Source organism: Streptomyces sp. NPDC001816, assembly GCF_042892235.1.
Classification (GTDB): Bacteria; Actinomycetota; Actinomycetes; order Streptomycetales; family Streptomycetaceae; genus Streptomyces.
The window spans coordinates 57672-282992 of record NZ_JBIATY010000009.1; the positions used below are offsets into that span (position 1 = coordinate 57672).

General features: G+C 70.9%; 203 protein-coding genes, 5 tRNA genes, 1 pseudogene and 1 riboswitch (1 of these 210 cut by a window edge). Of the genes and pseudogenes, 147 read left to right on the plus strand and 62 right to left on the minus strand.

The annotated features are described in order from the left end of the window. The first annotated feature begins 388 nt into the window (after positions 1-388). Positions 389-1558 (plus strand): cysteine desulfurase family protein, encoded by a 1170-nt coding sequence (locus ACFYZZ_RS29325; protein WP_389182066.1) that lies wholly within the window; start codon positions 389-391, stop codon positions 1556-1558. 55 nt (positions 1559-1613) lie between these two features. On the opposite strand, the gene ACFYZZ_RS29330 is transcribed toward ACFYZZ_RS29325, so the two are convergent. Continuing rightward, on the minus strand, positions 1614-2288 hold the full coding sequence (locus ACFYZZ_RS29330; protein WP_389182069.1) for an N-acetylmuramoyl-L-alanine amidase: 675 nt from the start codon (positions 2286-2288) through the stop codon (positions 1614-1616). A gap of 59 nt (positions 2289-2347) precedes the next feature. On the opposite strand from ACFYZZ_RS29330, the gene mnmA reads away from it, so the two are divergent. After that, positions 2348-3478: a tRNA 2-thiouridine(34) synthase MnmA gene (gene mnmA, locus ACFYZZ_RS29335; RefSeq protein ID WP_389182072.1), complete on the plus strand. Its 1131-nt coding sequence runs from the start codon at positions 2348-2350 to the stop codon at positions 3476-3478. Positions 3479-3487: 9 nt separating this feature from the next. On the opposite strand, the gene ACFYZZ_RS29340 is transcribed toward mnmA, so the two are convergent. Both ACFYZZ_RS29340 and ACFYZZ_RS29345 read right to left on the minus strand, forming a co-directional pair. Further along, positions 3488-4270, minus strand: coding sequence for an alpha/beta fold hydrolase (locus ACFYZZ_RS29340; RefSeq protein ID WP_389182075.1), 783 nt, complete (start codon positions 4268-4270; stop codon positions 3488-3490). A 37-nt stretch (positions 4271-4307) separates the two neighbouring features. Then, positions 4308-4631 (minus strand): DUF427 domain-containing protein, encoded by a 324-nt coding sequence (locus ACFYZZ_RS29345; RefSeq protein ID WP_389182078.1) that lies wholly within the window; start codon positions 4629-4631, stop codon positions 4308-4310. Positions 4632-4682: 51 nt separating this feature from the next. Here ACFYZZ_RS29345 and ACFYZZ_RS29350 point away from each other — a divergent pair, with 51 nt between their 5' ends. From ACFYZZ_RS29350 to ACFYZZ_RS29375, 6 genes are all read left to right on the plus strand, one after another. Then, positions 4683-5219: a TIGR00730 family Rossman fold protein gene (locus tag ACFYZZ_RS29350; protein ID WP_389182081.1), complete on the plus strand. Its 537-nt coding sequence runs from the start codon at positions 4683-4685 to the stop codon at positions 5217-5219. Between the two features lie 19 nt (positions 5220-5238). Then, on the plus strand, positions 5239-5928 hold the full coding sequence (locus tag ACFYZZ_RS29355) for an SDR family oxidoreductase (RefSeq protein ID WP_386576604.1): 690 nt from the start codon (positions 5239-5241) through the stop codon (positions 5926-5928). After that, positions 5925-6350 (plus strand): hypothetical protein, encoded by a 426-nt coding sequence (locus tag ACFYZZ_RS29360; RefSeq protein WP_389182084.1) that lies wholly within the window; start codon positions 5925-5927, stop codon positions 6348-6350. The genes ACFYZZ_RS29355 and ACFYZZ_RS29360 overlap by 4 nt, the downstream gene beginning before the upstream one ends. Before the next feature lie 32 nt (positions 6351-6382). Beyond that, a complete protein-coding gene (locus ACFYZZ_RS29365; protein WP_389182087.1) occupies positions 6383-7390 on the plus strand; it encodes a methionine synthase in 1008 nt (335 codons plus the stop codon). A gap of 15 nt (positions 7391-7405) precedes the next feature. After that, entirely contained in the window at positions 7406-9604 is a 2199-nt protein-coding gene (gene ligA / locus ACFYZZ_RS29370) for an NAD-dependent DNA ligase LigA (RefSeq protein ID WP_389182090.1), read from the plus strand. 259 nt (positions 9605-9863) lie between these two features. After that, positions 9864-12104: a putative bifunctional diguanylate cyclase/phosphodiesterase gene (locus tag ACFYZZ_RS29375; RefSeq protein ID WP_389182093.1), complete on the plus strand. Its 2241-nt coding sequence runs from the start codon at positions 9864-9866 to the stop codon at positions 12102-12104. 83 nt (positions 12105-12187) lie between these two features. Here ACFYZZ_RS29375 and ACFYZZ_RS29380 read toward each other — a convergent pair whose 3' ends face one another. After that, a complete protein-coding gene (locus tag ACFYZZ_RS29380; RefSeq protein ID WP_389182096.1) occupies positions 12188-12766 on the minus strand; it encodes a TetR/AcrR family transcriptional regulator in 579 nt (192 codons plus the stop codon). A gap of 87 nt (positions 12767-12853) precedes the next feature. Between ACFYZZ_RS29380 and ACFYZZ_RS29385 the strand changes: the two genes are divergently transcribed. The 13 genes from ACFYZZ_RS29385 (at position 12854) to ACFYZZ_RS29445 (ending at position 25306) form a co-directional block, all read left to right on the plus strand. Further along, entirely contained in the window at positions 12854-13225 is a 372-nt protein-coding gene (locus ACFYZZ_RS29385; protein WP_389182099.1) for a DUF4267 domain-containing protein, read from the plus strand. Positions 13226-13257: 32 nt separating this feature from the next. Continuing rightward, the gene (locus ACFYZZ_RS29390; protein ID WP_389182101.1) at positions 13258-13752 is read left to right on the plus strand and encodes a cupin domain-containing protein; all 495 of its coding nucleotides are present in this window, start codon (positions 13258-13260) and stop codon (positions 13750-13752) included. Between the two features lie 104 nt (positions 13753-13856). Continuing rightward, entirely contained in the window at positions 13857-14153 is a 297-nt protein-coding gene (gatC, locus tag ACFYZZ_RS29395) for an Asp-tRNA(Asn)/Glu-tRNA(Gln) amidotransferase subunit GatC (RefSeq protein ID WP_030231941.1), read from the plus strand. A 2-nt stretch (positions 14154-14155) separates the two neighbouring features. Beyond that, complete coding sequence (gene gatA, locus ACFYZZ_RS29400; RefSeq protein ID WP_389182104.1) at positions 14156-15652, plus strand: Asp-tRNA(Asn)/Glu-tRNA(Gln) amidotransferase subunit GatA; 1497 nt, start codon at positions 14156-14158, stop codon at positions 15650-15652. Continuing rightward, on the plus strand, positions 15649-15888 hold the full coding sequence (locus tag ACFYZZ_RS29405; RefSeq protein ID WP_020942391.1) for a hypothetical protein: 240 nt from the start codon (positions 15649-15651) through the stop codon (positions 15886-15888). Before gatA ends, ACFYZZ_RS29405 begins: the two co-directional genes overlap by 4 nt. A 16-nt stretch (positions 15889-15904) precedes the next feature. Continuing rightward, complete coding sequence (gene gatB / locus ACFYZZ_RS29410) at positions 15905-17419, plus strand: Asp-tRNA(Asn)/Glu-tRNA(Gln) amidotransferase subunit GatB (RefSeq protein WP_386576596.1); 1515 nt, start codon at positions 15905-15907, stop codon at positions 17417-17419. A gap of 118 nt (positions 17420-17537) precedes the next feature. Continuing rightward, on the plus strand, positions 17538-17873 hold the full coding sequence (locus ACFYZZ_RS29415; protein WP_389182107.1) for a hypothetical protein: 336 nt from the start codon (positions 17538-17540) through the stop codon (positions 17871-17873). A 222-nt stretch (positions 17874-18095) separates the two neighbouring features. Next, positions 18096-20327, plus strand: a complete 2232-nt coding sequence (locus ACFYZZ_RS29420; protein WP_389182110.1) for an MMPL family transporter — start codon at positions 18096-18098, stop codon at positions 20325-20327. Continuing rightward, positions 20305-20880 carry a GNAT family N-acetyltransferase gene (locus tag ACFYZZ_RS29425; RefSeq protein ID WP_389182113.1) on the plus strand — a complete coding sequence of 192 codons (576 nt, stop codon included), beginning with the start codon at positions 20305-20307 and terminating at the stop codon, positions 20878-20880. The genes ACFYZZ_RS29420 and ACFYZZ_RS29425 overlap by 23 nt, the downstream gene beginning before the upstream one ends. A 35-nt stretch (positions 20881-20915) precedes the next feature. After that, positions 20916-21518 carry a hypothetical protein gene (locus ACFYZZ_RS29430; RefSeq protein ID WP_389182116.1) on the plus strand — a complete coding sequence of 201 codons (603 nt, stop codon included), beginning with the start codon at positions 20916-20918 and terminating at the stop codon, positions 21516-21518. A 196-nt stretch (positions 21519-21714) separates the two neighbouring features. After that, the gene (locus tag ACFYZZ_RS29435) at positions 21715-21906 is read left to right on the plus strand and encodes a hypothetical protein (protein WP_389182119.1); all 192 of its coding nucleotides are present in this window, start codon (positions 21715-21717) and stop codon (positions 21904-21906) included. A 116-nt stretch (positions 21907-22022) separates the two neighbouring features. Further along, positions 22023-25061 (plus strand): AAA family ATPase, encoded by a 3039-nt coding sequence (locus tag ACFYZZ_RS29440; protein ID WP_389182122.1) that lies wholly within the window; start codon positions 22023-22025, stop codon positions 25059-25061. Between the two features lie 38 nt (positions 25062-25099). Continuing rightward, positions 25100-25306, plus strand: coding sequence for a DUF6191 domain-containing protein (locus ACFYZZ_RS29445; protein WP_389182125.1), 207 nt, complete (start codon positions 25100-25102; stop codon positions 25304-25306). 20 nt (positions 25307-25326) lie between these two features. Here ACFYZZ_RS29445 and ACFYZZ_RS29450 read toward each other — a convergent pair whose 3' ends face one another. After that, complete coding sequence (locus tag ACFYZZ_RS29450; RefSeq protein ID WP_389182128.1) at positions 25327-26487, minus strand: PQQ-dependent sugar dehydrogenase; 1161 nt, start codon at positions 26485-26487, stop codon at positions 25327-25329. A gap of 68 nt (positions 26488-26555) precedes the next feature. Next, positions 26556-27554, minus strand: a complete 999-nt coding sequence (locus tag ACFYZZ_RS29455; protein ID WP_389182130.1) for an aldo/keto reductase — start codon at positions 27552-27554, stop codon at positions 26556-26558. A 74-nt stretch (positions 27555-27628) separates the two neighbouring features. Here ACFYZZ_RS29455 and ACFYZZ_RS29460 point away from each other — a divergent pair, with 74 nt between their 5' ends. From ACFYZZ_RS29460 to serA, 6 genes are all read left to right on the plus strand, one after another. Continuing rightward, complete coding sequence (locus ACFYZZ_RS29460; RefSeq protein ID WP_389182133.1) at positions 27629-28582, plus strand: 2-hydroxyacid dehydrogenase; 954 nt, start codon at positions 27629-27631, stop codon at positions 28580-28582. Between the two features lie 372 nt (positions 28583-28954). Next, positions 28955-31969 (plus strand): putative bifunctional diguanylate cyclase/phosphodiesterase, encoded by a 3015-nt coding sequence (locus tag ACFYZZ_RS29465; protein ID WP_389182136.1) that lies wholly within the window; start codon positions 28955-28957, stop codon positions 31967-31969. Between the two features lie 237 nt (positions 31970-32206). Continuing rightward, positions 32207-34063 (plus strand): acetolactate synthase large subunit, encoded by a 1857-nt coding sequence (locus ACFYZZ_RS29470; protein WP_389182139.1) that lies wholly within the window; start codon positions 32207-32209, stop codon positions 34061-34063. Between the two features lie 22 nt (positions 34064-34085). After that, a complete protein-coding gene (gene ilvN, locus ACFYZZ_RS29475) occupies positions 34086-34610 on the plus strand; it encodes an acetolactate synthase small subunit (protein ID WP_386576583.1) in 525 nt (174 codons plus the stop codon). Between the two features lie 120 nt (positions 34611-34730). Next, complete coding sequence (gene ilvC, locus ACFYZZ_RS29480; protein WP_386576582.1) at positions 34731-35729, plus strand: ketol-acid reductoisomerase; 999 nt, start codon at positions 34731-34733, stop codon at positions 35727-35729. Positions 35730-35957: 228 nt separating this feature from the next. Next, positions 35958-37547 (plus strand): phosphoglycerate dehydrogenase, encoded by a 1590-nt coding sequence (gene serA / locus ACFYZZ_RS29485; protein WP_389182142.1) that lies wholly within the window; start codon positions 35958-35960, stop codon positions 37545-37547. A gap of 77 nt (positions 37548-37624) precedes the next feature. On the opposite strand, the gene ACFYZZ_RS29490 is transcribed toward serA, so the two are convergent. Further along, positions 37625-39181 (minus strand): MFS transporter, encoded by a 1557-nt coding sequence (locus ACFYZZ_RS29490; RefSeq protein ID WP_389182144.1) that lies wholly within the window; start codon positions 39179-39181, stop codon positions 37625-37627. Positions 39182-39278: 97 nt separating this feature from the next. Here ACFYZZ_RS29490 and ACFYZZ_RS29495 point away from each other — a divergent pair, with 97 nt between their 5' ends. Continuing rightward, complete coding sequence (locus tag ACFYZZ_RS29495) at positions 39279-39857, plus strand: TetR/AcrR family transcriptional regulator (protein WP_389182147.1); 579 nt, start codon at positions 39279-39281, stop codon at positions 39855-39857. Between the two features lie 174 nt (positions 39858-40031). Here ACFYZZ_RS29495 and ACFYZZ_RS29500 read toward each other — a convergent pair whose 3' ends face one another. Beyond that, positions 40032-41252: a PucR family transcriptional regulator gene (locus ACFYZZ_RS29500; protein ID WP_389182150.1), complete on the minus strand. Its 1221-nt coding sequence runs from the start codon at positions 41250-41252 to the stop codon at positions 40032-40034. A gap of 164 nt (positions 41253-41416) precedes the next feature. Between ACFYZZ_RS29500 and ACFYZZ_RS29505 the strand changes: the two genes are divergently transcribed. From ACFYZZ_RS29505 to ACFYZZ_RS29515, 3 genes are all read left to right on the plus strand, one after another. Further along, positions 41417-42343, plus strand: coding sequence for a proline dehydrogenase family protein (locus ACFYZZ_RS29505; protein ID WP_389182153.1), 927 nt, complete (start codon positions 41417-41419; stop codon positions 42341-42343). Positions 42344-42382: 39 nt separating this feature from the next. Further along, the gene (gene pruA / locus ACFYZZ_RS29510; protein ID WP_389182155.1) at positions 42383-44014 is read left to right on the plus strand and encodes an L-glutamate gamma-semialdehyde dehydrogenase; all 1632 of its coding nucleotides are present in this window, start codon (positions 42383-42385) and stop codon (positions 44012-44014) included. A 106-nt stretch (positions 44015-44120) separates the two neighbouring features. After that, positions 44121-44999, plus strand: coding sequence for an alpha/beta fold hydrolase (locus ACFYZZ_RS29515; protein WP_389182158.1), 879 nt, complete (start codon positions 44121-44123; stop codon positions 44997-44999). Here the strand turns inward: ACFYZZ_RS29515 and ACFYZZ_RS29520 are convergent. Further along, a complete protein-coding gene (locus tag ACFYZZ_RS29520) occupies positions 44950-45837 on the minus strand; it encodes an alpha/beta fold hydrolase (protein ID WP_389182161.1) in 888 nt (295 codons plus the stop codon). The two genes, ACFYZZ_RS29515 and ACFYZZ_RS29520, sit on opposite strands and share 50 nt — an antisense overlap. 84 nt (positions 45838-45921) lie before the next feature. On the opposite strand from ACFYZZ_RS29520, the gene ACFYZZ_RS29525 reads away from it, so the two are divergent. Then, positions 45922-46461: a GNAT family N-acetyltransferase gene (locus tag ACFYZZ_RS29525; protein ID WP_389182164.1), complete on the plus strand. Its 540-nt coding sequence runs from the start codon at positions 45922-45924 to the stop codon at positions 46459-46461. A 7-nt stretch (positions 46462-46468) separates the two neighbouring features. Here ACFYZZ_RS29525 and ACFYZZ_RS29530 read toward each other — a convergent pair whose 3' ends face one another. Continuing rightward, on the minus strand, positions 46469-47461 hold the full coding sequence (locus tag ACFYZZ_RS29530) for an NADP-dependent oxidoreductase (protein ID WP_389182167.1): 993 nt from the start codon (positions 47459-47461) through the stop codon (positions 46469-46471). 66 nt (positions 47462-47527) lie between these two features. Between ACFYZZ_RS29530 and ACFYZZ_RS29535 the strand changes: the two genes are divergently transcribed. Together ACFYZZ_RS29535 and ACFYZZ_RS29540 are read left to right on the plus strand one after the other, a co-directional pair. Beyond that, positions 47528-48469, plus strand: a complete 942-nt coding sequence (locus ACFYZZ_RS29535; RefSeq protein ID WP_389182170.1) for a LysR family transcriptional regulator — start codon at positions 47528-47530, stop codon at positions 48467-48469. Between the two features lie 221 nt (positions 48470-48690). Beyond that, positions 48691-48822, plus strand: coding sequence for a hypothetical protein (locus ACFYZZ_RS29540; protein WP_386576564.1), 132 nt, complete (start codon positions 48691-48693; stop codon positions 48820-48822). Positions 48823-48868: 46 nt separating this feature from the next. Here ACFYZZ_RS29540 and ACFYZZ_RS29545 read toward each other — a convergent pair whose 3' ends face one another. Continuing rightward, positions 48869-50455 carry a purple acid phosphatase family protein gene (locus tag ACFYZZ_RS29545; protein WP_389182174.1) on the minus strand — a complete coding sequence of 529 codons (1587 nt, stop codon included), beginning with the start codon at positions 50453-50455 and terminating at the stop codon, positions 48869-48871. A gap of 143 nt (positions 50456-50598) precedes the next feature. On the opposite strand from ACFYZZ_RS29545, the gene ACFYZZ_RS29550 reads away from it, so the two are divergent. Both ACFYZZ_RS29550 and ACFYZZ_RS29555 read left to right on the plus strand, forming a co-directional pair. Continuing rightward, a complete protein-coding gene (locus tag ACFYZZ_RS29550; RefSeq protein ID WP_389182177.1) occupies positions 50599-51642 on the plus strand; it encodes a 3-isopropylmalate dehydrogenase in 1044 nt (347 codons plus the stop codon). A gap of 245 nt (positions 51643-51887) precedes the next feature. Further along, positions 51888-52976, plus strand: a complete 1089-nt coding sequence (locus tag ACFYZZ_RS29555) for a branched-chain amino acid aminotransferase (RefSeq protein ID WP_389182180.1) — start codon at positions 51888-51890, stop codon at positions 52974-52976. 96 nt (positions 52977-53072) lie between these two features. On the opposite strand, the gene ACFYZZ_RS29560 is transcribed toward ACFYZZ_RS29555, so the two are convergent. Further along, positions 53073-54518, minus strand: a complete 1446-nt coding sequence (locus ACFYZZ_RS29560) for a cytosine permease (protein ID WP_389182183.1) — start codon at positions 54516-54518, stop codon at positions 53073-53075. 147 nt (positions 54519-54665) lie between these two features. Here ACFYZZ_RS29560 and ureA point away from each other — a divergent pair, with 147 nt between their 5' ends. The 5 genes from ureA to cimA all read left to right on the plus strand — a co-directional run bounded on the left by ureA (position 54666) and on the right by cimA (position 60743). Further along, a complete protein-coding gene (gene ureA, locus ACFYZZ_RS29565; protein ID WP_389182186.1) occupies positions 54666-55361 on the plus strand; it encodes an urease subunit gamma in 696 nt (231 codons plus the stop codon). Then, positions 55358-57100, plus strand: coding sequence for an urease subunit alpha (locus ACFYZZ_RS29570; protein WP_389182189.1), 1743 nt, complete (start codon positions 55358-55360; stop codon positions 57098-57100). Before ureA ends, ACFYZZ_RS29570 begins: the two co-directional genes overlap by 4 nt. A gap of 11 nt (positions 57101-57111) precedes the next feature. Next, a complete protein-coding gene (locus tag ACFYZZ_RS29575; protein ID WP_389182191.1) occupies positions 57112-58152 on the plus strand; it encodes an agmatine/peptidylarginine deiminase in 1041 nt (346 codons plus the stop codon). Positions 58153-58214: 62 nt separating this feature from the next. Further along, the gene (locus ACFYZZ_RS29580; RefSeq protein ID WP_389182194.1) at positions 58215-58832 is read left to right on the plus strand and encodes a TetR/AcrR family transcriptional regulator; all 618 of its coding nucleotides are present in this window, start codon (positions 58215-58217) and stop codon (positions 58830-58832) included. 300 nt (positions 58833-59132) lie between these two features. Further along, a complete protein-coding gene (gene cimA, locus ACFYZZ_RS29585) occupies positions 59133-60743 on the plus strand; it encodes a citramalate synthase (protein ID WP_389182197.1) in 1611 nt (536 codons plus the stop codon). A gap of 6 nt (positions 60744-60749) precedes the next feature. Here cimA and ACFYZZ_RS29590 read toward each other — a convergent pair whose 3' ends face one another. The 3 genes from ACFYZZ_RS29590 to ACFYZZ_RS29600 form a co-directional block, all read right to left on the minus strand. Beyond that, positions 60750-61373, minus strand: coding sequence for a GPP34 family phosphoprotein (locus tag ACFYZZ_RS29590; RefSeq protein WP_389182200.1), 624 nt, complete (start codon positions 61371-61373; stop codon positions 60750-60752). Between the two features lie 99 nt (positions 61374-61472). Next, positions 61473-61919 carry a hypothetical protein gene (locus ACFYZZ_RS29595; protein WP_389182203.1) on the minus strand — a complete coding sequence of 149 codons (447 nt, stop codon included), beginning with the start codon at positions 61917-61919 and terminating at the stop codon, positions 61473-61475. 159 nt (positions 61920-62078) lie between these two features. Then, positions 62079-63944: a lectin gene (locus ACFYZZ_RS29600; protein WP_389182206.1), complete on the minus strand. Its 1866-nt coding sequence runs from the start codon at positions 63942-63944 to the stop codon at positions 62079-62081. A 115-nt stretch (positions 63945-64059) separates the two neighbouring features. On the opposite strand from ACFYZZ_RS29600, the gene ACFYZZ_RS29605 reads away from it, so the two are divergent. Next, positions 64060-67077, plus strand: coding sequence for a glycoside hydrolase family 3 N-terminal domain-containing protein (locus ACFYZZ_RS29605; RefSeq protein ID WP_389182209.1), 3018 nt, complete (start codon positions 64060-64062; stop codon positions 67075-67077). Positions 67078-67137: 60 nt separating this feature from the next. Then, the gene (locus ACFYZZ_RS29610; RefSeq protein WP_389182211.1) at positions 67138-68502 is read left to right on the plus strand and encodes a hypothetical protein; all 1365 of its coding nucleotides are present in this window, start codon (positions 67138-67140) and stop codon (positions 68500-68502) included. A gap of 5 nt (positions 68503-68507) precedes the next feature. On the opposite strand, the gene ACFYZZ_RS29615 is transcribed toward ACFYZZ_RS29610, so the two are convergent. Then, on the minus strand, positions 68508-68948 hold the full coding sequence (locus ACFYZZ_RS29615; protein WP_389182214.1) for a MarR family winged helix-turn-helix transcriptional regulator: 441 nt from the start codon (positions 68946-68948) through the stop codon (positions 68508-68510). A 62-nt stretch (positions 68949-69010) separates the two neighbouring features. Here ACFYZZ_RS29615 and ACFYZZ_RS29620 point away from each other — a divergent pair, with 62 nt between their 5' ends. Further along, positions 69011-70054, plus strand: a complete 1044-nt coding sequence (locus ACFYZZ_RS29620) for an FUSC family protein (protein ID WP_389182217.1) — start codon at positions 69011-69013, stop codon at positions 70052-70054. Here the strand turns inward: ACFYZZ_RS29620 and ACFYZZ_RS29625 are convergent. Next, a complete protein-coding gene (locus ACFYZZ_RS29625; RefSeq protein WP_389182220.1) occupies positions 70021-70257 on the minus strand; it encodes a hypothetical protein in 237 nt (78 codons plus the stop codon). The two genes, ACFYZZ_RS29620 and ACFYZZ_RS29625, sit on opposite strands and share 34 nt — an antisense overlap. A 236-nt stretch (positions 70258-70493) precedes the next feature. Then, positions 70494-71102, minus strand: a complete 609-nt coding sequence (locus ACFYZZ_RS29630) for a YceI family protein (protein ID WP_389182223.1) — start codon at positions 71100-71102, stop codon at positions 70494-70496. 275 nt (positions 71103-71377) lie between these two features. On the opposite strand from ACFYZZ_RS29630, the gene ACFYZZ_RS29635 reads away from it, so the two are divergent. The 4 genes from ACFYZZ_RS29635 to ACFYZZ_RS29650 all read left to right on the plus strand — a co-directional run bounded on the left by ACFYZZ_RS29635 (position 71378) and on the right by ACFYZZ_RS29650 (position 76247). Next, on the plus strand, positions 71378-71875 hold the full coding sequence (locus ACFYZZ_RS29635; protein ID WP_389182685.1) for a hypothetical protein: 498 nt from the start codon (positions 71378-71380) through the stop codon (positions 71873-71875). A gap of 21 nt (positions 71876-71896) precedes the next feature. Beyond that, positions 71897-74242, plus strand: coding sequence for a polysaccharide lyase 8 family protein (locus ACFYZZ_RS29640; protein WP_389182226.1), 2346 nt, complete (start codon positions 71897-71899; stop codon positions 74240-74242). A gap of 154 nt (positions 74243-74396) precedes the next feature. Next, positions 74397-75992, plus strand: a complete 1596-nt coding sequence (locus ACFYZZ_RS29645; RefSeq protein WP_386576542.1) for an acyl-CoA carboxylase subunit beta — start codon at positions 74397-74399, stop codon at positions 75990-75992. Positions 75993-76049: 57 nt separating this feature from the next. Next, positions 76050-76247, plus strand: a complete 198-nt coding sequence (locus ACFYZZ_RS29650; protein WP_386576541.1) for an acyl-CoA carboxylase subunit epsilon — start codon at positions 76050-76052, stop codon at positions 76245-76247. Positions 76248-76394: 147 nt separating this feature from the next. Here the strand turns inward: ACFYZZ_RS29650 and ACFYZZ_RS29655 are convergent, their stop codons facing one another. The 8 genes from ACFYZZ_RS29655 to ACFYZZ_RS29690 all read right to left on the minus strand — a co-directional run bounded on the left by ACFYZZ_RS29655 (position 76395) and on the right by ACFYZZ_RS29690 (position 86866). Then, positions 76395-76976, minus strand: a complete 582-nt coding sequence (locus ACFYZZ_RS29655) for an ATP/GTP-binding protein (protein WP_071369867.1) — start codon at positions 76974-76976, stop codon at positions 76395-76397. Further along, positions 76957-77526, minus strand: a complete 570-nt coding sequence (locus tag ACFYZZ_RS29660) for a DUF742 domain-containing protein (RefSeq protein WP_389182231.1) — start codon at positions 77524-77526, stop codon at positions 76957-76959. Before ACFYZZ_RS29660 ends, ACFYZZ_RS29655 begins: the two co-directional genes overlap by 20 nt. Before the next feature lie 96 nt (positions 77527-77622). Further along, positions 77623-78036: a roadblock/LC7 domain-containing protein gene (locus ACFYZZ_RS29665; protein ID WP_004983065.1), complete on the minus strand. Its 414-nt coding sequence runs from the start codon at positions 78034-78036 to the stop codon at positions 77623-77625. A gap of 10 nt (positions 78037-78046) precedes the next feature. Further along, positions 78047-81325, minus strand: coding sequence for a nitrate- and nitrite sensing domain-containing protein (locus tag ACFYZZ_RS29670; RefSeq protein ID WP_389182234.1), 3279 nt, complete (start codon positions 81323-81325; stop codon positions 78047-78049). Positions 81326-81702: 377 nt separating this feature from the next. Then, a complete protein-coding gene (locus tag ACFYZZ_RS29675) occupies positions 81703-82278 on the minus strand; it encodes an ATP/GTP-binding protein (RefSeq protein WP_067301226.1) in 576 nt (191 codons plus the stop codon). Next, positions 82259-82657, minus strand: coding sequence for a DUF742 domain-containing protein (locus ACFYZZ_RS29680; RefSeq protein WP_019058642.1), 399 nt, complete (start codon positions 82655-82657; stop codon positions 82259-82261). The genes ACFYZZ_RS29675 and ACFYZZ_RS29680 overlap by 20 nt, the downstream gene beginning before the upstream one ends. A 111-nt stretch (positions 82658-82768) precedes the next feature. Then, positions 82769-83182 carry a roadblock/LC7 domain-containing protein gene (locus ACFYZZ_RS29685; RefSeq protein WP_003973453.1) on the minus strand — a complete coding sequence of 138 codons (414 nt, stop codon included), beginning with the start codon at positions 83180-83182 and terminating at the stop codon, positions 82769-82771. 9 nt (positions 83183-83191) lie between these two features. Then, positions 83192-86866, minus strand: a complete 3675-nt coding sequence (locus tag ACFYZZ_RS29690) for a nitrate- and nitrite sensing domain-containing protein (RefSeq protein ID WP_389182238.1) — start codon at positions 86864-86866, stop codon at positions 83192-83194. A 568-nt stretch (positions 86867-87434) separates the two neighbouring features. Here ACFYZZ_RS29690 and ACFYZZ_RS29695 point away from each other — a divergent pair. The 10 genes from ACFYZZ_RS29695 (at position 87435) to ACFYZZ_RS29740 (ending at position 93923) form a co-directional block, all read left to right on the plus strand. Then, positions 87435-87629, plus strand: a complete 195-nt coding sequence (locus ACFYZZ_RS29695) for a hypothetical protein (RefSeq protein WP_386576537.1) — start codon at positions 87435-87437, stop codon at positions 87627-87629. Between the two features lie 173 nt (positions 87630-87802). Then, positions 87803-88588, plus strand: a complete 786-nt coding sequence (locus ACFYZZ_RS29700; protein ID WP_389182241.1) for a fumarylacetoacetate hydrolase family protein — start codon at positions 87803-87805, stop codon at positions 88586-88588. Further along, entirely contained in the window at positions 88581-90065 is a 1485-nt protein-coding gene (gene gltX / locus ACFYZZ_RS29705; protein WP_389182244.1) for a glutamate--tRNA ligase, read from the plus strand. The genes ACFYZZ_RS29700 and gltX overlap by 8 nt, the downstream gene beginning before the upstream one ends. A 221-nt stretch (positions 90066-90286) precedes the next feature. Further along, a complete protein-coding gene (locus tag ACFYZZ_RS29710; protein WP_389182246.1) occupies positions 90287-92536 on the plus strand; it encodes a FlgD immunoglobulin-like domain containing protein in 2250 nt (749 codons plus the stop codon). A 104-nt stretch (positions 92537-92640) separates the two neighbouring features. Then, on the plus strand, positions 92641-93372 hold the full coding sequence (locus tag ACFYZZ_RS29715) for an HAD family hydrolase (protein ID WP_389182249.1): 732 nt from the start codon (positions 92641-92643) through the stop codon (positions 93370-93372). 90 nt (positions 93373-93462) lie between these two features. Continuing rightward, positions 93463-93534: transfer RNA gene (locus tag ACFYZZ_RS29720), tRNA-Gln, on the plus strand. Positions 93535-93555: 21 nt separating this feature from the next. Next, positions 93556-93628, plus strand: a tRNA-Glu gene (locus ACFYZZ_RS29725). Between the two features lie 29 nt (positions 93629-93657). Next, positions 93658-93730, plus strand: a tRNA-Glu gene (locus tag ACFYZZ_RS29730). 20 nt (positions 93731-93750) lie between these two features. Beyond that, a tRNA-Gln gene (locus tag ACFYZZ_RS29735) sits at positions 93751-93822 on the plus strand. A 28-nt stretch (positions 93823-93850) separates the two neighbouring features. Continuing rightward, a tRNA-Glu gene (locus ACFYZZ_RS29740) sits at positions 93851-93923 on the plus strand. 53 nt (positions 93924-93976) lie between these two features. On the opposite strand, the gene ACFYZZ_RS29745 is transcribed toward ACFYZZ_RS29740, so the two are convergent. Further along, the gene (locus tag ACFYZZ_RS29745; RefSeq protein ID WP_389182251.1) at positions 93977-94624 is read right to left on the minus strand and encodes a MerR family transcriptional regulator; all 648 of its coding nucleotides are present in this window, start codon (positions 94622-94624) and stop codon (positions 93977-93979) included. A gap of 83 nt (positions 94625-94707) precedes the next feature. On the opposite strand from ACFYZZ_RS29745, the gene ACFYZZ_RS29750 reads away from it, so the two are divergent. Next, on the plus strand, positions 94708-95217 hold the full coding sequence (locus tag ACFYZZ_RS29750) for a DUF4188 domain-containing protein (protein WP_389182254.1): 510 nt from the start codon (positions 94708-94710) through the stop codon (positions 95215-95217). Between the two features lie 84 nt (positions 95218-95301). Here ACFYZZ_RS29750 and ndgR read toward each other — a convergent pair whose 3' ends face one another. Then, positions 95302-96018: an IclR family transcriptional regulator NdgR gene (gene ndgR, locus ACFYZZ_RS29755; RefSeq protein ID WP_009320373.1), complete on the minus strand. Its 717-nt coding sequence runs from the start codon at positions 96016-96018 to the stop codon at positions 95302-95304. 209 nt (positions 96019-96227) lie between these two features. On the opposite strand from ndgR, the gene leuC reads away from it, so the two are divergent. The 4 genes from leuC to ACFYZZ_RS29775 all read left to right on the plus strand — a co-directional run bounded on the left by leuC (position 96228) and on the right by ACFYZZ_RS29775 (position 99522). Continuing rightward, a complete protein-coding gene (gene leuC / locus ACFYZZ_RS29760; protein WP_386576522.1) occupies positions 96228-97652 on the plus strand; it encodes a 3-isopropylmalate dehydratase large subunit in 1425 nt (474 codons plus the stop codon). 5 nt (positions 97653-97657) lie between these two features. Further along, positions 97658-98251, plus strand: coding sequence for a 3-isopropylmalate dehydratase small subunit (gene leuD / locus ACFYZZ_RS29765; protein ID WP_389182257.1), 594 nt, complete (start codon positions 97658-97660; stop codon positions 98249-98251). A 265-nt stretch (positions 98252-98516) separates the two neighbouring features. Next, positions 98517-98747, plus strand: coding sequence for a hypothetical protein (locus tag ACFYZZ_RS29770; protein ID WP_389182259.1), 231 nt, complete (start codon positions 98517-98519; stop codon positions 98745-98747). A gap of 136 nt (positions 98748-98883) precedes the next feature. Beyond that, positions 98884-99522 (plus strand): HU family DNA-binding protein, encoded by a 639-nt coding sequence (locus tag ACFYZZ_RS29775; RefSeq protein ID WP_389182262.1) that lies wholly within the window; start codon positions 98884-98886, stop codon positions 99520-99522. Positions 99523-99591: 69 nt separating this feature from the next. Here the strand turns inward: ACFYZZ_RS29775 and ACFYZZ_RS29780 are convergent, their stop codons facing one another. After that, complete coding sequence (locus ACFYZZ_RS29780) at positions 99592-99795, minus strand: hypothetical protein (protein WP_386576518.1); 204 nt, start codon at positions 99793-99795, stop codon at positions 99592-99594. Positions 99796-100078: 283 nt separating this feature from the next. Next, positions 100079-100717 carry a 2-phospho-L-lactate guanylyltransferase gene (gene cofC / locus ACFYZZ_RS29785; protein ID WP_389182265.1) on the minus strand — a complete coding sequence of 213 codons (639 nt, stop codon included), beginning with the start codon at positions 100715-100717 and terminating at the stop codon, positions 100079-100081. 154 nt (positions 100718-100871) lie between these two features. On the opposite strand from cofC, the gene ACFYZZ_RS29790 reads away from it, so the two are divergent. Genes ACFYZZ_RS29790 through ACFYZZ_RS29800 form a run of 3 tightly spaced genes read left to right on the plus strand, consistent with a single transcriptional unit; the run spans position 100872 to position 103890 of the window. Continuing rightward, on the plus strand, positions 100872-101666 hold the full coding sequence (locus ACFYZZ_RS29790) for a lysophospholipid acyltransferase family protein (protein ID WP_389182267.1): 795 nt from the start codon (positions 100872-100874) through the stop codon (positions 101664-101666). Then, positions 101663-102673, plus strand: a complete 1011-nt coding sequence (locus tag ACFYZZ_RS29795) for an NAD(P)H-dependent glycerol-3-phosphate dehydrogenase (RefSeq protein WP_389182270.1) — start codon at positions 101663-101665, stop codon at positions 102671-102673. The genes ACFYZZ_RS29790 and ACFYZZ_RS29795 overlap by 4 nt, the downstream gene beginning before the upstream one ends. Positions 102674-102732: 59 nt before the next feature. Continuing rightward, on the plus strand, positions 102733-103890 hold the full coding sequence (locus tag ACFYZZ_RS29800; RefSeq protein WP_389182273.1) for a D-alanine--D-alanine ligase family protein: 1158 nt from the start codon (positions 102733-102735) through the stop codon (positions 103888-103890). Between the two features lie 15 nt (positions 103891-103905). On the opposite strand, the gene ACFYZZ_RS29805 is transcribed toward ACFYZZ_RS29800, so the two are convergent. Both ACFYZZ_RS29805 and ACFYZZ_RS29810 read right to left on the minus strand, forming a co-directional pair. Continuing rightward, positions 103906-104421 (minus strand): DUF3515 domain-containing protein, encoded by a 516-nt coding sequence (locus tag ACFYZZ_RS29805; RefSeq protein ID WP_389182276.1) that lies wholly within the window; start codon positions 104419-104421, stop codon positions 103906-103908. A gap of 20 nt (positions 104422-104441) precedes the next feature. Next, positions 104442-104675: an Lrp/AsnC family transcriptional regulator gene (locus ACFYZZ_RS29810; protein WP_003997603.1), complete on the minus strand. Its 234-nt coding sequence runs from the start codon at positions 104673-104675 to the stop codon at positions 104442-104444. A gap of 207 nt (positions 104676-104882) precedes the next feature. Between ACFYZZ_RS29810 and ACFYZZ_RS29815 the strand changes: the two genes are divergently transcribed. Both ACFYZZ_RS29815 and thiD read left to right on the plus strand, forming a co-directional pair. Continuing rightward, positions 104883-105848 (plus strand): thiamine-phosphate kinase, encoded by a 966-nt coding sequence (locus ACFYZZ_RS29815; RefSeq protein WP_386576512.1) that lies wholly within the window; start codon positions 104883-104885, stop codon positions 105846-105848. After that, positions 105845-106654 (plus strand): bifunctional hydroxymethylpyrimidine kinase/phosphomethylpyrimidine kinase, encoded by an 810-nt coding sequence (thiD, locus tag ACFYZZ_RS29820; RefSeq protein ID WP_389182279.1) that lies wholly within the window; start codon positions 105845-105847, stop codon positions 106652-106654. Before ACFYZZ_RS29815 ends, thiD begins: the two co-directional genes overlap by 4 nt. A gap of 125 nt (positions 106655-106779) precedes the next feature. Here the strand turns inward: thiD and rpmB are convergent, their stop codons facing one another. Further along, positions 106780-106965, minus strand: coding sequence for a 50S ribosomal protein L28 (gene rpmB / locus ACFYZZ_RS29825; protein ID WP_009190838.1), 186 nt, complete (start codon positions 106963-106965; stop codon positions 106780-106782). Positions 106966-107221: 256 nt separating this feature from the next. Between rpmB and ACFYZZ_RS29830 the strand changes: the two genes are divergently transcribed. Further along, entirely contained in the window at positions 107222-108928 is a 1707-nt protein-coding gene (locus tag ACFYZZ_RS29830) for a DAK2 domain-containing protein (protein WP_389182282.1), read from the plus strand. Between the two features lie 12 nt (positions 108929-108940). Here ACFYZZ_RS29830 and ACFYZZ_RS29835 read toward each other — a convergent pair whose 3' ends face one another. Together ACFYZZ_RS29835 and ACFYZZ_RS29840 are read right to left on the minus strand one after the other, a co-directional pair. Next, positions 108941-111904 carry a tetratricopeptide repeat protein gene (locus ACFYZZ_RS29835; RefSeq protein WP_389182285.1) on the minus strand — a complete coding sequence of 988 codons (2964 nt, stop codon included), beginning with the start codon at positions 111902-111904 and terminating at the stop codon, positions 108941-108943. Beyond that, positions 111904-113730, minus strand: a complete 1827-nt coding sequence (locus ACFYZZ_RS29840; RefSeq protein ID WP_389182287.1) for an HSP90 family protein — start codon at positions 113728-113730, stop codon at positions 111904-111906. Before ACFYZZ_RS29840 ends, ACFYZZ_RS29835 begins: the two co-directional genes overlap by 1 nt. 202 nt (positions 113731-113932) lie before the next feature. Here ACFYZZ_RS29840 and ACFYZZ_RS29845 point away from each other — a divergent pair, with 202 nt between their 5' ends. The 8 genes from ACFYZZ_RS29845 (at position 113933) to mutM (ending at position 122303) form a co-directional block, all read left to right on the plus strand. After that, positions 113933-117157 (plus strand): helicase-related protein, encoded by a 3225-nt coding sequence (locus tag ACFYZZ_RS29845; RefSeq protein ID WP_389182290.1) that lies wholly within the window; start codon positions 113933-113935, stop codon positions 117155-117157. 142 nt (positions 117158-117299) lie between these two features. Further along, positions 117300-117887, plus strand: a complete 588-nt coding sequence (gene rsmD, locus ACFYZZ_RS29850) for a 16S rRNA (guanine(966)-N(2))-methyltransferase RsmD (RefSeq protein WP_389182293.1) — start codon at positions 117300-117302, stop codon at positions 117885-117887. A gap of 26 nt (positions 117888-117913) precedes the next feature. Beyond that, positions 117914-118393 carry a pantetheine-phosphate adenylyltransferase gene (gene coaD / locus ACFYZZ_RS29855; protein ID WP_389182688.1) on the plus strand — a complete coding sequence of 160 codons (480 nt, stop codon included), beginning with the start codon at positions 117914-117916 and terminating at the stop codon, positions 118391-118393. 57 nt (positions 118394-118450) lie between these two features. Beyond that, positions 118451-119527: an ATP synthase F0 subunit B gene (locus ACFYZZ_RS29860; RefSeq protein WP_389182295.1), complete on the plus strand. Its 1077-nt coding sequence runs from the start codon at positions 118451-118453 to the stop codon at positions 119525-119527. A 164-nt stretch (positions 119528-119691) separates the two neighbouring features. After that, the gene (locus tag ACFYZZ_RS29865) at positions 119692-120345 is read left to right on the plus strand and encodes a YceD family protein (RefSeq protein WP_389182297.1); all 654 of its coding nucleotides are present in this window, start codon (positions 119692-119694) and stop codon (positions 120343-120345) included. A gap of 2 nt (positions 120346-120347) precedes the next feature. Next, positions 120348-120521, plus strand: a complete 174-nt coding sequence (gene rpmF / locus ACFYZZ_RS29870; protein WP_003951102.1) for a 50S ribosomal protein L32 — start codon at positions 120348-120350, stop codon at positions 120519-120521. Between the two features lie 8 nt (positions 120522-120529). Beyond that, positions 120530-121354 (plus strand): ribonuclease III, encoded by an 825-nt coding sequence (gene rnc, locus ACFYZZ_RS29875; RefSeq protein WP_386576505.1) that lies wholly within the window; start codon positions 120530-120532, stop codon positions 121352-121354. A 91-nt stretch (positions 121355-121445) separates the two neighbouring features. After that, a complete protein-coding gene (gene mutM, locus ACFYZZ_RS29880) occupies positions 121446-122303 on the plus strand; it encodes a bifunctional DNA-formamidopyrimidine glycosylase/DNA-(apurinic or apyrimidinic site) lyase (protein ID WP_389182300.1) in 858 nt (285 codons plus the stop codon). A 12-nt stretch (positions 122304-122315) separates the two neighbouring features. Here the strand turns inward: mutM and ACFYZZ_RS29885 are convergent, their stop codons facing one another. After that, positions 122316-122708 (minus strand): winged helix-turn-helix transcriptional regulator, encoded by a 393-nt coding sequence (locus tag ACFYZZ_RS29885; protein ID WP_386576503.1) that lies wholly within the window; start codon positions 122706-122708, stop codon positions 122316-122318. A 106-nt stretch (positions 122709-122814) separates the two neighbouring features. On the opposite strand from ACFYZZ_RS29885, the gene ACFYZZ_RS29890 reads away from it, so the two are divergent. After that, positions 122815-123399, plus strand: a complete 585-nt coding sequence (locus ACFYZZ_RS29890) for a flavodoxin family protein (protein ID WP_389182303.1) — start codon at positions 122815-122817, stop codon at positions 123397-123399. 53 nt (positions 123400-123452) lie between these two features. On the opposite strand, the gene ACFYZZ_RS29895 is transcribed toward ACFYZZ_RS29890, so the two are convergent. Then, a complete protein-coding gene (locus ACFYZZ_RS29895) occupies positions 123453-124553 on the minus strand; it encodes a CAP domain-containing protein (protein ID WP_389182306.1) in 1101 nt (366 codons plus the stop codon). A gap of 184 nt (positions 124554-124737) precedes the next feature. On the opposite strand from ACFYZZ_RS29895, the gene ACFYZZ_RS29900 reads away from it, so the two are divergent. From ACFYZZ_RS29900 to ACFYZZ_RS29915, 4 genes are all read left to right on the plus strand, one after another. Continuing rightward, the gene (locus tag ACFYZZ_RS29900; RefSeq protein WP_386576500.1) at positions 124738-125019 is read left to right on the plus strand and encodes an acylphosphatase; all 282 of its coding nucleotides are present in this window, start codon (positions 124738-124740) and stop codon (positions 125017-125019) included. Positions 125020-125401: 382 nt separating this feature from the next. Then, on the plus strand, positions 125402-125605 hold the full coding sequence (locus ACFYZZ_RS29905) for a hypothetical protein (protein WP_067004905.1): 204 nt from the start codon (positions 125402-125404) through the stop codon (positions 125603-125605). 244 nt (positions 125606-125849) lie between these two features. Then, a complete protein-coding gene (smc, locus tag ACFYZZ_RS29910; protein WP_389182310.1) occupies positions 125850-129437 on the plus strand; it encodes a chromosome segregation protein SMC in 3588 nt (1195 codons plus the stop codon). A gap of 201 nt (positions 129438-129638) precedes the next feature. Next, on the plus strand, positions 129639-131054 hold the full coding sequence (locus ACFYZZ_RS29915) for a sugar porter family MFS transporter (protein ID WP_389182313.1): 1416 nt from the start codon (positions 129639-129641) through the stop codon (positions 131052-131054). Between the two features lie 163 nt (positions 131055-131217). On the opposite strand, the gene ACFYZZ_RS29920 is transcribed toward ACFYZZ_RS29915, so the two are convergent. Further along, the gene (locus ACFYZZ_RS29920; RefSeq protein ID WP_389182316.1) at positions 131218-132189 is read right to left on the minus strand and encodes an LLM class flavin-dependent oxidoreductase; all 972 of its coding nucleotides are present in this window, start codon (positions 132187-132189) and stop codon (positions 131218-131220) included. Between the two features lie 369 nt (positions 132190-132558). On the opposite strand from ACFYZZ_RS29920, the gene ftsY reads away from it, so the two are divergent. Continuing rightward, positions 132559-133761: a signal recognition particle-docking protein FtsY gene (gene ftsY, locus ACFYZZ_RS29925; RefSeq protein ID WP_389182319.1), complete on the plus strand. Its 1203-nt coding sequence runs from the start codon at positions 132559-132561 to the stop codon at positions 133759-133761. Positions 133762-133850: 89 nt separating this feature from the next. On the opposite strand, the gene ACFYZZ_RS29930 is transcribed toward ftsY, so the two are convergent. Further along, on the minus strand, positions 133851-134513 hold the full coding sequence (locus ACFYZZ_RS29930; protein WP_389182322.1) for a bifunctional DNA primase/polymerase: 663 nt from the start codon (positions 134511-134513) through the stop codon (positions 133851-133853). A 457-nt stretch (positions 134514-134970) separates the two neighbouring features. On the opposite strand from ACFYZZ_RS29930, the gene ACFYZZ_RS29935 reads away from it, so the two are divergent. The 6 genes from ACFYZZ_RS29935 to ftsH all read left to right on the plus strand — a co-directional run bounded on the left by ACFYZZ_RS29935 (position 134971) and on the right by ftsH (position 144611). Next, positions 134971-136455 (plus strand): hypothetical protein, encoded by a 1485-nt coding sequence (locus ACFYZZ_RS29935; RefSeq protein ID WP_389182325.1) that lies wholly within the window; start codon positions 134971-134973, stop codon positions 136453-136455. A 344-nt stretch (positions 136456-136799) separates the two neighbouring features. Beyond that, entirely contained in the window at positions 136800-138143 is a 1344-nt protein-coding gene (locus tag ACFYZZ_RS29940; protein WP_389182328.1) for an ammonium transporter, read from the plus strand. Then, positions 138140-138478 (plus strand): P-II family nitrogen regulator, encoded by a 339-nt coding sequence (locus ACFYZZ_RS29945; RefSeq protein ID WP_030990174.1) that lies wholly within the window; start codon positions 138140-138142, stop codon positions 138476-138478. Before ACFYZZ_RS29940 ends, ACFYZZ_RS29945 begins: the two co-directional genes overlap by 4 nt. A 26-nt stretch (positions 138479-138504) precedes the next feature. Then, complete coding sequence (locus ACFYZZ_RS29950; protein WP_389182330.1) at positions 138505-140955, plus strand: [protein-PII] uridylyltransferase; 2451 nt, start codon at positions 138505-138507, stop codon at positions 140953-140955. Positions 140956-141038: 83 nt separating this feature from the next. Then, positions 141039-142586 (plus strand): signal recognition particle protein, encoded by a 1548-nt coding sequence (ffh, locus tag ACFYZZ_RS29955; protein WP_389182333.1) that lies wholly within the window; start codon positions 141039-141041, stop codon positions 142584-142586. A gap of 90 nt (positions 142587-142676) precedes the next feature. Further along, the gene (gene ftsH, locus ACFYZZ_RS29960) at positions 142677-144611 is read left to right on the plus strand and encodes an ATP-dependent zinc metalloprotease FtsH (protein ID WP_389182336.1); all 1935 of its coding nucleotides are present in this window, start codon (positions 142677-142679) and stop codon (positions 144609-144611) included. On the opposite strand, the gene ACFYZZ_RS29965 is transcribed toward ftsH, so the two are convergent. Continuing rightward, on the minus strand, positions 144608-145468 hold the full coding sequence (locus ACFYZZ_RS29965; protein ID WP_389182339.1) for a class I SAM-dependent methyltransferase: 861 nt from the start codon (positions 145466-145468) through the stop codon (positions 144608-144610). The genes ftsH and ACFYZZ_RS29965 overlap by 4 nt on opposite strands. A gap of 522 nt (positions 145469-145990) precedes the next feature. Here ACFYZZ_RS29965 and ACFYZZ_RS29970 point away from each other — a divergent pair. The 17 genes from ACFYZZ_RS29970 (at position 145991) to ACFYZZ_RS30050 (ending at position 158885) form a co-directional block, all read left to right on the plus strand. Further along, positions 145991-146593: a hypothetical protein gene (locus ACFYZZ_RS29970; RefSeq protein ID WP_386576485.1), complete on the plus strand. Its 603-nt coding sequence runs from the start codon at positions 145991-145993 to the stop codon at positions 146591-146593. Between the two features lie 300 nt (positions 146594-146893). Continuing rightward, on the plus strand, positions 146894-147313 hold the full coding sequence (rpsP, locus tag ACFYZZ_RS29975; protein WP_071370664.1) for a 30S ribosomal protein S16: 420 nt from the start codon (positions 146894-146896) through the stop codon (positions 147311-147313). A gap of 5 nt (positions 147314-147318) precedes the next feature. Continuing rightward, positions 147319-147558, plus strand: coding sequence for an RNA-binding protein (locus ACFYZZ_RS29980; RefSeq protein WP_003973401.1), 240 nt, complete (start codon positions 147319-147321; stop codon positions 147556-147558). Positions 147559-147640: 82 nt separating this feature from the next. Beyond that, positions 147641-148183: a ribosome maturation factor RimM gene (rimM, locus tag ACFYZZ_RS29985; RefSeq protein WP_389182342.1), complete on the plus strand. Its 543-nt coding sequence runs from the start codon at positions 147641-147643 to the stop codon at positions 148181-148183. Further along, positions 148183-149016: a tRNA (guanosine(37)-N1)-methyltransferase TrmD gene (trmD, locus tag ACFYZZ_RS29990; protein ID WP_389182345.1), complete on the plus strand. Its 834-nt coding sequence runs from the start codon at positions 148183-148185 to the stop codon at positions 149014-149016. Before rimM ends, trmD begins: the two co-directional genes overlap by 1 nt. Before the next feature lie 135 nt (positions 149017-149151). Beyond that, a complete protein-coding gene (gene rplS, locus ACFYZZ_RS29995; protein ID WP_055704359.1) occupies positions 149152-149502 on the plus strand; it encodes a 50S ribosomal protein L19 in 351 nt (116 codons plus the stop codon). A 45-nt stretch (positions 149503-149547) separates the two neighbouring features. Next, positions 149548-150243 (plus strand): signal peptidase I, encoded by a 696-nt coding sequence (gene lepB, locus ACFYZZ_RS30000; RefSeq protein ID WP_389182348.1) that lies wholly within the window; start codon positions 149548-149550, stop codon positions 150241-150243. Further along, the gene (gene lepB / locus ACFYZZ_RS30005; protein ID WP_389182351.1) at positions 150236-151378 is read left to right on the plus strand and encodes a signal peptidase I; all 1143 of its coding nucleotides are present in this window, start codon (positions 150236-150238) and stop codon (positions 151376-151378) included. The genes lepB (ACFYZZ_RS30000) and lepB (ACFYZZ_RS30005) overlap by 8 nt, the downstream gene beginning before the upstream one ends. Beyond that, positions 151311-152192, plus strand: coding sequence for a signal peptidase I (lepB, locus tag ACFYZZ_RS30010; protein ID WP_389182354.1), 882 nt, complete (start codon positions 151311-151313; stop codon positions 152190-152192). Before lepB (ACFYZZ_RS30005) ends, lepB (ACFYZZ_RS30010) begins: the two co-directional genes overlap by 68 nt. A gap of 65 nt (positions 152193-152257) precedes the next feature. Next, the gene (gene lepB, locus ACFYZZ_RS30015; protein WP_389182357.1) at positions 152258-153040 is read left to right on the plus strand and encodes a signal peptidase I; all 783 of its coding nucleotides are present in this window, start codon (positions 152258-152260) and stop codon (positions 153038-153040) included. Next, positions 153030-153554, plus strand: coding sequence for an NUDIX hydrolase (locus ACFYZZ_RS30020; protein WP_389182360.1), 525 nt, complete (start codon positions 153030-153032; stop codon positions 153552-153554). Before lepB (ACFYZZ_RS30015) ends, ACFYZZ_RS30020 begins: the two co-directional genes overlap by 11 nt. Positions 153555-153610: 56 nt before the next feature. Continuing rightward, positions 153611-153919, plus strand: a complete 309-nt coding sequence (locus ACFYZZ_RS30025; RefSeq protein WP_386576477.1) for a DUF2469 domain-containing protein — start codon at positions 153611-153613, stop codon at positions 153917-153919. Between the two features lie 58 nt (positions 153920-153977). After that, positions 153978-154373 carry a YraN family protein gene (locus ACFYZZ_RS30030; RefSeq protein WP_389182363.1) on the plus strand — a complete coding sequence of 132 codons (396 nt, stop codon included), beginning with the start codon at positions 153978-153980 and terminating at the stop codon, positions 154371-154373. Position 154374: 1 nt separating this feature from the next. Continuing rightward, positions 154375-156000 carry a YifB family Mg chelatase-like AAA ATPase gene (locus ACFYZZ_RS30035; RefSeq protein WP_389182366.1) on the plus strand — a complete coding sequence of 542 codons (1626 nt, stop codon included), beginning with the start codon at positions 154375-154377 and terminating at the stop codon, positions 155998-156000. Continuing rightward, positions 155997-157157, plus strand: coding sequence for a DNA-processing protein DprA (gene dprA, locus ACFYZZ_RS30040; protein WP_389182369.1), 1161 nt, complete (start codon positions 155997-155999; stop codon positions 157155-157157). Before ACFYZZ_RS30035 ends, dprA begins: the two co-directional genes overlap by 4 nt. A gap of 263 nt (positions 157158-157420) precedes the next feature. Further along, entirely contained in the window at positions 157421-158263 is an 843-nt protein-coding gene (whiG, locus tag ACFYZZ_RS30045; protein WP_145883421.1) for an RNA polymerase sigma factor WhiG, read from the plus strand. Positions 158264-158327: 64 nt separating this feature from the next. Beyond that, on the plus strand, positions 158328-158885 hold the full coding sequence (locus ACFYZZ_RS30050) for a TetR/AcrR family transcriptional regulator (RefSeq protein ID WP_389182691.1): 558 nt from the start codon (positions 158328-158330) through the stop codon (positions 158883-158885). A 159-nt stretch (positions 158886-159044) separates the two neighbouring features. Here the strand turns inward: ACFYZZ_RS30050 and ACFYZZ_RS30055 are convergent, their stop codons facing one another. Then, complete coding sequence (locus ACFYZZ_RS30055; protein WP_389182372.1) at positions 159045-159608, minus strand: murein hydrolase activator EnvC family protein; 564 nt, start codon at positions 159606-159608, stop codon at positions 159045-159047. A 271-nt stretch (positions 159609-159879) separates the two neighbouring features. On the opposite strand from ACFYZZ_RS30055, the gene rpsB reads away from it, so the two are divergent. From rpsB to ACFYZZ_RS30090, 7 genes are all read left to right on the plus strand, one after another. After that, positions 159880-160755, plus strand: a complete 876-nt coding sequence (gene rpsB, locus ACFYZZ_RS30060; protein WP_389182375.1) for a 30S ribosomal protein S2 — start codon at positions 159880-159882, stop codon at positions 160753-160755. 151 nt (positions 160756-160906) lie between these two features. Then, complete coding sequence (gene tsf, locus ACFYZZ_RS30065) at positions 160907-161743, plus strand: translation elongation factor Ts (protein WP_389182378.1); 837 nt, start codon at positions 160907-160909, stop codon at positions 161741-161743. Between the two features lie 203 nt (positions 161744-161946). After that, positions 161947-162705: a UMP kinase gene (gene pyrH / locus ACFYZZ_RS30070; protein WP_067010707.1), complete on the plus strand. Its 759-nt coding sequence runs from the start codon at positions 161947-161949 to the stop codon at positions 162703-162705. 184 nt (positions 162706-162889) lie between these two features. Next, positions 162890-163447, plus strand: a complete 558-nt coding sequence (gene frr / locus ACFYZZ_RS30075; RefSeq protein WP_097257182.1) for a ribosome recycling factor — start codon at positions 162890-162892, stop codon at positions 163445-163447. After that, on the plus strand, positions 163447-164640 hold the full coding sequence (locus ACFYZZ_RS30080) for a phosphatidate cytidylyltransferase (RefSeq protein ID WP_389182381.1): 1194 nt from the start codon (positions 163447-163449) through the stop codon (positions 164638-164640). Before frr ends, ACFYZZ_RS30080 begins: the two co-directional genes overlap by 1 nt. Before the next feature lie 137 nt (positions 164641-164777). Beyond that, the gene (locus tag ACFYZZ_RS30085; protein ID WP_389182384.1) at positions 164778-165224 is read left to right on the plus strand and encodes an SRPBCC family protein; all 447 of its coding nucleotides are present in this window, start codon (positions 164778-164780) and stop codon (positions 165222-165224) included. A gap of 376 nt (positions 165225-165600) precedes the next feature. Then, on the plus strand, positions 165601-166044 hold the full coding sequence (locus ACFYZZ_RS30090) for a peptidoglycan-binding protein (protein WP_389182387.1): 444 nt from the start codon (positions 165601-165603) through the stop codon (positions 166042-166044). Positions 166045-166125: 81 nt separating this feature from the next. Here the strand turns inward: ACFYZZ_RS30090 and ACFYZZ_RS30095 are convergent, their stop codons facing one another. Together ACFYZZ_RS30095 and ACFYZZ_RS30100 are read right to left on the minus strand one after the other, a co-directional pair. Next, positions 166126-166911 (minus strand): SMI1/KNR4 family protein, encoded by a 786-nt coding sequence (locus tag ACFYZZ_RS30095; protein ID WP_389182390.1) that lies wholly within the window; start codon positions 166909-166911, stop codon positions 166126-166128. After that, complete coding sequence (locus ACFYZZ_RS30100; protein WP_389182393.1) at positions 166908-167237, minus strand: deoxyxylulose-5-phosphate synthase; 330 nt, start codon at positions 167235-167237, stop codon at positions 166908-166910. The genes ACFYZZ_RS30095 and ACFYZZ_RS30100 overlap by 4 nt, the downstream gene beginning before the upstream one ends. A gap of 70 nt (positions 167238-167307) precedes the next feature. On the opposite strand from ACFYZZ_RS30100, the gene ACFYZZ_RS30105 reads away from it, so the two are divergent. Beyond that, positions 167308-167931, plus strand: a complete 624-nt coding sequence (locus ACFYZZ_RS30105; protein ID WP_389182396.1) for a hypothetical protein — start codon at positions 167308-167310, stop codon at positions 167929-167931. Positions 167932-167938: 7 nt separating this feature from the next. Here the strand turns inward: ACFYZZ_RS30105 and ACFYZZ_RS30110 are convergent, their stop codons facing one another. After that, a complete protein-coding gene (locus tag ACFYZZ_RS30110) occupies positions 167939-168556 on the minus strand; it encodes a TetR/AcrR family transcriptional regulator (RefSeq protein WP_389182399.1) in 618 nt (205 codons plus the stop codon). 186 nt (positions 168557-168742) lie between these two features. On the opposite strand from ACFYZZ_RS30110, the gene ACFYZZ_RS30115 reads away from it, so the two are divergent. The 10 genes from ACFYZZ_RS30115 (at position 168743) to ACFYZZ_RS30160 (ending at position 180122) form a co-directional block, all read left to right on the plus strand. Beyond that, the gene (locus ACFYZZ_RS30115) at positions 168743-169336 is read left to right on the plus strand and encodes an ATP-binding protein (RefSeq protein WP_389182402.1); all 594 of its coding nucleotides are present in this window, start codon (positions 168743-168745) and stop codon (positions 169334-169336) included. Positions 169337-170322: 986 nt separating this feature from the next. After that, positions 170323-170859 (plus strand): hypothetical protein, encoded by a 537-nt coding sequence (locus tag ACFYZZ_RS30120; protein ID WP_389182405.1) that lies wholly within the window; start codon positions 170323-170325, stop codon positions 170857-170859. Positions 170860-170876: 17 nt separating this feature from the next. Continuing rightward, positions 170877-171344 (plus strand): hypothetical protein, encoded by a 468-nt coding sequence (locus ACFYZZ_RS30125; protein WP_389182408.1) that lies wholly within the window; start codon positions 170877-170879, stop codon positions 171342-171344. A gap of 1246 nt (positions 171345-172590) precedes the next feature. After that, on the plus strand, positions 172591-173457 hold the full coding sequence (locus ACFYZZ_RS30130) for a beta-propeller fold lactonase family protein (protein ID WP_389182411.1): 867 nt from the start codon (positions 172591-172593) through the stop codon (positions 173455-173457). Positions 173458-173924: 467 nt separating this feature from the next. Further along, positions 173925-174092, plus strand: a complete 168-nt coding sequence (locus ACFYZZ_RS30135) for a hypothetical protein (protein ID WP_389182414.1) — start codon at positions 173925-173927, stop codon at positions 174090-174092. Positions 174093-174217: 125 nt separating this feature from the next. After that, the gene (rlmN, locus tag ACFYZZ_RS30140) at positions 174218-175324 is read left to right on the plus strand and encodes a 23S rRNA (adenine(2503)-C(2))-methyltransferase RlmN (RefSeq protein ID WP_389182417.1); all 1107 of its coding nucleotides are present in this window, start codon (positions 174218-174220) and stop codon (positions 175322-175324) included. A 46-nt stretch (positions 175325-175370) separates the two neighbouring features. Next, positions 175371-175478: riboswitch (TPP riboswitch) on the plus strand. Positions 175479-175560: 82 nt separating this feature from the next. Beyond that, positions 175561-176634 (plus strand): thiamine ABC transporter substrate binding subunit, encoded by a 1074-nt coding sequence (locus ACFYZZ_RS30145; protein WP_389182420.1) that lies wholly within the window; start codon positions 175561-175563, stop codon positions 176632-176634. 41 nt (positions 176635-176675) lie between these two features. Continuing rightward, positions 176676-178277, plus strand: coding sequence for an ABC transporter permease (locus tag ACFYZZ_RS30150; protein ID WP_389182423.1), 1602 nt, complete (start codon positions 176676-176678; stop codon positions 178275-178277). Next, entirely contained in the window at positions 178277-179299 is a 1023-nt protein-coding gene (locus ACFYZZ_RS30155; protein WP_389182426.1) for an ABC transporter ATP-binding protein, read from the plus strand. The genes ACFYZZ_RS30150 and ACFYZZ_RS30155 overlap by 1 nt, the downstream gene beginning before the upstream one ends. Positions 179300-179324: 25 nt before the next feature. Next, on the plus strand, positions 179325-180122 hold the full coding sequence (locus ACFYZZ_RS30160; RefSeq protein WP_389182428.1) for a maleylpyruvate isomerase family mycothiol-dependent enzyme: 798 nt from the start codon (positions 179325-179327) through the stop codon (positions 180120-180122). Between the two features lie 63 nt (positions 180123-180185). Here ACFYZZ_RS30160 and ACFYZZ_RS30165 read toward each other — a convergent pair whose 3' ends face one another. The 7 genes from ACFYZZ_RS30165 to ACFYZZ_RS30195 form a co-directional block, all read right to left on the minus strand. Next, positions 180186-180872 (minus strand): LAETG motif-containing sortase-dependent surface protein, encoded by a 687-nt coding sequence (locus ACFYZZ_RS30165; RefSeq protein ID WP_389182431.1) that lies wholly within the window; start codon positions 180870-180872, stop codon positions 180186-180188. Positions 180873-181033: 161 nt separating this feature from the next. Further along, the gene (locus ACFYZZ_RS30170) at positions 181034-182158 is read right to left on the minus strand and encodes an LOG family protein (protein WP_389182434.1); all 1125 of its coding nucleotides are present in this window, start codon (positions 182156-182158) and stop codon (positions 181034-181036) included. A gap of 37 nt (positions 182159-182195) precedes the next feature. Beyond that, positions 182196-182603 (minus strand): VOC family protein, encoded by a 408-nt coding sequence (locus ACFYZZ_RS30175; protein ID WP_389182437.1) that lies wholly within the window; start codon positions 182601-182603, stop codon positions 182196-182198. A 128-nt stretch (positions 182604-182731) separates the two neighbouring features. After that, complete coding sequence (locus tag ACFYZZ_RS30180) at positions 182732-184102, minus strand: hypothetical protein (RefSeq protein WP_389182440.1); 1371 nt, start codon at positions 184100-184102, stop codon at positions 182732-182734. Next, positions 184084-184824 carry an ABC transporter ATP-binding protein gene (locus ACFYZZ_RS30185; RefSeq protein ID WP_389182443.1) on the minus strand — a complete coding sequence of 247 codons (741 nt, stop codon included), beginning with the start codon at positions 184822-184824 and terminating at the stop codon, positions 184084-184086. The genes ACFYZZ_RS30180 and ACFYZZ_RS30185 overlap by 19 nt, the downstream gene beginning before the upstream one ends. Positions 184825-185015: 191 nt before the next feature. Further along, on the minus strand, positions 185016-186380 hold the full coding sequence (locus ACFYZZ_RS30190; RefSeq protein ID WP_389182446.1) for an aspartate aminotransferase family protein: 1365 nt from the start codon (positions 186378-186380) through the stop codon (positions 185016-185018). 2 nt (positions 186381-186382) lie between these two features. Beyond that, positions 186383-186904: an Lrp/AsnC family transcriptional regulator gene (locus tag ACFYZZ_RS30195; protein ID WP_185149123.1), complete on the minus strand. Its 522-nt coding sequence runs from the start codon at positions 186902-186904 to the stop codon at positions 186383-186385. A 170-nt stretch (positions 186905-187074) separates the two neighbouring features. On the opposite strand from ACFYZZ_RS30195, the gene ACFYZZ_RS30200 reads away from it, so the two are divergent. Then, entirely contained in the window at positions 187075-188514 is a 1440-nt protein-coding gene (locus ACFYZZ_RS30200) for a gamma-aminobutyraldehyde dehydrogenase (RefSeq protein ID WP_389182450.1), read from the plus strand. Positions 188515-188687: 173 nt separating this feature from the next. Then, positions 188688-189881 carry a PotD/PotF family extracellular solute-binding protein gene (locus tag ACFYZZ_RS30205; RefSeq protein WP_389182453.1) on the plus strand — a complete coding sequence of 398 codons (1194 nt, stop codon included), beginning with the start codon at positions 188688-188690 and terminating at the stop codon, positions 189879-189881. Between the two features lie 87 nt (positions 189882-189968). On the opposite strand, the gene lpdA is transcribed toward ACFYZZ_RS30205, so the two are convergent. Next, positions 189969-191381 carry a dihydrolipoyl dehydrogenase gene (lpdA, locus tag ACFYZZ_RS30210; protein WP_389182456.1) on the minus strand — a complete coding sequence of 471 codons (1413 nt, stop codon included), beginning with the start codon at positions 191379-191381 and terminating at the stop codon, positions 189969-189971. Between lpdA and ACFYZZ_RS30215 the strand changes: the two genes are divergently transcribed. After that, positions 191373-191720, plus strand: a complete 348-nt coding sequence (locus tag ACFYZZ_RS30215; RefSeq protein WP_389182694.1) for an FAD-dependent oxidoreductase — start codon at positions 191373-191375, stop codon at positions 191718-191720. The genes lpdA and ACFYZZ_RS30215 overlap by 9 nt on opposite strands. Here ACFYZZ_RS30215 and ACFYZZ_RS30220 read toward each other — a convergent pair. Both ACFYZZ_RS30220 and ACFYZZ_RS30225 read right to left on the minus strand, forming a co-directional pair. Next, positions 191617-192306, minus strand: a complete 690-nt coding sequence (locus tag ACFYZZ_RS30220; RefSeq protein ID WP_389182459.1) for a response regulator — start codon at positions 192304-192306, stop codon at positions 191617-191619. The genes ACFYZZ_RS30215 and ACFYZZ_RS30220 overlap by 104 nt on opposite strands. A 102-nt stretch (positions 192307-192408) precedes the next feature. Then, on the minus strand, positions 192409-194118 hold the full coding sequence (locus ACFYZZ_RS30225) for a SulP family inorganic anion transporter (protein WP_389182461.1): 1710 nt from the start codon (positions 194116-194118) through the stop codon (positions 192409-192411). Positions 194119-194355: 237 nt separating this feature from the next. On the opposite strand from ACFYZZ_RS30225, the gene ACFYZZ_RS30230 reads away from it, so the two are divergent. Next, complete coding sequence (locus ACFYZZ_RS30230; protein ID WP_389182464.1) at positions 194356-195261, plus strand: universal stress protein; 906 nt, start codon at positions 194356-194358, stop codon at positions 195259-195261. Positions 195262-195294: 33 nt separating this feature from the next. After that, complete coding sequence (locus tag ACFYZZ_RS30235; RefSeq protein WP_389182697.1) at positions 195295-195969, plus strand: helix-turn-helix domain-containing protein; 675 nt, start codon at positions 195295-195297, stop codon at positions 195967-195969. 116 nt (positions 195970-196085) lie between these two features. On the opposite strand, the gene ACFYZZ_RS30240 is transcribed toward ACFYZZ_RS30235, so the two are convergent. Continuing rightward, positions 196086-196544 (minus strand): pyridoxamine 5'-phosphate oxidase family protein, encoded by a 459-nt coding sequence (locus ACFYZZ_RS30240; protein WP_389182467.1) that lies wholly within the window; start codon positions 196542-196544, stop codon positions 196086-196088. Positions 196545-196845: 301 nt separating this feature from the next. On the opposite strand from ACFYZZ_RS30240, the gene ACFYZZ_RS30245 reads away from it, so the two are divergent. Continuing rightward, positions 196846-198591 (plus strand): GAF domain-containing protein, encoded by a 1746-nt coding sequence (locus ACFYZZ_RS30245; RefSeq protein ID WP_389182470.1) that lies wholly within the window; start codon positions 196846-196848, stop codon positions 198589-198591. Between the two features lie 101 nt (positions 198592-198692). Further along, complete coding sequence (locus ACFYZZ_RS30250) at positions 198693-199364, plus strand: CBS domain-containing protein (RefSeq protein ID WP_389182473.1); 672 nt, start codon at positions 198693-198695, stop codon at positions 199362-199364. A gap of 30 nt (positions 199365-199394) precedes the next feature. Here the strand turns inward: ACFYZZ_RS30250 and ACFYZZ_RS30255 are convergent, their stop codons facing one another. Next, positions 199395-199856, minus strand: a complete 462-nt coding sequence (locus tag ACFYZZ_RS30255; protein WP_389182476.1) for a cyclic nucleotide-binding domain-containing protein — start codon at positions 199854-199856, stop codon at positions 199395-199397. Between the two features lie 344 nt (positions 199857-200200). On the opposite strand from ACFYZZ_RS30255, the gene ACFYZZ_RS30260 reads away from it, so the two are divergent. After that, entirely contained in the window at positions 200201-200710 is a 510-nt protein-coding gene (locus ACFYZZ_RS30260; protein WP_389182479.1) for a hypothetical protein, read from the plus strand. Between the two features lie 46 nt (positions 200711-200756). On the opposite strand, the gene ACFYZZ_RS30265 is transcribed toward ACFYZZ_RS30260, so the two are convergent. After that, positions 200757-200888: a hypothetical protein gene (locus ACFYZZ_RS30265; protein ID WP_389182482.1), complete on the minus strand. Its 132-nt coding sequence runs from the start codon at positions 200886-200888 to the stop codon at positions 200757-200759. A 138-nt stretch (positions 200889-201026) separates the two neighbouring features. Here ACFYZZ_RS30265 and ACFYZZ_RS30270 point away from each other — a divergent pair, with 138 nt between their 5' ends. Next, positions 201027-201542 (plus strand): hypothetical protein, encoded by a 516-nt coding sequence (locus ACFYZZ_RS30270; RefSeq protein ID WP_389182485.1) that lies wholly within the window; start codon positions 201027-201029, stop codon positions 201540-201542. On the opposite strand, the gene ACFYZZ_RS30275 is transcribed toward ACFYZZ_RS30270, so the two are convergent. Both ACFYZZ_RS30275 and ACFYZZ_RS30280 read right to left on the minus strand, forming a co-directional pair. Then, the gene (locus ACFYZZ_RS30275) at positions 201524-202225 is read right to left on the minus strand and encodes a glycerophosphodiester phosphodiesterase (protein WP_389182488.1); all 702 of its coding nucleotides are present in this window, start codon (positions 202223-202225) and stop codon (positions 201524-201526) included. The two genes, ACFYZZ_RS30270 and ACFYZZ_RS30275, sit on opposite strands and share 19 nt — an antisense overlap. Positions 202226-202267: 42 nt before the next feature. Beyond that, positions 202268-203389 (minus strand): adenosine deaminase, encoded by a 1122-nt coding sequence (locus ACFYZZ_RS30280; RefSeq protein WP_389182491.1) that lies wholly within the window; start codon positions 203387-203389, stop codon positions 202268-202270. A gap of 260 nt (positions 203390-203649) precedes the next feature. On the opposite strand from ACFYZZ_RS30280, the gene ACFYZZ_RS30285 reads away from it, so the two are divergent. After that, positions 203650-204462 carry a DUF4190 domain-containing protein gene (locus ACFYZZ_RS30285; protein ID WP_389182494.1) on the plus strand — a complete coding sequence of 271 codons (813 nt, stop codon included), beginning with the start codon at positions 203650-203652 and terminating at the stop codon, positions 204460-204462. 60 nt (positions 204463-204522) lie between these two features. On the opposite strand, the gene ACFYZZ_RS30290 is transcribed toward ACFYZZ_RS30285, so the two are convergent. Then, complete coding sequence (locus ACFYZZ_RS30290; RefSeq protein ID WP_389182497.1) at positions 204523-205080, minus strand: NADAR family protein; 558 nt, start codon at positions 205078-205080, stop codon at positions 204523-204525. Positions 205081-205290: 210 nt separating this feature from the next. Here ACFYZZ_RS30290 and ACFYZZ_RS30295 point away from each other — a divergent pair, with 210 nt between their 5' ends. The 9 genes from ACFYZZ_RS30295 (at position 205291) to ACFYZZ_RS30335 (ending at position 215919) form a co-directional block, all read left to right on the plus strand. Continuing rightward, positions 205291-206826, plus strand: a complete 1536-nt coding sequence (locus tag ACFYZZ_RS30295; RefSeq protein WP_389182499.1) for a gamma-aminobutyraldehyde dehydrogenase — start codon at positions 205291-205293, stop codon at positions 206824-206826. 52 nt (positions 206827-206878) lie between these two features. Further along, a complete protein-coding gene (locus ACFYZZ_RS30300; protein ID WP_389182502.1) occupies positions 206879-208126 on the plus strand; it encodes a PotD/PotF family extracellular solute-binding protein in 1248 nt (415 codons plus the stop codon). Then, on the plus strand, positions 208123-209286 hold the full coding sequence (locus ACFYZZ_RS30305) for an ABC transporter ATP-binding protein (RefSeq protein WP_389182505.1): 1164 nt from the start codon (positions 208123-208125) through the stop codon (positions 209284-209286). Before ACFYZZ_RS30300 ends, ACFYZZ_RS30305 begins: the two co-directional genes overlap by 4 nt. A 2-nt stretch (positions 209287-209288) precedes the next feature. Continuing rightward, positions 209289-210218, plus strand: coding sequence for an ABC transporter permease (locus ACFYZZ_RS30310; protein ID WP_389182508.1), 930 nt, complete (start codon positions 209289-209291; stop codon positions 210216-210218). Further along, a complete protein-coding gene (locus tag ACFYZZ_RS30315) occupies positions 210219-211016 on the plus strand; it encodes an ABC transporter permease (RefSeq protein ID WP_389182511.1) in 798 nt (265 codons plus the stop codon). A 22-nt stretch (positions 211017-211038) separates the two neighbouring features. Then, the gene (locus ACFYZZ_RS30320; RefSeq protein ID WP_389182514.1) at positions 211039-212469 is read left to right on the plus strand and encodes an NAD(P)/FAD-dependent oxidoreductase; all 1431 of its coding nucleotides are present in this window, start codon (positions 211039-211041) and stop codon (positions 212467-212469) included. Positions 212470-212604: 135 nt separating this feature from the next. Further along, positions 212605-213447, plus strand: coding sequence for a hypothetical protein (locus tag ACFYZZ_RS30325; RefSeq protein WP_389182517.1), 843 nt, complete (start codon positions 212605-212607; stop codon positions 213445-213447). A 122-nt stretch (positions 213448-213569) separates the two neighbouring features. Further along, positions 213570-214019, plus strand: a complete 450-nt coding sequence (locus tag ACFYZZ_RS30330; protein ID WP_389182520.1) for a hypothetical protein — start codon at positions 213570-213572, stop codon at positions 214017-214019. Between the two features lie 85 nt (positions 214020-214104). After that, a complete protein-coding gene (locus ACFYZZ_RS30335; RefSeq protein ID WP_389182523.1) occupies positions 214105-215919 on the plus strand; it encodes a chitinase in 1815 nt (604 codons plus the stop codon). Between the two features lie 52 nt (positions 215920-215971). On the opposite strand, the pseudogene ACFYZZ_RS30340 reads toward ACFYZZ_RS30335, so the two are convergent. Together ACFYZZ_RS30340 and gabT are read right to left on the minus strand one after the other, a co-directional pair. Further along, a pseudogene (locus ACFYZZ_RS30340) lies at positions 215972-216841 on the minus strand (phosphatase PAP2 family protein); the annotation flags it as partial. Between the two features lie 65 nt (positions 216842-216906). Beyond that, a complete protein-coding gene (gene gabT / locus ACFYZZ_RS30345) occupies positions 216907-218241 on the minus strand; it encodes a 4-aminobutyrate--2-oxoglutarate transaminase (RefSeq protein ID WP_389182526.1) in 1335 nt (444 codons plus the stop codon). A 289-nt stretch (positions 218242-218530) separates the two neighbouring features. Between gabT and ACFYZZ_RS30350 the strand changes: the two genes are divergently transcribed. The 4 genes from ACFYZZ_RS30350 to ACFYZZ_RS30365 all read left to right on the plus strand — a co-directional run. Further along, entirely contained in the window at positions 218531-220657 is a 2127-nt protein-coding gene (locus ACFYZZ_RS30350) for an ATP-binding protein (protein ID WP_389182529.1), read from the plus strand. Between the two features lie 140 nt (positions 220658-220797). Next, positions 220798-222399 (plus strand): PucR family transcriptional regulator, encoded by a 1602-nt coding sequence (locus ACFYZZ_RS30355; protein ID WP_389182531.1) that lies wholly within the window; start codon positions 220798-220800, stop codon positions 222397-222399. A gap of 241 nt (positions 222400-222640) precedes the next feature. Further along, complete coding sequence (locus ACFYZZ_RS30360; protein WP_389182534.1) at positions 222641-224086, plus strand: aldehyde dehydrogenase family protein; 1446 nt, start codon at positions 222641-222643, stop codon at positions 224084-224086. Between the two features lie 202 nt (positions 224087-224288). Next, positions 224289-225321: the 5' portion of a S8 family serine peptidase gene (locus ACFYZZ_RS30365; RefSeq protein ID WP_389182537.1), read on the plus strand. Its footprint extends 341 nt past the window's final position; 1033 of the gene's 1374 nt are visible here — the first part of the coding sequence; its start codon is at positions 224289-224291; its stop codon lies beyond the right edge, outside the window.

The window sequence follows — 225321 nt, forward strand, 5'->3', positions numbered from 1 at the left end:
GTCGTGTCGCTGACTGCCGTGCCGTCGACGTCGTGTGGCCGACCGTCGTATCGCCGACCGCCGACCGCCGACCGCGGACCGCCGACCGCCGACCGCCGACCGCCGACCGCCGCACCCCCGGCCGCCGTGTCGCCCCCCCCGCCGTGGGCAGACGTTCCGCTGGGCGGAACGGGTGGGCACGGCCGACAGTGCCGGGCACGCCGCCAACGCCGCCAGGTGCAGCTCACGCAAGGCGCACCCGCAGCCGACGCAAGCCACATCAGCAGCCGACCTAAGCCACATCAGCAGCCGAGGCAAGCCGCACTCGCCCCCCGCAAGGCGCCGCACGGCAACTGCACCCACTCCGAGGCCAAGCCCAACTGCAAGGCCTCGTAGAATCGGGCTCACCATGGCTTACCTCGACCACGCCGCCACGACCCCGATGCTCCCGGAGGCGGCAGAGGCCCTGACCGCCCAGCTGAGCATCACCGGCAACGCGTCCTCCCTGCACGCCTCCGGCCGCCGGGCCCGCCGGACGGTCGAGGAGTCCCGCGAAACCCTCGCCGAAGCACTGGGCGCCCGCCCCAGCGAGGTCGTCCTCACCTCGGGCGGCACCGAGTCCGACAACCTCGCGGTGAAGGGCCTGTACTGGTCCCGCCGCGACGCCGACCCGGCCCGCACCCGCGTCCTGGCCAGCCCCGTCGAGCACCACGCCGTACTCGACGCCGTGCACTGGCTCGGCGAACACGAGGGCGCCACCGTCGAGTACCTCCCCGTCGACTCCTACGGCCGCGTCCACCCCGAGGCCCTGCGCGAGGCCATCGCCCGCAACCCCGAGGACGTCGCCCTGGCCACCGTGATGTGGGCCAACAACGAGATCGGCACGGTCATGCCGGTCCGTGAACTCGCCGACGTCGCAGGCGAGTTCGGCATCCCCCTGCACGCCGACGCGGTCCAGGCCTTCGGCCAGCTCCCGGTCGACTTCGGCACCTCCGGCCTCGCCGCGATGACGGTGTCGGCCCACAAGATCGGCGGCCCCTACGGCATCGGGGCGCTGCTCCTCGGCCGCGAGTACACCCCCGTACCCGTCCTGCACGGCGGCGGCCAGGAACGCCACGTCCGCTCCGGCACCCTCGACGTCCCCGCCGTCGCCTCCTTCGCGGTGGCCGCCCGCGTCGCCGCCGAGCATCAGGAGTGGTTCGTCAGCGAGATCGGCGCCCTGCGGGACCGGTTGATCGAAGCCGTCCGCACGGCCGTGCCGGACGCCATCCTCGGCGGCGACCCGGCACCCGGGGGCCGCCTCCCGGCCAACGCCCACTTCACCTTCCCGGGCTGCGAGGGCGACTCCCTGCTGCTCCTGCTGGACGCCCAGGGCATCGAGTGCTCCACCGGCTCCGCCTGCACCGCGGGCGTGGCCCAGCCCAGCCACGTCCTGCTGGCCACCGGCACCGACCCGGACCTGGCCCGCGGCACCCTGCGCTTCTCCCTCGGCCACACCTCCACGGAGGCCGACGTCGAGGCCCTCGCGAAGGCGATCGGGCCGGCCGTGGAGCGGGCACGGGCGGCGGGGCTGACGTAGCGGCGGCGGGGCCGACGCAGAACCGGCGGAGCCGACGCAGGACCGGCGTGACGCCTCAGGCCCGCGCCTGCCGCACCAACCCCAGATAGCGGTCCCAGTCCCAGTGGCGCCCCGGGTCCGTGTGATCCGTCCCCGGCACCTCCACGTGCCCGATGACGTGCTCCCGGTCGACGGGTATGCCGTAGCGCCGGCATATCGCCGCCGTCAGCCGCGCCGAGGCCGCGTACATCGCGTCCGTGAAGGAGGCGGCGTCCTCCACGAAGCCCTCGTGCTCGATGCCGACGCTGCGCTCGTTGTACTCCCGGTTGCCCGCGTGGAACGCCACGTCCAGCTCGCGGATCAGCTGGGTGATCCGGCCGTCCTTGCGCACGATGTAGTGCGCCGCGGCGCGGTGCGCGGGGTCCTGGAAGACCTTCACCGCCGACGCGTACCCGCCCTGGGTGACATGGATGACCACCCGGTCGATGCGGTAGTCGTCCGGCCGGTCCGCCCGCCGGTAGTTCGCCGCCGAGGCCGGCACCCAGCGCGCGCCCCGGAAGTCGACGGCCCCGGCCACCCGCTGCTTCTCCACCCCGGGCAGCCGCCACCACAGCCGGGACAGCTCGTCCCGGGCCAGCACGGCCGTGCCCACGGCGGCCGCGGCCCCGCCGATGAGCAGGGCACGCCGCCCCAGGCGCCGGCCCGCATCCTTCGCCGGCGCCTCGGTCGTCTCCTCAGCCGTCGCCCCCATGTGATCGTCAACGCATATCCGGCGGCCCCGGTTCCCGCGCCCCGTACTCTGGAAGGGCTATGACTGACACCCTGCAGCGCCCCCGCCCCCTCCGCGTCCTCGCCGCCATGTCCGGCGGGGTCGACTCCGCCGTCGCCGCCGCGCGGGCCGCGGAAGCCGGCCACGACGTCACCGGCGTCCATCTCGCGCTCTCCGCGAACCCTCAGTCGTTCCGCACCGGCGCGCGGGGCTGCTGCACCATCGAGGACTCGCGCGACGCCCGCCGCGCCGCCGACGTCATCGGCATCCCGTTCTACGTGTGGGACCTCGCCGACCGCTTCCGCGAGGACGTCGTCGAGGACTTCATCGCCGAGTACGAGGCCGGCCGCACCCCCAACCCCTGCCTGCGCTGCAACGAGAAGATCAAGTTCGCCGCGCTGCTGGACAAGGCGCTGGCCCTCGGCTTCGACGCCGTCTGTACCGGTCACTACGCGAAGGTGATCCTCAAGGAGGACGGCTCCCGCGAGCTGCACCGCGCCTCCGACATGGCCAAGGACCAGTCGTACGTCCTCGGGGTCCTGGACGAGAGGCAGCTCGCCCACGCGCTGTTCCCGCTCGGCGACACGGTCACCACCAAGGAGGAGATCCGCGCGGAGGCCGAACGCCGGGGCCTGGCGGTCGCCAAGAAGCCCGACTCGCACGACATCTGCTTCATCGCCGACGGCGACACCCAGGGCTTCCTGGCCCAGCGGCTCGGCAAGGCCGAGGGCGACATCGTCGACGAGTCCGGGGCCAAGGTGGGCACGCACGAGGGCGCGTACGGCTTCACGATCGGCCAGCGCAAGGGGCTGCGCATCGGCACCCCGGCCGCCGACGGCAAGCCGCGCTACGTCCTCGACATATCGCCGGTGAACAACACGGTGACCGTGGGCCCGGCCGCCGCCCTGGACGTCACCGCGCTGACCGCGATCAAGCCGCGCTGGTGCGGCAGCGCCCCGTCCGGCCCCGGCACGTACACCGCCCAGCTCCGTGCCCACGGCGGCGAGACCGAGGTCACCGCGGAACTCGTCGACGGCGAACTGCGGGTCAGCTTCACCGAGCCGGTCCGGGGCGTCGCCCCCGGCCAGGCGATCGTGCTGTACGACGGCACGCGCGTGGTCGGCTCGGCGACGATCGCGTCGACCACACGCGCGGCGGCAGCGGCGGTCTGACCGGCCCGCTCACCGGGTGAGGAACTCGGCCAGCACGGGGCCGAGGACGCCCGGTTCCACCATGTGCGTCTGGCCCTCCAGCACGCGGTACGTGCCCTGCGGCACCGCCTCCGCGACCGCTTGGCACGCCCTGTGCATCCACTCCGCGCTCGCGCCGCCCGCGACCGACAGCACAGGCACGGAGATCCCGGCCAGCCGCTCGCGCGGCAGCAGGCCGTCGCCCATGACCGCGTCGTCGTACGCCAGGCTCGGTGCGACGGCCTCCATGCCGGCCCACATGGGCGACTCACGCGCGCCCCGGATCATCTCCTCGCCCAGGCCCGTCAGCCGCAGGAACAGCTCCACCGCGTCCCCGCGCCGGCCCTCGGCGAGCGCCTTGTGCAGGTTCTCCTTGTACGCGGCCTCCCGCTCGGCACCGCCGTCCAGGAAGTCCGCGAACGGCACCTCGTACACGGCGGCCTGACGCACCGGCAGACCGCTCGCCGCCGCCTCCAGCACCAGCGCACCGCCCGAGGAGACCCCGAACAGCGCCTGCGCACCGCCCACCGCCTCGATCAGCGCGGCCAGGTCCTCGACCTCGCGCCGCACCGCGTACGGCGCCGTGTCCCCGCTCCCGCCGCGGCCCCTGCGGTCGTAGACGACGGCCGTGCAGCGGTCCGCGAGCCGGTGCGCCAGGGGCGTCACGGTGCCGCCGGTGGACATCGCGCCGCTCACCAGGATCACCGTCGGCCCCTGGCCGATCACTCCGTACGCGAGAGAGGTGCCGTCGCGGGAAGTCGTCATCTTGTCCATGCCGGTGCAGACTGCCGTACGGCACGGAAATCAGCGGTCACGACACGTCGACCTCGTAGAAGCAGTAGTGGTCCCGGATCTCCGCCACGCCCGGCTTCGGATCCGGGTACGCCCACACCAGGTCGGGCGCGTCCGGCAGCGACCAGTAGGACGCGGTGCCCTTGAACGGGCAGACCGTGTGGGTGCCGGAGGGCGTGAGCAGATCGAGGCGGACGTCCTCGGCGGGTATGTAGTAGCGCACCGGCGAGCCGGTCTCGCGCAGTACGAGGGGACGGTCGGTCTCCGCGAGCACCTGGTCGCCGTGCACCACGCGCACGTGCTGCTCGCCCTTTTCGATGGTGATCGTGTGTCCTGTGGCCATGTCCTCACAGCGCGCGCGGGCCCGTACTTCTTCCCGCGTACGGTGAAGGACATGAACATCTGCGTCTTCCTCTCCGCCGCCGACCTCGACGAGCGCTACACGGGCCCCGCGCGCGACTTCGCGAAACTGCTCGGCAAGGGCGGGCACACCCTGGTCTGGGGCGGCTCCGACGTCGGTCTGATGAAGGTGGTCGCCGACGGGGTGCACGAGGCGGGCGGCAGGCTGCTGGGCGTCTCCGTGGAGTTCCTCGCGGCGAAGGTGCACCCCGACGCCGACGAGATGGTCGTCGCCGCCGACCTCGCCGAACGCAAAAGGCTGCTCCTGGAGAAGGCGGACGCCGTGGTGATCATGGTGGGCGGCACCGGAACGCTCGACGAGGCCACCGAGATCCTGGAGCTGAAGAAGCACGGCCACACCGAGAAGCCGGTGGTGCTGCTGAACACGGCCGGCTTCTACGACGGCCTCCAGGAGCAGTTCCGCCGCATGGAGGCCGAGGGCTTCCTGCCCCGCCCGCTGTCCGAGCTGGTCTTCTTCGCCGACGAGCCGGCCGCCGCACTGGCCTACCTCGAAGAGTCTTTGCGCGCCTGATGATGCGAGCATGGCGGGCATGGCTACACATGTGATCACCGGGGCCGGTTCCGGCATCGGCGCGGCCGTCGCCCGCCGTCTGCACGCGCGCGGGGACGACATCGTCCTGCACGCGCGCGACGCCGGCCGCGCGAAGGAGCTGGCCGCCGAGTACCCCGGGGCGCGCACCCTGGTGGGCGACCTGGCCGACCCCGACAAGCTCTCCTGGGCCTTCTCCCACCAGGCGCTCCCGGACCGGGTCGACTCGCTGCTGCACATCGCCGGAGTCGTGGACCTCGGCGAGGTCGGCGAGCTGACCCCCAAGACCTGGCGCCACCAGCTCAACGTCAACCTGGTCGCCCCGGCCGAGCTGACCCGGCACTTCCTGCCCCAGCTCCGCGCCGCCCGCGGCCATGTGATCTTCGTCAACTCCGGTGCCGGCCTCAACGCCCACGCCGGCTGGTCCGCGTACGCCGCCTCCAAGCACGGTCTGAAGGCCCTGGCCGACTCCCTGCGCCACGAGGAGCACGGCAACGGCGTCCGCGTCACCTCCGTCTACCCCGGCCGCACGGCCAGCCCCATGCAGGCCAAGGTCCACCAGCAGGAGGGCAAGGACTACGACCCCGCCCAGTGGATCGACCCCGAGTCCGTCGCTACGACGATCCTGATGGCCCTGGACCTGCCCAGGGACGCGGAGGTCAACGACCTGACGGTGCGACCGGGGCGGTGACACGGGACGGCGGGAGCGGGTCTGCGGTACCGGACGGCAGGCGCGGGGCGAGCGCCGACGAGGTCCTGGCCTGGCTGGAGGAGACCTGGTCCCGGACCGAGGCCGCGCTGATCCTGGCGGGCGGGCACGGGCGCGGCAGGCTCGCCGACCGGGAGGTCCTCGGCGAGGTGTTCGCCCCGGCAGGCCTCGCACAGCTGCGCGCGCTCACCACCGTCGGCGAGTTCACCGGTGACATCTGCCGGTGCCCGGGCAGCCTGACGGTGGCGCTGCTGGACGCCGACTGCGAGTTCACCGGCGCCGGCAGCCTGCACGGCGGCACCGACCTCTCCTGGGAGCGCGGCCGCTTCCGCAACAACCTCGCGGTGGCCGATCCGGAGGGCCTGTGCGCCCTCCTGCGCCGGTACGGCGCTTACTGGTTGTGAGGGCACCGGCCGACGTTACGTACCCTGCCTGGGTGAGCGAAAACAGGGAGTTCAGGTTCGCCGGAGCCACCGGCATCGGGTCCATGCCCGGAGGGGACGCGCGGGAGGCCGCCAAGACCGTCACCGGCAGCTTCGAGGACTTCGCGTTCCTGCCCGAGCTGCCCGCCCGCGGCCCCGGCGCCGACATGATCGGACGGACCGCGGGCATGCTCGTCGAGCTGTACGCGCGCGTGGAGCCCAGCGGCTGGCGGATCGGCGACCGGCCGGGCCGCGACACCAAGCGGGCCCGGTCCTGGCTGGGCGAAGACCTCGACGCCCTGGAGGAGTTCACCCAGGGCTACGAGGGTGACCTCAAGGTGCAGGCGGTCGGACCGTGGACGCTGGCCGCCGCCCTGGAGCTGAGGAACGGCGAGTCCGCCCTGTCCGACCCCGGCGCCTGCCGCGACCTCGCCGGCTCGCTGGCGGAGGGCCTGCGGCTGCACCTCGCCGAGATGCGGCGCCGTGTCCCGGGCGCCCGGCTCGTCCTCCAGCTCGACGAGCCCTCCCTCACCGCCGTACTGCGCGGTCAGGTCCGCACCGCCAGCGGCTACCGCACGCACCGGGCCGTGGACCGGCAGGTCGTGGAGGCCACCCTGCGCGACGTCATCGGGGTGCACGACGGCGGACCCGTCGTGATCCACTCCTGCGCGCCCGACGTCCCGTTCGCCCTGCTGCGCCGGGCCGGAGCCGCCGCGCTCTCCTTCGACTTCTCGCTCCTCACCGAACGTGACGACGATGCCATCGGCGAGGCCGTGGAAGGCGGCACGCGGCTGTTCGCCGGTGTCGTCCCGGGCACGGACGGCCCATTGTCAGACCCTGCGGGTAGCGTCATGGGTGTCAGGACGCTGTGGCGCAGGCTGGGGCTGCATCCGGGGTTGCTCGCGGAGGCGGTCACCGTCACCCCGGCGTGCGGTCTCGCGGGCGCTTCCCCCGCCTACGCACGCCAGGTGCTCGCCCACTGCGTCCGGGCGGCGAGATCACTCGCGGACAACCCAGAGTAACGGGAGGACCACACGGTGGCCGGCGACAAGCAAGCGGAAACCACGGCAGTGCCCGCCGAGGCCCGCGAGAAGCACGCCCAGCTCGCGGAGCAGGTCGAGGAGCACCGCTTCCGGTACTACGTGAAGGACGCTCCCGTCATCAGCGACGCGGAGTTCGACCAGCTCCTCAAGACGCTGGAGGCGCTGGAGGAGCAGTACCCGGAGCTGCGCACACCGGACTCGCCGACCCAGAAGGTCGCGGGGTCCTACGAGACGGAGTTCACGGCGGTCGAGCACCGCCAGCGGATGATGTCCCTGGACAACACCTTCAACGACGACGAGCTGGCCGCCTGGGCCGACCGCATCGCGCGCGAGCTGGGCGACCAGGAGTACCACTTCCTGTGCGAGCTGAAGGTGGACGGCCTGGCCGTCAACCTCACCTACGAACGCGGCCGTCTCACGCGCGCGGCCACCCGCGGCGACGGCCGCACCGGCGAGGACATCACCCCGAACGTCCGCACGATCGCGGAGATCCCGGACCGCCTCCACGGCGACGACGTCCCCGACCTCGTGGAGATCCGCGGCGAGGTCTACTTCCCGATGGAGAAGTTCGAGGAGCTGAACGCCCGGCTGGTCGCGGCGGGCGACAAGCCCTTCGCCAACCCCCGCAACGCCGCCGCCGGTTCGCTGCGCCAGAAGGACCCGCGGGTCACCGCGACCCGCCCGCTGCACATGGTCGTCCACGGCATCGGCGCCCTGGAGGGCTTCACGGGCATGACCCGCCTCTCCCAGGCCTACGACCTGCTGAAGACCTGGGGCCTGCCCACGTCCCCGCACAACCGGGTGGTCGACGACCTGGGCGGCGTACGGGAGTTCATCGCCCACTACGACGGCGAGAACCGCCACTCCGTGGAGCACGAGATCGACGGCGCCGTCGTCAAGCTGGACGAGATCCGGCTCCAGGGCCGTCTCGGCTCCACCGCCCGGGCCCCGCGCTGGGCGATCGCCTACAAGTACGCGCCGGAAGAGGTCAACACCAAGCTCATCGACATCAAGGTGGGCGTCGGCCGCACCGGCCGCGTCACGCCGTACGCCCAGGTCGAGCCGGTCACGGTCGCGGGCAGCGAGGTCGAGTTCGCCACCCTGCACAACCAGGAGGTCGTCAAGGCCAAGGGCGTGCTCATCGGCGACACGGTGGTGATCCGCAAGGCCGGTGACGTCATCCCGGAGATCCTCGGCCCGGTGGTCGACCTGCGGGACGGCGCCGAGCGGGAGTTCGTGATGCCCAGCGAGTGCCCCGAGTGCGGGACGCCGCTGCGGCCCATGAAGGAGGGCGACATCGACCTCCGCTGCCCCAACGCGCGTACCTGCCCGGCCCAGTTGCGCGAGCGCGTCTCCTACCTCGCGGGCCGTGAGTGCCTGGACATCGAGAACTTCGGCGCGGTGGCCGCCGCCGCGCTGACCCGCCCGCTGGAGCCGGCCGACCCGCCGCTGGTGGACGAGGGCGACCTGTTCGACCTGACGGTGGAGAAGCTGCTGCCCATCAAGGCCTACGTCCTCGACCCGGACAGCGGCCTGCCCAAGCGGGACCCCAAGACGGGCGAGGAGAAGGTCGTCACGGTCTTCGCCAACCAGAAGGGCGAGCCGAAGAAGAACACCCTCGCGCTGCTGGAGAACATCGAGGCGGCCAAGGCCCGACCGCTCGCCCGCTTCCTGAACGGCCTGTCGATCCGGCACGTCGGCCCGGTGGCGGCGCAGGCCCTCGCGCGCGAGTTCCGCTCCGTCGACCGCATCGAGCAGGCCACCGAGGAGGAGCTGGCCACCACCGACGGCGTCGGTCCGATCATCGCCGCCGCCCTCAAGGAGTGGTTCGCCGAGGACTGGCACCGCGAGATCGTCCGCAAGTGGAAGGCGGCCGGAGTCCCGCTGGAGGACGAGTCGTCCGGCGAGGACGAGGGGCCGCGCCCGCTGGAGGGTCTCACCGTCGTCGTGACCGGCACGCTGGAGAACTTCACCCGGGACGGCGCCAAGGAGGCGCTGCAGAGCCGCGGTGCGAAGGTGACCGGTTCGGTTTCGAAGAAGACCTCGTTCGTCGTGGTGGGCGACAATCCGGGATCGAAGTACGACAAGGCCATGCAGCTCAAGGTTCCGGTTCTGAACGAGGACGGTTTCGGCGTCCTGTTGGAGCAGGGGCCCGAGGCGGCGACGGAAGTCGCGCTTCCGACCGGGGAGTAGCGGTTGAAGGCCACCCGTTCGGCGCATATCAGTTGCATACGGGTGGCCCAGGCGCATTCGGGCAACCGTCGACGACCGCTGCCCGAGGAAGCCTTCCGCGGCCTACTGTTGAGGTGTGCGCCTGCCGTGCCCAGCTGCGGCTGGGGCATCCCCCTGCCCGCGAAGGGCACGGGGAAGGTTTCTTCGACGCGGAGCCGCTGATGGTTGTCGGGCATCGGGCCGCGTGGCGTGGGCACCGCCGGCTGTGAGAGGGACGGGAATGGAACCGACCGAGAGCGCCGCCCCGGACTCACGGCTGCGCCTGCGCCGCCGTGCGGTCGCGTGGCGGGGGATCCGGTGGACCGGGTGGGGCGCCGAGCGCACGGGCACTCGGGCGCGCCCGGCCGGACCGGGCACCGCGACCGAGGCACACACACCGATCCCGCCGGCCACCGAGGCCGCCCCCGCGCTGCCCGGCAGCGACCCCGAACGGCACCTGTCCTGGCCCGCGTTGCCCGCGGGCCTCGTGGCGGCCGCCGGCTTCGCCCTGGGCGCGGGCTTCTACCGCGCCTTCAGCGACAACCACGCCCTCTTCCCGGGCGGCACGCTCGGCTGGTCGCTGGCCGTGCTCACCGGCACCATCGTCGGCCACCTCGTGATGCTCGGCCGCGCCCGCTGGTGGGGCGGCACGGGCTCCGGCGCGGCCCTCACCCTCGCCGTCCTGCTGCTGTACGGCTGGGTGCCCTCCGCGATGGTCAGCCTCACCGTCGTCGTCCTGGTCGGCATAGCCAGGCGCAACCGCTGGCGGCAGGGCGTGCTGCACGGCGCGGTGGACATCCTCGGGATCAGCGCCGGCGCCCTGGTGCTCGGCGCCTTCGGGCGCGTACCGACGGTCGAGGATCCCTGGAGCCCCGACAGCTGGACCATCGCCACCGTGCCCGAGGTGGTGCTGGTCGCCGCCGCCTATCTCCTGGTCAGCCGCGGCCTGCTGTGGTACCTGCACGCACCGCGCGGCGGCGGACTGCCCACCGTCGCCCGTACTGCCCTGGTCAGACAGGGTCTGGTTGCCGTCGCGCTGCTCGGCATCGCCCCGCTGGTGTGCGTGGTCGCCGACGCCCAGCCGATCCTGCTCCCGCTGTTCGCCATCCCGCTGATAGCCCTCGACTCCACGCTGTGGATGGCTCGGGCCCGCGCCGAGGAGCAGCTGCGCGACCCGCTGACCGGACTGCCCAACCGGCAGTGGCTGCTGGAGCGGATCTGGACCGCCCTCGACGACGCCGAGCGCATCGGCGCCCGCACCGCCCTCATGCTGATCGACCTCGATCGATTCCGGTCGGTGAACGACACCCTCGGTCATCTCGCCGGTGACCGGCTGCTGCTGCAGATAGCCGACCGGCTGCGGATCGCCCTCCCGCGCGGCGCGGAGGCCGCCCGGCTCGGCGGTGACGAGTTCGCCGTCTTACTGCCGGTCGCGGACTCCACCACGTCCGCCACCCGGGTCGCCCGCGGCCTCGTCGCCGCCCTCAGCTCCCCGCTCGACCTCGACGGGCTCACCCTCGTCCTGGAGGCCAGCGCCGGCGTCGCCGTCTTCCCGGACCACGCGCTGGACGCCGAGGGGCTGCTGCGGCGGGCGGACGTGGCGATGTACCAGGCGAAGCGGGACCGTACGGGCGTCGAGGTCTACGAGTCCAAGCGGGACTCCAACACCCCGGACCGGCTGGGCCTGCTGGGCGATCTGCGCCGGGCGCTGGACGCGCACGAGGTGCAGCTGCACTACCAGCCGAAGGTCCGCTTCGACGGACAGGTCGCCGGCCTGGAGGCGCTGGTGCGGTGGGTGCATCCCGAGCGCGGGAAGGTGCCGCCGGACGAGTTCATAGCGATAGCCGAATCCTCGGGGCTGATGCCCCATCTGACGGAGTACGTGCTGGAGACCGCGCTCGCACAGGTCGCCCGGTGGCGGGCCCAGGGGCTGCGGGTGCCGGTGGCCGTGAACGTCTCCCCGCGCGACGTCCACACGCCCGGCTTCGCGGGCTCCGTCGCCGCCCGGCTGGCCCGGCACGGAGTCCCCGCGGGAGCGCTCCAACTGGAGATAACCGAGCACGTGCTGCTGGAGGACCCGCAGCGGGCCGCTGACACCCTCGCCGGGCTCACCGGGCACGGCGTGAAGATGTCCCTGGACGACTTCGGCACCGGGTACTCCTCGCTGGTGCATCTGCGGCGGCTGCCGGTGAGCGAGCTGAAGATCGACCGGTCCTTCGTGGCCCGGCTGGCCGTGGACGCCGAGGACGCCGAGATCGTGCGCTGCACGGTCGACCTGGCGCACTCGCTGGGGCTGCTGGTCGTCGCCGAGGGGGTGGAGGACGACGAGACCTGGGAGCGGCTGCGCGACCTCAACTGTGACGCCGTGCAGGGATGGCTGGTCGCCGCGGCGATGCCCCCCGAGGAGACGACGGCGTGGCTGCTGGCGCGGGGGTCCCGTGGGTGGCAGCGGCCGCGGGCCGCTCTGCCGGCTGCCGAGTAGTCTTCGCACCCGCCCGCCCGTTCAGCTCGACTGGACCGTTGCCGCTTCCCGCGGGGGTCCATCGCCGCCGGCGGCTGCGGGTGTCAGTTCCCGGCGAAGTGCCCGATCAGCAGGGCGAGCCTGCGCTCATGCGCCTCCTCCGGCAGTCGACCACTGCGCATCAGCGTCACCAACCCGTGCAGCCCCGCCCAGAACGTCTCCGTCAGCAGGCCGGGGTCGTCGCCCTCGGCCGCGATCGGCTGGACGGCGCAGAACAGTTCGCCGAACGCCGCCCGCAACGGCTCCGGTGCCTCCTCCGTGGCGAACGGCAGGTCCACGAGGTGGGTGAACATCGCGTCGTAGAGGGCCGGCCGGCGCCGCGCGAAGGACGTGTACGTCTCCGCCACCGCCGCCAGTGACTCACGCACGCCCTGCGCCTCAGCCCGCGCCGAGGCCAGCTCGGCCGCCAGGTCCGCGCAGCCCTGCACCACGACCGCGGCCATGATCGCGCCCTTGCCCTTGAAGTGGCTGTAGAGGACCGGCTGGCTGTACTCGATCTCGGCGGCCAGCCGACGCGTGGTCACCGCGTCCCAGCCCTCCGCCTCCGCCAGTTCCCGCGCGGTCGTCACGATCAGCCGCTCGCGTTCCGCTCGTTCGCGCTCTCGGCGCGTCTGGATCGTCATGCCCGCAATTCTAGCACCGCTAGTGTTTCTGTCGATGCTCTGCTAGCTTCGCTCTTGTCCCTAGCGTTGCTAGCGAGGAGAAGAGACGTGACCGTCACCGCGTACACCCTGGCCGTCGTGCTCGACCTGTTCTGCGTGTTCCTCGGATACCGCTTCCTGTTCCAGCCCGCCTCCGCCGCGGCCGGCTACGGCGTGCCCGCCCGGCCGGAAGGCGACGCCGGTGCCTACCTCACGGTCAAGGGCCTGAAGGACGGCACCTTCGGCCTGCTGGGCCTGGCGCTGCTGGCCTTCGTCGGAGCGCAGGCCGAGGCCTGGTTCATGCTCTGCGTGGCCCTTGTCCCGCTCGGCGACACGCTGATAGTCCTGCGCAACGGCGGCACGAAGGCCGTCGCCTTCGGGATCCACTTCGCCACCGCGGTCGTTGTGCTGATCAGCGCCGCGCTGCTCTTCCTCGTCTGACCACGGCACCACCGTCACCAGGGGGTTTTGAGATGTCGCTGTTCGTTCCGAAGTTCGACGAGTCCGTGATCGTCCGAGAGGCCGAGGCCGAGGTCGTCGGCCGCGCGCCCACCACCGTGCGCCTGCTGGCCGACAGCAGCCGGACCGGCGGCGCGCTGTCCACCCAGCGCGTCACCCTCACGGCGGGCGCCGACGGCGCCAAGCCACACTGGCACGACAACTCCGCCGAGATGTTCTTCCTGCTGGACGGCGCCGCCGACATCCTCTCCGGCGAGGACGTCGTCACCGCCGGCCCGGGCGACCTCGTCATCGTCCCGCCCGGCAAGCCGCACGCCTTCGCCGCCGTACCCGGCGCCGACGCCGACCTGCTCATCGTCATCACACCGGGCGTCGAGCGCTTCGAGTACTTCCGCCACCTGCAGCGCATCGCCCTCGGCGAGGTCCCCCCGGAGAGCCTCCTGGACGTGCAGGAGCTGTACGACAACCACTTCTTGAGCAGTGAGGCCTGGGACGCGAGGCGGTGCTGAGGGCGCGCTGACGGCGGGGCCCCGGCAAACCGTTTCACGGTCACCGGGGCCCGCCCCATAGGATTGGGCCCTAACCACACACACTCACCCCAGAGGAACGCTGCATGCCTGGCATCACGCGCGAGGAGGTCGCCCACCTCGCCCGGCTGGCGCGTCTGGAGCTGAAGCCCGAAGAACTCGAACACTTCGCAGGCCAGCTCGACGACATCATCGGCGCGGTCGCCCGCGTCAGCGAGGTCGCCGACCAAGACGTACCGCCGACCTCGCACCCGCTCCCGCTGACGAACGTCATGCGGCCGGACGAGGTCCGTCCCTCGCTCACCCCCGAGCAGGCGCTCTCCGGCGCCCCGGCCCAGGAGCAGCAGCGTTTCAAGGTGCCGCAGATCCTGGGGGAGGACTGACCATGACGGACAGCATCATCAAGCTCACTGCGGCCCGGACCGCCGAGAAGATCGCCTCCGGCGAGCTGACGGCCGTCGAGGTCACCGAGGCCCACCTGGCCCGCATCGAGGCCGTGGACGAGAAGGTCCACGCCTTCCTGTACGTCGACCGTGAGGGCGCGCTCGCGCAGGCCCGCGCCGTCGACGAGAAGCGGGCCCGCGGCGAGAAGCTCGGCCCGCTGGCCGGTGTCCCGCTCGCGCTCAAGGACATCTTCACCACCGAGGGCGTGCCGACGACCGTCGGCTCGAAGATCCTCGAAGGCTGGATCCCGCCGTACGACGCGACGCTGACCAAGCGGCTGAAGGCCGCCGACGTCGTCATCCTCGGCAAGACCAACATGGACGAGTTCGCCATGGGGTCCTCCACCGAGAACAGCGCCTACGGCCCGACCGGCAACCCCTGGGACCTCACCAAGATCCCCGGCGGCTCCGGCGGCGGTTCCAGCGCCGCTCTCGCCTCCTTCCAGGCCCCGCTGGCCATCGGCACCGACACCGGCGGCTCCATCCGCCAGCCGGCCGCCGTCACCGGCACGGTCGGCGTGAAGCCGACGTACGGCGCGGTCTCCCGCTTCGGCATGGTCGCCTTCTCGTCCTCCCTGGACCAGGGCGGCCCCTGCGCCCGTACGGTCCTGGACGCGGCCCTCCTGCACGAGGTCATCGCCGGGCACGACCCGCTCGACTCCACCTCCATCGACGCCCCCGTCCCGCCGGTGGTCGAGGCCGCCCGCAACGGCAGCGTCGCGGGCATGCGGGTCGGCGTGGTCAAGCAGTTCCGCGGCGAGGGCTACCAGGCCGGCGTCATCCAGCGCTTCGACGAGTCGGTCGCGCTGCTCAAGGAGCTGGGCGCCGAGATCGTCGAGCTGGACTGCCCGTCCTTCGACCTCGCGCTGTCGGCGTACTACCTGATCGCCCCGTCCGAGTGCTCGTCCAACCTCGCCCGCTTCGACGGCCTGCGCTACGGCCTGCGGACCGGCGACGACGGCGGCCACTCGGCCGAGGAGGTCACCTCCCTCACCCGTGAGGCGGGCTTCGGCCCCGAGGTCAAGCGCCGCATCATGCTCGGCACGTACGCGCTGTCGAGCGGCTACTACGACGCCTACTACGGCTCCGCGCAGAAGGTCCGCACCCTCATCACGCGCGACTTCGAGAAGGCCTTCGAACAGGTCGACGTGATCGTCTCCCCGACGACGCCGACCACCGCCTTCGCGATCGGCGAGCGCGCCGACGACCCGATGGCGATGTACCTGGCCGACCTGTGCACCATCCCGACCAACCTGGCGGGCAACGCGGCCATGTCGCTGCCCTGTGGCCTCGCCCCGGAGGACAACCTCCCGGTGGGCCTGCAGATCATCGCCCCGGCGCTGAAGGACGACCGCCTTTACAAGGTCGGCGCCGCCGTCGAGGCCGCCTTCGTGGAAAAGTGGGGGCACCCGCTGCTCGAGGAGGCTCCGTCGCTGTGAGTGCACTGAACAAAGCCAAGGGCTTCAAGAAGTCGAAGTCCGGCACGTACCTGTCGATGGCCGGGACCGCGTTCGGCGCGTTCGGTGTGGCCAAGCAGATCAAGAAGGCGCGCGCCGAGCACGACACGCTGCGGCTGATCGACGCCACCGTGTCCGCCGTCGCGATCGTCACCGGCCTCGCCATCCTCTACCGCGAGCTGAAGCGGCTGGGCGACGACGACGTCCTGCTGGGCTGAGAGGGAAGTTTTCACCGTGACCACCACGACCGACCTGGTGTCGTACGAGGACGCACTGGCGTCGTACGACCCCGTCATGGGCCTTGAGGTCCATGTCGAACTCGGCACCAAGACCAAGATGTTCTGCGGGTGTTCGACCGAGCTGGGCGCCGAGCCCAACTCGCAGACCTGCCCGACCTGCCTCGGCCTGCCCGGCTCGCTCCCGGTCGTCAACGCGACCGGCGTCGAGTCCGCGATCAAGATCGGTCTCGCGCTGAACTGCGAGATCGCCGAGTGGTGCCGCTTCGCCCGGAAGAACTACTTCTATCCGGACATGCCGAAGAACTTCCAGACCTCCCAGTACGACGAGCCCATCGCCTTCAACGGCTACCTCGACGTGCAGCTGGAGGACGGCGAGACCTTCCGCGTGGAGATCGAGCGCGCCCACATGGAGGAGGACACCGGCAAGTCGACGCACGTCGGCGGTGCCACGGGCCGTATCCACGGCGCGCAGCACTCCCTCCTCGACTACAACCGCGCGGGCATCCCGCTCATCGAGATCGTCACCAAGCCGATCGTCGGCGCCGGCGACCGTGCCCCCGAGGTGGCGAAGGCGTACGTCCGTGAGCTGCGCGAGGTCATCCGTGCCCTCGGTGTCTCCGAAGCCCGCATGGAGATGGGCCAGATGCGCTGCGACGTCAACCTGTCGCTGATGCCCAAGGGCAGCGAGAAGTTCGGCACGCGCTCCGAGACGAAGAACGTCAACTCGCTGCGCTCCGTCGAGCGTGCGGCCCGGTTCGAGATCATGCGCCACGCTGCCGTGCTCTCCTCCGGCGGCACGATCATCCAGGAGACCCGCCACTTCCACGAGGACACCGGGTCGACGACCTCGGGCCGCGTGAAGGAGGAGGCCGAGGACTACCGGTACTTCCCGGAGCCCGACCTCGTCCCGGTGGCGCCCTCGCGCGAGTGGGTCGAGGAGATCCGCGCCGCGCTGCCGGAGATGCCGCTGGCCCGCCGCACCCGCCTGCTCGCGGAGTGGGGCATCTCGGCCACCGACATGCAGGCGATCCTCAACGCCGGCGCGCTGGACCCGATCGTCGCCACGATCGACGCCGGTGCCGACGCGGCCTCCGCCCGCAAGTGGTGGATGGGCGAACTGGCGCGCAGCGCCAACGAGTCGGGCAAGTCGCTGGACGAGCTGTCGATCACGCCGGCGCAGGTCGCCCGGGTCACCGAGCTGGTCAGCTCCGGCGACCTGAACGACAAGCTGGCCCGCCAGGTCATCGAGGGCGTCCTCGCGGGTGAGGGCACCCCGGACGAGGTCGTCGAGAAGCGCGGCCTCAAGGTGGTTTCCGACGACTCGGCCCTCGGCACGGCCGTCGACGAGGCCATCGCCGGCAACCCGGGCATCGCGGACAAGATCCGCGGTGGCAAGGTGGCCGCGGCCGGTGCCCTGGTCGGCGCGGTCATGAAGGCGACCCGCGGTCAGGCCGACGCGGCCCGCGTCAAGGAACTGATCCTGGAGAAGCTGGGCGTCAGCGAGGGCTGACGTTCGTGAACTCCCTGGGGGGACACACCGGAACCGGTGTGTCCCCCCAGGCATGTGGTCGTTCGCACCGAAGGCCCCGCATCAGGTTTCCCGGCCGGACGCGCTACGCTCGCCCGCCATGAGTGGACGTACCGATTCCGACACCGCTACCGACGCCGAACCCGTCATATCCGACGTGGACGACGTGGAGGAGCCGGCGGACGACGTCTCGGACGCCCGCCGGGCCCGCTGGGTCGCCTCCGGCACCGGGGTGCTGCTGTGTCTGGCCGGACTGGCCGCCGCGGTGCTGCGGCTCACCGGCTCCGCCCCGGCCCTCGTACCCGCCGCGTACGCCCTCGGCGCCGCCGTCTGTGCCCTCGCCGCGGTCCTCGGCTCGCGGGGCCGTACCCGCCGTGCGCTGTGGCTGCTGATCCTGGGGACGATGGTCATGGCGCTCGGCGACCAGTTCGACTGAGGAGTCGCGAAGCGCACCAAAGTACCCGCGGGGACGACAGAGTTCACCGGATTGTCCTGTGACGTCCCTCCCACTCCTGTGAATAAGCCCATGAACGCGGCAAACGATCACTTTCGCCTGCAAGAGTGTCTCGCGTTGCTCATTCGTTCTTTGCGGGCTGTTCAGTTCATGGACGATGGTTCCCGGCCAAAGATCCACAAATCGTCCCCTGGGAGCAGGTCCGTGGCAGCCCTCGCGCGTTGGTGTGTCCGCCACCGCCTGATCACCGTCCTGCTGTGGCTGCTCGCCTTCGGCGGGGTCGGTGCGGCCGCCGCCACGGCCGGTTCGGCGTACTCGAACGACTACGAGGCCCCCGGCACCGAGTCGGGACGCGCGACGCGGCTGCTCCAGGAGGGCTTCCCGGGCCTGGGCGGCGACAGCGACACCGTCGTCTGGCACACCACCGACGGCACCGTCCGCGCGCACGGCGTCCGGCGGACCATGACCCGCACCCTGGACCGGATCGCCGACCTGCCGGGAGTGGCCTCCGTGTCCGGCCCGTACGGTCGTCACGGCGCCCACCGGATCAGCGCCGACGGGCACACGGCCTACGCCACCGTCACCTTCGCCCAGCAGGCCGAGCACATCGGCAAGTCCGAGGCCGAGGCGGTCGTGCGCACCGCCAGGGCCGCCGAACGGGACGGGCTGCGGGTGGAGCTGGGCGGCAGCGCCATCGAACTCACCGAGTCCGCGCGCGGGCACACGGCCGAGGTGGTCGGCGTGGCGGTCGCGGCCGTGGTGCTGTTCCTCGCCTTCGGTTCGCTCGCCGCCTCGCTGCTGCCGATCGCCACCGCGCTGATCGGCGTCGGCACGGCGTACGCCGGCATCGGGCTGCTCGGACACGCCATGACCGTCGCCGACTTCGCGCCCATGCTCGGCCTGCTGATCGGGCTCGGCGTCGGCATCGACTACGCGCTCTTCATCGTGACCCGGCACCGGCGCGGTCTGAAACGCGGCCTGAGCGTCACCGAGGCCGCCACGAACGCCGTGGCCACCACCGGACGCGCGGTCGTGTTCGCGGGTGCGACCGTGTGCATCGCCCTGCTGGGCATGCTGATCCTGCGCCTGGGCTTCCTCAACGGGGTGGCCGTCGCCGCGTCGTTGACGGTCGTCCTCACCGTCGCGGCCTCCGTCACCCTGCTGCCCGCCCTGCTGGCCTGCATCGGACCGCGCGCGCTCAGCCGCCGCGAGCGGCGCCGGCTCGCCCGGCGCGGCCCACGGCCCGAGCTGCCCACCGGTCTCGCCGCCCGCTGGTCCGCGTTCGTGGAGCGCTGGCCCAAGCTGCTCGGCTCCCTCGCTGTCGCCGTCATCGCCCTGCTCGCGCTGCCCACGCTCTCCCTCCACCTCGGCACCTCCGACCAGGGCAACGACCCGCACTCGTCCACCACACGGCAGGCGTACGACCTCCTCGCGCAGGGCTTCGGCCCCGGCGTCAACGGTCCGCTGACCCTGGTGACCCGGGTGGACGGCGGCGACGACAAGCTCGTCCTGGACGGCCTCGACACCACCCTGCGCTCCACCCGGGGCGTCGCCTCGGTCACCCCGGTGACCTACGACTCCGGCGGCGACACCGCCTACCTCACCGTCGTCCCCGACTCCGCGCCCCAGTCGCAGCGCACCAGCGACCTCGTCGACCGGCTGCGCACCGAGGTGCTCCCGCGCGCGGAGACGGGAACCTCCCTCGACGTGCACGTCGGCGGAGTGACGGCGAGCTATGACGACTTCGCGGATGTGATCGTAGGCAAACTGCCGCTGTTCGTCGGCGTGGTGATCGGGCTCGGCTGTCTGCTGCTGCTCGTCGCCTTCCGCTCGCTGGGCATCCCGCTGAAGGCGGCCGCGATGAACATCGCCGCCGTGGCCGCCGCCTTCGGCATCGTCGTCGCCGTCTTCCAGTGGGGTTGGGCCAGCGAACTGCTCGGCCTCGGCCGGGAGGGCCCCATCGAGCCGTTCCTGCCCGTGATCATGGTCTCGGTGCTGTTCGGGCTCTCCATGGACTACCAGGTCTTCCTGGTCAGCCGGATGTACGAGGAGTGGCTGGAGACCGGCGACAACCGGCGGGCCGTGCGCGTCGGACTCGCCGAGACCAGCCGGGTGATCAACTCCGCCGCGGTCATCATGATCTCCGTCTTCCTCGCCTTCGTGCTCAGCGGCGACCGCGTGATCGCCATGTTCGGCATCGCGCTCGCCTCCGCCGTGGCCCTCGACGCCTTCGTCCTGCGCACCCTGCTCGTGCCCGCCCTGATGCACCTGCTCGGCGCCGCCAACTGGTGGCTGCCCGCCTGGCTGGAGCGCCGGCTGCCGCGCATCAGCATCGAACCGCCCGAGTGCCGCGCCGCACATGAGAGGCTCAGCAGGGTGTCCATGGAGGAACTGCGTGAGGAGCAGCAGCGCGATGTACGCGATATCCCTGGGTGAGGACGGCGCCGAACTGCGCCCCCTGGAGGTCTGGCACGCCGAGGAGGTCCTCGCCAACATCGACCGGGGGCGGGAGTACATCGGCCGGCACATCGGTCTGCCGGACGCGGTGTCCGACCTGGCGGGTGCCAGGTCCTGGGTGAAGTCGTACGCCGACAAGCGCGCCGCCGACGCCGGCAGCCTGCACGGGATCTGGCTGGACGGAAAGCTCGTCGGCGGCCTGCTGTTCCGTGTCTGGGACACCCCGAGCGGGGTCTGTGAGGCCGGCTGCTGGCTGGAACCGGCGGCGGCCGGGCGCGGCCTCGTCACGCGCGGCATGCGGGTGCTGCTGGACTGGGCGTTCGACGAGCGCGGCATGCACCGCGTGGAGTGGTACGCCTCCTCCGCCAACGAGGGCAGCATCAACGTGGCCAGGCGGCTCGGCATGAGCCGCGAGGGCGTCCTGCGGGAGAACTACCCGCACCGGGGCGTGCGCGCGGACACCGAGATCTGGGCGGTGCTGGCCCCGGAGTGGCGTGCCGTACGCGCGCGTGGCGCGCACAACGATCATTAAGAGACCTCTCAGACTGCGTCCGTACGGTGCCGGGCATGGCAACGAAGACTGAGGACCTCACCAAGACCGACGACGAGCAGGCACCGCAGGAGGGGGCCGCGGCTGCCGAGGCGGCGGCCGGGACGGACGCTGCGGAACCGGACGAGCAGCTGACCGACGAGAGCACCGAGGAAAGCACCGGGGAAGGCACCGGGGAGAGCGGGGAGCCCGAGGAGCCCGAGGAGGCGCCTCAGGAGAAGACGCCTTCCGGGGTCGGCCTGGGCGCCGGTGCCGTCGTCTCCGCCGCGCTGGGCCTGGTCTCGCTCAGCGGCGGCTGGATCGGCACGGTCGCCGCCGCCCGTGAGACCCTCATCGGCCAGCTCCAGACCTCGTCCACGGCGAACGTCGCCACGCAGGTCAAGGAGGTCTACGGCGACGCCTGGCACACCACCGCCCTGTGGGCCGGCCTGTTCGCGCTGGCCGCGCTGATCACCGGCGTGGTCGTGCTCGCCCGGCCCGCGTTCGGCGTCCCCGGCCGCCCGCAGGCCGCGTGGATCAAGTCGGTCGCCTGGGCGGGCGTCTCGCTCGGCGTCATCGGCCTGCTCCTGGCCGTCCTGAAGTACTCCGACGCGCTGCTGGCCCTGCCCTCGACGGGCTGAGAAACCGCAGGTCCCAGGGGGCCTTAGGGAATCCGTAGGTACCTTACGGAGCCTCTGAGGCCCCTTATGCGCGTGGGCGGGCGCCCACGCGCGCGAAGATGCGGAACTCTCCCGATGTGGCGCACCCCCCGGGGAGACGAAGGTGGAGGCATCGCAGAAAGCGAAGCACGAAACCACCTCTCCCGAAGGACAGGTCATGTACGAGTACGAACTCCACCGGGTGCGTTCCGCCGAGCTGCTCCGGGAGGCCGCACAGGAGCGCCTCGCCCGCGAGGTCCGGCGCTCCCGTCGCACCGCCCGCCGCGAGGAGGCCGCACGGCACAGCAGCGCGGGTGCCGAGACCCATACCGATCGCCCCCGCAGGCACCGGCTCCCGCGCATCGCGTGAGCGCGGGCAGGGCAGAGGGCGGCCGTACGGGGGTCGGCCGTCCTCTGCCCCAGATTCGTACGACCATCGCACCGGAGCTGTGGAAAACAGGTGCACCGCCGTCCGGACCTCGTGCGATGCTCGGGCCCGTGGAGACCAGGTCCGTGAGTCCCGTGTTCGTCGGCCGTACCGACGAGTTGGACACCTTGAACGACGCGCTCGCCCGTGCCGCCGCGGGCGAGCCGCAGGCGTTGCTGCTCGGCGGAGAGGCGGGGGTCGGCAAGACCCGCCTCGTCGAGGAGTTCGCCGCGGCCGCCTGCCGTCGTGCCGCCGTCGTCGCCGTGGGCGGCTGTGTGGAGATCGGTGCCGACGGGCTGCCCTTCGCCCCCTTCTCCGCCGCGCTGCGCGCCCTGCGCGACGCCCTGCCCGAGGAGTTCGCCACCGCCGGCGCCGGACAGGAGGAGGAACTGGCCCGGCTGCTGCCCGAGCTGGGGGAGGCCACCTCCAGCCGCCACGACGAGCAGGGCATGGCCCGCCTGTTCGAACTCACCGCCCGGCTGCTGGAGCGGGTCGCCGCCGCGCACACCGTCGTGCTCGTCCTGGAGGACCTGCACTGGGCCGACGCCTCCACCCGCCACCTCCTCGCCTATCTCTTCCGCACCCTGCGCACCGGCCGCCTCCTCGTCCTCGCCACCTACCGCGCCGACGACATCCACCGCCGCCACCCGCTGCGCCCCCTGCTCGCCGAACTCGACCGGCTGCGCACCGTCCGCCGTCTCGAACTCGCCCGTTTCACCCGCGAGGAGGTCGGCCGCCAGATCGCCGGCATCCGCGCTGCCGAACCCGATCCCGCCCAGGTCGACGAGATCTTCGAGCGGTCCGACGGCAACGCCTTCTTCGTCGAGGAACTCGCCGTCGCCGCCACCGAGGGCTGCTGCACCGGGCTCACGGACTCCCTGCGCGACTTGCTCCTGGTCCGGGTCGAGGCGCTGCCCGAGAGCGCCCAGGGCGTCGCCCGGATCGTCGCCGAAGGCGGCTCCACCGTCGAGTACCGGCTGCTGGCCGCCGTGGCCCAGCTTGCCGAGGACGACCTCATCGAGGCGCTGCGGGCCGCCGTCGGCGCCAACATCCTCACCGCCACGACCGGCGGCGACGGCTACCGCTTCCGGCACTCCCTGGTCCGCGAGGCCGTCGCCGACGACCTGCTCCCCGGCGAACGCTCCCGGCTCAACCGGCGCTACGCCGAGGCCGTCGAGACCGACCCCACGCTCGTCCCCGCAGACGCCCGCGTGATGCGCCTGGCCAGCTACTGGTACCACGCCCACGACGCCGCCCGGGCCCTGCCCGCCGTCCTGGACGCCTCCGTCGTGGCCCGCCGCCGGCACGCCTACACCGAGCAACTGCGGCTCCTGGAGCGGGCGATGGAGCTGTGGGACGCCGCGCCCGAAGAGGTACGCGCCGCCCTGCGCCCCGTCGACTACACCGACGTCTACCCTCCGTGCGGCTGCGATCCGGCCACCGCCCCGCTGCGCTACCTCGACCTGATGGCGGAGGCGACGGTCGCGGGCCGTTTCTGCGGGGAGCGCGAACGCGCCCTGAAGATCTCCAAGAAGGCGCTGCGGCTCCTCCAGGACGAGCACGACCCGCTGCGCGCCGCCTGGTTCTGGGTGCAGCGCTCCCGGCTGGTCCAGGCCCTGGCCCGGGGCGACGGCTGGCAGGAACTCGCCTACGCCCAGGACCTGGTACGCGGCCTGCCACCCTCGGAGGTGCACGCCGAGGTGCTGGCCAACGTGGCCGGCTGGTCCATGCTCCACCAGCCCGGCCCCGAGGCCTTCGCCGCCGCCGAACGGGCCGTGGAGTACGCACGGATGGTGGGCGCCCGTGAGATCGAGCTCAACGCGCGCATCACCCTCGGCTGCCTGATGGTCGACGCGGGTGACGTCGACGCCGGGCTGGCGGAGACGACCCGGGTCATGGAGACCGCGCTGCAGGAAGGCGTGGCGCATGTCGCGGGCCGGGCTCATGTGAACCTGCCGTCCGAGCTGGAGGCGGTCGGCCGCTCCCGGGAAGCGGTGCCCATCCTGCGCGAGGGCATCGCCTTCGCCCGCAAGTACGGGCTGCTGGACTCCGAGGCGTGGATCTGGGGCAACCTCTCCGACTCGCTGTACGCGCTCGGCCAGTGGGACGAGGCCGCCGAAGCCGCGTCGGGCGCCCTGGGCTCCGCGGCCAGCGCCAAGCCCCGGGGCTCCGGCGCGCTGCGCCTGGCCCACATCGCCCTCGCCCGGGGCGACGCCGCCGAGGCCCGCCGCCAGCTGGCCATCTCCCACACCCACTACGGCACCCACGACCCTATGCCCCAGCAGCAGCTGCCCATCGCCCGCATCGCCATCGGTGTCGCCGCAGAGGAGGGCCGGCTCCTCGACGCCCGGGCCGAGCTGGACCGCGCTCTGGAGGTCGGCTTCCCGCCCGGCACCCAGCGCTACGGCTGGCCCCTGCTGCTGGCCGCCGCCACCGCCGAGGCCGACGCCCGCGCCCTGCCCGCGGCGGCCGACGGCCGTGCCGAGGTCCTCGACAAGCTCGCCGAAGCCGCACGGAAGCTCACCACCGGAGCACCCGTCTGGGACGCCTACGAGCGCTGGACCCGCGCCGAACTGCACCGCGCCCACGGCACCGACACCACAGCGCTCTGGTCGGACGTGGTCACCGACTTCGAGTGCCTGGACCGCCCCTACGACCTGGCCCGCGTCCGCCGCCGGCTCGCCCAGGCCCTGCTCGAAGAGGCCGCCGGCGACGACGAACGCGACCGTGCCACGGAGCTGCTCCGCCTGGCCGGGGCGGTCGCCGACCACCTGGGCGCCCGCCCGCTCGCCGAGGCCGTCGCCCGGCTCGCCCAGCGCGCCCGCCTCACCCTCACCCACACGCCCCGCAAGGCCCTCGACCCCGCCGAGAGCCTCGGCCTCACCAGCCGCGAGCGGGATGTCCTCCGCCTGGTCTCGGCCGGCCGCACCAACCGCCAGATAGCCGAGGAACTCTTCATCTCCCCGAAGACCGCGAGCGTCCACGTCTCGAACATCCTGTCCAAGCTCGGCGTCGCGGGCCGGGGCGAGGCGGCGGCCGTGGCGCACCGGCTGGGGCTGTTCCCGGCCGAACCGCTCACGGCCGAAGCGCCGGGCTGACCCGTACGCTGGAGAAAACCGGCAAGGGGGGAGAAGCCGTGTTCAACGCCTTCGAGGAACTGTTCGCACCCGGTCGCAAGCACACCCATGACGAAGAGAAGCGCCTGGAGCTGACCCGGGAGGACGTCGGGGACAACGACCCGAGCCGGGGCCCCATAGACCTCGCCTCGGGAAAGGTCGTCGTCCGCCGGCCCGAACCGCCCTCCACGGAAGCGGAGTCGGAGGACTCGGAGGACGGCGAGTGAGCCACGGATGAGCGGGGAGATTACTTCACCTCCACCTCCAGCACCCGGTCGTCGCCCTTCTTCGGCGTCCCCCGGCCGTCCGTGTTGCTCGTGACCAGCCACACCTTGTCGCCGCCCGCCGCGACCACCGTGCGCAGACGGCCGTACTCGCCGGTGAGGAAGGCCTGGGGTGCCGCCGCGGCCTCGGTGCCCCGCAGCGGGATGCGCCACAGGCGTTTGCCCTTCAGGCCGGCCATCCAGATGACGCCGTCGACGTAGGCGATCCCGCTGGGGGAGGCGTCGTCGGTGTGCCACTGGGCGATCGGGTTGTGGAAGCCGGCCTGCGAGGACCTGCCCTCCGCCTCCGGCCAGCCGTAGTTGTCGCCCGGCTTGATCGCGTTCAGCTCGTCCCAGGTGTCCTGGCCGAACTCCGAGGCGAACAGGCGCTGCCTGGAGTCCCAGGCCAGGCCCTGGACGTTCCGGTGGCCGTACGAGTACACGGGGGAGCCGGGGAACGGGTTGCCCGGGGCCGGCTCGCCCTCGGGGGTCAGCCGCAGGATCTTGCCGCCCAGGGACTTCTTGTCCTGGGCCAGGCCGCGGTTGCCGCTCTCGCCGGTGCCCGCGTAGAGCATCCCGTCGGGGCCGAAGGCGATCCTGCCGCCGTTGTGGATGATTCCCTTGGGGATGCCCCTGAAGACCGTGTCGGGGGCGCCCAGTTGCTCGCCGGCCGGCTTCTGCTCGTCGTACAGCATCCGGACGATGCGGTTGTCCGAGGCCGAGGTGAAGTAGGCGTAGATCATGTGGTCCGAGGCGTAGTCGGGCGACAGGGCGATGCCCAGCAGGCCGCCCTCGCCGGCCGGGGAGACCCCCGAGACCTTGCCCAGGTCGGTCTTGCGGCCCGTCTTCTCGTCGATCCGGGTGATCGTGCCCTCGTCACGGGAGGAGACCAGCAGCCCGCCGCCGGGCAGCGGGGCCAGGCCCCACGGCGTCTTCAGGCCCTCGGCCACCGTGCGCAGCACCTTCACCGAGCCCTTGGCCGCGGCGGCCGTCTCCGTGGCCCGGGCGGAGGACGCGGCGGCGCCCGGCGACGTCGTGCTCCCGCTGCCGTTCGGCGAGCCACCGCCGTCGGCGGAGCAGCCCGCCGTGAGCAGGAGCGCGGTCGCGGCCAACAGGGCCGTCACAACTCGACGTTGCACGATCATGGTCCCTTCGGGGCGGTGATCCAGCGGCAGCTTCTCCCATCTCACCACTGCTCGCCCCGCCCGGGCCCTCAGTCCCAGGATCCCCGCGCGGCCGGCAGTCGGGACACCTCCGCCAGGTCCTGTGCGGTCAGCCGGAGCGCGGCCGCCGCCGCGTTCTCCTCGGCCCAGCGCTCCTGCTTGGTGCCGGGCAGCGCGATCACCTGGCGCCCCTGGGCGAGCACCCAGGCAAGCGCCACCTGGGCCGCGGTGACGTCCTCGCCGTGCCGGCGGGCGACACGGCGCAGTCCGGCGACGATCGGCTGGTTGGCCGCCATCATCTCGGCCGTGAACCGGGGGTGGCGGGCGCGCAGGTCGTCCGGCTCGAAGCCCTCTCCCGGGGTGAGCGTGCCGGTCAGGAAGCCGTTGCCCAGGGGCATCGCCGCCAGGAAGCCCACCCCCCGCGCCGCGCACCACGGCAGCAGCCCGTCCAGCGCCTCCGGCGACCACACCGACAGCTCCGCCTGCACCGCGCTCACCGGGAAGACCTGTTGTATCCGCTGGAGCTGACGCAGGGTCGCGTCGTACAGCCGGGATCCGGAGCGGCGCCCGCCGCGCGCACCCACCGCGCACACACCCAGCGCCCGTACCTTCCCCGCCTGCACCAGCTCGGCCATCGCGCCCCACGTCTCCTCGACCGGGACCTCGGGATCCGCGCGGTGCAGCTGGTAGAGGTCGATCACGTCCGTCTGCAGGCGCCGCAGCGAGGCGTCGCAGGCCCGCCGCACATACCCCGGGCGGCCGTTGGCCACGATGTGCTGCTCGCCCACGAGCAGCCCCACCTTCGTCGACACGAAGGCGTCCGCACGCCGCTCCCTGAGCACCCGCCCCAGCAGCAGCTCATTGGTGAACGGGCCGTACATGTCCGCCGTGTCCAGGAGGGTCGAGCCCAGATCCAGAGCCCGATGCACGGTTCTGAGCGATGCGTCGCCCCGCTGCCGGGATCCGCTGTACGCCCAGCTCATCGGCATGCACCCGAGTCCGACGGCCCCCACCGCGAGCGCCCCCGCGCCGATCGTCCTGCGCTCCACCTGCTCGTGAACCTCCCTCTGCCGGCCCCCAACCTAACCTCTGCACACCTGTACGACTGACATAGCCTCCTGGCATGAGTGCAGACGTGTGGCTTCCCATCCCGCCGGACGAGATCGAGGGGCTTCCCGAGGGGCTCCGGTACCTGTTCTGGGACGGGGGCGAGAGCGGCGACGAGGAGTTTCCGGGCGACCCCGCGGACTGTGTCGTGTACGTGGTGCCGTACATGAAGCGGTGGCCGGTCAAGGTGCGCCCACTGGAGCATCTGACCAACGTTCAGGTCATCCAGACACTCACCGCGGGCGTGGACGACGTCACCGCCCGGCTGTCGGCGATCGTGCCCGGGGTCCAGCTGTGCAACGCGCGCGGTGTGCACGAGGCGAGCACGGCCGAACTCGCGCTGACCCTGACCCTGGCCTCCCTGCGCGGCATCCCCCAGTTCGTCCGGGCGCAGCAGGAGGAGCGCTGGCAGAGCGCGTTCTACCCCGCCCTCGCCGACAAGAGCGTCCTCATCGTCGGTTATGGCGCCATCGGCTCGGCCGTCGAAGACCGGCTCGTGCCCTTTGAAGTAGCGCGGGTGGCGCGCGTCGCGCGCTCCCGGCGCACCACGGCGCGCGGTCTGGTGCACCCGCTCACCGAATTGCCCTCACTGCTTCCGGAAGCCGATGTCGTGATCCTCTGCACGCCCTTGACGGAGGAAACCCATGGTCTGGTGGACGCGGAATTCCTGGCCCGTATGAAGGACGGGGCGCTGCTCGTCAACGTCGCCCGGGGAGCCGTCGTCGACACGAAGGCGCTGCTCGCGGAGGTGGAGAACGGGCGCATCACGGCGGCCCTCGACGTGACCGATCCCGAGCCGCTGCCGCCCGGACACCCCTTGTGGCAGGCGCCCGGCGTGCTCATCAGCCCGCATGTGGGCGGGCCCACGTCGGCCTTTCTGCCGCGCGCCAAGCGGCTGCTCGTGGACCAGTTGAACCGCTTCGTGAACCAGGAGCCCCTGCGGAACGTGATCCTCACAACAGGGGCGTAATCCGCTTCCGGTACCCTCCGCAATCTTCCGAATGCGAGCGGTACTGGCATATCCATTGATCGTCACGGAGCGTAGAGAAGCTATGTCCCTGAGTGACGATACTGGTGTATCGTCCCGACAGGGGCTGCGCCGGTGACGTTCGGCGCCGGGGATGGACATTTCAGATTTGTGAGGGGGGCGACGGGCGATGCACGGCCTATGGACGAACGATCCGACGCGGCGGAGCCGCCGACGGCGACCCTGGCGCACGGCGGCGCGCAGACGCGGCCACCACACGAGCCATCACAGCCACCACCGCAGGCCGGGCGGCCGCAGGAAGAATGCGCACCGGGACCCACGGGGCCCGGGAGCGGCGCGGACCGGGAGGCCCCGGTGAACGCGCCGCCTTCCGTGACGACCATCCTCGACGGCGCGCTGCGCACACCGCACCCGCCGGGGGCCCCGCTGCCGCCCCGTCCGTCGGCCGCCGGCGACGGGAGGCGGCTGGTCCGTCAGCTCGTCCTGGCCCTGGTCTGCGGCGCCTATGTCATCGGCTCCGTGTTCGACTGGGGTTCGGGCCAGCTCGCGCTGATCATGGGCGACTTCGGGCTGACCGCCGCGGCGGGCACCGCCGCAGTTTCCTGTTTCTTCTACGCACGCAGCCCGCGGGTCCGCTTCCGGCCGGCCTGGCTGCTGTTCGCGCTCTCCTCGGCGATGGCGGCCCTGGGCAACGCGGTCTGGGGGTGGTACGAGGTGGTCCTCGGACGCCCCGTGCCCAGCCCCAGCTACGCCGACCTGTTCTTCCTGTGCTTCGCGCCGCCCGCCATCGTGGGCCTGCTGGTCCTCGCCAAACGGCCGGTGACCCGGGCCGGCTGGATCTGCCTGGCGCTGGACGCCTGGCTGATCGGCGGCTCCCTGCTCACCCTGTCGTGGAGCCTCGCGCTCGCCCAGGCGGCCCGGTTCGACGGGCCGAGCGTCGCGCACACCGCGCTGTCCCTGGCGTACCCGCTGCTCGACATCGCGCTCGTCAGCATGGTGCTCGCGCTCCACTTCCGCCGCACCCCCGGCAACCGCACGGCGGTGAACACCGCGATCGGCGCGCTCGCCCTGACCGTGATGTGCGACGCGCTGTTCACCTCGCCGCTGCTGCACAGCAGCTACCAGTCCGGACAGCTGCTGGACGCGGGCTGGTTCGCCGGTTCCCTGCTGCTCGCCTACGCCCCCTGGGCCGCCCCCCGGCGCCCCGGAGCGCAGGACGGCGAACGGCACGTGCCGGACGGGCACACGCGCGTCGTCCACGAGCACGTGCCCGGCCAGCGCGGCACCGGCCACCCCCACGTGCCCGCGCCGGGCGGCGACCACACCCGGTACCCGGCCGGCCGGCCGCTCACCGGCTCCCTCGCCGCGCTCACCCCGTACCTCGCCGCCGCCGTGTGCACCCTGGGCATCCTGTACAACGTCCTCAACGGCCGCCGGCCCGACCACGTCGTGCTGATCACCGCGGGTGGCGTCGTGCTGGCGCTCGTCATGCGCCAGGGCATCATGCTGCTGGACAACATCACCCTCACCCAGGAACTGGCGCAGAAGGAGAACCACTTCCGCTCCCTGGTGCAGGGCTCCAGCGACGTCATCATGATCGCCGCGCCCAACGGCATCCTCCGGTACGTCTCCCCGGCCGCCGCCGGGGTCTACGGACGACCCGCCGAGGATCTGGTGGGCACCGAACTGGCGGCCCTGATCCACCCGGAGGACCTGGGCTGCGTGGTGCACGAGGTGCGCCGCTTCCTCGCCGCCAGCCCGCCGGAGGAACCCACCACGCGCATCGAGTGCCGCTTCCGCTCGGGCGAGGGCGGCTGGCTCAACGTCGAGTCGACCGTCAACCGGCATCACGGCGGCCTGATCTTCAACAGCCGGGACGTGACCGAACGCGTACGGCTGCAGGCCCAGTTGCAGCACAACGCCGAGCACGACCCGCTCACCGACCTGCCCAACCGCGCCCTGTTCACCAAGCGCGTCCAGCAGGCCCTGTCCGGCCGCCGGGCCACCGACCGGGGCGCCGCCCTGCGCGGCACGGCCGTGCTCTTCATCGACCTGGACGGTTTCAAGGCCGTCAACGACACGATCGGGCACCAGGCGGGGGACGAGCTGCTCGTCCAGGCCGCCCGCAGACTCCAGGAGGCGGTCCGGCACGGGGACACCGCGTCCCGGCTGGGCGGCGACGAGTTCGCGGCCCTGATCGTCGGGGACGGCACCCGTGACCGTGCCGCCCGGGAGCGGAACATCCTGGAGCTCGCCGACCGCCTCAGGGTGACCCTCTCCCAGCCGTACGCGATCGACGGCAACGATGTCCGTGTCAACGCCTCCATCGGGGTCGCCTTCGCCGAACCCGGCCTCGGCGCGGGCGAGCTGCTGCGCAACGCCGACCTCGCGATGTACCGCGCGAAGTCGGCCGGAAAGGGCCGCGTCGAGCTGTACAAACCGCAGATGCAGCAGGACGTCGTACGCAAGGCGGAGCTGGCCACCCGGCTGCGCGCCGCACTGCACGACGGCGAGTTCGCGCTGCTGCACCAGCCGGTGGTCTGCCTGGAGAACGGCCGGATCACATCGGTCTCCGCGCAGGCGCGCTGGCGCTCCTCCCAGGGGGTGCTGTTCACCCCGGCCGAGTTCCTGCGGGTGGCCGAGGACGGCGACAAGACCGCCGAGCTGGACCGCTGGATCCTGGAGGAGGCCGTGGAGCAGGCGGCCGAGCGGGCCGCCACCGGGAACGCGGTGCCGGTGGCCGTCCGGACGAGCGCCCGGCGGCTGCTGGACCGCTCGACACCGCTCGGCTCCCTGGAGGCGCTGCTGACCCGGCACGGACTGCCGCCCGGCGCGCTGGTCGTCGAGCTGTCCGAGACCGACTCCAGAACCTCGCTGGACGAGCTGGAGCGGCGCCTGGCCGCGCTCAGCCGGCTCGGAGTGCGGATCGCGCTCGACGGCTTCGGCAGCGGCTACGCGGCGATCACGGCCCTCAGAAGGCTCCCCGCCGACATCCTCAAGCTCGACCGCAGCCTGGTCGACGGAGTCGTGGAGTCCGCGCGACTGCACAAGATCACCAGCGGGCTGCTGCGCATCGCCGGCGATCTCGGACTGCAGTCCGTCGCCGAGGGCGTCGACCTGCCGGAGCAGGTGGTCGCGCTGCGCGCGATGGGCTGCACCCACGGGCAGGGCATGGCCTTCGCGGGACCGCTGGACGAGTACCGGCTGCGTCGGGCGCTCGGATCAGGCCACTACCCCGTGCCGCACGCCCCGGTCGAACCGGCGTTCGCGGGCGGGGCGGCGGGGGTGTACACCGGAGGTGTGTCGGCCGTCTTCGGAGGTGGCAGTGCCCTTCGCTCACATAATGAGACTCCCGTCCCACCCACTTGACACGTGGTGCGCGTCGGGGGGAGGGTCAGTGCCATGCGCACCCGAATTCTCGTACTTGGACAGCGCGTCGGCTGAGCTGGGAACGACCGGAGGACGATCCGGAATCTCCAGCGACCACACCGGCGCGCTCCCCTCGCTTGCCCTACGGCACGAGGGGTTTTTTGTTGCACAGGCACCTGTCGTACCGCAGTCGTACACCGCACAAACCTCGCAAAAACCCTCAGCATCGAGAAGAGAATGCCGATGACCGAGCAGGCCACCGGGGCCCATCCGCAGCCGCGGCCCCGATCCGGAGGACAGCAGTCCGCCCCCGTCGAGCACGTCACGGGTGCGCAGTCCCTCATCCGCTCCCTCGAGGAGGTCGGCGCTGAGACGGTATTCGGTATCCCCGGCGGTGCGATCCTGCCGGCGTACGACCCGCTGATGGACTCCACCCGGGTGCGCCACGTCCTGGTCCGCCACGAGCAGGGCGCCGGCCACGCGGCCACCGGCTACGCGCAGGCCACCGGCAAGGTCGGCGTCTGCATGGCGACGAGCGGCCCCGGCGCCACCAACCTGGTCACGCCGATCGCCGACGCGCACATGGACTCGGTGCCGCTGGTCGCGATCACCGGCCAGGTCGCCTCGAAGTCGATCGGCACGGACGCCTTCCAGGAGGCGGACATCGTCGGCATCACCATGCCGATCACCAAGCACAACTTCCTCGTCACCAAGGCCGAGGACATCCCGCGGGTCATCGCGCAGGCGTTCCACATCGCGTCCACCGGCCGCCCGGGCCCGGTCCTGGTCGACATCGCCAAGGACGCCCTCCAGGCGAAGACCACCTTCTCCTGGCCGCCCACCATGGACCTGCCCGGCTACCGCCCGGTGACCAAGCCGCACGCCAAGCAGATCCGCGAGGCCGCCAAGCTGATCACCTCCGCCAAGCGGCCCGTCCTCTACGTCGGCGGCGGCGTCCTCAAGGCGCAGGCCACCGCCGAGCTGAAGGTCCTCGCCGAACTCACCGGAGCGCCCGTCACCACCACCCTGATGGCGCTCGGCGCGTTCCCCGACAGCCACCCGCTGCACGTGGGAATGCCGGGCATGCACGGTGCGGTCACCGCCGTCACCGCGCTGCAGAAGGCCGACCTGATCGTCGCCCTCGGAGCCCGCTTCGACGACCGCGTCACCGGCAGGCTGGACAGCTTCGCCCCGTACGCCAAGATCGTCCACGCCGACATCGACCCGGCCGAGATCGGCAAGAACCGCGAGGCCGACGTGCCGATCGTCGGTGACGCCCGCGAGGTCATCGCCGACCTGGTCCAGGCCGTGCAGAAGGAGCACAGCGAGGGCAACAAGGGCGACTACACCGCCTGGTGGAGCGACCTGAGCCGCTGGCGCGAGACCTACCCGCTCGGCTACGACCAGCCCGAGGACGGCTCCCTGGCCCCGCAGCAGGTCATCGAGCGCATCGGGCAGCTCGCCCCGGAGGGCACGATCTTCGCCGCGGGCGTCGGCCAGCACCAGATGTGGTCCGCGCACTTCATCCAGTACGAGAAGCCCGCCACCTGGCTGAACTCCGGCGGCGCGGGCACGATGGGCTACGCGGTCCCGGCCGCCATGGGTGCCAAGGCCGGCCGGCCGGACCGTGCGGTCTGGGCGATCGACGGCGACGGCTGCTTCCAGATGACCAATCAGGAGCTGACCACCTGCGCCCTGAACAACATCCCGATCAAGGTCGCCATCATCAACAACGGCGCCCTCGGGATGGTCCGCCAGTGGCAGACCCTCTTCTACAACCAGCGCTACTCCAACACCGTGCTGCACTCCGGCCCGGAGGCGGACGGCAAGCAGCCCAGCGCCGGCACCCGCGTCCCCGACTTCGTGAAGCTGTCGGAGGCCATGGGGTGTTACGCGATCCGCTGCGAGCGCCCCGAGGACCTGGACAAGGTCATCGAAGAGGCGAACTCCATCAACGACCGTCCGGTCGTCGTCGACTTCATCGTCCACGAGGACGCGATGGTGTGGCCGATGGTCGCCGCCGGCACCTCCAACGACGAGATCATGGCCGCCCGGGACGTTCGCCCCGACTTCGGCGACAACGAAGACGACTGAGCGAGAGAGACGTAAAAAGACCATGTCCAAGCACACGCTCTCCGTCCTGGTGGAGAACACGCCGGGCATCCTCGCCCGGATCGCCGCCCTGTTCTCCCGCCGCGGCTTCAACATCGACTCGCTCGCGGTCGGCGTCACCGAGCACCCCGACATCTCCCGCATCACCATCGTGGTGAACGTCGAGGACCTGCCGCTGGAGCAGGTCACCAAGCAGCTCAACAAGCTCGTCAACGTGCTGAAGATCGTCGAGCTGGAGCCCGGTCAGGCCGTTCAGCGCGAACTCGTTCTGGTGAAGGTGCGCGCCGACAACGAGACCCGCTCCCAGATCGTGGAGATCGTCCAGCTGTTCCGCGCCAAGACCGTCGACGTCTCCCCGGAGGCCGTCACCATCGAGGCCACCGGATCCGGCGACAAGCTGTCCGCCATGCTCAAGATGCTGGAGCCGTTCGGCATCAAGGAGCTGGTGCAGTCCGGCACGATCGCGATCGGCCGCGGATCCCGTTCGATCACGGACCGCTCGCTGCGCGCCCTCGACCGATCCGCGTAAGGCTGAATACGGGCGGTCGGTACATCGCCGGTCGCCCGTATGCCGAGACCCCGAGACTTTCCGTCCGCTCACCGGCATACGGTGGGACGCACAACCTGCACACCAAGGAGAGAACCCAAAGTGGCCGAGCTGTTCTACGACGCTGACGCCGACCTGTCCATCATCCAGGGCCGCAAGGTCGCGGTCATCGGCTACGGCAGCCAGGGCCACGCGCACGCCCTGTCGCTGCGCGACTCCGGTGTCGACGTCCGTGTCGGTCTGCACGAGGGCTCCAAGTCCAAGGCCAAGGCCGAGGAGCAGGGCCTGCGCGTGGTGAGCCCGGCCGAGGCCGCCGCCGAGGCCGACGTCATCATGATCCTCATCCCGGACCCGATCCAGGCCGAGGTCTACGAGGCGTCCATCGCCCCGAACCTGAAGGACGGCGACGCGCTGTTCTTCGCCCACGGCTTCAACATCCGCTTCGGCTTCATCAAGCCCCCGGCCGGCGTGGACGTCGCCCTGGTCGCCCCGAAGGGCCCGGGCCACCTGGTCCGCCGCCAGTACGAGGAGGGCCGCGGCGTTCCGGCGATCGCCGCCGTCGAGCAGGACGCCACGGGCAGCGCCTTCCCGCTGGCCCTGTCGTACGCCAAGGCCATCGGCGGCACCCGTGCCGGTGTCATCAAGACAACCTTCACCGAGGAGACCGAGACCGACCTGTTCGGCGAGCAGGCCGTGCTGTGCGGCGGCACCTCCGCCCTGGTCAAGGCCGGCTTCGAGACCCTGGTCGAGGCGGGCTACCAGCCGGAGATCGCCTACTTCGAGTGCCTCCACGAGCTGAAGCTGATCGTCGACCTCATGTACGAGGGCGGCCTGGAGAAGATGCGCTGGTCCGTCTCCGAGACCGCCGAGTGGGGCGACTACGTCACCGGCCCGCGCATCATCACCGACGCCACCAAGGCCGAGATGAAGCAGGTCCTCGCCGAGATCCAGGACGGCACCTTCGCCCAGACCTGGATGGACGAGTACCACGGCGGTCTGAAGAAGTACAACGAGTACAAGCAGCAGGACTCCGAGCACCTGCTGGAGACCACCGGCAAGCAGCTGCGCAAGCTGATGAGCTGGGTGAACGAGGAGGCGTAAGCCCCACGTCAGGGGGTCGGGGCAGACTGCTCCGGCCCCCTTTGTCCATCCCGTCCAGCCCCGGACGGGTGATCCTTCCGCGGAGGCGTAAGACGCCCTCCGACACGCCACTACACTGCTGCACAACATACGCGTCAGGCCCACAGCGTCGTGCGTCTACCGCGGCTAGCCCCTCCACCGCCAGCGGCCGTCGGGACGGCCGTCCGCATTGGACTTGTGAGGACTCACGTGAGCTCGAAACCCGTCGTACTCATCGCTGAAGAGCTGTCGCCCGCGACCGTCGACGCGCTCGGCCCCGACTTCGAGATCCGGCACTGCAACGGCGCCGACCGAGCCGAGCTGCTCCCCGCCATCGCCGACGTCGACGCGATCCTGATCCGTTCCGCCACCAAGGTGGACGCCGAGGCCATCGCCGCCGCGAAGAAGCTGAAGGTCGTCGCGCGAGCCGGCGTCGGCCTGGACAACGTCGACGTCTCCGCCTCCACCAAGGCCGGCGTGATGGTCGTCAACGCCCCGACCTCCAACATCGTCACGGCCGCCGAGCTGGCCTGTGGTCTGCTCCTCGCCACCGCGCGCAACATCCCGCAGGCGAACGCCGCGCTGAAGAACGGCGAGTGGAAGCGCAGCAAGTACACGGGTGTCGAGCTGGCCGAGAAGACGCTGGGTGTCGTGGGCCTGGGCCGCATCGGTGCCCTCGTCGCGCAGCGCATGTCCGCCTTCGGCATGAAGGTCGTCGCCTACGACCCCTACGTGCAGCCCGCGCGGGCCGCGCAGATGGGCGTCAAGGTGCTGTCCCTGGACGAGCTGCTCGAGGTCTCCGACTTCATCACCGTCCACCTGCCCAAGACCCCCGAGACCCTCGGCCTGATCGGCGACGAGGCGCTGCGCAAGGTCAAGCCGAGCGTGCGCATCGTCAACGCGGCCCGCGGCGGCATCGTCGACGAGCAGGCGCTGTACTCGGCGCTCAAGGAGGGCCGCGTCGCGGGCGCGGGTCTGGACGTGTACGCCAAGGAGCCCTGCACGGACTCCCCGCTGTTCGAGTTCGACCAGGTCGTGGCCACCCCGCACCTCGGCGCCTCGACCGACGAGGCCCAGGAGAAGGCCGGTATCGCCGTCGCCAGGTCGGTGCGCCTCGCGCTCGCCGGTGAGCTGGTGCCGGACGCGGTGAACGTCCAGGGCGGTGTCATCGCCGAGGACGTCAAGCCGGGTCTGCCGCTCGCCGAGCGCCTCGGCCGCATCTTCACCGCGCTCGCGGGCGAGGTCGCGGTCCGCCTCGACGTCGAGGTCTACGGCGAGATCACCCAGCACGACGTGAAGGTGCTGGAGCTGTCCGCGCTCAAGGGCGTCTTCGAGGACGTCGTCGACGAGACGGTGTCGTACGTCAACGCGCCGCTGTTCGCGCAGGAGCGTGGCGTCGAGGTGCGGCTGACCACCAGCTCCGAGTCCGCCGACCACCGCAACGTGGTGACCGTGCGCGGCACGCTCGGCAGCGGCGAGGAGGTGTCGGTCTCCGGCACGCTGGCCGGCCCGAAGCACGTGCAGAAGATCGTCGCGGTCGGCGACTTCGACGTCGACCTCGCCCTCGCCGACCACATGGTCGTCCTGCGCTACGAGGACCGCCCGGGTGTCGTCGGCACCGTCGGCCGCATCCTCGGCGAGGCGGGCATCAACATCGCCGGCATGCAGGTCGCCCGTGCGGCGGTCGGCGGAGAGGCGCTGGCCGTGCTGACCGTGGACGACACGGTGGGCTCCGCGGTGCTGGCCGAGGTCGCTTCCGAGATCGGGGCGACGTCCGCCCGCTCGGTGAACCTGGTCTGAGTTTCCGATACGCAAAGCGCCGGGCGGGCTGAGGAGTTCTCAGCCCGCCCGGCGCTTTTGTGCCGCAGGTGTGAGGCTCAGGCCGCGGCCTCCTCCGCTGCTGCGACGGCCTCCGCTGCCGGAGTCTCCCGGACGTGGATCCGGCGCAGCGTGGTCGCCGCCCCGACGGCCGCGAGAACCAGCAGCACCGCCCCCGCGATCGCCGCGCCGTGCATGCCGGTGGTGAACGCCTCCCGGGCCGCCGTCGCCAGGGCGTCACCCGTGCGCCCCGGCAGCTGTCCGGCGACGGCCAGCGCGCCGCCCAGGGTCTCGTGGGCCTCGGCCGGGGCCGAGGCCGGCATCTCGTGGCGGTAGATCGCCGTACCGATGGAGCCGAGGACCGCCATGCCCAGCGCGCCGCCGAACTCCGCGCCCGTCTCCAGCAGCGAGGAGGCGGCGCCCGCCTTCTCCACCGGGGCTGCGCCCATGGCCAGGTCGGTCATCTGCGACATCACCATGACGACGCCGGAGGACAGGACGCCGCAGGCGGCGAGGACGAGCCAGAGGGAGTCCGTGCCGGCCAGGGCCAGCATGCCGAAGCCCGCCGCGGAGATCGCGAAGCCCGCGGTGACCACGTAGGCGCGGTTGACGCCCTTCTGGACCAGGGCCGTCGCCACCGGGGCGGCCATCCCGATCGGCACCGACGGCAGCAGCGACCACAGGGCCGCCTCCATCGCGCTCTTGCCGAGCACCGACTGCAGGTACTGCGTGGTGAAGAAGGCCGAACCCATGATCGCCAGTGAGGAGACGAGGTTCAGGACGACCGCGGGGGCGAAGCCCGGGCCGCGGAAGAGGGCCGGCGAGATCATCGGCGAGACCGCCGTGCGCTGGCGGCGGACGAAGAGGGCCGCGAAGAGCAGGCCGACGGTGATCGAGACGACGTACTGCGCGTGCCAGCCCTCGGACGGGATCTCCTTGAGGCCGTAGATGACGGGGAGCACCGACGCCATCGACAGCGGCACGCTCACGAAGTCGAAGCGGCCGGGCTGCGGGTTCTTCGACTCGGGCAGCAGGATCGGGCCGAGGACCAGCAGCAGCACCATCGCGGGCAGGTTGACCAGGAAGACCGAGCCCCACCAGAAGTACTGGACCAGGACTCCGCTCAGCACGGAGCCGAGGGCGATGCCGCCGGTCATCACGCCGGACCAGATGCCGACCGCCTTCGCGCGCTCCTTGGGGTCGGTGAACATCGTGCGGACCAGCGCCATCGTCGAGGGCATCAGGGTCGCCCCGCCGATACCGAGGACCGCGCGGGCCGCGATCAGGGTCTCGGCGCTGTTGGCGTAGGCCGCCACCAGGGAGGCGGCACCGAAGGCGGCGGCGCCGAACAGGAGCAGCCGGCGCCGGCCGATGCGGTCGCCCAGCGCACCCATCGTCATCAGCAGGCCGGCCAGGACGAAGCCGTACATGTCGAAGATCCACAGCTGCTGGGTGCCGCTCGGCTTCAGGTCCGCGCTGATCGCCGGGATGGCGAAGTAGAGGACCGAGACGTCCATGGAGACCAGCAGCAGCGGAAGCATCAGCACGCAGAGCGCGGTCCATTCGCGCCGACCGGCGCGCCCGGCGGGGGAGTTGGTGCTCGTCGAGTTCGTCATGCCGATGACTGTACGGGCGTCTTAAACGCTTGTCTAGAACGTTTGTATAAGTCATCCGTCTAGGACGGTCGTATGAAGCGGCGGTAGGCTGGCCCGCATGGGACACCGTGAAGATCTGCTGGAAGGCGCCAAGCGCTGCCTGCTGGAGAAGGGCTTCGCGCGGACGACGGCGCGCGACATCGTGAAGGAGTCGGGAACCAACCTCGCCTCCATCGGCTACCACTACGGCTCGAAGGACGCGCTGCTCGCGCAGGCCTACGTCGCGCTCGTGGAGAACATGTCCGGCGCCTTCGGTGAAGAGGGGGCCGTCGAACCGGAGGGCGCGCCCGGGTCGCTGGAACGCTTCCGATGGGTCTGGTCGAACATCATCGCCACCATGCGGGAGCCCGGCTCGGTCTGGCGGCTCAGCATGGAGGTCATGACCCTCGAACTGCCCGAGGTGCGCGACCACTTGTCCCGCGCCCAGCGCGAGGGTGGGCGCGGCCTGGTGTCGCTGCTGATGGGGGTGCCGGAGGAGGAGGTCTCCGACGAGACCGCGGACACGCTCGGCCGCTTCTATCTGACGCTGATGACCGGGCTGATCGCCCAGTGGACGTTCGACCCGAAGACCGCGCCCGACGGGGAAGCGCTCACCGAAGGTCTGCGCCAGGTCATCGAGGCTGCCACGAAGAGCTGACCCTGCCCTGCTCTCACTGGCCACCGCCCGCTTCGAGCCGGCTGCCGCGACCGCTCCGTGCCCCAAGAGCGCCAAGAGCGTCCGCACCTGCGTGTACGCCCTCGGCGGCTTGAACGACACGTCTTTCACAGCGCTGAACTCCGTCGAGGCCCTTCCCGTCGGTCGCTGACAACCTCAATCGGGATTTCCATCGAGCCGCGCCCTCTTCAGCGCCATGTGCAGCAGCAGCCGGTCCTCGCCGTCGTCCAGGTCGAGGCCGGTCAGCTGCTCCACGCGGGACAGGCGGTAGTACAACGTCTGCCGGTGGATGCCCAGCGCAGCGGCCGCGCGGCCGGCCTGGCCCGCGCAGTCGAGGTACACCTCGGCGGTGCGGGCCAGCTCCTGGTGGGCGGGGGAGAGGAGGGGAGCGACGGCCGGGTCGTGGGGGGCCTCCGCGGACAGTGCGGTCAGCAGGCGGTACGGGCCGATGCGCCGCCACTCGGCCACGGGCCCGAACCTCGGCTCGGCCAGGGCGGCGCGCGCGGCGGCGGAGGCCTCCTGCCAGACCGTGCCCAGGTCGGCGAGTCCGATGCGGGGCTCGCCCACACCGGCGGCGGCCCTGGCCGCACCCGACCGCGTCCCCTCCGCCTCCTTGAGCAGCCGGGAGGCCGCCGTCAGCGCGGGCACCGCCACATCCGTCGAGCGCAGCCGCACCAGGATCGCGAGGCTCTGACCTGTCGTCCCCCACGGCACCGTGCACAGGGCCGTGGCGTGCGGCACCGTACGCGGTGACGGGGCCTGCTCCGGGTCGGCCGAGGGCCACGGGGCGATGCAGACCACTGTGTGGGGGGCGTCCGCGCGAGCACCGAGGGCGGTGCGGAGTTCCATCACCGCCGAGTCCCGCTGCCACCCGCTCTCCGCGGTCAGCACGGCCCGCAGCTCCCGGCTCAGTCCGGCCCCCGCCTGCGCCTCGTCGGCGAGCAGCGCGCCGATCCGGCCCGCCACCTGCATGGCGGCGGTCAGCTGCGCATCCGTGGGGCCGGGGTCGTAGTCCAGCAGCCAGACGTAGCCCAGCACCACACCCCGATGGCGTACCGGCAGGCAGATGCGGCCGCGGTAGACGCCTTCCTCCGGGGTCGGCGGGATCCGTACCGGTCCCGTCGCACGCGTGATGCCGAAGCCCTCGAACCATGCCCGCACCGTCGCCGTGGAGCGCCGGGTCAGGATCGAGCGGGTGCGCACCGGGTCCAGCGCCGAGGGATCCAGGTCGCCCTCACTGTCGTACGCACCGAAGGCGATCAGCTCGAAGTCCCGGTTCTCCAGGGTCGCGGGCGCCCCCAGAAGCTCCGAGATCTCGTCCACCAGCTCCTGATAATCACCTTTGTAATCCGCCGCCACTCGGGCATTCTCGCGCATTTCCGCGCCGCCTTCATACATCTGTCTGAGATCCAGTGCACGGATGCGTGACAGCTGTCGATGGCCGACGATCGGAGAGATCCTTAGGTTTCACGGTGGTTCTCCGTGCCGTACCCGAATCGTCGGGTGGCGGCCCTTTTGATGCTTGTCTGTGGAGGTGCCCCGTGCTGGGTCCCGTGATTCTCGCCGCGTCGCGCAGCGACCGGATGCGACGCCTGATCTCGGCGGCCCCGGTGACCAAGCAGGTCGTCGACCGCTTCATCCCGGGCGAGACCGTCGACGACATCGTCCCGATCATCAGGGACCTGACGGCCAAGGGCCTGGAGCTGACGATGGACGTCGTCGGCGAGGACATCACCACCCCCGAGCAGGCCACCGCCGCCCGGGACGCGTACCTGCTGCTGATCGACCGGCTGCGCGAGCTGGAGCTGGGCGAGAAGGTCGAGATGTCCGTCAAGCTCTCGATGTTCGGCCAGGCCCTCCCCGGCGGCCACGAGCTGGCGCTCGCCAACGTCCGCCCCGTCGTCGTGGCCGCCGCCGCCATCGGTACGACCGTCACGCTGGACGCCGAGGACCACACCACCCTGGACTCGATGTTCGCCATCCACGAGGAGCTGCGGAAGGACTTCCCGCAGACCGGCTGCGTCATCCAGGCCTACCTCTTCCGCACCGAGGCCGACGCCCGCCGCCTCGCCGAGGCCGGCAGCCGCGTCCGCCTCGTGAAGGGCGCCTACAAGGAGCCCGCCGAGGTCGCCTACCAGCAGAAGCACGAGATCGACAAGGCCTACGTGCGCATCCTGAAGACGCTGATGGAGGGCGAGGGCTACCCGATGATCGGGTCCCACGACCCGCGCCTCATCGCCATCGCCCAGGAGCTGGCGCACCAGGCCGGGCGCAAACTGGACGAGTACGAGTTCCAGATGCTCTACGGCATCCGCAGCGAGGAGCACCTGCGCCTGGCCGCCGAGGGCCACCGCATGCGCGTCTACACCGCCTACGGCACCGACTGGTACGGCTACTTCATGCGCCGTCTCGCGGAGAAGCCGGCCAACCTGCGCTTCTTCGTCCGCTCGATGATCAGCAAGGGCTGAGCCCGAACACCCGCTCACGTACAAGGAGTCAAGGATCTCATGGACGCTGTGACCCAGGTCCCCACCCCCGTCAACGAGCCGGTGCACGGCTACGCCCCCGGCTCGCCCGAGCGTGCCCGGCTGGAGGCCAAGCTCAAGGAGCTGGCCGAGAACCCGATCGAGCTGCCGATGACCATCGGCGGGGAGAAGCGGATGGGCGGCGGCGAGACCTTCCAGGTCGTCCAGCCGCACAACCACAAGGCCGTCATCGGCACGCTCCGCAACGCCACCCAGCAGGACGCGCAGGACGCCATCGACGCGGCCCTGGCCGCAGCGCCGGCCTGGCGTGCGATGTCCTTCGACGACCGCGCGGCGATCATCCTGCGCGCCGCCGAGCTGCTGGCCGGCCCCTGGCGCGAGACCATCGCCGCCTCCACCATGCTCGGTCAGTCCAAGACCGCCCAGCAGGCCGAGATCGACAGCCCCTGTGAGCTGGTCGACTTCTGGCGCTTCAACGTCCACTACGCCCGCCAGATCCTCGCCGAGCAGCCCCCGGCGAACTCCCCGGGTGTGTGGAACCGCATGGACCACCGCCCGCTGGAGGGCTTCGTCTACGCGATCACGCCGTTCAACTTCAGCGCCATCGCGGGCAACCTGCCCACCGCGCCCGCTCTCATGGGCAACGTGGTGGTCTGGAAGCCGTCCCCGACCCAGACCCACGCCGCCGTGCTGCTCATGCAGCTGCTGGAGGAGGCCGGTCTGCCCAAGGGCGTCATCAACCTCGTCACCGGTGACGGCATCGAGGTCTCCAAGGTCGCCCTTGAGCACCGTGACCTCGCCGGTATCCACTTCACCGGCTCGACCAAGACCTTCCAGTACCTGTGGAAGACGGTCGGCAACAACATCGAGAAGTACCGCTCCTACCCGCGTCTGGTCGGCGAGACTGGCGGCAAGGACTTCCTCGTCGCCCACCCGAGCGCGGACCGCGCGGTCCTGAAGACCGCCCTGACCCGCGGTGCCTTCGAGTACCAGGGCCAGAAGTGCAGCGCGACCTCCCGCGCCTACATCCCGGCCTCCATCTGGAACTCGGGCTTCAAGGAGGAGTTCGCGGCCGAGGTCGACTACCTGACCATGGGTGACGTCACCGACCTGTCGAACTTCATCGGCGCCGTGATCGACGAGCGTGCCTTCGCCAAGAACAAGGCCGCGATCGACCGCGCCAAGGAGGACCCGACCTGCACGATCGTCGCGGGCGGCACCTACGACGACTCGGTCGGCTACTTCGTCCGCCCGACCGTCGTCGTCTCCACGGATCCGGAGAACGAGGTCTTCCGCACCGAGTACTTCGGCCCGTTCCTCGGCGTCTACGTCTACGAGGACGACAAGTACGACGAGATGCTGGAGCAGATGGAGTCGGTCTCCGACTACGCCCTGACCGGCTCGGTCATCTCCAACGACCGCGCCGCGGCTGCCCACACGATGGAGAAGCTCCGCTACGCGGCGGGCAACTTCTACATCAACGACAAGTCGACCGGTGCCGTCGTCGGCCAGCAGCCCTTCGGCGGCGGCCGCGCCTCCGGCACCAACGACAAGGCCGGCGCCCCGCAGAACCTGATGCGCTGGACCCTGACCCGCGCCATCAAGGAGACGCTGGTCGCGCCGACCGACTACACGTACCCGCACATGGGCTGACCCTCAGCCCCCCGAACGACGGGCCGGGAAACCTGACATCCGAGCAGGCTTGCCGGCCCGTTTCCAATTCTCCCGTCCCGCCCTCCCGTCCCGTCACACTGGACCCATGACGGTCATGACGGACGACGGAGTACGGCTGTGGGCGCAGCGGTCGGGCGGTGCGGGTGATCCACTGGTGCTGTGCCACGGCGGGCCGGGCCTGTGGGACATGTTCGGTGACGTGGCCGGGCTGCTCGCGGACGTGACCCCGGTGATCCGCTGGGACCAGCGCGGCTGCGGGCGGTCGGAGCGATGCGACGGGCCGTGGACGAGCGAGCGGTTCGTCGCGGACCTGGACGCCGTACGACGGCACTTCGGGCTGGAGCGGATGGCGCTGCTCGGCCACTCCTGGGGTGCGCAGCTGGCCCTGAGCTACGCCCTGGCGCATCCGGACCGGGTCGGCTCGCTGGTGTACGTCGCGGGCACGGGCATCGGCCCGGACTCCGACTGGTACGGCGCCTTCCACCACAACTTCCTCACCCGCCTCGCCGACCACCCCGAACGCCTGGCCCGCTGGCGGGAGTTGACCGCCCTCGCGGAGCGCACGCAGGAGGAGGAGCGGGAGCGGGCGGTCCTGCAGTGGTCCGTGGAGTTCGAGGACCGGGACGGGGCCCTGGAACCCGCCGGGCGCATGGCCGACCCGTGGTTCGGGATCAACTTCGAGTCCAACACGGTGCTCAACGAGGAACGCAAGCGCGTCTGGGGCACCCCGGAGCTGTACACCGCCTGCCGGAAGCTCGACGTGCCGGTGCTGATCATCGACGGCGCCCGGGACATCCGGCCGCGCACGGCCGTCGACTCCCTCGCCGAGGCCCTGCCCCGCGCCCGCCGGGTGATCCTCCCGGACGCCGGGCACCTGCCGTGGGCGGAGGACCCGAAGGGCTTCCGGGAGGCGCTCAGGCAGTGGTGGCAGTGGGCAGATTCCGGCCGAGAAAGTCCCGCATGAGCGCGGCGATCTGGTCCGCGTGCGTCTCCAGGGCGAAGTGCCCGGCCGGGAGCAGGTGCACCTCGGCCCTCGGCAGGTCCCGCTGGAAGGCGAGCGCACCGGCGGGCACGAAGATCGCGTCGTGCGCGCCCCAGACCGCGAGCAGCGGCACCTGGCTGGTGCGGAAGTATTCGTGGAAGGCCGGGTACAGGGCGATGTTGGAGCCGTAGTCGGAGATCAGGTCGAGCTGGATCTCCGTCTGGCCGGGCCGGGCCATCCGGGCCGTGTCGTGCTCGTACGCGTCCGGGCTGACCAGTGACGGGTCCGGCACCCCGTGCACGTACTGCCACTTGATCCCGTCCGGGCTGATCAGCTCCCGGACCGGCTCCTCGGACTGCGGCGTCCGCTCCGCGATCAGCGCGAGCACCGGCGCCCAGGCCTGCTCGCCCAGCCCCTCCTCGTACGCGTTGCCGTTCTGCGTGACGATCGCCGTCACCCGGTCGGGGTGGGCGAGGGCCAGGCGCAGGCCGATCGGGGCGCCGTAGTCCTGGACGTAGAGGGCGAACTCCTTGAGCCCCAGCTGCTCGGTGAACTCGCCGGTGATCGCGGCCAGCTCGTCGAAGCGGTAGGTGAACTCCGTGGCCGCCGGGGTCGCCGACCGGCCGAAGCCGATGTGGTCGGGGGCGATCACCCGGTAGCTGTCGGCGAGGAGTGGGATCAGCTCGCGGAACATGTGCGAGCTGCTCGGGAAGCCGTGCAGAAGCAGCAGGACGGGGGCGTCTTCCGGGCCCGCCTCGCGGTAGTACACGTCGAGGCCGCGGACGGTGACGGTGCGGTGGTGAACCTGGTGAATCGACATGACAGCAGTGCACCACGCCCACCACTAACCAGTCAAGAGACTTTGAATGGTTAGAGGTGGGAGACGGGGTGCGATCCTTGCTCCATGACCCTTCGCCTGCGCACCGCCCACACGGCTGACCTCGACCCCGCCGACCTCCGGGCCGCCCGCGCCCTCCTGGACGAGGCCTTCGACGGGGACTTCGCCGACCAGGACTGGGACCACGGCCTCGGCGGCATGCACGCCCTCGTCCACGACGGCGCCGGTCTCGCCGCGCACGGCTCGGTCGTGATGCGCCGGATACGGCACCAGGGGCGCTGGCTGCGCACCGGATACGTGGAGGGCGTCGCCGTACGGGCCGACGTGCGCCGCACCGGGCTCGGCGGGCGGGTGATGGCCGAGCTGGAGCGGATCGTCGACCGGGCCTACGACCTCGGCGCGCTCTCCGCGAGCGAGGACGGCGCCCCGCTGTACACGGCCCGCGGCTGGCAGCGGTGGAGCGGTCACGTGTGCGCCCTCTCGCCGGACGGAATCGTCCGTCTGCCGGAGGAGGAAGGGGACGTCTACGTCAGGCCCGCACTTGCCGGACCCCTGGACCCGGCCCACGCCCTCGTCCTCGACTGGCGTGACGGGGACCTCGCCTGACGGCGCATCACGCCCTGCGGACCAGGATCTTCCCCGTGTTGCCGCCCCGCAGCATCAGCAGGAACGCCTCCACGATCAGCTCGAACCCGTCCACCACCGTCTCGTCCAGCGCGAGCGCCCCGCTGCGCAGATGCGGTACGGCGAAGTCGTACAGCTCCTCCTGCACGTCCCGGTAGCCGCTCACCAGGAAGCCCTCGATGCGCAGGCTCTTCTCCACGACGTCCGAGTGGTTGAAGACGACCGGTGGCGCGTCCGGGGTGTTGTACGTGCTGATCGTGCCGATCCGCACCACCCGGCCCCGCTCCCGCAGCGCGCCGATCGCCGCGCCGAGGTGGTCGCCGCCGACGTTGTCGACGAACAGGTCGATGCCGTCCGGGGCGGCCGCGGTGAGGAGTTCGGCGACCGGGGCCGAGTGGTAGTCGAAGGCGGCGTCGTAACCGACCTCCTCCGTCAGGTACTTGACCTTTTCGGCCGATCCCGCGCTGCCGATCAGCCGGCCCGCGCCCAGCAGCCGGGCGAAGCGGCCGGTGGCCGTGCCGACCCCGCCCGCCGCGCCGGAGACGAACACGTCGGCACCCTCGCGCAGTCCGGCGATCCGGGTGAGACCGACATAGGCGGTCAGGCCCGTGCCGCCCAGCACGCTCAGGTAGGCCGACAGTGGCACGCCCGCGTGGTGGGGGAGCCGCCTGACCTCCTCGGGGCGGACCACGGAATGCGTGCGCCAGCCCTGCCGGTGGAAGACGATCTCGCCCTCGGGGAGCGCCGGGGTGCGGGAGGCGACGACCCGGCCGAGGGTGCGGCCTTCCAGCGGGGCGTTCAACTCGAAGTCGCCGTCCATCATTTCGCGGTGGTAGGGGTCCACGGACCAGTACAGGTTCTCCAGCAGGGCCGTACCCGGGGCCGGTTCCGGGACGGGGGACTCGACGAAGCGGAAGTGGCCGGCGGTCGGGAAGCCGGTCGGACGGGCGGTCTGCTGCACGGTGAGCGCGATCTCGGTCATGGCAGGGACCGTAGGAAGGAATGCCCAGGCCGGGCAGAGGGTTGCGCTCATGGAACGCGGTGATCCATGAACCGCCCTCATAGACGCAGGTGGGAGCCCCGAGTGACAGCAGCCGACCTTACGCCGCAGGAGCTGAGGACCCTCGTCGCCGTGGCCGACGAGGGCGGCTTCTCGGCCGCGGCCGCCCGGCTCGGGGCCACCCAGTCCGCCGTCTCCCACGCCGTGCGCGGCATCGAGCGCAAACTGGGCGTCGTCCTCTTCGAGCGCGGCCGGTTCGGCGCCCGGCCGACGCCCGGCGGGGAGCGGGCGGCGGCCCATGCCCGGCGTGTGCTGCGGATGCTCCGGGCGCTGGCCGCCGACGCCCGGGGCGCGGGCACCGGCGAGACCACCGGCGCACTGCGCGTCGCCGCGTTCCGCAGCGCCGCCCTGCACCTGCTGCCGCCCGCCCTGGAACGGCTCGCCGAACGGCACCCGGGCATCGAGGTGACCGTCACCGTCGTACGGGAACTGGGCCCCGGCACTGCGGGCGAGGTCGCCGAAGGACGGGCCGACCTCGGCATCGCCACCCTCGGCGGCGGCTCGCCCCTGCCCGCCGGGCTGGTCGGCGACGTGCTGCTGGAGGAGCCGTACTCCCTGGTCCACCCCGCCGGACACCCGGCCCCGCGCACCCTCCCGCTGGTCGACTGGATGGAGAACTGCGGCTCCTACACCCGCGACTGGTGGGCCGCCCAGGACTGGATCCCGGCCGCGACCGTGCGCGCCGAGGACGACGGGGCGGTGCTGTCGATGGTGGGCAGCGGTCTCGGCATGGCCATCATGCCCGCGCTCTCCCTCACCGGTGCCCCGCCCTCGGTGGCCGTCACCGACCTCGGACCCGAGCGGCCGTCCCGTTCCGTCGGCTACGTCACCACCCCGGAACTGGCCACGGCCTCCGCTGTTCGGGCGCTCGTCCGGGAGCTGCGCTCACTCCACCCGCGGACGGCAAAAGAGCAGGTCACGACGGTGTGACCCAGTCCACCGTCTCAGATAGTAGGAAGTCCGAGTAATTGTGCAGACAGGCGCGGCCGGCTCCCTTACTTTTGTAGGAGCCGAACGTCTCGCTCGATCAAGCGAATGGCGGTCGTGAGCCGGGCCCTGTGCAGGCAACCCCTGCGGCACCGCTCCCCGCCCCTCCGGCGTCTCGCAACCCCCCTTTGCCGCACTCCGGTTTGCCGAAGGAGTCGATTTCCATGGCCGAGACGACCGTCCGCCGCCGAGTCCGCCACGTGTCCCGCGCGAGCGAGTCCGAGCGCAAGAACGCCGCCGCCGCCCTCCAGCGCGCCCTCGACCGCCGCGACAACGGCGGCGAGACCGGCCACTGAGCCGCCACTGATCCGGGAGCCGCACCCGCAGGGGTGCGGCGCGGCCTCATCCGCCGCGCCGCACCTCGAAGTGGTCGATCCGCCGTCCGTCCTCGGCCAGCGCCGACACCGTGAGCCGCGGTGACGGGCCCGGCCGCGACTCCACCGAGAGCAGTGAGAAGCCGGTGTAGCGCACCCGCGACCACTGCGCCGTCTCCGTCGCGTGCTCCTTGTCCTTGGTCCAGGCGAAGGTCTCCACGGCGTCGTGCCGGGTGACATGACCCTCGTAGCTGTCCTTGACGCCCGAGGGGAAGGAGTACAGGTCCCGGCCGCCGCCGCCCGCGGTGACGTACACGATCCCGTCCCGCGTCGGATCGGTCGACGCGCCGATCGGGACGGACCTGCCGACCTCACCGCCCTTGATCGCGTCCGTCCGCTCGTACACGTGGTTGTGCCCGTTGATCACCAGGTCCACCTGGTGCCTCGCGAACACCGGCAGCCACTCCCTGCGGACACCGCCGTCGGAGGCGTGCTGGGAGGTCGAGTACGCGCAGTGGTGGAAGAAGACGACCAGGAAGTCCACGCCCTTCGTCGCGCGCAGCTCGCCCAACGTCGCATCCAGCCACTTGGTCTGCCGGCCGCCGCTGTGCCCGAAGTTGGCCGGGATCTCGTACGACACGTCGTTGGCGTCCAGCGCGACGAAGCCCGCGTTGCCGTAGGTGAACGCGTAGGCGCCCGGTGTCCCGTGCGGGTCGAAGCCGCTGTCCGGCAGGGAGAACCGGGCCAGCTGTCCGCCGTAGCCGTCCGGCGAGTACCAGGCCTCCATGTCGTGGTTGCCGGTGGTCACCATCCACGGCACCGACTTGGCGACCGGGTCGTTCTGCTGCAGGAACTGGTCCCAGAACGTGGGGTCGTAGCCGTCCGAGGTCTTTCCGGCGCCGTTGACGTCCGCGTAGCAGATGTCGCCCGCGTGCAGGTGGAAGGCGGGGTTCTGGCGCCCCACGAGGTGGTCGTTGACGTTCGCGGCCTGCCCCACGCCCTGGTCGCCGAAGGCCGTGAAGACGAAGCGCTCCGGGGTCGCGGGCGCGGTGCGGAAGGAGGCGAGGCCGGCGCGGTGGGCGGGAGCGGCCGGGTCCCAGCCGTCGTGGCCGACGCCGTAGTAGTACGTCGTGCCGGGCTTCAGGCCGTCCAGGGCCGCGTGCAGGTAGTACTGCTCGACCGCAGGCCGCACCCCCTGCACCCCGGGCGTGTGCAGGTTGCGCACCTCGGCCTCGATCCGGCGGCCGAGGTCGTCGGGGCGCAGCCCGACGCGCACGTACGGCCGCTTCACCGCGAGCGGCAACTGCCAGGAGACCCGCATCTGAGTCTTCGGGTCGGCGCCGAAGGCCAGATGGCGGCCGAAGGGGCGGACCACCGAGCCGGACACCCGCGAGGCGGCCGGGGCCGGGTGCGCCGCCGTGCCTGAGCCGGACGAGCAGCCGGTCAGCAGGCCGCCCGCGACCGCGCCCGCCGTCACCAGGGTGCGGCGGCGGACCATTCGGGTGCGCAGGTACTCGTACTGCTCGGCCATGCTCATCCGCGCCGCGAGCGGGCGCGGGATGCCGAAGTCGGGGACGGGGGGTCCGGGGGGTGTCCCCCTGGAAAGGGCAGCCATGTCGGGGAAGATTCCACCGGGGTCCAACACCCGTGCCACATACGGGTGAACGACAGCCGACGGGAGGACACCTGCAACCCGTACGGGTGTCCGTATGACGGACAGGGCATGTCATCACCTGGGACGAGGAGTAGGGTGCCGGCATGTCTCGCAGCATCAATCTCGCAGTGATCCCCGGTGACGGCATCGGCCAGGAGGTCGTGGCCGAGGGTCTCAAGGTCCTCTCCGCCGTCCTGCCGCAGGATGTGAAGCTGGAGACCAAGGAGTACGACTTCGGCGCCAAGCGCTACCACGCCACCGGTGAGACCCTCACCGACGCCGACCTCGCCGCCCTCAAGCAGCACGACGCCATCCTGCTCGGCGCGATCGGCGACCCGAGCGTCCCGTCCGGCGTCCTGGAGCGCGGCTTCCTGCTCAAGCTCCGCTTCGCCTTCGACCACCACGTCAACCTGCGCCCGTCGAAGCTGCTCCCCGGTGTCGCGACCCCGCTGGCCGGCCAGCCGGAGATCGACTTCGTCGTCGTCCGCGAGGGCACCGAGGGCCCCTACACGGGCAACGGCGGCACCATCCGCAAGGGCACCGAGCACGAGGTGGCCACCGAGGTCTCCGTCAACACGGCCTTCGGTGTCGAGCGTGTGGTCCGCGACGCCTTCGCCCGCGCCCAGGCCCGCCCGCGCAAGAAGCTCACGCTGGTCCACAAGAACAACGTGCTGACCTTCGCCGGGCACCTGTGGACGAACATCTTCAACAAGGTCGCCGCGGAGTTCCCCGAGGTCGAGACCGACTACATCCACGTCGACGCGGCGACCATCTACCTGGTCACCCAGCCCGAGCGGTTCGACGTGATCGTCACCGACAACCTGTTCGGTGACATCATCACCGACCTCGCCGCGGCCGTCTCCGGCGGCATCGGTGTGGCGGCCTCCGGCAACATCAACCCGAGTCGCGAGTTCCCGTCCATGTTCGAGCCGGTTCACGGCTCGGCCCCGGACATCGCCGGCCAGGGCAAGGCCGACCCCACCGCGACGGTCCTGTCCGTCGCCCTGCTGCTGCGCCACCTCGGCTACGACACCCAGGCCGACCGCATCGACACGGCGGTCGCCGCCGACCTCACCGAACGCGTCGGCAAGCCCGCACGCAGTACGTCGGAGATCGGCGACGCGCTCGCCGTACGAGTAGCCGGCTGACCCGCCGGGCTGCACACCAAGCCGCCGGGTCGCATCTGCACCCGGCGGCTTTTCCTATGCGGTCGCCGGGTGCCACCATCAACCCTGGGCCGCATTCACCCTGATTCCTTCCGTCCGCAGCCCCGCGCGATAATCGAACGCGGAGCCGCGGAATGAGGGAAAGCTCGGACGTCCTAGCACCGGCTGGAGAGCCGATGCGGGAGTGAGCGCGGCCCGACACTACAACCGGTGAAGGACACCCACTCATGACGACGCCCACGATCGAGCTCAAGCCCTCCGCCCATCCGCTCGCCGCCGCGGAGCGCGAGGCGATCCTGGCCAGCCCCGGATTCGGCCGCCACTTCACCGACCACATGGTGACGATCAAGTGGACCGAGGGCCGCGGCTGGCACGACGGCCAGCTCGTTCCGTACGCGCCGATCCCCCTCGACCCGGCCACCAACGTCCTGCACTACGCCCAGGAGATCTTCGAGGGCCTGAAGGCCTACCGCCAGCCCGACGGCTCGGTCGCCACCTTCCGCCCCGACCAGAACGCCAAGCGCTTCCAGCGCTCCGCCAAGCGTCTGGCCATGCCCGAGCTGCCGGTCGAGACGTTCGTCGAGGCCTGTGACGCCCTGGTCCAGCAGGACAGGGACTGGGTGCCCGCGCACGGCGGCGAGGAGTCCCTCTACCTGCGCCCGTTCATGATCGCCACCGAGGTCGGTCTCGGCGTCAAGCCCGCCAACGAGTACCTGTTCATCGTCATCGCCTCCCCGGCCGGCGCGTACTTCCCGGGCGGCGTGAAGCCGGTCTCCATCTGGGCGTCCGAGGACCGCGTCCGCGCCGTCCCCGGCGGCATGGGCGACGCGAAGACCGGCGGCAACTACGCGGCCTCCCTGCTCGCCCAGGCCGAGGCCGCCGCCCAGGGCTGCGACCAGGTCTGCTACCTCGACGCGGTCGAGCACAAGTGGGTCGAGGAGCTGGGCGGCATGAACCTGTACTTCGTGTACGGCGACAAGATCATCACGCCCACCCTGACCGGCTCCATCCTGGAGGGCGTCACCCGTGACTCCCTGCTGGCCGTCGCCCGCGACCTCGGCTACGCGTCCGAGGAGGGCCGCGTCTCCATCGAGCAGTGGCAGGCCGACTCCGAGAACGGCACCCTCACCGAGGTCTTCGCCTGCGGCACCGCGGCCGTCATCACGCCGGTCGGCACGGTCAAGCGTGCCTCTGCCGAGTGGAAGCAGGGTGGCGGAGAGCCGGGTGAGGTGACTCTCCGCCTGCGCCAGGCCCTCCTCGACATCCAGCGCGGCAAGTCCGAGGACAAGCACGGCTGGATGCACCGTATCGGCTGATGGCTCGGCGGGAACTGACGCGATCGGCCGTCGTTCGTCTGCTGCGCCGTTGTGGCTGGTCGCGCAGTTCCCCGCGCCCCTTTGGGGCGCTGACGCTCAGCTCTTTGCGGACGTGCTCAGGGCTGCCGTGGACTCTTCGATGTCCACGGCGGCCCCCTTGTGTCCCGGGCGGGACGTCAGCAGCAGGTACACCAGTCCGCCGACCGCGCCCGACAGCAGGAAGCTGCAGTCCACCCCGCCGGTGAGGTGCAGCAGCGGGCCCTCGTACGACGGCAGGGACACCGCGAGCAGGCCGACCGCCGCGCCGGCGGCCCAGGACACGGTGGCCGGGATGTGCCAGCCGGCCCGGTACCAGTAGATCCCGCCCCGGGAGCGGCGGTTGAAGACCTGTAGGGCGTCGGCGTCGTACACACCGCGGCACCGGGCGAAGCCGATCAGGGTGATGACCGCCCACGGCGTGCCGATGGCGGTGAGCAGCAGGACGAAGGACGTCATCGCCGACTGCGCGTTCCAGGCGTAGTGGCCGACGAAGACGCAGGCCGTGGCCACGACGGCGACCGTGTAGGTGGCGCGGGCGCGGGAGGCGCGGGGCAGGATGGCGTCCAGGTCGAGGCCCATCGAGTAGAGCATCAGGCCCGCGTTGCCGACCGAGCCCGCGGAGGCGGACAGCAGCAGCGGGACCAGGTACCAGGTGGGGGAGGCGGACACCAGGGGCCCGGCGTAGTCGGTGGCCGCGCGGGCCGCGTACGCCGTGAAGGTGCCGAACAGCTGGGGCACCAGCAGACCCAGGATCAGGCCGAGCCAGGTGGCGTGCAGGACGCGCCGCCCGGCGTGGCGGGCGGGGGAGATGTAGCGGGTGTAGTCGCCGAGCAGGGTGATGAAGGCGATCGGTCCGGACAGGCCCGCCGCCACGGCCGCCAGGAGCCAGGTCGGCCAGAAGGAGCCCAGCAGATAGCCGCCCGCCCCGGGCAGGGCCGAGGTCGTGAAGTGCGGGGCGTAGGCGAAGATCCCGAGGGCCAGCAGGGCGGTCATGCCGATGGCCAGCACCCGGGACATGGCGAGCAGCACCCGGTAGCCGTAGACCGCGCCCGCGACCGTGGCCGCGGCGAGCACCGCGTAGACGACGGCGTACGACACCCCGTCCGCGGGCAGCCCGAACAGCCGGCCGAGCACGCTCAGCATCACGTCGCCGCCGATCCACACGGTCAGGGCGGTGTAGCCGAGGGCCAGCAGCAGACCTACGACCGAGCCGACCAGCCGGCCCCGCACGCCGAACTGGGCGCCGGAGGAGGTGGAGAGGTTGGTCGCGGTGCGCAGGGAGACCAGCGCCAGGGGGGCCGTGAACAGCGTGCCGATCACCGTGCCCGCCACGACCGAGCTGACCGACGCCCACCAGCCGAGCCCGAAGGACGGCGGCAGCCAGCCGAAGATGATCACTCCGAGGCACAGGTTGGACCCGAGCAGGATCGAGACCAGGTCCCGTGGACCGCTGGTCCGTTCCTCGTCCGGGATGGTGTCGACACCGCGCTGTTCGATCGGCATGGCTGGGTCTCCTTCGACGGCCGCCTCGGTTGGTTTGAGCGACGCTCAATGTGACGTGTGCTGAGGCCGTCAGTCAATGCTTCAGTTTCCCGAAGAGTGCGTTTAGAGTGATGCTCAAATGTGTGGGAGGCAAGGAGGTGCCGCGTCGTGAGACTGACCCCCACGGAACGTGACCGGCTGCTGCTCTTCGGAGCCGCGGAGCTGGCCCGGGCCCGCCGGGCACGCGGTCTCAGGCTCAATGTGCCGGAGGCCACCGCGCTGATCGCGGACACCGTCTGCGAGGCCGCGCGGGACGGCCGACGGCTCGCGGAGGCCATCGAGGCCGCCCGGTCGGTCCTCGGCCCCGAGGATGTGCTGCCGGGCGTCGCCGACGTCGTCACCGAGGTGATGGTCGAGGCCGTCTTCGACGACGGCTCCCGGCTCGCCGTGGTCTCCGACCCGATCGGCAACGGCGCCGGCGCCGAGGGCCCGGGCGCGCTGCTGCCGGGCCCCCAGCACGCGGAGCCCGAGCCCGCCGTCCGGCTCACGGTCACCAACACCGCGACCGTGCCGGTCTCCGTCACGTCCCACTTCCACTTCTTCGAGGCCAACCCGCGGCTGGACTTCGTACGCGAGCGGGCCTACGGCATGCGGCTCGCCGTACCCGCCGGATCCTCCGTGCGGTTCGGGCCGGGGGAGAGCGCCGAGGTCGGGCTGGTCCCGATCGGCGGCGAGCGGATCGCGATCGGCTTCGCCGGTCTGGTCGACGGGCCGCTGGACGCGCCCGGAGCCCGGGAAGAAGCCCTGCGCAGGGCCGCTGCCTGCGGTTATCTGGGAGTCATGGCGGAAGGAGGCGAGCGATGAGCCGCTCGAAGGGGCGCGAGATCGACGAGTCGGTCCGCATCGACCCGCACGCCTACGCGGCCACCCACGGCCCCCGCGCCGGTGACCGGGTCCGGCTCGGCGACTCGGGCCTGGTGATCCGGGTCGAGTCCGACGCGCAGAAGTACGGCGACGAGTTCCTCGCCGGGTTCGGCAAGACCGCCCGCGACGGGCTGCATCTGAAGGCCGCCGCCGTCCGCGAGACCTGCGACGTCGTGATCAGCAACGTCGTCTTGATCGACGCGGTGCAGGGCATCCGCAAGGTGTCCATCGGCATCCGCGAGGGCCGGATCTGCGCGATCGGGCGGGCCGGCAACCCGGACACCCTCGACGGGGTCGACGTCGTCGTCGGCACGGGTACGTCGATCGTGTCCGGCGAGGGGCTCATCGCCACCGCCGGCGCCGTCGACACCCACGTCCACCTGCTGTCGCCGCGGATCATGGAGGCCTCCCTCGCCTCAGGCGTGACCACGATCATCGGCCAGGAGTTCGGCCCGGTGTGGGGCGTCGGCGTCAACTCGCCCTGGGCCCTCAAGCACGCCTTCAACGCCTTCGACGCCTGGCCGGTCAACATCGGCTTCCTGGGCCGGGGTTCGTCCTCGCAGGGCGCCCCGCTGGTCGAGGCCCTCGCCGAGGGCGGTGCCTCGGGTTTCAAGGTGCACGAGGACATGGGCGCCCACACCCGCGCGCTCGACACGGCCCTGCGGGTCGCCGAGGAGCACGACGTCCAGGTCGCCCTGCACAGCGACGGCCTGAACGAGTGCCTGTCGGTGGAGGACACCCTGAAGGTGCTGGAGGGCCGGACCATCCACGCCTTCCACATCGAGGGCTGCGGCGGCGGACACGTGCCCAACGTGCTCAAGATGGCCGGCGTCCCGAACGTCATCGGCTCCTCCACCAACCCCACCCTGCCCTTCGGCCGGGACGCGGTCGCCGAGCACTACGGCATGATCGTCTCCGTCCACGACCTGAAGACCGACCTGCCCGGCGACGCCGCCATGGCCCGCGACCGCATCCGGGCCGGCACGATGGGCGCCGAGGACGTGCTGCACGACCTGGGCGCGATCGGCATCACCTCGTCCGACGCGCAGGGCATGGGCCGCGCGGGCGAGACGGTCCGCCGTACCTTCGCCATGGCCGGGAAGATGAAGGCCGAGCTGGGGCCCCTGCTTCCCCATGACGGGGAGGCCGGCGACGGCGAGGGCGACGACAACGCCCGCGTCCTGCGTTACATGGCGAAGCTGACCATCAACCCCGCCATCGCGCACGGCCTCGCGCACGAGGTCGGCTCGATCGAGGTCGGCAAGCTCGCCGACCTCGTGCTGTGGCGCCCGGAGTACTTCGGCGCCAAGCCGCAGCTCGTCCTCAAGTCCGGCTTCCCGGCGTACGGCGTGGTCGGCGACCCGAACGCGGCCACCGACACCTGCGAACCCCTCGTCCTGGGCCCGCAGTTCGGTGCGCACGGCGCCACGCCCGCGGACATCTCGGTCGCGTTCGTCGCACAGGCCGCCCTCGACCAGGGCAACGACCGGATGCCCACCCGGCGCCGCCGGGTCGCCGTACGGGGCACCCGGGGCATCGGCCCCGCCGACCTGCGGCTGAACGCCCGCATCGGAGCGGTCGACGTCGACCGGCGCACCGGTCTGGTCACCCTCGACGGCGACCCGCTGCGCTCAGGGCCCGCCGACTCCGTCTCCCTCAACCGCCTCTACTTCCTGTAAGGACCCGCGACATGACCACCCCCGCAGCCGACGGCTTCCGCATGCCGGCCGAGTGGACCCCGCACGAGCGCACCTGGATGGCGTGGCCGGGCCCCAACCCCACCTTCGACGACCCGGACGACCTCCGTCTGTCCCGCATGGCCTGGGCCTCGGTGGCCCGCGCGATCCTCCGCTTCGAGCCGGTGACGGTCGTGTGCAGCCCCGGTCGGTCGGCGGATGCGCAGGTGCTGCTCGGCCCCGGCGTCGACACGGTCGAGCGCGATCTGGACGACGCCTGGATGCGGGACATCGGCCCCACCTTCCTCACCAACGGCCGGGGTGAACTGGCCGCGGTGGACTGGACGTTCAACGGCTGGGGCGCCCAGGACTGGGCCCGCTGGGAGCACGACTCGAAGATCGCCGCGTATGTCTCGGACCTCGCGGGCGCGAAGACGTACGCCTCGAAGCTGGTCAACGAGGGCGGCGCGATCCACGTCGACGGCGAGGGCACGGTGCTGCTCACCGAGACCGTGCAGCTCGGCCCCGAGCGCAACCCGGGCTGGACGAAGGCGCAGGTCGAGGCGGAGATCCACGCCCACCTCGGGACCAGCAAGGCGATCTGGCTGCCGCGCGGTCTGACCGGCGACTACCCTCCCCACGGCTTCGGCACCCTCGGCCACGTCGACATCGTCGCGGCCTTCGCCCGCCCCGGTGTGGTCGTCGCCCACCACCAGCCGGACCCGGCCCACCCCGACCACGAGGTCACCAAGGAGGTCATCGGCATCCTGAAGTCGGCGACCGACGCGCGCGGTCGCACGCTGGAGGTGGTCGAGGTACCCGCCCCGACCGTCCTGGAGGCCGACGGCCACTGGGCCGACTACTCCTACATCAACCACTACCTCTGCAACGGCGGGGTCGTGCTCTGCGGCTTCGACGACCCGCGCGACGAGATCGCCGCCGGGATCTTCCGCCGTCTCTTCCCCGAGCGGACGGTCACCCTGGTGGACGCCCGTACGATCTTCTCCGGTGGTGGTGGCATCCACTGCATCACCCAGCAGCAGCCGAAGGTCTGACACGCGAAGGCCTGACACGCGAAGGCCTGACACACGAAGGTCTGACACCACAGGAGCAGCAGATGGCCGGTGCGGCCCGTGCGCGCAGGAACGCGCCGCCGCGCGAGGAGGTTCTCGTCGCCGCCATGGACATGATCGCCGAGCGCGGTCTGGAGAAGCTCACCATGGCGGGGCTCGGCCGCGAGGTCGGGATGAGCAGCGGCCATCTGCTGTACTACTTCCGCTCCAAGGACGAGCTGCTGCTGCAGACCCTGGAATGGAGCGAGGGCAGGCTCGGCGCCGAGCGCAGCCGCCTGCTCACCCGCCCCGGCACCGCCCGGGAGCGCCTGGAGGCGTACGTCGAGCTGTACGTCCCCGACGGCCACCGCGACCCGCACTGGACGCTCTGGCTGGAGGTCTGGAACCGCTCGCAGAGCGCTGCCGCCGACGCTGTCGCCCGCGAGCGGCAGGCCGCCATCGAGGGCGCCTGGCACCGCGACCTGGTCGCGCTGCTCGCCGAGGGCGTCTCGCGCGGCGAGTTCCGCCCGGTCGACGCCGACCGCTTCGCCGCGAGGCTGCGTGCGCTGCTTGACGGCTTCTCCATCCACGTCGCCATCGGGTTGCGCGGCACCGGACGGGAACAAGTGATCGCCCACGTCCGGGAGTTCCTCGCGGAGACACTCCTCACGCCGGACACCTGACGACCGCATCCTGAGACAGTCGGTGAGCGAGGGGCAGCGCTGTGCCAGACTGCCTCCGTGCTCTCGTTCGCCATGATTATTGGCAGCAGGCGCGCCGGTCCGCAGTGACCACCACGTACGACCAGGTACGGGTGGCCACCGTCGTCCTCGACCCGCGCGCAGACCTCTCGCACCCGCGAGGGGTTTTTTGGTTTTCCGGCCCACCTTCAGCCGGGAACGGAGCGCGAGGGACTATTGGGGGGACGGTGGAGCCGGTCATTCCGGTAAGACCGAAGATCCACAATCAGGAGCCTTGAGACCATGACCGAGACGGCAACCAGCGAGCTCGACGACTCGTTCCACGTCTTCGACACCACGCTGCGTGACGGCGCGCAGCGCGAGGGCATCAACCTCACCGTCGCGGACAAGCTCGCCATCGCACGGCACCTGGACGACTTCGGCGTGGGCTTCATCGAGGGCGGCTGGCCCGGCGCGAACCCGCGGGACACCGAGTTCTTCGCCCGCGCCCGGCAGGAGATCGACTTCCGGCACGCCCAGCTGGTCGCCTTCGGTGCCACCCGCCGCGCCGGCGCCAAGGCCGCCGACGACCCTCAGGTCAACGCGCTCCTGGACTCGGGTGCCCCGGTGATCACGCTGGTCGCCAAGTCGCACGACCGGCATGTGGAGCTGGCGCTGCGCACCACGCTGGACGAGAACCTGGAGATGGTCCGGGACACCGTGTCCTACCTGTGCGAGCAGGGCCGCCGGGTGTTCGTCGACTGCGAGCACTTCTTCGACGGCTACCGCGCGAACCCGGAGTACGCCAAGGCGGTCGTACGCACCGCCTCCGAGGCCGGCGCCGACGTCGTCATCCTCTGCGACACCAACGGCGGCATGCTCCCCGCCCAGGTCCAGGCGGTCGTCTCCACGGTCCTCGCCGACACCGGCGCCCGGCTCGGCATCCACGCCCAGGACGACACCGGCTGCGCCGTCGCCAACACCCTGGCCGCGGTGGACGCCGGCGCGACCCACGTCCAGTGCACGGCCAACGGCTACGGCGAGCGCGTCGGCAACGCCAACCTCTTCCCGGTGGTCGCGGCCCTGGAGCTGAAGTACGGCAAGAAGGTGCTGCCCGACGGCCACCTGCGCGAGATGACCCGCATCTCGCACGCCATCGCCGAGGTCGTGAACCTGACCCCGTCGACCCACCAGCCCTACGTCGGCGTCTCCGCCTTCGCGCACAAGGCGGGTCTGCACGCCTCTGCGATCAAGGTCGACCCGGACCTGTACCAGCACATCGACCCCGAGCAGGTCGGCAACACGATGCGCATGCTGGTCTCCGACATGGCGGGCCGCGCCTCCATCGAGCTGAAGGGCAAGGAACTCGGCATCGACCTGGGCGGCGACCGCGAACTGGTCGGCCGGGTGGTCGAGCGGGTGAAGGAGCGCGAGCTCAAGGGCTACACGTACGAGGCCGCGGACGCCTCCTTCGAGCTGCTGCTGCGCGCCGAGGTCGAGGGCAGGCCCCTGAAGTACTTCGACGTCGAGTCCTGGCGGGCCATCGTCGAGGACCGCCCCGACGGCACCCACGCCAACGAGGCCACGGTGAAGCTGTGGGCCAAGAGCGAGCGGATCGTCGCCACCGCGGAGGGCAACGGCCCGGTCAACGCCCTGGACCGGGCGCTGCGCGTCGCCCTGGAGAAGATCTACCCGCAGCTCGCCAAGCTGGACCTGGTCGACTACAAGGTCCGCATCCTGGAGGGCAAGCACGGCACGTCCTCCACCACCCGCGTGCTGATCTCCACGTCCGACGGCACGGGCGAGTGGTCCACGGTCGGCGTGGCGGACAACGTCATCGCCGCGTCCTGGCAGGCCCTGGAGGACGCCTACACCTACGGCCTGCTGCGGGCCGGGGTCGAGCCGGCCGAGTAGTCCGCCTCAGGGGGCACGCCAGACGTTGTCGTAGGCGTCCTTCTCGATGCGCCGCCGCTGCCGCACGGCCTCCAGCTCCGTCAGCGCGTCGTTGACGGCCGCCAGGACGGTCACCACCGCGTCGCCGGGAAGGTCCTCCGGGGCCTGTTCCGGCGCGCCCTCGGGGATCCCGAGGGCGGCCGCGAGACCGGTGAGGACGGGCTCGTGGGAGGCCCAGCGGTCGGTGGCGTGCCGTCGCTCCGGCGATTCGGCCGGGGCGTCGGCCGAGGTGTCGTCCCCGCTCCGCCAGGGCAGCCAGTGGTGCCGGGCTCCGGTGGCCGGCCGTCCCCGCTCCTGCAGATCGTCGGCGTAGGCGGCGGCCAGACCGCGCCCGCGGCGCCACAGCCAGTCCTCGACGGACTCGTACGGCGTCTGCCGGGTGAGCGCAGCCTCCGCCGCGTCCAGCAGCCGGTCACCGGTGGCCGGCTGCAGGCCGGGCACGATGCGCACGTCGTCCAGGGTGACGGCCTCGGCGTCGATCAGGTCGACCAGTTCGGCCCCGGCCAGGGCGAGCGAGAGGTCCCCCTGTCCGACGGGCCGGCCGGACGGGACGTCCAGAGCGACGATCAACAGGTCCCGCGCTGTGCTCATGCCGTCCTCCAGGTCGGAAACGTCAGGCGTGGCCCGGGGTCGTTCGGGTGCATCTCCTCGGACCCCTTCATCGTCCCCCACCCACTGAGCGCCCGCTCCTCAGCACGAGTCCCGGGCGAGCTTCTCGAACGCCCCGGCGCTCATCGCCCGGCCGTCGGCCCAGACCTGACCGGGCCCGAGCCGCCCGATCCGCTCTGCGGTGAACGTCACGATCGCGTTGTACGAGTCACCGGTCACGTAGTGCCCGAAGCCGAGCACGTACCGGTGGCCGGGCAGGAGCCGCTGGGCGCCGCGGTGCCGGGGCTTCCAGCGCTCGGGCGGTGCGAACAGGGGGAACTCGGCATCCCCGTGCAGCCCCTCCCTGCGCACGTCCCACCCGGTGGTGACGGGCCCCTCACCGCCGTTCCGTGCCTGCCCGTCGAGGTACGGCCCCTGATAGCCGTCGTCACCACACGGCCGGAACAGCGCGTACGGCACCCCGTCCGCCCCGACCCGCACCCCGGCGAGCGGCAGATCGACCGCCGTGCACCCGCTGAGCAGAAGCATCCCGCCCACGACACCGAACACACCGGCCGCCCGCTGCCTCAGCACGTGTCCCCCAGAAACCCGTCGAAGTCCTCCCGGCTCATCGCCCGGCCGCCGTGCCCAGTACGGCTCCCCTGCGTTTCATGTCCCGCCCCCTCCGAGGGCGGGACGCGGCCCGCCCTACTGCAAGTGCCACTTCTGGTTGGCGGCCCCGGTGCACGACCAGATCTGTGCCCTCGCCCCGTTCGCCGACGAGTTGTCCGTCACGTCCAGGCACTTGTTCGCCGCCGTGTTCACCACATCACCGGTGGAGGCGTTGTACGACCACTGCTGGGCACCGGTTCCATTGCATTCGTACAACTGCACCTTGGCCCCGTCCGCCGTCGAACCCGAGGTCACGTCGAGGCACTTGCCGAGCGCCCGGACCGAACCGTCGGTCTGCACGGTCCACTGCTGGGCGCCGCTGCCGTTGCAGTCGTAGAGCTGCACGGCCGTGCCGTTCGCGCTCGAACCGCCCGCCACGTCGAGGCACTTGCCGGCCAGCCCCACGAAGGCCCCCGACCGGCCGCCGCCGCCCGACTGGGTGCCCGACCAGGTGAAGGTCGCCGAGGTCTTGCCGGGGAGCGAGTAAGTGGCGTGCTGGGACCCCCAGTTGATCGTCACGGTCCGGGCGGAGGAGGAGTCGTTGTACGCGATCAGCGCCTTGCTGCCGTCCGGGTTGCGCCACGCCACGTTCGGCACCGCGGACGACGCCGTGGACGCGATCCGCTGGGCGCCCGGGCGGACGAACTTCGTCAGGTGGCCCATGTCGTAGTACTCGACCGTGTAGTCGACGGTCCCGCTCGCCCCGTCCCCGTTGTGCACGGTGATCAGACCGGTGCAGGTGCCGCACCCCCCGTTGTGCGGGCCCATGTTCTGGTCCACCGCCAGCGACCACTTGGTCACCGACTTCGCCCAGTTGCGCGTGTAGTCGATGATGTTGGACATGTCCTCGCGCTGCTGGTCGGCGATCCAGGTGCCACCGGAGTGCTCGGTGCCGAAGGCGTCCAGCGTCGGGTACTGGTTGTGCACGGAGGTCTGCTTGGCGATGTCGCCGCCGTAGCCGTGCCAGGCGATCCCGCCGAAGTTGGGGTGGTTGCGGACCGCCGCGTCGTCCACGGTCCGGGCCGCATAGGAGTCGTAGACGTCCCAGTTCCAGTCGTGCGCAAGCACCTTCGTCGACAGACCCGCCGCCTGCAGTTTCGGCAGCAGCTCGCTCTTGGTGAAGTAGGCGAGACCGCTCGCGTTCCAGCTCATCGACGGGTAGCCCGAACAGCACGTCGGCTCGTTCTGCGCGGTGACGTACGAGACGTCGACTCCCTGGTCCTTGTACGCCTGGAGGTACTTCACGAAGTAGGAGGCGTACGCCCCGTAGTCCTCCGCCTTCAGCCAGCCCCCATTGAGCGAGCCGCTGTCCTTCATCCAGGCCGGCGCCGTCCACGGCGAGGCCATCACCGTCAGGGAGGGGTTGAGCTGGAGCGCCTGCTTCGTCAGCGGGACGACGTCCGCGAGGTCGTGCGCGATCGAGAACTTCGACAGGGACGGGTCCGTCTGGCCGGCCGGCACGTCGTCGTACGTGTAGCCGTACCGTGCCAGGTCCGAGGCGCCCATCGGATTGCGCAGGAACGACAGTCCGATCCCGTCCGCCGGTGAGAACAGCTTGCGCATGGTCGCGTCCCGTGTGCTCTGCGACAGCGCCCCGCTGCTGTTCATCAGCCAGGCCGCCGTGTCCGTGAAGGACGCACCGCCGCCGGTGAAGCTCTGGTAGCGGGTGTTCTCGTCCACGGTGATGTTCTCTCCGCTGCCGCCGGTCCCGGACTGGAAGGCGAACGGCGTCTGCGCCTGGAGCCCGCGCACGACGTGCCGTCCGGCGGAGTCGTCGGTCGTGGTGAGCCAGGCCGTGACCTGCTCACCGGACGCGTGCGCGGAGGTGGTGGCCGCGGTGAGGCCGGCCGTGGAGAGCAGTCCGGCCAGCAGCAGCCGGACCGCGCGGGGGGATCTCCTCATGGGGCGTCGCCCTTCCCGGAATGTCTGACGTGACGTCTTGACGGGTCTGTGGGTCGTTAGTTAACTCACGGCGTGATCTAAGTCCTGAGTGAACCACGAGAGTCGAGGATGGTCTATGCCAAGAACCGCCCTGCTCGTGTCCGCCGCGTTGCTCGCAGCCCTGCTCTCACCGGCCGTGTCCCACGCGGCCGACGACCCCGCCCCCGCCCCCGTCCCCGTCGACCGCTTCGAGGGCGAGGTCCCCTTCGCCTCCCAGCCCGCCGAGGGCATCTTCACCTGGGGGAGTGACACCGACGACCCGCCGGCCCTGCAACTGACCGCCCGCTCCGACGCCCCCGAGGGCGCCAAGGTCCTCACCGGCAGCTACGACATCAGCGGCTACGGCGGCTTCACCCACGACTTCGCCGCGACCGAACCCGCCCACGACTGGTCCGCCCACAAGGGCATCCGCTTCTGGTGGGACGGCCAGGACAACGGCAAGAAGATCGCCTTCGAGATCAAGGACGGCGGCGCGAACGGCGAGGCCTCCGAGCTGTGGACGACCTCCTTCACCGACGCCTGGACCGGCTGGAGACAGGTCGAGATCCCCTTCACCGACTTCGTCTACCGCACGGACTACCAGCCCGTCGGCGGCATCGACCACGTCCTCGGGCTGACCGGGATGTGGGGCTACGCCGTCACGCTCCCGGCCGGCGTCAAGGGCCGGTTCGCCATGGACGACGTCGAGTTGTACGGCAGGGCCGACCAGTCCCTGCGGGCGAACGTCACCACGGACGCCGCCGTGTACCCCGTGAAGGAAGGCGGTACGGCAGCCGTCAGGGTCACCGTCGCCACCACCGGCTCCGCGCCGATCGACGACCCGGTGACCGTCGCCTACGAGACCGCGGGCGGCACCGCCGACCCCGGCAAGGACTACGCCCCGGTCCACGGCACCCTCACCTTCCCGGCCGGCACCGCCTCCGGCACCTCGAAGACCATCGAGGTGCCCACCCTCAGGGACAAGGCCGCCGAGTCCGCCGAGACCGTCCCGCTGCGGCTCACGGTGACCGGCGCCAAGGCACCCGCCGAGACCCCGCAGATCGTCGTCGACGCCCACGGACTGCCGTACCTGGACGCGAAGTTGCCGGTCAGGAAGCGCGTCGCCGACCTCGTGTCCCGCATGTCCCTGGCGGAGAAGGCCGGCCAGATGACCCAGGCCGAGCGCGGGGCCGTCGGGGGCGGCGGCGACATCGCGACGTACGCCCTCGGGTCACTCCTCTCCGGCGGCGGCTCGACGCCCACGCCCAACACCCCCGAGGCGTGGGCGAAGATGACCGACGCCTTCCAGCTGCGGGCCCGGGCGACCCGCTTCCAGATCCCGCTGATCTACGGCGTCGACGCGGTCCACGGCCACAACAACCTGTCCGGCGCCACGGTCATGCCGCACAACATCGGCATCGGCGCCACCCGCGACCCCCGGCTCGCCGAGCAGGCGGGTGCGGTGACCGCGGCCGAGGTGCGGGCCACCGGAATCCCCTGGGACTTCGCACCCTGCCTGTGCGTGAGCCGCGACGAACGCTGGGGCCGCTCCTACGAGTCCTTCGGTGAGGACCCGGCGCTCGTCCAGTCCATGGAGACCGTCATCCAGGGCCTCCAGGGCCGCGCGAACGGCAGGGACCTGAGCCGCAGCGACAAGGTCCTCGCCACCGCCAAGCACTTCGTCGGCGACGGCGGCACCGAGTACGGCTCCTCCACCACCGGGACGTACAAGATCGACCAGGGCGTCACCAAGGTCACCCGGCAGCAGCTGGAGGCCGTCCACCTGGCGCCGTTCGAGACCGCCGTCGACCGGGGCGTCGGCACGGTCATGCCGTCGTACTCCTCCCTGGACGTGCTCGGCGACGGACAGGGCCCGGTGAAGATGCACGCCCGGGCCGACATGATCAACGGTGTCCTCAAGGACCGCATGGGCTTCGACGGCTTCGTCATCAGCGACTGGAACGCCATCGACCAGCTCCCCGGCGACTACGCGTCCCACGTCCGCACCTCGGTCGACGCGGGCCTGGACATGATGATGGTGCCGTACACCTACAAGGACTTCACCGGCACGCTCGTCGACGAGGTGAAGGCCGGCCGGATCAGCGAGCGGCGGATCGACGACGCCGTCTCCCGCATCCTGACCCAGAAGTTCAGGCTGGGCCTGTTCGAGCACCCCTACGCCGACACCAGCGGCGCCGCCGCGATCGGCTCCCCGGAACACCGGGCCGTGGCCCGCCGGGCCGCTGCCGAGTCCCAGGTGCTCCTGAAGAACGCCGGTGGGCTGCTGCCCCTGAAGAAGAGCGAGAAGGTGTACGTCGCCGGGTCCAACGCCGACGACATCGGCAACCAGTCCGGCGGCTGGACCCTCACCTGGCAGGGCTCCTCCGGGAACATCACCCCGGGCACGACCGTCCTCCAGGGGATGCGCGAGGCGGGCGGGAACGTCACCTACTCCAAGGACGCCTCCGCACCGACCGACGGCTACGACGCCGGCGTGGTCGTCGTCGGCGAGACCCCGTACGCCGAGGGCGTCGGCGACGTCGGCAACGGCCACTCCCTGCAGCTGTCCGCCGCCGACCGGGCCGCCGTGGACAAGGTGTGCGCGGCCATGAAGTGCGCGGTGCTGATCGTCTCCGGGCGACCGCAGCTGATCGGCGACCGGCTGGCGGGGATCGACGCGCTCGTGGCCTCCTGGCTGCCCGGCACCGAGGGCGAGGGCGTCGCCGACGTCCTCTACGGCAGGCTCCCCTTCACCGGACAGCTCCCGGTCACCTGGCCGAGGTCCGAGTCCCAGCTGCCGATCAACGTCGGCGACGCGTCGTACGACCCGCAGTTCCCCTACGGCTGGGGCCTGACCACGCTCACCCGGGTCCCGCAGGGCGGCACCACCACCCTGCGCGCGCTCGCCCTGGCGGCGACGGCAGCCGAGCGGGCGGGCGCCGACCGGACCGGACGCGAGCTGGTCGCGAAGGCGCGGCTGCTCGTCCAGCAGAAGGTCGGGCAGGGGGTCACGGACGCCGTCGCGAAGCCCTTCGCCGACGCGGACCATCTGCTGCTGACCGGCAGGTACGGAAAGGCGGTGCAGAAGCTGACGGAGGCGTACCGGGCCGCGTGAGCCCCTCCGTCTGATCTGGAAGTATGCCCAATTTTGGGAGGCTTCGGGTAGCTTCGAAGGATGAAGGCCGTCCTGCGGACCCGAAGCCTCCCAGCGCTGCTGCTGGCCGTCCTCACCCTGCTGATCGTGACCGCGCTGGCCCCCGGCGCGCTGGCGGCCACCAGCATCTCCACCATCGCCGAGGCCCTCCGCAAGGGCCCGGTCTACGTCGACCCGGCGGCCTCCGCGCAGCTGTCCGCCGCGGACGCCGACACACTCGCCAAACAGATCAAGGGCGCGAACAAACCCCTGTTCATCGCGGTCCTGCCCGCCGGCTACCCCACCCAGAACCTCTTCTCCGAGCTGCGCACGGCCACCGGCGTCACCGGCCTGTACGCCATCCGCCTCGGCGACCGCTTCGACGCCCGCGCCGACTCCTCGGTTCTCCCGCGCAGCGCCGTCCAGAACCTGGTCACCAGCGTCCAGGGCGAGGACACCAAGACCCAGCTCACCGACTTCACCGAACGCGCCCTGGCCAACATGGGCGGCCACGCCCCCGCGTCCTGGGGCTCCTCCGGCAAGGGCGGCGGAGTGTCCACCACGGCACTGATCACCACGGCCGCGGTCCTCGTGGCCGGCGGCGCGGGCGCCTACGCCCTGGTCCGCCGCAACCGCCGCCGCCACGCCGAGGAGCAGCGGGCCGCCCTCGACCGCCTGCGGGTCGTCGTCGACGAGGACATCACCGCCTTCGGCGAGGAACTCGACCGGCTGGACTTCCACCCGGCCGAGACGGGCGCCGACGACGCCATGCGCGGGGACTACGAACGGGCCCTGGACGCCTACGACAAAGCCAAGCAGTACATGGCCGACGCCCGGAAACCCGAGGACGTCCGCGCGGTCACCGAGGCGCTGGAGGACGGCCGCTTCTCCCTGGCCCAACTGGCCGCCCGCCGCGAAGGACGCCCCCTCCCGGAGCGCCGCCCGCCCTGCTTCTTCGACCCCCGGCACGGCCCCTCGGTCACCGACGCCGCCTGGACCCCGCCCGGCGGCGCACCCCGCGAGGTCCCGGTCTGCGCGGCCGACGCGACCCGGCTGGCCGACGGCCGCGACCCCGTGATCCGCGAGGTCGACACCGACTACGGCCGCCGCCCCTACTGGGACGCGGGCCCGGCCTACGGCCCCTGGGCGGGCGGCTACTTCGGCGGCGGCATCCTCCCCGGCCTGCTCGTCGGCACCCTGCTCGGCAGCATGATGGCCACACCGTCGTACGCGGCCGACTACGGCACCGGCTACGGCGACTTCGGCGGCGCGGACTTCGGCAGCGGCGGCTACGAGGGCGGCGACGTGTCCGGTGCGGACTTCGACCCCGGCGACTTCGGCGGCGGCTTCGGCGACGGAGGGGGCTTCGACGGCGGCGGGGGAGGGGACTTCGGCGGGGGCTTCTGAGCGCGTCAGTCGCGCCGCGCGGGCACGTCCACCGTGCCCAGCCGCTCCATCACCGCCGCGGCCAGCACCAGCACCCCGCGCTCCGTCTCGCCCAGCGCCCCGAGCGCCTCGGCCAGCCAGGCGTCCCGCTCGGCCATGTCCCGCTCCAACGCCCGCCGCCCGGGCTCGGTGAGCGTGAGCACGGCCTGACGCCGGTCCGTCGTGCCCGCTTCCCGCGCGATCTGCCCATCGGCCTCCAGCTCGGCGAAGACCCGGGTGAGCGACTGCGGCCGCTGCCGCTCCGCCGCCGCGATCTCACCGGGCGTGGCCGATCCGCGCCGGTGCAGATACCCGAGCACCACGAGCTGGTTGGGGCTGAGACTCCCGTCCCCGCGCTCCTGCCTGAGCCGTCGGTTGAGCCGGACGATGGCACTTCGGAGGAGGGCGGCCTCGGAAAGGTGATCCATGACGAAGAATGATACGCGCTTGCGTACTATCTTCGTCCTGCGCGGCCCAATATTCTGCCGTGATGGCTGACAAACTAATACGCAACGCGTACGAAGCGGCCGTGACGATGACGGCCGTCCTGCTCTCGTGGTCGATCGCCCTGTGGCTGGAGGGTGCGGCCGGACTGCACACCGACTCGGTCGTCCTCGCGGTGGTCCTGACCGTCATGCTCGCCCGGACCCAGCGGACGGCGGACACCCGGGGCCGCCTCAGGGCGCTGGCCCTGCTGCCGGCGGTGTCGGCGGTCTGCGCCCTGGTCGGCCGCCTGATCGCCGCCCACTACTGGCTGGGCGCTGCCGTCTTCACCGCGGGCATCTCCCTGGCGATCTGGATCCGCCGCTACGGCCCGGCCGCCACCAGGGCAGGCACCCTGATCACCCTCCCGCTGGTGGCGCTCCTCGTGGTCCCCGGCCCGACTCTCCCACCCGAGGCGCAGGGGGAGCTGGTGAGTTGGGCGTGGTCGGCGCTCATCGGCGTACTGGCGTGGGCGAGCGTGTGGCTGGTGCAGACGGCGGCCGACCGGTACGGCCCCTGGCCGGCCGAAGCCGATCCGGGCACCCCGCGGCGGCCCTCCCGGCTGCGCCCCCGCCCCAGCACGCGGATGGCCGTACAGATGGCGGCGGGGGTGGCGGCGTCCTTCGCGCTCGGCCGACTGCTCTACGACGACCACTGGCCGTGGCTGGTCCTGACGGCGTACGTCGTCGCAAGCGGCAACCGGGGTCGAACCGACGTACTGCGCAAGGGAGTAGAGCGCTTCCTGGGCGCCTGCGCCGGCACCCTGCTCGCCACGGGCGTGGCGGCGGCCGGCAGCACGGGTCGCACGGCGATGGTCGTGCTGTTCGCCGTGCTGGCCGTAGCCCTGTGGCTGCGCCCGCTCGGCTACGCCTACTGGGCGGCCGGCATGACCACGGCCCTCTCCTTGCTCCTCGGCTACTTCGGCCAGGACGCGCAGAGCCTGCTGCCCACGCGCCTGGCCGCGATCGCCGTCGGCGCGGTGCTGTCCGTCGGGGCGTCCTGGTTCCTGCTGCCGGTTCAGCGGAAGCCGTGGCGTCGGCGTACGGCGTGACGGCCGGCGTAACGCTCACCGGCGGCGTGCCACCAGGCGGGCGGGGAGGGCCCGTCGACGACGGAGGACGGCTGATCCGGATGCAGTCCGAGCCGCCACAGCGCGCGGGCGTCCACGTTCACGCCGAAAGTCCCGTGCCAGTGCCCGTCCTCGTCCATGCGGCACATGAGGTCGATCCGTATCTCTTCCTGCGTGAACGGCATCCAGTCGATACCGCGCTCGCGCAGTCAACCGAGCAGGAACCGGCCCGGGTTGGGATGCCCCGGCAGGTTCGGGAACGAGGCGAGATGGACCCAGTCGGTCTCTTCGTGCTCGGAGAGTGCTGCCATCGGACCACTCTGACACGAACAGGCGGACGCCCGCCCTCTCTTTTCGGGGGAGTGGAGGGCGGGCGTGCTCAGGGTGCGGAGGTCTCGGGGGCGGCTGAACCGCCGGAGGCTCACGCGTTCTTGATCGCCGAGATGTCGAAGTTCAGCTTGATCTTGTCGGAGACCAGGAAGCCGCCGGTCTCCAGCGCCGCGTTCCAGGTCAGGCCCCACTCGGAGCGCAGGATCTCGGTCTTGCCCTCGAAGCCGACGCGCTCGTTGCCGAACGGGTCCTTCGCGGCGCCGTTGAACTCCAGGTCGATGCTGATCGGCTTGGTCACGCCGAGGATGGAGAGGTCGCCGGTGATGCGGTAGTCGTCGCCGCCCAGGGCCTCGGCCTTGGTGGAGCGGAAGGTCATCGTCGGGAACTCGTCGGTCTTGAAGAAGTCCGAGGACTTCAGGTGGCCGTCACGGTCGGCGTTGCCGGTCTCGACGCTCTCCATCCGGACGTCGATCGTGGCGGTGGACTTGGCGGGGTCGGCGCCGTCCAGGTGCAGGGTGCCGTTGAAGTCCAGGAAGCTGCCCTTGACGTTGGTGACCATCGCGTGGCGGGCCACGAAGCCGATCGTGGTGTGCGCGGGGTCGAGCGTGTAGTCACCGGTCAGCGCGGCCAGGTCGGGGCTGACGGTGGCGGGCGCCGAGGCGGGGGTGGGGGTGCTTTCCTTGCGGCTGAAAATGCCCATGACGTGCTCCTTGGGGACGGGCGCGGTCGACGAGGCCGAAGCCGCGGCCTTTCTGTTTAACGTTCAACGAACCTAACGACACCGACCGTAGACCTATTCCGTTCGGTTTTCAACATCATGCGTATCGTGTCTTCACGGTAACCAAGAGTCACCGTGCGCGCCCTCTGGTGGACCCGTGCAGGGCTCGGGCACCATCGGCGTGCGCCACCTGCACAGCCGCCCCACAGGAAGCACGGCCATCCGCAGGAAGGGTCCCCATGAAGGCCACGAAGGTCATGAAGGTCCGCTCCGTCCTGACCGCGCTCGCCCTCGTCGTCGCCCCCGGCGTCGCCGTCGTCGGCACCGCCACCGACGCCTTCGCCGTCACCAAGATCAGCCATGCGACCGCCACCCAGATGTTCCGCGACGTCGGCATCACCTGGTCCTCCTCGGGCAACTGCTCCGACCGGAACAACCCCACCTGTACGTCCTTCGAGCAGCTCAACCTCGCCACCGCACAGGGCGCCCAGACCCTCAAGCGGGCCAGTGGCTGCGCCCTCAACATCACCGGCGGCACCGAGACCGGCCACGCCTCCGGCACCTACTCCCACTGGAACGGCTACAAGCTCGACTACGGCAAGAACACCTGCGTCACGTCGTACATCAAGGGCAACTTCACCTACATCGGTCTGCGCGGGGACGGCGCCCCGCAGTACCGGTCCGGCTCCGGAAACATCTACGCCGACGAGGGCAACCACTGGGACGTCCTCTACTACAACTGCGGCGGCTGCTGAACAGGGGCGGTGACCACCGGCATGGGTACGACCGGACCGACGCGGCGAGCCCTGCTGCTGGCCGCCGCCCTCACCGCCACCCTGGCGCCCCGGGCCCACGCGGCACCCGCCGCAGACCCCTACGACACCCTCCGCCGCCGCTGGCTCGACATCGCCCTCGGCACCGGATACGACCCAGCCGCCGAGCCGTACGCCTCCCGTCTCTCCCAACTCGGTGCACTGGCCAGGGACTTCCGGGGCGCCATGGTTCCTGCCCCGGCCTCCCTCTGGCCCGGCCACCCCTTCGACCCGCCCGCCGGCATCACCTTCAGCTACGGCCGCCTGTGGACCATGGCCCAGGCCTACGTCCAGCCCGGCACCGGCTCCACCGGCGACGACACCCTCCTCGCCGACGTGCTGCGCGGACTCGACCACCTCTCCGCCACCGTCTACAACCCGGCCACCACCCGCTACGGCAACTGGTGGGAGTGGCAGATCGGCAGCCCCCGGCTCCTCATGGACCTCACGGCCGCCCTGTACGACCACCTCGGTGAGACCCGGGTCGCGACCGCCTGTGCCGCGGTCGACCACTTCATCCCCGACGCGATGCTCACCGACTACTCCGGCACCTCCACCGGCGCCAACCGCGTCGACCTATGCCGCTCCGTCGCCCTGCGCGGCATCCTCGGCCGGTCCGGCGACCGTGTCGCGCTCGCCCGGGACGCCCTCTCACCGGTCTTCCCGTACGTCACCCGGGGCGACGGCCTCTACGCCGACGGCTCCTTCGTCCAGCACACCTGGGTCGCCTACTCCGGGACGTACGGCCAGGTGCTGCTCGACGGCCTCGGGCGGCTGTTCGCACTGCTCGCCGGTTCGCCGTGGGAGGTCACCGACCCTGCCCGGCAGAACGTCCTGGACAGCGTCGAGCACGCCTATGCGCCCCTGATCCACGACGGGTTGGTGATGGACTGCGTCAACGGCCGTGCCATCAGCCGGGGTTACCTGCTCAGCGACGACCTGCACATCATGCGCAGCGACCACTTCCACGGACAGGCCCTGATCGCGGCCATCGCCCTGCTCGCGGGCGGTGCGAGCGAGGGGGAGCGGGAGCGGTGGCACGGCAGGATCAAGGGCTGGATCCAACGCGACACCGTGACACCGATCCTGACGGCAGGTCAGTTCGAGGTCGCCGATCTCGCCCGGCTGCACGCCGTCGCCGACGCGGCCGTACCCGCGAGCCCGGAACCCGTCGGGCACCACCTGTTTCCGGCCATGGACCGGGCCGTCCACCGTCGCCCCCGCTTCACCGCAGCGCTCTCCATGGCCTCCGACCGCATCGCGCACTACGAGTGCGGCAACGGCGAGAACCCGCGCGGCTGGCACACCGGCGCCGGGATGCTCTCCTGGTGGCCGACCGGGGGTGACGATCGGTCCGATCCGTCCGGTCGGACCGATCAGTACACGGACTGGTTCTGGCCGACCGTGGACTGGTACCGCCTGCCCGGTACGACCCTGTCGACCAGGCGCCTGGCCGACCGGGCCGGCGGCGAGTGGGGTGCCCCCAAGCCGGACGTCCGCTGGGTCGGCGGCGTCACCGACGGCGAGTACGCGGCCGTCGGCCAGCACCTCAAGGGGCTCGGGTCGACACTGGAGGCCCGCAAGTCCTGGTTCTTCCTCGACGACGCCGTCGTCTGCCTGGGCGCCGGGATCACCTGCGCCGACGGCGTCCCCGTCGAGACGGTCGTGGACAACCGCAACCTCGGCGAGAACGGCACCCAGGCCCTTGTGCGCGGCCCCGGCTGGGCCCATCTGGAGGGTCACGGCGGCTGGATCCTGCCGTGCGGCGGCGAGCTGCGCAGCCGGCGCGAGGACCGCACCGGCGCCTGGTCCGACATCAACACCACCAGTACGGCCGAGCGCCGCACCCGCCGCTGGCAGACCCTCTGGCTCGACCACGGCACCGACCCGGCCGCCGCCGCGTACGCCTATGTCCTGCTGCCCGGCGCCTCCCGCGCCGAGGTCGCCGCCCGGGCCGCCGACCGTCACTGGCTGCGCGTCCTCGCCAACGACGCCCGCCGCCAGGCCGTCGCCGTGCCCGCGCTCGGCCTGACCGCGGCGAACCTGTGGGAAGCCGGTACGGTGGGTGGCCTGACCGCCTCCGCGGGCGCGAGCGTGCTCGTCCGGCGCCGGGGCGGGACCGCTACCCTCTGCGTCAGCGAGCCGCCCCGCACGGGCACTCCCCTGGAGATCGTCTGGGACCACCCCGTGCGCTCGGTCGTCCGTGCCGACGACACCGTGGAAGTCCTCTCGACGGGGCCCCGTCCGAGGCTCCGTGTCACTCCAGGGATGGCATGCTCCACACACGAATGTGAGCTGGCTCTCAGGTGACACCTTTGTTGCCTCCCTACAACGCCGACGCCCCCTGAGCAGTCGGAACGGCTGCATGCCCCCCTGGTTCTGTTTGGTGGCACCAGGAAAACGGGCTGGAGACTGTACGGAGTCGACGGCTCGCTTTCCTTGGTGTCCTTCGTAAGGTCGCTACATGACCGTTTTGGAAGAGACGACGGGTGAGCCGACCGGCGAGCCGACGGACGCGCGCGGACGGGTCGCCGAGCTGCACGAGATCCGTGCGCAGGCCGTGGCAGGCCCCAGCGAGAAGGCGACCGAGGCGCAGCACGCCAAGGGCAAGCTGACGGCGCGGGAGCGCATCGAGCTGCTCCTGGACCCGGGGTCCTTCCAGGAGGTCGAGCAGCTGCGCAGGCACCGGGCGACCGGTTTCGGCCTGGAGGCGAAGAAGCCGTACACCGACGGTGTCATCACCGGCTGGGGCACGGTCGAGGGCCGCACGATCTTCGTGTACGCCCATGACTTCCGGATCTTCGGCGGCGCGCTGGGCGAGGCCCACGCGACGAAGATCCACAAGATCATGGACATGGCCATCGCGGCCGGTGCGCCGCTGGTCTCCCTGAACGACGGCGCGGGCGCCCGTATCCAGGAGGGCGTCTCGGCCCTCGCCGGCTACGGCGGCATCTTCCAGCGCAACACGAAGGCCTCGGGTGTCATCCCGCAGATCTCCGTGATGCTGGGCCCGTGCGCGGGCGGTGCGGCCTACTCCCCGGCGCTGACGGACTTCGTGTTCATGGTCCGCGAGACCTCCCAGATGTTCATCACCGGCCCGGACGTGGTCAAGGCGGTGACGGGCGAGGAGATCACCCAGAACGGCCTGGGCGGCGCGGACGTGCACGCCGAGACGAGCGGTGTCTGCCACTTCGCGTACGACGACGAGGAGACCTGCATCGCCGAGGTGCGCTACCTCCTCTCGCTGCTCCCGCAGAACAACCGCGAGAACCCGCCCCGGGTGGAGACCGGCGACCCGGTGGACCGCCGCAGCGACGTCCTGCTCGACCTGGTCCCGGCGGACGGCAACCGGCCGTACGACATGGCCAAGGTCATCGAGGAGATCGTCGACGACGGCGAGTACCTGGAGGTCCACGAGCGCTGGGCGCGGAACATCATCTGCGCGCTGGCCCGTCTGGACGGCCAGGTGGTCGGCATCATCGCCAACCAGCCCCAGGTCCTGGCCGGCGTCCTGGACATCGAGGCGAGCGAAAAAGCTGCACGCTTTGTCCAGATGTGTGATGCTTTCAACGTCCCGATCGTGACCTTCCTGGACGTACCGGGGTTCCTGCCCGGTGTCGACCAGGAGCACGGCGGAATCATCCGCCACGGCGCGAAGCTGCTGTACGCCTACTGCAACGCGACCGTGCCGAGGATTTCGCTCATCCTGCGCAAGGCGTACGGAGGTGCCTACATCGTCATGGACTCCCAGTCGATCGGCGCCGACCTCACCTACGCCTGGCCCACCAACGAGATCGCCGTGATGGGCGCGGAGGGCGCGGCCAACGTCATCTTCCGCCGTCAGATCGCCGATGCCGAGGACCCCGAGGCCATGCGGCAGAAGATGGTCAAGGAGTACAAGGCCGAGCTGATGCACCCGTACTACGCGGCGGAGCGCGGCCTGGTGGACGACGTCATCGACCCCGCCGAGACCCGCGAGGTCCTGGTCAAGTCCCTGGCGATGCTGCAGTCGAAGCACGCCGACCTGCCCTCCCGCAAGCACGGCAACCCCCCGCAGTAACCGAGCGGACCCGTCGCGGCAACCCCGCGGACCTCTCTCTCACGGAGACTGACATCCATGAACACGCCTGACATCCGCGTCGAGAAGGGCCACGCCGAGCCCGAGGAAGTCGCCGCCATCACGGCCGTCCTCCTGGCCCGTGCGGCCGCCCAGCCGGCGGCCTCGTCCCAGACCCACCGAGGCCGTGCCAAGGCAGGCTGGCGCCGCCTGGAGCGCGAGCCCGGCTTCCGGGCGCCGCACAGCTGGCACGGATAAGCCGCGCCGCTCAGCCGGTTCCTGAGGGCCCCTCTGCTGCAGAGGGGCCCTTCTTGGTGTGCGGGCCCAGGAGAGACAAGCGCCGCTGCGGCGGAAAGCAGAAGGGCCCTTCCCCGTGCGGGGAGGGCCCTTCTGCAAGGCGGTCGGCTAGCGCAGGCGCGCCATCAGCGCGTGCTCCACCAGGGTGATCAGCGCCGACTTGGCGTCCGCGCGGTGGCGGGCGTCCGTCGTGATGATCGGGGTGTCGGGGCCGATCTGCAGGGCCTCACGGACCTCGTCCGGCTGGTACGGCTGGTTGCCGTCGAAGCCGTTGAGGGCGATGACGAACGGCAGGCCCGAGTTCTCGAAGTAGTCGACCGCGGGGAAGCAGTCGGCGAGACGGCGGGTGTCCACCAGGACGATCGCGCCGATGGCGCCGCGCACCAGGTCGTCCCACATGAACCAGAAGCGGTCCTGGCCCGGCGTACCGAAGAGGTACAGGATCAGGTCCTGGTCCAGGGTGATACGGCCGAAGTCCATGGCCACCGTGGTGGTGGTCTTGTCTCCGGTGTGGGTGAGGTCGTCGATGCCTGCCGAAGCGGACGTCATGACGGCCTCTGTGCGCAGCGGGTTGATCTCCGAGACGGCGCCGACGAACGTGGTCTTGCCCACGCCGAAGCCGCCCGCCACCACGATCTTCGCTGAGGTGGTGGAGCGGGAAGGACCGCCGCTAGAGCTTGCGAAGTCCACTGAGCACCCTTTCGAGCAGTGTCACGTCTGGCTGGCCACCGGCGTTCTCGTCGCCGCCGGGCTGATGGATGGCGACCAGGCCCGCCTCCGCCAAGTCGGCGACGAGGATCCTGGCCACGCCGAGGGGGATCGTGAGCAGGGCCGAGACCTCGGCCACCGACTTGATCTCCCGGCACAGGTTGCAGATCCGCTGATGCTCGGGCAGCTGGCCCTGCATCTGGTGCGGCTGCGCGGTGGTGTGCACCAGTGCCTCGATGGCGAGCTGGTAGCGCGGGCGGGTCCGGCCGCCGGTCATGGCGTACGGACGCACCAGGGGGTTGTTGGAAGCCGTGGCCGGCGCCGGCTCGGGGCGGCGCTGGGGCTGTACCGGCTGGATACGCGGGGCCGGCGGCTGGTCGTACGGCGACGGACCGGGGCCCTGCGGCGCGTACGGCTGCCGGTGGCTCGGGGCGGAGGGGAAGTTGTACCGGTTCGCGGAACCGTCGCCCTGGCCCTGGGCAGGGCCGTACGACCAGTTGCCGTTATTCGAACCGCCTGGGGGTGTTGCCACTTTCTCTCCTCCTCCGACCGTGCCGGGCACCCATCCCTGTGGAGCCGCGTCCCGAAACCTTACGGCCCCGGGACGCGTATACGCACCGTTCGTCTGTTAGTTGAGAAGGCTTCCCTGGAGTTCTGCACGCAGATCCGGGGTGAGGACCGTGCCCGCGCGGTCCACCAGAAGGGCCATCTCGTACCCGATGAGGCCGATGTCCGCCTCCGGGTGAGCCAGAACGGCGAGTGACGAACCATCAGAGATGGACATGATGAACAGGAATCCCCGCTCCATCTCCACAACCGTCTGATTCACGCTGCCTCCCTCGAAGATCCGGGAGGCGCCTGCCGTCAGAGACGTCAGACCGGAGGCGACGGCCGCGAGCTGATCGGCGCGGTCGCGGGGGAAGCCTTCGGACATAGCCAGAAGGAGTCCGTCGGCGGAGACCACCACCGTGTGGGACACCCCCGGGGTGTTGTCCACGAAGTTGGTGATCAACCAGTTCAGGTTCTGTGCCGCCTGGCTCATCGGGCTCACACTAACGCTCCTGGTTGTAGGTGCTGTCAGGGCCGAAGCCCTGGCCGTTCGTTTCACTGCCTGCGCTGCGTCCGCGCTGGACGCCCCGACGCAGGTTGCTCAGCCTGCCCCGGACGTCCTCCGGGGCGCGGGAGACCTGTGGGCCTCCCTGAGGGGTGCTCTCGGCGGTGCCCTCGACCAGGTTGGCCTTGGGTACCCGCCGCGGCAGGCCGGAGGAGGTGACCCCGCCCGCCTTGGGCTTCCGGAGCTGTGAGGCCTGCTGCCAGCGCTGGTCGTTCGCCGAACGCCAGCCGCTGTCGCCGTTCTGCCCCGGGGAGTTGCCCGGTGCGGGAGCCGGCGCTTCCTGCTGCACGCGTGCCGTGCCGTTGGTGGCGCTCGAACCGTTGGAGCCGCTCGGGACGGCACCGCGGCGGGGCAGCCCGGCGTCGGTCAGCGTGTGGGCGGCGGGAGTGGCCGGTCCCGGACGGTCGAAGCCTACGCGGTTCCGCTCATCTGCGTCACCGGCCTGCGCGGATTCCGTTTCCGGAGCGTACTGGGCCGGATAGCCGTTCTGGTAACCGTCCTGCTGCGGCTGCTGCGGCCAGTCGTCCTGGTAGGACTGGCTCTCGTAGGAGCCGAACCCGTCGGACCCGGAGGCGTGCGCGGGCGCGTGCTCGTCCTGAGCGGGCTCCGAATACGCGGGCTCGGGGTAGCCGCCGCCGTTCTGGCCGAAGCCGTCACGCTGCGGCAGACCGCTGTTCGGCGCGTAGTACTGGTCGTCGTAGGGCTTCTCGTACGAGGTGTGCTGCTGCTCCTCGTAGGTCTGCTCCTGGTACGCCTGCTCCTGGTACGCCTGCTCCTGGTACGCCGGCTGCTCGGTGTAGCCCGTGCTGCTGCCGTCGTAGCCCTGCTGTGCGTCGAACTCGTCCTGGTACGCGGGCTGCTCGGGGCTCTCCTGCGCCTGGCCGTGGCTCTGGGCCTCCAGGGCCGCCCGGCGCCCCTCACGCATCAGGGAGCGGCCGACGGGGTCAAGACCGCTGATGTCGTCGGGGACATCGGTGTAGCGGCTGTCGTCGAAGCCCAGCTCGGCGGCGGTGCGCATGGGGCCCACCTGGCCGAAGCTCTCACCCGGGAACTGCTGCTCCGGGATGATCTGGGAGACCGTGAACTCCTCGCGGTCCAGCGGCGCCTCGCCGCCACCACCGTGCGTGATCGCGTCCGGCAGCATGACAAGCGAGGTCGTGCCGGCCTGCTCGCCCGAGGGGCGCAGCTGGACACGGATGCCGTGCCGGTCGGACAGCCGGCCGACCACGAACAGGCCCATGCGCTGCGAGATCGCGGCGTCCACGGTCGGCGGGTTGGCCAGCTTGTGGTTGATGTCCGCGAAGTCCTCGGCGGTGAGGCCGATGCCCTTGTCGTGGATCTCGATCATCACGCGGCCGTCGGGGAGACGGGTCGCGGTGACGCGGACCTTGGTCTGCGGGGAGGAGAACGTCGTGGCGTTCTCCAGCAGCTCGGCGAGCAGGTGCACGAGGTCGGTCACGGCACGGCCGTGGATCTCGGCCTCCGGGACACCGGACAGCTCGATGCGCTCGTACTGCTCCACCTCGGAGGAGGCGGCGCGCAGGACGTCGACCAGCGGGACCGGCTGGTCCCAGCGGCGGCCGGGCTCCTCGCCGGCGAGGACCAGCAGGTTCTCGCCGTTGCGGCGCATACGGGTCGCGAGGTGGTCCAGGCGGAAGAGGTTCTCCAGCTGGTCCGGGTCGGCCTCGTTGTTCTCCAGGTCGGTGATCAGGGTCAGCTGGCCCTCGATCAGCGACTGGTTGCGGCGCGACAGGTTGGTGAAGATCGCGTTGATGTTGCCCCGCAGCAGGGCCTGCTCGGCGGCGAGCCGGACGGCCTCGCGGTGGACCTGGTCGAAGGCCCGGGCGACCTCGCCGATCTCGTCCGTCGAGTTGATCGGGATCGGTGCGACGCGGGTGTCGACGCGGCCGGGGTCGGTGCGCGAGAGCTGGTCGACCAGCATCGGCAGGCGCTGCTCGGCGATACCGAAGGCGGCGTTGCGCAGCTGGCGCATCGAGCGGCTCATCTGGCGGGCGACGGTACCGGCCAGGATGAACGCGAAGAGCAGGGCGACGACGACCACGGCGCCGGTGATGAGCGCGGAGGTCTTGGCGTCGTCGGCGATGTCGGAGGCCTCGTTCACCGCCTTGTCGGTGAGATCCGACTCGATCTGGCGGTAGGCCTTGTACTTGAGGGTGTTGACCGCCCACCAGTTGTCGGCGGTGATGCCCTTGGTGGCGAGCGCGTCACGCGTGAGCGGATCGGTGTCCTTCAGCGTGGCCAGTGCCGAGACCATCGTCTCCGGCTTGGACGGCGGAGGGACGTACTTCGGGTTCTGCTGCTTGGCGGCCGCGGCCATGGCGGCGCCGTCCGTCTTCATCTTCGCCTGCGCGTCGGTCAGCTTCTGCGCGTCGGCGTCGGTGCCACCGCCGATGTACTCCTCGAGAGCGATGCGCTCCAGGTAGGCGTACGAGGACAGGGACACCCGCTGGGTCGCCAGGTTCGGGGCGTCCGGGCCGGGCTTGACCAGCAGGTGCGTGCCGATCGACCGCTCCAGCGACAGTGCCGCCTTGGTCAGCGAGATGGCGTAGACGGTACGGCCGTAGGAGGTGATGTTGCCGGTGCCCAGACCGAGTTCGTTGGCGAACTCCATCAGGGGGTGGCTGACCCCGATGTAGCCCTCTTCGGTCTGCACGCCGATGGTCTTGCTGGTGTACGCGACCTGGCGCAGCGTCGACAGCTTGGTCTCGGCCTTGCGGAACTGCTGAAGACGGCGCTGCAGACCGGACTTGTCCGGCATGTTCTGCGCGGCCTGGTCGAAGGCGCTGGCGGCCTGGTCCGTGGCCTTGCGCGCCCCGTCGATGGTCGCCTTGCCGTCCTTCTTGTTCAGCAGCAGCGGGGCCGCCGTGACGTCACGCTCGTTCTCGAGGGCGTCGGCGTAGGCGAGGGCGGCGCGCACCAGGCGGGCGGTGTTCTCCGCGTCCTGGGCCTGCTGCCAGGTGTCGATCGAGGCCTTCACCTGGAAGCCGCCCATGACGAGACCCACCGCCACGGGTATGAGCAGAATCGCGTTCAGCCTGGTCGGCACGCGCCAGTTGCGCGGGGAGAAACGGCCGCCGCTCTTCGCGGGTGCGGCCGCCGGCTCCGAACCGGGCACAGGGGTGGGCGCCGCAGCGCGCGGCGGCGGGGTGAAGTTGCCCCGCGCCGACGGCTCGGGACCGTTCTTGCTTCGCCTCACTCGACCAACAACCTCTCGGCGGTCGGCACCTTCGTCGTGCCGCAGTCTCTCAGAGCCCCGTTCGTCATCGACCACTAGGTACGTCTTTGACTATTGGGCAGTTCAGGCATTCCAGCACGTGGACCAGCGCACTTCCAAACAGTGGAAACCCCCGGAGGGTGCGCTTGTAAGCCCTAGATAAAACGGTCATAAAGAGCGAGCCCCGCCAAAAGGCGGGGCGTTTGTGAGCACAGCGGTACCGCTCGACCGCGTCGCGTGGTGATACCGGGCGATTCCTCTGCCGAACTGTTATGAACAGCGGAGCCGACCGTGTCAAAGGCCACAGTCGGCTCCGATTGCATTACGACAACTGCCGTATCACGCGTCGCACTTGAGTGCTAGCGCAGGCGGGCCATCAGGGCGTGCTCCACCAGCGTGATCAGCGCACTCTTGGCATCCGCACGATGGCGGGCGTCGGTCGTGATGATCGGCGCGTCCGGCCCGATCTGCAGGGCTTCGCGCACCTCGTCCGGGGTGTACGGCTGCTGGCCGTCGAAGCCGTTGAGGGCGATGACGAACGGCAGACCGCTGTTCTCGAAGTAGTCCACGGCCGGGAAGCAGTCGGCGAGGCGCCGGGTGTCCACGAGCACCACCGCGCCGATGGCGCCGCGCACCAGGTCGTCCCACATGAACCAGAAGCGGTCCTGGCCCGGCGTACCGAAGAGGTACAGGATCAGGTCCTGGTCCAGGGTGATACGGCCGAAGTCCATGGCCACCGTGGTGGTGGTCTTGTCTCCGGTGTGGGTCAGGTCGTCGATGCCCGCCGAAGCGGACGTCATGACGGCCTCTGTGCGCAGCGGGTTGATCTCCGAGACGGCGCCGACGAACGTGGTCTTGCCCACGCCGAAGCCGCCCGCCACCACGATCTTCGCCGAGGTGGTGGCCCGGCCCGCGTCAGAGCTTGCGAAGTCCACTGAGCACCCTTTCGAGCAGCGTCACGTCCGGAGCGCCGCCGTTGTTCTCGTCGCCACCCGGCTGGTGAATGGCGACCAGGCCGGCCTCGGCGAGGTCGGCCACCAGGATCCGGGCCACGCCGAGCGGCATGGCCAGCAGCGCCGACACCTCCGCGACCGACTTGACCTCACGGCACAGGTGGCAGATGCGCTGGTGCTCCGGGAGCAGTCCCATGAGTGCTGCCGGGTCGGCCGTGGTGCTGATCAGCGCCTCGATGGCGAGCTGATAGCGCGGCCGCGTCCGGCCACCGGTCATCGCGTACGGACGTACCAGCGGCTGGTCGCCCTCATCCCCGTACGGCTCCGCGTACGGATCATGAGAGGCGGTGGGCGGGGTCATGAATCCTCCGGGCGGGACAGCAAGTCGGTCAGTCAAGCCGTCTTTTGGGGCCGGTGGGGGGATTGTGGCGGCCGGACGGTGTTTTCGTGAGGTGGGTGGTGCCGGGGCGGGTCAGTGGAGCAGACTGCCCTGGAGTTCGGCGCGCAGGTCCGGGGTGAGTACCGCACCCGCGCGGTCGACGAGCAGTGCCATCTCGTAGCCGACAAGGCCGATGTCGCACTCCGGGTGGGCCAGTACCGCGAGGGACGACCCGTCCGAGACGGACATCAGGAAGAGGAAACCGCGCTCCATCTCGACGACCGTCTGTGCCACGTTGCCGCCCTCGAAGATCCGGGACGCCCCGGCCGTGAGGGAGGTCAACCCGGAGGCGACGGCGGCGAGCTGGTCGGCGCGGTCCCGCGGGAAGCCTTCGGACATCGCCAGCAGAAGGCCGTCGGCGGAGACGACCACCGTGTGCGACACCCCGGGGGTGTTGTCCACGAAGTTGGTGATCAACCAGTTCAGGTTCTGTGCCGCCTGGCTCATCGCTCTCAACTAACGCTCCTGCTGGTGAGTGGGGTTCGGGTAGCTGCCGGTCTGGCCGTTGCCGACCTGACGACCCTGTGCGATACCCCGACGGAGATTGGTCAGCCGGCCGCGTACGTCGTCAGGCGCACGCGAGACCTGCGGACCGGCTTGGTGCTGTTGCTGCTGAGCCGTGCCCGGGACGAGGTTCGCCCGGGGCACCCGGCGCGGCAGGCCGGAGGTGGTGATGCCACCCGCCGCGGGCTGCCGGACGCGCTCCGCCTGACGGACGAGTTCGTCGTTGGGCGAGGTGCGCCAGGAGCCGGTGGCGGCAGAGCGCTGCGGAGCGGGCGCGGGCGCCTGCTGCTGCGGTGCCGGGGACGGAGCCGGGGGGTTGTCCGGCTGCCGCTCCGGCTGGGTGCCGTGGAACCAGTTGGTTTCCAGAGTGTCGTACAGCGGGGTACGACCGTCGACCGGACCGGTGGCCGGCGGCAGTGCCTCCGGCTCCCGGCGGGCCGGACGCTGCTGCGGGGCCGGCGGGCGCGAGGCGCCGAAGTCGCCGCCCTGCTGGGGCCGCTCGAACTGGCCGGTGTTCGCCGGGCTCTGGCCCGGGCGGCCGGGCAGCGCGTGCTGGCCGGTGGAGCTGCCGTTGAAGCCGGCGTCGTAGGCCTGCGGGGCCGCGAACTGGCCGGTGCTCTGCGGGGCCTGCTGCCCGGGCGCCGACGTGCCGTACACATCGGGGCGGACGAACCCGTTGTTGTCCTGCTGGCCGTACTGGCCGTTGCCCTGCTGGGTGCCGGGACGCGGGAACTGGCCCGTGGAGTTGTTGGCGCCGATGTCGGGGCGGGGGAACTCGCCCGTGGCGGACGGGCCCTGCGTGTCGATGCGGGGTATCTCCGCGGTCGCGCCCGGGCCCTGCCGGTCGTCGATGCGCGGCATGCGCGAGGTCTGCGCCGGGTCCTGCTCGTCATGGCCGCGCGGGGTGTCCAGCGAGGCGCGTGACTGCGGGGCCTGGGCGTTGTCGCTCCAGTCCTGGGTGCGCGCGGGCGGGTTGCTGCCGGGCAGCTCGGCCCGCGGACCGCCGCGCGGCGACAGCTGCTGACGGCCCTGGTCGGCAGCGCCCGCGCCACCGCGCGGCTGCGCAGGACCACGACCACCGAAGGCGTCCTGCTGCGATCCGCCGACGCCCCCGGACTGCAGGCCCTGCGTGGCACCCGGACCGCCGTAGCCGCCCGCACCCGCACCGGCCGGCGCCTGCCGGCCCTGCTGCGAGGTACCCGGACCCTGCGGACCACGCGCGCCACCCGGCGCACCGGGACGGCCGCCCTGGCCGGCGCCGGGCAGCGCGGCCCGGGGACCCTGGCCGGCGCCGACCTGGCCACGCGGGGACGGACCGGCGCCGAGGAGGCCGCCGCCGGACGGGGCACCGCCGAGGGCACCGCCCGAGCCGTTGCCGCCGTTGCCCCGGCGGGCGGCGGCAGCACCGGCCGCGGCCTGCGCGGCGGCCGGACCACCGGTCGGCGCGGGGGCGCCGGGCTTGCCCGCGGGCTTCTTGCCGCCCTGGGCGACGTCGACGGGGAGCATGACCAGCGCGGTCGTACCACCGGAGTCGGAGGGGCGCAGCTGGATGCGGATGCCGTGGCGCTGGGACAGCCGACCGACCACGAACAGACCCATGCGGCGGGACACCGAGACGTCCACGGTGGGCGGCGAGGCGAGCCGCTCGTTGATCGCCGCGAGGTCCTCGGGGGAGAGGCCGATACCGGTGTCGTGGATCTCGATCAGCACCCGGCCGTCGGGCAGGGCGTGACCGGTGACCTTGACCTTGGTCTGCGGCGAGGAGAAGGAGGTGGCGTTCTCGAGCAGCTCGGCGAGGAGGTGCACGAGGTCGTTGACGACGCGGCCGGCGACCTCGGTGGTCGGGACCGCGGCCAGCTCGATGCGCTCGTACTGCTCCACCTCGGACGCGGCGGCGCGGAGCACGTCGACCAGCGGGACCGGGCGGGTCCAGCGGCGGCCGGGCTCTTCACCGGCGAGAACGAGGAGGTTTTCACCGTTACGGCGCATACGCGTCGCGAGGTGGTCGAGCTTGAAGAGGGAGGACAGCTGGTCCGGGTCGGCCTCGCGGGACTCCAGTTCGGAGATGAGCGAGAGCTGACGCTGGATGAGGCCCTGGGAGCGGCGCGAGAGGTTGGTGAACATCGCGTTGACGTTGCCCCGCAGCAGGGCCTGCTCGGCGGCGAGGCGGACCGCCTCGCGGTGCACGTCGTCGAAGGCCGCGGCCACCTGGCCGATCTCGTCCCGGGAGTGCACACCGACCGACTCCACGGACGTGTCCACGTCCTGCGGGTCGGACTCGGACAGCTGCTTGACCAGCTCGGGCAGGCGGTCCTGGGCGACCTTGGTGGCGGTCTCCTGAAGACGGCGCAGCGAGCGGATCATGGAGCGGGCCACGACGAACGCGCCGACGAGCGAGATGCCGAGGACGATCAGGATCAGCGCACCGGAGATGATCGCGTCGCGCTCGGAGGCGCTGCGCAGCTCGCGGGCCTTCTGCTCCATGTCCTCGAGCAGCGAGTGCTCGATCTTCTTCATTCCCTCGATCTTGGTCGAGCTGTCGTCCACCCAGTCCCGGTACGAGCGCGCCGGCAGGCCGTCGAGGCCGGTGGGGGACTCGAAGGTCCGCTTGGCGTAGAGATCGGCGGACTGGATGATCGGGTTGCCGTCTTCGATCGGCTTCAGCAGCAGGTCCGGGTTCTGGTTGCTGTAGATCTTCCGGAAGATCGCGATCTCGGAGTTCTCGCTCTCGTACGCCGACTGGCCGTAGAGGCGGTCGTTCGAGGAGAGCGTGCCCTTGGCGTTGCCGCTGGTGGTCAGCGCCGCGGCGATGACGGCACGCTGCACGGACGCGTACTCCTTGGCGCTGGAGAAGGCCGCCAGGGCGCGGGTGCGCGTGATCATCTCGGGGTTGCTGGACGCCTCGGCCATGGCCTGGGAGAGGTCGACCAGCTGGGTGATCAGGCGGTGGTACGACTCGACGGTCTGCGTCGAGTTGCCCTTCGCCTGGTAGGCGGACCGGCGGATCTTGGCCAGGTCGTCCAGCTGGTTGGCGAGGCTCACCAGGGTGTCGCGGACGCCCTGGAGGTTGCCGTTCTTGCTCGCCTCGTCGATCTCCTCGGAGGCGTTGAGGAAGTTCTCGCGGGCCCGGTCGGTCCTGTCCTGGTAGCCCTTGATCTGGTAGTCGGTCGACTTCAGGCCGTGGGACAGGGGACCGGCGGACTGGTCGCGCTCCTCCTGGAGCGCCTGAGCCAGCTCGGTGGCCTGCTTGGTCATCTCCGTCAGCAGCTTCATGTTGTCGAGCTGCTGGATGTCGGTGATGTTCTGGTCGATGCGCAGCGCGCCCAGCGAGGTGGCCGCCACCACGGGGAGCGCGAGCAGCGAGACCAGACGCGTGGAGATGCGCCAGTTGCGCAGGGCAACGCGCGAACCGGAGCCGGTCGGGCCCTGGACGGGCTTCACGGTCGGGGTGGGGTTCCCGGTCTTCGTGGGGCCCGCCGAGGAGGACGCGCCGGGGCGCCCACCACTGTCCCCGGACGGGGCCGGGCCCGGGATCTGGGCGTGCTGGGGCGTGGAGCCACGGTCGGTCCCGCCGTGCGCCTGCGGCTCCGCCGAAGCGCTGCCATCCCTCTTGAAACGTCCCTGCACTAGCGTCGCAACCTCTGGACCAGGCACCCCCCCGGTTGAACGGAGGGACACGGTGTCGGCGTATTGGAGAACGCCCTGAATGCGCCCTCCGAGTGGTCTGGAGTGACCGGCGCAGGTTCCCCCCTATCTCGCCGCCACTCGGCGCTGCGTTGCGCCCTGCGCGCCGGCTCGATCCCGCGGCGGTCCGTGGAATTCCAGCACAGTGCCGGATCTCCAACAAGGGCCGTGTCCCGAGCTGTGACCTACGTGACGGACTGTGGGGTAAGTGTCACCGGTTGTGGACCGTGATCCAGGCCAAAGCGGACGCATCCCTGCGAATCGCCCCCTGGTGTCACGTGTCCCAGTCGCCATGATCAGGAGCGGAATGACTGCTTCAGGGGGTCAATGTCCGTTTCGGCGGGGAGAGTTGTCGGCCGGAATTGACCGGTTTGCCCGTGGATTCGTGAGCAAACTCACATGCAGATCATGGGGGGTTCATGTCTGAGCCGGGGAATCGCATGTTTAGCCTGACGCTTTACAAGATGGGCGACTCTGCCAACTCCGACACGAAGCCACAGGACGTACAACGGTGAAGACGACGATGATGTTCCGCAACATAGCCAACCCGCGGCGCACGACTCTGGCGCACCTCGAGGACGCCGACGAACTGCAGACGCCCGAGCTGCCGGAGCACTCCGTCGACCTCCCCGCCCAGACGGCGAACCCGCGGCGCACGGTTCTCATGGAGATCCCGGTGGCCGCGGCGGTCGCGGCCGGCGAGTAGCCGAGCGGGCACCGCACACGCACGGCGAGCGCGGCCCGGAAGATCGTCGCAGGTACGACGATCTTCCGGGCCGCACTCGTCCCCGGCGTCCGCCGCCTTCCCGAACGAGGCAGGCCCGACCGGTTAACCTGGGGCGTCAGTACGCCGGTACTCAGTGAGGGGCGCAGGATCCCGTGCGCATCGCCAGGTTCTCCATCGACGGGAACGTAGCCTTCGGCGCGGTCGAGGGCGAAAAGCAGGACGAACTCGTCCTCGACATCATCAAGGGCATCCCGTTCGCGGACTACGAGCTGTCCGGGACGAAGGTGCCGCTGAGCAAGGTCAGACTGCTCCCGCCGGTTCTCCCCAACAAGGTCGTGGCGTTCGGCCGCAACTACGCCGACCACGCCAAGGAGCTGGGCAACGAGGTGCCCGAGACCCCGTTCGCCTTCTTCAAGCCGTCCACCTCGGTGATCGGCTCCGGGGACGAGATCCAGTACCCGTCCTTCTCGCAGGAGCTGCACCACGAGGCGGAGCTGGCCGTCGTCATCGGCCGCATGTGCCGCGAGGTGCCGCGCGAGCGCGTCAAGGACGTGATCTTCGGCTACACCTGCGCCAACGACGTCACCGCCCGCGACGTGCAAAAGCGCGAGAAGCAGTGGGCCCGGGCCAAGGGCTTCGACACCTCCTGCCCGCTCGGCCCCTGGGTGGAGACGGGCCTGGACCTCGACCGCGCGAACGACCTGACCATCCAGCTCACGGTCAACGGCGAACAGCGCCAGCTGGGCCGCACGAGCCAGATGATCCACTCCATCGAGGACCTGATCGTCAACATCTCCGAGGCCATGACCCTGCTGCCCGGCGACGTCATCCTCACCGGCACCCCCGCAGGGGTCGGCCCCCTGAACGTCGGCGACGAGGTCGCCGTCACCATCGAAGGCATCGGCACTCTCACCAACAAGGTTGTCAAGCGTGGCTAGCGCATCCGGCTCCCCCGTACGCGTCCGTTTCTGCCCCTCGCCCACCGGTAACCCCCACGTGGGCCTGGTCCGCACCGCCCTGTTCAACTGGGCGTTCGCCCGGCACCACCAGGGCACCCTGGTCTTCCGCATCGAGGACACCGACGCGGCCCGCGACTCGGAGGAGTCGTACAACCAGCTGCTCGACGCGATGCGCTGGCTGGGCTTCGACTGGGACGAGGGCCCTGAGGTCGGCGGCCCGCACGCGCCGTACCGCCAGTCGCAGCGCATGGACCTCTACAAGGACGTCGCGGACAAGCTCCTCGACGCCGGCCATGCCTACCACTGCTACTGCTCCCAGGAGGAGCTGGACACCCGCCGCGAGGCCGCCCGCGCCGCCGGCAAGCCGTCCGGCTACGACGGCCACTGCCGCGACCTGAGCGCCGAGCAGGTCGAGCAGTACCAGGCCCAGGGCCGCACCCCGATCGTCCGCTTCCGGATGCCCGACGAGACGATCACCTTCACGGACCTGGTCCGCGGCGAGCTGACCTTCACCCCGGAGAACGTTCCGGACTACGGCATCGTCCGCGCCAACGGTGCCCCGCTGTACACGCTGGTCAACCCGGTCGACGACGCCCTGATGGAGATCACCCACGTCCTGCGCGGCGAGGACCTGCTCTCCTCCACCCCGCGCCAGATCGCCCTGTACAAGGCCCTGACCGAGCTGGGCATCGCCAAGCGGACCCCGGCCTTCGGCCACCTGCCGTACGTCATGGGCGAGGGCAACAAGAAGCTCTCCAAGCGCGACCCGCAGTCGTCCCTCAACCTCTACCGCGAGCAGGGCTTCCTGCCCGAGGGCCTGCTCAACTACCTGTCGCTGCTCGGCTGGTCGCTCTCGGCCGACCAGGACATCTTCACCATCGACGAGATGGTCGCCGCCTTCGACATCGCCGACGTGAACCCGAACCCGGCGCGCTTCGACCTCAAGAAGTGCGAGGCGATCAACGCCGACCACATCCGCATGCTGGATGTGAAGGAGTTCACGGAGCGCTGCCGCACCTGGCTGAAGGCGCCGTTCGCCCCCTGGGCGCCGGAGGACTTCGACGAGGCCAAGTGGCAGGCGATCGCCCCGCACGCCCAGACCCGCCTCAAGGTCCTCTCCGAGATCACCGACAACGTCGACTTCCTGTTCCTCGCCGAGCCGGTCTTCGACGAGGCGAGCTGGACGAAGGCGATGAAGGAAGGATCCGACGCCCTCCTGCGCACCGCCCGCGAGAAGCTGGAGTCCGCGGACTGGACGTCGGCCGAGGCCCTCAAGGAGGCCGTCCTGGCCGCCGGCGAGGCCCACGGCCTCAAGCTCGGCAAGGCCCAGGCCCCCGTCCGCGTGGCCGTCACCGGCCGCACGGTCGGCCTGCCCCTGTTCGAGTCCCTGGAGGTCCTCGGCAAGGAGAAGACGCTGGCCCGCATCGACGCGGCGCTGGCCAAGCTCTCCGCGTAGCCACTTCTCGTAGCGACTCCTCGTAGCGACTCCTCGTACGGCGTCTCTTCGCGGAACACGGCTGAGACAGGGCGGCGTCCCTTTCGGGCGCCGCCCTTCGTCCGTCCACCGAGCCGTCGTCCGGCGTTCACCCCTGCGGCCAAGCTCCGCTTCCCGAACGGACGTTGGATGCTCCCTGTGCGCGTGATGTGCATGCGCAGCCTGTTCAGGGGGTGGGGGACGTGACCCGTTCACGAGGCGAGGCGATCCGTGTCCGAAGACTGGCCACGGCGGTCGTCGCCGGAGCGGTGGCGCTGACCTGCGCCGCGGCGACCGCGCCCGCGCAGGCCGGGCCGGCCGTCGCGGCGCCGGCCGGCACCGTCACGCTCAGGTCGGAGCGGCCGACCTACGTCGACTACCTGTGGACGGGGGCGTCCGGGTTCCAGTGGCGTGCCCGGAACGCGGGCAGCTTCGGCACCTGGGTGGGCTACCCGGGCTTCGTCCCGCCCGCGCACGCCGGCCCGGACGACCTGGCCACCGGCACCGACGTGGTCAGCACCAGGGACGGTGCCAAGGTCACGCAGCAGCACCGCTCCACGGGCGTGACCGCCACCGTCACGATCCCGGCCGGTCAGACCTATGCGACCACGTCCGGCTGGAGCGTGCTCACCGAGGACGCCTCCGCCACCCCGCACGTGCTGCGCGCCGCGGCCGACGGCTCCACCACCGACCTTCCGGTGACCGGGCTCCCCGCGGGCGCCCGGCCCACCGACTACGTCCCCGGCGGCTCGGTGAGCCGCGTCGCGATCGTCTACACCCTGGACGGCACGACCTCCGTGGGTCTCGTGGACCTGCGGGACGGCACCTTCCGCACCTACGTCACGGGCGTGGCCGCCGCCCCGCCGGTCCGCTTCAACGACCGCTGGCTGGTCGCCGACTGGAAGTACATCCGCACCGACGCCGCCCCCGGCACCGAGCCCACCGGGCTCACCCGCTGGGGCGCCGACCTGGTGGCCGTCGTCGGTGACCAGCTCCTCATCGGCAACCCGACCTTCGTCCAGGCCGGCACCAAGCCCGCGCTGACCTCCCGTTCACTGGCCACCGGCGAGACCCGCACCGTCCTCGCGGACTCCTCCGGCGGGATGGCGGCGACCCCGGACGGCGGCGCGCTCGCCACGGCAGGGCCGTCCAGCCTCGACTGGAACGTCCACCGCATCACGCCGACGGCGGACGGCGGGACCGCCACCGAAAAGGTGGCCCAGATCCCGGCCGACCGGATCCGGGTGGAGGGACTGGCCCTCGCCGGGGGCGAGCTGTTCCTGGACGGCAGGGAGGGGGACGGGCACCGGTTCTTCAGCTTCGCGGTCGACGCCGCCGGCCGCCCGGCCGGACCGCAGACCCGGCGCAGCCGCGCGCTGGCCGCCCCGACCTGCCTCACGGGCGACGCCGCCTGCCCGCAGATGGAAGCTCTCGGCGACGGACGGGTCGCTTTCCTGTTCACCGACTATTCCGGCCAGGAGTCGGTGATCGAGACCGGCTTCGACACCGGCGATCTGCCGAGGGTGCCGACGGGCGACGCCCGCGGCCGCATCGCCGGTGGCACCGGTCGCTACGTGCTCTACAACGGCGGTACGCCCGGCGTGCAGAAAATCGTCGACTTCCCGCGCGGCGCCACCTCCGGCACGGTCGCGCTCAGCCGCGGCCGCACCACCGCGGCGGTCTGGGGCCAGGTCCTGTGGACGCCCGGCAGCGCCAGGGGGTCGATCACCGGCCGCGATCTGAAGACCGGCCGGACCACGACCACCGTGGCCACCGGCGCCCCGTGCACGCCCACCGACATCCAGGCCGTCAACACCTGGCTCTACTGGAGCTGCGGCGCCGCCGGCCCGGCCGGGGTCTACGACCGGGCGGCCAGGCGGAACATCCCGGTCCCCGCCGGCCCCTCCCCGGCCCGCCTCGCCGACGGCTTCCTGGTGCGCGAGAACCGCACCACGCACGAACTGCGGCTCACCGACGTCCACACCGGTACCGCGCACACCCGCACCGTGGCCGTCCTGCCCAGGACGGACCAGAACACCGGCGGCAGCAACGGCCGCTGGGCCGTGGACCGCTTCGGCGGCCAGATCGCCTACCTCACCGCGACCTACGGCCAGGTGGTGATCGTCCCCAGCGGCGTCCCCACCTCGCCGCTCGCGCAGATGGAGGCGCAGGTCCCCTCGCCGTCCGTCATCGGCACGTCGATGCCGTGGTCGCCGGTGTGGCAGCTGAACAAGCCGTCCACCTGGACCCTGACGCTCGCCACGTCCTCCGGCACGGTCCTGCGCACCCTCACCGGCGCCTCCACGGCAGCGGCCGTACGCCCGGCCTGGGACGGCAGGACCGACAGCGGCGCCGGTGTCGGTTCCGGCAGGTACACCTGGAAGCTCACCGCCCGGCCCCGCGACGGTCAGGGCAGGACCCTGGCCCTGACCGGCACGATGACCCTCGGCTGACGGCGCGCGGAAGGTACGGTCGCTCTGATCACGATCAGAGCCGTGGCCTGGGACGGGGACGACACCCCCTTCGACGCCGCATCTGCGACGGTACTGTCGATGCCATGACGATCCGAGCCGTCGTGTGGGACGTGGACGACACCCTCTTCGACTACACGACCGCGGACCGCGAGGGCATGCGGGCCCATCTGGCGGCGGAGGGCCTGCTCTCCGGGTACGAAAGCCCGGAGCAGGCGCTCGTGCGGTGGCGGGAGGTCACCGATCAGCAGTGGGCGCGCTTCTCGGCGGGGGAGGTGTCCTTCGAGGGGCAGCGGCGCGACCGCGTACGGGTCTTCCTGGAGCAGGAGCTGTCCGACGCCGAGGCCGACGTCTGGTTCCGGCGTTACATCGCTCACTACGAGGCCGCCTGGAGCCTGTTCCCGGACGTGCTGCCCGCCCTGGACGCCCTCGCCGCCAGCCACCGGCACGGGGTGCTGTCCAACTCCAGCCTCACGGTCCAGGAGCACAAGCTGCGCACCCTCGGCGTCCGCGACCGCTTCGAGAGCTTGCTGTGCGCCGCCGAGCTGGGCGTCTCCAAGCCGGAGGCCGGGGCGTTCCTCGCGGCCTGCGAGGCTCTCGACCTGCCCCCGCACGAGGTGGCGTACGTCGGCGATCACCCGGAGATCGACGGGCGGGGCGCGGCCGAAGCCGGGCTGCTGTCCGTCTGGATCGACCGCGGCGGAGTGTACGCGCAGGCCCCGGACACGGTGGCCGCACACCGGATCTCGACCCTCGCCGAACTCCCCGCGCTAGTCCATGCGGATACCCGTTTTGGAGCCCCGTCCACCTTCGGGTAATGTTCTTCCTGCGCCGAGGGGCGCGGGCCGAAAGGCCGGAGCCCCGAGGAGCAAGCTAGAACGAGAACCCCGCAGGGGCTTGAGTTCCAGTGGCCTATGGTGTAATTGGCAGCACGACTGATTCTGGTTCAGTTAGTCTTGGTTCGAGTCCAGGTAGGCCAGCTCGCAGAGCTCATCTGCAAAGCCCCCGTTGTGTAGCGGCCTAGCACGCTGCCCTCTCAAGGCAGTAGCGCCGGTTCGAATCCGGTCGGGGGTACTGATCTCGATCAACTTGAGATCGCTAGGGCCCCCGTTGTGTAGCGGCCTAGCACGCCGCCCTCTCAAGGCGGTAGCGCCGGTTCGAATCCGGTCGGGGGTACGACTGGTCTAAACCATCATTGGTCTATGGTGTAATTGGCAGCACGACTGATTCTGGTTCAGTTAGTCTTGGTTCGAGTCCAGGTAGACCAGCTCGGACCTGCGGAAACGCAGAGTCCACGCCCCCGTTGTGTAGCGGCCTAGCACGCCGCCCTCTCAAGGCGGTAGCGCCGGTTCGAATCCGGTCGGGGGTACAGGAAGAAGGCCCTTCGCTTCAGCGGAGGGCCTTCGTCGTGCCCGGCACCGGCTACTCGAAGCCGTACCGCCGCGTCGTCTCCTCCTCCTGGGCCAGCCGGTGCAGCGCCTGCAGCACCGGCTCGTTGAGGATCGCCCCCAGGATCGCGAACTCGATCCGCTCCTCCTCCTGCGACGAGTACGACTCCATGTTGTCCAGGTCGAGGACGGCTGTCCGGTACATCAACTCGGCATACGGCGTGAGCAGTTCGGACCCGAAGTCGTAGCCGAGCCGACGGAGCGCGGCCACCGACACCACCAGCGAGCGGTACGCGGGGGAGAGGGTCGTGAGCTGCTTGGCGTTCTCCCAGCCGAGCTGGTCCAGGAGGGCCGTGACCTCCTGGTGTGCGGCCTGGACGTACTCGTCCTCCTCGTCCGGCTCCGGCACCTGCGGCAGCGCCCACAGAGCCGCGCCCAGGCGGAGCGAGCGGCCCAGGGAGTCGTCGTCCACATGCCCGAGCACCTCGCGCACCTTCGCCACCGGCACCCGGCCGACCTGGATCATCGCCCGCACCAGCCGCAGCCGGCGCAGGTGCTCCTCGTCGTACTCGGCCGTCGTGGCGTTGACCTGGCGGCCCGGCGGCAACAGCCCTTCGCGCAGGTAGTACTTGATCGTCGCGGTGGACACACCGCTGCGCTCGCTGAGTTCCGCCAGCCGCATCTCTTGCGCTCCCTCTCGGATAACGGCACTATCCAAGCACCACTACTTGGATAGCTCCGCTCACCAACGAGGGGGAAGTGGTCATGGTGACCCGTACGACTGCTGATGCGAAGGGCGAGGTCGTCGTCCTGTTGATCGGCATGCGCATCAACCGCTTCTGGGCGGCGCACCTGTGGCTGCCGGTGATGCTCGCGATGCTCCGCATGCTGCGGGATCTGCGGAAGGAACCCGAGCGGGGTCTGCTCAGCCGCGTCCTGCTCACGGCCTCGCCGCGGACGTACTACGTCGTGCAGTACTGGGAGTCCAAGGAGAAGCTGTACGCCTACGCGACCGCGCCGGAGGCCTTCCATCACAAGGCCTGGGCACGCCTCAACCGCAAGGAGCGGGCCGGGAAGCTGCGCGGGCGGGTCGGCATCTGGCACGAGACGTACGTCGTGCCCGAGGGGTCGTACGAGGCGATCTACGGGGACATGCCGGCGTTCGGCCTCGCGGCCGCGCACGGTCAGATCCCGCTGGAGAAGCGGGGCCGGTACGCGAAGGACCGGTTCGCGCACCGGTCGCCGCAGGCGCCGGTGGCCGAGAAGACCGGCTGAACAGGAGGATCGGGGGAGCGAGGAGGGCCTGCCGCGGCGTTGAGGCAGGCCCTCCTCGGCGTCCCGGATTCCCGGAGACGGTGCTCAGCCCGAGCGGCGCAGGGCCTCCGACAGGCGGGCCGCCGCGTCGATGACCGCCTGGGCGTGCATACGGCCCGGGTGGCGTGTCAGGCGCTCGATGGGGCCGGAGACGGACACCGCGGCCACCACGCGGTTGGAGGGGCCGCGTACGGGCGCCGAGACGGACGCCACGCCCGGCTCGCGCTCGCCGATGGACTGGGCCCAGCCGCGGCGTCGTACGCCTGACAGGGCCGTCGCCGTGAAGCGGGCGCCCTGGAGCCCGCGGTGCAGCCGCTCCGGCTCCTCCCAGGCCATCAGGATCTGTGCCGAGGAGCCCGCCTTCATGGTCAGCGTGGAGCCGACCGGGACCGTGTCCCGCAGGCCGGACAGACGTTCCGCCGCGGCCACGCAGATCCGCATGTCACCCTGGCGACGGTAGAGCTGTGCACTCTCGCCGGTGACATCGCGGAGGTGGGTGAGCACGGGGCCCGCCGTCGCGAGCAGGCGGTCCTCGCCGGCCGCCGCCGCCAGTTCCGCGAGGCGCGGGCCGAGGATGAACCGGCCCTGCATGTCGCGTGCCACCATGCGGTGGTGTTCCAGGGCCACGGCCAGGCGGTGGGCCGTGGGTCTTGCCAGTCCGGTGGCTCCGACCAGACCCGCGAGGGTGGCCGGACCGGACTCCAGAGCGCTCAGGACGAGGGCCGCCTTGTCCAGAACGCCGACGCCGCTACTGTTGTCCATGAAACGATACTCACGTCTCACTCTGTGAAACGCAAGTTCAATTTTCCGTGGAACGCGCCACCCTGGAACCACACAGCGGCCCGCAGACCAACGGGCCTGGCGGTGGACGCCCGGAATCACGACTTCAGGGGCCCCTAAAAAGGCACAGCCGCCGCTGCCTCAAGATCTCTAGTTGGGCCGGTGGACGTTTGCCGGCCGGAGGGAAAGCGATGGGTAGGACACTCGCGGAGAAGGTCTGGGACGACCACGTCGTCCGGCGCGCCGAGGGCGAGCCCGACCTCCTCTACATCGATCTGCACCTGCTGCACGAGGTGACCAGCCCGCAGGCCTTCGACGGGCTCCGCAAGAGCGGCCGTCAGGTGCGACGTCTCGACCTCACCATCGCGACCGAGGACCACAACACCCCGACCCTCGACATCGACAAGCCCATCGCCGACCCGGTCTCCCGCGCCCAGCTGGAGACGCTGCGCAAGAACTGCGCCGAGTTCGGGGTGCGCCTGCACCCGCTGGGCGACGTCGAGCAGGGTGTCGTGCACGTCGTGGGTCCGCAGCTGGGTCTGACCCAGCCGGGCACCACCGTCGTCTGTGGCGACTCGCACACCTCCACGCACGGTGCCTTCGGCGCGCTGGCGTTCGGCATCGGCACCTCCCAGGTGGAGCACGTGCTGGCCACCCAGACGCTGCCGCTGGCCCGTCCGAAGACCATGGCCATCACGGTCGACGGTGAGCTGCCCGAGGGCGTCACCGCCAAGGACCTGATCCTGGCGATCATCGCCCGGATCGGTACCGGCGGCGGCCAGGGCTACATCCTGGAGTACCGCGGCTCCGCCATCGAGAAGCTCTCGATGGAGGCCCGGATGACCATCTGCAACATGTCGATCGAGGCCGGTGCCCGCGCGGGCATGATCGCCCCCGACGAGACCACCTTCGAGTACCTCAAGGGCCGTCCGCACGCCCCTGAGGGCGCCGACTGGGACGCCGCGGTCGAGTACTGGAAGACCCTGAAGACGGACGAGGACGCGGTCTTCGACGCCGAGGTCGTCATCAAGGCCGAGGAACTGTCGCCGTTCGTCACCTGGGGCACCAACCCCGGCCAGGGCGCGCCGCTTTCGGCCTCGGTCCCCGACCCGGCATCGTACGAAGACGCTTCGGAGCGCCTGGCCGCCGAAAAGGCCCTGGAATACATGGGGTTGGAGGCCGGTCAGCCGCTGCGCTCCATCAACGTGGACACCGTCTTCGTAGGCTCGTGCACCAACGGCCGTATCGAGGACCTGCGTGCCGCCGCGGACCTGCTGCGCGGCCGCAAAGTCGCCGACGGCGTACGGATGCTGGTCGTCCCGGGCTCCGCGCGGGTCGGTCTGCAGGCCGTCTCCGAGGGCCTGGACGTGGTCTTCAAGGAGGCCGGCGCCGAATGGCGGCACGCGGGCTGCTCGATGTGCCTCGGCATGAACCCCGACCAGCTGGCCCCGGGTGAGCGCTCCGCGTCCACCTCCAACCGCAACTTCGAGGGCCGGCAGGGCAAGGGCGGCCGTACCCACCTGGTGTCGCCGCAGGTCGCGGCCGCGACCGCCGTCCTGGGCCACCTGGCCTCGCCCGCCGACCTGTCCGACGCCCCTGCGCCCGCTGGAGTCTGAGAACCATGGAAGCCTTCACCACCCACACCGGCCGGGCCGTCCCGCTGCGCCGCAGCAACGTCGACACCGACCAGATCATCCCTGCTCACTGGCTCAAGAAGGTGACCCGGGACGGCTTCGAGGACGGGCTGTTCGAGGCCTGGCGCAAGGACGAGTCCTTCATCCTCAACCAGCCCGAGCGGCAGGGCGCCACCGTCCTGGTGGCCGGCCCCGACTTCGGCACCGGCTCCTCCCGTGAGCACGCCGTCTGGGCGCTGCAGAACTACGGCTTCAAGACCGTGATCTCCTCCCGCTTCGCGGACATCTTCCGGGGCAACTCGCTGAAGAACGGCCTGCTCACCGTGGTTCTCGACCAGAAGGTCGTGGACGCGCTGTGGGAGCTGACCGAGCGGGACCCGCAGGCCGAGATCACCGTCGACCTGGAGGCCCGCGAGGTGCGCGCCGAGGGCGTCACCGCCTCCTTCGAGCTGGACGAGAACTCCCGCTGGCGGCTGCTGAACGGCCTGGACGACATCTCCATCACCCTCCAGAACGAGGGCGACATCGCCGCCTACGAGGCCAAGCGGCCGGGCTACAAGCCGCGCACGCTCCAGATCTGATCCAGATCCCCCGACCGGGTCGAGATCCGGCCACCTCAACACCCTCTCCGTACCCCCGATCGCCACGATCGGGGGTACGGCCGTTTCTGCACCCGAACGGCTCCGCGCGTTCTCGCAGGTCCACTCAACTCCCCACGTTACGAAGGGTGTTGTCGGGGTACGCGAGTGTTGTGAACGCGGCTTCGGCAAGGGCCCGGAGGGCCTTTTGAGGCGGCAGTTATACCCTGCGCAGGCGACAACTCGCCCCAGATGGCACAATCTGTGCATGGAACACGACGGCCAACTCGAGCTCTATGCGGCGGTCGCGGACCAACTGAAGGAAGCGCACACAAGAGTGCGCGCACTGCAAGTCCCGGAGGGCGTACGGATGGCGCTGAACCGGAAGCTGCTGGTCATTACGGCCGCGGCCAAGCACGACATCGCCGACGCGGCAAGGCGCCTCGAGCGGTTCACCAAGGACCTCGACGAGGGTCGGATCCCCGACGAGGGCCGCTGAACAGCCCGAGATCACCGAGTCCGTTGCGGCACAAGGGTGATAAGCCCGTTTCGTGTTTGATTTGCGGTATATATCTGCCTAACGTGCGAAAAAGCTTGAACACTTTCGTTCTGGCGATGTCTCCGAAGGGGAAGACGTGAACAAGGCGCAGCTCGTAGAAGCGATTGCCGACAAGATGGGCGGCCGCCAGCAGGCCGCCGATGCTGTCGATCATGTCCTGGACGCCATCGTCCGCGCGGTCGTCGCGGGCGAGCGGGTCTCGGTCACCGGCTTCGGGTCCTTCGAGAAGGTGGACCGCCCCGCCCGCTACGCCCGTAACCCCCAGACGGGCGATCGGGTTCGGGTCAAGAAGACCTCCGTGCCCCGCTTCCGCGCGGGCCAGGGCTTCAAGGACCTGGTCAGCGGCTCGAAGAAGCTCCCGCGCGGCGGCGAGGTCGCCGTCAAGAAGGCGCCCAAGGGCAGCCTGACCGGCGGGGCTGCCGCGACGGTCAAGAAGGCCGCGGCCAAGAAGACCACCAAGGCGGCCGCGAAGAAGGTCACCGCCAAGAAGGCGGCGCCCGCGAAGAAGGTCACGGCGAAGAAGGTCACGGCGAAGAAGGTCGCCGCCAAGAAGACGACGGCGGCTGCGAAGAAGACCACGGCGAAGGCCGCCGCGAAGAAGACGACGGCCAAGAAGGCCCCGGCGAAGAAGGTCACCGCCAAGAAGGCCCCGGCCAAGAAGTCGACGGCCCGCAAGACCACCGCGAAGAAGGCCACTGCCCGCAAGGCGTCGTAAGTCGCCAGGGCATTCACGCGCCGGGCCGGACTCCCCTGGGGAGCCCGGCCCGCGGCGTTTTCCGGAGCCTCAGAGTGTCTGCAGGGTCACCAGCGTGATCCGCAGGCCGTCTCCGGCACCCTCCGTCTCGATCCGCACCCGCTGCCCGGGGCGCAGCAGCCGCAGCCCGCCCGCGTCGAACGCCGCCGCGTCGAAGGGAACCGGGGTGCCGTCGTCGAGGAGCACCTGCCCGGCGCGGGTTTCGGGGTCGTAGGTGTATGCGGTCGCCTGCATGACGGCCAGCCTAATGCCCGCGGTGGTTCGGGGGTGCGCCGTGGGGGCTGCGGGGCGGGTGCCGGGTGCGCTGTGGCTGGTCGCGCAGTTCCCCGCGCCCCTGGGGAGTTGCAGCCCCGTCGGCCGAATGCGCACCCTGCGTAGCTGCGGGCAGTCGTGCCGCTGGGGCGATGGGGGTCCCCCCTGCTCGAGCGAAGCCGAGAGCTTGGGGGAGGGTGGGCGCAGCGGCACCCCGCAAGCGCGGGCAAGTGGAACCCGCCCCCCAGCCCCCGCACCGGGCACCTCACAACCCCGGAATCAGTAACCCCGCCGAGACCGCCGCCGTGTGGGGCCCCACGCCCAGTGCCAGCGCCGCGCGCAGGTCCTCGCCGGTGTCCACGTCCTGGCGTACCGAATCGACCTCGGTGAGGGCGAGTTCCGTCGCGCCCGAGGTGCGGTGCCGGGACCGGGAATCCGTGCCGAAAGCGGGCCGCAATTCCTGGTCCGGGGCCGCGGCCAGCAGGGTGGTGCCGAGGGCGGCCGCGTCCGCGAGAAAGGCGCGCGGGAATTCGGCCGCGGCATCCAGCACCCGGGACAATTCCAGCGGGCGCAGAGCCGGGAGATCGGCGTTCAGGGCCGCCACCGCGGCGCGGTGGCGCATTTGCCGTACGGCGGCCGCACCGTGCGCCAGCGCGGCGTTCAGGCCGCTTGCCGGTGTGTCCGGGACGATTCGGGCGCCCAGCGCCGCCAGCTCCCGGCCGGCCAGCGCGTCGTCCGTGACTACCGCCACATCCGAAACCGCCGGACACGCCAGCGCCGCGGACACCGTGTCCTGCGCGAACGCGAGGGCCAGCCCGGGGCGCACCCCGTCGCCGGCGGTGTCGGAGAGCCTGCTCTTGGCCCGCGCCAAAGGCTTCAGGGGGATGACCAAGGACCACTGCACCGGCGTACCGCCCCTCTCTTGTCGCGCTCATTGTCGCCCGTGGCATCCGGCGCGCCGGGGGGTGGGGCGTACGGTGTTCTCGACAGACCGGCGGCCTGGGGCGACACTTGTGCGGCCCCCGGGCCCCGAGCAAGTCCTAGAGGAAGGTGTCCGCGTGTCCCGCCGCAGAATCGGGTTCTGGTACCGCTTCGCAGCGGTCCTCTGCAAACCGCCGCTGGTGGTTCTGATCAAGCGGGACTGGCGTGGAATGGAGCACATTCCGGCCGACGGCGGATTTATCACCGCGGTCAACCACAATTCCCACGTGGACCCCTTCGCGTACGCGCACTATCAGTACAACACCGGACGGGTTCCGCGATTCCTGGCGAAGAGCGGACTTTTCAAGAAGGGATTCGTCGGTGCCGCGATGCGCGGCACCGGGCAGATCCCCGTCTACCGCGAGAGCACGGACGCGCTCAGTGCTTTCCGGGCCGCCATCGAGGCCGTGGAGCGCGGCGAGTGCGTCGCCTTCTACCCCGAGGGCACCCTCACCCGTGACCCGGACGGCTGGCCGATGACCGCCAAGACCGGTGCCGCCCGGGTGGCCCTGCAGACCAAGTGCCCGGTGATCCCGATCGCCCAGTGGGGCTGCAACGAACTGCTGCCGCCCTACGCCAGCAAGCCCCACCTCTTCCCGCGCAAGACCCACCGGGTCCTCGCGGGCCCGCCGGTGGACCTCTCGCGTTTCTACGACCAGGAGATGACCCCGGAACTCCTCAAGGAGGCCACGGAGGTCATCATGGCCGCCATCACCCGCCAGCTGGAGGAGATCCGCGGCGAGAAGGCCCCCGCGTCGCCGTACGACCCGCGCCAGGAGCGGCTGGAGCAGCGGCGCCGCACCCAGGCGCAGGCGAGGCCGCAGCTGCAGGAGAACACGCAGGACAAGCAGACAGAAGGGCACGGTAAGTGAGCAAGCCTGTCCGGGCTGCCGTCATGGGCACCGGTTCGTGGGGCACCGCCTTCGGCATGGTCCTCGCCGACGCGGGCTGCGAGGTCACCCTGTGGGCCCGCCGCCCCGAGCTGGTCGAGGCGGTCAACTCGACGCGGACCAACCCCGACTACCTGCCCGGTGTCGAACTCCCGGAGAACCTGCGCGCCACCGCGGACGCCGCCGAGGCCCTGCGGGACGCGGACTTCACCGTCCTCGCCGTCCCCTCCCAGACCCTGCGCGCCAACCTCGCCGAGTGGACCCCGCTGCTCGCGCCCGGCACCGTGCTCGTCTCCCTGATGAAGGGCGTCGAACTCGGCTCCACCATGCGCATGAGCGAGGTCATCGACGACGTCGCCAAGGTCGGCGCCGACCGCATCGCCGTGGTCACCGGCCCCAACCTGGCCCGGGAGATCGCCGCCCGCATGCCGGCCGCCGCCGTGGTCGCCTGCACCGACGAGACGGTCGCCCAGCGGCTCCAGGCCGCCTGCCACACGCCGTACTTCCGGCCGTACACCAACACCGACGTGGTCGGCTGCGAACTCGGCGGCGCGGTCAAGAACGTCATCGGCCTCGCGGTCGGCATCGCCGACGGCATGGGCCTGGGCGACAACGCCAAGGGCTCGCTCATCACCCGCGGCCTCGCCGAGACCACCCGGCTCGGCATGGCGCTCGGCGCCGACCCGCTGACCTTCTCCGGCCTCGCGGGCCTCGGCGACCTGGTGGCCACCTGCTCCTCGCCGCTGTCCCGCAACCACACCTTCGGCACCAACCTCGGCAAGGGCATGACCCTGGAGGAGACCATCGCGGTCACCAAGCAGACCGCCGAGGGCGTCAAGTCCTGCGAGTCCGTGGCCGATCTGGCCCGCAGGCACGGTGTGGAGATGCCCATCACCGAGACGGTCGTGGACATCGTGCACGAGGGCAAGCCTCCGGTGGTCGCGCTGAAGGAGCTGATGTCGCGCAGTGCGAAGTCCGAGCGACGCTGAGCGAACCCCCTGAGGCGACGCTGTATCCGGGCTCTACCAACGGGTACTCTCAACGCGATATGAGCACCGAGAACCTCCCCCAGAGCCCTGAGCAGCCGTCCCGCAAGCCGCGCGTGGCCGTCGTGTTCGGCGGGCGCAGCTCCGAACACGGGATCTCCGTGGTCACCGCCGGCGCCGTCCTCAAGGCCATCGACCGGACGAAGTACGAGGTCCTGCCGATCGGTATCACCGCGGACGGCCGCTGGGCCCTCACGGCGGACGAGCCGGAGCGGATGGCCATCACCGACCGCCGTACCCCCAACGTGGCGGAACTGGCGGAGTCGAGCGAGGGCGGCGTGGTGCTCCCCGTCGACCCGGCCAGCCGCGAGGTCGTCTACAGCGAGCCCGGCTCCGTGCCCAAGGCCCTCGGCGAGGTCGACGTGGTCTTCCCGGTGCTGCACGGCCCGTACGGCGAGGACGGCACCCTCCAGGGCCTCCTGGAGCTGTCCGGCATCCCGTACGTGGGCGCGGGTGTGCTCGCCTCGGCCGTCGGCCAGGACAAGGAGTACATGAAGCGGGTGTTCACCTCCTTCGGGCTCAAGGTCGGCCCGTACGTGGTGATCCGGCCGCGCGAGTGGGCGCAGGACGAGTCCGCGGCCCGCAAGAAGATCGTCGACTTCGCCGGCGAGCACGGCTGGCCGCTGTTCGTGAAGCCCGCGCGCGCGGGTTCGTCGATCGGCATCACCAAGGTCGACGACCTCTCCGGCCTGGACGAGGCGATCGCCGAGGCGCAGCGGCACGACCCGAAGATCCTGGTGGAGGCCGCGCTGCGCGGCCGCGAGATCGAGTGCGGCGTCCTGGAGTTCGAGGACGGGCCGCGCGCCTCCGTGCCGGCCGAGATCCCGCCGCCGGACGCGCACGCGTACTACGACTTCGAGGCCAAGTACATCGACTCCACGCCCGGCATCGTCCCGGCGCCGCTCACCGACGAGGAGACCGCCGAGGTGCGGCGGCTCGCGGTCGAGGCGTTCGAGGCGGCGTCCTGCGAGGGCCTGGTCCGCGCGGACTTCTTCCTCACCGAGGACGGCGAGTTCGTGATCAACGAGATCAACACCATGCCCGGCTTCACGCCCATCTCGATGTACCCGCAGATGTGGCAGGCCACCGGCATCAGCTACCCGGAGCTGGTGGACCGCCTGGTGCAGGCCGCGCTGCGCCGCTCGACCGGGCTTCGCTGACCCGCACTACCGCTGTCAGCGCATGGAGGCGATCCCCTCGGGGATCGCCTCCTTCACGGCCGGCGCGATTCCGGTGAGCACCGGAGTGCCGTCCGGCCCGGACATCCCCTCGGGCAGGCTCACCTGCACATAGGCCACGCGGCCGGCCGTGGTGAACCGCCAGGTGCCGTCGCCCTGCTTCTCCATCAGCCAGTCGACGCCGTCGACCCCGCCGGCCATGGCGTCCCGGTCCTTGCCCTCGGCCACCTTCGGGTCGACCATCTTCGGCGGCCGTGCGACACCGCAGCGCAGTATGATCGCCGGGCTTCCCCAGCCCGCCGTGTAGGCGGACCGGGGCTCGGGGTCGTGACGTCCCCGTCCGTCCAGCTTCGCGGGCAGCACCCGGTGCAGATCCCGGCACACCTTCGCCGTGCTCGCGTCGGGGCTGGGAACCGCCACCGTGGCGCTGTCGTCTGCGCTTGAGCAGCCCGCGACCGCGATCAGCAGCACGGGCGCGAGCAGGCCGAGAGGCCGGTGACGGAAGATGTTCACCGGCCAAGCGTAGACGGGGGCTACAGGTGCACGACCGGGCAGGTCAGGGTGCGGGTGATGCCGTCCACTTGCTGGACCTTCGCGACCACCATGCGACCGAGGTCGTCGACGGTGTCGGCCTGAGCGCGCACGATGACGTCGTACGGACCCGTCACGTCCTCGGCCTGGATCACTCCAGGGATCTTGCTGATCGTCTCGGCGACGGTCGACGCCTTGCCGACCTCCGTCTGGATCAGGATGTACGCCTGTACCACGGAACCTCCAGGGCGGCCACGAGGATCATGTGGGGAAAAGGAACGCCACGGTATCGCGTCGCCGCTCCTCGCGGGGAGACCTGCGGGAACCGGGCTTGCGCGCCAGGGTGCAGGCACGACAGAAGTTGACGGTCACCTCGACCGTATCGGGGACACTGATGACGCGCGACCGGGCACAGGGCAAGGGACAGAAGGGGAGCAAGGGGCATGAAGGGCACTGTCGGTGAGCTGGGGGAGTTCGGGCTCATCAGGGAGCTCACCTCCCGTCTCACCACCACCCCGGCGGTCCGGATCGGCCCGGGCGACGACGCCGCGGTGGTCGCCGCGCCCGACCGACGGGTGGTTGCCAGCACCGACATCCTGCTGGAGGGGCGGCACTTCCGCCGCGACTGGTCCACGGCGTACGACGTCGGCCGCAAGGCGGCGGCGCAGAACCTCGCGGACATCGCCGCGATGGGCGCCGTACCGACCGCGCTGCTGCTCGGCCTGGTCGTCCCGGCCGAACTCCCGGTCACCTGGCCCAGCGAGCTGATGGACGGCCTGCGCGACGAGTGCCAGGTCGCGGGCGCCTCCGTGGTCGGCGGGGACGTCGTACGCGGGGACACGATCATGGTGTCGATCACCGCGCTCGGCGATCTGCGCAACCAGGAGCCGGTGACCCGCGGCGGAGCCCAGCCCGGCGACCTCGTGGCCGTCACGGGCTGGCTGGGCTGGTCCGCGGCCGGCTACGCGGTGCTCTCCCGCGGCTTCCGCTCCCCGCGCGCCTTCGTGGAGGCCCACCGGCGCCCCGAGCCGCCGTACCACGCGGGTCCGGCCGCCGCCGCGCTCGGCGCGACCGCGATGTGCGACGTGAGCGACGGACTGATTGCCGACCTCGGGCACATCGCCGAGGCCAGCAAGGTTCGTATCGACATCCGCTCCGGCGCGATCGACATCCCCACGCAGATGAACGACATCGGGCAGGCGGTCGGCGTGGACCCGCTGCAGTGGGTGCTGACCGGGGGAGAGGACCACGCGATCGTGGCGACCTTCCCGCCGGACGCCAAGCTGCCGGCCCGCTGGAAGGTCATCGGCGAGGTCCTCAACCCCTCGGCGCTGCCCCAGGTGACGGTCGACGGGGCGCCCTGGACCAGCAAGGGCGGCTGGGACCACTTCGGGGACATGGAGTCATGATTCCCCGGGTTCTCACGGTGGCCGGCTCCGACTCCGGCGGGGGCGCGGGCATCCAGGCCGACCTGAAGACCATGCTGGCGCTCGGTGTGCACGGGATGAGCGTGATCACGGCCGTGACCGCGCAGAACTCCCTGGGTGTGCAGGGCGCCTGGGAGCTGCCGGTTCAGGCCGTGCGGGCCCAGTTCCGCAGCGTCGTGGACGACATCGGCGTACAGGCCGTGAAGACCGGGATGCTGGCCTCGGCCGAACTGGTCGAGGCGGTCGCCGAATTGATCTCCGACACGGACGCGCCGGCCGTGGTGGACCCGGTGGGCGTCTCCAAGCACGGCGACCCGCTGCTGGCCGCCTCCGCGCTGGACTCGGTCCGCACGAAGCTCCTGCCGGCGGCGACCGTGGCGACGCCGAACCTCGACGAAGTGGCCCAACTCACGGGGGTCCACGTCGAGTCCGAGGACGATCTACGACGGGCCGCGGCGGCCGTGCTCGAGTACGGGCCGCGGTGGGCGCTGATCAAGGGCGGGCATCTGTCCGGGGACGCAGCGCGGGCCGGCGGGAACGAGGCAGTGGACCTGCTGACGGACGGCTCCGCGGAGTACTGGCTGCGGGCGCCCCGCCACGACAACCGGCACACGCACGGCACGGGCTGCACGCTCGCCTCCGCGGTCGCCTCGGGGCTGGCGAAGGGGCTGACCGTGCCGGAGGCCGTCACGGCGGCCAAGGAGTACGTGACCGGGGCGATCGCCGCCGGGTTCGCGCTGGGCGCGGGGATCGGGCCGGTGGATCACGGGTGGCGGTTCAGGAACTGAGCCGTTCGGGAACGGAACCGTTCAGGAACTGAACCGGGCGCGGGTACGGCAAAAAGCCGGTCCACCCTCAGGTGGACCGGCTCTGTGCAGCGAACCAGGCAGTGGCCGCGCGCTCAGCTGTAGCGTCAGCGCGAGACCTTGCCGGCCTTGATGCACGAGGTGCAAGCGTTCACGCGCTTCGGCGTCCCGCCGACCACGGTACGCACACGCTGGATGTTCGGGTTCCAGCGACGGGACGTACGGCGGTGCGAAAACGAGATGTTGTTGCCGAAGCCCGGCCCCTTGCCGCAGACGTCGCAGTTGGCAGCCACGGGTCACTCCAAAGACTTCAGATGCACTTACGGATAATCCCGGCAGGCCGGGATCGAGATCGCAGGATCAGAGATCTGGATGGCGTTGCCAGGGGAACGGCCCGATCTGGATCGGGCAACCGGAGCAGCATACAACGACTGCGCCAGCACAACGAAACTACCATGGCTGATCAGGGGCCCGCTCCCGGCCCTCTTCCGGAGCAACCCCCTCCGGGGTCTACGCTGCGTCCACGTCCAGCCAGTCAGGGAGGCGCAGGTGGCGCAGGTGCCGCAGACATTCTTCGATGCTCTCGCGGTGCGCACCTGGTGCGGTCTGGCGCTGGGGGCGCTGGGACGGGCGCGCGAGGAGATCGACGCGATCAACGTCTACCCCGTGGCCGACGGGGACACCGGGACCAACCTCTACCTGACGCTGGAGTCGGCGGCGACCGCCGTGGAGGCCGTGTTCGCCGGGTACGGGACGGGGGCGCAGGAGCCCTCGCTCGGTGACGCCGTGCACGCGATGGCCCACGGGGCGCTCATCGGGGCCCAGGGCAACTCCGGGACGATCCTCGCCCAGCTGCTGCGGGGCATGGCCCAGGTCCTCGCCGAGGCGGAGGCCCGTGACGGGTCCCGCATCGACGGCGCGGGGCTGCGGCTGGCCCTGCGGCAGGCCGCCGACTCCGCCCGCGAGGCCGTGGCCCACCCGGTCGAGGGCACGGTGCTGACGGTCGCCTCGGCCGCGGCGGACGCCGCCGAGGGAGCCGAGGGCGACTGCGGGACGGTCGCCCGGGCCGCCTACGAGGGCGCCAGGGCGGCCCTGGCGGCGACTCCGGGGCAGCTGGCCGTGCTGGAGCGGGCCGGGGTGGTCGACGCGGGCGGCCGAGGGCTCGTGGCCGTGCTGGGGGCGCTGGTGGAGGCGTGCACGGGGGAGGCGGTGCGCGAGGCCCCGAAGGCACCGGAAGCCGTCCCCGTAGCCGTGGCCGTTTCCGATTCCGACGCACCCGCGCGCGTGGAGGCCCTTTCCGAGGCGGACCTGTGCGCCGAGGGCGCCGAGGACGGCGGACCCGCCTACGAGGTGATCTATCTCCTGGAGGCCGGCGACGAGGCCGTGGCCCGGCTGCGGGAGCGGCTCGACACCCTCGGGGACTCCCTGGTCGTGGTCGGCGGCGACGGGCTGTGGAACGTCCATGTGCACGTCGACGACGCGGGCGCCGCCGTGGAGGCCGGCGTCGAGGCCGGCCGGCCGTACCGGATCCGGATCACGCACTTCGGGCTCGGCGACGTCCACACCGGCGGCGAGCGGCCGCCGCGGGAGCGCGCCCAGCGGGCGGTCGTCGCCGTCGTGCCCGGCGAGGGCCTGGCGGGGCTGTACACCGAGGCCGGCGCGACCGCCGTCCTCGCGCGCCCGGGGGAGCCGCCCGCCAGCGGGGAGCTGGTGCAGGCCGTACGGCGGGCCCACGCGCGCGAGGTCGTGCTGCTGCCCAACGACGCCGAGCTGCGCCACACGGCCGCCGCGGCCGCCGAGCAGGCCCGCACCGATGGCATCCGGGTCGCTCTGATCCCGACCCGCTCGGCCGTGCAGGGCATCGCCGCGCTCGCCGTGCACGCGCCGGAGCGCCGGTTCGACGAGGACGTCGTCCAGATGACCTCGGCGGCGGGCGCCACCCGCTACGCCGAGGTCGTCGTCGCGGAACGGCAGTCCTGGACGACGGCCGGCATCTGTCAGGCCGGGGACGTCCTGGGCCTGATCGACGGGGACGTGGCGGTGATCGGGCCGGACGTCACCGCCACCGCCGAGACCGTCCTGGACCGCATGCTCCAGGCCGGCGGCGAGCTGGTCACCCTCGTCGTGGGCGACGAGGCGCCCGAGAGCGTCGCCGACCGCCTGGAGGCACGCGTCCGCGAGTCCTACCTCGCTGTGGACACGGTGGTGTACCAGGGCGGCCGGCAGGGGGCGCTGCTGCTCATCGGCGTGGAGTGAACCGGCTCCGGGTCATTCCGGGTCATTCCCCGGCCGGTCCAGCCGGAGCATCTGCGTCGCCTCCGCCCGCCGCTCCCGCACGGTCTCGTCCGAGCCGTCGGCGCCTTCGTAGGCCGCGAGCACGCCACGCGCGCGTGCCACCGCCTCGGCGGGGCGGCCCAGCTCGGCCTCCAGCCAGCCCGCGGCCAGCTCGGCACCGGTACGGCCGTGCAGCCCCTGAGCGCCGAGCGTGCCGAACACCGTGGCCGCGCGGTCCAGCTGGGTCACCGCGGCCTCGAACGCGCTCTGGACCACCCCGCGTCGCTCCTCGTCCTCTGCGTCCTCCTCGGCCGCCGAGCGGGCCAGCAGGTCGCCGAACTGGCGGTGGGTGTTGCCGAGTTCCGCGGTGAGCTGCTCCCGGGCCGCCGGGTCCGCCGCGGCCTCCCGCGCACGCTCGCACGCGCGCACCGCCTCCGTCATCAGCTCCCGCGCGCCCTCCGCTCCGGCCTCCCCGCGCAGCGCCAGCCAGCCGCGGGCGCGCAGCGAGCGGACGAGGAAGTGCGGGTTGCCGAGCGAGCGCCACAGCTCGCCCGCGCGCGCGTAGGCCTGATCGGCCTCCTCCAGCAGCCCGGCGTTGCTCAGGGACTCGGCGGCGAGATGGGCGAGCGTGGCGTGGTCCTGCTGCTCGGGCCAGTGCCGGGCGATCTCGGCGGCCCGCAGCCGGTGTTCGGCCGCCTCCCGGTGCTCGCCCAGCTCGCTCAGACAGTCCCCGAGCCACCACTCGGCCTGTACGACGGCCCCGTCGCCGTGCGTCTCGGCGGACAGGTCGGGCAGCGCCGACTCCAGCACCTCGGCGGCCTCCGCACACCGCCCCTGGCGCAGCAGGAAGCCGCCCAGCTGATGCCGCGCCCAGACGCCCAGCGTGGCGCTCTCGCCCGCCTCGTCGGCCCAGTGCGCGGCCTGAAGGGCCTGCTCCGCCGCCTCCACGACCTCGTCCCGCAGGCCGAGCACCTCGGCGAGCTGGAGATGCAGCTGGGCCCGCCCGGCGGTCTCCACGTACGGCCCGCCGTGCTCCAGGGCGGCCCGCAGCGCCCGCTCGGCCTCGGCCGCATCGCCGCGCTGCTGCGCCAGCGCCGCGACCCGCACCTCGTACTCCACCGCGAACCACGGCAGCCCGGCGCCCACGTACTCGGCAGCGGCCTGCCGCAACAGGTCCGCCGTCCGTTCGAGGTCCCCGGACTCCCCGGCCAGCTCGGCGAGCATCGCCCGCGCCTCGGCAGCCCGCGCGGCCAGGCGCACGTCGTCGCCCGCCCGCCCGTCGACGAGCGCCAGCACTTCGAGCACGGCCCGTTCGGCCGCCGCCCGCACCTCCCGGCCCGCCGCGCCCTCGGTGCCTTCGTGCACCCCTCGCATCAGGATCCGCGCCCGGCTCATCACGACCGACGCCGTCTGCCGTACTCCGGTGGCGTCCTCGGCGTACAGCGCGAGGGCCTCGTCGTACAGCGCGGCGACCGTTGTCAGGGCCTCGTCCACCTCGCCCGTCAGCGCGCGTATGTACGCCCCGCGCGCGCGTGCCGCCAGGGCCTCCCCGGGGTCGCCCGCCTCCGCGTACAGCGCGGCGGCCTGTTCGAACAGGGCGATGCCCTCGGGGCCCTGGGCCATCGCCTCGTGGTCGGCTATCTCCGCGCGGTCGCGGGCGTCCAGCTCGGCCACCTCGGCGGCCCGTGCGACCGCCGCCCAGGCCTCCAGGGCGTGCGGCTGCAGGGTGTCCGACAGCCGGCGCGCCTGGGTGAGCAGGGCGGACAGGTCCGGCTCATCGGGAACCCCGGGCGCCTCGGGTGCCGGGGGCGGGGCCACGGGCTGCGGCGTGGAGCGCACCGTGCGCACGCCCAGCGGCAGCCGGTCCACCAGCGGGCGCTGGGCCATGCGCGCGCGGACACGGTCGCCGACGTACGACGTGCCGTTGCGCCGGTCGAACCGCCCGGCCAGTTCCAGCGCCTCCGCGCGCGCGTGGGCGGCCAGTTCCCGTGCCGTCCAGGACCGTCCGGCAGGACCCGGCACCTGCCGCTCGCCGAGCCCCAGCTCGGTCAGCCGGTCCGCCAGCAGCGTCACCACGGCCATGAAGTCCAGCCGGCTGCGCGGCTGCCCGGTGTCCGTGAAGTACGCCGGCCGCTGCGCGAGCAGCTCCAGACCGCGCGCCTCGTTGCCGGTGAGCGCGCAGAACTCCACGTGGTCCGCGTAGGCGCCCCGCATGCTCTCCATGGGGCGCACGAGGCGAAAGCCCCGCAGATGGTGGGCGCGGGCCTCGTCCAGGCGGCCCAGGCGCAGCAGGGGAGTCAGCGACGAGGCGAGGATCGTGTGCGGCTCGTGGGCGCAGCTGTACTCGCCCTCCAGCACCGGCCGCCACAACCCCAGCGCGTCCTCGTCCCGGCCGCGCTCGACCTGCCAGGTGCCCTGCCCGTGCAGCTCGCACGCGTGGCAGTCGGCCATCCGGTCCCGGTCCGCGGCCAGCCAGGCCCCGTACGCCCGCTCCGCGCGCTCCAGGTCGCCCATGTGCGCCGCGACACTGAACTCGGCGCTGCGCACCGCCCGTTCGGAGTGACCGGCGAGCCGGTAGCGGTGCTCCATCTCGCCGAGCCACTTCTCGATCGAGGCGAGCGGGATGTGCGGCTGGTCCAGCATGCCCGCCGACACCCACTTGAAGACCCAGTGCAGCGAGTGCGCCTCGTACTCGTCGAACTCCTCCGGATGTTCGTCCCACAGGCGCAGCAGCCGCGCGAACGGGACGAACATCCGGTCCTTCTCGGAGCTGTAGTTGTAGACCTTCAACTGGTGCCCGAGGGCCTCGATCACGGCGAGCGGGATGTTCAGCCGCTCGGCCTCGGCGAGCAGCTGCTCCGCGCGCGCGTTGCGCGCGGGACCCTCCGGCTGCTCGGAGTTCTCCGCCATCGCCCGGCGCAGCGCGTCGAAGTCCGTGCTCCCGTCGAGTTCACCCATCAGTGACCGTTCTCCCCGTGTGTGGCCCACTCCAGGAGGCCGATGAACGCCCGGTTGAGCAACGCCGAGTCGGCCGGCCTCAGCGGCCGCTGCGCCATCAGCAGCGCCTGCCCGTACAGCGACTCGGTGGCGGTGCCGATCAGCTCCGGGTCCCGCAGCGAACTGATCCTGCGGATCAGCGGGTTGAGATGGTTGAGCACCAGACGCGCGCGCGGGGCGCTGCCGCGCAGCGAGCCCAGGATGCCCGCCCACAGGTCGTCGGCCTGCTCCTCGGCCTCGGCCCGCGCCTGCTCGTGCCGGGCGGCCCGGTCGTCCAGGTGCAGCGCGGGCACGGACAGCGGGTGGAAGGCGCGCAGCACGACGTCACAGCCCAGCGGGTCGAGCTTCGCGCGCGCGGCCGCCAGGAAGCCGGACAGCGCCAGCTCCTCGGCCGGGTCCACCGCGTCCAGGTGCGCGGTCACGGTGTCCGCGTCCAGCTCGGCGACCACCGTCCCCGGCCGCACCGACGGCAGCGCCTCGACCAGCTCGCTGTCGTACGTGTAACCGCCGTTGACCACCCCGACGCCCTGCGCCGAGGCGATCGGCGCCACCTGCCGGTACTCCTCGACCGTCCGCGTGAAGTGCACCACCGGGTGCCGCTGCGCGAACTCCTCCAGGGACAGCTGCCCGTCGGTCGTCTCGAACGGCAGCCACGGCAGCATCGTGCGCAGCATGTCGCCGTCGTGCCGGGCCAGCGACTTCACACCCAGGTGATGCACGGCGAGGAACGCGGCCAGCCGCTCCGGATCGCCGGCCGCGAGCCCCGTGAGCCAGGACCGGATCCGCTCACCGAGCGCCTCCCGCACGGCGGCCAGGGTCTCGTCCTCGTACAGCGACTCGCGCGAGGCTGTGGGCCGCAGACTGTCGGTGTCCAGGACACAGCGCACGAAGAACGCCCAGTCGGGCAGCAGCTGTTCGGCTCGCTCGGTCAGCAGCATGCCCTTGAGGTGCACGCGGTGCGTGGCCCGCTGGGCCGGGCTGACCGCCGACGGCAGCACGTACGCCACCCCGCGGATCCCGGCCAGCGGCACGTCCAGCTCGATCGAGTCCAGCGGGGTGAAACCGAAGAGTTCGTGGCAGTGCCGGGCCAGCGCCACCCTTCGCGTGGCGGGACTCGGATAGGCGCGGTTCCAGGGCGCCGGGAGGTCCGTGACCGCCTCCTCGCCCACCCGGACGTCGTACGGCAGCAGCGAGCCGAAGTCCCGGGCCAGGGCGCGGACCCGCTCGGGCGCCAGCCACTCGGCCGCGCCGGCCCGGGCCACCAGGTGCACGGTGGTGCCCGGCTCGGGCCGCTCGGCGTCGGGCAGCGTCCGCACGGTGTACGAGCCGTCGTCGTGGGCCGTCCACTCCACGGGCGGGGCCTCGGGCGTACGCGCGCTGCGGCTGACCACCCGGATGCGCTCGGCGACCACGAAACAGGCCAGCAGGCCGATGCCGAACTGGCCGAGGAAGTCGGACCGGGCCTCCTGCAGGCCGTCCGCCCGCTTGGAACTGCGGCCGATCGTCGCCAGCAGGCTGTGCACGTCCGACTCGGTGAGCCCGATGCCGCTGTCCTCCACCCGCAGGGCGCCGTCCACGGCGTGCAGGCGCACCCGTGCCGGGGCACCCGGATCCTCGGCCCGGCGGGCGGTGATCGCGTCCACCGCGTTCTGCAGCAGCTCGCGCAGATAGACCTTGGGGCTGGAGTAGAGGTGATGGGAGAGCAGGTCCACCAGACCACGCAGGTCGACCTGGAACGTATGAGGTGACTGGGATGCCTGGGATGACTGTGGGGTCTGGGAGTCCATCGTCGCAGCGCCGGTGGGGGGAGCCTGCGTTCGGCGCGGGGTCGGGCGGTCCCGGATGGGGCGGTGACCGCGGGGGATGGCCGGAGCGCGCCATCCTAGGCCCGGAACAGCACCCCTGACCAGCGCTTCCGGGCACGTATACGGCACGAGGGCGCGGACCCGAGGGGGCACGTCTTCGGCATTGTCAGTGCGGTGGTGTGCAATGGATCTCGTGCCCGCACTGGAAGAACCACTGAAGAAGGTGCTCGGCCCCGCCACCGCGAAGGTGATGGCCGAGCACCTCGGCCTGCAGACCGTCGGCGACCTGCTGCACCACTACCCGCGCAGATACGAGGAGCGCGGCCAGCTCACGCACCTCGCCGACCTCCCCATGGACGAACATGTCACGGTGGTCGCCCAGGTCGCCGACGCCCGCCTGCACACCTTCGCCTCCGCCAAGGCCCCGCGCGGCAAGGGCCAGCGCCTGGAGGTCACCATCACGGACGGCAGCGGCCGGCTCCAACTGGTCTTCTTCGGCAACGGCGTTCACAAGCCCCACAAGGAACTGCTGCCGGGCACCCGCGCGATGTTCGCGGGCAAGGTCTCCGTCTTCAACCGCCGCCTCCAACTCGCCCACCCTGCCTACGAGTTGCTGCGCGGCGACGGCGACGAGACCGTCGAGACCTGGGCCGGCGCCCTGATCCCCATCTACCCGGCCACCGCCAAGCTGGAGTCCTGGAAGATCGGCAAGGCCGTCCAGACGGTGCTGCCCAGCGCCCAGGAGGTGCTCGACCCGCTGCCGCCCTCCCTCCGGGAGGGCCGGGGCCTGGTCACGCTCCCCGAGGCCCTGCTCAAGATCCACCGCCCGCACACCAAGGCCGACATCGCCGACGCCCGCGCCCGGCTGAAGTGGGACGAGGCCTTCGTCCTCCAGGTCGCCCTGGCCCGCCGCCGCCACGCCGACGCCCAACTCCCCGCCGTGCCGCGCCGGCCCAAGCCCGACGGAATCCTCACGGCCTTCGACGACCGCCTGCCCTTCACCCTCACCGAGGGCCAGCAGAAGGTCTCCAAGGAGATCTTCGACGACCTGGCGACGGAGCATCCGATGCACCGGCTGCTGCAGGGGGAAGTCGGATCGGGAAAGGCCCAGCCGCTGGACTCGCTTGTGCTGACACCCTCGGGTTTCCGGCGGATGGGCGACATGCAGGTAGGGGACACGGTCGTCACGCCCGCCGGAGAGATCGCCCTCATCGATGGAGTCTTTCCGCAAGGCGAGCGAGATGTGTGGCGCATCGTGCTTTCCGATGACAGTTCCGTGGAATGCGACGATGAACACCTCTGGATCGTTGGCACAAGTTGTGCCTGGCATCGCGGTCAGCCGCCCAAAGTGATGACCACACGGGAAATCCGTCACGACCTGTTCAAGGCCAACGGATCGTCGAAGTGGTACCTCCCGGCGGCGACTCCTGTGGACCTGGGCGACGACTCCGTACTTCCCCTCGACCCCTACCTGTTCGGGCTCCTGCTCGGTGACGGCTCATTCCGGCACAACCTGCGGATCTCCACCATCGACACGGAGATCCGTGACGCGGTGGGAGCTTCTGTGGGGCCTGAGTGCCGGCTCGTTCCGGTAACTGGTTCCCGGTGTGACTACACGATTCAGCTGACTCAGCGGTCGGGTGGAGTCCGCAATCCCGTCATCCAGATCCTGCGCGACCTGGGACTGTGGGGTCGGACTTCGCAGGGGAAGTTCATCCCCGAAGAATTCAAGAACACATCGATCAAGAACCGTCTCGCTCTCCTGCAGGGCCTCCTGGACACCGACGGCACTGTTGACGCAAACGGCATGAGTATTTCCCTGTGCTCGGCCTCGGTGAGGCTGGCGGAGGACGTCGCCTGGCTTGTGCGGTCGCTGGGCGGCCGGGCGCGCATCCTGCCCAAGAAGTCCGCCTTCAACGTCTCTGTGGCACTGCCGGACGAGTACGCCCCCTTCAGGCTCACCCGCAAGGCAGAGCGCGTCGGCCCGCGGCCGAAGTACAACAGTTTCCGGCGTGGGATCCGGGCGGTCGAGTACGTGGGGCGCAAGCCGGTCCAGTGCATCAGCGTCGCGCACCGCAGCCATGCCTATGTCACCGACCACTTCGCGGTGACGCACAACACGATGGTGGCCCTCCGCGCCATGCTCGCCGTCGTCGATGCGGGCGGCCAGGCGGCGATGCTCGCGCCCACCGAGGTGCTCGCCCAGCAGCACCACCGGTCGGTCGTCGAGATGATGGGCGAGCTGGCCGAGGGCGGCATGCTGGGCGGCGCCGAGCACGCCACCAAGGTCGTGCTGCTCACCGGCTCCATGGGCGCCGCCGCACGCCGTCAGGCGCTGCTCGATCTCGTCACCGCGGACGCCGGGATCGTGATCGGCACACACGCGCTGATCGAGGACAAGGTGCAGTTCCACGACCTCGGCCTGGTCGTCGTCGACGAACAGCACCGCTTCGGCGTGGAACAGCGCGACGCCCTGCGCGGCAAGGGCAAGCAGCCCCCGCACCTGCTGGTCATGACGGCCACCCCTATCCCGCGCACGGTCGCGATGACCGTCTTCGGCGACCTGGAGACCTCCGTCCTGGACCAGCTCCCGGCCGGCCGCTCCCCGATCGCCACCCACGTGGTCCCCGCCGCCGACAAGCCGCACTTCCTGGCCCGCGCCTGGGAGCGGGTGCGCGAGGAGGTGGAGAACGGCCATCAGGCGTACGTCGTCTGCCCCCGGATCGGCGACGACATCGACGAGGCGGCGGACCCGAAGAAGGCGAAGAAGTCCCCGGAGGACGAGGCCGAGAAGCGCCCGCCGCTGGCCGTCCTCGACGTGGCCGACCACCTGGCCAAGGGCCCCCTCCAGGGCCTCAGGGTCGAGATCCTCCACGGCCGTATGCACCCCGACGACAAGGACGCGGTCATGCGCCGCTTCGCCGCCGGCGAGACCGACGTCCTGGTCGCCACCACGGTCATCGAGGTCGGCGTGAACGTCCCGAACGCCACCGCCATGGTGATCATGGACGCCGACCGCTTCGGCGTCTCCCAGCTGCACCAGCTCCGCGGCCGCGTGGGCCGAGGCTCGGCCCCCGGCCTGTGCCTGCTGGTCACCGAGATGCCCGAGGCCAGCGCCGCCCGCCAGCGCCTGAACGCCGTGGCCTCCACCCTCGACGGCTTCGAACTCTCCCGTATCGACCTGGAGCAGCGCCGCGAGGGCGACGTCCTCGGCCAGGCCCAGTCCGGCGCCCGCACCAGCCTCCGGGTCCTGGCCGTGATCGAGGACGAGGAGGTCATCGCGGAGGCGAGAGAGGAGGCGGCGCAGGTCGTAGCGGCTGATCCTGACTTGGAGCACCTCCCAGGCCTACGCACAGCCTTGGATGCCCTCCTGGACGAGGAAAGGGAGCAGTACTTGGAAAAGGGGTGAGAGAGACTTTCCAAGGGGCGCGAGACAATACCGATATGCGGCGCCGCCGCGGTGGGGGTGCCCCCTGTTCGAGCGAAGCCGAGAACTTGGGGGAGCGACCAGCCACACTGAACGTGAACACACCCACAACCAAGGACCGAAGATGACCCGCGTGATCGCCGGCGCAGCCGGCGGACGTCGTCTCGCCGTGCCGCCAGGCACTGGCACCCGCCCCACCTCCGACCGCGCACGCGAGGGCCTCTTCTCCACCTGGCAGTCCCTCCTCGGCGGCCCCCTGGACGGCGAACGGGTCCTCGACCTCTACGCGGGCTCGGGCGCCGTAGGCCTGGAGGCCCTCTCCCGGGGCGCGAGCCACACGCTGCTCGTCGAGGCGGACGCCCGCGCCGCGAAGACCGTCCGCGAGAACGTGAAAAACCTGGGCCTCCCCGGCGCCGAGGTGAGGGCGGGCAAAGCGGAACAAGTGATCAGAACGGCACCTCCCGCCGAGCCGTACGACCTCGTCTTCCTCGACCCCCCGTACGTTGTCACAGATCACGATCTTCGCGAGATTCTCCTCACACTCCACTCCGAAGGCTGGCTCGCTGAGCAAGCGCTCGTCACCGTGGAGCGCAGCACCAGAGGCGGTGAATTCCACTGGCCGGACGGCTTCGAGGCCCTCCGGTCCCGTCGTTACGGCGAGGGAACGTTTTGGTACGGTCGCGCCGCCTCTACGTGCGAAGACGCACGATGACCGGACCGGAGAGCGAGGGATCACAAGTGCGCCGCGCCGTCTGTCCCGGGTCGTTCGACCCGATCACCAACGGACACCTCGACATCATCGCCCGCGCCTCCCGTCTGTACGACGAGGTCTACGTCGCGGTGATGATCAACAAGTCCAAGAAGGGCCTGTTCGAGATCGACGAGCGGATCGAGCTGATCCGCGAGGTCACCGCCGAGTACGGCAACGTGATCGTCGAGGCCTTCCACGGCCTCCTCGTCGACTACTGCAAGCAGCGCGACATCCCGGCCATCGTCAAGGGCCTGCGCGCGGTCAGCGACTTCGACTACGAGCTCCAGATGGCCCAGATGAACATGGGCCTCACGGGAGTCGAGACGCTGTTCGTGCCGACCAACCCGACCTACAGCTTCCTGTCCTCCTCGCTCGTCAAGGAGGTCGCGGCCTGGGGCGGCGACGTCTCCCACCTGGTGCCGCCCCCCGTCCTCGAGGCCCTCAACGCGCGTCTGCGCAAGGACTGAACGGGCTACAGTCGTCCCGTCCGTCTCCAACACAGCTGTAGAGAGTGGCGAGCACAGGTGGACGTCCAGAAGAAGCTCGACGAGATCGTCTCCACGGTCTCCGGCGCCCGGTCCATGCCCATGTCGGCGTCGTGCGTGGTCAACCGCGCCGAGCTGCTCGCGATGCTCGAAGAGGTGCGCCAGGCCCTGCCCGGCTCCCTCGCGCAGGCGCAGGAGCTGATCGGCGACCGCGAGCAGATGGTCGAGCAGGCCCGCCAGGAGGCCGAGCGGATCATCGGGAACGCGCACGCCGAACGCGGCTCGCTGATCTCCGACACCGAGATCGCCCGGCGCTCCCAGGCCGAGGCCGACCGGATCCTCGCCGAGGCCCGCACGGAGGCCGAGGAGGTCCGCGCCGAGGCCGACGACTACGTCGACTCCAAGCTCGCCAACTTCGAGGTCGTCCTCACCAAGACTCTCGGCTCGGTCGGCCGCGGCCGCGAGAAGCTGCTCGGCACCGGGCCCGGCCTGGACGAGAACGGCTACGAGGACGAGGACGCCCCCGAGCGCAGCCTGGACCCCGAGACCCTGCGCCACAACGCGGACGCCTACGTCGACGCCAAGCTGGGCGCCTTCGAGGCGGTCCTCGCCAAGACCCTGGATGCCGTCGGCCGCGGTCGGCAGAAGCTGCACGGCCGGATCGCCACGGACGACCTCGGCGCGCTCGCCGACGACACCACGACGTTCCAGCACTCCAGCGACGCCGACTACCTCGCCGACCTCGCGGCCCTCGCCGACACCCCGGCCGAGCGCCCGGCCCAGGCCCAGCCGGCTCAGCCTGCTCAGGCGCCGCAGCCGTTGTACGAGCCGCAGCCTGCCTACGGCTACCAGCAGCAGCCGGACCCGTACGCGGGCTTCCCGCAGCAGTCCGACTACGCCCAGCAGGACCCGTACGGCTACCAGCAGGCCGATCCCTACGCCGCCTACCAGGGCTACGACGCCCAGCAGGCCGGCTACGAGACTCAGCAGCCCCCTCAGCCCCAGCAGCAGCCCCAGTCCCAGCAGGGCTACGCTCTCGACGAGACGAGCCTCTTCGACACGAGCATGATCAGTGCGGAGCAGCTGCGCGCCTACGAGCAGGGCCGGGGCCTGTAGGACCTGTCCGATACGCCTCCGATGAGCGGTGGCCGGGTACCGGATTGGGCCCTGAGCGAAAGGTCCAGTATCCTGGCTCTTCGGTCGCGCGTACGTCCGCGATCAACGCTGCCCGGGAATATCGATGGGCGGCGTCCCTCCGAGTTCGAAGATCGAAAGCAGGAATGGCTCCCAACGCCCGCCTCGACCACCGCAACCCCCTCGTGTTCGACACGCACGAGCTGGGTCGGCGTCCTGGCGCGCTGCAGCGCCTGACCCGCGAGATCGACGCTCCCGCGGATCTCGGTATCCAGGGAGTCATCGGAGTGCCGGAAGGTGCCCCGCTGGAGCTCGAACTCCGACTCGAGTCGGTCATGGAAGGTGTGCTCGTCACAGGCACCGCCCGTGCACAGGCCGAGGGGGAGTGCGTAAGGTGTCTGGAGCCGGTCGGGCTGGAGCTCGAAGCGGACTTCCAGGAGCTGTTCTCGTACCCTGACGCCGACGACCGGGGCCGTGTGATCGCGGAACCGGGCGACGACGCCGAGGACGACGAGGACAGGTTCTTCCTCGAGGACGGACTTTTCGACCTCGAACCTCTGCTGCGTGATGCGGTGGTGCTCGCACTGCCGATGCAGCCGGTGTGCCAGGACGACTGCCCCGGTCTGTGCTCCGAGTGTGGAGCGCGGCTCGCGGACGACCCGGACCACCACCACGACGCCGTCGACATCCGTTGGGCGGCTTTGCAGGGACTCGCCGGTTCACTCGGAGACGGCGAGAAGGACGAGATGAGCGGCGGCGCGCTTCCATCAGCGCACGCCGACGAGAAGCAGGAGAAGTAGCCGTGGCTGTTCCGAAGCGGAAGATGTCGCGCAGCAACACGCGCCACCGCCGGTCGCAGTGGAAGGCTGCGGTCCCCACCCTGGTTGCGTGCGAGCGCTGCCACGAGCCCAAGCAGCAGCACATCGCGTGCCCGTCTTGCGGCACCTACAACAAGCGCCAGGTCCTCGAAGTCTGAGCGGGCTGGTGAGAGGCACTGTGTCCAGTCCCAAGAAGGCGGAAGACGCCAAGGCGGACGCACCCGCCAAGAAGAAGGCGGACAACACGGCCTCGTCCCACACGCTTCTGGAAGGGCGGCTCGGCTACCAGCTCGAGTCCGCCCTTCTGGTGCGCGCGCTGACCCACCGTTCCTACGCGTACGAGAACGGCGGTCTGCCGACGAACGAGCGGCTGGAGTTCCTCGGGGACTCCGTGCTCGGCCTCGTCGTCACGGACACGCTGTACCGCATCCACCCCGACCTGCCCGAGGGCCAGCTGGCCAAGCTGCGGGCCGCGGTGGTCAACTCGCGTGCGCTGGCGGAAGTGGGCCGCGGCCTCGACCTGGGTGCCTTCATCCGGCTCGGCCGGGGTGAAGAGGGCACGGGCGGCCGGGACAAGGCGTCCATCCTTGCCGACACCCTTGAAGCGGTGATCGGCGCGGTCTATCTCGATCAGGGCCTCGACGCGGCGTCCGAGCTGGTGCACCGGCTCTTCGACCCGCTGATCGAGAAGTCCTCGAACCTCGGAGCCGGCCTGGACTGGAAGACCAGTCTCCAGGAGCTCACCGCGATCGAGGGGCTCGGCGTGCCCGAGTACCTGGTCACGGAGACCGGCCCCGACCACGAGAAGACCTTCACTGCTGCCGCCCGCGTCGGAGGCGTCTCGTACGGCACCGGCACCGGCCGCAGCAAGAAGGAGGCGGAGCAGCAGGCAGCCGAGTCCGCCTGGCGGTCCATCCGGGCCGCGGCGGACGAGCGTGCCAAGGCGGCCAAGGAGGCCGCCGAGGACGACACGTCGTCCGCCACCGCCTGACCTCCTACAAGAGCACAACACCGAGCGCCCGTCCGAAGCCTGTCTCCGGGCGGGCGCTCGGTTCATCCACCGGTCCGTACGGGGGGTCCCGATGCCCGAGTTGCCCGAGGTCGAGGTCGTCCGGCGGGGTCTTGCGCGGTGGGTCGCCCATCGCACCGTCGCCGACGTCGAGGTGCTGCACCCGCGCGCCGTGCGCCGGCACATCGCGGGCGCCGACGACTTCGCGCACCGTCTCAAGGGCCACCACATCGGCACTCCCAGCCGGCGCGGCAAGTACCTGTGGCTGCCGCTGGAGGAGACGAACCAGTCCGTCCTGGCCCACCTCGGCATGAGCGGCCAGCTGCTGGTGCAGCCGCACGAGGCGCCGGACGAGAAGCATCTGCGCATCCGCGTCCGCTTCGCCGACTCCCTGGGCACCGAGCTGCGCTTCGTGGACCAGCGCACCTTCGGCGGCCTCTCGCTGCACGACAACACCCCCGAGGGCCTGCCCGACGTCATCGCGCACATCGCCCGCGACCCCCTCGACCCGCTGTTCGACGACGAGGCCTTCCATCTGGCCCTGCGGCGCAAGCGGACCACCATCAAGCGGGCCCTGCTGGACCAGTCGCTGATCAGCGGCGTCGGCAACATCTACGCGGACGAGGCCCTGTGGCGCGCCCGCATCCACTACGAGCGCCCCACGGCCAACTTCACCCGCCCGGTCACGACGGAACTGCTCGGCCACGTCCGCGACGTGATGAACGCGGCCCTCGCCGTCGGCGGCACCAGCTTCGACAGCCTGTACGTCAACGTCAACGGCGAGTCGGGCTACTTCGACCGGTCCCTGGACGCGTACGGCCGTGAGGGCCTGCCCTGCAAACGGTGCGGCACCCCCATGCGCCGCCGCCCCTGGATGAACCGGTCCAGCTACTTCTGCCCGAAGTGCCAGCGGCCACCGCGCAAGGACTGAGTCCCGGTCGGTCTACGACGGCTCCCGGGCGTCGTACGCCTCGCGTGCCGCCAGCACCTCGTCCATGGACCCTTCCACGCAGTGGATGAGCGCCAGCAGCCGCTCGGCGACCTGCCGGCCCAGCGCAGTCAGCTGGTAGTCCACGCGGGGCGGATTGGTCGGCTGGGCCTCGCGGTGGACCAGACCGTCGCGTTCCAGCGCGTGCAGCGTCTGGGACAGCATCTTCTCGCTCACCCCGTCGACACGGCGGCGCAGTTCGTTGAAACGCAGCGAGCCCTCGTACAGCGCGCCGAGCGTCAGCCCGCCCCAGCGGCCCGTGACGTGCTCCAGCGTGCCGCGCGAGGGGCAGGCCTTGGCGAAGACGTTGTAGGCGAGGTCCTCGAACTCCTGGGTCGTGGCGGTCATACGGGCAAGAGTACGCGGGCGCAGCGCTAACCACCAGGTTGCACTAACCAGAAGTTAGTGCTTTCCTGTGGTCACTGCTTTTGAGCTGCCCTTTCGAGGAGTACCTATGACCACCCCTGTCATTTCCATCGCCTACCACTCCGGCTACGGCCACACCGCCGTGCTCGCCGAGGCCGTCCGCGCCGGTGCCGCGGAGGCCGGTGCCGAGGTGCATCTGATCAAGGTGGACGAGATCACCGACGAGCAGTGGGAGACCCTGGACCGTTCCGACGCGATCGTCTTCGGTTCGCCCACCTACATGGGCACCGCCTCCGGCGCCTTCCACGTCTTCGCCGAGGCGTCCTCCAAGCGCTGGTTCGGCCAGGACTGGAAGGACAAGCTGGCGGCCGGTTTCACCAACTCCGGCTCCAAGAGCGGCGACAAGCTGCACACCCTGCAGTTCTTCCAGATCCTCGCCGCCCAGCACGGCATGAACTGGGTCAACCTCGGCCTGCACCCCGGCTGGAACAACAGCGAGGGCTCCGAGCACGACCTCAACCGCCTCGGCGTCTTCGCGGGCGCGGCCGCCCAGACCAACGTGGACGAGGGCCCGGAGGGCGTGCACAAGGCCGACGTGGCCACGGCCGAGCACCTGGGCCGCCGGGTGACGGAGACGGCGAAGGTGTTCGCACTGGGCCGCGCCGCCGCGTAGAGCGCTCAGCGCCCGACGGTCATCGCCCGACGGTCATCGCCCGACGGGCTGTCTCAGTAGCCGAAGTCCTGCGTCCACCAAGGGCCGTCCGACCCGAGGTGCACGCCGACTCCGAGCGTCTTGAAGTCGCAGTTCAGGATGTTGGCGCGGTGGCCGGGGCTGTTCATCCAGGCCTGCATCACGGCCTTCGCGTCCGCCTGGCCGCGGGCTATGTTCTCGCCGCCGAGGCCGGTGATGCCCGCCTTCGTGGCCCGGTCCCACGGGGTGGCCCCGTCCGGGTCGGTGTGGTCGAAGAAGTCGCGCGCGGCCATGTCGCCGCTGAACGCCTCGGCCAGCCTGGTCAGCGAGGAGTTCGCCGCCAGTGCGCTGCACCCGACCTTCGCCCGCTCCTCGTTGACGAGCTTCAGCACCTCCGCCTCGGCGGCGGCCTGGGCCGACACCGTCACCGGCGCGGAGGATGCCGTCGGCGCCTTGGGTGCCTTGTGCGACGACGGGGTGTGCTTCGGCTTGGCGGCCGGCTTCGGCTTCTTCGACGGCTTCTTAGTCGGGGTGGCCGGGGCCGAGGCGGACTCGGAGGCGGAGGCCGACGCGGACGGGGTCGGTGACGCCGAGGGTTCGCTGCCACGGCGTGACGACGAGCCGCCGACCGGGCTGTCCGCGCTGCCCGAGGTGCCACCCTGCTCGGTGGTGGTGTTGCTGGGGGAGTCCGCGGCCTGCACCTGCTCGCCGCCGGTGGTGTGCGAGCCGCCGCCGAGCTGGTAGTGCTGCAGGCCCGGTACCGCACCGGTGGTCACCGCGACCGTGCCGAGGGCGACGGCGGCGGAGATCCCGAGCAGGCCCGTGCGCACCGGCTTCGCGACCTTCTTGCGGTGCCGGTGGCCATGGGACGGACCGCCGGCCGGGGTGAACCCACTGCCGCCGGAGGCGTCCCACGACGGCTCGGCGTCCATCGCGTACAGGTAGGCCGTGCTCCTGGCGTTGGTCTCGGCGTACGCCTCGGGGTTCAGGTACGGCGCGATGCCCATGGGGGCGCGGTCGCCCGCGTACGAGTTCAGCGGGCCTTCGCCGCCCGTGACGGGGCGGTTCGTGTGGGTGACCCCCGTGGCGCGGCCCGGGGCGCCGCGGCCGGCGGCGGAGCGTCGGTGGCGTCCCATGTCCTTGCCCTCTCTCGTCTCGCGGGGTCGACCCGGCGCCCGGCGCCTCGGTGGCGATGACCTCCGGTCAACCCAACTCACTCGATCTAGTGAGTTTCATATGAGATTCATTGGGTCGGGACGGTACCCCATACGGGTGAGGGGGGAAGTGTTCCGAGCGACTTTGGGCCGTTAGGTTGCATCCATGAGCGAGGATGTTCGACTGGTTGCCTGGGTCCGTGGACGCGTCCAAGGTGTGGGTTTTCGCTGGTTCACGCGGGCCAAGGCGCTGGAGATCGGCGGTCTGAGTGGTTTTGCTCTCAATCTGGGCGACGGCCGCGTCCAGGTGGTCGCGGAAGGGCCGCGCGTGGGTTGCGAGGGGCTGCTGGACTGGCTGGGGGGCGGCGACACGCCCGGGCACGTGGACGGTGTCACCGAGATCTGGGACACACCCCGCGGCGGCTACGACGGCTTCGCCATCCGCTGACCCGATTCTGTAAAGCCCCGCAGGCCGACCCGCAGCGATCTGCCCCGGGCACATGCCTGGAGCAGAAATGAGCTGGTGGTTGCCAAGAAGAGCGAGGCATGGCAGGCTCCACCGGTACAGCTGATCGTCACGCCCTGAGGGCCCCGCAGGAGCAGCAGCGCCGCCGTTCACAGGCCGCGCGCCCCGGGTTTGCCCGCCAATACAGGGCGTGATCGTGTTGACCGTCAAACTTTTTGGTGAGACGCTGAAAGCCCCGCGCACCTTAGCTGTTTGGCATGTAAGAACGGCAGAGCAACACTCGAGTGTGTCAAGCACCGCGGGTGCGAATCCCTCACGACCCACACCGCATCGGTCGGTCACTCAGTGTGGAGGACCATCCATCATGGCAAAGGCGCTTCTCGGTTACGTCGGCGGCTCCGACCCTCGACTCCTCGCCGAGATGCGACGGCTGCAGCAGCGTGTCCAGGACCTGGAGTCCGAGCTCGGACGGATCCAGGCGGAGAACGACGCGCTGACGGCTGCCGCCTCTCAGGACAGGATCATGGAGAGCATCGACGCACACCAGGCGGAGCCTGCGCTCACCTGATCGCTGCATCAGCTCCACAACAGCAGTCGCAGCGGTTGGGCTGCCCGTAATCAACCGCACAGTTGTCAGACGACTGAGACCCAGCCGTCAGAGTTGCAAGGGACGCTTCGGCGTCCCTTCTTTCTTTCCCCCGCATCCTTTCACTGTCTTTAACGTCTGGTGTGCCCTGCATGTTCAACGGCGAAACCGTGGGGTTGCGAGTGTTCGTGGAGTGAGATAGCGGCGGAAGGTAGAGTCCAGCGGCGTGCACCTCAAGGCCCTGACCCTCCGCGGGTTCAAGTCGTTCGCCTCGGCGACCACGCTCCGGTTCGAACCGGGTATCACGTGTGTCGTCGGCCCGAACGGCTCGGGCAAGTCCAACGTCGTGGACGCGCTCAGCTGGGTCATGGGCGAGCAGGGCGCCAAGTCGCTGCGCGGCGGCAAGATGGAGGACGTCATCTTCGCCGGCACCACCGGCCGCCCGCCGCTGGGCCGCGCCGAGGTGTCCCTGACCATCGACAACTCCGACGGGGCGCTGCCCATCGAGTACGCCGAGGTCACCATCACGCGGATCATGTTCCGCAACGGCGGCAGCGAGTACCAGATCAACGGCGACACCTGCCGTCTCCTGGACATCCAGGATCTGCTGTCCGACTCCGGTATCGGCCGCGAGATGCACGTCATCGTCGGCCAGGGCCAGCTCGACTCCGTCCTGCACGCGGACCCGATGGGCCGCCGCGCCTTCATCGAGGAGGCCGCGGGTGTGCTCAAGCACCGCAAGCGCAAGGAGAAGGCGCTGCGGAAGCTGGACGCGATGCAGGCCAACCTCGCCCGCGTGCAGGACCTCACCGACGAGCTGCGCCGCCAGCTCAAGCCGCTCGGCCGCCAGGCCGCGGTCGCCCGCCGGGCCGCCGTCATCCAGGCTGATCTCCGCGATGCGCGCCTGCGGCTGCTCGCCGATGACCTCGTACGCCTGCGCGAGGCCCTGAAGACCGAGATCGCCGACGAGGCGGCCCTGAAGGAGCGCAAGGAAACCGCCGAGCAGGAGCTGAAGAAGGCGCTCCAGCGGGAGGCCCTGCTGGAGGACGAGGTACGGCAGCTCACCCCGCGCCTGCAGCGCGCCCAGCAGACCTGGTACGAGCTGTCCCAGCTGGCCGAGCGGGTGCGCGGCACGATCTCGCTGGCCGACGCCCGGGTGAAGAGCGCCACCTCCGCACCCCCCGAGGAGCGGCGCGGCCGCGACCCCGAGGACATGGAGCGCGAGGCCGCCCGCATCCGCGAGCATGAGGCCGAGCTGGAGGCGGCCCTGGAAGCGGCCGAGCGGGCCCTGGAGGACACGGTCGCGCACCGCGCCGAGCTGGAGCGTGAACTGGCCGTCGAGGAGCGGCGCCTGAAGGACGTGGCCCGCGCGATTGCCGACCGCCGCGAGGGCCTGGCCCGGCTGGGCGGCCAGGTCAACGCGGCCCGCTCGCGAGCAGCAGCCGCCCAGTCCGAGATCGACCGCCTGGCCGCCGCCCGCGACGAGGCGCAGGAACGTGCCGTCGCCGCCCAGGAGGAGTACGAGGCCCTCAAGGCCGAGGTCGACGGCCTCGACGCCGGCGACGCGGACCTGGCCGAACAGCATGAGGCGGCGAAACGACAGCTCGCCGAGGCCGAGTCCGCGTTGAGCGCGGCCCGCGAGGCGGCCACCGCGGCCGAACGCAGGCGCGCCGCGACCCAGGCCCGACGCGAGGCGCTGGCGCTGGGCCTCAGGCGCAAGGACGGCACGGGCATACTGCTGGGCGCCCGGGACCGCCTCACCGGACTCCTCGGCCCGGCAGCGGAACTGCTGACGGTGACCCCGGGCCACGAGGTTCCCCTGGCCGCGGCCTTCGGCGCGGCGGCCGACGCCATCGCCGTGACGACACCGGCATCGGCGGCCGAGGCGATCCGGCTTCTGCGCAAGCAGGACGGCGGGCGAGCGGCGCTGCTGCTGGCGGGGGCGCCGGAGGGCGGCGGTTCGAGGGAGCACGGCCCGGACGCCGGCACCCCGGGCAGCCCCGGCCCCGAGGGACACCCCTTCGCCGCCGACCTGGTCCGCGGCCCCGCCGAACTCATGCCCGCCGTACGCCGCCTGCTGCGCGGCATCGTCGTCGTGGGCACGCTCGAAGACGCCGAGGACCTCGTCTACGCCCACCCCGAGCTGACCGCCGTCACCGCCGAGGGCGACCTGCTCGGCGCGCACTTCGCGCACGGCGGGTCGGCCGGGGCGCCCAGTCTGCTGGAGGTACAGGCCTCCGTGGACGAGGCCGCCGCGGAGCTGGAGGAGCTGGCGGTGCGGTGCGAGGAACTCACCGAGGCGCAGCACGCGGCGGCCGCGCGGCGCACCGAGGCCGCCGCGCTCGTGGAGGAACTGGGGGAGCGGCGCCGGGCCGCCGACCGGGAGAAGTCGGGCGTGGCCCAGCAGCTGGGCCGGCTCGCCGGGCAGGCGCGCGGTGCCGCCGGGGAGGCCGAGCGGTCCACGGCGGCTGCGGCACGCGCGCAGGAAGCGCTCGACAAGGCCGTACAGGACGCCGAGGAGCTGGCCGAACGGCTGGCCGTCGCCGAGGAGATGCCGGTCGAGGAGGAGCCGGACACCTCGGTGCGGGACCGGCTCGCGGCCGACGGCGCCAACGCCCGGCAGACCGAGATGGAGGCCCGGCTCCAGGTCCGTACGCACGAGGAGCGGGTGAAGGGGCTCGCCGGGCGGGCCGACTCGCTGGACCGCGCCGCCCGCGCGGAGCGCGAGGCACGCGTGCGTGCCGAGCAGCGGCGGGCGCGGCTGCGGCACGAGGCGGCCGTCGCGGAGGCCGTCGCCTCCGGCGCACGCCAGCTGCTCGCCCATGTCGAGGTGTCCCTGACCCGCGCCGAGCAGGAGCGGGCCGCGGCCGAGGCCGCCAAGGCCGCGCGGGAGCGGGAGCTGACCGCCGCGCGCACCACCGGCCGCGACCTCAAGGCCGAGCTGGACAAGCTCACCGACTCCGTCCACCGCGGCGAGGTGCTCGGCGCCGAGAAGCGGCTGCGGATCGAGCAGCTGGAGACCAGGGCGCTGGAGGAGCTGGGCGTGGAGCCCGCGGGGCTCATGTCCGAGTACGGCCCCCATCAGCCCGTACCGCCGTCCCCGCCCGCCGAGGGCGAGGAGCTGCCGGAGGACCCCGAGCACCCGCGCAACCGGCCGAGGCCGTTCGTGCGCGGTGAGCAGGAGAAGCGGCTCAAAGCCGCCGAGCGCGCCTACCAGCAGCTCGGCAAGGTGAACCCGCTCGCCCTGGAGGAGTTCGCCGCACTGGAGGAGCGCCACAAGTTCCTCAGCGAGCAGCTCGAAGACCTGAAGAAGACCCGCGCCGACCTGCTCCAGGTGGTGAAGGAGGTCGACGAGCGCGTCGAGCAGGTCTTCACCGAGGCCTACCGGGACACCGCCCGCGAGTTCGAGGGCGTCTTCAGCCGCCTCTTCCCGGGCGGCGAGGGACGGCTGATCCTGACCGACCCCGACAACATGCTCACCACGGGTGTCGACGTCGAGGCCCGCCCGCCGGGCAAGAAGGTCAAGCGGCTGTCCCTGCTCTCCGGCGGCGAGCGGTCGCTGACCGCGGTGGCGATGCTGGTGTCGATCTTCAAGGCCCGGCCGAGCCCGTTCTACGTCATGGACGAGGTCGAGGCCGCCCTGGACGACACCAACCTTCAGCGGCTGATCCGGATCATGCAGGAGCTGCAGGAGTCCTCGCAGCTGATCGTGATCACGCACCAGAAGCGCACGATGGAGGTCGCCGACGCGCTCTATGGCGTGTCCATGCAGGGCGACGGCGTGTCGAAGGTCATCTCTCAGCGCCTCCGCTAGACAAACCCTCAAGATCAACCCCTCTGTCTTCACTTATTGAACACAGAGCGCTTCCGCCTATCTCGAAACTCACAGCAGATGAACTATTGACTTCGAAACTTGAAGGCATAGTCTCTGCAACGTTGCTTTTACCTTCAGGTGTCACCACCTGAGAGGGCTCACCCCCACCCGGCAGCGTTGCCGTGGCCCGAGGAGTTTTTCGTGACCAGCACAGCGCAGGCACAGCAAGGAGCCAGGACGGCTCACCCCGAGCATCTCGGGCACGTCATCTTCATCGCGGCGGCGGCCGCGATGGGCGGCTTCCTGTTCGGCTACGACAGCTCCGTGATCAACGGCGCCGTCGAGGCCATCCGCGACCGCTACGACATCGGCTCCGCGGCCCTCGCCCAGGTCATCGCCATCGCCCTGATCGGCTGCGCCATCGGCGCCGCGACCGCCGGCCGCATGGCCGACCGGATCGGCCGTATCCGCGTGATGCAGATCGCCGCCCTGCTGTTCACGGTCAGCGCCGTCGGCTCGGCCCTGCCCTTCTCGCTGTGGGACTTCGCCCTCTGGCGCGTCGTCGGCGGCTTCGCCATCGGCATGGCCTCGGTCATCGGCCCCGCCTACATAGCCGAGGTCGCCCCGCCCGCGTACCGCGGCCGCCTCGGCTCCTTCCAGCAGGCCGCGATCGTCATCGGCATCGCCATCTCGCAGCTGGTCAACTGGGGCCTGCTCAACGCCGCCGGCGGCGACCAGCGCGGCAAGCTGATGGGCCTGGAGGCCTGGCAGGTCATGCTCGGCGTGATGGTCGTCCCGGCCGTGCTGTACGGCCTGCTCTCCTTCGCGATCCCCGAGTCCCCGCGCTTCCTGATCTCCGTCGGCAAGCGTGACCGTGCCCGCGAGATCCTCGCCGAGGTCGAGGGCCGGCACCGTGACCTGGACGCCCGTGTCGCCGAGATCGAGCAGGCGATGAACAGCGAGCACAAGTCCACCTTCAAGGACCTGCTCGGCGGTGGCTTCTTCTTCAAGCCGATCGTCTGGATCGGCATCGGCCTCTCGGTCTTCCAGCAGTTCGTCGGCATCAACGTCGCGTTCTACTACTCCTCGACGCTGTGGCAGTCGGTCGGTGTCGACCCGACGGACTCGTTCTTCTACTCCTTCACGACGTCGATCATCAACATCGTCGGCACCGTGATCGCGATGATCTTCGTGGACCGCATCGGCCGCAGGCCGCTCGCGCTCATCGGCTCGGTCGGCATGGCCGTCGGCCTCGCGCTGGAGGCCTGGGCGTTCTCCCACCACCTGGTCGACGGCAAGCTGCCCGCGACCCAGGGCTGGATCGCCCTGGTCGCCGCCCACGTGTTCGTCCTCTTCTTCGCCCTGTCCTGGGGCGTGGTCGTCTGGGTCATGCTCGGCGAGATGTTCCCGAACAAGATCCGCGCCGCCGCCCTGGGCGTGGCCGCCGCCGCGCAGTGGATCGCCAACTGGGCCATCACCGCGAGCTTCCCGTCGCTGGCCGACTGGAACCTGTCCGGCACCTACGTGATCTACACGGTCTTCGCCGCGCTCTCCATCCCGTTCGTCCTGAAGTTCGTCAAGGAGACGAAGGGCAAGGCGCTGGAGGAGATGGGCTAGACCCCACAGTCCCGAGGAGACGGGCCAAGTCCCCGCTGCCCGGCTCCTCGTACCGTCCGTCGCCCCCGGCCCGGCCACTGCCCGGACCGGGGGCGGCGGTGTGTCGTACGGGGCCCAGGGGATCACCGCCGGACCAGACCGGACCAGCGGTTGTCCCATCAGCTCAGCCCCCCAACGCCGGAAGCACCCGCTCCGCGAACAACCGCAGGCTGCGCCAACCCTCCTCCACCGGCATCCCGCCCGCCAGCGGATGCAGGACGAGACTGTCCAGACCCTGCGCCACGCACTGCTCCGGCGTGAGGATCCGGTACACGCCCTCGGCGCGCAGCTCCTCGACCGTCGTGGCCGCCGACCGCACCGCCGAGCGGATGTCGCCGGACTGCCAGGAGGCGTAGGTCCGGGCCTCGTGCAGGAAGTGCTCGCCGTACTCGGACCACGCCCGGTCCGGATCCTCGGCGAGGTGCAGCAGCGGGGTCTCGGCCGCGGGCATCATCGTCCAGCCCTCGGTGCCGAACACGGTGAGCTGCTCCTTGTAGTACGCCTCCAGCTCCGGCAGGTGCGCACTCGGGAAGAACGGCAGACCGAGCCGGGCGGCCCGGCGGGCGGCGGCCTTCGAGGAACCGCCGACCAGCAGCAGGGGGTGCGGATCGGTGTACGGGCGCGGGGTGAGCCGTACCGTACGGCCCCGGTACGTGAACTCCTCGCCGGTCCACGCCCTCAGCAGGGTCTCCAGCAGCTCGTCCTGCAGCCGGCCGCGCCGCTTCCAGTCCACGTCGAACAGGGCGTACTCCTCGGGCCGGTAGCCGATCCCGGCCACCGTCACCAGCCGGCCGCCGCTGAGCAGATCCAGTACGGCGATCTCCTCGGCCAGCCGCAGCGGATCGTGCAGCGGGCCGATCACCGCCGACACCGTCACCGCGATGTTGCGGGTAGCCCCGAACACCGCGCCCGCGAAGGCGAACGGCGACGGCAGCCAGTTGTTGTCGGCGCCGTGGTGCTCCTCGGTCTGGACGGTGGTGATCCCGTGCTCGTCCGCGTACGCGGCCATCTCCAGGGCGGCCCGGTAGCGGGCGGCGAGGGAGGCGGGGGCGGCGCCGGGAGCGACGAGGTTGAAACGCACGACCGTGACGGGCATGGGAAGTCCCCCTCCAGTACTACTCGGTGGAGGGGGACGGTAGCTGACGGGGCGTCAGACGGCCAGAGGCTCAGCCTCCTCGGCCTTCGCCGCTTCTGCCGCCGCCTGCGGCGTGCGGGTGGTGTCGGTCATGGCCGCGCCGTCGTACTCGGTGCGTAGGCGCCGGTCACCGCGTTGATCGTCTTCCAGCCCAGTGGGCGACCCGGATCAGCGCACGCTGCGCAGCTGGCACCGGACGGGTTGTGACTCCCCCCGCAAGGGCTTCCCGCAGGCTTGAAGCCAGGCGGCGGGCCGGCCCGGCCCGGGGGCACGCGGCCCGCACCGCAGAACGACGGACCGAGCAGGGGGGTCGCGCATACTGGAGCCGTTATGGAAACCGTCATCCTTGCTGTAGTCATCGCCGTGGTCGTGCTCGGCGCGCTCGGCGGGCTCATCGTCGGCAGCCGGCGCAGGAAGCCGCTGCCCCCGCCGCCGCCCGCCGCGCCCGACATCACCGCGCCCCCGGCCGAGCCGCACATCGGCGACGAGGCCGAGACGCCGCGCGACGAACCGCGCCGGACGATCGAGGAGGTGGATCTCCCCGGCGGCTCGGCACCCGTCGCCGTGGAGGAGCCCCCCTCTGTCGAGGCTCCCGAGATCGAGATCCCGGAGCCCACCGCCGGGCGGCTGGTCCGCCTGCGCGCCCGCCTGTCCCGCTCGCAGAACGCCCTCGGCAAGGGCCTGCTCACGCTGCTGTCCCGCGAGCACCTCGACGAGGACACCTGGGAGGAGGTCGAGGACACGCTGCTCACCGCCGACGTCGGCGTGCAGCCCACGCAGGAGCTGGTCGAGCGGCTGCGCGAGCGCGTGAAGGTGCTCGGTACCCGCACCCCCGAGGAACTGCGCGGCCTGCTGCGCGACGAGCTGCTCAAGCTCGTCGGCACCGACGTCGACCGCACGGTCAAGACCGAGCCCGAGGACCGCAAGCCCGGCATCGTGATGGTCGTCGGCGTCAACGGCACCGGCAAGACCACCACCACCGGCAAGCTCGCCCGCGTCCTGGTCGCCGACGGCCGTACCGTCGTCCTCGGCGCGGCCGACACCTTCCGTGCCGCCGCCGCCGACCAGTTGCAGACCTGGGGTGAGCGCGTCGGCGCCTACACCGTGCGCGGTCCGGAGGCCGGCGACCCCGCCTCCGTCGCCTTCGACGCGGTCAAGGAAGGCAAGGAGATGGGGGTCGACGTCGTCCTCATCGACACCGCTGGCCGCCTGCACACCAAGACCGGCCTGATGGACGAGCTGGGCAAGGTCAAGCGCGTGGTCGAGAAGCACGCGCCGCTGGACGAGGTGCTGCTCGTCCTCGACGCCACCACCGGCCAGAACGGTCTGGTGCAGGCCCGGGTGTTCGCCGAGGTCGTGGACATCACCGGCATCGTGCTGACCAAGCTGGACGGCACGGCCAAGGGCGGCATCGTGGTCGCGGTCCAGCGCGAGCTGGGTGTGCCGGTCAAGCTGATCGGCCTCGGCGAGGGCGCGGACGACCTGGCGCCGTTCGAGCCCGAGGCGTTCGTGGATGCCCTTATCGGTGACTGACCGCCGGGGGAGTGAAAATACCCCCGCTGCGAAGAAGCGCCCGCTCCCAAGGTGCAGTTGGGGACGGGCGCTTCGCCTTGTACGGCTCGCTACGCGCGGGCCCGCGACCGGTGCGCCACATACGCCAGCGTGCCCAGCAGCAGCCGTGCCGCCGGTGGCCGGGTCGCCGAGTCCAGGGCCGGCGGGCGCAGCCAGCGCACCGGACCGAGGCCGCCCCGGTCGGAGGGCGGGGCGGTGATGTACGTGCCCGGGCCGAGGCCGTGCAGGTCCAGGGCGGACGGGTCGTCCCAGCCCATGCGGTAGAGCAGCTGGGGAAGCTCGGCGGCGGCGCCGGGGGCGACGAAGAAATGGGTGCGGCCGTCCGGGGTCGCGGCTACCGGGCCGAGCGGAAGGCCCATGCGTTCGAGACGGACCAGGGCGCGGCGCCCGGCGCCCTCGGCGACCTCGACGACGTCGAACGCTCGGCCGACGGGCAGCATCACGGACGCGCCCGGGAACTCGGCCCACGCCTTGGACACCTCGTCGAGCGTGGCCCCGGCCGAGACCTGCGGCGCGAAGTCGAGCGGGTGCGCGCCCGGCGCCGCACAGTCCGGGTGCCCGCAGGAGCAGGTGCCCGCCGCCGCCCGTGCGCCCGGCACCACGTCCCAGCCCCACAGCCCGGTGAACTCGGCGACGGCGGTGCACTCCGACGAGCGGCCGCGTCGACGCGTGCCGGAGCGGATCTCGCGAATGCCGCCGATCGTGAAGCCCATGCCCCCTCCAACGGGTCCAGCGCGCCGGTGGTTACGACACGGAGCGAGACGGAAGCGGAACGTGACGCTACGACTCCGCCTCCCCTCACTCCTGTGAGGCCAAGGCGGCGCTTTGCAGTGCCACGGGTGGTGCATGGGAGTTCACGCGCCCCTGTGCGCATCACTCCGCCCACTTCCGGCCGTCCTATGTCAAGTGAATCGCGAGGAGGCCATCGTGAGTTCATTCGAAGGGGTGGCGAATGGTGGCGTTTCAGGGATCGCCATGGCTGGACGGGTGATCGTAGGATTACTGTGAGTGTGCGAGTCCTGGGGGCATATGCACCCGTGGGTATGCCGGAGGCGAGTCGTCAACTCGTTCGAAGAGTGAGAACCGGCGGACGAGAGGCCGTATTTACCGGCATTCTGATAGGGCTTGGCGCATTCGGCGACAAGTGGTCTCAGGGATGGGGGCGTTCCAGTGGGCGGCAACGGCGGTAGCGGGATGAACGCTGACAAGCGCCCCAACGAGCTGCTCGGTTCGTGGTTCGTGCGCAGCGGCTGGTCCAAGGGCGAGCTGGCCCGTCAGGTGAACCGCCGGGCGCGCCAGTTGGGTGCCAACCACATCTCCACGGACACCTCACGGGTGCGCCGCTGGCTGGACGGGGAGAACCCGCGCGAGCCGATCCCGCGGATCCTCTCCGAGCTGTTCTCGGAGCGCTTCGGCTGTGTCGTCTCCATCGAGGACCTCGGTCTGCGCGCCGCCCGTCAGTCACCCTCCGCGTCCGGCGTCGACCTGCCCTGGACGGGTCCGCAGACGGTGGCCCTGCTCAGCGAGTTCTCGCGCAGCGACCTGATGCTGGCGCGGCGCGGCTTCCTCGGGACCTCGCTGGCCCTGTCCGCGGGCCCGTCCCTCATCGAGCCCATGCAGCGCTGGCTCGTGCCGGCCCCTTCCTCGTCGGCCCCGTCCGAGCTCGATTTCGAGCCCGTCTTCGAGTCCCGCAGGCCCGGCCGGCTGTCCAAGCCCGAGCTGGACCTGCTGGAGTCCACCACCCGGATGTTCCGCCAGTGGGACGCCCAGTGCGGCGGCGGCCTGCGCCGCAAGGCGGTCGTGGGCCAGCTGCACGAGGTCACCGACCTCCTCCAGGAACCCCAGCCCGAGGCCACCGCCCGCAAGCTCTTCAAGGTCGCCGCCGAGCTGGCCGAGCTGGCCGGCTGGATGTCGTACGACGTCGGGCTCCAGCCCACCGCGCAGAAGTACTTCGTCCTCGCCCTGCACGCCGCCAAGGAGGCCGGCGACAAGCCGCTCGGCTCGTACGTCCTGTCCAGCATGAGCCGCCAGATGATCCATCTCGGCCGGCCCGACGACGCCCTGGAGCTGATCCACCTCGCCCAGTACGGCAGCCGTGACTGCGCGAGCCCGCGCACCCAGGCCATGCTGTATGCGATGGAGGCCCGCGCCTACGCCAACATGGGCCAGCCCGGCAAGTGCAAGCGGGCGGTCCGGATGGCCGAGAACACCTTCGCCGAGGCCGACGAGTGGGACGAGCCCGACCCCGACTGGATCCGCTTCTTCTCCGAGGCCGAGCTGTACGGGGAGAACTCCCACTCCTTCCGCGACCTCGCCTACGTCGCCGGACGCAGCCCCACCTACGCCTCGCTGGCCGAGCCGCTGATGGCGCAGGCGGTGGACCTGTTCGCCAAGGACAGCGAGCACCAGCGGTCGTACGCGCTGAACCTGATCGGCATGGCCACCGTGCACCTGCTCCAGCGCGAGCCCGAGCGCAGCACGGAGTACGCCTCGCAGGCCATGGACATCGCCAAGAAGGTCCGCTCGGAGCGTGTGAACACTCGTATTCGAAAGACGGTCGACACGGCCGTGCGCGACTTCGGTGATCTCAGCGCCGTCGTCGACCTCTCCGACCAGCTCGCCGTCGACCTCCCGGAGACCGCCGAGGCCGTCTGACATCGCAGGACACGCATGCCCCGGCCGCGGCCGGTCCTCCCGAACTGCCCGACTCGGCTCCCCCATGCCAGGTCATCGGAAGGCCCGCCGCGGTCGGCTCTTTTCCGCCGGAGGGATCCTCCGGCGGAAGGTTGCGCCACGATAACGATCCCGCGGCCAGACATCTCGCACTTCATCCAGGCGTAACACGCCAGGCGCCTTCGTCACCCCGGCGAAACAACGAGGGGCTTCCACCGAAACCGCGCTGCGCCAATCTCATGGCGCATAACCGGCCCACCCCTCAACTGACCGGACCGCTCAGGCACCGCCCGCACGGGGCCGTACCAACCGACGAGGAGACGCCGATGGCACCAGCCATCACGCTTGCCGCGGAGGCACCCAAGCTTTCCTCCGCGAACACAGGCTTCATGCTCATCTGTTCCGCCTTGGTGCTTCTCATGACGCCGGGCCTGGCCTTCTTCTACGGAGGCATGGTCCGCGTCAAGAGCACCCTCAACATGCTGATGATGAGCTTCATCAGCATGGGCATCGTCACCATTCTGTGGGTGCTCTACGGCTTCTCCCTCGCCTTCGGCACGAACAACAGCCTCATCGGCTGGAACTCCGACTGGTTCGGGCTCAGCAACATCGGACTGACGGAGCTGTGGGACGGCTACACCATCCCGATCTTCGTCTTCATGGTCTTCCAGCTGATGTTCGCGATCATCACGCCGGCCCTGATAAGCGGCGCCCTCGCGGACCGCGTCAAGTTCTCGGCCTGGTCGCTCTTCATCGCCCTGTGGGTCACGGTCGTCTACGTGCCGGTCGCCCACTGGGTCTGGGGCGCCGACGGCTGGGCCTACAAGCTCGGCGTGATCGACTTCGCCGGTGGTACGGCGGTCCACATCAACGCCGGTGCCGGAGCCCTCGGCGTGATCCTGGTCATCGGCAAGCGCGTCGGCTTCAAGAAGGACCCGATGCGCCCGCACAGCCTCCCGCTGGTCATGCTCGGTGCCGGTCTGCTGTGGTTCGGCTGGTTCGGCTTCAACGCCGGCTCGTGGCTCGGCAACGACGACGGCGTCGGCGCGCTGATGTTCGTCAACACGCAGGTCGCGACGGCCGCCGCCATGCTGGCCTGGCTCGCCTACGAGAAGATCCGCCACGGCGCGTTCACCACGCTGGGTGCCGCCTCCGGTGCAGTCGCCGGTCTGGTCGCGATCACCCCGTCCGGTGGCGCGGTCTCCCCGCTCGGCGCGATCGCCGTCGGCGCCATCGCCGGTGTCGCCTGCGCCGCGGCCGTCGGTCTGAAGTTCAAGTTCGGCTACGACGACTCGCTCGACGTCGTCGGCGTCCACATGGTCGGCGGCATCATCGGCTCCCTGCTGATCGGCTTCTTCGCCACCGGTAAGGGACAGTCCACCGCGACGGGCGTCTTCTACGGCGACCACAGCTTCACCCAGCTGTGGAAGCAGTGCGCCGGTGTCGGCGCGGTCCTCGCCTACTCCCTGATCGCCTCCGCGGTCCTCGCCTTCCTCCTCGACAAGACCATCGGCATGCGGGTCACCGAGGACGAGGAGATCTCGGGCATCGACCAGGCCGAGCACGCCGAGACCGCATACGACTTCAGCGGCGCCGGCGGCGGTGTCATCGGATCCGTCGCAGCCTCCGCGGCCGCGGCCGCCACGCAGAGCAAGAAGGTGGACGCATGAAGCTCATCACCGCCGTCGTCAAGCCCCACCGGCTGGATGAGATCAAGGAGGCCCTGCAGGCCTTCGGCGTCCACGGGCTGACGGTCACCGAGGCAAGCGGTTACGGTCGTCAGCGGGGCCACACCGAGGTCTACCGCGGTGCCGAGTACACCGTCGACCTGGTCCCCAAGATCCGCATCGAGGTGCTGGCCGAGGACGACGACGCCGAGCAGCTGATCGAGGTCATCGTCAAGGCGGCCCGCACCGGCAAGATCGGTGACGGCAAGGTCTGGTCCCTGCCGGTCGAGACAGCCGTACGAGTCCGTACCGGCGAGCGCGGCCCGGACGCGCTCTGACACGACAGAAGGACAGGAGTCGCTGGGTGACGGGTACGGATGTGCGGAACGAAGCGGATGACTCGGGACCCAGCGGCTACGCGGCGGCCCGGCTGCGCCTCCTCACCGAGGGGGCGCGGTCCGGGCCGCCGCGCCGTGCCGCCCTCGCCGAACTGACCGACGACTGGCTCGCCGGACTCTTCGCGGCTGCGGCCGACGGCGTGAAGGGCGTTTCGCTCGTCGGCGTCGGCGGCTACGGCCGCGGTGAGCTGTCCCCGCGCAGCGATCTCGACCTCCTGCTGCTGCACGACGGGAGCGACCCCGGCGCGATCGCCGCCCTGGCCGACCGCCTCTGGTACCCCGTCTGGGACCTGGGCCTCGCCCTCGACCACTCCGTGCGCACCCCCGCGGAGGCCCGCAAGACGGCTGGAGAGGATTTGAAAGTCCAACTCGGCCTCCTGGACGCCCGTCACCTCACCGGTGACCTCGGCCTCACCGCCGCACTGCGCACGGCCGTCCTCGCCGACTGGCGCAACCAGGCACCCAAGCGCCTCCCCGAACTCCAGGAACTCTGCGCCGACCGCGCCGAACGCCAGGGCGAGCTGCAGTACCTCCTGGAGCCCGACCTCAAGGAGGCCCGCGGCGGTCTCCGGGACGCCACCGCCCTGCGCGCCGTGGCCGCCTCCTGGCTGGCCGACGCCCCGCGCGAGGGCCTCGCCGACGCACGCCGGCGCCTGCTCGACGTCCGGGACGCCCTGCACCTGGCCACCGGCCGGGCCACCGACCGGCTCGCACTGCAGGAACAGGACCAGGTCGCGACCGAGCTGGGCCTGCTGGACGCCGACACCCTGTTGCGGCAGGTCTATGAATCGGCGCGCGTGATCTCGTACGCCAGCGACGTCACCTGGCGCGAGGTGGGGCGCGTGCTGCGCTCGCGCGCCGTCCGCCCGCGCCTGCGCGCCATGCTGGGCGGCGGCAAGCCGGTCGCCGAGCGCTCCCCGCTGGCCGAGGGGGTGGTGGAGCAGGACGGCGAGGTGGTGCTCGCCCGGACCGCACGCCCCGAGCGCGACCCCGTGCTCCCCCTGCGGGCCGCGGCCGCCGCGGCGCAGGCCGGACTCCCGCTCTCCCTGCACGCCGTACGGCGCATGGCCGCCACTGTGCGCCCCCTGCCCACGCCCTGGCCCGCCGAGGCCCGCGAACAGCTGGTGACCCTGCTCGGCTCCGGCCGCCCGACCGTCGACGTCTGGGAGGCCCTGGAGGCGGAGGGCCTGATCAGCCAACTCCTGCCGGACTGGGAGCGGGTCCGCTGCCGCCCGCAGCGCAACGCCGTCCACATCTGGACCGTGGACCGGCACCTGATCGAGACGGCGGTCCGCGCCTCCGAGCTGACCCGCCGGGTCAGCCGCCCCGACCTGCTTCTCGTCTCCGCCCTGCTGCACGACATCGGCAAGGGCTGGCCCGGCGACCACTCCGTGGCCGGCGAGATCATCGCCAAGGACGTGGCCGCCCGGATCGGCTTCGACCGCGCGGACGTGGCGGTGCTGTCCACGCTCGTACGGCACCACCTCCTGCTCATCGAAACGGCCACCCGGCGCGACCTGGAGGACCCCGCGACCGTCCGCTCGGTCGCCGAGGCCGTCGGCACCCAGAGCACGCTGGAACTCCTGCACGCCCTCACCGAGGCGGACGCCCTGGCCACCGGCCCGGCAGCCTGGTCGTCCTGGCGCGGCTCCCTCGTCACGGACCTCGTACGGCGTGTCTCCGCCGTCCTCGCCGGGAACGCCCCCGAGGAACCCGAGCCCGCCGCGCCCACGGCCGAGCAGGAACGCCTCGCCATCGAGGCCTTCCGCACCGGCAGCCCGGTCCTAGCCCTGCGCGCGCAGAAGGAGCCGGTGCCCGACGAGGAGGCCTCCGGCGCGCCCGAGCCGCTCGGCGTCGAGCTGCTCATCGCCGTACCGGACCAGCCCGCCGTGCTGCCCGCGGTCGCCGGGGTCCTCGCCGTGCACCGCCTGACCGTCCGCACGGCCGAGCTGAGCGCCCTGAGCCTGCCCGACGACGTCGACGAAGGCTCGGTCCTGCTGCTGAACTGGCGGGTCGCGGCCGAGTACGGCTCCCTGCCGCAGGCCACCCGGCTGCGCGCCGACCTCGTCCGCGCCCTCGACGGCTCCCTCGACATCGCGGGCCGCCTCGCCGAGCGGGACGCGGCCTACCCGCGCCGCCGCGGCTGGGTGGCCCCGCCGCCCCGTGTGACGGTGGCCCCGGCGGCCTCCCGCCACGCCACGGTGATCGAGGTGCGGACCCAGGACGCCCCCGGACTGCTGCACCGGATCGGGATGGCCCTGGAGAAGGCCGGGGTGCGGGTGCGCAGCATGCACGTCAGCACCCTGGGCGCCAACGCCGTCGACGCGTTCTATGTCACCACCGGAGCGGGCGCACCCCTGCCGGGACCGGACGCGAACTCGCTGGCCCGGGTCCTTGAGGAGACCCTGAGGGGATGACCCTTCCCCGATGAGTTCATCGCCGGGATACCCTGGAGGGCGATTCCCAGCAGCCATCACCGACCCCGAGGACCGCGAGCGCCGTGTTCGACACTCTCTCCGATCGCCTGTCAGCGACTTTCAAGAACCTGCGCGGCAAGGGACGGCTCTCCGAGGCGGACATCGACGCCACCGCGCGCGAGATCCGGATCGCGCTCCTCGAAGCGGACGTGGCCCTGCCTGTCGTGCGCACGTTCATCAAGAACGTCAAGGAGCGCGCGCTCGGCGCCGAGGTCTCCAAGGCGCTGAACCCGGCCCAGCAGGTTCTGAAGATCGTCAACGACGAACTCGTCACCATCCTCGGTGGCGAGACCCGGCGTCTGCGCTTCGCCAAGCAGCCCCCGACCGTGATCATGCTCGCTGGTCTGCAGGGTGCCGGTAAGACCACCCTCGCGGGCAAGCTCGGCAAGTGGCTCAAGGAGCAGGGCCACTCGCCGCTGCTCGTCGCCGCCGACCTCCAGCGCCCCAACGCCGTCAACCAGCTGAGCGTCGTCGCCGAGCGCGCCGGTGTCGCCGTCTACGCCCCGGAGCCGGGCAACGGCTTCGGCGACCCGGTCAAAGTCGCCAAGGACTCCATCGAGCACGCGCGGACCAAGGTCCACGACATCGTGATCGTGGACACCGCCGGCCGTCTCGGTATCGACCAGGAGATGATGCAGCAGGCCGCGGACATCCGCGACGCCGTCTCTCCGGACGAGATCCTGTTCGTCGTCGACGCGATGATCGGTCAGGACGCCGTCAACACCGCCGAGGCCTTCCGCGACGGCGTCGGCTTCGACGGCGTGGTGCTCTCCAAGCTCGACGGTGACGCCCGCGGTGGTGCCGCCCTGTCGATCCGCCAGGTCACCGGCAAGCCGATCATGTTCGCGTCGAACGGCGAAAAGCTCGAGGACTTCGACGCGTTCCACCCGGACCGCATGGCCTCCCGCATCCTCGACCTGGGTGACCTGCTCACCCTGATCGAGCAGGCGGAGAAGACGTTCAGCCAGGAAGAGGCCGCCAAGATGGCCTCCAAGCTGGCGTCGAAGAAGGGCCAGGACTTCACCCTGGACGACTTCCTGGCCCAGATGGAGCAGGTCAGGAAGATGGGCTCCATCTCCAAGCTGCTCGGCATGCTCCCGGGCATGGGCCAGATCAAGGACCAGATCAACAACCTGGACGAGCGGGACGTCGACCGCACGGCCGCGATCATCAAGTCGATGACCCCGGGCGAGCGCCAGGACCCGACGATCATCAACGGCTCGCGCCGCGCCCGTATCGCCAAGGGTTCCGGTGTCGAGGTCAGCGCGGTGAAGGGACTCGTGGAGCGGTTCTTCGAAGCCCGCAAGATGATGTCCCGCATGGCCCAGGGCGGCGGCATGCCCGGCATGCCGGGGATCCCGGGCATGGGCGGCGGCGCCGGCCGGCAGAAGAAGCAGCCGAAGCAGGCCAAGGGCAAGCAGCGCTCCGGCAACCCGATGAAGCGCAAGCAGCAGGAGCTGGAGGCGGCCCAGCGCCGCGAGGCCGCCGCCCAGGGCGGCGCCTTCGGGCTGCCGCAGCAGGGCGGTCAGGACTTCGAGCTCCCGGACGAGTTCAAGAAGTTCATGGGCTGAGTCCCGCTCGTACGCCACTGGGGGCGCCTCTCCGTCAGGGGGGCGCCCCCAGCGCGTGCCTGGGACCGTGATGTGCCGTAACGTCCAGATATGAGCGATGCGGCGCCCCCGCGCAAGGCTCCTGACCAGCCGTGGCGCGCCGAGGGCACACCGGATGAGTCGCCCCGGCGGACCGGCGGACGCAGGGGCGGCAAATGGTGGGGACTGCTCGTCACCGCGGTGATCGTCTTCCTGCTGGCCTATGTCGGGCTGAACTACCTCGGCCAGGGCAACGAGCCGACTATCTCGTACACGGAATTCAGCAAGCAGGTCGGCGACGGCAACGTCGCCAAGCTCTACTCCAAGGGCGATGCCATCCAGGGGCAGCTCAAGACCGCCCAGAGCAATCCGGACGGTGGCGGCAAGTACACCAAGTTCAAGACGCAGCGACCGGCCTTCGCGGACGACAAGCTGTGGCAGAACCTGAGCAGCCACGGCGTCACGGTGACGGCGCGGCCCGTCGTGCAGGAGCGCAGCCTCCTGTCCAACCTGCTGATCTCCTTGATCCCGATCGTCATCGTGGTCGCGGTGTGGATCTTCTTCGCGCGGCGGTTCGGTGCGGGTCTGGGCGGTGCGGGCGGCATGTTCGGGCGCAAGGCGCCGCCCAAGCCGGTCGAGCTGAGGCCGGGCACCGGGCGCACGACGTTCGCCGACGTGGCCGGGATCGACGAGGTCAAGGGTGAGCTGGACGACGTCGTCGACTTTCTGAAGCACCCCGACACCTACCGCAGGATGGGCGCGAAGATGCCCCGGGGCGTGCTGCTCGCGGGTTCGCCCGGCACGGGCAAGACCCTGCTGGCGCGAGCGGTCGCGGGCGAGGCCGGAGTGCCGTTCTTCTCCGCCTCGGCGTCCGAGTTCATCGAGATGATCGTCGGTGTCGGCGCGTCCCGGGTCCGCGAGCTGTTCGCCGAGGCCCGCAAGGTGGCACCGTCGATCATCTTCATCGATGAGATCGACACCATCGGACGGGTGCGCGGCGCGGGCGCCTCGGTCAGCGGCCACGACGAGCGTGAGCAGACGCTGAACCAGATCCTCACGGAGATGGACGGCTTCTCGGGTTCGGAGGGCGTGATCGTCATCGCGGCGACGAACCGCGCGGACATCCTGGACCCGGCGCTGACCCGGCCCGGCCGCTTCGACCGGGTGGTCAACGTGGCCCCGCCGGACCGTAACGGCCGCCAGGCGATCCTGCGGATCCACACCCGGGACATCCCGCTCGGATCCGACGTGGACCTGCCTCAGATGGCGCGTGTCACCCCGGGCATGACCGGGGCGGATCTGGCCAACCTCGCCAACGAGGCCGCTCTGCTCGCGGTCAAGCGCAAGCAGGAGCAGGTGACCCAGGCCGACCTGTCAGAGGCCCTGGAGAAGGTCCAGCTGGGCGCGGAGCGCACTCTCGTGATGCCCGAGGAGGACCGCCGCCGCACCGCCTACCACGAGAGCGGCCACGCTCTGCTCGGCATGCTGCAGCCCGGCGCCGACCCGGTCCGCAAGATCACCATCGTTCCGCGCGGCCGGGCGCTCGGGGTGACGATGTCCACGCCCGAGGTGGAGCGCTACGCGCACTCGGAGGAGTACCTGCGCGGTCGGATCATCGGCGCCCTGGGCGGCATGGCGGCCGAAGAGGTCGTCTACGGAGTCGTCACCACGGGCGCGGAGAACGACCTCGAGCAGGTCACCAACATCGCGCGCGGGATGGTGGCCCGCTGGGGCATGAGCGAGCGCGTCGGCCGTCTGTCCGCCCTCCCGAGCGATGCCCAGCAGGCGTACGGGCTGTCGGCCGCACCGCAGACCCTCGACGTGATCGACGCCGAGATGCGCCGGATCGTCGACGAGTGCTACGAGGAGGCGTGCCGCAAACTCCGTGACCACCGCGGCCAGCTGGACGCCCTGGCGCAGGCGCTGCTGGAGAACGAGACGCTGGAGGAGGCGGACGCCTACCGGATCGCCGGGATCACCCGCCTCAGCAAGGACTCGGAGGCTTAGCGCACGCGGGCGATCAGGTAACGGAAGACGTTCGGCATCCACACGGTGCCGTCCGGGCGCCGGTACGGATGCAGCGCCTCCGTCAGCTCCTTGTCCACCTGCTTGCGGTCGGTTGCCGCGACCGCCGCGTCGAACAGGCCCGTCGACAGCAGACCGCGTACGGCGCTGTCGGGGTCGGCGTACCCGAACGGGCAGGCCACCCGCCCCGAGCCGTCCGGTTTCAGACCGGCCCGCTGGGCGACCTCCTCCAGGTCGTCGCGCAGGGCGGGGCGCCAGCTGCGCGCGCTGCGCAGGGGATCGGCCAGCTTCGTCGCCACCCGCAGCACCGAGGACGTCGCGCAGCGCTCCGGCGGGCCCCAGCCGGCCAGCACCACGGCCGCACCGTGCCCGGCCAGCGGCAGCGCGGCCGCCAGCAGCTCGCCGAGCCCCTCGGAGTCGCCCGCCAGACAGCCGATCGGCTCGAAGACGGTCACCAGGGTGTAGGCGGGCGTCTCCGTGTCGGCCGCGTCCTTCGGGGCACCCTCGACGACTCTCGTGCGGGTACGCGCGCGCGTACCGCGCGGATCGTCCGGCAGCAGGCGCTCGCGCGCGAGGGCGAGCCGCTCGGGGGAGGTGTCGACACCGGTGACCGCGGCCCCTCTGGAGGCCGCCATCAGCAGGGCGAGTCCGGAACCGCAGCGCAGGCCCAGCAGCCGCGTCGCAGGGCCCACTTCAAGTCGCTCGTAGACGGTCTCGTAGAGCGGCACCAGCATCCGCTCCTGGATCTCGGACCAGTCACGCGCGCGTGCGCACAGGTTCACCCGGGGCGGTACGGAGCCCGGGTGAGACAGGTGTTCCCGCACGAGCGTAGGTGTCATAGGTAAGCGCCCCATTCCGCCGACAGTTCGCCGCAGTGCCCGATTGCGTGGCCCCCGTGCCGTGCGCTCGCACTATCCACGTATGCCAGGTAACTCCCGGCTCGCGGTGCCGTCCAGGGGTCGTGTGGCCCGGCTTGGGGGCCCGTGCCGAGTGTGGCGAGATTTCACATCCACGCAATCTGGGTGACCGTACGGTGTCCACCTGCCCGGGGCGGGCCGGTGGCCGGGGGCGGGTACGGACCCGGTAACGTCACGGGCGTCGCGGACGCTGACTGAGGTGACGGCCTCGTGCGAGAGCGACCGAAACACGTCTTGCGCATCCGCCGCCCACGGTCGTGCCGCCGCTACACGGCTGTTCGTACGTCAGAGTACGCACCGGCTTGGTATGAGCTGGGCGGCTTATCCGCAGATCAGCGCACCCGCCCTCGTCAGGACGCATCAGTGCCAACTGACGGGTACGTGCAAATTATTTGGGATGGCCCGGAATAGGAACACAGCGGCACCCCCGCTCGTTGTCATTACGTGAGCACGACACAGACAACACCTGTTCTCGCCGCAGAGCTGGCGCAGGCGTGGGCCGACATTCAGCGGTACCACCCCGAGCTGCCGGACCTTGCCGCGCCAGAGTCCCTGATCGGGGAGTCGTCGTCCGCGTGCGGTCACGAACTCTCCTTCGAGCGACTGCTCCATGAGGCAGTCCACGGCATCGCCGCCGCCCGCGGCGTGCGCGACACCTCCCGGGCCGGCCGCTACCACAACCGCAGATTCCTCGCGATCGCCGAGGAGCTGGGCCTGGACCACCCCGAGGAACCGCACCCCAGCAGCGGCTTCTCCCTGGTCACGCTCAACCCCGAGGCCAAGCGTCGCTACCGCCCGACCATCGAGCGGCTCCAGCGCGCACTGAAGGCCCACACGGTGGCCACCTCCGCCGACACCTCCCGCACCTTCCGCGGCCCGGCAGCCCGGCACGGCTCCTCGGGCGGCGGCGTTCGCGTGAAGGCCGTCTGCGACTGCGGGCGCAACGTCCGGGTGGTCCCGTCGGTCCTGGCCCAGGCTCCCATCGTGTGCGGCGGCTGCGGCAAGCCGTTCCGCATCCCGGAGGTCGTGGGGGCGGCGGCGAGCTGAGACTGCGACTGCTCGTGGCAGCCGCATTCCACTCGCGCACGGCAACTTCACAGCACCGGGCGGCGCACCCGACGTGATCTCACCTCCACGCCGGGTGCCGCTGACCCGTGCCCAGCCGCACCCCGATCACCCCCGGCCGGAAGCGACCCGCGGGGTATGGCACAATGGCTAGCTGTACTCGACAGCCGCACAGGACCCCTCTCTCCTCCGGCTGACGCGTCCATCGGGCATTCGGGTACCGCAACCCCACGCGGCAGCTCGCCGTGCCCAACCACGTCAAATCCAGGAGAATCCACTCCCGTGGCAGTCAAGATCAAGCTGAAGCGTCTGGGCAAGATCCGTTCGCCTCACTACCGCATCGTCGTCGCCGACTCCCGCACCCGCCGTGACGGCCGTGCGATCGAGGAGATCGGCAAGTACCACCCGACCTACAACCCGTCGGTCATCGAGGTGGACGCCGACCGCGTGGCGTACTGGCTGGGTGTCGGCGCGCAGCCGACCGAGCCCGTCCTCGCCATCCTGAAGAAGACCGGCGACTGGCAGAAGTTCAAGGGCGAGCCCGCCCCGGCTCCGCTGCTCGTTGCCGCTCCGAAGGCCGCGCGTCCGTCGTTCGAGGCTCTCGGCGGTGACGACGAGGGCAAGGGTGAGGCGATCACCCAGAAGAAGAAGGCTGAGAAGAAGGACGAGGCGGCCGCCGAGTCCGAGTCGACCGAGGCCTGAGCAGCATGCTCGAAGAGGCGCTTGAGCACCTCGTGAAGGGCATCGTCGACAACCCTGACGATGTGCAGGTCGCCTCGCGCAACCTGCGCCGCGGGCGCGTGCTGGAGGTCCGGGTCCACCCCGACGACCTCGGCAAGGTGATCGGCCGCAACGGTCGTACCGCGCGCGCTCTGCGTACCGTCGTGGGCGCCATCGGCGGCCGCGGTGTCCGCGTCGACCTCGTCGACGTGGACCACGTCCGCTGACGCTTCATCGCAACCGGCTCGGGCCGGGGAGGGCCACTGGGCCGTCCCCGGCCCGCAGTCGTATGACAGGAGATCTGTACACGTGCAGCTGGTAGTCGCGCGGATCGGCCGCGCCCACGGCATCAAGGGCGAGGTCACCGTCGAGGTACGTACCGACGAGCCGGAGCTCCGGCTCGCCCCGGGCGCCGTTCTGGCCACCGACCCGGCCTCCACCGGGCCTCTCACCATCGCCACCGGCCGTGTCCACAGCGGCCGCCTGCTCCTGCGCTTCGAAGGCGTCAGCGACCGCAACGCCGCCGAGGCCCTGCGCAACACCCTGCTGATCGCCGAGATCGACCCCGAGGAACTCCCCGAGGACGAGGACGAGTACTACGACCACCAGCTCATCGACCTCGACGTGGTCACCGAGGACGGCACGGAGGTCGGCCGGATCACCGAGATCTCGCACCTGCCCTCCCAGGACCTCTTCATCGTGGAGCGCCCCGACGGCAGCGAGGTGATGATCCCCTTCGTGGAGGAGATCGTCACCGAGATCGACCTGGAGGAGCAGAAGGCGGTCATCACGCCTCCGCCGGGCCTGATCGACGACCGCGCGGTGATCGACTCGACCCGGGACGAGTCCTGATGCGCCTCGACGTCGTCACGATCTTCCCCGAGTACCTGGAGCCGCTGAACGTCTCCCTGGTCGGCAAGGCACGCGCGCGCGGACAGCTGAACGTGCACGTGCACGACCTGAGGTCCTGGACGTACGACCGGCACAACACCGTCGATGACACCCCGTACGGCGGCGGCCCCGGCATGGTCATGAAGACCGACCCCTGGGGCGACGCCCTGGACACGGTCCTCGCCGACGGCTACGAGACCGGCGCAGCGGCTCCCGCGTTGATCGTGCCCACCCCGAGCGGTCGCCCCTTCACGCAGGAACTCGCGGTCGAACTCTCCGAGCGCCCCTGGCTGATCTTCACCCCGGCCCGCTACGAGGGCATCGACCGGCGCGTCATGGACGAGTACGCCACCCGGATGCCCGTCTACGAGGTCTCCATCGGCGACTACGTGCTCGCCGGCGGCGAGGCGGCCGTCCTGGTCGTCACGGAGGCCGTGGCCCGGCTGCTGCCCGGCGTCCTCGGCAACGCCGAGTCCCACCGGGACGACTCCTTCGCGCCCGGCGCGATGGCCAACCTCCTGGAAGGCCCCGTCTACACCAAGCCGCCCGTCTGGCGCGGCCGGGACATCCCGGAGGTGCTGCTCAGCGGCCACCACGGCAAGATCGCCCGCTGGCGCCGCGACGAGGCCCTGAAACGCACGACGGCCAACCGGCCCGACCTGATCGAGCGCTGCGACCCCAAGGCCTTCGACAAGAAGGACCGCGAGATGCTCTCCATCCTGGGCTGGGAACCCGACCGGGACGGGAAGCCGTACGGCCGATTTTGGCGTCGGGCCGAGGGCGTGGAAGAATAGACCGCTGCTGTGCGTCCGTCCGGCGTGCGCCCCTGCCACAGGGGGACACGACGCCCGTTCCGACCCGCACACGGCTTCATGCAAACACCTAGCTCCCGTTGATGACCTGTGGCATCAGCGAAGAAAGCAGACGAAATGTCTCACCTGCTCGACTCCGTCGACGCCGCGTCGCTGCGCAGCGACATCCCGGCCTTCCGCCCGGGTGACACCGTCAACGTCCACGTCCGCGTCATCGAGGGCAACCGCTCCCGTGTGCAGCAGTTCAAGGGCGTTGTGATCCGTCGCCAGGGCTCCGGTGTCCGCGAGACCTTCACGGTCCGCAAGGTCTCGTTCTCCGTCGGCGTCGAGCGCACCTTCCCGGTGCACACCCCGATCGTCGAGAAGATCGAGCTGGTCACCCGTGGTGACGTGCGCCGCGCCAAGCTGTACTACCTCCGTGACCTGCGCGGCAAGGCCGCGAAGATCAAGGAGAAGCGCGAGAGCTGAGCGCTCGCCGGGGTTCATGGGAAGGCCGGATAACATCTGGCTCCGATGGACACCGAAGCACAGCCGACGGAACGCGACCGCTCCTCCCACCCCGGTACTCCGGGGCCGGAGGGCCGGTCGCGTTTCGCGTTGGTGTCGCGGCTCGCCGAGTGGCTGCCGGGCGGCAGGATCACCCTCACCCTCTTCGCCTGCCTGGCATTTTTGCTGCTCCTCAACGCTTTCGTGGCGCAACCGTTCCAGATTCCGAGCGGATCCATGGAGCAGGGATTGAGGATCGGCGACCGCGTTCTCGTAAATAAGTTGGCGTACCGTTTCGGTGCCGAGCCACGCCGCGGTGACGTGGTTGTCTTCGACGGGACCGGGTATTTCGGGGACGCCGACTACATCAAGCGCGTTGTAGGGGTGGGGGGAGACCATGTGGTCTGCTGCGACAAGGAGGGGAGGCTCGAGGTGAACGGCCGGCCGGTCGACGAGACGGCGTTCCTCTATCCCGGGGACACCCCGTCCTCCGTCCCCTTCGACGTCGTCGTGCCCGCGGGCCGCCTGTTCGTCCTCGGGGACCACCGCAGCGACTCCAGCGACTCCCGCGACCACCTCGGCTCGCCCGGCGGCGGCATGATCCCCGTCGGCGACGTCATCGGCCGGGCCGACTGGATCGCCTGGCCGTACGCGCACTGGACGCACCTGACACGGCCGTCCGCGTACGCGCGCGTGCCCGCCGCGGACGGTGCGCATGGGTAACCGCGGAAAACCGCGCGGGGTGCCCAGCACCCCCGCCGACAACCTGCTGCCCACCGGCTCCCGGCGCACCTCCGCGCCCGGCGGTGGCCGCACGCGCGCGGAGCGGCGCAAGCTCCAGCGCAAGGTGAAGCGCAAGCGCAGGCGGTCGACTGTTCGGGAGATCCCCCTTCTGGTCGGTGTCGCCGTCCTCATAGCGCTGGTCCTGAAGACCTTCCTCGTCCAGGCGTTCGTGATCCCGTCAGGCTCCATGGAGCAGACGATCCGGATCGGCGACCGCGTCCTGGTCGACAAGTTCACCCCGTGGTTCGGTTCCAAGCCGCAGCGCGGGGACGTCGTCGTCTTCCACGACCCGGGCGGCTGGCTCCGCGACGAGCAGACCATCAAGAAGAACGACCCCGTGGTCGTCAAGCAGTTCAAGGAGGGCCTCACCTTCATCGGCCTGCTGCCCTCCGACAACGAGAAGGACCTGATCAAACGGGTCATCGGGGTCGGCGGTGACCACGTCAAGTGCTGTGACGCGCAGGGCCGGGTCACCGTCAACGGCGTTCCGCTGACCGAAGGGGACTACCTGTACCCGGGCAACTCGCCCTCCTCCACGCCCTTCGACATCACCGTGCCCAAGGGGCGTCTGTGGGTGATGGGCGACCACCGGGACAACTCCGCGGACTCCCGCGCCCACCAGAACACCCCGTACGGCGGCACGGTCTCCGAGGACTCCGTGGTCGGCCGTGCCATGGTCATCGGCTGGCCCGTCGGGCACTGGACCAGCCTCGATGAACCTAAAACCTTCGCAAGCGTTTCCAACTCCGTGTCGGGGTCGTCCGCGGCCCCTCCGCTGTCGCATAGGGTTGCCTCCGACGATCCGAACGCATTGACCCAACTCCCGACCCCTGCGGAACTCCCGCTCGTTATGGGAGTGGTGGGCCTGCACCGTGGATGGCGCAGGCGGCGGCACAGAGTAAGGAGTTGGCGTGGGGGATGTGGCGGTTGGCGCACGGTCGGGACACGACGGCGAGGAGCACCGCGGTCACCCCGTGGACGGGAACGTCCCGGCTCCGGACGGGTCCGTGACCTCCGGATTCTCGGTGGCCGACGACGGCACGCCCGAGGACCGGCAGCCTCAGACCGGGAGTGACGGAACGGACGAGGCCGCACGCCCGCCGAAGAAGCCGCGCTCCTTCTGGAAGGAGCTGCCGATCCTGATCGGCATCGCGCTGGTCCTGGCGCTGCTGATCAAGACGTTCCTGGTGCAGGCGTTCTCGATCCCGTCCGACTCGATGCAGAACACCCTCCAGCAGGGTGACCGCGTCCTGGTCGACAAGCTCACCCCGTGGTTCGGCTCCGAGCCCGAGCGCGGCGAGGTCGTCGTCTTCCACGACCCGGACAACTGGCTGGCGGGCGAGCCGGCGCCCAACCCGAACGCGGTGCAGAAGGTGCTCAGCTGGATCGGCCTGATGCCGTCCGCGGAGGAGAAGGACCTGATCAAGCGCGTGGTCGGGGTCGGTGGCGACACCATCCAGTGCAAGGGCACCGGCCCGCTGACGGTCAACGGCAAGGCGCTGAACGAGCCGTACGTCTACCCCGGCAACACGCCGTGCAGCCAGGACGACCAGGGCGGCCAGTTCAAGGTGACGGTCCCCAAGGGCTACATCTGGGTGATGGGCGACCACCGCCAGAACTCCCGTGACTCCCGCTACAACCAGTCCGACAAGAACCACGGCATGGTCCCGGTCGACAAGGTCGTCGGCCGCGCCATCGTCAAGGCCTGGCCGATCAACCGCTGGGGCACCCTGCCGGTCCCGGACACCTTCGACCAGGGCCTGGACCAGAAGTCCTCCGCCTCGGCGTCGCTGTCGGCGGTGCCCGGGGGTGTCGCGGTGGCCGCGGTCCTGCCGGTGGCGGTGTGGCGGCGCCGGCGGGCGGACCGCCCGGAGTCCAAGAAGCGGTAAGCAGTGGCCCACGCCGCGAAAGAGGGGCTGCCCCTGCTCGGTACTGCCGGGTAGGGTGCGGGTCCATGGGTGGCGAGAGCACGACGCGTACGGCCCCGCGCAGCGCGGGCGCAGGCACGGCACAGGCCGGCGGCAGCCGGATCGGGAACCGGCTGTCCGGGGTGGCCATGGCGCTGGGCCTGGTGCTGTTCCTGGCGGGCTTCGGCTGGGCGGCGCTGGTCTACCGGCCGTACACCGTGCCCACCAGCTCGATGAGCCCGACGATCGCCATCGGCGACCGGGTGCTGGCCCAGCGCGTCGACGGTGACGAGGTCCGGCGCGGCGACGTGGTCGTCTTCCGCGACAAGAGCTGGGTCACCAACGCCAACGTGGTCAAGCGGGTCGTCGCGGTCGGCGGCGACACCGTCGCCTGCTGCACGAACGGCAAGCTCACCGTCAACGGCAAGCAGGTCGATGAGCCCTACCTGCCCGCCGGCAGCCTGGCCGAGACCCAGAACATCCCGACCGTGACCGTCCCCAAGGGCCGGCTCTTCCTCCTCGGCGACGAACGCCAGGGCTCCCTGGACTCCACCGCCCACCTCACCGACGCCGCCAAGGGCACCGTGTCCCGAAACGCCGTCGTCGCCCGTGTCGACTCCGTCGTCTGGCCCATGAAGGGCCTGCTCAAGCGCCCCACCGGCTTCGAGACGCTGGGCACCCTCTCCCAGCCGGGCCCGGTCCGGACCATCGAATTCATGATCGTCGCCGGGGCCGTCCTGGTGCTCGGCGGCGGTGCCTACGGCCCGATCGCCAAGCGGCTGGGCCGCTCCCGCAGCCGCACCGGCGCGGAGCCCGCCAGTGCCCGCTGAGACCACGCGGACGGGCGAGGACACCTACGAGGGCGGTCTGCGCAAGGTCGCCCGAGTGGTGCTGCTCGACCCCCAGGACCGCATCCTCCTGCTGCACGGCCATGAGCCGGAGGACCCGGCCGACGACTGGTGGTTCACCCCCGGCGGCGGCCTGGAGGGCACCGAGACGCGCGAGGAGGCGGCGCTCAGGGAACTCGTCGAGGAGACCGGCATCACCGACGTCGAACTCGGTCCCGTGCTGTGGCGCCGGCAGTGCTCCTTCCCGTTCGCGGGCCGCCGCTGGGACCAGGACGAGTGGTACTACCTGGCCCGTACGACCCAGACGGAGACCGAAGCCCAGGGTCTGACGGATCTTGAGCGGCGCAGCGTCGCCGGAGCGCGCTGGTGGACGTGTCAGGAACTGACCCGGGCCCATGAGACGGTGTATCCGACCAGACTCGCCGAGCTGCTGCGCACGCTGCTCGACGAAGGTCCCCCGGCCAGGCCCGTGATCCTTGACACGGAAATCGTCTGAAGGCTCGTCGGACTGGCGCACAATGGTGGGATCGCACGGCTGAAGGGGAACATGCCATGAGCGCCGAGGACCTCGAGAAGTACGAGACCGAGATGGAGCTGAAGCTCTACCGGGAGTACAAGGACGTCGTCGGTCTGTTCAAATACGTGATCGAGACCGAGCGGCGCTTCTACCTCACCAACGACTACGAGATGCAGGTGCACTCGGTCCAGGGTGAGGTGTTCTTCGAGGTGTCGATGGCGGACGCCTGGGTCTGGGACATGTATCGGCCGGCCCGTTTCGTGAAGCAGGTCCGCGTCCTCACGTTCAAGGACGTGAACATCGAGGAGCTGAACAAGAGCGACCTGGAGCTCCCGAGCGGGTGACGGAGTTTTCCACAACCACCGAGTAGTCCACCAAGATCCACTTCTCCGGGCGGGATGCGTGACGGTTGGCGCCGGAGGTGGTGCCGACATGAGCAAGGCACGCAGTGGACTCGGCAGGTACGGCGAGGATCTGGCCGCGCGGCGGCTGGCCGCGGCCGGGATGACGATCCTGGAGCGCAACTGGCGCTGCGGACGGTCCGGCGAGATCGACATCGTGGCCCGGGACGGGAGCACGCTGGTCGTCTGCGAGGTGAAGACGCGCCGGAGCGGCACATTCCAGCACCCGATGGCCGCCGTCACGGCCGAGAAGGCCGAGCGGCTGCTGACCCTGGCCGAACGCTGGATCCAGACCCACGGAGGAGCCCCGCCCGGAGGCGTCCGCATCGACCTGATCGGCGTCCTCCTGCCCCGCCGGGGCGCCCCGTCCGTGGAGCACGCGCGGGGGGTGGCCTGAGATGGGATTCGCCCGTACGTGCTCCGTGGCCCTGGTCGGCGTCGAGGGCGTGGTCGTCGAGGTCCAGGCCGACCTGGAACCAGGAGTGGCCGCCTTCACCCTGGTGGGCCTCCCGGACAAGAGCCTGACGGAGAGCAGGGACCGGGTTCGGGCGGCGGTGGTGAACTCGGGCGGCGAGTGGCCGCAGAAGAAGCTCACCGTCGGACTCAGCCCGGCGTCCGTGCCCAAGGCCGGCTCCGGATTCGACCTGGCCGTCGCCTGCGCGGTGCTCGGCGCCGCCGAGCGCATCGACCCCCGGGTCCTCGCCGACATCGTCATGATCGGAGAACTCGGACTCGACGGCCGGGTGCGGCCGGTGCGAGGCATTCTGCCCGCGGTCCTCGCGGCCGCCGACGCGGGCTACGAACAGGTGGTCGTACCGGAGTGCGCCGCCGCCGAGGCCTCGCTCGTGCCCGGCGTGTCCGTGCTCGGCATCCGAAGCCTTCGGCAGCTGATCGCCGTGCTGGCCGACGAGCCCGTGCCCGAGGAACAGCCGGACGACCGGGGACGCCCCGACCCCCTGCTGGCCGGCCTCCGGGTACCGGGCGCGGGCGCCGCCACCGGAATGCACACCGTCGGTGCCGCACAGCACGAACAGGACCATGACCTGGCCGATGTCGTGGGCCAGACCTCGGCGCGCACGGCCGTGGAGGTGTGCGCCGCCGGAGGGCACCATCTGTTCCTGGAGGGCCCGCCGGGCGCGGGCAAGACCATGCTCGCCGAGCGCCTGCCCGCCGTGCTTCCCCGGCTCACCCGGGAGGAGTCGCTGGAGGTCACCGCGGTCCACTCGGTCGCCGGGCTGCTGCCTCCGGGCAAGCCGCTCATCGACGTCGCCCCGTACTGCGCCCCGCACCACTCGGCCACGATGCAGTCACTCGTCGGCGGCGGCCCGGGCATCGCACGGCCCGGCGCGGTCTCCCTCGCCCACCGGGGCGTGCTGTTCCTCGACGAGGCACCCGAGTTCCACAGCCAGACGCTGGACGCGCTGCGCCAGCCCCTGGAGTCCGGACACGTGGTGATCGCGCGCAGCGCGGGTGTGGTCCGGTTCCCGGCGAGGTTCCTGATGGTCCTGGCGGCCAACCCCTGCCCCTGCGGACGCTTCTCGCAGCGGGACTCCCTGTGCGACTGCCCGCCGTCGGCGATCCGCCGCTACCAGGCCCGGCTGTCCGGCCCGCTGCTGGACCGGGTCGACCTGCGGGTCGAGGTCGACCCGGTCACCCGCGCCCAGCTCACCGAACCAGGCGCCCGCGGCGAGTCCAGCGCGACCGTCGCCGACCGGGTCAGGGCGGCCCGGGAGCGGGCGGCCGTCCGGCTCGCCGGAACCCCTTGGCGCAGCAACAGCGAGGTGCCCGGAAGGGAGCTGCGCAGCCGCTTCCATGCCGCCGCCGGCGCGATGGACGAGGCCGAACGCAATCTTGAGCGGGGCGTGCTCACCGCCCGCGGGATCGACCGGGTGCTGCGCGTCGCCTGGACGGTCGCCGACCTCGTCGGCCACGACCGCCCGGACGCCACCGACGTCTGCCTCGCCCTGCAACTGCGCACCGGAGTGCCGCGGGGCGTGCCCATGGCCCTCGGCGCCCTGACATGACCGCAGGACCCGACCCGGACGGGGAGCTGCTCGACCGGGTCTTTCTCGCTCGGGTCATCGAGCCCGGGGACGAAGTCGGTGGGCGGTGGTTGCGGGAGTTCGGGGTGGCGGAGGTGGTGCGGCGGTTGCGGGACGTCGGGGAGCCGTTGCCGGGGGTGAGCGGGACCCGGTGGGGCGGGCTGCTCGGGCGGGCCCGGCGGGCCGAGCCGGAGCGGGATCTCCAGGTGGCGCGGGCCGCCGGGGTGCGATTCGTCTGTCCGGGGGACGCGGAGTGGCCGGGGCAGCTCGACGACCTCGGGGACGGGCGGCCCACGGGGCTGTGGGTGCGGGGGCGGGCCAGTCTGCGGATGTGGGCGCTCAGGTCCGTGGCCGTCGTGGGAGCACGCGCCTGCACCGAGTACGGCGCCCATGCCGCGGCCACCCTCGCCTCGGGCCTGGCCGAGCGGGGCTGGGTCGTCGTGTCGGGCGGTGCGTACGGGATCGACGGCGCCGCCCACCGCGGCACCCTCGCCGCCGGCGGAGCCACCGTCGCCGTCCTGGCCTGCGGCGTCGACCGGCCCTACCCGCGCGGCCACACCGCCCTGATCAACAGGATCGCGGAACAGGGGCTGGTAGTGGGGGAGTTGCCGCCGGGTGATCACCCGACTCCGAGCCGGTTCATCCTGCGGAACAGAGTGATCGCGGCGCTCACCAGGGGCACCGTCGTCGTGGAGGCCGCCTGCCGCAGCGGTTCGCTGGTCACGGCCCGGGCCGCGGCCCGCCTCGGGAGGTACACCATGGGGGTGCCCGGGCCCGTCACCAGCGGACTCTCCGCCGGCGTGCACGAACTGCTGCGCGGCGAGGCCGTCCTGGTCACCGACGCGGCGGACGTCGTCGAACTCGTGGGCGACATCGGCGAGCTGGCTCCGCCCCGGCAAGGACCCGTACTCCCGCGTGACCTGCTGGAACCGGCCGCCCGGGCCGTCCTCGCAGCCCTGCCCGGAAGCCGCGCGGCCCCCGTCGGGGAGATCGCGTGCGGCGCGCGCACCACGCCGGACGACGCGATCGCGAGGCTGTACGAACTCCGAGCACTTGGATACGTCGAACGACACGGCGACGGCTGGAAGTTGACACGCCAGGCGATGATCTCGGCCCGGAGGTGTCACGGTCCGTGCTGACCGAGCGGGTTCGGCCGTCCGGGGGAATCCCCTACGCCCTTGGGATTTCCCGGAGTTGACCCCTTCGCCCGGTCACGCAGAGCGAGCTGCGGAGCGCGGTGGTGCGGACGACGGAAGAGGCCCGCGCAGGAGTGGACCCTTCCTGTTCGCACACCGCGACTCCCCAGTCACGCTACGCTCACGAAAGCCCGGGCGCAGACCGCGCCAACTCGACATCAGACAGACAGCTCACCCAGGTACGGCAGAACGGCACAAGGCGACGAATGCCCCAGCACACCTCCGGGTCCGACCGGACGGCGATCCCCGCAGCCGCCCGCGACGGTGGCAGCGTGCGACCGCCCGCTCCCTCGACGCTCGACGAGCTGTGGCGGTCGTACAAGGAGACGGGGGACGACCGGCTGCGCGAGCAGCTGATCCTGCACTACTCGCCGCTGGTCAAGTATGTGGCGGGCCGGGTGAGCGTCGGCCTGCCGCCCAACGTGGAGCAGGCCGACTTCGTCTCCTCCGGGGTGTTCGGGCTGATCGACGCGATCGAGAAGTTCGACATCGACCGGGAGATCAAGTTCGAGACGTACGCGATCACCCGGATCCGGGGCGCGATGATCGACGAACTGCGGGCGCTGGACTGGATCCCCCGGTCCGTCCGGCAGAAGGCGCGCAACGTCGAGCGGGCCTACGCCACCCTGGAGGCGCGGCTGCGGCGGACACCGACGGAAGGGGAGGTCGCCACCGAGCTGGGCATGGAGGTCGACGAACTCCATGCGGTGTTCAGCCAGTTGTCGCTGGCCAACGTGGTCGCCCTGGAGGAGCTGCTGCATGTCGGCGGCGAGGGCGGGGACCGGCTCAGCCTCATGGACACGCTGGAGGACACCGCCGCCGACAATCCGGTGGAGGTGGCCGAGGACCGGGAGCTGCGGCGGTTCCTGGCGCGGGCGATCAACACGCTGCCCGAGCGGGAGAAGACCGTCGTCACGCTCTACTACTACGAGGGGCTCACCCTCGCCGAGATCGGCAATGTGCTCGGGGTCACCGAGAGCCGGGTCAGCCAGATCCACACCAAGTCGGTGCTGCAGCTGCGGGCCAAGCTGGCGAGCTTCGGGCGCTGAGTCCTCCCTTCCGGGGTGGGGTGTCCGTAAAGTGGTTGACGTGCCAAGGATTCGAGCGGCCTCCGTGGCCGAGCACCGGTCGATGCAGCGAGCCGCCCTGTTGGACGCGGCCCGGTCCCTGCTGTCCGAGGGCGGGACGGAGGCGCTGACCTTCCCGGCCCTCGCCGAGCGAACGGGGCTGGCGCGGTCGTCCGTGTACGAGTACTTCCGCTCGCGGGCCGCCGTGGTCGAGGAGCTGTGCGAGGTCGACTTCCCCGTGTGGGCGGCGGACGTCGCGGCGGCGATGGAGCGGGCGTCGTCGGCCGAGGACAAGGTCGAGGCGTACGTGCGGCAGCAGCTGGCGCTGGTCGGGGACCGGCGGCACCGGGCTGTGGTGGCGATCTCGGCGAGTGAGCTGGATGCGGGGGCGCGGGAGAAGATCCGGGCCGCGCACGGCGGTCTGGTCGCGATGGTCGTCGAGGCGTTGGGGGAGATGGGGCACGAGCAGCCTCGGCTGGCGGCAATGCTGCTGCAGGGGGTCGTGGACGCGGCCGTGCGGCGGATCGAGCTCGGCGCCGCCGAGGATCCCTCCGTGGTGACGGATGCTGCGGTGGCCATGGCGTTGCGTGGTGTGAAGGGCTGAGGCGGCTGTCGCCGGCCGGGGGTGGGGTCGCTTGCCCGCGCGTGCGCGGTGCCTCCCCCACTCTCGGCTCCGCTCGAGCGGGGCCCCCGCCCACCCTCCTCCAAGCTCTCGGCTTCGCTGGAGCAGAGGGCCGGCTCCCAGCGGCACGACTGTCCCCAGCTACGCAGGCACTCCCAGCACCGGTAGCAGTCTCGACGGCCCCCTGTGCAGGAGCCAGGGCGGCAGCAAGGACAACGGGTCCAGGTACGTGTCGTCTCTCAGCAAGCCCCAGTGCACGCACGTACCCGAGCAGTGCGACCCCGTCGCCTCCACCGTGCCCACCACCTCGGCCGCCCCCACCGTGTCCCCCTTTCGCACCGAGGGGCTGACCGGCTCGTACGTCGTGCGCAGGTTCGTGCCCGTCAATTGGACGGACACCACGCCACGCCCGGCCACGCGGCCCGCGAAGGTCACCCGGCCGGGCGCCACCGCCCGTACCGGGGCACCGGGGGACGCGGCCAGGTCCACGCCCCGGTGGCCGGGGCCGTAGACCGTCGCCGGGGGCTGCCAGCCCCGTAGCACCAAGGGGCGGACGCCCACCGGCCAGGCGCGGGCGATGGCCGGAACCCGTTCCTCCCGGGCAGGTGGGGGCAGGGCGGCCCAGGCCGGGGGAGCCGGCGCCGTCGCCGTCGAGGCCAGCAGCAATCCCACCCACACGCCCACGCATCGCATCACTCGTCGCATGCGAAGACCCTCCCGCACCCCCGCCGATCATGGCCGGGATCTGTGGACTACTCCCCGGTTGTGGAGAGCGGCGTCACCCGGTGCCCCCACGGTCCCGTACACTTCTTCTGGCGATCCGGGTCACCGGGTCGACTTCGCACGCCCCGACACCTGGTGATCACAAGCCGGTGTCAGCGCTCCTCGGTCCTTTGTGGCACGGCGCAGGTGGGCGTCAGGCGCGGGAGCCGTCCGGCATCCGCGGCACAACCGAGAACTTCAAGGAGATACGGCCATGGCCGTCGTCACGATGCGGGAGCTGCTGGAAAGCGGCGTCCACTTCGGTCACCAGACCCGTCGCTGGAACCCGAAGATGAAGCGCTTCATCTTCACCGAGCGCAACGGCATCTACATCATCGACCTGCTCCAGTCGCTGTCGTACATCGACCGCGCCTACGAGTTCGTCAAGGAGACCGTCGCCCACGGCGGCACGGTCATGTTCGTCGGCACGAAGAAGCAGGCGCAGGAGGCCATCGCCGAGCAGGCCACCCGCGTCGGCATGCCCTACGTCAACCAGCGCTGGCTGGGCGGCATGCTCACCAACTTCTCGACCGTCTACAAGCGTCTGCAGCGCCTCAAGGAGCTTGAGCAGATCGACTTCGAGGACGTCGCGGCGTCGGGTCTGACCAAGAAGGAGCTCCTGGTCCTCTCGCGTGAGAAGGCCAAGCTGGAGAAGACCCTCGGTGGTATCCGCGAGATGCAGAAGGTGCCCAGCGCCGTCTGGATCGTGGACACCAAGAAGGAGCACATCGCGGTCGGCGAGGCCCGGAAGCTCAACATCCCGGTCGTCGCCATCCTCGACACCAACTGCGACCCCGACGAGGTTGACTACAAGATCCCGGGCAACGACGACGCGATCCGCTCCGTCACCCTGCTCACCCGTGTGATCGCCGACGCCGTCGCCGAGGGCCTCATCGCCCGCTCCGGCGTCGCCACCGGTGACAAGGGTGAGAAGGCCGCCGGCGAGCCGCTCGCCGAGTGGGAGCGCGACCTGCTCGAGGGTGAGAAGAAGGACGAGGCTCCGGCTGCCGAGGCTGCCGAGGCTGCCGAGGCCCCCGCGGCCGAGGCTCCTGCCGCTGAGGCCCCGGCCGCCGAGGGCGAGCAGGCCTGACGTCAGCGTTGACGGCGGGGGCGGCGACATGAACTCCGCCCCCGCTGTTCACCCGTAGGTCGGCGCGTAGTCCGCGATCCGCGTTCACATGTGGATCGCAGACCGTACCGATCTCCGATCTCCCAAGACTTCGAGAAAGACTCACAGACTCATGGCGAACTACACCGCCGCCGACGTCAAGAAGCTCCGTGAGCTCACCGGCGCCGGCATGATGGACTGCAAGAAGGCGCTGGACGAGGCCGAGGGCAACGTCGAGAAGGCCGTCGAAGCGCTGCGTATCAAGGGCCAGAAGGGCGTCGCCAAGCGCGAGGGCCGCTCCGCCGAGAACGGCGCCGTGGTCTCCATCATCGCCGACGACAACTCCTCCGGCGTCCTCGTCGAGCTGAAGTGCGAGACGGACTTCGTCGCCAAGGGCGACAAGTTCCAGGCCGTCGCCACGGCGATCGCCGAGCACGTCGCCAAGACCTCCCCGGCCGACCTCGAGGCCCTGCTCGCCTCCGAGATCGAGCCCGGCAAGACCGTCCAGGCGTTCGTGGACGAGGCCAACGCCAACCTCGGCGAGAAGATCGTCCTGGACCGCTTCGCGCAGTTCGCCGACGGCTTCGTGCTCGCTTACATGCACCGCACCATGCCCGACCTGCCCCCGCAGATCGGTGTCCTGGTCGAGCTCGACAAGCCGAACGCCGAGATCGCCAAGGGCGTCGCCCAGCACATCGCCGCCTTCGCGCCGAAGTACCTCTCCAAGGAGGACGTCCCGGCCGAGGTCGTCGAGTCCGAGCGCCGCATCGCCGAGGAGACCACCCGCGCCGAGGGCAAGCCCGAGGCCGCGATCGCCAAGATCGTCGAGGGTCGCCTGGGCGGCTTCTTCAAGGACGCCACGCTGCTCGGCCAGCCGTACGCGCTGGACAACAAGAAGTCGGTCCAGAAGGTGCTGGACGAGGCCGGTGTCACCCTGAAGCGCTTCACGCGCATCAAGGTCGGCATCTGAGTCCGTACCGCGATCGACCCGCGACCCGAGGAGAATTCTCGATAGGGTCGACAGCAGTCGTCCGCGCACACCGCCACACCCAGGCACGTGGCGGACGGCAGCAGATCTGACGAGGAGGCCATTGCCGCGCATGGGAGCGAAAAGCGACCCCACCGGCAATGGCCTTCTTCGTATGTGCAACACGTGAAAGAGGCGGGATCTCCATGACCACCAAGGCCCAGAAGAGCGACGACGGCAAAGTACGCGGCCGGTTTCTGCTGAAGCTGTCCGGAGAGGCCTTCTCCGGCGGCGGGGGCCTGGGCGTGGACCCGGACGTGGTACACAAGATCGCCCGTGAGATCGCCGCCGTCGTCCGGGACGGCGCCGAGATCGCGGTCGTCATCGGCGGCGGCAACTTCTTCCGCGGCGCCGAACTGCAGCAGCGCGGCATGGACCGCGCCCGCTCCGACTACATGGGCATGCTCGGCACCGTGATGAACTGCCTCGCCCTCCAGGACTTCCTGGAGAAGGAGGGCATCGACAGCCGGGTGCAGACCGCCATCACGATGGGCCAGGTCGCCGAGCCGTACATCCCGCTGCGCGCCGTGCGCCACCTGGAGAAGGGCCGCGTGGTCATCTTCGGCGCCGGTATGGGCATGCCGTACTTCTCCACCGACACCACCGCCGCCCAGCGCGCCCTGGAGATCGACGCCGAGGCGCTGCTCATGGGCAAGAACGGTGTGGACGGGGTCTACGACTCCGACCCCAAGACCAACCCCGACGCCGTCAAGTTCGACGCCCTCGGCTACGGCGAGGTCATCACCCGCGACCTCAAGGTCGCCGACGCCACCGCCATCACGCTGTGCCGCGACAACAAGCTGCCGATCCTCGTGTTCGAGCTGCTCGCGGAGGGCAATATCGCGCGGGCCGTCAAGGGTGAGAAGATCGGCACGCTGGTGGGTGACCAGGGCAGCCGGGCCTGACCGGCACACCCCCGTCACCCGGGGTACGACACCTGTCCGGGGGACGGACGGGACGCACCCTGGCCGGGGGATGGACAATGTCCTGCCGGTCGGGAACCGTGCAGGAAGAAGACGCGACGCAGCCGGCCGCCGCCCCGACGAGGTACCGCAGCCGGGCCTTACTCAAGACACGCAGGAGCAAGTGGTGATCGAAGAGACCCTCCTCGAGGCCGAGGAGAAGATGGAGAAGGCCGTCGTGGTCGCCAAGGAGGACTTCGCCGCGATCCGCACGGGCCGTGCGCACCCGGCGATGTTCAACAAGATCGTGGCCGACTACTACGGCGCGCTGACGCCGATCAACCAGCTGGCCTCGTTCTCCGTGCCGGAGCCGCGCATGGCGGTCGTGACCCCGTTCGACAAGAGCGCCCTGCGCAACATCGAGCAGGCGATCCGCGACTCCGACCTGGGCGTCAACCCGAGCAACGACGGCAACATCATCCGGGTGGTGTTCCCGGAGCTCACCGAGGAGCGTCGCCGCGACTACATCAAGGTCGCCAAGGCCAAGGCCGAGGACTCCCGGGTCTCCATCCGCTCCGTGCGCCGCAAGGCCAAGGACGCCCTCGACAAGGCGGTCAAGGACGGCGACATCGGTGAGGACGAGGGCCGCCGTGCGGAGAAGGAGCTGGACGACACCACCCACAAGTACGTGGCTCAGGTGGACGAGCTCCTGAAGCACAAGGAAGCGGAGCTGCTCGAAGTCTGATGAGCGACTCTTCCTGGGGGGCGCCGCCGACGGCGGGGCAGGCCGGGTACTGGGGGCCCACCGCAGGTGGGCCTGTCCAGGGGGCTGCCCCGGCGGGTCCCGCGTACGATGCGCCTGAGGCGCAGCACACTCGCCCCATGCCCATCGTGCCCGACGTACCCGCGTATGGCGGAGACCAGGACGACGACCGGGGGGCCGCTCGCCTGAACGGCCCCTTGTTCCGAGACGAGACGTTCCAAGACAGCGCGTTCCACGGCGACACGTTCCACGGCAACACGTCCCACAGCAACACGTCCCACAGCAACACGTTCGAACACGACACGCAGAATCCGGAGCCCATGCCCGACGCCCCGCAGCCGGCGCCCGCGCCGCAGAAGAAGAGCGCGGGCCGTGACCTGAGCGCGGCCATAGGGGTCGGCATCGGGCTCGGTGTGGTGATCATCGCGTCCTTGTTCATCTACAAGGCCGTGTTCGTCGGTGTGGTCGCGGTCGCCGTGGTCGTGGGTCTGTGGGAGCTGACCAGCAGGCTGCAGGAGCGCAAGGCCATCAAGGCGCCGCTCGTGCCGCTCGCGCTCGGCGGTGCGGCGATGGTGGTCGCCGGGTATGTGCGGGGTGCCGAGGGCGCCTGGGTCGCCATGGCCCTGACGGCGCTGGCCGTCCTGGTCTGGCGGATGACCGATCCGCCGGAGGGCTATCTCAAGGACGTCACGGCCGGCGTCTTCGCCGCGTTCTACGTGCCGTTCCTGGCGACGTTCGTCGCCATGATGCTCACCGCCGACGACGGCCCCTGGCGCGTTCTGACCTTCTTGCTCCTGACGGTCGTCAGCGACACCGGCGCGTACGCGGTCGGCTGGCGCTTCGGCAAGAACAAGCTCGCCCCGCGCATCAGCCCCGGCAAGACCCGTGAGGGCCTGCTCGGCGCGGTGCTGTTCGCCATGGTCGCGGGCGCGCTGTGCATGCAGTTCCTGATCGACGACGGCAGCTGGTGGCAGGGCCTGCTGCTGGGCCTCGCGGTCGCGGCCAGCGCCACCCTGGGCGACCTCGGCGAGTCCATGATCAAGCGCGACCTGGGCATCAAGGACATGGGCACCTTGCTCCCCGGGCACGGCGGCATCATGGACCGCCTGGACTCCCTGCTGCCGACCGCCCCGGTGGTGTGGCTGCTGTTGGTGTTGTTCGTCGGCTCCGCGTGAGCCTTGCTCGCCACGGCTTCCGGGCCTCGTCCTGAACACAGGACGGGGCCCGTCGTCGTACACACACCCGAGTGGGCCGATTTCGTATATTCGGAATATAAGGGATCGGATGCAAGGGAAAGGGAAAGGAGGGTGCCATGTCCGCCTTCCACGAGGAGATCGACGTCGACCGGAGCCCCGGTGATGTCTGGGCCTACCTCAGCGACGTCTCCCATCTGCCCGAGTGGCAGGCGAGTGCGGTCTCGGTCGAGCAGCTGGACGAGGGCCCGTTCGGAGTCGGCTCCCACATCCGGGTCACCCGGCACGTCGGCCGCCGGGAGGTCCCGATGACCATGGAGGTCACCGAGTTCGAACCGCCGCACACCTGGGGCATGCGCGGCATCGACGGACCCGTCCGGGGCAGTGTCCACGGCGAGGTCATCCCGCTCTCCGAGGGCCGTACCCGCGTGACCATGGACCTCGACTTCGAGGGCAAGGGGATCGGCAAGGTCCTGCTGCCCCTCGTCGTACGGCCGCAGCTGCGCAAGGAGCTTCCGCGCAACGAGCGGCTGCTCAAGGAGCGGCTGGAGCACACGGCCGCATAGGCACTGTCTGAGGATCCTCCCGGCCAACGCCTGATCGTGCCGGGACGCGGGTCGGGACGTACGTCGGGACGTACGTCGGGACGTCCGTGGGACGTCCGTGGGACGTGTCTGGGACGCTGCGGGACGGACCGGGCGCAAGGTGTTGCGCGGGACGGTCGGGGCCCCTCGGACCGGGGCACGGCCCTCCACCGTGGTCATCCCACCGGTCCTTCCCGGGACGCCGGCCGGGCCCGGGACGCCCCGTGGGAGGCGGAATCCGGGGTGCCGGACCGTTGCTAGGTTCTCGGCGTCGGACGGCAACTCGCCGACCGCCCACATCCGTTCGCTTCCGAGCGCTTCCGCTCGCATCCGACCGCACCCTGGGGGACGACCCACCATGAAGCTCAAGCGCACGCTCGCCACGCTCGGCGCAGCCACCGCGATCACCGCCGGCATGTTCACCGTCAGCCCGGCCGCGCAGGCCTCCATCGCCGGCTGCACGTCCTACACGACGTACTTCAGCGGCGACTACTACGCGAAGATCCCCACGATCGGCACCGGCGGCACCAACTTCTGCACCCTCCGCTCCGGCGCCAGCGGCATGCAGGTGTACTACCTCCAGGACACCCTGAACTACTGCTACGGCCAGGACCTCGGCGAGATCGACGGCAAGTTCGGCCCGAAGACGGCGGCTGCCCTCGCCCGCGTCCAGGGGAGCCTCGGCCTCGACGCCGATGGCGTGTACGGCCCGCAGACCCGCGACAAGCTGAAGTGGCACTGGACGACGCTGCAGGCCAGCAACCACTGCACGACCCTGTACGACGCCCACCCGCGCGCCTGATCTCCCCCAGGGGGGAACGGGGGACGACCTTGCGGTGACTGGCCCACCGACCCCCGCGTTGCCCGGACTTGGGCGCAGTGCCTAGGCGTCGCCGGCGCTCCAGTCCGGCAGCGGCAGGCCGTCGGCCGTGGTGATCTCCAGGACCGTGCAGCCCATGAGGCGTACGGCGGCGAAGAGACGGTCGCGGGCCGTCGCGTGGTCTGTGGGCAGGAAGGAGACGCGGATCTGGTGCGGGCGCGAGCGGGCGTAGGTGAGGTGCCAGTCCGTGTCGGCGGTCGCGAAGTGGTCCTCGCCGTGCGCACCGTCGTCGGACTGCCACGATCCCCGGTCCACGGTCGGCGCCAGCACGTCCCGGAGTATCCGCAGCCGTTCGGCGTACGGCCGCGGCCCCTCGGACAGCCGTAGACACCGGTGCAGCCGGGGCCGGAAGGCGTTGAACCAGGGCGCCAGGCCGGGCTCCATGTCGGCCAGGACGGTGGAGCGCACCCGCCCCGTCACCCACCCCTCGACGAACCCGGCCGCACCGGGCGCGAACTCCTCCCGCCCGGTGCTCCGGCCCCGCACCACCACCGGCCACTCATCCGGGTCCGCTTCGGTACGCCAGCACAGCCGGTCGGCGTCCATGGTGGCACCCCAGACCAGCAGACCGTCGTGCCGCTCCAGGCGGTTGTACGGGCTCGTACCGAAGGGCGTGCGCAGGTACAGGTAGTCGCAGAACTCACCCCACCCGTACGTCTCGACCAGCTGCTTGTAGTCACCGGGCAACCGCACCCCGAGCCGGGCTTCCACCTCGGCCCAGTCCCCGCGGGCGTCGACCGGGTCGGCCGGCGGGGACACGGCCCGGACCAGGGCGTCCAGACTCGTCACGGCAGATCGACCCGGCGCAGCGCCGTCGCGGCCGGCTCCCCGGTACGGCGGGCGTACGCCATCCGCTCCCGCACCTCGCGCAGCGTCCGCGGCCGGTAGCCCGGCCCACCGCAGCAGCTCTTGTGGAAACCGACGCCCGCGTTCAACAGCACGGTGAGCGTCCGCCAGGCGGCTCTGTCCCGCTTCGGGGGCGCCGCGAAGGCCGAGCCCGCGTACATCAACGCACCCGCACAGCGCGGGCAGGTCCGCTCCCGCCACGGGTCGTGGCGCTGCTTGTACGACACCCGGCAGGACAGACAGACGTACGAGGTCTTGGCGGCAGGCATGCGGCCAGAGTAGGGAGCCCCATGACCCCGGCCAAGCGGGTTTCCGGCACCCCGAACTAATCTTCCGATCATGGCCTTGCGACCTGATGAGTTCTACGCACACGCACTTGCCGCTGCGGATGATGAACGTCGGCTCCCGCTGGCGCGGATGACGGGGTGGGACATCAGCCCGTTCGAACCGGACGGACTGCGCGTCGCGCCGCTGCGGCCTCCGGTCCTGCCCGAGCCTGCGCGACATGGCGAGGACCCGTCGGACTGCGGGGCGTGCCGCGACCGGGACGAAGGGATCTGGTTCAACGACAGTTGGCGGCTCGCCCGAATCCCGGGAGTCGGTGTGCCGCTGGTGCTGATGCTGCATCCGCGTGAGCACTACGACATGGCTGACCTGCCCGATGAACTGGCAGCCGAACTGGGGGTGTTGTCCACTCACATCGTCCGCCATGTGCAGGCCCTGCCGTACATTTCGCGAGCCCACGTCTACCGCATCGGAGACGGAGGCGCGCACCTGCACATCTGGTTCTTCGCCCGGCCCGAGGGACAGGCACAGCTGTACGGATCATGGATGCCGGTCTGGGACGATCTGCTGCCGGAATACCCGGCAGATGTTGCAGAGACAGATGCGGCGATCGTGGCAGACGCGTTGGTCGCCTCCTACGGAGGTCGTCGCTCAAGGGTGACCGACGACGACAGATGACGACGGGTCAACTGCCGTTCTGCTTCACCCCCGAGGCGTGCCATCCGGGTTCCAGGCTGTCGAGGAGGGCGCGGAAGGCCTGGTCGGCGTGGTCCCAGTGGCCGTCCGCCAGCGGGGCGATCAAGAGGCCGAGGGTGGCGTCGGCCAGGAGGGTGGCCTGGGTACGGGCTCGCTCCTGGCCCATGCCGAGGTCGCGGAAGACGGAGGTGAGCAGGGCCGTCCATTCGGTGACGATGTCGCGCATGACGGGCCCGTAGCGGTCCGGGTGAAGCACGCCGGCGCTCAAGATCTCGAGATAGAGAGGAAAGGTGGCGCGTACACCGGGGTCTCTGAACTGCTGCCACACCTCCTCCATGAAGCGGCGCAGGCCCGCAGGGCTCGTGGGCGGGCCGACGGTCTTCAGCACTTCGCGGGCGCGCAGGAGGGGCCGGCGCTCGTAGATGGCGAGGGCCTCGGCGATCATCCGTTCCTTGCTGCCGAAGTAGTACAGGAGCATGCGGTCGCTCGTGCCCAGGGCCTTGGCCAGCGGGCGCAGGGACAGGTCCGCGAGGCCGTTGCGCATCACGTACTCGCGGACCCGGTCGAGAAGGTCGCGCCGCTTGGCCGGATCGGGCGGGCGAGGCATGCAGGCTCCTGGGTGCGTGAGGCTACGACTTCCATCTGTCCGTTATCGCACTTTTGGGTAGGTCTTTACCGTAACAGCCGCTTCATGTATATTTTAGGTGTAGCGACTGCTACATGCGGCTCCTGGCCCACGCCAGGCACATTCACCGGCGGAACCTCCGCCACCTGCCCAGAAAGGACAGATCTCATGGTCATCCAGGCCATCGGCCACGCCATCGGCTCTCGCCGGGGAGATCGGTCCTCTCATGCCACCGGATCCTCGTGGCTCGCCAGGCAGTGGGCCCTCTGGTCCCGCACGCTCGCGCCGCTGCGACCGCTGGATGCGCCGCGCGGCCGCGCCACCGTCTGGGACGCCTCCTGGCCCCTGCGGCGGGAACTGACCTCGGCGCGCCGAGCCCGGCGTCTGGTGACCGCGCAACTGGGCGACTGGGCGCTGGACGACCTGGCCGACACCGCCGAGCTGCTGGTCAGCGAACTGGTCACCAACGCCCTGCGGCACACGCGCGGCCCGCTCAGGCTCAACCTGCGGCTGCGTGACTCCCGCCTGCTGTGCGAGGTCGAGGACACCGAGCCCTCCGGTCCCGTACATACCGTGGCCGACCCGGACGCGGAAGGCGGCCGCGGCACCGAACTCCTCGACCTGCTCGCCGATGCCTGGGGCAGCATCGAGACAGGGACGGGCAAGACCATCTGGTTCGAGCTGCAAGCCGAGGAGCACTCTGTGAGCGGCTCTATGGGCGACTCTGTGAGCGGCACGCATACCGTGACGATGGCGGCCTGAGGAAGCGTGGGGCGAGTGATCATGGCCCCGTAAGCTTCCGGCGCGTCGGGCAGTCTGTGGACCTGCCCGACGCTGACGGCGGTACCTTGCCGTCATGACTCGCAACCGAAAGGGCAATGCCGCGTAGGCGCCCATCCGCTGTACGGGGCGATCTTCCCGTACGGACCTCAATCCCCTACATCCGCTACCGATATCCGGCGATCAAGGGGCTGTCCGGCTCTTGTGGAGCTCACATTCGCAGGCTGGAGCATGCGCGTTACTGGCAAGGGGCTACCGCCAAAGCCTTCTGGCACTGGACGGCCCTGGCTCACGGCCCGCTGAAGAGGATCGCTGACCCCTTCACTTCCACCAGGTGCGGTGATCCAGAGTGCGGGTGCGACCCGGGCTACCCACGCGATCACCTCGAAGAGGTCATGCACGCCTTGCCCAAGAAGTCGGCACGGGAGCTGCGGAAGCTCGTATGGGATCTCGACTGCAAGATTCTGAAGCGCGCCAGGGTCGTCCGCGCCGACTCTCCTGATATTGCCTGGTGGCGAGATCAGCTCTAGGCGCTACGGATCAGAAGGTGCCCGTGCCCCTGCTGTGCCCGATCTACCGGGAACTGACGGGGAACCACGGCGATTGACGAACAGCGCACATGACAACGGCCCCCGACCGATTTACCTGGTCAGGGGCCGTTCACCTGCTGTGGGTGTGAGATTTGAACCCACGGTGACTCGCGCCACGACGGTTTTCAAGATCGCTCGGGGGCTTGACTCGCCCATTGAGACTCCACCGACCGCGCGACCCTCACCTGCCGTCTGTGGGCCATGCCGGTCATTCTCTCGGCTGTTCGGGGGAGCGCGGACTCACCTCCGGCGCGCGGTCCGCCCCGGGGGGCACCAGTTCTTCCGAGCGTGGGCGCTTGGCCGCCCAGCTTGAGAGCGACAGCGGGGCACGGCCGCCGGGCATGTCCCCGCACATAGAACAGGAGAAGACGGATGCTCATGCGAGCGGCTCGTGCGGTCTGGCGCCGGGGGATGCCGGCGGCGGTGGTGGCAGCGACGGCGGGGGCGGTCGGCCTGGCCGGGGCGAGCCCTGCCACGGCCGCCCAGACCGCAGTGAACTGCCCCACCAACGACCTGCAGACCGCGATCAACAACGCCAGCTCGGGGGACACACTGCTGGTGCGGGGGACCTGCACCGGCAACTTCGTCATCGACAGGAACCTGACCCTGATCGGTCGAAGGGGCGCGGTCCTGGACGGCAACCAGACCGGCTTCACCGTGAGGATCAACAGCGGCGTCCAGGCGCAGTTGACAACCCTGACCATCACCAACGGCAGAGCCGACAATGGCGGCGGCATCGCCAACCTCGGCGGCACACTGACCGTGACCCGCTCCACCGTGCGCAACAACACCGCGACCAACAATGGCGGCGGCATCAACAACGAGTACCCCGGCACGATGACGCTGAATAACTCCACTGTGCGCAACAACGCTGCGGGGAACCCGCCGGCGGGATCATCAGCAACAGCGCCCTGACGCTGAACGGCTCCACAGTGAGCGACAACACCGGGAACAATGACGTCGGCGGCATCTACAACTACGGCGGGACACTGACCGTGAATCGCTCCATCGTGCGCGACAACACCTCCGCCGCCTCCGACAGCGGCGGCATCTTCAACTACTACGGCAGCACGGCGACGCTGAGCTACTCCACGGTGCGCAACAACACCGCGTTCCACGACGGTGGCGGCATCGAAAACCTGGGCACGATGACGCTGGCCCACACCACAGTACGCGGCAACACCGCTGGCAACGACGGCGGCGGGATTGCAAACGAGGGGGGCGGCTCGACGGCGCTGACCAGCTCCACGGTGGAGCGCAACACCGCGAACGGCGGCCCCAACAGCGGTGGCGGCATCTTCAACGGCGGCGGCACGGTGACACTGGACGGCTCCAGCGTACGCAACAACACACCGGACAACTGCGCCCCGGAGAACACCATCTCCGGCTGCATCAACTGACCTCCCCGCATCCGTCGGCAGACCGGCGAGAACACCACGGCGCACCAGCGGCCCGCCGGGGCCACCCGGGATCCCGCCTCGGGTGGCCCCAGCATCGGTGCGATGGCAGTCGGGCCGGGGAGCTGGCGAGGCGACGCGGTGCCATCCGCCTCTGGCATCAACGACAGCAGGCATGGGCACACCGGCGGCCTATCGCAGCCATCCCCTCCTGTAGGTACCACGGGCGGCCTGACCATTGGTCGAACTCCTATGACGGTGGTCAGTGCGAGTGCTGTACAGCACGGAAGTACAGCAACCGCTGCGGCCACAACCGACCGCCACCAGCCCCAGACGACCGGCTGACGTGCTCGGCAGACTTCAGCGACCGTCGTGCCCATAGTTCGCATCGAGGGGCTGTGGCACGGTCCGCGGGCCGTGCCACTATCGTGCCAGAACGGACGGGGCCTCACGGGGAACCGCGGTAGGGCACGGCACTCAGCGCCAGACGCGCCCGAGACGGCAAAGCCGCCGGTCACCCGAGCATCTGCCCAACCTCGCTCCTAAAGCGGTGGTCGGCCGACGAGGCCGGTGGCGGTACAGCAGCGAAGTACAGCACCACAGCAACCGCCCCCGTCCGGCAGCGTCCTCGTAGAGCCGTAGCGCGACCGGTATCACCTTCACCGACCGATCCACATAGAGCTACGGACCAGAAGTTGCCCGTGCCCCAGCCGTGCCCGATAGAGCGGGAAACCACGGGGAACACCGGGCAGTCGCGGTAGCCGGACACGAGAACGGCCCCCGACCAAACACTCAGGTCAGGGGGCCCTTCTCACTGCTCATCGAGCGGAGGCGGTGGGATTTGAACCCACGGTGACATCGCTGCCACGACGGTTTTGAAGACCGTGTGCGGCTTGACCCACCTTTGAGCTCCACCGACCCAACCTCCTACCAGCCGACCCGGTGACGTTGGCTACTCGTTCGGTCGTGTCTGCCTGGCTGGGCGCCGAACTGACTTGACGATGCGATCCGTAGCCACTGGACCAAGACACAGCAGCCCAGTCAGGAGATGCGTATGCAGACCATCCGGGACGAGTGCACCCATGTTCCCGAACGACGCTCGAACAAAAGGTGGAGGCCGGCACGACTTGCGCGGCGAGCATGGGTCGCTGGGGCCCTGGCGGCACTGGGCACCGCGCTGCTGCCCGGTCTCGCCCCGCAGGCCTCGGCAGGCCAGGACTCACACGGGCATGACAGCGACCCCGCCTACGTGGTCAACCGCCTCGACGACAGCGTGTCGGTGATCAACACCCAGAATAACCGGGTGGTCGGGACCATCGGCGTCGGCGACAACCCGTACGAGGTGGCGGTGGACGTGCCTCGTGCCCACGCCTACGTGACCAACGTCGCCAACGACAACGTGTCGGTGATCGACACCAACACGAACACGGTGGTCGGGTCCCCCATCCCGGTCGGCAACGGCCCGTTCGGGATTGCGGTGGACGTGACCCGTGCCCGCGCCTATGTGGCCAACGACTTCGACAACACCGTGTCGGTGATCAACACCAACACGAACACGGTGGTCGCATCCATTCCCGGTTTCAACGTCCCGCTCGAAGTGGCGGTGGACCCGGCCCGCGCCCGCGCCTACGTGACCAACGAAGGCAACAACACGGTATCGGCGATCGACACCAACACGAACACGGTGGTCGCGACCATTCCCGTCGGCGGAGACCCTGAAGGGATCGCGGTAGACACCACCCGCGCCCGCGCCTACGTGGCCAACACCGACGACGACAACGTGTCGGTGATCGACACCACCAGCGACCAGACGATCGGATCCCCCATCCCTGTCGGCGACGGTCCATTCGGCGTGGGGGTAGACCCGCGCAACCCCCGCGCCTACGTGACCAACTTCGCCGGCGACTCCGTGTCGGTGATCAACACCATCACGAACACGGTGGTCGCGACCATCCCCGTCAGCAACCCGAGCGAGGTGGCGGTGAACCCGACCACCGACCGCGCCTACGTGACCAGCTTCCCCGACGACACAGTCACGGTGATCAACACCAGAAACAACCGGGTGGTCAGGACCATCGGCGTCGGCAACGGCCCGGTCGGAATCGCCGTCTTCTAGTCCGTCTTCAGCCAATCGCGGGTGCACACCGGCGCATGGCACTGCGGATCGGCGCCGTGAAGACCTCAGCGACCGTCCCGCCCATAGTTCGCATCGAGGGGATCCCTACAACGACGCCGGACGGAGGCGTACACCAGCGCCTCTGTCCGGCCGTCGCACCAGTCGACGACAGCAGCCGGAACGGCCACGGATCGAACTCCTGAAGCGGTGGTCCGCTGCGGGAGGCGCCGACGGCAACACCCGCGGACGACGACGACCCGTGGCAGCTCGTTGCAGGGTAACGGAGAGCTGTGGGGTGACCGAGGCGTCATGATTTACCGATGGATGAGTACGCCTGGCCCACGGGCCCTGAAGCGCCGGCCGCTGACGCGGTCCGGTCGAGCTGGGCGGCGACCGTCGGGGCCCTGCCTGTAGGAACCCGGATCACCGGCGTCATCGGTCGCCAGCCCTTCGGGATCTTCATGCGTATGGAAGGCGTACCGAACGCCATAGCGCTGGCGGAGATCACTGCCATGCCGCACGGGATGGACCTCCCGGCTCTCGGGGCCTTCGTCAGTGGGGAGGTCGTCTGGCACGCCGCCCACAACCACCAGGTCAAGGTCCGGCTCGACGAGTGGCTGGCAGCCGACGAGTGATCGCCTCTGGGCCGTCCCTGGGCCGTCCGAGGCCGCTCAGCAGCGACCAGTGACGCCTACTAACGACAGTCGTAGCGAGCGACACCCCCAGGTCACCCAATTGGATCTGCGACACTGGTACAGCCATGCCTAAGCCCGGAGAACTCACTTTCGTAGCCCCGCGCGGAGCCAAGAAGCCGCCGCGGCACCTTGCCGACCTCACGCCCGCCCAGCGCAAGGAGGCGGTGGCCGAGGTCGGGGAGAAGCCGTTTCGCGCCAGGCAGCTCTCGCAGCACTACTTCGCGCGGTACGCGCACGACCCCGAGCAGTGGACCGACATCCCGGCCGGTTCGCGGGACAAGCTGCGCGAGGCGCTGTTCCCGGAGCTGATGAGCGTCGTACGGCATCTGTCGACCGACGAGGGGACCACGCGCAAGACGCTGTGGCGGCTGTTCGACGGCACGCTCGTGGAGTCGGTGCTGATGCGGTACCCGGACCGGGTGACCATGTGCATCAGCTCGCAGGCCGGGTGCGGGATGAACTGCCCCTTCTGTGCCACCGGGCAGGCGGGGCTCGACCGGAATCTGTCCACCGCCGAGATCGTCCATCAGATCGTCGACGGCATGCGGGCTCTGCGGGACGGTGACGTGCCCGGTGGGCCTGCGCGGCTTTCCAACATCGTCTTCATGGGCATGGGCGAGCCGCTCGCCAACTACAACCGGGTCGTGGGGGCCATCCGCGCGCTCACCGATCCCGCGCCGGACGGGCTCGGGCTCTCGCAGCGAGGGATCACCGTCTCGACGGTCGGGCTCGTGCCGGCCATCCACCGGTTCGCCGACGAGGGCTTCAAGTGCCGGCTCGCGATCTCCCTGCACGCCCCCGACGACGAGCTGCGCGACACCCTCGTCCCCGTGAACACGCGGTGGAAGGTGCGCGAGGTGCTGGACGCCGGGTTCGAGTACGTCGAGAAGTCCGGGCGCCGACTGTCGATCGAGTACGCGCTCATCCGCGACATCAACGACCAGGCCTGGCGCGGTGACCGGCTCGGGCGGCTGCTCAGGGGCAAGCCCGTGCACGTCAACCTGATTCCGCTGAACCCGACGCCGGGGTCCAAGTGGACCGCCTCGCGGCCCGAGGACGAGAAGGCGTTCGTGGAGGCGATCGCCGCCCACGGTGTGCCGGTCACCATCCGGGATACGCGCGGGCAGGAGATCGACGGGGCGTGTGGTCAGCTCGCCGCCACCGAGCGGTAATCTGGCTGCGTTCGATTACGTCTTATCCGAGTCTCATCACATCTTCATATTCCGACAGGGGAGCGCCACAGCGCTGAGAGTGCGGCAAGCGGGCCGCAGACCCTCTGAACCTCGCCCAGGTCATTCTGGGTAGGAAGTTCGGTCACCACTCATGCTGTTGCGCCCTGCCCGGGTTCTTCTCAGAAGGACCGGGCAGGGCCGCGTTCTTCCTGGCCAACCCCCAGGAGGACACTCACGTGCACACCAAGACCCTCGTGGCCGCGGCGGTCGGCCTCGGCCTGCTCACCTTGTCCGCGTGCGGATCGACGGACACCAAGGGCTCGGCGGACTCCAAGACCGTCACCCTCGTCAGCCACGACTCGTGGCTCGTGTCGAAGAAGGTGCTCAAGGACTTCGAGAAGCAGTCCGGCTACAAGGTCCGGGTACTGCCGGGCGGCGACGCCGGCCAGGCCGTCAACAAGGCGATCCTGACCAAGGACAACCCGCAGGGCGACGTCTTCTTCGGCGTCGACAACACCCTGCTGTCCCGGGCTCTCGACAACGGGCTGTTCCAGTCCTACGAGGCGAAGGGCCTCGGCACCGTCGGCGCCGACTACCAGCTCGACCAGGACAAGCACCGGGTCACGCCCGTCGACTACGGCGACATCTGCGTCAACTACGACAAGGCCTACTTCAGCGAGCACAAGCTGACCCCGCCGCAGACCTTCGCCGACCTCGCCAAGCCCGCGTACAAGAACCTCCTCGTCACCGAGAACGCGGCCACCTCCTCGCCCGGCCTCGGTTTCCTGCTCGGCAGCGCCGCGCAGTACGGCGACAACGGCTGGCAGGACTACTGGAAGAAGCTCAAGGCCAACGGCGTCAAGGTCGTCGACGGCTGGGAGCAGGCCTACCGCCAGGAGTTCTCCGGCTCGTCCGAGGGCAGGAAGGCGGGCGGCGACCGGCCGCTCGTGGTGTCGTACGCCTCCTCCCCGCCCGCCGAGGTGATCTACGCCAAGAAGCGGCCCAGCACCGCCCCGACCGGCGTCGCGACCGGCACCTGCTTCCGGCAGATCGAGTTCGCCGGGCTGCTGAGCAACGCGAAGAACACCAAGGGTGCCAAGGCGTTCATCGACTTCCTGCTCTCCAAGGAGTTCCAGCAGGACATGCCGCTGAACATGTTCGTGTACCCGGTGGTGCAGGGCGCCGCGGTGCCCGACGACTTCACGAAGTACGGGCCGGCCGCCAAGGACCCGGAGACCATGGCCCCCGGCAAGATCGCCGCCAACCGCGACCAGTGGGTCAAGTCGTGGACGTCGCTCGTACTGAAGTAGCCGAGGGACGAACGCGCGGGAGCGCGGCGCGGCTGGGGCTCATGGCCCTGCCCGTCGCGTTCTTCGCCGTCTTCTTCGCCTGGCCCGTCGCCGCGATCGTCGCGCGCGGGCTGAAGGTGGACGGCGCCTGGCAGTTCGGGCGGATGGCGGACGTCGTCACCCAGCCGGACATCCGGCACGTGCTGTGGTTCACCTCCTGGCAGGCGCTCGCCTCCACCGCGCTCACCCTGCTGCTCGCCCTGCCCGCCGCCTATGCCTTCGCCCGCCTGGACTTCCCGGGCAGACAGCTGCTGCGGGCCGTCGTCACGGTCCCGTTCGTGCTGCCGACGGTCGTCGTCGGTACGGCGTTCCTCGCGCTCGTCGGCCGCGGCGGGCTCCTCGACGACCTGTGGGGCGTACGGCTCGACACCACTGTGTGGGCGATCCTGCTGGCGCACGTCTTCTTCAACTACGCGGTCGTCGTCCGCACGGTCGGCGGACTGTGGGCCCAGCTCGACCCGCGGCAGGAACAGGCCGCCCGGATGCTCGGCGCGTCCCCGCTGCGGGCCTGGCGGAAGGTGACGCTGCCCGCCCTCGCACCCGCCGTGGCCGCCGCCGCGCTGATGGTGTTCCTGTTCACCTTCACCTCCTTCGGCGTGGTGCAGATCCTCGGCGGGCCCACCTTCTCCACCCTCGAAGTGGAGATCTACCGCCAGACCTCAGAGGTCTTCGACCTGTCCACGGCCGCCGTCCTCACCCTCGTCCAGTTCGTCGCGGTGGGCGCGATCCTCGCCGTGCACGCGTGGACGGTGCGGCGCCGGGAGACCGCCCTGCGGCTCGTCGACCCGAAGGTGACCGCCCGCCGGCCGCGCGGCGCCGGGCAGTGGGCGCTGCTCGCCGGGGTCCTGGTCACCGTCGCCCTGCTGCTGGTCCTGCCGCTCGCCGTGCTCGTGCAGCGCTCCCTGGACGCGCCGGGCTTCGGCTACTACCGGGCGCTCACCGACTCCGACGGCGGCACCTTCCTCGTGGCGCCGCTGCACGCCGTGTGGACCTCCCTCGAGTACGCCGTCGCCGCCACCGCCGTCGCCGTGCTGATCGGCGGACTCGCCGCCGCCGCGCTGGCCCGCAGGGACGCCGGACGGTTGGTGCGCGGCTTCGACGCGCTGCTCATGCTGCCCCTCGGCGTCTCCGCCGTGACCGTCGGCTTCGGCTTCCTCATCTCACTGGACCGGCCCCCGCTGGACCTCAGGCAGTCCTGGATCCTCGTCCCGCTCGCGCAGGCGCTGGTGGGCGCCCCCTTCGTCGTACGGACCATGCTGCCCGTGCTGCGGGCGGTGGACGGCCGGCTCAGGGAGGCGGCGGCCGTGCTCGGGGCCTCGCCCTGGCGGGTGTGGCGCGAGGTCGACCTGCCGCTGGTGCGGCGGGCGCTGCTGATCGCGGCCGGGTTCGCGTTCGCCGTGTCCCTCGGCGAGTTCGGGGCGACCGTGTTCATCGCCCGGCCCGACAATCCGACGCTCCCGGTCGCCGTGGCCCGGCTGCTGAGCCGGCCCGGGGACCTCAACTACGGGCAGGCGATGGCCCTGTCGACGATTCTGATGGTGGTGTGCGCGGCGGCCCTGCTGGTCCTGGAGCGGCTGCGCACCGACCGGACGGGGGAGTTCTGATGCTGCTGAGCCTTGCGGACGCGACCGTGTGCCTCGGCGGGCGGCCCGTGCTCGACGCGGTCGACCTCGACGTCGCCGAGCACGAGGTGGTGTGCGTGCTCGGACCCAGCGGCAGCGGGAAGTCGACGCTGCTCAGGGCGGTGGCCGGACTCCAGCCCCTGGACTTTGGCCGGGTGCTGCTCGACGGCCGGGACCAGGCGGGCGTGCCCGCGCACCGGCGGGGCGTCGGGCTGATGTTCCAGGACCACCAGCTCTTCCCGCAGCGGGACGTCGGCGGCAACGTGGCCTTCGGGCTGCGGATGCACGGCGTGCCGAGGGGCGGACGGGACGCCGAGGTCGGGCAGTTGCTGGAGCTGGTCGGGCTGCCGGGCGCCGCCGGGCGGGCCGTCGCCGGACTGTCCGGCGGCGAGCAGCAGCGCGTGGCCCTCGCCCGCGCGCTCGCGCCCCGGCCCCGGCTGCTCATGCTGGACGAACCCCTGGGGCAGCTCGACCGCTCCCTGCGCGAGCGGCTGGTGGTCGAACTCCGGGAACTCTTCGGGCGGTTGGGTACTACCGTGCTCGCCGTCACCCACGACCAGGGCGAGGCTTTCGCGCTGGCCGACCGGGTGGTGGTGATGCGGGACGGGCGGATCGCCCAGTCAGGGACGCCGCTGGAGGTCTGGCAGCGGCCCGCGGACGAGTTCGTGGCCCGCTTCCTCGGCTTCGACAACGTGGTTCCGGCGACCGTCGGCGACACGGCGGCGGACACCCCGTGGGGCAAGCTGCCCGTGCCCGACGGCTCGCCCCGGGGCAACCGCCCGCTGCTGGTCCGGCCCGCCGGCGTACGGCTCGTCGCGGCCGACGAGGGCCTGCCGTGCACGGTGACCGCCCGCACCTTCAAGGGCACCCACGTGGCCGTCCACCTCCTGCCCCGGGACGGCGGCCCGCGCCTGGAGGCGGCCTGCGCACTCCGGGACGCGCCGGAGCCCGGGGCCGAGCTGGGGGTCGCGTTCGACGCGGCCGAAATCGTGGTGCTCGGTTGATCACCTCACCCCTAGGGTGACGGACATGACTTTGCTCGCACATGACCGTTACTGCGACGAAATCGCTCACCAGGTGGGGCAGTTGAGGGCCGTGCTGTCCTCCGGCACGGACCTCGCCACCACCGTGCCGCCCTGCCCGGACTGGTCGCTGGAGGACCTCGTACGTCATATGGGCGGCGCCCTGCGCTGGGTGGACGCCCTGGTGCGCGGCCGGGCGCAGGAGAACATCCCGTGGGAGCGGATCCCGCTGGCCGGCGGACCCGAGGAGCGGGGCGACGCGGCGGCCCTGGACAAGTGGCTGGCTCAGACCGGCGAGCTGGTCGTCGGCGCGCTGCGCGAGGCCGGGCCGGACACCGAGGTGTGGAGCTGGCAGGGGAACGCGACCTCCGGCTTCTGGGCCCGCCGCATGACCCACGAGATCACCGTCCACCGCGCCGACGCGACGCTCACCGCCCAGGTGCCCTACGAGGTGGCGCCCGAGATCGCCGCCGACGCGCTCGACGAGTGGCTGGACATCGCCCTGTTCTTCCAGCAGATCCGCGGCCAGGAAGAGGCCTTCCGCCTGGACGGACCCACGCGCACCATCCACCTGCACGCCACGGACGCCGACCCCGCCCTGAACGCCGAGTGGCTGGCGGAGTTCGGCGCGGACGGCATCCGCTGGTGGCGCGGCCACGAGAAGGCCACCGTCGCCCTGCGCGGCCCGCTCACCTCGGTGCTGCTCGCCTTCTACCGGCGGCTGCCACTGGACGCCCCCGGCCTGGAGGTGCTCGGCGAACGCGAGGCGCTGGAGTTCTGGCTCCAGCGGGCCACCTTCGGCTGAGCACGACCACGGCCCGCCCCCTGGGGATCGGGGACGGGCCGCGGCGATGTGCGAAGTGAGGCCTCAGCGGCCGCTGCCCGCCCCGCGGCGGCGCATGCCGAGGTAGACCGCGCCACCGCCGACGACGACCAGGGCGCCCGCGACACCGGCGATCAGACCGGTGTTGGAGTTGGCACCGGTCTCGGCGAGGTTCGAGTCACCGGCCGCGGGGGACGGCGCGTTGCCCGGCGCGCCCGCCGGGGCGGAGCTGCTCTCGGAGGCCGACGGAGTCGGGGTGGAGGTGGACGCCGACGGCTTCGGCTTCGGCTTCGGGGTGGCCGGGGGTGTCGGAGTCTGGGACTCCTCCTTCTTGCAGGCCGTCGACGGGGTCAGCAGGTCCGGCTTGATGTCCTCGTCGACCTGGTCGCCGGCCTTGACGTGGATGCGGTAGGTGGCGTTGGGCTTCCACTTCTCCTGGAAGTTCACCGTGGTGCCCTTGGCGGAGCCCTTGATGTCCTGCGGCTCGCCGACCTGCTTCTCGACACCGGCGGCGTTCTTCGAGAAGACGGTGATCGTGGCCGGGGTGCCGGAGGGGTCCTTGTCGGTGACGACGATGACGCCCTTGTTGCCGTCGCACTGGGCTTCGGCGGAGAACTCAGTGATGTCGCAGGCGAGCGCCTGGCCGGCGACACCGAGGGCCAGCGCGGCGGAGGCGGAGGCAACACCCAGGATGTGCACGGAACGGCGTGCGCTACGGCGGGTTATGGACAAGGTTTGTCCTTTACAGAGTGCAGAACTGCGGGGGGCTGAGGGGGAGATGGGACGACGGATGAGGTGATGCCCCAGCACCCCCAGGAGGCTCACAGGTTTATAAGCGCTCCATAAGAGTGTCAATGCATATGCCTGTGGCGGCCGTTGGCTTTGCCTGCTTATTAACTGCAGAGACGTTTCAACACCTCAGGAGCCTGCTCGATCCGGTCAACGAGGGCGATACGGGACTCCATGGACCGCCCCCGCGCCAGCGACTGCAGCAGCGGCCAGGTCGGCAGCTCCCGCGTCCAGTGCTCCTCGTTCACCAGCACCATGGGCGTGGGCTCGCCCCGCGACTCGTAGTAGTTCGGCGTCGCGTTGTCGAAGATCTCCTGTACGGTGCCGGCGGCGCCCGGCAGGAACACCACCCCGGCGGTGGAGCGGGCCAGCAGGCCGTCCTCGCGGGTGGCGTTGGCGAAGTACTTGGCTATGTGCGCGGCAAAGGCGTTCGGCGGCTCGTGGCCGTAGAACCAGGTGGGGATGCCCACCGACTCCCCGCCGCCGGGCCAGCGTTCGCGCACCTCGAAGGCGGCCCGCGCCCAGTCGGTGACGGACGGCCGGAACGAGGGTGCCTCGGCGAGGACTCGGAGCGCCTCCTCCAGCATGCCGTCCGCGAAGGGGGCGGCGTAGGCGCCGAGGTTGGCCGCCTCCATCGCGCCGGGGCCACCGCCGGTGGCGACCGTGAACCCGGCGCGCGCCAGCTCCCGGCCCAGCCGGGCGGCACCGGCGTACGCGGCCGTGCCGCGGGCCATCGCGTGGCCGCCCATGACGCCCACCACCCGGGCGTCGGCGAGGAGTTCGTCCAGGGCGTCGGAGACGGCGTCGTCGTGGATCGCGCGCAACATGGAGGCGAACACGTCACCGTCGGCCTTGGTGCGCTGGAACCAGGCGTAGGCCCGCGCGTCCGGCGTCGCCTCGTAGCCCTCCTCCAGCGACTCGAACAACTCCTCGGGTGAGTAGGCGAAGCCGCGGTACGGGTCGAAGGGGAGCCCCGGGACCGGCGGGAACACCAGGGCGCCGGACGAGCGGACGTGGGCGGCCGCCTCGGGGTCCATCGGGCAGCCGAGGAAGACGGCGCCCGTGGTGTCGAGGGTGAGCAGAGTCTTCGTACGGTCCGTCAGATCGACGGCCTGGACGCGGTGGTGGGCCAGCGAGCCGTGCTCGGCGACGACCTCGTCGAACTCGGCCAGGGACTCGATCTCGCGGTCGTGGGAGCCGTCGAACGGCTGGGCGGGTGTCGGATGCACCCGCCCATGCTAGGCACGTCTGTGCGAACGGACCGGGTCAGCCCTGAACCGCCGCCGGGTCCATCCACATGACCTCCCAGGTGTGGCCGTCGAGGTCGTCGAAGGCGCGGCCGTACATGAAGCCGTGGTCCTGCGTCTCGCCGCTGGGCTTCCCGCCCGCCGCGATCGCCTTGTCCACCAGCTCGTCGACCTTCTCGCGGCTCTCGGCGCTCAGACACACCAGCACCTCGCTGGACGTCGTCGAGTCGACGATCTCCTTCTTCGTGAAGTTGGCGTAGTGCTGCTTGCTGAGCAGCATCGCGACGATCGTGTCGCTGATCACGACGCAGGTGCAGTCGTCGCTGCTGAACTGGGGGTTGATCGTGTAGCCGAGCGCGGTGAAGAACTTCTTGGACGCCTCGACGTCGGCGGTGGCCAGGTTCACGAAGATCATCTGCTGGTACATGGGGGTCTCTCCCTCGGGTCCGTGCGCTTGCTGCCGTTCGCTGGGATAGACGCCGGGCCGCCGCGTAACTCATCGGCGGCCGGAGATTTTTCTCGGGAGATTTTTCGGGGGACCGTCTCGACCGGCGCTCAGTGGGCCATCGGCAGCGCCGCCAGGTTGGCGATCACCAGAGTGAGCGGGCCGAACACGGCGAGCAGGGCGGCCGCGCGGAGGGCGGCGGCGCCGCGCAGCATCGCGGCGGGGGCGCCGAGGCGCAGCAGCGCGGCGATGGTGTCGGCGCGGCACTGGCGGGCCTCGGTGGCCGCCGTCAGCAGCGTCGCCACCGTGCTCCCGGTGACCACGAGCGCGCCGAGGGTCGTCAGGGGGCCGAAGGAGGGGTCGGGGCCGTCGTACAGGACGGTCAGGGCGTAGGCCGCGGACGCCACCGCGCACACCACGCCGAGGGGGCGGCCGATCCGGGTGGCCTCCGCCATCAGGACCCGGCCGGCCAGCAGCCTGAGGGCGCCCGGACGGACGGACTGCAGGACGCGCCCGCACAGATGGGTGAGGCCGGGGGAGGCGAGGACGAGCCCGAGGGCGGTCAGGACCCAGCCGACCAGCACGGTGAAGGCCTCGACCGGCAGGTCGGTGAGGTCGGGGGCGGGAGTGGTGCGCCCGGCGTAGGCCTGCACGGCGAGGCCCGCGGCGACGGTGGCGATGCCCCAGGGGAGGCCGACGGGGGCTTCGCGGGGCGGCGGGAGGGTGGCGGGGAGGCCGGCTTGGTCGGCGTCGTCCTGATCCGGCACCTCGGAATCGGCGCCCCCAGGGGAAGTGGCCTCGGGCAGGGCCTGCTGGGCGGTCTCCGTCCTTCCGGCGGCGCCGCGCGCCCCCGCGGGGGCGAGCAACCGCGCCCCGAACCTCCCGTACGCCCCGAACGTCTCGCGCGGTGCCGAGTGGCCGTACGCACCGAAGCGGCCGAAGGCGCGGGTGGCCTTGGCGGGTCGGCGCGGGTCCCGGGGGCGCAGGGCGACGGCCACCGTCGTCGATGCGAACACCGGGACAAGGGCCAGCAGGGTCAGGGCCGCCGGCAGCGGGAGGGGCTGGTCCGCGGCCAGGAACCGGGCCGCCGCGCCGTCGAAGGGCATGCCCGTCAGATCGCCGCGCAGATGCAGGAAGACCAGCAGCGCCAGCATGGAGCCCAGGGCGGCGGACAGGGCCGTCGTCAGCGCCGAGATCGCCATCAGCTGGGCCGGGCCGAGGCCGACGGCCGACAGGCCCTGCCGAGGTCGGGTGCCGGGGTCCGTGCGGGCCACCGCGAGCGCGAAGTACACGGTGGCGGCGAGCGGGACCAGGCACCAGACCAGGCGCAGCACGGCCGCGCCCGGGGTCTGCGGGTGGCCCAGCGCGTAGCCCAGGGCGCCGAGCAGCAGGAAGCCGGTGCCCCCCGAGGCGGCGGCGACCAGCAGGCGGCGCAGCTGGACGGCGGGCCGGGCCGCGCGGGTCAGGCGGAGAGCGAGCACGCGGCCCGGCCTTCCGTCTCCGGGGTGTCCGGCAGGTGCACGGTCTTCACGCGGCGCCCGTCCAGCAGGGAGAGCGCGCGGTCGGCGAGGGCCGCGGTGTCGGAGTCGTGCGTGGCGAGCACGACGGTGATGCCGTGCGAGCGGGCCGCCGTGGTGAGCGTGCGCAGCACATGGGCGCGGTCGGCGCGGTGCAACGGGGCCGTCGGCTCGTCCGCGAAGAGGATCGTGGGCCCGGGGGCGAGCGCGCGGGCGATGCACACGCGCTGACGCTCCGCCTGCTGCAGCTCGTGCGGGCGTCTGCGGGCCCGGTCGCCGACGTCCAGCCGCTCCAGCCACTCCAGCGCGGCCACCTTGGCCCGGCGGCGGCTGGTGCCGCGCAGCATCAGCGGGAGGGCGGCGTTCTCCCAGACGTTCAGCTCCGGTACGAGCACGGGGGACGGGTCGATCCAGCCGAAGCGGTCGCGGCGCAGCCGTTCACGGGCCATCGGCCCCAGCGTGTGCAGGGGCGCGCTGTTGAACCAGACCTCGCCCTGCTGCGCCCGCACCAGACCGGACAGGCACCTGAGGAGCGTGGTCTTGCCGCTGCCGCGCGGGCCGCTGACGGCGAGGATCTCGCCCTGCTGCACCTCGAGCGAGACACCGGCCAGGCCGGGCGAGCCGTCGCGGTGCGTGAAGTGCAGGGAGCGTGCCCACAGCACGTCGTTGTCCGGCGGGGCCTCCATGGGCGTACACCTCGGTTCTGATCCGTTGTTCCCTTGCTCCGTCCCCCGTCCGGGGGAACGAAGGCTGGGCCGATCGGTCACTGGAAACCTAGGCAGCCGGTACCGGGAGGCCGGACAGCACACGGCCCCGGGCCGCCGTTCTCACTCGAACGGACGGCACCGGGGCCGGCGTTGATCATCCAGCCGGATGATCAGAGCTTGGTCCACGCCTCCGTGAGGGTGGCCCGCAGGATCTGCTCGATCTCGTCGAAGGTCTCCTGGTTGGAGATCAGCGGCGGGGCGAGCTGGACGACCGGGTCACCACGGTCGTCGGCGCGGCAGTACAGGCCGTTCTCGAACAGCGCCTTGGAGAGGAAGCCGTACAGGACGCGCTCGGTCTCCTCCTCGTTGAAGGACTCCTTGGTGTGCTTGTCCTTCACCAGCTCGATGCCGTAGAAGAAGCCGTTGCCGCGGACGTCGCCGACGATCGGCAGGTCGTGCAGCTTCTGCAGCGTGGAGAGGAACGCGGACTCGTTGTCGAGGACGTGCTGGTTGAGGCCCTCGCGCTCGAACAGGTCCAGGTTCGCCAGGCCCACCGCGGCCGACACGGGGTGGCCGCCGAAGGTGTAGCCGTGCAGGAAGGTGTTGTCGCCCTTGTAGAACGGCTCGGCGATGCGGTCGGAGACCACGCAGGCGCCGATCGGGGAGTAGCCCGAGGTCATGCCCTTGGCGCAGGTGATCATGTCCGGGACGTAGCCGAACTTGTCGCAGGCGAACATCGTGCCCAGGCGGCCGAAGGCGCAGATGACCTCGTCCGACACGAGCAGCACGTCGTACTGGTCGCAGATCTCGCGCACGCGCTGGAAGTAGCCGGGCGGGGGCGGGAAGCAACCGCCGGCGTTCTGCACGGGCTCCAGGAAGACCGCGGCGACGGTGTCCGGGCCCTCGAAGAGGATCTGCTGCTCGATCTGGTCGGCGGCCCAGCGGCCGAAGGCCTCCGGGTCGTCGCCGAAGATCGGGGCGCGGTAGATGTTGGTGTTCGGGACCTTGTGCGCGCCCGGCACCAGCGGCTCGAAGGGGGCCTTCAGGCCCGGCAGGCCGGTGATGGACAGGGCGCCCTGCGGGGTGCCGTGGTAGGCGACCGCGCGGGAGATGACCTTGTACTTGGTCGGCTTGCCGGTGAGCTTGAAGTACTGCTTGGCGAGCTTCCAGGCGGTCTCGACCGCCTCGCCGCCGCCGGTGGTGAAGAAGACCTTGTTCAGGTCGCCGGGGGCGTAGTCGGCGATGCGCTCGGCCAGCTCCACGGCCTTCGGGTGGGCGTAGGACCACACCGGGAAGAACGCCAGCTCCTGGGCCTGCTTGAACGCGGTCTCGGCGAGTTCCGTGCGGCCGTGACCGGCCTGGACCACGAACAGACCGGCGAGACCGTCGAGGTAGCGCTTGCCCTTGTCGTCGTAGATGTAGGTGCCCTCGCCCCGGACGATGGTCGGGACGGGGGAGTTCTCGTACGAGGACATGCGGGTGAAGTGCATCCACAGGTGGTCGTACGCGGTGCGGCTGAGGTCCTTCTGGGTCACGGTTATCGGGTTCCCCACATGTAGGTCTGCTTCTTCAGCTTCAGATAGACGAAGCTTTCGGTGGAGCGCACCCCGGGCAGGGCCCGGATGCGTTTGTTGATGACGTCCAGCAGGTGGTCGTCGTCCTCGCAGACGATCTCGGCGAGGATGTCGAACGAGCCCGCGGTCATCACCACGTACTCGACTTCCGACATGCCGGTCAGCGCGTCCGCGATCGACTCGACATCGCCCTCGACGTTGATCCCGACCATCGCCTGCCTGCGGAAGCCCACGGTGAGCGGGTCCGTGACGGCGACGATCTGCATCACGCCCTGGTCCAGCAGCTTCTGGACGCGCTGGCGCACGGCCGCCTCGGACAGGCCCACGGCCTTGCCGATCGCGGCGTACGGCCGGCGGCCGTCCTCCTGGAGCTGCTGAATGATGGCGAGGGAGACGGCGTCCAGCTGGGGACTGTTGCCGTTCCTGGACTCGCGGGACGAGTCCCTCTGGTCTGCGCTTCGACTGGCCACGACCTCACTGTGCACGACGTCTCGATGGTTTCGCAAGGCCGTAGCGATGAAATTCGTTGTTTGCGGGTCTCAGTCTTGCGGATTTCGCAGAAGTGGCTGCGGCGGGGGTGTTGAAAACGTGGGGGCGACGACTAGGGTGGGTGTCTCAGTGATCGGACAGCTTTAACCAGACCAGGAGGCCGGCAGTGAGCACCGAGCTGCGTCGTCTGCGCAACTACATCGACGGTGAGTTCCGGGACGCCGCCGACGGACGGACCACCGAGGTGGTCAACCCCGCGACGGGCGAGGCGTACGCCACCGCCCCGCTGTCCGGACAGGCGGACGTGGACGCCGCCATGGCGGCCGCCGCCGCGGCCTTCCCGGCCTGGCGTGACACGACCCCCGCCGAGCGGCAGAAGGCCCTCCTGAAGATCGCGGACGCGTTCGAGGAGCGTGCCGAGGAACTGATCGCGGCCGAGGTGGAGAACACGGGCAAGCCGACCGGGCTGACCCGCTCCGAGGAGATCCCGCCGATGGTCGACCAGATCCGCTTCTTCGCGGGTGCGGCCCGGCTGCTCGAGGGCCGCTCGGCCGGCGAGTACATGGACGGGATGACCTCGATCATCCGCCGCGAGCCGGTCGGCGTCTGCGCGCAGGTCGCGCCGTGGAACTACCCGATGATGATGGCGGTGTGGAAGTTCGCCCCGGCCATCGCCGCGGGCAACACGGTCGTCCTGAAGCCCTCGGACACCACCCCCGCCTCGACCGTCCTGATCGCCGAGATCATGGGCTCGATCCTGCCCAAGGGCGTCTTCAACGTCATCTGCGGCGACCGTGACACCGGCCGCGCGATGGTCGAGCACGACACCCCGGCGATGGCCTCCATCACCGGCTCCGTACGCGCCGGCATGTCCGTCGCCGAGTCCGCCTCCAAGGACCTCAAGCGGGTCCACCTGGAGCTGGGCGGCAAGGCCCCGGTCGTCGTCTTCGAGGACACCGACATCGCCAAGGCCGTCGAGGACATCTCGGTGGCGGGCTTCTTCAACGCCGGCCAGGACTGCACGGCCGCGACCCGCGTCCTCGTCCAGGAGTCCATCCACGACGAGTTCGTCGCCGCGCTGGCGAAGGCCGCGTCCGAGACCAAGACCGGTCAGCCGGACGACGAGGACGTCCTCTTCGGCCCGCTCAACAACCCCAACCAGCTCAAGCAGGTCTCCGGCTTCATCGAGCGCCTGCCCGCCCACGCCAAGGTCGAGGCGGGCGGCCACCAGGTCGGAGACAAGGGCTACTTCTACGCCCCGACCGTCGTCTCCGGCCTGAAGCAGGACGACGAGATCGTCCAGAACGAGGTCTTCGGCCCGGTCATCACCGTCCAGTCCTTCACCGACGAGGACCAGGCCGTCCAGTGGGCCAACGGCGTCGAGTACGCCCTCGCCTCCTCGGTGTGGACCAAGGACCACGGCCGCGCGATGCGCATGTCCAAGAAGCTCGACTTCGGCTGCGTGTGGATCAACACCCACATCCCGCTGGTCGCCGAGATGCCCCACGGCGGCTTCAAGAAGTCCGGCTACGGCAAGGACCTGTCGGCGTACGGCTTCGAGGACTACACGCGGATCAAGCACGTGATGACGTCGCTGGACAGCTGACACACCCGGCGCGCGGCCCCGGACGGGTTCACCTCCCCGTCCGGGGCTGCGCTCTTTCGCCGTACGGCGCCGCTCGCTCTTACGGCACTGATCGACAAGGTGTCGGGTCCCACCCGGTGCGATCGACGCAGCGTCGATTGTCCGTGTGCGGGGCCTCACGGCATCCTGCCTTGGTGCCCCAGACAACCTCGCTTCCGCGTCCCGTCTCCCGCCGTTCCCTGCTGCGCGCGCTCGGCGGCACCGCCGCGCTCGGCGCCCTGGCCGGCTGCGGGGTACCCGCCGCCTACGTCGAGCCCGGCGACCGTGCCGTGACCGACGTGTCCGCCACCGACAAGAAGCTGACCTGGGCGAACTGGCCGCTGTACATCGACACCGATGACGACAACCCCAACAAGCGGCCCACGCTGGAGGCCTTCGGGAAGCGCACCGGCATCTCCGTCGACTACGTCGAGGAGATCAACGACAACGACGAGTTCTTCGGCAAGATCAGCCCTGCGCTGATGAACCACCAGTCGACCGGCCGCGACCTGATCGTCATCAGCGACTGGATGTGCGCGCGCTTCGTCCGCCTGGGCTGGGTGCAGCGGATGGACCGCGCCCACCAGCCCAACGTGGCGAAGTACCTGGACCCGCTCCTGCGTTCACCGGCCTTCGACCCGGGTCGCAGGTTCACCGTGCCGTGGCAGTCCGGCATCACCGGCATCGCGTACAACCGCCGCAAGCTCGGCCGCGAGATACGCCATGTCTCGGACCTCTGGGCGAGCGACCTCAAGGGCCGCGTGACCCTGCTCTCCGGTCTGGACGAGTCGTTCGCGCTGCTGATGCAGGGCAACGGCGTGGACGTCACCAAGTGGACCGCGGACGACTTCCACCGGGTCTGCGACCAGGTGGAGCGCGAGGTCCACCGGGGCCAGATCCGCCGCTTCACCGGCAACGACTACACCAAGGACCTGGTCAGCGGCGACGTCCTCGCCTGCCAGGCCTACTCGGGCGACGTCATCCAGCTCCAGGCGGACAACCCCGACATCCGCTTCCTCGTCCCCGAGGAGGGCGCCGAGCTGTGGTCGGACTCCCTGATGATCCCCAACCGGGCCCGCCACAAGACCAACGCCGAGCACCTGGTCGACTACTACTACGACCCCGAGGTCGCCGCGAAGCTCGCCGCATGGGTCAACTACGTCTGCCCGGTCCCGGCAGCCAGGGATGTGCTGGCGGCGTCCAAGGACAAGGACACCGCGGCCCTGGCCGACAACCCCCTGATCTTCCCGGACAGCACCATGCGCAAGCGGCTGGCCATCGCCCGGGACATCACCTCCGAGGAGCGGGTGGAGTTCGCCAAGCGGTGGAACCAGATCGTGGGGTTGTAGGTCTGGGGATCTCCTCTGACGATGCCTCACTTCGATGCAGGTGCGACGCCATGCAGCGTAGGGCCGTAGCGTGGCTCTGGCGGTGGCTCACATGTTGATCATGTGGCCGGCCAGGCCGTGTACGGCCTCCTTGACGGCCTCGCCCAGGGTGGGGTGGGCGTGGACGTTGCGGGCGACCTCGTGGACGGTGAGGTCCCACTGCTGGGCCAGGGTGAGTTCCGGGAGGAGTTCGGTGACGTCGGGGCCGATCAGGTGGCCGCCGATCAACTCGCCGTACCTGGCGTCGCTGATGAGCTTGACGAAGCCGGTGGTGTCGCCGAGGCCGTGGGACTTGCCGTTGGCGGTGAAGGGGAACTTGGCGACCTTGACGTCGTGGCCGAGGTCGCGGGCCTGGGCCTCGGTGTAGCCGAAGCTGGCGATCTGCGGCCGGCAGTAGGTGGCGCGGGGGATCATCGCGTAGTCGAGTTCCATGGTCTCGGCGTCGGCGATCGTCTCGGCGGCGATCACACCCATGGCCTCGGCGGCGTGCGCGAGCATCAGCTTCGCGGTGACGTCGCCGATGGCGTAGAGGTGCGGGACGGAGGTGCGGCAGCGGCCGTCGACGTCGATGGCGCCGCGGTCGGTGACGCGCACGCCGGTGTTCTCCAGGCCGTAGCCTGTCACGTTGGGGGCGAAGCCGATCGCCTGCAGGACCTTGTCGGCCTCCAGGACCTGCGGGGTGCCGTCCTTGCCGGTGACGGTGACGCGGACCTGGGGCCCGGAGTCGTCGATGGCGTCGACGCGGGTGGAGGTGAGGACGTCGATGCCCAGCTTGCGGTACTGGCGGGCGAGTTCGGCGGAGACCTCCGCGTCCTCCAGCGGGGCGATGCGGTCCAGGAACTCGACGACCGTGACCTTCACGCCGTAGTTGTGCAGGACGTACGCGAACTCGATGCCGATGGCGCCGGCCCCGGCGATGACGATCGACTGCGGCAGATCCTCGGCGAGGATCTGTTCCTCGAAGGTCACGACGCGCGTGCTGCGTTTCGTGCCGGGGAGCAGTTTGGGGGTGGCGCCGGTGGCGATGATGCAGTGGTCGAAGCCGAGGGTGCGGGTCTCGCCGTCGTAGCCGGTGACCTGGAGGGTGTGCGGGTCGAGGAAGGCGCCGCGGCCGTCGTACTCGGTGATCTTGTTCTTCTTCATCAGGTAGTGGACGCCCCTGACGCGGCCGTCGGCGACCTTGCGGCTGCGGCGGTAGGCCTCGCCGTAGTCGAAGGAGACCTGGCCGTCGACCTTGATGCCGAAGGTCTTGGCTTCGCGAGTGAAGATGTGGGCGAGTTCGGCGTTGCGCAGGAGGGCCTTCGTGGGGATGCAGCCCACGTTCAGACAGACGCCGCCCCAGTACTTCTCCTCGACGACGGCGACGCGTTTGCCCAGCTGGGCGGCCCGGACGGCGGCGACATAGCCGCCGGGCCCGGCTCCTAGTACGACGACATCGAATCGCTCGTCCTGATCGGCCATGGGTCGTTCCTCTTCCCGCTCCGTGGTGTCCGATCAGTATCGACAAGCGACCACTCGCTCCTCGGCCACACCCTCTATCGGCGGCCCGCGCTGGACGGGCGACTGCACTGGGCGTCGACCGAGACGGCGACCGACCATGCCGGACACATCGAAGGCGCCCTCGCTGCCGGAGAGCGAGCAGCACACGCCGTACTTGCGGCGACCGACGTCAGGCCGGACCCGGCGGTGCGGGCCGTCAGGCCTGGTCGCCGTTCTGTTCGAGGTGTGAGGCCAGGACCGCTGCCTGGACCCGGCGCTGTACGCCCAGCTTGGCCAGCAGGCGGGAGATGTGGTTCTTGACGGTCTTCTCGGACAGGTACAGCTTGTTGCCGATCTCGCGGTTGGTCAGGCCGTCGCCGATCAGGGCGAGGATGTCGCGTTCGCGCGGGGAGAGGCTCGCCAGCTCGGGGGGCAGCGCGGGGGTCTCGGCGGGGCCGGCGCGCAGGGACCGCATGAGGCGGGCGGTCGTCGCGGGGTCCAGCAACGACTGGCCCGAGGCGACCGTGCGGACCGCCGACACCAGGTCGGAGCCCTTGATCTGCTTGAGGACGTACCCGGACGCCCCGGCCATGATCGCGTCGAGCAGGGCCTCCTCGTCGTCGAAGGAGGTCAGCATCAGGCAGGCCAGTTCCGGCATCCGGCTGCGCAGCTCACGGCAGACCGAGATGCCGTCGCCGTCGGGCAGGCGGACGTCGAGCACGGCGACGTGCGGGCGCAGCGCCGGGCCGCGGGTGAGGGCGTGCTCGGCGGTGTCCGCGTCGCCGACCACGGAGATGTCCGGCTCGGCGTCGAGCAGGTCGGCCAGGCCGCGTCGTACGACCTCGTGGTCGTCGAGCAGGAACACCCGGATCGGGTGCTGCTCGGTGAAGGTGCGTTCCTCGGTCATCACGACCCCTCGTTCCCCGGTCGGGGCAGCCTGAAATATGCCCCTGAGGTCGATCATCGTCCGTCGGCGCCGTACGCACCAGGGCCGACCGGCCCTACTCGTTCAGTGGGAGCGGCTCCAGTCCCGGTACGCGGCCACCGCCGTGGGCAGAGTCGGGAAGATGTGGTCGGCGCCGACGGACTCCGCGAGGCCGTACGACTTGAGTTTGTCCAGCAGGTCCTGTTTGACCCGGGCGAGGGCGAAGACGATGCCTCGGCCCGTGAGCTCCTGGCGCAGGTCCTCCACGGCGTCCAGGGCCGTGATGTCGACCTCCACGTTGGCCTCGGTGTTGAGGAGGAACCATCGGACGGGTTCGGTCTGTTCGTCCACGGCTTCCAGCGCCCGGCGCCGGAAGTCCTCCGCGTTGGCGAAGAACAGGGGCGAGTCGTAGCGGTACACGAGCAGACCGGGGACCGTGCGCGCCTCCGGGTAGTCGTCGACGTCGTGCATGCCGGCCACCCCGGGGACCAGGCCCTCGACCGCGTCGTGGGGCCGGGCCACCCGGGCCAGCAGCTCGGCGATCGACAGGCCGACGGCCACGAGCACCCCGTACAGGATGTCCAGGGCGAGCACGCCCGCCAGGCAGCCCAGGGCGAGGAACAGCTCGCGGCGCCGGAAGGAGGCGAGCCGGCGGAAGCCCGCGAGGTCGATCATGTGGGCGGCGGCGTAGACGACGAGTGCGCCGAGCGCGGCGGAGGGCATGCGGGACAGGAAGGGGCTGAGGAACAGCAGGACGGCCAGCACCGCCGCCCCCGCGATCAGCGAGTACAGCTGGCTGCGGGCGCCCGCGGAGGACGCGAGTGCCGTACGGCTGGCGCTGCTGCTGACCGGGAAGCCGTGTAGCACACCGGCGCCGAGGTTGGTGGCGCCCAGGGCGAGGAACTCCCGGTCGGCGTCGAGCGCGTTCTGGTCGCTGCGGTCCGCGAACGCCCGCGCGGTGAGGATCATGTCGGTGTACGCGACCAGCAGCACACCGAGTGCGGGCAGCACCAGGCCCGGCACCTCGGAGAGATCCGGCAGCGCGAGGTCCGGGAGGCCGGAGGGCACGGTGCCGATCACTGCGACGCCGTAGCGGCCGTCCAGGTCGAAGACCACGACGGCCACCGTGGCGAGGACCACGGCGAGCAGCGGTCCGGGGAGCGCCGGGAAGAAGCGGGCGACGGCGAAGAGGAACACCAGTACGGCGGCGGAGAGGGCCACGGTCGCCAGGTGGGCGTCTGCCAGATGAGTGAAGAAGGACCACAGCTGGGGGAAGAACTCCGTGCCGCTCGTCCGCACACCGGTGAGCCTGGGCAACTGGTCCACCGCCATGATCAGGGCCACGCCCGCGAGATAGCCGACCAGGACCGGGCGGGAGAGCAGGTCCGCGAGGAAGCCCAGCCGGATCGCCCGGGCCGCCAGGCACAGCAGTCCGACCGTGACGGCGAGGGCGGCCGCCAGCGAGGCGTAGCGGCTCGGGTCGCCGGTGGCCAGGGGGCCCACCACCGTGGCCGTCATCAGGGCCGTCGTGGACTCCGGACCGACCGACAGCAGGCGTGAGGAGCCGAGCAGCGCATAGAGGCCGAGCGCCGGGAGGATCGCCCAGAGTCCGGTGACCGGGGGCAGACCGGCCACGCCCGCGTACGCCATGCACTGCGGTACGAGGTACGCGGCGACCGTCATGCCCGCGGGCAGGTCGCCCCGGAGCCGGCTGCGCAGGCGGGCGAGGAGTGCGCCGGGCCCGGGCACGGGACCGCGCAGCCCCGGAACCCGCCCGGCCCGTCCTTTGGCCATGCGTAGACCTCCGCCGTCCGCCCTCAGGATCCACCGGGGCACCAGCCGACGCGAGGCTTACGGGCGCCCCTCGCCCCCCATCACCCTCGCGGCTGCCTGCCCCCCGCTTCCAGGGCCGGTCGGTCCCGGCCGGGGACGAGTGGCCCCTGCTTCCGGCGGCACCGCACGCAGGACGGTGGACGTGGTGGAAGTGATTCCTCGCCCCTGAGTGATTCCTCGCCCCTGGAGGTGGAGAGCATGACCCGACCGGTCACGGTAGGTCTCGACGGCTCGCCCGAGAGCCGGGCCGCAGCGGAATGGGCGGCCCGTGAAGCAGTGCTGAGGGGCCTGCCTCTGAAGATCGTCCATGTCTGGGAGCCCGCGCCCGAGCTGATCGGCCAGGCGCAGCTGCTGGGATGGGAGACCCACCCGTACTGGACCGAGCGGGTTCCGCGTGAGTCCGCCGAGGGCATCCGGCTGCGCCACCCCGGTCTCGACGTGACCGCCGAGCAGTGCACCGGGATGCCGGCCGACGTGCTGTGCGAGGCGGCGGAGGCCGCTGAGCTGCTGGTGCTCGGCTCGCGGGGCCTCGGCGGGCTCGGCGGGTTCATGACGGGCTCGGTCAGCCTGTCCGTCATCGCCCGGGTCGAACGCCCCGTGGTGCTGGTCAGGGCCGGCGAGCAGGCCGCCGACGAGCACCGGATGGACCCGGCGGGCGTGCCCTCGGCCGCGGCACCCTTCCGGCCCGTCGTTCTCGGCCTCGACACCAGGGACCCCGACGAGACACTGCTCGAGTTCGCCTTCGACGCCGCCGCCCGCCGCAAGGCCCCGCTGCGCATCGTGCACGCCTGGAACCCGCCGCCCTCCGAGCCGTACGCCCTGTCCGCCGGCTACGACCTGAGGGGATCGATCGCGCGGAGCGAGGCCGACGTCCTGACCGAGGTGGTGCGCCCCTGGCGGCACAAGTTCCCGGACGTGGAAGTGACCGAGGCGAGCCGGGCCGGCAATGCCGCACCCGTCCTGGTCGCGGCCTCCCGCGACGCCTCCCTGGTCGTCGTCGGCCGGCGCATCCGCACCAGCCGGCTCGGCGCCCGCATCGGCCATGTCACCCACGCCGTCCTGCATCACGTCGACGCTCCCGTCGCCGTGGTCGCGCACGGCTGACTCCGCCGGCCCCGAGGAGGAGAAGTCATGAGCATGAACGAGCAGACGAGGGCGAACACGGTGGCGGAGGCGCCGCTGGGCGACCTGGGCCGAAGGCTCGCCGCCCGGCGGATCCAACTCGGCCTGACCCGGCGGGAGACGGCGGCGCGTGCCGGGATGGCGGCCAGCTATCTCAGGTACGTGGAGGAGCACCCCGAGGCCACGCCGGGCACGGGCGCGCTGATGATCCTGGCCAAGGCCCTGGAGACCACCGTCGCCGAACTCACCGGCGGCACCGTCGACCTGCCACCCGGTATCGGACACGCCGGGCCCGCACCGGTGTTCACCAGGCTGCGCACCGGCGAGTGCCGGGCCCTGCTGGCGACGCACGGGGTGGGGCGGCTCGCGATCACCACGGCCTCCGGTCCGGTGATCGTGCCCGTCAACTACAGCGTCGTGGACGGTGCGATCGTCTTCCGGACCGAACGCGGGGCCACGCCGGCCCTGGCCATGGGCTGCCAGGTGGCCTTCGAGGTCGACCGTATCGACGACGCGTTCAGCCAGGGCTGGAGCGTCCTGGTCCGCGGCCCCGCGTACGCGGTCACGGACCAGGAGGAGCGGCGGCGGCTCACGGAACGTGCCTACAGCACGCCCTGGGCCGGCGGCTCGCGCAGCCTGTGGGTGCGCATCGATCCGTTCACCGTGACCGGACGCCGGATCACCGCGTGATCACCGGGTGAGGAGGAGGGGGAGGAGGGGCGGTGAGGGGGCGGTACGGCGGAAGGCGACGCGGGTACGACCGTACGCGCGTCGCCTTCCACCGTGCTCCCGCGCGGTCGGCGCGGTCAGCAGGCCTGCGGCGCGTCGCCCCGCGCGGTCAGCAGGATGCCCGTGACCAGATCGGGGTGGATCCGCACCGCGTGGTCCATCCCCGGCAGGGCCGCCCACGGCTGCAACAGCCCCCGGATACGGGCCAGTTCGTCCACGTCGGTCACCACCTGCGCATACCCCGTGACCACCACGCTCCAGCCGAGGTGCGTGTCCGGGTCGATGGCGTCGGCCTCGTAGGCGACGACGACTCCGGGGCTCTCGGCCTGCCGGGCCTGGGAGGTCAGGGCCGCGCCCTCCTGGGTACGGATGACGATGTCACCGCCGTCGAGGACGTGGTTGACCGGGCGGACGGTGGGCAGGGCCTGCCGGGTGAAGACGACCCTTCCCAGAGACACGCTGCCCAGCAGCCGCAGGGCCTCGGCGCGGTCGAGGTCGACGCGCCGGTGCGACGCCGGGTCCTTGTCAGTGATCATGGCGGGACTTCTTCGTGGGGTGCGTCGTTCGCTTCTCATTCCTCTCCGCCTCCGCCTCCGCCTCCGCCTCGGCATCGGCGTCGGCACGGGATGCGGGCGGAGCGACACCGCGGGGGATCGGTGCCGCTCCTGTGTCCACTGTCGCTCGTGCGCCGGCGCCGGCGCCAGTGCCGATCGGTCCCCGTAAAGGGACCGGAGGTCCTCTGGTGGCGGTCGGCCGAAGACGACCGGCCGATGCCGGATACGGTGATGGGGACCCGGAGGGCCCGGGTGTACCGGCCCAGGTGACCTGGAGGATGTGGTGGCAAGTCCCGAGGGGCCCCGTGTACGACTGCCGCAGCTCAAGCTCGACGAGCTGCTGGAGGAGCTGCAGGCCCGGATCGACGCGGCCCGCGGCACCCGGGACCGGGTGCACAGCCTGCTGGAGGCGGTGCTCGCCGTCGGCCGGGAGCTGGACCTGGAGCAGGTCCTGCACTCCATCGTGGAAGCGGCCGCGGCGCTCGTGGACGCGGAGTACGCCGCCCTCGGGGTCATCGGACCGGACGGCACACGGCTGTCCGGCTTCTACACGGTGGGCATCACCGAGCAGCAGATCGCCGCGATAGGGCCGCATCCGGCGGGCCACGGCATCCTCGGCGAGCTGATCCGGCACCCGGAGCCGCTCCGGCTCGCGAAGCTCTCCGCGCACCCGGCCTCGTACGGCTTCCCGCCGAACCACCCCCCGATGAGCAGCTTCCTCGGCGTCCCGATCCGGGTCCGCGACCAGGTGTTCGGCAACCTGTACCTGACCGAGAAGCGGGGCGGCGCGGAGTTCGACGAGGAGGACGAGTCGGTGCTGTCGACGCTGGCCGTGGCGGCCGGCGTGGCCATCGACAACGCGCGCCTGTACGAGGACTCGCGGCTGCGGGAGCGCTGGCTGCGGGCGAACGCGGAGATCACGCACAGCCTGCTGTCGGGCAGCGGACGCTCCGAGGCCCTGAACCTGATTGCCGAGCGCGCCCGGGAGATCACGGGCTCGGCCCTCGCGGCGGTCGGGCTGCCGATGGAGGACACCGAGTCGCTCGCCGTCGAGATCGCGGTCGGAGTGGACGCTGACGAGCATCGGGGACTGGTGCTGCCGCTGCACGACAGCCTGATGGGACTGGCGTACTCCACCCTCGCTCCGGTCGCCACCGACGACGTCACCCAGGACGCGCGGATCTCCCCGGAGGCCCCGCGGTTCACCGGACTCGGCCCCGCGGTCGCGGTCCCCATCGGCACGGTGGAGGGCGGTGCCCGGGGTGTGGTCCTGCTGGTGCGCGAGGCCGGCCGCCTGGCGTTCTCGGAGAACGAGACCGAGACGCTGCGGGGGTTCGCCGCGCAGGCCGCGATCGCGATGGAGCTGGCCGAACGGCGGCAGGACGCCGAGCAGATCGCGGTGCTGGAGGACCGCGACCGGATCGCCCGGGACCTGCACGACCTGGCCATCCAGCGACTGTTCGCCACCGGTATGACGCTGCAGAGCGCGAACCGTTTCATCGAGCACCCGGAAGCCTCCGAGCGGGTCCTGCGGGCCGTCGACGACCTCGACGAGACCATCAAGATCATCCGGTCGACGATCTTCGGGCTGCGGGCGCGCGAGGGCGGTGCCGGGAGCGGACTGCGGGCCAGGGTCGTCCGCGCGGCGGGGGAGGCCGCCCCGCTGCTCGGCTTCGCCCCGAGCGTGCGCATGGAAGGCCTGCTGGACACGGACGTGCCGCGCGAGGTCGCCGACCATGTCGTGGCCGTGCTCTCCGAGGCTCTCACCAACATCGCCCGGCACGCCCACGCCGACCGGGCCCAGGTCGCCCTGAAGACCGACGGCCACGAGGTGTTCCTGACGGTCGCGGACAACGGCGTGGGCATCCCGCCGGGCGGTCGCCGCAGCGGGCTGCGCAACATGGCCGAGCGGGCGGAACGGCTGGGCGGAGACCTCGTCGTGTCCGGCCCCGAGGGCGGCGGCGCCATGCTGGAGTGGCGGGTGCCGCTGCCGGCCCGCCCGGTGGGCGGCGGGCCTGTGGTCGGCTGAATCCGGCCCCGGGTGGGACCACTCGGCCCATGCGACAGCCGGGTCCGTGGCCGCACGCTTGAGGTGCCGCGGGACGGCATCCGAGCACCCTGGAGGACGCCATGTACGGCACTCCGACCGTCGTGAACGACGTGATGACCCGCACGGTCGTCGCCCTGCGCACGGGAGCGGCCTTCAAGGAGATCGTGCGGACCATGCGGGAGTGGCGCGTGAGCGCCCTTCCGGTGCTGGACGGCGGTGGACGCGTCGTCGGCGTGGTCTCCGAGGCCGACCTGCTGCCGAAGGAGGAGTACCGCGAGGGCGACCCGGGCCGGTACGGGCAGCGGCACCCCGCCGACCTGCGCAAGGCGGACGGGGTGACGGCGCAGGAGCTGATGACAGCTCCGGCCGTCACCGTGGCGCCGGACGCGACCCTCGCCCAAGCCGCGCGCGTCATGGCCCGGAGCGGGGTCAAGCGGCTGCCGGTCGTCGACGACGAAGGCGCCCTCAAGGGCATCGTCAGCCGCTCCGACCTGCTGACGGTGTTCCTGCGGGACGACGAGGACATCGCCGAGGACGTCGGCCGCGAGGTCGTCACCCGGCTCTTCGGTACCCGGACGGCACCCGTACGGGTCGAGGTGCACGATGGTGTGGTCACGCTCACCGGCCGGGTCCAGGACACCGTCCTCGTACCGCTCGCGATCCTGCTCGCGCGATCGGTGCCGGGCGTGGTCGACGTGCGTTGCGCGCTGACGGGCTTCAGCGAGAGCAGGGTCAGCGAGAGCAGGGGATGACTGCCGCGGCGACCGTCCCGGAGTTGGGTGTCACACCAGGCCACCGCTGCCGTACGGGGCGTAGAGGTCGAGCAGCCGGACCCGGGAGGCGGGCAGGCGCTGAGCCACCACCCGGCCCACCCAGACCGCGATCGCCCGCCCGAACCCGGAGTCGGCGGCGCACATCTCCCGGACCGTCCCGGCGTCGAACTCCCAGGCCCGCACCGGGCTCGTCGCTTCCGCGCCCAGGTGCCAGATGTACGGCGGGAAGTGCCAGGACCAGCCGACCAGTTCGCCGTGCCCGAGCGACTCGATGACGGCGGGACGGCGGCCGGGCACCCGCAGGTCGAGCGCCACGCTGCCGGTCCGCACGATCCAGAAGCGGTCGGCGCGCCTGCCCTCCTCGAACAGCCGTGTCCCGGCCGCGAAGGACACCTCACGGGCGACCCGCATCAGCCGTTCACGGTGTTCGGCGGGGAGGGCCGCGTTCATGGTGGTCGTGGCCGAGGTCATCGGACGAGCTCCCTTCGTGGCGTCTGACCCCACCCTGTGCCACCCGGGATCCCCGCACCACGGGCCGCCCGGACCCGACCCCGGGCCCTTCGGCCCACGCCGGCGGCCCTGAGAGGCGGGGGGAGAGACGCCATGAAGGGCGGGAAGGGCTCCATCCACTTCTCGCGGATCCTGATTGCGCGGTGCACGGCCGCGAGCCGCTTCCCCGCGTCTTCAAGGGGTCCTTCCCGCCACTTCCAGCACACCACGGGAACGGCCGGTCCACCAGTGCCGAGAGGCCCGGATCTGCCACGCACCCCGGGGGCGGTTTTGAACGTGTTCAAATGCAGGCGTACGCTCCTGGCATGAGCGACAGAGCCGCCCTGCTGAAGGGCATTCGCGTCTGGTTGGTCACCTTCGTCGTGTGTCTTGTGCTCAGCGGAGCCACCGCCTTTCCGCTGGTGCACGAACTCCGGTGGACGGAGAGCGGGTTGCGGGCGCTGTCCGTGCCCGAGCTGCTGCCGGGGTTCATGGAGTGGATCTCGCGGGTGCGGGACGGGCTCGACGCCGTCGACGCCAAGTACCCCTTCGTGCTGTACGGCACGGACTGGCTGGCGTTCGCGCACCTCGTCATCGCGGTCGCCTTCTACGGGCCCTACCGCGACCCGGTCCGCAACATCTGGGTCGTGGAGTTCGGGATGATCGCCTGCGCGGGGATCATCCCGCTCGCCCTGATCTGCGGACCGATCCGGGGAATCCCCTTCTGGTGGTCGGTGATCGACATGTCGTTCGGGGTGTTCGGAGTCGTCCCGCTGTATGTCGTACGGCAGAAGATCAAGCGGCTTGAGGCGCTCAGCGCTCCGGCTGCTGCTTGAGGGTGGCCATGACTAGGCGCTGGGCGACCGGGTTCGCCGACTCGCTTCATACGGCGGGCTTGGCCAGGACGCCCAGCACCTTCGCACGCACCGCGCCCTCGCCCACCGCGGATCGCACGGCCGTCCGGCCGTCCGTCACCTCGGCCTCCCCGCCCCGGTCCGCCTCGCCCTCACCCACACCTCACGGACCGGGCGGAAGGCGGTCTACGGCACGGTCGTCGACGCCGTCGACCGGGCACCCGGCCAGGACACGCCCCCGGTCGCCCTGCCCCACCGGCCGGAGACCGGCATCACCAGCACCGGCGGCGCCAAGTCCGTGATCTATCACCACGGGGAGAGCGTCACGCTCAGCGGCCGGGGCTATGTCCAGGTTCGCTGGCAGATCTCGCCCAAATCCCGGCCCGGCGCGCTGGTCATGCCGGCCTGGACCGGGCTGCGGGGCAAGCTGTTCCACGTTGCCTCGGGCGGCGGCCGCCGGATGGACGACCCCCTCACCGGCAGCCCCGACGGCTACGCCACCGGCATGGGCGGCCCCACCATCGGCTACGCGGTGCTGCCCGCCGGGACCCAGCAGATGTGGCAGAACGAGTACTACTACCTGGACGGCACGGTCACCCTCACCCAGGACGAACGCGGCTGCGACTACGGCCTCATCGTCTTCCCGTCCAGCTGGCAGGCGGTGCACCAGGACGTCATCACCGGCCCCGCACAGGGCGCCATCCGCTACGGCCCGGTCCGCGACGACGGCTCGGACTCGGCACCCGTCCCGCAGTACGTCACTCGCACCACCCCCACGGACCCGGCGACCGTCCCTCAGCGCTCGCGCGTGTAGCCGCCGTTGCGCAGGGCGTGCAGGGCGTCGACGCGGTTCGTGGTGATGGAGTCGACGCCCAGGTCGAGGAGACGGCGCATGGAGCGGCGGGTGTCCGGGGTCCACACGGACAGCAGGTATCCGTCGCGGTGGACGCGGGCCGCGAGGTCCCGGTCGACCAGGGAGAAGCGGTAGTTGAGCCAGCGCGGGCGCACCACGTCCAGCAGCGCCGGCCGGGGCGGGGCCAGGGTCGTCCAGGTCAGGGCGATCTCGGCGGCCGGGTCGGCGGCGCGGACGGCGAGCATGGCCTCGGCGTGCGCGCAGTAGTACACGCGTTCCCGGGCCCCGCTCTGCCGGACCACGTCCATCACCTGCCGCACGGTCCGGCGGTCGACCCGCCCGCACAGGTCCAGCATCACCCGGCTGTCACCGGTCGCGGCCAGCGCCTGCGCCAGTGTCGGCACCCCGTCCGCCGTGAGCCCGCGCACCTCGTCCGCCGACAGCGAGCGCAGGGGGCGGTCGTGTTCCCACAGCCGCTTCAGCGTCTCGTCGTGCAGCAGCACGGGGACGCCGTCGCGGGTGAGGCGTACGTCGATCTCGACCGCGTCCGCGCCCAGGTCGAGCGCGGAACGCAGCGAGTCGAGGGTGTTCTCGCGGAAGCGGTAGGGGGCGCCGCGGTGGGCCACGGCGGTCACGGTCTGCATGGCCCCCATTGTGACCATCGCGTGATGGTCACCGCGCAGGGGTCAGGGGGCGAGCCACGTGGTGGTGTACGTGTCGATCTCCGCCGCGATCCGGGCCTTGCCCGCCGCGTCCAGGAAGGACGCCTCCACGGCGTTCTTCGCGAGGTCGGCGAGGCCCCGCTCGTCGAGGTCGAGGAGGCGGGCGGCGACCGCGTACTCGTTGTTGAGGTCGGTGCCGAACATCGGCGGGTCGTCGGAGTTGATCGTGACCAGCACGCCGACCCGGGCGAACTCCTTGATCGGGTGCTCGTCCAGGGTGCGGACCGCGCGGGTGGCGATGTTGGAGGTCGGGCAGACCTCCAGCGCGATGCGGTGCTCGGCGAGGTGGGCGAGCAGCTCGGGGTCCTGCGCCGAGCTGGTGCCGTGCCCGATCCGCTCGGCGCGCAGCTCGGTCAGCGCGTCCCACACCGTCCCCGGGCCGGTGGTCTCCCCGGCGTGCGGGACGGAGTGCAGGCCGGCGGCGATGGCCTGGTCGAAGTACGGCTTGAACTGCGGCCGGGGCACACCGATCTCGGGCCCGCCGAGCCCGAACGACACCAGGCCCTCCGGGCGGATCCGGTCGTCGGTGGCGAGGCGGGCGGTCTCCTCGGCGGACTGCAGACCGGCCTCGCCGGGGATGTCGAAGCACCAGCGCAGCACGGTGCCGAACTCGGCCTCGGCCGCCTTGCGCGCGTCCTCGATCGCGGCCATGAAGGCCAGCTCGTCGATGCCGCGCCGGGTCGAGGAGAACGGGGTGATGGTCAGCTCGGCGTAGCGCACCTGCTGGCGGGCCAGGTCGCGGGCCACCTCGAAGGTCAGCAGCCGGACATCCTCCGGGGTGCGGATCAGGTCCACGACGGACAGGTACACGTCGATGAAGTGCGCGAAGTCCGTGAACGTGAAGTAGTCGACCAGCGCCTCGGGGTCGGTGGGGACCTTGGAGTCGGGGTGGCGGGCGGCCAGTTCCGAGACGATGCGGGGGGAGGCGGAGCCGACGTGGTGCACGTGCAGTTCGGCCTTGGGCAGTCCGGCGATGAAGGCGTGCAGATCGCGGTCGGTCAAGGGTTCCTCCCCGGGAACGGCGCCCGCGGAGCGAGGTCTGTCGTCCGGGCGCGGGTGATCGGCTGATCGATGAATCGGGATCATCGTAGGCCCCGGCCCGCGGCTGCCGGACCCGCGCCGTAACATGATGGGACGACGATCACAGGGGGGCCTGAGCGATGTCCGACGAGGTGCCACAGCCGACGCCACGGGAGCACGGCGCCGGGGACGGGGCCGAGTCGCCTCGGGTTTCCCTGAACAAGGGGAGCGGGGAGCCAGGGGCGCCCGGGCGGGCGGCGGAAGGCGAGCCGGCCGACGCACAGCCGGGAGCGGCGCAGCCCGTGAGCGGTCCGTCCACTTCTCCGGTGAGCGGGCAGGGAGCCGGTGACACGGTCGTGTCCGGCCTGTCCGGTGCGCCGGTAACCCCGGCACAGCCACCGCAGCCTTCGGTCCACGACCAGCAGACGGTCGTCTCCCTCCCCACCCCGGACGCCCCTGCCGACATGGTCCCCCCGGCGTGGGCCAGCCCGGCCGATCCCTACGCCCCTCCGGTCTCCGCGCCGTCCACCGGAGCCCCGGCGAACCCGTTCGCACCCCCGGCCGCCGCGCCGCCCGGTGGCGCCCCGGTGAACCCGTTCGCACCCCCGTCGAACCCGTTCGCTCCGCCCGCTGCCACCCCCTCCGCCGGCCACCCGGCGACCCCCTACGCCCCTCCGGCCGCCCCCGGCAACCCGTACGGGCCGCCCATGGCATCCCCGCACCAGCCCCAGGAGACGGCCCCCGTACCCCCGCCGCCCCTGTCCCCCGACGGCCCCGGACAGATGCCGTACGGCTACCCGGCCCAGCAGCCGCAGCCGGGCTACGGCGGACCCGGCATCCCGTCCTACCCCGCGGCGGGCGGCTACGGCTGGCCGGGCCTGCAGCCGCAGCCGAACAACGGCATGGGCACGTCCTCCCTGGTGCTGGGCATCCTGGCGACGGTCGGCTTCTGTGCGTGGCCGCTGGCCCTGGTGATGGGTGTCATGGCCGTGGTCCTCGGCGCCCTGGGCCGTGGCAAGGCCCGCCGGGGCGAGGCCACCAACCCGGGCGTGGCCCTGGCCGGGATCATCTGCGGTGCCGCCGGCATCGTCCTGGTACTGGGCTTCTTCGCGTTCCTCATCGCGGTCTACGACCGCTGACCGCCCGACGGCCGCTCCGCCGCCCCGGCCCCCTCACCCCCCCGCCGAAGCCCCGCAGGGTCACGCCCCCGTCAGCCGCTCCCGCGCCTCCATCAGCGCGAAGCCCAGCAGGTTCGGCCCGCGCCAGCGCTCGGGGTCCGAGGCCGCCTCGTCGTCCGCGGCGAGGCCGATGCCCCATACGCGGTCCACGGGGCTCGCCTCCACCAGGACGCGGTCGCCGGTGTTCAGCAGGAACGCCCGGAGGTCTTCGTCCGACCCGAACTTGTGGACGCTGCCCTCGACCACGATCCGGAAGCGCTCCCGCTCCCATATCGCCTCGTCGAAGTCGCGGACCAGCCGTCCCGCCTTCTTGGCCTCGGCGGGATGCCCCGCGGCCAGCACCCGGCGCTCCGCCTCCGCGTCGCCGAACAGCCGCGCCTTGCCGGCCATCATCCAGTGCTCGGCCGTCGCGTATTCCACACCGTCCACCACGAAGGGTGACGGCCACCACTGGCTGAGGCAGCTCGCCCCGAGCCGGCCGTCCGGCCGCGGACGGTGCCCCCAGAACTGGAGGTACTTGATCCGGGCTCCTGCCCTGACTTCCCTGATCAGGGCTTCCACCCCGTCGATCTTCCCCATGCACGCGAGTGTGGCACGCACCACTGACACTCCGTCCGCCCTTTTCCGTTCCGACTCGACATCTCGGCCGACAGATTCCGTCGCGTAACCAAAATTCAACAACGGAATCACTTGTTGGAGTCCTATTGCTCTGTCAGGATCGGCACTCAAATCGAGCTGGAGCTACGCCACCCACCCCCCGGGACAGGGCGAACGGCGGAGGAGAGCGACATGCACAACCCGGGCACCGCCACCCCGGAACGATTTCCCGCCGAGGAGCGCTTCGCGGACGGCGCGCAGTTCATCGCGGGCCGCCTGACGAAGGGCACCTCGGGCCGTACCCACGCCGTGGTCGACCCGGCCACCGGCGAGGAGGTGTACACCTACGAGCTGGCCGGCACCGACGACGTCGACGCCGCCGTGGCCGCCGCGCGTGCGGCGTTCCCGGACTGGGCCGCCACCACCCCGGGCGAGCGCTCCGACGCCCTGCACCGGTTCGCCGCCGTGCTCGCGGAGCGTGCCGAGGACTTCGCGCGTGCCGAGTCCCTGCAGTGCGGCAAGCCGCTGAAGCTGACCCGCGAGTTCGACGTACCCGGGACCATCGACAACATCGCGTTCTTCGCGGGCGCCGCCCGGCATCTGCAGGGGCAGTCGGCCGGTGAGTACTCGGGCGACCACACGTCGTACATCCGGCGCGAGCCCATCGGTGTCGTCGGGTCGATCGCGCCCTGGAACTACCCCCTCCAGATGGCCGCCTGGAAGATCCTTCCGGCGATCGCCGCGGGCAACACCATCGTGCTCAAGCCCGCCGAGCTGACCCCGCTGACCTCGCTGATGTTCGCCCAGGCCGCCACGGACGCGGGCATCCCGGACGGTGTCATCAACATCGTCACGGGCGCCGGCAAGGAGGCCGGTGAGCACCTCGTCGGGCATCCCGACGTGGCCATGACCTCCTTCACCGGGTCCACCGCCGTCGGCAAGCGGGTCGCCGAGATCGCCACCGCCACCGTCAAGCGCCTCCACCTGGAGCTGGGCGGCAAGGCCCCCTTCGTGGTCTTCGACGACGCCGACCTGGAGGCCGCCGTCAACGGCGCGGTCGCGGGCGCGCTCATCAACACCGGGCAGGACTGCACGGCCGCCACGCGCGCGTACGTGCAGCGACCGCTCTACGAGGCCTTCGTGGAGCAGACGGCCGCGCTGATGGAGACCGTACGGCTCGGGGACCCCTTCGCTCCCGGCACCGACCTCGGCCCCCTCATCTCGCACACCCAGCGCGACCGGGTCGCCGGCTTCGTGGACCGGGCGCGTGCCTACGCGCGCGTGGTGGCCGGGGGCGAGGCCCCGCAGGGCGACCTCAAGGACGGCGCCTACTACCGGCCCACCCTCGTCGCCGACGCGGCCCAGGACAGCGAGATCGTCCAGTCCGAGATCTTCGGTCCGGTCTTGGTCGTACTGCCGTTCGACAGCGATGATGAGGGAATCCGGCTGGCCAACGACACCCCGTACGGCCTCGCCGCCTCCGCCTGGAGCAGCAACGTCTACCGGGCGAACCGCGCCACCCGCGAGATCAAGGCGGGCTGTGTGTGGATCAACGACCACATCCCGATCATCAGCGAGATGCCGCACGGCGGCTACAAGGCGTCCGGCTTCGGCAAGGACATGTCTGCGTACTCATTCGAGGAGTACACGCAGGTCAAGCACGTAATGTTCGACAACACCGCAGTGGCCAGGAAGGACTGGCACCGCACCATCTTCGGGGACCGCTAGAGACCGACCGGCCAGAGACCAGGCCGACCCCTCCCGAAAGGGCACCAAGCGCATGGAGCAGTACGAGCCCGAACGCCTGACCCCGGCCCAAGTGGCCGCCATGCGGCGCAGCCTGCGCAACGGCAGGGCAGCCATGACCCGCCGGTCGCTGCTGCGCGCCTCCGCGGGTGGCGCGCTCACGGTCGGCGGACTCGGCGCGCTGAGCGCCTGCGGGATCCCCGCGGCGGGCAAGACGCAGGGCGGCACGTCCGCACAGGACCACTCGGCCAAGGAGAAGGTCGTCAACTTCTCCAACTGGACCGAGTACATCGACGTCGACGACAAGGGCAAGAACCACCCGACGCTCGACACCTTCCGCAAGCGGACCGGCATAGCGGTCAAGTACACCGAGGACATCAACGACAACAACGAGTTCTTCGGCAAGATCAAGCCGCAGCTCGCCGCGGGCCAGGACACCGGCCGCGACATCATCGTCCTGACCGACTGGCTGGCGGCCCGGCTGATCCGCCTCGGCTGGGTCCAGAAACTGGACCCGTCCAACCTGCCGCACGCCTACACCAACCTGTCGCCCCAGTTCCGCAACCCGGACTGGGACCCGGGACGGGCCTACTCGTACCCCTGGCAGGGCATCTCGACCGTCATCGCCTACAACAAGAAGGCGCTCGACGGCGTCGAGGTGAAGTCGGTCTCCGACCTGCTCGACAACCCCAAGCTCAAGGGGCGCGTCGGCTTCCTGTCGGAGATGCGCGACAGCATCGGCATGACGCTGCTCGACATGGGCAAGGACCCGGCGAACTTCACCGACGACGACTTCGACGCGGTGATCGCCCGGCTGCAGAAGGCCGTCGACAAGGGCCAGATCCGCCGCTTCACCGGCAACGACTACACGTCCGACCTGACCAAGGGCGACTTCGCGGCCTGCGTCGCGTGGGCCGGAGACGTGGTCCAGCTCAAGGCGGACAGCCCGGACGTGGACTTCATCATCCCCGACAGCGGCTACATGACGTCGACCGACAACATGTGCGTCCCCAACAAGGCACGTCACAAGACGAACGCCGAGCGGCTGATCGACTTCTACTACGAGCCCGAGCAGGCCGCCGCGCTCGCCGCCTACATCAACTATGTGACTCCGGTCGACGGCGTGAAGCCCTACCTTGCGAAGATCGACAAGGATGCGGCGAACAACCCGCTGATCGTTCCCGACAAGGCCATGCAGGCGAAGTCCCACGCCTTCCGCTCCCTGAGCCAGAAGGAAGAGACGGCCTACGAAGAGAAGTTCGCGAAGCTCACAGGGGCGTGACGACGATGAAGACGACAGACAGCAGCGGCGACGTCCGCCTCACCGGTATCGGCAAGACCTACGGCTCCTTCACCGCCGTACACCCGCTGGACCTGACCGTGCCGCAGGGCTCCTTCTTCGCCCTGCTCGGCGCCTCAGGCTGCGGCAAGACGACCACCCTGCGCATGATCGCGGGCCTGGAGGAGCCGACCAGCGGCACCGTGTACCTCGGTGACCAGGAGGTCACCCACCTGCCGCCGTACAAACGGCCGGTCAACACGGTCTTCCAGTCCTACGCCCTCTTCCCGCACCTCGACATCTTCGAGAACGTCGCCTTCGGCCTGCGCCGGCGCGGCATCAAGAGCGTGAAGAAGCAGGTCGAGGAGATGCTGGATCTTGTCCAGCTCGGCGAGCAGGCGCGCAAGAAGCCGCACCAGCTCTCCGGCGGCCAGCAGCAGCGTGTCGCCGTGGCCCGCGCGCTGATCAACCACCCCAAGGTGCTCCTCCTCGACGAGCCCCTCGGCGCCCTCGACCTGAAGCTGCGCCGCCAGATGCAGCTGGAGCTGAAGCGCATCCAGACCGAGGTCGGCATCACCTTCATCCACGTCACGCACGACCAGGAGGAGGCCATGACCATGGCCGACACGGTCGCCGTGATGAACGCGGGCCGCGTCGAGCAGCTCGGCTCGCCCGACGACCTGTACGAGAACCCGCAGACCACCTTCGTCGCGAACTTCCTCGGCACCTCGAACCTGATCGAGGCCGAGGTCGACACGAAGAACGGCGACGACATCGTGCTGAAGGCGGGCGGCGGCAAGCTGGTGCTGCCCGAGGCGCGCTGTTCCGCGCGGACGACGACCGGCGGCAAGGTGCTGGTCGGCATCCGCCCCGAGAAGATCGCGCTCACCCACGCCGACGACGCCGGCTCCATCCCCGAGGGCCGCAACCGCATCACCGGCAAGATCGCCGACGCCAGCTTCATCGGCGTCTCCACGCAGTACGTGATCGACACCCCGGTCTGCGACGAGTTCGCGGTCTACGTCCAGAACGTCGAGCGCGACGGACGGCTCGTCCCCGGTGCCGACGTCGTCCTGCACTGGAGCCCGGCCCACACCTTCGGCCTGGACGCGGCCCAGGACATCGACGCCGGCGTGGAGACCGTCGAGGAAGAGGCCGCATAGACATGTCGACCCTCACCGAGGCACCCCCGCCTCTCGCCCCCACCGCACCGGAGAAGAAGCCACCGCGCAAGCGCGGCCGGTTCACCCCGTACTGGCTGCTGCTCCCCGGCATCCTGTGGCTGGTCATCTTCTTCGCGCTGCCGATGATCTACCAGGCCTCCACGTCCGTGCAGACGGGCTCCCTGGAGGAGGGCTACAAGGTCACCTGGCACTTCGCGACCTACTGGGACGCCCTGGCCGAGTACTGGCCGCAGTTCCTGCGGTCCGTGTTCTACGCGGCCGCGGCGACCGTCCTGTGCCTGCTGCTCGGCTACCCGCTGGCGTATCTGATCGCCTTCCGCGCGGGCCGCTGGCGCAACCTGATCATGATCCTGGTGATCGCGCCGTTCTTCACCAGCTTCCTGATCCGGACCCTGGCCTGGAAGACGATCCTCGCGGACAACGGCCCGGTCGTGCACACCCTGAACTCGCTGCACATCCTGGACCTCACCAACTTCCTCGGCTGGACGGCCGGCGACCGCGTCCTCGCCACGCCACTCGCGGTGGTGTGCGGTCTGACGTACAACTTCCTGCCGTTCATGATCCTTCCGCTCTACACCTCGCTGGAGCGGATCGACGGGCGGCTGCACGAGGCGGCCGGCGACCTGTACGCCAAGCCGTGGACCACCTTCCGCAAGGTGACCTTCCCGCTGTCGATGCCGGGCGTGGTCTCCGGCACGCTGCTGACCTTCATCCCCGCGGCCGGTGACTACGTCAACGCCGAACTCCTCGGCTCGACCGACACCCGCATGATCGGCAACGTCATCCAGACGCAGTTCCTGCGCATTCTGGACTATCCGACGGCAGCCGCCCTGTCCTTCATCCTCATGGCCGCGATCCTGTTCATGGTCACGGTCTACATCCGCCGCTCCGGGACGGAGGATCTGGTCTAAATGCCCTTCGTCACCTGGCTCAAGCGCCATCTCGTCGTCATCGCGGGACTGCTGACGCTCTCCTATCTGCTGCTGCCGAACATCATCGTGACGGTGTTCTCCTTCAACAAGCCGAAGGGGCGCTTCAACTACGAGTGGCAGCAGTTCTCCACGGACGCCTGGAAGGACCCGTGCGGCGTCGCCGACATGTGCGGCTCGCTGTCCATCAGCCTTCAGATCGCCGTCTGGGCGACGATCGGCGCCTCGGTCCTCGGCACTATGATCGCCTTCGCGCTGGTCCGCTACCGCTTCCGCGCCCGCGGCGCCGTCAACTCGCTGATCTTCCTGCCGATGGCGATGCCCGAGGTCGTCATGGCGGCCTCGCTGCTCACCCTGTTCCTCAACATGGGCGCCCAGCTCGGCTTCATGACGATCCTGATCGCGCACATCATGTTCTGCCTCAGCTTCGTCGTCACCGCGGTCAAGGCGCGCGTGATGTCGATGGACCCGCGTCTGGAGGAGGCCGCCCGGGACCTGTACGCAGGTCCGGCGCAGACCTTCCTGCGGGTCACCCTGCCGATCGCGGCACCCGGAATCGCCGCGGGCGCGCTGCTGTCCTTCGCGCTCTCCTTCGACGATTTCATCATCACCAATTTCAACGCGGGCTCGACCGTCACCTTCCCCATGTTCGTGTGGGGTTCGGCGCAGCGCGGAACCCCCGTTCAGATCAACGTCATCGGTACGGCCATGTTCCTCGTCGCCGTGCTGTTCGTCCTGGTCTCGATGCTCATCACCAACCGCCGTAAGCAAAAGGCGTAAAGCTCTGTAGGGAGTTGAAATCATGGCCCCGAGCGCCATGAGTCGTGGTAAAGACAACTGGATCTCCTCTCTTTCCGAAGCCCAGCCGGTCCCGTACTGGCTGGAAGACCCCGGCAAGCCACACGCCGAGCCCGCCCTCACCGGCACCGAGACCTGTGACCTGCTGGTCGTCGGCGGCGGCTACAGCGGACTGTGGACCGCGCTCAATGCCAAGGAGCGCGACCCGCAACGCGATGTGGTGCTGCTGGAAGGCCGCGAGGTGGGCTGGGCCGCCTCCGGCCGCAACGGCGGCTTCTGCGCCGCCTCCCTCACGCACGGCCTGCCCAACGGCCTGGCCCGCTGGCCGGACGAGATCAACAGGCTGGAGGAGCTGGGCCGACGCAACCTCGACGAGATCGAGGCGGCGGTCGCCCGGCACGGCATCGACTGCGACTTCGAGCGCACCGGCGAGATCGACGTGGCCACCGAGACCTACCAGGCCTGGGAGCTGCGCGACTGGCACCGGCAACTGGAGGAGAAGGGCCTCGCCGACGGCATCGAGTTCCTCGACACCGACGCCGTGCGCGAGCAGGTGAACTCGCCCACCTTCCAGGCCGGCCTGTGGGACCGCCGGGGCGTGGCCATGCTGCACCCGGCCAAGCTGGCCTGGGGCCTGAAGCAGGCGTGCGTCAGGCTCGGGGTGCGCGTGTACGAGCACACGCCCGCCCTCTCCCTGAAGCAGTACGGCGCCGGCATGGCCGTACGCACGCCGTACGGCTCCGTCCGGGCCCGCAGGGTCGCGCTCGGCACGAACATCTTCCCGAGCCTGCTGCGGCGAGTGCGCTCGTACACCGTCCCGGTCTACGACTACGCGCTGATGACCGAGCCGCTGAGCGCCGACCAGTTGGCCTCGATCGGCTGGAAGAACCGCCAGGGCCTCGGGGACTCGGCGAACCAGTTCCACTACTTCCGGCTGTCCGCCGACAACCGGATCCTGTGGGGCGGCTACGACGCGATCCATCACTACGGCGGCCGGGTGCGCGCCGAGTACGACGACCGCCCGGAGACGTACGCCAAGCTCGCGGGGCACTTCTTCTCCTGCTTCCCGCAGCTGGAGGGCGTCCGCTTCAGCCACGCCTGGGGCGGCGCGATCGACACCTGCTCCCGCTTCTCGGCGTTTTTCGGCACGGCCCACCAGGGGAAGGTGGCGTACGCGGCGGGCTACACCGGCCTCGGTGTCGGCGCCACCCGCTTCGGCGCCGACGTGATGCTGGACCTGCTGGACGGGGAGCGCACCGAGCGGACCGAGCTGGAGATGGTCCGCAGGAAGCCGCTGCCGTTCCCGCCGGAGCCCTTCGCCTGGACGGGTATCGCCCTGACGAAGTGGTCGCTGGCCCGCGCGGACGCGCACGGCGGCCGCCGCAACCTGTGGCTGCGGACGATGGACCGACTGGGGCTGGGCTTCGACAGCTGAGCCCGGCTTTTACGCGTGATTCTCTCCTGCGTCAAGTCCCGAATTCTCGGAGCGTGACCCTGCGGGGCGATTCCCGCCTACTGGAAGTGCGCACCGAGAAGCGCGGATCCCTTTCAGCAGGAGCAGGAGAGAATCATGACTCGCGTCATCCGCAAGAACGACGATTTCCGTTCCAAGCGCCGTATGGGCCTCGCGACGGCGATCGCCTCGGCCGCGGCCGTCGCCGGAGGTGCCGTCCTGCCCGCCGCGAGCGCCACGGCGGCCCCGATGCCGCAGGCGCCGACGGTCGGCAAGGGCGTCCAGGAGCACGGCGGGCACAAGCTCTACTGCTGGGACAAGCACCACAAGTCCCACTGGAAGAAGCACCACAAGTTCTACTGCTGGGTCGACAACCACAAGTTCTACTGGGACGACCACCACAACTGCTTCTTCGTGCTGGTCGAGCATCGCCGGTTCTACTTCTGGGACTCCTACGACAACTTCCACTACTTCTGGCACCACCCCCACGACCACCACTGGGACGTGCACGACCAGGACCACTGGAAAAAGGAACCCGGAAAGTCGGACTGGGACAAGGCCGAGTCGGAGAAGAGGGACGAGCGGAAGGACGAGAAGAAGGACGAGAACAAGGACACCGACAAGACCGACCCTGGCAAGACCGACACGACTCAGCAGGACCAGCCGCAGCAGGACCAGCCGCAGCAGGACCAGCCTCAGCAGGACCAGGCCCCGCAGGACCAGCCTCAGCAGGACCAGGCGCCGGACGAGCAGCCGCAGCAGGATCAGCAGCAGGGGCAGACGGAGGACGATCAGGCCCCCCAGGATCAGGCCCCGCAGGACGAGCCTCAGCAAGACCAGGCCCCGCAGGACGAGCCTCAGCAGGACCAGGCCCCGCAGGACGAGCCTCAGCAGGACCAGCCGCAGCCGGATCCCGGTGTTGACCCCGGTGCCGGTGACGTCGCCCCGGCCGAGGGGTGACGCCCCAGGGAATGTGACCTAGGTCACTCCAGAGCGGAGCCGGAATCCGCGTAATGATCGCCGTCAGGCCTCCCTCTCCCTCGTGACGCGAAGGCGTCCACGAGAGAGAGGGAGGCTTTCTCATGACAGGGGTGAAGACGGCGGTCGAGTGGCTGGCATCCGTCGCACCGGACCCCGAGGCCTGCCGCTGGGAATGGGAGCGCAACCCTCTCGGGATCGCGCTGCTCCCCGCCGGCAAGGCCTGGGACGTGCTGGTCCTGCCGGGTGAACTCGGCTGTCCCACGCTCGATGTGCTCACCCGGGTGCTCGATCGACCCGGCCCGGTCCTGGTCGCCTTCGGCGACAACCGGGTCGGCTTCTTCGTGCCGCCGGGCACCGCGGCCCGCTGGCTCGGCACCGGCATCCGTACCGCCGGAGCCGGCACCTGGATCGTCGTGCCGTACCCGGGCCGGGCGACACAGGGCGTGCGCTGGCTGGTGCCGCCGGACGGCTCCGGCACGCTGACCGACCCGGCGCTGCTGGAACTGGCGATGCATGAAGCGGCGGCCGGGCTGGCCAGGGGGGAGGGGTAACACCCGGACACCTTGACAAGAGGATTGGTCTGGACCAAGTTGAGTGCGCTCCACCCCTCCAACTCCCCCTTCACCGGAGGCCCTTGTGGACCGCGCCCGACGCGCCAGACGCCCCAGATCCGTCCTCGCCCTGCTCACGGCCGCACTGCTGGCCGTACCCGGGATCACCGCGCTCTCGTCGGCCGCCCGCGCGGCCGACGCCGACCTCGCGAAGAACGGCGGCTTCGAGTCCGGCCTCGACGGCTGGACCTGCACGGCCGGAACGACGGTCACCTCACCTGTGCACAGCGGGAGTTCCGCGTTGCAGGCGACCCCGGCCGGCAGCGACAACGCCCAGTGCGCGCAGACGGTGACCGTCCAGCCCAACGCCCGGTACACGCTGTCCGGTTACGTCCGCGGCTCCTACGTCTACCTCGGCGCGAATGGCACCGGCACCACCGACGTGTCCACCTGGACCCAGTCCGCGCCCGACTGGCAGAAGCTGACCACCACCTTCACCACCGGCGCCGCCACGACGAAGGTCACCGTCTATACGCACGGCTGGTACGGCACCGGCGCCTACTACGCCGACGACATCTCCCTGGTCGGCCCGGGCGCGAGCACCGGACAGCCCCCCGCTGCCCCCACTGGCCTCAGAACCGGCACGGTCACCTCCTCCTCCGTCGCCCTGTCCTGGTCGGCGGCGGCCGGCGCTACGAGTTACGCGGTCTACCGCGACGGGGTCAAGGTCCGGACGGCGAGCGGCACTTCGGCCACCGTCACCGGACTCGCGCCCTCGACGGCGTACAGCTTCCAGGTCACCGCGAGCAACGACGCCGGCGAGTCCGCCAGGTCGGCCGCGGTGACCGCGACGACCACGGCAGGCACCGGCGGCGGCTCGACCGGCCTGCCCGCGCACGCCCTGGTCGGCTACCTCCACGCCAGTTTCGCGAACGGCTCCGGCTACACGCGCATGGCCGACGTACCCGACAGCTGGGACGTCATCGACCTCGCGTTCGGCGAGCCCACCTCGGCCACCTCCGGTGACATCCGCTTCAACCGCTGCCCGGTCACCGAGTGCCCGAACGTCGAGAGCGACGCCGACTTCAAGGCGGCGATCAAGGCCAAGCAGGCGGCCGGCAAGAAGGTGCTGATCTCGATCGGCGGCCAGAACGGCCAGGTCCAGCTGACGACCACGGCGGCCCGCGACGCCTTCGTCTCCTCGGTCTCGAACATCATCGACACCTACGGCCTCGACGGCCTGGACATCGACTTCGAGGGCCACTCGCTGTCCCTGAACGCGAACGACACGGACTTCAGGAATCCGACCACGCCCGTGATCGTCAACCTCATCTCGGCCCTGAAGACCCTGAAGGCCAGGTACGGCTCGAAGTTCGTGCTGACGACGGCACCGGAGACCTTCTTCGTCCAGATGGGCTACCAGTACTACGGCACCGGAAAGTGGGGCGGACAGGACCCGCGCTGCGGGGCGTACCTCCCGGTGATCTACGCACTCCGGGACGACCTCACGCTGCTGCACGTCCAGGACTACAACTCCGGCCCGATCATGGGCCTCGACAACCAGTACCACTCCATGGGCGGCGCCGACTTCCACATCGCCATGACCGACATGCTGCTCACCGGCTTCCCGGTCGCGGGCGACGCGAACAACGTCTTCCCGCCGTTGCGCCCGGACCAGGTGGCGATCGGCATGCCGGCGTCGACGAACGCGGGCAACGGGTACGTGGCCCCGGCCGAGGTCACCAAGACCCTGGACTGCCTGACGAAGAAGTCGAACTGCGGCTCGTATCCGACTCACGGGACCTGGCCCGCTCTTCGGGGTCTGATGACGTGGTCGGTGAACTGGGACCGCTACTCCAACTGGGAGTTCCAGAAGAACTTCGACGCCTACTTCGGCTGATCACCAGGGACAGGGTGGTCAGCAGCACCGTGCCAAGGCACCAGCTGCCCACCACGTCCAGCGGCCAGTGCCAGCCCCGGCGGACCAGGCCGTAGGAGACGCCGAGCACGAGGGCCGCGCAGACGCCGACGAGCGCCCGGCGGGCAGCCGGCGAGCGCAGCCAGGGGAGCAGGAGCAGGGTCGCGGAACCGTACGCGATCGCCGCGGTCGCCGTATGACCGGAAGGGAAGTAGCCGACCCCCGGGGGCATCAGAGGGGTCCCCGGCCGGGCGGTCCAGTCCTTCAGCGGGACGACGAACACCGGGACCAGCGCCATCAGTACGGCCGCCGCTGCGGGCGGCAGCCACCAGCGGTCCGTGCCCGTCGTGCGGCCGCGCCACGCGGAGTACGCCAGGGCGAGGACGAGCACCGGGACGGCGACCTGGACGTTGCCGAGGTCGGAGAGGAGTTCCGAGAACCGGTCCGGACGGACGAGCCGTCGGCTCAACCGCGCATCGAGGCGCAGGAGCGGGCCGTGGGCGACGACCTGCCAGACGATCAGGGCGAGCAGGAGCGTGGGCAGGGCCAGGAGCGCGTACTTCGGGCGCGGATCCGGTGACGTCGACACGCGGCCCAGCTTCTCAGACCCGGCGGGGGAGGAAGGAGGTCGGCCGCCCCGGAACGGGGGGGGTGGTTCCGAGGCGGCCGTCCGGATCGGAACGTCGCGCGCCCCGGGGGGTTTGGGGCGGCGACCGTCCGATCGGTGAGGAGATCCCGGAACCGTCAGGCCCCGGTTGTGTGCGCGAGGGCACGACCAGGTCGAAGCTGGGGAGGCCCCGGCCTGAAATCGCCCACAGTCCCCTGTGGGCGGGGTGTATCTCTCATCTGGGTAGAACCTACGGCAGCCCGGGGCGCTTGGGCAGACAGAATCGCGTCCCGCCATCCACCTCGCACACCTTCTTCACACGGCCTGCCGCAGGCCACCCTTCAGAGGGGCGAAACAGCCGCTCAGATGCGTGCGAACGACTGCTCGATGATGTCGAGACCCTCGTTCAGGAGGTCCTCGCCGATCACCAGCGGGGGCAGGAAACGCAGCACGTTGCCGTAGGTGCCACAGGTCAGGACGAGCAGGCCCTCCTGGTGGCAGGCCTTGGCGAGGGCGGCGGTCGCCTCCGCGTTCGGCTCCTTGGTGGCGCGGTCCTTGACCAGCTCGATGGCGATCATGCCGCCACGGCCACGGATGTCGCCGATGATGTCGAACTTCTCGGCCATGGCGCCCAGACGGGCCTTCATGATCGCCTCGATGTTCTTCGCCTTGGCGTTGAGGTCCAGCTCCTTCATCGTCTCGATGGCGCCGAGCGCACCGGCGCAGGCCACCGGGTTGCCGCCGTAGGTGCCGCCGAGGCCGCCCGCGTGCGCGGCGTCCATGATCTCGGCGCGGCCGGTGACGGCGGCCAGCGGCAGACCGCCGGCGATGCCCTTGGCGGTGGTGATCAGGTCCGGGACGATGCCCTCGTCCTCGCAGGCGAACCACTGGCCGGTGCGGCAGAAGCCGGACTGGATCTCGTCCGCGACGAAGACGATGCCGTTGTCCTTGGCGAACTGGCTGATCGCGGGCAGGAAGCCCTTGGCCGGCTCGATGAAGCCGCCCTCACCGAGCACGGGCTCGATGATGATCGCGGCCACGTTGTCGGCGCCGATCTGCTTGGTGATCTGGTCGATGGCCTGCTTCGCGGCCTCCGGGCCACAGTTCTCCGGGCCGGTCAGCCAGCGGTAGCCGTACGCGACGGGAACGCGGTAGACCTCGGGCGCGAACGGGCCGAAGCCGTGCTTGTACGGCATGTTCTTGGCCGTCAGCGCCATCGTCAGGTTGGTACGGCCGTGGTAGCCGTGGTCGAAGACGACGACGGCCTGGCGCTTGGTGTACGCGCGGGCGATCTTGACGGCGTTCTCGACGGCCTCGGCGCCCGAGTTGAACAGCGCGGACTTCTTGGCGTGGTCACCCGGCGTCAGCTCGGCCAGCGCCTCGGCGACGGCCACGTAGCCCTCGTACGGCGTGACCATGAAACAGGTGTGGGTGAAGTCGGCCAGCTGGGCGCTCGCGCGGCGTACGACGGCCTCGGCGGAGCCGCCGACCGAGGTCACGGCGATACCGGAACCGAAGTCGATCAGACGGTTGCCGTCGACGTCCTCGATGATGCCGCCGTCCACGCGCGTCGTGAACACGGGCAGCACCGAGCCCACGCCCTGGGCGACCGCGGCGAGGCGGCGGGCCTGCAGCTCCTGCGACTTCGGGCCGGGGATGGCGGTGACGACGCGGCGCTCCTGCGGAAGTGCGGTCATGAGGGCTCCCTGATGATCTTGCGTACCGGGTGTTCCCGGGCGGTACCGGACGGTGCGTTTTTCTGACGCTTGTCTCTTTCTTCGCAGGCTAGGGCCGGAAATGGAGGGTGGGCATGCTCCATGTGGGCGTTGTCGGGAAGATTGGTTGTCCGTCGTGGACATAGCAGTGGGGGAGGGCTGCGCCCGGTCGGCGTGTCCTCTCGGCCGCGTAAACGGTGAACTCCCTTTGTCGGGGCGTTAGATTGGCTCGCTGATGGTGGACGGAACGGCTGGTCAGGGGGCAAGGGCGATGGAGAGCGACGGGACGCGGGACGCGCGCGGTACGCATGCGAATCCTGTGCCGCGCCCGGCGGTGCCCCAGGAGGGTTCCGCCGTGCCGCCCAGGCCCGCCGGGCCACCCGGGGTTCCGCCCAGGCCGGACGGCTCGGCCTTCCTGGCCTGGCTGCGGGCGTCCCGGCCCGAGGCGGCACCGGGCGTGTGGCGGTTCGGGTACCGGCCCCGGCCGGAACAGGAGCCCGAGCGGATCCCGACCCGGCAGCTGCTGAGCGGCGCACTGATCGCCTTCCTCGTGGGCTGGCTGGTGTGGTCCCTGCTGTGGAACGGCTACCTCGGGGGCTGGTGGGTGCTGCCCCTGGAGCTGTTCACCCCGGACTCCTGGCGCCAGAGCAACGACCAGGTCGGCAACGCGCTCCTCTGGTACTCGTACTACACCCTCATCGCCGTGGTCATCATGCTCGTCGTCGGCCGCCTCGGCCGCTGGGGCGAGGTCTGGCGCCGCTTCGGCCCGCCCGCCTGGCGGGCGGCCGTACCCGCCGCCGAGTCGGCGCCCGCCCCCGAGCAGGACCCCGCCGAATGGCCCCAGCTGCGGCACGCCGGAGCCCATGAGGCCGCCGAGCGGCTGGCCGCCGAGGCGAAGGCCGGGCTCATGCGGGACGTCGACCACGCCCGGATCAGCCGGGCCTGGCAGGGCGTACGGTCCGGCACGCACAGCCTCGCCTCCTTCACCGGCGCCGTACTGAAGGATGGCTCGGCCGCCTGCCTGCACCCCTCCGGCGAGCGCGACCTGCCCGCCCGCCAGGCCCGGCACGACCTGCTCACCGGACAGGTACGGCTCGGCACCACCGCCGACGACCCCCGCAACCCGTACCACTACCGCGGCTCCGGACTCGCCCTCGGCCCCGAGCTGCTCGGCACCTCGCTGCTCGCCGTCGGCCCGGCCGGCTCCGGCAAGACCGGCGCGGTCGTCCGGCCGCTCGCCGAGTCGCTGTGCCTGCACGCCCTCGCCGGACGGGCCGCCGTCGTGGCCGTCGGCGCGGCGGGCGCGGGGCTCGGCCCGGCCGAGGCGTACGACGTCGTCGTACGGATCGGGCACCCCGAATCCGTCTACGACCTCGACCTGTACGGCGGCACCACCGACCCGGACGAGGCCGCCGCCATACTCGCCGAGGCCCTCGTCGGCGACCTCGCCGACCCGCACCCCGGAGGCGACAGCCGCCGCTCCACCACCGTCCTCGCCCAGCTGCTCGGCCCCTTCCGCGCCGTCCACGACCGCTTCCCCTCGGTCCCCGAGCTGCGCCAGCTCCTCGACGGCACGCCCGGACCGCTCGCCGCACTCCGCAAGGCGCTGACCGACACCGGGCAGGAGTCGCTGCTCAGGGAACTGGACGCGCGGGAGCGGCAGATGGCCCACCCGGGCGATGTCGGCGCGGTGCTCGCCGACCGGATCGCGCTGCTCGACCGGCCCGCCTTCGCCGCCTTCTTCGACACCTCCGGGCAGTCCCGGCCGTTCTCCCTCACGGCCCTCGACCACCCGGTCCGGGTCCGCATCGACCTGCCCCAGCGCGGGCACGCCGACGCCTCCCGGATCCTCGCCCGGCTGGTCCTCGCCCAGTTCACGGCCAGCGTGACGGTACGGGAGGACCGCTCGCTCTTCGCCTGCCTGCTGCTCGACGACGCCTCCGGCGTGGTCACCCCGGAGTCCGTGCGCGGCATCCAGCGGCTGCGCTCCGCCCACGCGGGCACCGTGCTGACGCTGCGCACCCTGGACGACGTACCGCGGCCGCTGCGCGGACCGCTGCTCGGCGCCACCGGCTGCCGGATGGCGCTGTCCGGGCTCACCCCCTGGGACGGTCAGGACTTCGCGGAGGTGTGGGGCAAGGAGTGGACCGAGACCCGGGACGTCACCGACCGGCAGATCATCGCCGAGACCCCGGCCGGCAAGGCCGTGCACATGCTGCGCCGGGTCATCACCGGGCAGGCACCCACCGCCCGGGCCGTCACCGTCCGCCAGGTGGAGCGCGAGCGCTGGTCCGCCTCCGAGCTGGCGCACGGGGTGCCGCCGGGGCATGCGGTGCTGTCGCTGACCACCGTGCAGGGGGAGCACGCTCCGCCGTTGCTGGTGGATCTGCGGGGCTGAGGGAAGAGGGAAGGCGGCACCCGGAGACCGTACGGTACGGCAGAATCGGCATAGGCTGTTCATACGCAGCGGCCAATTGATCACAGTGATCACCGGATCTCCCCACCCGCTGTCCCGGTTCTCCCCTCCCTGAAGGCCTCATGCCCCCGACCCTCGCCTCGCTCGTCCACCACTCCGCACTCAAGCTGACCGTGCGCGCGGGCGAGGACCGGCTCGACGTGCCCGTCCGCTGGGCGCATGTGAGCGAGCTGGCCGACCCCGTGCCCTACATGGAGGGCGGCGAGCTTCTGCTGATCACCGCGCTCAAGCTGGACGCGGAGGATCCGGAGGCGATGCGGCGGTATGTGAAGCGGCTGGTCGGCGCAGGCGTCGTAGGGCTCGGCTTCGCGGTCGGGGTGAACTACGACGAGATCCCCAAGGCCCTCGTCGACGCCGCCGAGGAGGAGGGGCTGCCGCTGCTGGAGGTGCCCCGCCGCACCCCCTTCCTCGCCATCAGCAAGGCCGTCTCCGCCGCGATCGCCGCCGACCAGTACCGGGCCGTCACGGCGGGCTTCGCCGCCCAGCGGGAGCTGACCAAGCAGGCGCTGAACGCCGGCCCCGAGGGGCTGCTCGGCGCGCTCGCCACGCAGGTCGACGGGTGGGCGGCGCTGTACGACGCCTCGGGCGCCGTCGTCGCCACCGCACCCGAGTGGGCAGGCCGCCGGGCCGGCCGGCTCACCGCGGAGGTCGAACGGCTGCGGGAGCGGTCCGCCCCGGCCTCCTCGGTGGTCGGCGGTCCCGACTACGAGGACCGGGTGGAGCTGCACTCCCTGGGCACGGGCCGGCGCCCGCGCGCCGCGCTCGCCGTGGGTACGGCCGCCGCCCTCGGCACCGCCGAGCGGTACGCCGTCCACTCCGCGATCGCGCTGCTCACCCTCACCACCGAGCGGTCCCGCTCGCTGCACGCGGCCGAGCAGCGGGTCGGCGCGGCCGTACTGCGGATGCTGCTGGCCGGGGAGCCGGACCATGCCCGGGCTGTCGCCGGTGACCTGTACGGCGGGCTCCTCGACGCACCTTTCCGGATGATCGTCGCCGAGTCGGCGTCCGGCACGGCCGCGCGGGCGCACACGGAGGCGGACGCCGACGCGCTGGGCGAGGTCGTGGAGGCCGTGGAGTCGGCGGCCGCGCGCGCCGGGGAGGCCGTGCTGGTCGTGCCCGAGGGGGAGCGGCTGGTGGTGCTGGCCGCGGACGGGGGTGCGGCGGTGGCCGCGTGTGCGGCGTACGCGGCGGCGCTGGAGGCGGGGCGGGCCGTGCCCGAGCAGGCGGCCGGGGACGAGGCGGAGCTGGTCGTCGGCCTGTCGGCCCCGGTCGGACCGATCGCCGCGGCTGCCGCCTACAAGCAGGCCGAGCAGGCGCTGTCCGTCGCGCGGCGGCGGGGGCGGGTACTGGTGGAGCACGAGCAGCTGGCTACGGGGTCCGTGCTGCCGTTGCTGGCGGACGATGCGGTGAAGGCGTTCGCGGACGGGTTGCTGCGGGCGCTGCACGAGCACGATGCGACGGGGCGGGGGGATCTGGTCGCCTCGCTGCGGGCGTGGCTGTCCCGGCACGGTCAGTGGGACGCGGCGGCCGCGGATCTCGGGGTGCACCGGCATACGTTGCGGTACCGGATGCGGAGGGTCGAGGAGATCCTGGGCCGCTCTCTGGACGACCCCGACGTCCGGATGGAGCTGTGGCTCGCCCTGAAGGCGACGTCACCGGAGTAGCCGCAGCCGCACCAGGGGCTCCGCCCCCTGGACCCCGTCCTGTGCGTGCCCACCCACCACCCGACTCGGTGGGCCGAGAAGCGAAGCAAACACAGCCCCTCCAGCCCCCACCACGCCAAACCGGAGCATCGCCCACCCCCACCACTACGACTCGGACAAGCGACCCCCGCCCGCCACCGCCCTACCGTGGACCACGAAAGAACACGCACACCCCCAAACGCGGAAAGGCCGGGACTCGCACATGACTTCCACCCACGCCTTCTGGCTCGCCGGCCGCCAGGTCACCGGCGAGGACACCTTCGACGTCACCTCCCCGTGGGACGGCCGTGTCGTCGGCACGGTCAGCGTGCCGACCGACGCCCAGGTCGAGGAGGCCGTGGCCGCCGCGTACGCCGTGCGGGACGAGTTCGCCGCCACCCCGGCGCACGTCCGTGCCGCCGCCCTCGACCACGTCAGCAAGCGCCTGGTCGAGCGCACCGAGGAGATCGCCCAGCTGATCTCCGCCGAGAACGGCAAGCCGATCAAGTGGGCCCGCGGCGAGGTCGGCCGCGCCGTGTCCGTGTTCCGCTTCGCGGCCGAGGAGGCCCGGCGGTTCAACGGCGGCGAGGCGCAGCGGCTGGACACCGACGCCGGCGGCCAGGGTCGCCTCGGCCTCACCCGCCGCTTCCCGAAGGGCGTCGTCCTCGGCATCGCGCCGTTCAACTTCCCGCTGAACCTGTGCGCGCACAAGGTCGCCCCGGCCATCGCCGTCGGCGCGCCGATCATCCTGAAGCCGGCTCCGGCCACGCCCCTGTCCGGCCTGATCCTCGGTGAGCTGCTCGCCGAGACCGAGCTGCCCGCCGGCTCCTGGTCGGTGCTCCCGGTCGCCAATGACAAGATGCCCGCCCTCGTCCAGGACGAGCGCCTCCCGGTCATCTCCTTCACCGGTTCCGACAAGGTCGGCTACGCGATCATGGACTCGGTGCCGCGCAAGCACCTCACGCTGGAGCTGGGCGGCAACGCCGCGGCCGTCGTCCTCGGCGACTACGCGAGCGACGCCGACCTCGACTGGGCCGCGACCCGCATCGCGACCTTCTCGAACTACCAGGGCGGCCAGTCCTGCATCTCCGTGCAGCGCGTGATCGCGGACGCCTCCGTCTACGACCGTCTGCTGCCGCGCATCGTCGCCGCCGTCGAGGCCCAGGTCACCGGTGACCCGGCCGACGCCAAGACCGATGTCGGCCCGCTGGTCAGCGAGGACGCGGCCAAGCGCGTGGAGTCCTGGGTGAAGGAGGCCGTCGAGGCCGGCGCCACCCTCCTCACGGGTGGCGACCGCGACGGCGCCGCCTACGCGCCGACCGTCCTCACCGACGTACCGGCGGACACCACGATCGCGTGCGAGGAGGTTTTCGGGCCGGTCCTCACCGTGCAGAAGGTGGACGGCGAGGCCGAGGCCTTCGCGGCCGTCAACTCCTCCAAGTACGGCCTCCAGGCGGGCGTGTTCACCCGTGACCTCCAGGTCGCCTTCCGCGCCCACCGCGCGCTGGAGGTCGGCGGCGTGGTCATCGGCGACGTCCCGTCCTACCGCGCCGACCAGATGCCGTACGGCGGTGCCAAGCAGTCCGGTGTGGGTCGCGAGGGCGTGAAGTTCGCGATGGAGGACTACACATACGAGCGCGTTCTGGTTCTCACCGGTCTCGCGCTCTGACCTGCCACGGACAGGTCGGACGGAACGGCCGCAGCCCACTGTGCGGGGGCTGCGGCCGTTCCTTTTGGCGACCTATTGCCGTTCCTATTGCCGGGTAAAGGATTCGGCATCGTCCGTTCAATAGTCTTGTTCTGTGCATGACCCACTCGATGGGATGCGAGTCGACCACTTCGTCCGACTCACGGACCACTCAGGGGAATTCATGCACATAGCCCGTACCGGGCGCGGCGTCGCGACTTCCGCGGCCGCCACCGCTGCCCTCGTCGCCGCCGCGCTGGCGACCACCTCGCAGGCCGGTGTCACCACCGCCGCGCTCGCCGCCGTACCGCACACCAAGGCGGTTCCGGCCATCGCAGGGCACACCCTGGTCCATGGCGTGGCCAGCCCGCTGCCGAGCGCGCAGTGCCAGGCCAAGTGGCACATCAACTGCTACAACCCGCTGCAGTACCGCACCGCGTACAACCTCAACCCGCTGTACCGCAAGGGCATCACGGGCAAGGGGCGCACCATCGTCATCGTGGACTCGTTCGGCTCTCCGACGGTCCAGCACGACCTGGACGTCTACAGCAGGCAGTTCGGTCTGCCCAGCACCAAGGTCAAGGTCGTCAAGTGGGGTCACGTGCCCGCCTTCGACCCCAAGAACTCCGAGATGACCGGGTGGGCCGGCGAGACCACCCTGGACGTCGAGATGGCCCACGCCGTGGCGCCCGGCGCCAAGATCGTCCTGGTGGAGACGGCCGTCTCCGAGACCGAGGGCACCACCGGTCTCCCGGAGATGATGTCCGCCGAGAAGCACCTGATCGACCAGGGCGTCGGCGACGTCATCACCCAGAGCTTCGGCGCCACGGAGAACACGTTCCCCGGCTTCAACCGGGGCGACTTCTCGAGCATCAAGAAGCTGCGCTATGCCTTCCAGGCCGCGAACCGGAAGCACGTGACCGTCCTCGCCTCCTCCGGCGACGGCGGTGCCACCGACATGAAGGCGGACGGCAAGCATTACTACGACAAGCGCGTCAACTCCTGGCCGTCTTCCGACCCGTTGGTCACCTCCATCGGTGGCACCCAGCTCCACCTGAACGACAAGGGTGAGCGCGTCAAGCCGGACAGCGTCTACAACGACTACGGCGCGGGCGGCGGCGGCCAGTCGCACGTCTTCTCCCGCCCGGGCTTCCAGGACGGCGTGAAGAGCATCGTCGGCACCCGCCGCGGCACGCCGGACGTGTCGATGGCCGCCG

What these genes read in the sequence shown, in the direction of transcription:
- ACFYZZ_RS29325 (WP_389182066.1), top strand. Translation starts at nt 389, where the DNA reads ATGGCTTACCTCGACCACGCCGCCACGACCCCGATGCTCCCGGAGGCG.
- ACFYZZ_RS29330 (WP_389182069.1), bottom strand. Translation starts at nt 2,288, where the DNA reads ATGGGGGCGACGGCTGAGGAGACGACCGAGGCGCCGGCGAAGGATGCG.
- mnmA (WP_389182072.1), top strand. Translation starts at nt 2,348, where the DNA reads ATGACTGACACCCTGCAGCGCCCCCGCCCCCTCCGCGTCCTCGCCGCC.
- ACFYZZ_RS29340 (WP_389182075.1), bottom strand. Translation starts at nt 4,270, where the DNA reads ATGGACAAGATGACGACTTCCCGCGACGGCACCTCTCTCGCGTACGGA.
- ACFYZZ_RS29345 (WP_389182078.1), bottom strand. Translation starts at nt 4,631, where the DNA reads ATGGCCACAGGACACACGATCACCATCGAAAAGGGCGAGCAGCACGTG.
- ACFYZZ_RS29350 (WP_389182081.1), top strand. Translation starts at nt 4,683, where the DNA reads ATGAACATCTGCGTCTTCCTCTCCGCCGCCGACCTCGACGAGCGCTAC.
- ACFYZZ_RS29355 (WP_386576604.1), top strand. Translation starts at nt 5,239, where the DNA reads ATGGCTACACATGTGATCACCGGGGCCGGTTCCGGCATCGGCGCGGCC.
- ACFYZZ_RS29375 (WP_389182093.1), top strand. Translation starts at nt 9,864, where the DNA reads ATGGAACCGACCGAGAGCGCCGCCCCGGACTCACGGCTGCGCCTGCGC.
- ACFYZZ_RS29380 (WP_389182096.1), bottom strand. Translation starts at nt 12,766, where the DNA reads ATGACGATCCAGACGCGCCGAGAGCGCGAACGAGCGGAACGCGAGCGG.
- ACFYZZ_RS29390 (WP_389182101.1), top strand. Translation starts at nt 13,258, where the DNA reads ATGTCGCTGTTCGTTCCGAAGTTCGACGAGTCCGTGATCGTCCGAGAG.
- gatC (WP_030231941.1), top strand. Translation starts at nt 13,857, where the DNA reads ATGCCTGGCATCACGCGCGAGGAGGTCGCCCACCTCGCCCGGCTGGCG.
- gatA (WP_389182104.1), top strand. Translation starts at nt 14,156, where the DNA reads ATGACGGACAGCATCATCAAGCTCACTGCGGCCCGGACCGCCGAGAAG.
- ACFYZZ_RS29415 (WP_389182107.1), top strand. Translation starts at nt 17,538, where the DNA reads ATGAGTGGACGTACCGATTCCGACACCGCTACCGACGCCGAACCCGTC.
- ACFYZZ_RS29425 (WP_389182113.1), top strand. Translation starts at nt 20,305, where the DNA reads ATGTACGCGATATCCCTGGGTGAGGACGGCGCCGAACTGCGCCCCCTG.
- ACFYZZ_RS29430 (WP_389182116.1), top strand. Translation starts at nt 20,916, where the DNA reads ATGGCAACGAAGACTGAGGACCTCACCAAGACCGACGACGAGCAGGCA.
- ACFYZZ_RS29435 (WP_389182119.1), top strand. Translation starts at nt 21,715, where the DNA reads ATGTACGAGTACGAACTCCACCGGGTGCGTTCCGCCGAGCTGCTCCGG.
- ACFYZZ_RS29440 (WP_389182122.1), top strand. Translation starts at nt 22,023, where the DNA reads ATGCTCGGGCCCGTGGAGACCAGGTCCGTGAGTCCCGTGTTCGTCGGC.
- ACFYZZ_RS29450 (WP_389182128.1), bottom strand. Translation starts at nt 26,487, where the DNA reads ATGATCGTGCAACGTCGAGTTGTGACGGCCCTGTTGGCCGCGACCGCG.
- ACFYZZ_RS29460 (WP_389182133.1), top strand. Translation starts at nt 27,629, where the DNA reads ATGAGTGCAGACGTGTGGCTTCCCATCCCGCCGGACGAGATCGAGGGG.
- ACFYZZ_RS29470 (WP_389182139.1), top strand. Translation starts at nt 32,207, where the DNA reads ATGCCGATGACCGAGCAGGCCACCGGGGCCCATCCGCAGCCGCGGCCC.
- ilvN (WP_386576583.1), top strand. Translation starts at nt 34,086, where the DNA reads ATGTCCAAGCACACGCTCTCCGTCCTGGTGGAGAACACGCCGGGCATC.
- ACFYZZ_RS29490 (WP_389182144.1), bottom strand. Translation starts at nt 39,181, where the DNA reads ATGACGAACTCGACGAGCACCAACTCCCCCGCCGGGCGCGCCGGTCGG.
- ACFYZZ_RS29495 (WP_389182147.1), top strand. Translation starts at nt 39,279, where the DNA reads ATGGGACACCGTGAAGATCTGCTGGAAGGCGCCAAGCGCTGCCTGCTG.
- ACFYZZ_RS29500 (WP_389182150.1), bottom strand. Translation starts at nt 41,252, where the DNA reads ATGCGCGAGAATGCCCGAGTGGCGGCGGATTACAAAGGTGATTATCAG.
- pruA (WP_389182155.1), top strand. Translation starts at nt 42,383, where the DNA reads ATGGACGCTGTGACCCAGGTCCCCACCCCCGTCAACGAGCCGGTGCAC.
- ACFYZZ_RS29515 (WP_389182158.1), top strand. Translation starts at nt 44,121, where the DNA reads ATGACGGTCATGACGGACGACGGAGTACGGCTGTGGGCGCAGCGGTCG.
- ACFYZZ_RS29520 (WP_389182161.1), bottom strand. Translation starts at nt 45,837, where the DNA reads ATGTCGATTCACCAGGTTCACCACCGCACCGTCACCGTCCGCGGCCTC.
- ACFYZZ_RS29525 (WP_389182164.1), top strand. Translation starts at nt 45,922, where the DNA reads ATGACCCTTCGCCTGCGCACCGCCCACACGGCTGACCTCGACCCCGCC.
- ACFYZZ_RS29530 (WP_389182167.1), bottom strand. Translation starts at nt 47,461, where the DNA reads ATGACCGAGATCGCGCTCACCGTGCAGCAGACCGCCCGTCCGACCGGC.
- ACFYZZ_RS29535 (WP_389182170.1), top strand. Translation starts at nt 47,528, where the DNA reads ATGAACCGCCCTCATAGACGCAGGTGGGAGCCCCGAGTGACAGCAGCC.
- ACFYZZ_RS29540 (WP_386576564.1), top strand. Translation starts at nt 48,691, where the DNA reads ATGGCCGAGACGACCGTCCGCCGCCGAGTCCGCCACGTGTCCCGCGCG.
- ACFYZZ_RS29545 (WP_389182174.1), bottom strand. Translation starts at nt 50,455, where the DNA reads ATGGCTGCCCTTTCCAGGGGGACACCCCCCGGACCCCCCGTCCCCGAC.
- ACFYZZ_RS29550 (WP_389182177.1), top strand. Translation starts at nt 50,599, where the DNA reads ATGTCTCGCAGCATCAATCTCGCAGTGATCCCCGGTGACGGCATCGGC.
- ACFYZZ_RS29555 (WP_389182180.1), top strand. Translation starts at nt 51,888, where the DNA reads ATGACGACGCCCACGATCGAGCTCAAGCCCTCCGCCCATCCGCTCGCC.
- ACFYZZ_RS29560 (WP_389182183.1), bottom strand. Translation starts at nt 54,518, where the DNA reads ATGCCGATCGAACAGCGCGGTGTCGACACCATCCCGGACGAGGAACGG.
- ACFYZZ_RS29570 (WP_389182189.1), top strand. Translation starts at nt 55,358, where the DNA reads ATGAGCCGCTCGAAGGGGCGCGAGATCGACGAGTCGGTCCGCATCGAC.
- ACFYZZ_RS29575 (WP_389182191.1), top strand. Translation starts at nt 57,112, where the DNA reads ATGACCACCCCCGCAGCCGACGGCTTCCGCATGCCGGCCGAGTGGACC.
- ACFYZZ_RS29580 (WP_389182194.1), top strand. Translation starts at nt 58,215, where the DNA reads ATGGCCGGTGCGGCCCGTGCGCGCAGGAACGCGCCGCCGCGCGAGGAG.
- cimA (WP_389182197.1), top strand. Translation starts at nt 59,133, where the DNA reads ATGACCGAGACGGCAACCAGCGAGCTCGACGACTCGTTCCACGTCTTC.
- ACFYZZ_RS29590 (WP_389182200.1), bottom strand. Translation starts at nt 61,373, where the DNA reads ATGAGCACAGCGCGGGACCTGTTGATCGTCGCTCTGGACGTCCCGTCC.
- ACFYZZ_RS29595 (WP_389182203.1), bottom strand. Translation starts at nt 61,919, where the DNA reads ATGCTTCTGCTCAGCGGGTGCACGGCGGTCGATCTGCCGCTCGCCGGG.
- ACFYZZ_RS29600 (WP_389182206.1), bottom strand. Translation starts at nt 63,944, where the DNA reads ATGAGGAGATCCCCCCGCGCGGTCCGGCTGCTGCTGGCCGGACTGCTC.
- ACFYZZ_RS29605 (WP_389182209.1), top strand. Translation starts at nt 64,060, where the DNA reads ATGCCAAGAACCGCCCTGCTCGTGTCCGCCGCGTTGCTCGCAGCCCTG.
- ACFYZZ_RS29610 (WP_389182211.1), top strand. Translation starts at nt 67,138, where the DNA reads ATGAAGGCCGTCCTGCGGACCCGAAGCCTCCCAGCGCTGCTGCTGGCC.
- ACFYZZ_RS29615 (WP_389182214.1), bottom strand. Translation starts at nt 68,948, where the DNA reads ATGGATCACCTTTCCGAGGCCGCCCTCCTCCGAAGTGCCATCGTCCGG.
- ACFYZZ_RS29620 (WP_389182217.1), top strand. Translation starts at nt 69,011, where the DNA reads ATGGCTGACAAACTAATACGCAACGCGTACGAAGCGGCCGTGACGATG.
- ACFYZZ_RS29625 (WP_389182220.1), bottom strand. Translation starts at nt 70,257, where the DNA reads ATGCCGTTCACGCAGGAAGAGATACGGATCGACCTCATGTGCCGCATG.
- ACFYZZ_RS29630 (WP_389182223.1), bottom strand. Translation starts at nt 71,102, where the DNA reads ATGGGCATTTTCAGCCGCAAGGAAAGCACCCCCACCCCCGCCTCGGCG.
- ACFYZZ_RS29635 (WP_389182685.1), top strand. Translation starts at nt 71,378, where the DNA reads ATGAAGGTCCGCTCCGTCCTGACCGCGCTCGCCCTCGTCGTCGCCCCC.
- ACFYZZ_RS29640 (WP_389182226.1), top strand. Translation starts at nt 71,897, where the DNA reads ATGGGTACGACCGGACCGACGCGGCGAGCCCTGCTGCTGGCCGCCGCC.
- ACFYZZ_RS29645 (WP_386576542.1), top strand. Translation starts at nt 74,397, where the DNA reads ATGACCGTTTTGGAAGAGACGACGGGTGAGCCGACCGGCGAGCCGACG.
- ACFYZZ_RS29650 (WP_386576541.1), top strand. Translation starts at nt 76,050, where the DNA reads ATGAACACGCCTGACATCCGCGTCGAGAAGGGCCACGCCGAGCCCGAG.
- ACFYZZ_RS29665 (WP_004983065.1), bottom strand. Translation starts at nt 78,036, where the DNA reads ATGAGCCAGGCGGCACAGAACCTGAACTGGTTGATCACCAACTTCGTG.
- ACFYZZ_RS29680 (WP_019058642.1), bottom strand. Translation starts at nt 82,657, where the DNA reads ATGACCCCGCCCACCGCCTCTCATGATCCGTACGCGGAGCCGTACGGG.
- ACFYZZ_RS29685 (WP_003973453.1), bottom strand. Translation starts at nt 83,182, where the DNA reads ATGAGCCAGGCGGCACAGAACCTGAACTGGTTGATCACCAACTTCGTG.
- ACFYZZ_RS29715 (WP_389182249.1), top strand. Translation starts at nt 92,641, where the DNA reads ATGACGATCCGAGCCGTCGTGTGGGACGTGGACGACACCCTCTTCGAC.
- ACFYZZ_RS29745 (WP_389182251.1), bottom strand. Translation starts at nt 94,624, where the DNA reads ATGCGGCTGGCGGAACTCAGCGAGCGCAGCGGTGTGTCCACCGCGACG.
- ACFYZZ_RS29750 (WP_389182254.1), top strand. Translation starts at nt 94,708, where the DNA reads ATGGTGACCCGTACGACTGCTGATGCGAAGGGCGAGGTCGTCGTCCTG.
- ndgR (WP_009320373.1), bottom strand. Translation starts at nt 96,018, where the DNA reads ATGGACAACAGTAGCGGCGTCGGCGTTCTGGACAAGGCGGCCCTCGTC.
- leuC (WP_386576522.1), top strand. Translation starts at nt 96,228, where the DNA reads ATGGGTAGGACACTCGCGGAGAAGGTCTGGGACGACCACGTCGTCCGG.
- leuD (WP_389182257.1), top strand. Translation starts at nt 97,658, where the DNA reads ATGGAAGCCTTCACCACCCACACCGGCCGGGCCGTCCCGCTGCGCCGC.
- ACFYZZ_RS29770 (WP_389182259.1), top strand. Translation starts at nt 98,517, where the DNA reads ATGGAACACGACGGCCAACTCGAGCTCTATGCGGCGGTCGCGGACCAA.
- ACFYZZ_RS29780 (WP_386576518.1), bottom strand. Translation starts at nt 99,795, where the DNA reads ATGCAGGCGACCGCATACACCTACGACCCCGAAACCCGCGCCGGGCAG.
- ACFYZZ_RS29800 (WP_389182273.1), top strand. Translation starts at nt 102,733, where the DNA reads ATGAGCACCGAGAACCTCCCCCAGAGCCCTGAGCAGCCGTCCCGCAAG.
- ACFYZZ_RS29815 (WP_386576512.1), top strand. Translation starts at nt 104,883, where the DNA reads ATGAAGGGCACTGTCGGTGAGCTGGGGGAGTTCGGGCTCATCAGGGAG.
- thiD (WP_389182279.1), top strand. Translation starts at nt 105,845, where the DNA reads ATGATTCCCCGGGTTCTCACGGTGGCCGGCTCCGACTCCGGCGGGGGC.
- ACFYZZ_RS29835 (WP_389182285.1), bottom strand. Translation starts at nt 111,904, where the DNA reads ATGGGTGAACTCGACGGGAGCACGGACTTCGACGCGCTGCGCCGGGCG.
- ACFYZZ_RS29840 (WP_389182287.1), bottom strand. Translation starts at nt 113,730, where the DNA reads ATGGACTCCCAGACCCCACAGTCATCCCAGGCATCCCAGTCACCTCAT.
- ACFYZZ_RS29845 (WP_389182290.1), top strand. Translation starts at nt 113,933, where the DNA reads ATGGATCTCGTGCCCGCACTGGAAGAACCACTGAAGAAGGTGCTCGGC.
- rsmD (WP_389182293.1), top strand. Translation starts at nt 117,300, where the DNA reads ATGACCCGCGTGATCGCCGGCGCAGCCGGCGGACGTCGTCTCGCCGTG.
- ACFYZZ_RS29865 (WP_389182297.1), top strand. Translation starts at nt 119,692, where the DNA reads ATGGCTCCCAACGCCCGCCTCGACCACCGCAACCCCCTCGTGTTCGAC.
- mutM (WP_389182300.1), top strand. Translation starts at nt 121,446, where the DNA reads ATGCCCGAGTTGCCCGAGGTCGAGGTCGTCCGGCGGGGTCTTGCGCGG.
- ACFYZZ_RS29885 (WP_386576503.1), bottom strand. Translation starts at nt 122,708, where the DNA reads ATGACCGCCACGACCCAGGAGTTCGAGGACCTCGCCTACAACGTCTTC.
- ACFYZZ_RS29890 (WP_389182303.1), top strand. Translation starts at nt 122,815, where the DNA reads ATGACCACCCCTGTCATTTCCATCGCCTACCACTCCGGCTACGGCCAC.
- ACFYZZ_RS29895 (WP_389182306.1), bottom strand. Translation starts at nt 124,553, where the DNA reads ATGGGACGCCACCGACGCTCCGCCGCCGGCCGCGGCGCCCCGGGCCGC.
- ACFYZZ_RS29900 (WP_386576500.1), top strand. Translation starts at nt 124,738, where the DNA reads ATGAGCGAGGATGTTCGACTGGTTGCCTGGGTCCGTGGACGCGTCCAA.
- ACFYZZ_RS29905 (WP_067004905.1), top strand. Translation starts at nt 125,402, where the DNA reads ATGGCAAAGGCGCTTCTCGGTTACGTCGGCGGCTCCGACCCTCGACTC.
- ACFYZZ_RS29920 (WP_389182316.1), bottom strand. Translation starts at nt 132,189, where the DNA reads ATGCCCGTCACGGTCGTGCGTTTCAACCTCGTCGCTCCCGGCGCCGCC.
- ftsY (WP_389182319.1), top strand. Translation starts at nt 132,559, where the DNA reads ATGGAAACCGTCATCCTTGCTGTAGTCATCGCCGTGGTCGTGCTCGGC.
- ACFYZZ_RS29930 (WP_389182322.1), bottom strand. Translation starts at nt 134,513, where the DNA reads ATGGGCTTCACGATCGGCGGCATTCGCGAGATCCGCTCCGGCACGCGT.
- ACFYZZ_RS29940 (WP_389182328.1), top strand. Translation starts at nt 136,800, where the DNA reads ATGGCACCAGCCATCACGCTTGCCGCGGAGGCACCCAAGCTTTCCTCC.
- ACFYZZ_RS29945 (WP_030990174.1), top strand. Translation starts at nt 138,140, where the DNA reads ATGAAGCTCATCACCGCCGTCGTCAAGCCCCACCGGCTGGATGAGATC.
- ftsH (WP_389182336.1), top strand. Translation starts at nt 142,677, where the DNA reads ATGAGCGATGCGGCGCCCCCGCGCAAGGCTCCTGACCAGCCGTGGCGC.
- ACFYZZ_RS29965 (WP_389182339.1), bottom strand. Translation starts at nt 145,468, where the DNA reads ATGACACCTACGCTCGTGCGGGAACACCTGTCTCACCCGGGCTCCGTA.
- ACFYZZ_RS29980 (WP_003973401.1), top strand. Translation starts at nt 147,319, where the DNA reads ATGCTCGAAGAGGCGCTTGAGCACCTCGTGAAGGGCATCGTCGACAAC.
- trmD (WP_389182345.1), top strand. Translation starts at nt 148,183, where the DNA reads ATGCGCCTCGACGTCGTCACGATCTTCCCCGAGTACCTGGAGCCGCTG.
- rplS (WP_055704359.1), top strand. Translation starts at nt 149,152, where the DNA reads ATGTCTCACCTGCTCGACTCCGTCGACGCCGCGTCGCTGCGCAGCGAC.
- lepB (WP_389182348.1), top strand. Translation starts at nt 149,548, where the DNA reads ATGGACACCGAAGCACAGCCGACGGAACGCGACCGCTCCTCCCACCCC.
- lepB (WP_389182351.1), top strand. Translation starts at nt 150,236, where the DNA reads ATGGGTAACCGCGGAAAACCGCGCGGGGTGCCCAGCACCCCCGCCGAC.
- lepB (WP_389182357.1), top strand. Translation starts at nt 152,258, where the DNA reads ATGGGTGGCGAGAGCACGACGCGTACGGCCCCGCGCAGCGCGGGCGCA.
- ACFYZZ_RS30025 (WP_386576477.1), top strand. Translation starts at nt 153,611, where the DNA reads ATGAGCGCCGAGGACCTCGAGAAGTACGAGACCGAGATGGAGCTGAAG.
- ACFYZZ_RS30035 (WP_389182366.1), top strand. Translation starts at nt 154,375, where the DNA reads ATGGGATTCGCCCGTACGTGCTCCGTGGCCCTGGTCGGCGTCGAGGGC.
- dprA (WP_389182369.1), top strand. Translation starts at nt 155,997, where the DNA reads ATGACCGCAGGACCCGACCCGGACGGGGAGCTGCTCGACCGGGTCTTT.
- whiG (WP_145883421.1), top strand. Translation starts at nt 157,421, where the DNA reads ATGCCCCAGCACACCTCCGGGTCCGACCGGACGGCGATCCCCGCAGCC.
- ACFYZZ_RS30055 (WP_389182372.1), bottom strand. Translation starts at nt 159,608, where the DNA reads ATGCGACGAGTGATGCGATGCGTGGGCGTGTGGGTGGGATTGCTGCTG.
- rpsB (WP_389182375.1), top strand. Translation starts at nt 159,880, where the DNA reads ATGGCCGTCGTCACGATGCGGGAGCTGCTGGAAAGCGGCGTCCACTTC.
- tsf (WP_389182378.1), top strand. Translation starts at nt 160,907, where the DNA reads ATGGCGAACTACACCGCCGCCGACGTCAAGAAGCTCCGTGAGCTCACC.
- pyrH (WP_067010707.1), top strand. Translation starts at nt 161,947, where the DNA reads ATGACCACCAAGGCCCAGAAGAGCGACGACGGCAAAGTACGCGGCCGG.
- ACFYZZ_RS30080 (WP_389182381.1), top strand. Translation starts at nt 163,447, where the DNA reads ATGAGCGACTCTTCCTGGGGGGCGCCGCCGACGGCGGGGCAGGCCGGG.
- ACFYZZ_RS30085 (WP_389182384.1), top strand. Translation starts at nt 164,778, where the DNA reads ATGTCCGCCTTCCACGAGGAGATCGACGTCGACCGGAGCCCCGGTGAT.
- ACFYZZ_RS30090 (WP_389182387.1), top strand. Translation starts at nt 165,601, where the DNA reads ATGAAGCTCAAGCGCACGCTCGCCACGCTCGGCGCAGCCACCGCGATC.
- ACFYZZ_RS30100 (WP_389182393.1), bottom strand. Translation starts at nt 167,237, where the DNA reads ATGCCTGCCGCCAAGACCTCGTACGTCTGTCTGTCCTGCCGGGTGTCG.
- ACFYZZ_RS30105 (WP_389182396.1), top strand. Translation starts at nt 167,308, where the DNA reads ATGGCCTTGCGACCTGATGAGTTCTACGCACACGCACTTGCCGCTGCG.
- ACFYZZ_RS30110 (WP_389182399.1), bottom strand. Translation starts at nt 168,556, where the DNA reads ATGCCTCGCCCGCCCGATCCGGCCAAGCGGCGCGACCTTCTCGACCGG.
- ACFYZZ_RS30115 (WP_389182402.1), top strand. Translation starts at nt 168,743, where the DNA reads ATGGTCATCCAGGCCATCGGCCACGCCATCGGCTCTCGCCGGGGAGAT.
- ACFYZZ_RS30120 (WP_389182405.1), top strand. Translation starts at nt 170,323, where the DNA reads ATGCGAGCGGCTCGTGCGGTCTGGCGCCGGGGGATGCCGGCGGCGGTG.
- ACFYZZ_RS30135 (WP_389182414.1), top strand. Translation starts at nt 173,925, where the DNA reads ATGGAAGGCGTACCGAACGCCATAGCGCTGGCGGAGATCACTGCCATG.
- rlmN (WP_389182417.1), top strand. Translation starts at nt 174,218, where the DNA reads ATGCCTAAGCCCGGAGAACTCACTTTCGTAGCCCCGCGCGGAGCCAAG.
- ACFYZZ_RS30150 (WP_389182423.1), top strand. Translation starts at nt 176,676, where the DNA reads ATGGCCCTGCCCGTCGCGTTCTTCGCCGTCTTCTTCGCCTGGCCCGTC.
- ACFYZZ_RS30155 (WP_389182426.1), top strand. Translation starts at nt 178,277, where the DNA reads ATGCTGCTGAGCCTTGCGGACGCGACCGTGTGCCTCGGCGGGCGGCCC.
- ACFYZZ_RS30160 (WP_389182428.1), top strand. Translation starts at nt 179,325, where the DNA reads ATGACTTTGCTCGCACATGACCGTTACTGCGACGAAATCGCTCACCAG.
- ACFYZZ_RS30175 (WP_389182437.1), bottom strand. Translation starts at nt 182,603, where the DNA reads ATGTACCAGCAGATGATCTTCGTGAACCTGGCCACCGCCGACGTCGAG.
- ACFYZZ_RS30185 (WP_389182443.1), bottom strand. Translation starts at nt 184,824, where the DNA reads ATGGAGGCCCCGCCGGACAACGACGTGCTGTGGGCACGCTCCCTGCAC.
- lpdA (WP_389182456.1), bottom strand. Translation starts at nt 191,381, where the DNA reads ATGGCCGATCAGGACGAGCGATTCGATGTCGTCGTACTAGGAGCCGGG.
- ACFYZZ_RS30220 (WP_389182459.1), bottom strand. Translation starts at nt 192,306, where the DNA reads ATGACCGAGGAACGCACCTTCACCGAGCAGCACCCGATCCGGGTGTTC.
- ACFYZZ_RS30225 (WP_389182461.1), bottom strand. Translation starts at nt 194,118, where the DNA reads ATGGCCAAAGGACGGGCCGGGCGGGTTCCGGGGCTGCGCGGTCCCGTG.
- ACFYZZ_RS30230 (WP_389182464.1), top strand. Translation starts at nt 194,356, where the DNA reads ATGACCCGACCGGTCACGGTAGGTCTCGACGGCTCGCCCGAGAGCCGG.
- ACFYZZ_RS30235 (WP_389182697.1), top strand. Translation starts at nt 195,295, where the DNA reads ATGAACGAGCAGACGAGGGCGAACACGGTGGCGGAGGCGCCGCTGGGC.
- ACFYZZ_RS30240 (WP_389182467.1), bottom strand. Translation starts at nt 196,544, where the DNA reads ATGATCACTGACAAGGACCCGGCGTCGCACCGGCGCGTCGACCTCGAC.
- ACFYZZ_RS30250 (WP_389182473.1), top strand. Translation starts at nt 198,693, where the DNA reads ATGTACGGCACTCCGACCGTCGTGAACGACGTGATGACCCGCACGGTC.
- ACFYZZ_RS30255 (WP_389182476.1), bottom strand. Translation starts at nt 199,856, where the DNA reads ATGACCTCGGCCACGACCACCATGAACGCGGCCCTCCCCGCCGAACAC.
- ACFYZZ_RS30260 (WP_389182479.1), top strand. Translation starts at nt 200,201, where the DNA reads ATGAGCGACAGAGCCGCCCTGCTGAAGGGCATTCGCGTCTGGTTGGTC.
- ACFYZZ_RS30275 (WP_389182488.1), bottom strand. Translation starts at nt 202,225, where the DNA reads ATGCAGACCGTGACCGCCGTGGCCCACCGCGGCGCCCCCTACCGCTTC.
- ACFYZZ_RS30280 (WP_389182491.1), bottom strand. Translation starts at nt 203,389, where the DNA reads ATGATCCCGATTCATCGATCAGCCGATCACCCGCGCCCGGACGACAGA.
- ACFYZZ_RS30290 (WP_389182497.1), bottom strand. Translation starts at nt 205,080, where the DNA reads ATGGGGAAGATCGACGGGGTGGAAGCCCTGATCAGGGAAGTCAGGGCA.
- ACFYZZ_RS30295 (WP_389182499.1), top strand. Translation starts at nt 205,291, where the DNA reads ATGCACAACCCGGGCACCGCCACCCCGGAACGATTTCCCGCCGAGGAG.
- ACFYZZ_RS30300 (WP_389182502.1), top strand. Translation starts at nt 206,879, where the DNA reads ATGGAGCAGTACGAGCCCGAACGCCTGACCCCGGCCCAAGTGGCCGCC.
- ACFYZZ_RS30310 (WP_389182508.1), top strand. Translation starts at nt 209,289, where the DNA reads ATGTCGACCCTCACCGAGGCACCCCCGCCTCTCGCCCCCACCGCACCG.
- ACFYZZ_RS30315 (WP_389182511.1), top strand. Translation starts at nt 210,219, where the DNA reads ATGCCCTTCGTCACCTGGCTCAAGCGCCATCTCGTCGTCATCGCGGGA.
- ACFYZZ_RS30320 (WP_389182514.1), top strand. Translation starts at nt 211,039, where the DNA reads ATGGCCCCGAGCGCCATGAGTCGTGGTAAAGACAACTGGATCTCCTCT.
- ACFYZZ_RS30325 (WP_389182517.1), top strand. Translation starts at nt 212,605, where the DNA reads ATGACTCGCGTCATCCGCAAGAACGACGATTTCCGTTCCAAGCGCCGT.
- ACFYZZ_RS30330 (WP_389182520.1), top strand. Translation starts at nt 213,570, where the DNA reads ATGACAGGGGTGAAGACGGCGGTCGAGTGGCTGGCATCCGTCGCACCG.
- gabT (WP_389182526.1), bottom strand. Translation starts at nt 218,241, where the DNA reads ATGACCGCACTTCCGCAGGAGCGCCGCGTCGTCACCGCCATCCCCGGC.
- ACFYZZ_RS30350 (WP_389182529.1), top strand. Translation starts at nt 218,531, where the DNA reads ATGGAGAGCGACGGGACGCGGGACGCGCGCGGTACGCATGCGAATCCT.
- ACFYZZ_RS30355 (WP_389182531.1), top strand. Translation starts at nt 220,798, where the DNA reads ATGCCCCCGACCCTCGCCTCGCTCGTCCACCACTCCGCACTCAAGCTG.
- ACFYZZ_RS30360 (WP_389182534.1), top strand. Translation starts at nt 222,641, where the DNA reads ATGACTTCCACCCACGCCTTCTGGCTCGCCGGCCGCCAGGTCACCGGC.